This is a genomic window from Stenotrophomonas indicatrix (assembly GCF_002750975.1).
Lineage (GTDB): Bacteria > Pseudomonadota > Gammaproteobacteria > Xanthomonadales > Xanthomonadaceae > Stenotrophomonas > Stenotrophomonas indicatrix.
Genome location: NZ_PEJS01000001.1, coordinates 848,410 through 1,079,095, shown reverse-complemented (window position 1 = coordinate 1,079,095; position 230,686 = coordinate 848,410). Strand labels below are relative to the sequence as shown.

General features: G+C 66.5%; 195 protein-coding genes and 1 tRNA gene (2 of these 196 running past the window's edge). 95 read left to right on the top strand and 101 right to left on the bottom strand.

Annotated features, from left to right (window positions below; all coding sequences use genetic code 11):
• The 11 genes from CR918_RS05000 to CR918_RS04950 form a co-directional block, all read left to right on the top strand.
• Window positions 1-815, top strand: the 3' portion of a protein-coding gene (locus tag CR918_RS05000; protein ID WP_099783381.1) for a 1-deoxy-D-xylulose-5-phosphate reductoisomerase. It extends 376 nt beyond the left edge of the window; 815 of the gene's 1,191 nt are visible here — the last part of the coding sequence; the start codon falls outside the window, past its left edge; it ends in the stop codon at window positions 813-815.
• A 55-nt stretch (window positions 816-870) separates the two neighbouring features.
• Window positions 871-2,229, top strand: a complete 1,359-nt coding sequence (gene rseP, locus CR918_RS04995; protein WP_025877670.1) for an RIP metalloprotease RseP — start codon at window positions 871-873, stop codon at window positions 2,227-2,229.
• A gap of 74 nt (window positions 2,230-2,303) precedes the next feature.
• Window positions 2,304-4,667, top strand: a complete 2,364-nt coding sequence (gene bamA, locus CR918_RS04990; protein WP_032975784.1) for an outer membrane protein assembly factor BamA — start codon at window positions 2,304-2,306, stop codon at window positions 4,665-4,667.
• A gap of 523 nt (window positions 4,668-5,190) precedes the next feature.
• Window positions 5,191-6,213 carry a UDP-3-O-(3-hydroxymyristoyl)glucosamine N-acyltransferase gene (gene lpxD / locus CR918_RS04985; protein ID WP_099842189.1) on the top strand — a complete coding sequence of 341 codons (1,023 nt, stop codon included), beginning with the start codon at window positions 5,191-5,193 and terminating at the stop codon, window positions 6,211-6,213.
• On the top strand, window positions 6,210-6,665 hold the full coding sequence (gene fabZ / locus CR918_RS04980; protein WP_025877675.1) for a 3-hydroxyacyl-ACP dehydratase FabZ: 456 nt from the start codon (window positions 6,210-6,212) through the stop codon (window positions 6,663-6,665). The genes lpxD and fabZ overlap by 4 nt, the downstream gene beginning before the upstream one ends.
• A 19-nt stretch (window positions 6,666-6,684) precedes the next feature.
• Window positions 6,685-7,476, top strand: a complete 792-nt coding sequence (gene lpxA, locus CR918_RS04975; protein WP_099783377.1) for an acyl-ACP--UDP-N-acetylglucosamine O-acyltransferase — start codon at window positions 6,685-6,687, stop codon at window positions 7,474-7,476.
• A 53-nt stretch (window positions 7,477-7,529) separates the two neighbouring features.
• Entirely contained in the window at window positions 7,530-8,732 is a 1,203-nt protein-coding gene (gene lpxB, locus CR918_RS04970; protein ID WP_223482669.1) for a lipid-A-disaccharide synthase, read from the top strand.
• Complete coding sequence (locus CR918_RS04965; RefSeq protein ID WP_032975781.1) at window positions 8,729-9,400, top strand: ribonuclease HII; 672 nt, start codon at window positions 8,729-8,731, stop codon at window positions 9,398-9,400. Before lpxB ends, CR918_RS04965 begins: the two co-directional genes overlap by 4 nt.
• Window positions 9,401-9,615: 215 nt before the next feature.
• Window positions 9,616-13,194, top strand: a complete 3,579-nt coding sequence (dnaE, locus tag CR918_RS04960) for a DNA polymerase III subunit alpha (RefSeq protein WP_080149342.1) — start codon at window positions 9,616-9,618, stop codon at window positions 13,192-13,194.
• A gap of 58 nt (window positions 13,195-13,252) precedes the next feature.
• Window positions 13,253-14,116 carry a hypothetical protein gene (locus CR918_RS04955; RefSeq protein WP_080149343.1) on the top strand — a complete coding sequence of 288 codons (864 nt, stop codon included), beginning with the start codon at window positions 13,253-13,255 and terminating at the stop codon, window positions 14,114-14,116.
• A gap of 129 nt (window positions 14,117-14,245) precedes the next feature.
• Window positions 14,246-15,205, top strand: a complete 960-nt coding sequence (locus CR918_RS04950; protein ID WP_025877686.1) for an acetyl-CoA carboxylase carboxyltransferase subunit alpha — start codon at window positions 14,246-14,248, stop codon at window positions 15,203-15,205.
• A 484-nt stretch (window positions 15,206-15,689) separates the two neighbouring features.
• Here the strand turns inward: CR918_RS04950 and CR918_RS04945 are convergent, their stop codons facing one another.
• On the bottom strand, window positions 15,690-16,145 hold the full coding sequence (locus tag CR918_RS04945) for a CopD family protein (RefSeq protein WP_099844244.1): 456 nt from the start codon (window positions 16,143-16,145) through the stop codon (window positions 15,690-15,692).
• Window positions 16,146-16,293: 148 nt separating this feature from the next.
• On the opposite strand from CR918_RS04945, the gene CR918_RS04940 reads away from it, so the two are divergent.
• Both CR918_RS04940 and CR918_RS04935 read left to right on the top strand, forming a co-directional pair.
• Window positions 16,294-16,890 (top strand): class I SAM-dependent DNA methyltransferase, encoded by a 597-nt coding sequence (locus tag CR918_RS04940; RefSeq protein WP_059063582.1) that lies wholly within the window; start codon window positions 16,294-16,296, stop codon window positions 16,888-16,890.
• Window positions 16,891-16,976: 86 nt separating this feature from the next.
• Window positions 16,977-18,284, top strand: coding sequence for a polyhydroxyalkanoate depolymerase (locus tag CR918_RS04935; protein WP_080149345.1), 1,308 nt, complete (start codon window positions 16,977-16,979; stop codon window positions 18,282-18,284).
• A gap of 169 nt (window positions 18,285-18,453) precedes the next feature.
• Here CR918_RS04935 and CR918_RS04930 read toward each other — a convergent pair whose 3' ends face one another.
• From CR918_RS04930 to CR918_RS04920, 3 genes are all read right to left on the bottom strand, one after another.
• Window positions 18,454-19,443 carry a sensor domain-containing protein gene (locus CR918_RS04930; RefSeq protein ID WP_099842188.1) on the bottom strand — a complete coding sequence of 330 codons (990 nt, stop codon included), beginning with the start codon at window positions 19,441-19,443 and terminating at the stop codon, window positions 18,454-18,456.
• Entirely contained in the window at window positions 19,440-19,805 is a 366-nt protein-coding gene (locus CR918_RS04925; RefSeq protein ID WP_032975774.1) for a PadR family transcriptional regulator, read from the bottom strand. The genes CR918_RS04930 and CR918_RS04925 overlap by 4 nt, the downstream gene beginning before the upstream one ends.
• Window positions 19,806-19,899: 94 nt before the next feature.
• Window positions 19,900-21,501, bottom strand: coding sequence for a HEAT repeat domain-containing protein (locus tag CR918_RS04920; RefSeq protein WP_133119668.1), 1,602 nt, complete (start codon window positions 21,499-21,501; stop codon window positions 19,900-19,902).
• Between CR918_RS04920 and CR918_RS04915 the strand changes: the two genes are divergently transcribed.
• Window positions 21,500-22,402, top strand: a complete 903-nt coding sequence (locus CR918_RS04915) for a peptidylprolyl isomerase (RefSeq protein WP_099842186.1) — start codon at window positions 21,500-21,502, stop codon at window positions 22,400-22,402. The two genes, CR918_RS04920 and CR918_RS04915, sit on opposite strands and share 2 nt — an antisense overlap.
• A gap of 530 nt (window positions 22,403-22,932) precedes the next feature.
• Here CR918_RS04915 and CR918_RS04910 read toward each other — a convergent pair.
• The gene (locus tag CR918_RS04910) at window positions 22,933-23,805 is read right to left on the bottom strand and encodes a DMT family transporter (RefSeq protein WP_025877696.1); all 873 of its coding nucleotides are present in this window, start codon (window positions 23,803-23,805) and stop codon (window positions 22,933-22,935) included.
• Window positions 23,806-23,921: 116 nt separating this feature from the next.
• Here CR918_RS04910 and CR918_RS04905 point away from each other — a divergent pair, with 116 nt between their 5' ends.
• Window positions 23,922-24,866, top strand: a complete 945-nt coding sequence (locus CR918_RS04905) for a LysR substrate-binding domain-containing protein (protein ID WP_025877697.1) — start codon at window positions 23,922-23,924, stop codon at window positions 24,864-24,866.
• A gap of 69 nt (window positions 24,867-24,935) precedes the next feature.
• Window positions 24,936-25,229: a hypothetical protein gene (locus CR918_RS04900; protein ID WP_025877698.1), complete on the top strand. Its 294-nt coding sequence runs from the start codon at window positions 24,936-24,938 to the stop codon at window positions 25,227-25,229.
• Between the two features lie 90 nt (window positions 25,230-25,319).
• On the opposite strand, the gene CR918_RS04895 is transcribed toward CR918_RS04900, so the two are convergent.
• Window positions 25,320-26,129, bottom strand: a complete 810-nt coding sequence (locus CR918_RS04895) for a DUF4349 domain-containing protein (RefSeq protein WP_099842185.1) — start codon at window positions 26,127-26,129, stop codon at window positions 25,320-25,322.
• Entirely contained in the window at window positions 26,126-26,482 is a 357-nt protein-coding gene (locus CR918_RS04890; RefSeq protein WP_099783365.1) for a GFA family protein, read from the bottom strand. The genes CR918_RS04895 and CR918_RS04890 overlap by 4 nt, the downstream gene beginning before the upstream one ends.
• A gap of 112 nt (window positions 26,483-26,594) precedes the next feature.
• On the opposite strand from CR918_RS04890, the gene CR918_RS04885 reads away from it, so the two are divergent.
• The gene (locus tag CR918_RS04885; protein WP_025877701.1) at window positions 26,595-28,403 is read left to right on the top strand and encodes a DUF885 domain-containing protein; all 1,809 of its coding nucleotides are present in this window, start codon (window positions 26,595-26,597) and stop codon (window positions 28,401-28,403) included.
• Window positions 28,404-28,524: 121 nt separating this feature from the next.
• Here the strand turns inward: CR918_RS04885 and smrA are convergent, their stop codons facing one another.
• On the bottom strand, window positions 28,525-30,357 hold the full coding sequence (smrA, locus tag CR918_RS04880) for a multidrug efflux ABC transporter SmrA (protein WP_099842184.1): 1,833 nt from the start codon (window positions 30,355-30,357) through the stop codon (window positions 28,525-28,527).
• Between the two features lie 192 nt (window positions 30,358-30,549).
• Window positions 30,550-32,109: a serine hydrolase gene (locus CR918_RS04875; protein WP_059063573.1), complete on the bottom strand. Its 1,560-nt coding sequence runs from the start codon at window positions 32,107-32,109 to the stop codon at window positions 30,550-30,552.
• Window positions 32,110-32,219: 110 nt separating this feature from the next.
• On the opposite strand from CR918_RS04875, the gene CR918_RS04870 reads away from it, so the two are divergent.
• Window positions 32,220-32,663 (top strand): VOC family protein, encoded by a 444-nt coding sequence (locus CR918_RS04870; RefSeq protein ID WP_099842183.1) that lies wholly within the window; start codon window positions 32,220-32,222, stop codon window positions 32,661-32,663.
• Window positions 32,660-33,538 carry a DUF72 domain-containing protein gene (locus CR918_RS04865; protein WP_099842182.1) on the top strand — a complete coding sequence of 293 codons (879 nt, stop codon included), beginning with the start codon at window positions 32,660-32,662 and terminating at the stop codon, window positions 33,536-33,538. The genes CR918_RS04870 and CR918_RS04865 overlap by 4 nt, the downstream gene beginning before the upstream one ends.
• Here CR918_RS04865 and CR918_RS04860 read toward each other — a convergent pair.
• Window positions 33,459-34,076, bottom strand: coding sequence for a Pr6Pr family membrane protein (locus tag CR918_RS04860; RefSeq protein WP_099842181.1), 618 nt, complete (start codon window positions 34,074-34,076; stop codon window positions 33,459-33,461). The two genes, CR918_RS04865 and CR918_RS04860, sit on opposite strands and share 80 nt — an antisense overlap.
• Window positions 34,077-34,153: 77 nt before the next feature.
• Between CR918_RS04860 and CR918_RS04855 the strand changes: the two genes are divergently transcribed.
• Entirely contained in the window at window positions 34,154-35,101 is a 948-nt protein-coding gene (locus CR918_RS04855) for a DMT family transporter (protein ID WP_099842180.1), read from the top strand.
• A gap of 39 nt (window positions 35,102-35,140) precedes the next feature.
• Here CR918_RS04855 and CR918_RS04850 read toward each other — a convergent pair whose 3' ends face one another.
• The 6 genes from CR918_RS04850 to CR918_RS04825 form a co-directional block, all read right to left on the bottom strand.
• The gene (locus CR918_RS04850) at window positions 35,141-36,301 is read right to left on the bottom strand and encodes an AAA family ATPase (RefSeq protein ID WP_099842179.1); all 1,161 of its coding nucleotides are present in this window, start codon (window positions 36,299-36,301) and stop codon (window positions 35,141-35,143) included.
• A gap of 120 nt (window positions 36,302-36,421) precedes the next feature.
• Window positions 36,422-37,492, bottom strand: coding sequence for a sensor domain-containing diguanylate cyclase (locus CR918_RS04845; RefSeq protein ID WP_025877715.1), 1,071 nt, complete (start codon window positions 37,490-37,492; stop codon window positions 36,422-36,424).
• A gap of 151 nt (window positions 37,493-37,643) precedes the next feature.
• The gene (locus CR918_RS04840) at window positions 37,644-38,366 is read right to left on the bottom strand and encodes a pseudouridine synthase (RefSeq protein WP_033830696.1); all 723 of its coding nucleotides are present in this window, start codon (window positions 38,364-38,366) and stop codon (window positions 37,644-37,646) included.
• Between the two features lie 34 nt (window positions 38,367-38,400).
• Window positions 38,401-40,065 carry a sensor domain-containing diguanylate cyclase gene (locus CR918_RS04835; RefSeq protein WP_099783355.1) on the bottom strand — a complete coding sequence of 555 codons (1,665 nt, stop codon included), beginning with the start codon at window positions 40,063-40,065 and terminating at the stop codon, window positions 38,401-38,403.
• Between the two features lie 736 nt (window positions 40,066-40,801).
• Window positions 40,802-43,225 carry a putative bifunctional diguanylate cyclase/phosphodiesterase gene (locus tag CR918_RS04830; protein ID WP_099842178.1) on the bottom strand — a complete coding sequence of 808 codons (2,424 nt, stop codon included), beginning with the start codon at window positions 43,223-43,225 and terminating at the stop codon, window positions 40,802-40,804.
• Between the two features lie 188 nt (window positions 43,226-43,413).
• Entirely contained in the window at window positions 43,414-45,342 is a 1,929-nt protein-coding gene (locus tag CR918_RS04825) for a DEAD/DEAH box helicase (protein WP_025877722.1), read from the bottom strand.
• A gap of 269 nt (window positions 45,343-45,611) precedes the next feature.
• Here CR918_RS04825 and CR918_RS04820 point away from each other — a divergent pair, with 269 nt between their 5' ends.
• Complete coding sequence (locus CR918_RS04820; protein ID WP_025877723.1) at window positions 45,612-45,833, top strand: RNA-binding S4 domain-containing protein; 222 nt, start codon at window positions 45,612-45,614, stop codon at window positions 45,831-45,833.
• A gap of 15 nt (window positions 45,834-45,848) precedes the next feature.
• Here the strand turns inward: CR918_RS04820 and ubiM are convergent, their stop codons facing one another.
• From ubiM to CR918_RS04800, 4 genes are all read right to left on the bottom strand, one after another.
• Window positions 45,849-47,027, bottom strand: a complete 1,179-nt coding sequence (gene ubiM / locus CR918_RS04815; protein ID WP_099842177.1) for a 5-demethoxyubiquinol-8 5-hydroxylase UbiM — start codon at window positions 47,025-47,027, stop codon at window positions 45,849-45,851.
• Window positions 47,028-47,107: 80 nt separating this feature from the next.
• Window positions 47,108-47,497 (bottom strand): MAPEG family protein, encoded by a 390-nt coding sequence (locus CR918_RS04810; RefSeq protein ID WP_025877726.1) that lies wholly within the window; start codon window positions 47,495-47,497, stop codon window positions 47,108-47,110.
• Between the two features lie 12 nt (window positions 47,498-47,509).
• On the bottom strand, window positions 47,510-48,055 hold the full coding sequence (locus CR918_RS04805) for a DUF4019 domain-containing protein (RefSeq protein ID WP_025877727.1): 546 nt from the start codon (window positions 48,053-48,055) through the stop codon (window positions 47,510-47,512).
• Between the two features lie 58 nt (window positions 48,056-48,113).
• The gene (locus CR918_RS04800; RefSeq protein ID WP_099783349.1) at window positions 48,114-49,277 is read right to left on the bottom strand and encodes a COG3904 family protein; all 1,164 of its coding nucleotides are present in this window, start codon (window positions 49,275-49,277) and stop codon (window positions 48,114-48,116) included.
• A gap of 439 nt (window positions 49,278-49,716) precedes the next feature.
• Here CR918_RS04800 and CR918_RS04790 point away from each other — a divergent pair, with 439 nt between their 5' ends.
• From CR918_RS04790 to CR918_RS04780, 3 genes are all read left to right on the top strand, one after another.
• Window positions 49,717-51,195 (top strand): DNA-3-methyladenine glycosylase 2 family protein, encoded by a 1,479-nt coding sequence (locus tag CR918_RS04790; protein WP_025877730.1) that lies wholly within the window; start codon window positions 49,717-49,719, stop codon window positions 51,193-51,195.
• Entirely contained in the window at window positions 51,192-51,683 is a 492-nt protein-coding gene (locus tag CR918_RS04785; protein WP_025877732.1) for a methylated-DNA--[protein]-cysteine S-methyltransferase, read from the top strand. The genes CR918_RS04790 and CR918_RS04785 overlap by 4 nt, the downstream gene beginning before the upstream one ends.
• A gap of 408 nt (window positions 51,684-52,091) precedes the next feature.
• Window positions 52,092-53,357: an alkaline phosphatase family protein gene (locus CR918_RS04780; protein ID WP_099842175.1), complete on the top strand. Its 1,266-nt coding sequence runs from the start codon at window positions 52,092-52,094 to the stop codon at window positions 53,355-53,357.
• Window positions 53,358-53,440: 83 nt separating this feature from the next.
• Here CR918_RS04780 and CR918_RS04775 read toward each other — a convergent pair whose 3' ends face one another.
• Together CR918_RS04775 and CR918_RS04770 are read right to left on the bottom strand one after the other, a co-directional pair.
• Complete coding sequence (locus CR918_RS04775) at window positions 53,441-53,623, bottom strand: 30S ribosomal protein THX (RefSeq protein WP_025879339.1); 183 nt, start codon at window positions 53,621-53,623, stop codon at window positions 53,441-53,443.
• A gap of 110 nt (window positions 53,624-53,733) precedes the next feature.
• Window positions 53,734-54,147 carry a MerC domain-containing protein gene (locus tag CR918_RS04770; RefSeq protein ID WP_025879338.1) on the bottom strand — a complete coding sequence of 138 codons (414 nt, stop codon included), beginning with the start codon at window positions 54,145-54,147 and terminating at the stop codon, window positions 53,734-53,736.
• A 133-nt stretch (window positions 54,148-54,280) separates the two neighbouring features.
• Between CR918_RS04770 and CR918_RS04765 the strand changes: the two genes are divergently transcribed.
• From CR918_RS04765 to CR918_RS04750, 4 genes are all read left to right on the top strand, one after another.
• A complete protein-coding gene (locus tag CR918_RS04765) occupies window positions 54,281-56,479 on the top strand; it encodes a TonB-dependent receptor (protein ID WP_099842174.1) in 2,199 nt (732 codons plus the stop codon).
• Window positions 56,480-56,751: 272 nt separating this feature from the next.
• The gene (locus tag CR918_RS04760; RefSeq protein WP_025879336.1) at window positions 56,752-57,318 is read left to right on the top strand and encodes a TetR/AcrR family transcriptional regulator; all 567 of its coding nucleotides are present in this window, start codon (window positions 56,752-56,754) and stop codon (window positions 57,316-57,318) included.
• Window positions 57,318-58,991, top strand: coding sequence for an MFS transporter (locus CR918_RS04755; RefSeq protein ID WP_025879335.1), 1,674 nt, complete (start codon window positions 57,318-57,320; stop codon window positions 58,989-58,991). The genes CR918_RS04760 and CR918_RS04755 overlap by 1 nt, the downstream gene beginning before the upstream one ends.
• A 10-nt stretch (window positions 58,992-59,001) precedes the next feature.
• Window positions 59,002-60,165 (top strand): HlyD family secretion protein, encoded by a 1,164-nt coding sequence (locus tag CR918_RS04750; RefSeq protein WP_099842173.1) that lies wholly within the window; start codon window positions 59,002-59,004, stop codon window positions 60,163-60,165.
• 98 nt (window positions 60,166-60,263) lie between these two features.
• On the opposite strand, the gene CR918_RS04745 is transcribed toward CR918_RS04750, so the two are convergent.
• The 7 genes from CR918_RS04745 to creB all read right to left on the bottom strand — a co-directional run bounded on the left by CR918_RS04745 (window position 60,264) and on the right by creB (window position 68,161).
• Window positions 60,264-60,749: a Fur family transcriptional regulator gene (locus CR918_RS04745; RefSeq protein ID WP_025879333.1), complete on the bottom strand. Its 486-nt coding sequence runs from the start codon at window positions 60,747-60,749 to the stop codon at window positions 60,264-60,266.
• A 34-nt stretch (window positions 60,750-60,783) separates the two neighbouring features.
• Window positions 60,784-62,187: a glutamate--tRNA ligase gene (gene gltX, locus CR918_RS04740; protein ID WP_033830686.1), complete on the bottom strand. Its 1,404-nt coding sequence runs from the start codon at window positions 62,185-62,187 to the stop codon at window positions 60,784-60,786.
• Between the two features lie 154 nt (window positions 62,188-62,341).
• A complete protein-coding gene (locus CR918_RS04735; protein ID WP_051562478.1) occupies window positions 62,342-63,898 on the bottom strand; it encodes a M28 family metallopeptidase in 1,557 nt (518 codons plus the stop codon).
• Window positions 63,899-64,155: 257 nt separating this feature from the next.
• Window positions 64,156-64,566 carry a hypothetical protein gene (locus tag CR918_RS04730; protein ID WP_099783339.1) on the bottom strand — a complete coding sequence of 137 codons (411 nt, stop codon included), beginning with the start codon at window positions 64,564-64,566 and terminating at the stop codon, window positions 64,156-64,158.
• 10 nt (window positions 64,567-64,576) lie between these two features.
• The gene (gene creD, locus CR918_RS04725) at window positions 64,577-65,890 is read right to left on the bottom strand and encodes a cell envelope integrity protein CreD (protein WP_025879329.1); all 1,314 of its coding nucleotides are present in this window, start codon (window positions 65,888-65,890) and stop codon (window positions 64,577-64,579) included.
• An 81-nt stretch (window positions 65,891-65,971) separates the two neighbouring features.
• Window positions 65,972-67,432: a two-component system sensor histidine kinase CreC gene (creC, locus tag CR918_RS04720; protein WP_099842172.1), complete on the bottom strand. Its 1,461-nt coding sequence runs from the start codon at window positions 67,430-67,432 to the stop codon at window positions 65,972-65,974.
• A 3-nt stretch (window positions 67,433-67,435) separates the two neighbouring features.
• On the bottom strand, window positions 67,436-68,161 hold the full coding sequence (gene creB / locus CR918_RS04715; RefSeq protein WP_099842171.1) for a two-component system response regulator CreB: 726 nt from the start codon (window positions 68,159-68,161) through the stop codon (window positions 67,436-67,438).
• Between the two features lie 35 nt (window positions 68,162-68,196).
• Between creB and CR918_RS04710 the strand changes: the two genes are divergently transcribed.
• From CR918_RS04710 to CR918_RS04685, 6 genes are all read left to right on the top strand, one after another.
• Window positions 68,197-69,054, top strand: a complete 858-nt coding sequence (locus CR918_RS04710) for a 23S rRNA (adenine(2030)-N(6))-methyltransferase RlmJ (protein ID WP_099842170.1) — start codon at window positions 68,197-68,199, stop codon at window positions 69,052-69,054.
• Window positions 69,055-69,149: 95 nt separating this feature from the next.
• On the top strand, window positions 69,150-69,695 hold the full coding sequence (locus tag CR918_RS04705) for a GNAT family N-acetyltransferase (protein WP_025879325.1): 546 nt from the start codon (window positions 69,150-69,152) through the stop codon (window positions 69,693-69,695).
• Between the two features lie 126 nt (window positions 69,696-69,821).
• Window positions 69,822-73,286, top strand: coding sequence for a transcription-repair coupling factor (gene mfd / locus CR918_RS04700; protein WP_033830682.1), 3,465 nt, complete (start codon window positions 69,822-69,824; stop codon window positions 73,284-73,286).
• Between the two features lie 82 nt (window positions 73,287-73,368).
• Window positions 73,369-73,884, top strand: coding sequence for a hypothetical protein (locus CR918_RS04695; RefSeq protein ID WP_025873765.1), 516 nt, complete (start codon window positions 73,369-73,371; stop codon window positions 73,882-73,884).
• A gap of 182 nt (window positions 73,885-74,066) precedes the next feature.
• The gene (locus CR918_RS04690) at window positions 74,067-74,672 is read left to right on the top strand and encodes an HD-GYP domain-containing protein (RefSeq protein ID WP_025873766.1); all 606 of its coding nucleotides are present in this window, start codon (window positions 74,067-74,069) and stop codon (window positions 74,670-74,672) included.
• Between the two features lie 99 nt (window positions 74,673-74,771).
• Window positions 74,772-75,332 carry a hypothetical protein gene (locus CR918_RS04685; RefSeq protein WP_032976041.1) on the top strand — a complete coding sequence of 187 codons (561 nt, stop codon included), beginning with the start codon at window positions 74,772-74,774 and terminating at the stop codon, window positions 75,330-75,332.
• 81 nt (window positions 75,333-75,413) lie between these two features.
• Here the strand turns inward: CR918_RS04685 and CR918_RS04680 are convergent, their stop codons facing one another.
• On the bottom strand, window positions 75,414-77,504 hold the full coding sequence (locus CR918_RS04680) for a M13 family metallopeptidase (RefSeq protein ID WP_099842169.1): 2,091 nt from the start codon (window positions 77,502-77,504) through the stop codon (window positions 75,414-75,416).
• A gap of 157 nt (window positions 77,505-77,661) precedes the next feature.
• Complete coding sequence (gpmA, locus tag CR918_RS04675; RefSeq protein WP_025873769.1) at window positions 77,662-78,411, bottom strand: 2,3-diphosphoglycerate-dependent phosphoglycerate mutase; 750 nt, start codon at window positions 78,409-78,411, stop codon at window positions 77,662-77,664.
• Between the two features lie 94 nt (window positions 78,412-78,505).
• On the opposite strand from gpmA, the gene nfi reads away from it, so the two are divergent.
• Window positions 78,506-79,186, top strand: coding sequence for a deoxyribonuclease V (gene nfi, locus CR918_RS04670; protein ID WP_099842168.1), 681 nt, complete (start codon window positions 78,506-78,508; stop codon window positions 79,184-79,186).
• A 27-nt stretch (window positions 79,187-79,213) separates the two neighbouring features.
• On the opposite strand, the gene CR918_RS04665 is transcribed toward nfi, so the two are convergent.
• Both CR918_RS04665 and CR918_RS04660 read right to left on the bottom strand, forming a co-directional pair.
• Window positions 79,214-80,188, bottom strand: coding sequence for a cation diffusion facilitator family transporter (locus CR918_RS04665; protein WP_099842167.1), 975 nt, complete (start codon window positions 80,186-80,188; stop codon window positions 79,214-79,216).
• A 141-nt stretch (window positions 80,189-80,329) separates the two neighbouring features.
• Window positions 80,330-82,576, bottom strand: a complete 2,247-nt coding sequence (locus CR918_RS04660; RefSeq protein WP_099842166.1) for a TonB-dependent siderophore receptor — start codon at window positions 82,574-82,576, stop codon at window positions 80,330-80,332.
• A gap of 287 nt (window positions 82,577-82,863) precedes the next feature.
• On the opposite strand from CR918_RS04660, the gene CR918_RS04655 reads away from it, so the two are divergent.
• Complete coding sequence (locus CR918_RS04655; protein ID WP_025873773.1) at window positions 82,864-84,279, top strand: GGDEF domain-containing protein; 1,416 nt, start codon at window positions 82,864-82,866, stop codon at window positions 84,277-84,279.
• A 40-nt stretch (window positions 84,280-84,319) separates the two neighbouring features.
• On the opposite strand, the gene CR918_RS04650 is transcribed toward CR918_RS04655, so the two are convergent.
• Entirely contained in the window at window positions 84,320-85,501 is a 1,182-nt protein-coding gene (locus tag CR918_RS04650; protein WP_099842165.1) for an MFS transporter, read from the bottom strand.
• Window positions 85,502-85,580: 79 nt separating this feature from the next.
• On the opposite strand from CR918_RS04650, the gene CR918_RS04645 reads away from it, so the two are divergent.
• The 15 genes from CR918_RS04645 to map all read left to right on the top strand — a co-directional run bounded on the left by CR918_RS04645 (window position 85,581) and on the right by map (window position 98,184).
• Window positions 85,581-86,030 carry a winged helix-turn-helix transcriptional regulator gene (locus CR918_RS04645; protein ID WP_099783327.1) on the top strand — a complete coding sequence of 150 codons (450 nt, stop codon included), beginning with the start codon at window positions 85,581-85,583 and terminating at the stop codon, window positions 86,028-86,030.
• 74 nt (window positions 86,031-86,104) lie between these two features.
• The gene (locus CR918_RS04640) at window positions 86,105-87,229 is read left to right on the top strand and encodes a metallophosphoesterase (RefSeq protein WP_099842164.1); all 1,125 of its coding nucleotides are present in this window, start codon (window positions 86,105-86,107) and stop codon (window positions 87,227-87,229) included.
• A 131-nt stretch (window positions 87,230-87,360) separates the two neighbouring features.
• On the top strand, window positions 87,361-88,032 hold the full coding sequence (locus CR918_RS04635; RefSeq protein ID WP_025873777.1) for a response regulator: 672 nt from the start codon (window positions 87,361-87,363) through the stop codon (window positions 88,030-88,032).
• Window positions 88,029-89,408 carry a sensor histidine kinase gene (locus CR918_RS04630; protein ID WP_099783323.1) on the top strand — a complete coding sequence of 460 codons (1,380 nt, stop codon included), beginning with the start codon at window positions 88,029-88,031 and terminating at the stop codon, window positions 89,406-89,408. Before CR918_RS04635 ends, CR918_RS04630 begins: the two co-directional genes overlap by 4 nt.
• A 79-nt stretch (window positions 89,409-89,487) precedes the next feature.
• Window positions 89,488-90,324, top strand: coding sequence for an alpha/beta hydrolase (locus CR918_RS04625; protein WP_025873779.1), 837 nt, complete (start codon window positions 89,488-89,490; stop codon window positions 90,322-90,324).
• Window position 90,325: 1 nt separating this feature from the next.
• Entirely contained in the window at window positions 90,326-90,685 is a 360-nt protein-coding gene (locus CR918_RS04620; RefSeq protein ID WP_025873780.1) for an EamA family transporter, read from the top strand.
• On the top strand, window positions 90,682-91,080 hold the full coding sequence (locus CR918_RS04615) for a DMT family transporter (RefSeq protein ID WP_025873781.1): 399 nt from the start codon (window positions 90,682-90,684) through the stop codon (window positions 91,078-91,080). The genes CR918_RS04620 and CR918_RS04615 overlap by 4 nt, the downstream gene beginning before the upstream one ends.
• Window positions 91,077-92,279 (top strand): DegT/DnrJ/EryC1/StrS family aminotransferase, encoded by a 1,203-nt coding sequence (locus tag CR918_RS04610; protein ID WP_099842163.1) that lies wholly within the window; start codon window positions 91,077-91,079, stop codon window positions 92,277-92,279. Before CR918_RS04615 ends, CR918_RS04610 begins: the two co-directional genes overlap by 4 nt.
• A gap of 162 nt (window positions 92,280-92,441) precedes the next feature.
• Window positions 92,442-93,128 (top strand): MtnX-like HAD-IB family phosphatase, encoded by a 687-nt coding sequence (locus tag CR918_RS04605; RefSeq protein ID WP_059063537.1) that lies wholly within the window; start codon window positions 92,442-92,444, stop codon window positions 93,126-93,128.
• A 48-nt stretch (window positions 93,129-93,176) separates the two neighbouring features.
• A complete protein-coding gene (locus tag CR918_RS04600; RefSeq protein WP_032976023.1) occupies window positions 93,177-94,577 on the top strand; it encodes an aspartate aminotransferase family protein in 1,401 nt (466 codons plus the stop codon).
• A gap of 32 nt (window positions 94,578-94,609) precedes the next feature.
• A complete protein-coding gene (locus CR918_RS04595) occupies window positions 94,610-95,674 on the top strand; it encodes a GNAT family N-acetyltransferase (protein WP_099842162.1) in 1,065 nt (354 codons plus the stop codon).
• A 3-nt stretch (window positions 95,675-95,677) separates the two neighbouring features.
• Window positions 95,678-96,562, top strand: coding sequence for an arginase family protein (locus CR918_RS04590; protein WP_099842161.1), 885 nt, complete (start codon window positions 95,678-95,680; stop codon window positions 96,560-96,562).
• A 189-nt stretch (window positions 96,563-96,751) separates the two neighbouring features.
• Entirely contained in the window at window positions 96,752-97,111 is a 360-nt protein-coding gene (locus CR918_RS04585; protein WP_099842160.1) for a bleomycin resistance protein, read from the top strand.
• Window positions 97,112-97,178: 67 nt separating this feature from the next.
• Complete coding sequence (locus CR918_RS04580; RefSeq protein ID WP_025873788.1) at window positions 97,179-97,391, top strand: ParD-like family protein; 213 nt, start codon at window positions 97,179-97,181, stop codon at window positions 97,389-97,391.
• A 10-nt stretch (window positions 97,392-97,401) separates the two neighbouring features.
• Window positions 97,402-98,184 (top strand): type I methionyl aminopeptidase, encoded by a 783-nt coding sequence (gene map, locus CR918_RS04575; RefSeq protein ID WP_202908356.1) that lies wholly within the window; start codon window positions 97,402-97,404, stop codon window positions 98,182-98,184.
• Here the strand turns inward: map and CR918_RS04570 are convergent.
• Window positions 98,181-98,795, bottom strand: coding sequence for a LysE/ArgO family amino acid transporter (locus CR918_RS04570; RefSeq protein WP_099842158.1), 615 nt, complete (start codon window positions 98,793-98,795; stop codon window positions 98,181-98,183). The genes map and CR918_RS04570 overlap by 4 nt on opposite strands.
• A gap of 104 nt (window positions 98,796-98,899) precedes the next feature.
• Here CR918_RS04570 and CR918_RS04565 point away from each other — a divergent pair, with 104 nt between their 5' ends.
• The 5 genes from CR918_RS04565 to CR918_RS04545 all read left to right on the top strand — a co-directional run bounded on the left by CR918_RS04565 (window position 98,900) and on the right by CR918_RS04545 (window position 104,583).
• A complete protein-coding gene (locus tag CR918_RS04565) occupies window positions 98,900-99,793 on the top strand; it encodes a LysR family transcriptional regulator ArgP (RefSeq protein ID WP_099842157.1) in 894 nt (297 codons plus the stop codon).
• Between the two features lie 111 nt (window positions 99,794-99,904).
• Entirely contained in the window at window positions 99,905-101,281 is a 1,377-nt protein-coding gene (locus tag CR918_RS04560) for a TolC family protein (RefSeq protein ID WP_207759518.1), read from the top strand.
• Window positions 101,274-102,287: an HlyD family secretion protein gene (locus CR918_RS04555; protein WP_099842155.1), complete on the top strand. Its 1,014-nt coding sequence runs from the start codon at window positions 101,274-101,276 to the stop codon at window positions 102,285-102,287. Before CR918_RS04560 ends, CR918_RS04555 begins: the two co-directional genes overlap by 8 nt.
• Entirely contained in the window at window positions 102,272-103,459 is a 1,188-nt protein-coding gene (locus CR918_RS04550; RefSeq protein WP_099842154.1) for an ABC transporter permease, read from the top strand. The genes CR918_RS04555 and CR918_RS04550 overlap by 16 nt, the downstream gene beginning before the upstream one ends.
• A complete protein-coding gene (locus CR918_RS04545; RefSeq protein WP_032976013.1) occupies window positions 103,456-104,583 on the top strand; it encodes an ABC transporter permease in 1,128 nt (375 codons plus the stop codon). The genes CR918_RS04550 and CR918_RS04545 overlap by 4 nt, the downstream gene beginning before the upstream one ends.
• 45 nt (window positions 104,584-104,628) lie before the next feature.
• On the opposite strand, the gene CR918_RS04540 is transcribed toward CR918_RS04545, so the two are convergent.
• From CR918_RS04540 to CR918_RS04500, 11 genes are all read right to left on the bottom strand, one after another.
• Entirely contained in the window at window positions 104,629-105,945 is a 1,317-nt protein-coding gene (locus tag CR918_RS04540; RefSeq protein WP_202908355.1) for a hypothetical protein, read from the bottom strand.
• A gap of 190 nt (window positions 105,946-106,135) precedes the next feature.
• The gene (locus tag CR918_RS04535) at window positions 106,136-106,504 is read right to left on the bottom strand and encodes a glycine zipper 2TM domain-containing protein (RefSeq protein ID WP_025873797.1); all 369 of its coding nucleotides are present in this window, start codon (window positions 106,502-106,504) and stop codon (window positions 106,136-106,138) included.
• A 154-nt stretch (window positions 106,505-106,658) separates the two neighbouring features.
• A complete protein-coding gene (locus CR918_RS04530; protein WP_099842153.1) occupies window positions 106,659-108,881 on the bottom strand; it encodes a methyl-accepting chemotaxis protein in 2,223 nt (740 codons plus the stop codon).
• Between the two features lie 54 nt (window positions 108,882-108,935).
• Window positions 108,936-109,520, bottom strand: a complete 585-nt coding sequence (locus CR918_RS04525) for a hemagglutinin repeat-containing protein (RefSeq protein WP_099842152.1) — start codon at window positions 109,518-109,520, stop codon at window positions 108,936-108,938.
• Window positions 109,521-109,628: 108 nt separating this feature from the next.
• Window positions 109,629-110,204, bottom strand: a complete 576-nt coding sequence (locus CR918_RS21025; protein WP_133119667.1) for a hypothetical protein — start codon at window positions 110,202-110,204, stop codon at window positions 109,629-109,631.
• 192 nt (window positions 110,205-110,396) lie between these two features.
• A complete protein-coding gene (locus tag CR918_RS04520; protein WP_133119666.1) occupies window positions 110,397-110,834 on the bottom strand; it encodes a hypothetical protein in 438 nt (145 codons plus the stop codon).
• Window positions 110,835-111,039: 205 nt separating this feature from the next.
• Window positions 111,040-111,387, bottom strand: coding sequence for a hypothetical protein (locus CR918_RS04515; protein ID WP_099844242.1), 348 nt, complete (start codon window positions 111,385-111,387; stop codon window positions 111,040-111,042).
• 126 nt (window positions 111,388-111,513) lie between these two features.
• A complete protein-coding gene (locus CR918_RS04510) occupies window positions 111,514-112,401 on the bottom strand; it encodes a hemagglutinin repeat-containing protein (RefSeq protein WP_243378968.1) in 888 nt (295 codons plus the stop codon).
• Window positions 112,402-112,663: 262 nt separating this feature from the next.
• On the bottom strand, window positions 112,664-113,083 hold the full coding sequence (locus CR918_RS21020; RefSeq protein ID WP_133119665.1) for a hypothetical protein: 420 nt from the start codon (window positions 113,081-113,083) through the stop codon (window positions 112,664-112,666).
• A 9-nt stretch (window positions 113,084-113,092) separates the two neighbouring features.
• On the bottom strand, window positions 113,093-125,821 hold the full coding sequence (locus CR918_RS04505; RefSeq protein WP_243378966.1) for a hemagglutinin repeat-containing protein: 12,729 nt from the start codon (window positions 125,819-125,821) through the stop codon (window positions 113,093-113,095).
• Window positions 125,822-125,842: 21 nt separating this feature from the next.
• Window positions 125,843-127,519: a ShlB/FhaC/HecB family hemolysin secretion/activation protein gene (locus CR918_RS04500; RefSeq protein WP_243379151.1), complete on the bottom strand. Its 1,677-nt coding sequence runs from the start codon at window positions 127,517-127,519 to the stop codon at window positions 125,843-125,845.
• 369 nt (window positions 127,520-127,888) lie between these two features.
• Between CR918_RS04500 and CR918_RS04495 the strand changes: the two genes are divergently transcribed.
• A complete protein-coding gene (locus CR918_RS04495) occupies window positions 127,889-128,281 on the top strand; it encodes a barstar family protein (protein ID WP_099842148.1) in 393 nt (130 codons plus the stop codon).
• Between the two features lie 93 nt (window positions 128,282-128,374).
• Here the strand turns inward: CR918_RS04495 and CR918_RS20980 are convergent, their stop codons facing one another.
• A complete protein-coding gene (locus CR918_RS20980; RefSeq protein ID WP_108723607.1) occupies window positions 128,375-128,920 on the bottom strand; it encodes an Imm57 family immunity protein in 546 nt (181 codons plus the stop codon).
• A 4-nt stretch (window positions 128,921-128,924) separates the two neighbouring features.
• The gene (locus tag CR918_RS04485) at window positions 128,925-130,118 is read right to left on the bottom strand and encodes an RHS repeat-associated core domain-containing protein (protein WP_099842146.1); all 1,194 of its coding nucleotides are present in this window, start codon (window positions 130,116-130,118) and stop codon (window positions 128,925-128,927) included.
• Between the two features lie 135 nt (window positions 130,119-130,253).
• Here CR918_RS04485 and mutS point away from each other — a divergent pair, with 135 nt between their 5' ends.
• From mutS to katG, 3 genes are all read left to right on the top strand, one after another.
• The gene (mutS, locus tag CR918_RS04480) at window positions 130,254-132,875 is read left to right on the top strand and encodes a DNA mismatch repair protein MutS (RefSeq protein WP_032976007.1); all 2,622 of its coding nucleotides are present in this window, start codon (window positions 130,254-130,256) and stop codon (window positions 132,873-132,875) included.
• Between the two features lie 119 nt (window positions 132,876-132,994).
• Window positions 132,995-133,618: a DUF937 domain-containing protein gene (locus tag CR918_RS04475; protein ID WP_099842145.1), complete on the top strand. Its 624-nt coding sequence runs from the start codon at window positions 132,995-132,997 to the stop codon at window positions 133,616-133,618.
• Window positions 133,619-133,762: 144 nt separating this feature from the next.
• A complete protein-coding gene (gene katG / locus CR918_RS04470; protein ID WP_099842144.1) occupies window positions 133,763-136,003 on the top strand; it encodes a catalase/peroxidase HPI in 2,241 nt (746 codons plus the stop codon).
• Between the two features lie 167 nt (window positions 136,004-136,170).
• On the opposite strand, the gene CR918_RS04465 is transcribed toward katG, so the two are convergent.
• Entirely contained in the window at window positions 136,171-136,578 is a 408-nt protein-coding gene (locus CR918_RS04465; protein ID WP_025873812.1) for an RNA-binding S4 domain-containing protein, read from the bottom strand.
• A 9-nt stretch (window positions 136,579-136,587) separates the two neighbouring features.
• Window positions 136,588-136,827 (bottom strand): hypothetical protein, encoded by a 240-nt coding sequence (locus tag CR918_RS04460; protein WP_099842143.1) that lies wholly within the window; start codon window positions 136,825-136,827, stop codon window positions 136,588-136,590.
• A 62-nt stretch (window positions 136,828-136,889) separates the two neighbouring features.
• Here CR918_RS04460 and CR918_RS04455 point away from each other — a divergent pair, with 62 nt between their 5' ends.
• Window positions 136,890-138,362, top strand: coding sequence for an MATE family efflux transporter (locus CR918_RS04455; protein ID WP_025873814.1), 1,473 nt, complete (start codon window positions 136,890-136,892; stop codon window positions 138,360-138,362).
• An 82-nt stretch (window positions 138,363-138,444) separates the two neighbouring features.
• Here CR918_RS04455 and CR918_RS04450 read toward each other — a convergent pair whose 3' ends face one another.
• The 12 genes from CR918_RS04450 to ffh form a co-directional block, all read right to left on the bottom strand.
• Window positions 138,445-138,852, bottom strand: coding sequence for a DUF1801 domain-containing protein (locus CR918_RS04450; protein WP_032976004.1), 408 nt, complete (start codon window positions 138,850-138,852; stop codon window positions 138,445-138,447).
• A gap of 34 nt (window positions 138,853-138,886) precedes the next feature.
• A complete protein-coding gene (locus tag CR918_RS04445; RefSeq protein WP_099783273.1) occupies window positions 138,887-139,321 on the bottom strand; it encodes a DUF1801 domain-containing protein in 435 nt (144 codons plus the stop codon).
• 76 nt (window positions 139,322-139,397) lie between these two features.
• The gene (locus CR918_RS04440; RefSeq protein WP_025873817.1) at window positions 139,398-139,772 is read right to left on the bottom strand and encodes a DUF6404 family protein; all 375 of its coding nucleotides are present in this window, start codon (window positions 139,770-139,772) and stop codon (window positions 139,398-139,400) included.
• Window positions 139,773-139,853: 81 nt separating this feature from the next.
• A complete protein-coding gene (rplS, locus tag CR918_RS04435; protein WP_025873818.1) occupies window positions 139,854-140,255 on the bottom strand; it encodes a 50S ribosomal protein L19 in 402 nt (133 codons plus the stop codon).
• 151 nt (window positions 140,256-140,406) lie between these two features.
• Window positions 140,407-141,165: a tRNA (guanosine(37)-N1)-methyltransferase TrmD gene (gene trmD / locus CR918_RS04430; RefSeq protein ID WP_025873819.1), complete on the bottom strand. Its 759-nt coding sequence runs from the start codon at window positions 141,163-141,165 to the stop codon at window positions 140,407-140,409.
• 8 nt (window positions 141,166-141,173) lie between these two features.
• Window positions 141,174-141,686, bottom strand: coding sequence for a ribosome maturation factor RimM (rimM, locus tag CR918_RS04425; protein ID WP_025873820.1), 513 nt, complete (start codon window positions 141,684-141,686; stop codon window positions 141,174-141,176).
• A 45-nt stretch (window positions 141,687-141,731) separates the two neighbouring features.
• Window positions 141,732-141,992: a 30S ribosomal protein S16 gene (gene rpsP / locus CR918_RS04420; RefSeq protein ID WP_025873821.1), complete on the bottom strand. Its 261-nt coding sequence runs from the start codon at window positions 141,990-141,992 to the stop codon at window positions 141,732-141,734.
• 192 nt (window positions 141,993-142,184) lie between these two features.
• Complete coding sequence (locus tag CR918_RS04415) at window positions 142,185-142,643, bottom strand: suppressor of fused domain protein (protein WP_099842142.1); 459 nt, start codon at window positions 142,641-142,643, stop codon at window positions 142,185-142,187.
• 126 nt (window positions 142,644-142,769) lie between these two features.
• Entirely contained in the window at window positions 142,770-143,552 is a 783-nt protein-coding gene (locus CR918_RS04410) for an aminotransferase class IV family protein (protein ID WP_099842141.1), read from the bottom strand.
• Window positions 143,549-144,625 carry an NAD(P)H-dependent flavin oxidoreductase gene (locus CR918_RS04405; RefSeq protein ID WP_099842140.1) on the bottom strand — a complete coding sequence of 359 codons (1,077 nt, stop codon included), beginning with the start codon at window positions 144,623-144,625 and terminating at the stop codon, window positions 143,549-143,551. Before CR918_RS04405 ends, CR918_RS04410 begins: the two co-directional genes overlap by 4 nt.
• 88 nt (window positions 144,626-144,713) lie before the next feature.
• A complete protein-coding gene (locus CR918_RS04400) occupies window positions 144,714-145,148 on the bottom strand; it encodes a hypothetical protein (RefSeq protein ID WP_025873823.1) in 435 nt (144 codons plus the stop codon).
• Window positions 145,149-145,203: 55 nt separating this feature from the next.
• Window positions 145,204-146,580, bottom strand: a complete 1,377-nt coding sequence (gene ffh, locus CR918_RS04395) for a signal recognition particle protein (protein WP_025873824.1) — start codon at window positions 146,578-146,580, stop codon at window positions 145,204-145,206.
• Between the two features lie 122 nt (window positions 146,581-146,702).
• Between ffh and CR918_RS04390 the strand changes: the two genes are divergently transcribed.
• Window positions 146,703-147,497, top strand: coding sequence for a cytochrome C assembly family protein (locus CR918_RS04390; protein ID WP_099842139.1), 795 nt, complete (start codon window positions 146,703-146,705; stop codon window positions 147,495-147,497).
• A gap of 69 nt (window positions 147,498-147,566) precedes the next feature.
• On the opposite strand, the gene CR918_RS04385 is transcribed toward CR918_RS04390, so the two are convergent.
• From CR918_RS04385 to radA, 4 genes are all read right to left on the bottom strand, one after another.
• Window positions 147,567-148,031 carry a YqhG/Tai3 family protein gene (locus tag CR918_RS04385; RefSeq protein ID WP_059063500.1) on the bottom strand — a complete coding sequence of 155 codons (465 nt, stop codon included), beginning with the start codon at window positions 148,029-148,031 and terminating at the stop codon, window positions 147,567-147,569.
• A gap of 104 nt (window positions 148,032-148,135) precedes the next feature.
• Window positions 148,136-150,442, bottom strand: a complete 2,307-nt coding sequence (locus CR918_RS04380; protein WP_099842138.1) for a tetratricopeptide repeat protein — start codon at window positions 150,440-150,442, stop codon at window positions 148,136-148,138.
• 51 nt (window positions 150,443-150,493) lie between these two features.
• Window positions 150,494-152,350 (bottom strand): ATP-binding protein, encoded by a 1,857-nt coding sequence (locus CR918_RS04375; RefSeq protein WP_032975991.1) that lies wholly within the window; start codon window positions 152,348-152,350, stop codon window positions 150,494-150,496.
• Window positions 152,351-152,483: 133 nt separating this feature from the next.
• Window positions 152,484-153,860: a DNA repair protein RadA gene (gene radA / locus CR918_RS04370; RefSeq protein WP_025873829.1), complete on the bottom strand. Its 1,377-nt coding sequence runs from the start codon at window positions 153,858-153,860 to the stop codon at window positions 152,484-152,486.
• A 148-nt stretch (window positions 153,861-154,008) separates the two neighbouring features.
• Here radA and CR918_RS04365 point away from each other — a divergent pair, with 148 nt between their 5' ends.
• Entirely contained in the window at window positions 154,009-156,066 is a 2,058-nt protein-coding gene (locus CR918_RS04365; RefSeq protein WP_099842137.1) for a putative bifunctional diguanylate cyclase/phosphodiesterase, read from the top strand.
• A gap of 185 nt (window positions 156,067-156,251) precedes the next feature.
• Here the strand turns inward: CR918_RS04365 and cyoD are convergent, their stop codons facing one another.
• From cyoD to cyoA, 4 genes are read right to left on the bottom strand one after another with little or no spacing between them, the layout of a single operon-like run.
• Window positions 156,252-156,593, bottom strand: coding sequence for a cytochrome o ubiquinol oxidase subunit IV (gene cyoD / locus CR918_RS04360; RefSeq protein ID WP_025873831.1), 342 nt, complete (start codon window positions 156,591-156,593; stop codon window positions 156,252-156,254).
• Window positions 156,593-157,231 carry a cytochrome o ubiquinol oxidase subunit III gene (gene cyoC, locus CR918_RS04355; protein WP_025873832.1) on the bottom strand — a complete coding sequence of 213 codons (639 nt, stop codon included), beginning with the start codon at window positions 157,229-157,231 and terminating at the stop codon, window positions 156,593-156,595. Before cyoC ends, cyoD begins: the two co-directional genes overlap by 1 nt.
• Window positions 157,228-159,225: a cytochrome o ubiquinol oxidase subunit I gene (gene cyoB / locus CR918_RS04350; protein WP_025873833.1), complete on the bottom strand. Its 1,998-nt coding sequence runs from the start codon at window positions 159,223-159,225 to the stop codon at window positions 157,228-157,230. The genes cyoC and cyoB overlap by 4 nt, the downstream gene beginning before the upstream one ends.
• A gap of 2 nt (window positions 159,226-159,227) precedes the next feature.
• Window positions 159,228-160,271 carry a ubiquinol oxidase subunit II gene (gene cyoA, locus CR918_RS04345; RefSeq protein ID WP_099842136.1) on the bottom strand — a complete coding sequence of 348 codons (1,044 nt, stop codon included), beginning with the start codon at window positions 160,269-160,271 and terminating at the stop codon, window positions 159,228-159,230.
• Window positions 160,272-160,609: 338 nt separating this feature from the next.
• On the opposite strand from cyoA, the gene CR918_RS04340 reads away from it, so the two are divergent.
• Both CR918_RS04340 and CR918_RS04335 read left to right on the top strand, forming a co-directional pair.
• Window positions 160,610-161,038: a VOC family protein gene (locus CR918_RS04340; RefSeq protein ID WP_032975989.1), complete on the top strand. Its 429-nt coding sequence runs from the start codon at window positions 160,610-160,612 to the stop codon at window positions 161,036-161,038.
• Window positions 161,035-161,667 carry a GyrI-like domain-containing protein gene (locus tag CR918_RS04335; protein WP_099842135.1) on the top strand — a complete coding sequence of 211 codons (633 nt, stop codon included), beginning with the start codon at window positions 161,035-161,037 and terminating at the stop codon, window positions 161,665-161,667. The genes CR918_RS04340 and CR918_RS04335 overlap by 4 nt, the downstream gene beginning before the upstream one ends.
• A 23-nt stretch (window positions 161,668-161,690) precedes the next feature.
• Here CR918_RS04335 and CR918_RS04330 read toward each other — a convergent pair whose 3' ends face one another.
• The 7 genes from CR918_RS04330 to CR918_RS04300 form a co-directional block, all read right to left on the bottom strand.
• Complete coding sequence (locus CR918_RS04330) at window positions 161,691-163,709, bottom strand: energy transducer TonB (protein ID WP_099842134.1); 2,019 nt, start codon at window positions 163,707-163,709, stop codon at window positions 161,691-161,693.
• Entirely contained in the window at window positions 163,706-165,091 is a 1,386-nt protein-coding gene (locus CR918_RS04325; protein WP_099842133.1) for a DNA-binding protein, read from the bottom strand. Before CR918_RS04325 ends, CR918_RS04330 begins: the two co-directional genes overlap by 4 nt.
• 4 nt (window positions 165,092-165,095) lie before the next feature.
• Window positions 165,096-165,851, bottom strand: a complete 756-nt coding sequence (locus CR918_RS04320) for a PP2C family serine/threonine-protein phosphatase (protein WP_033830639.1) — start codon at window positions 165,849-165,851, stop codon at window positions 165,096-165,098.
• 2 nt (window positions 165,852-165,853) lie between these two features.
• The gene (locus CR918_RS04315; RefSeq protein WP_099842132.1) at window positions 165,854-166,534 is read right to left on the bottom strand and encodes a vWA domain-containing protein; all 681 of its coding nucleotides are present in this window, start codon (window positions 166,532-166,534) and stop codon (window positions 165,854-165,856) included.
• A gap of 148 nt (window positions 166,535-166,682) precedes the next feature.
• A tRNA-Thr gene (locus tag CR918_RS04310) sits at window positions 166,683-166,758 on the bottom strand.
• A gap of 85 nt (window positions 166,759-166,843) precedes the next feature.
• Entirely contained in the window at window positions 166,844-167,848 is a 1,005-nt protein-coding gene (locus tag CR918_RS04305) for a 2-hydroxyacid dehydrogenase (RefSeq protein WP_088100543.1), read from the bottom strand.
• A gap of 97 nt (window positions 167,849-167,945) precedes the next feature.
• Window positions 167,946-170,834 carry an autotransporter outer membrane beta-barrel domain-containing protein gene (locus CR918_RS04300; RefSeq protein ID WP_099842131.1) on the bottom strand — a complete coding sequence of 963 codons (2,889 nt, stop codon included), beginning with the start codon at window positions 170,832-170,834 and terminating at the stop codon, window positions 167,946-167,948.
• 267 nt (window positions 170,835-171,101) lie between these two features.
• Between CR918_RS04300 and CR918_RS04295 the strand changes: the two genes are divergently transcribed.
• From CR918_RS04295 to CR918_RS04275, 5 genes are read left to right on the top strand one after another with little or no spacing between them, the layout of a single operon-like run.
• Complete coding sequence (locus tag CR918_RS04295) at window positions 171,102-171,602, top strand: RNA polymerase sigma factor (protein ID WP_080149532.1); 501 nt, start codon at window positions 171,102-171,104, stop codon at window positions 171,600-171,602.
• Window positions 171,599-172,567, top strand: a complete 969-nt coding sequence (locus CR918_RS04290; RefSeq protein ID WP_099842130.1) for a FecR family protein — start codon at window positions 171,599-171,601, stop codon at window positions 172,565-172,567. The genes CR918_RS04295 and CR918_RS04290 overlap by 4 nt, the downstream gene beginning before the upstream one ends.
• 11 nt (window positions 172,568-172,578) lie before the next feature.
• A complete protein-coding gene (locus CR918_RS04285; protein ID WP_099842129.1) occupies window positions 172,579-175,392 on the top strand; it encodes a TonB-dependent receptor in 2,814 nt (937 codons plus the stop codon).
• Between the two features lie 45 nt (window positions 175,393-175,437).
• Window positions 175,438-176,406 carry a hypothetical protein gene (locus CR918_RS04280; protein ID WP_099842128.1) on the top strand — a complete coding sequence of 323 codons (969 nt, stop codon included), beginning with the start codon at window positions 175,438-175,440 and terminating at the stop codon, window positions 176,404-176,406.
• Complete coding sequence (locus tag CR918_RS04275; RefSeq protein WP_099842127.1) at window positions 176,403-177,107, top strand: hypothetical protein; 705 nt, start codon at window positions 176,403-176,405, stop codon at window positions 177,105-177,107. Before CR918_RS04280 ends, CR918_RS04275 begins: the two co-directional genes overlap by 4 nt.
• A gap of 8 nt (window positions 177,108-177,115) precedes the next feature.
• Here CR918_RS04275 and CR918_RS04270 read toward each other — a convergent pair whose 3' ends face one another.
• The 7 genes from CR918_RS04270 to murJ all read right to left on the bottom strand — a co-directional run bounded on the left by CR918_RS04270 (window position 177,116) and on the right by murJ (window position 186,876).
• On the bottom strand, window positions 177,116-177,781 hold the full coding sequence (locus CR918_RS04270; protein ID WP_080149410.1) for a lysoplasmalogenase: 666 nt from the start codon (window positions 177,779-177,781) through the stop codon (window positions 177,116-177,118).
• Entirely contained in the window at window positions 177,778-179,661 is a 1,884-nt protein-coding gene (locus tag CR918_RS04265; protein WP_099842126.1) for a M61 family metallopeptidase, read from the bottom strand. Before CR918_RS04265 ends, CR918_RS04270 begins: the two co-directional genes overlap by 4 nt.
• 257 nt (window positions 179,662-179,918) lie before the next feature.
• Entirely contained in the window at window positions 179,919-180,869 is a 951-nt protein-coding gene (gene ispH, locus CR918_RS04260) for a 4-hydroxy-3-methylbut-2-enyl diphosphate reductase (protein ID WP_099842125.1), read from the bottom strand.
• Between the two features lie 27 nt (window positions 180,870-180,896).
• Complete coding sequence (lspA, locus tag CR918_RS04255; RefSeq protein ID WP_099783243.1) at window positions 180,897-181,421, bottom strand: signal peptidase II; 525 nt, start codon at window positions 181,419-181,421, stop codon at window positions 180,897-180,899.
• Window positions 181,421-184,252 (bottom strand): isoleucine--tRNA ligase, encoded by a 2,832-nt coding sequence (ileS, locus tag CR918_RS04250; protein WP_099842124.1) that lies wholly within the window; start codon window positions 184,250-184,252, stop codon window positions 181,421-181,423. Before ileS ends, lspA begins: the two co-directional genes overlap by 1 nt.
• Window positions 184,249-185,196 carry a bifunctional riboflavin kinase/FAD synthetase gene (locus tag CR918_RS04245; RefSeq protein WP_099842123.1) on the bottom strand — a complete coding sequence of 316 codons (948 nt, stop codon included), beginning with the start codon at window positions 185,194-185,196 and terminating at the stop codon, window positions 184,249-184,251. The genes ileS and CR918_RS04245 overlap by 4 nt, the downstream gene beginning before the upstream one ends.
• Window positions 185,197-185,271: 75 nt before the next feature.
• Window positions 185,272-186,876 (bottom strand): murein biosynthesis integral membrane protein MurJ, encoded by a 1,605-nt coding sequence (gene murJ, locus CR918_RS04240; protein ID WP_059063471.1) that lies wholly within the window; start codon window positions 186,874-186,876, stop codon window positions 185,272-185,274.
• A 116-nt stretch (window positions 186,877-186,992) separates the two neighbouring features.
• On the opposite strand from murJ, the gene rpsT reads away from it, so the two are divergent.
• Entirely contained in the window at window positions 186,993-187,262 is a 270-nt protein-coding gene (gene rpsT, locus CR918_RS04235) for a 30S ribosomal protein S20 (RefSeq protein ID WP_025873851.1), read from the top strand.
• Window positions 187,263-187,452: 190 nt separating this feature from the next.
• Here the strand turns inward: rpsT and obgE are convergent, their stop codons facing one another.
• The 3 genes from obgE to rplU all read right to left on the bottom strand — a co-directional run bounded on the left by obgE (window position 187,453) and on the right by rplU (window position 189,294).
• Complete coding sequence (gene obgE / locus CR918_RS04230; protein ID WP_025873852.1) at window positions 187,453-188,508, bottom strand: GTPase ObgE; 1,056 nt, start codon at window positions 188,506-188,508, stop codon at window positions 187,453-187,455.
• A 193-nt stretch (window positions 188,509-188,701) separates the two neighbouring features.
• Entirely contained in the window at window positions 188,702-188,965 is a 264-nt protein-coding gene (gene rpmA / locus CR918_RS04225; RefSeq protein ID WP_025873853.1) for a 50S ribosomal protein L27, read from the bottom strand.
• A gap of 11 nt (window positions 188,966-188,976) precedes the next feature.
• Window positions 188,977-189,294, bottom strand: coding sequence for a 50S ribosomal protein L21 (gene rplU, locus CR918_RS04220; RefSeq protein WP_004148331.1), 318 nt, complete (start codon window positions 189,292-189,294; stop codon window positions 188,977-188,979).
• Window positions 189,295-189,611: 317 nt separating this feature from the next.
• Between rplU and uvrA the strand changes: the two genes are divergently transcribed.
• The 3 genes from uvrA to CR918_RS04205 all read left to right on the top strand — a co-directional run bounded on the left by uvrA (window position 189,612) and on the right by CR918_RS04205 (window position 193,823).
• On the top strand, window positions 189,612-192,608 hold the full coding sequence (gene uvrA / locus CR918_RS04215) for an excinuclease ABC subunit UvrA (protein ID WP_099842122.1): 2,997 nt from the start codon (window positions 189,612-189,614) through the stop codon (window positions 192,606-192,608).
• Window positions 192,608-193,015: an acyl-CoA thioesterase gene (locus CR918_RS04210; RefSeq protein WP_099842121.1), complete on the top strand. Its 408-nt coding sequence runs from the start codon at window positions 192,608-192,610 to the stop codon at window positions 193,013-193,015. The genes uvrA and CR918_RS04210 overlap by 1 nt, the downstream gene beginning before the upstream one ends.
• An 82-nt stretch (window positions 193,016-193,097) precedes the next feature.
• Complete coding sequence (locus tag CR918_RS04205; protein ID WP_099842120.1) at window positions 193,098-193,823, top strand: enolase; 726 nt, start codon at window positions 193,098-193,100, stop codon at window positions 193,821-193,823.
• Between the two features lie 156 nt (window positions 193,824-193,979).
• On the opposite strand, the gene CR918_RS04200 is transcribed toward CR918_RS04205, so the two are convergent.
• Complete coding sequence (locus CR918_RS04200; RefSeq protein WP_099842119.1) at window positions 193,980-194,429, bottom strand: copper chaperone PCu(A)C; 450 nt, start codon at window positions 194,427-194,429, stop codon at window positions 193,980-193,982.
• Between the two features lie 35 nt (window positions 194,430-194,464).
• Here CR918_RS04200 and CR918_RS04195 point away from each other — a divergent pair, with 35 nt between their 5' ends.
• The 4 genes from CR918_RS04195 (at window position 194,465) to CR918_RS04180 (ending at window position 198,173) form a co-directional block, all read left to right on the top strand.
• Window positions 194,465-195,241, top strand: a complete 777-nt coding sequence (locus tag CR918_RS04195; protein WP_025873858.1) for an enoyl-CoA hydratase/isomerase family protein — start codon at window positions 194,465-194,467, stop codon at window positions 195,239-195,241.
• A 153-nt stretch (window positions 195,242-195,394) separates the two neighbouring features.
• The gene (gene tesB, locus CR918_RS04190; protein ID WP_032951563.1) at window positions 195,395-196,294 is read left to right on the top strand and encodes an acyl-CoA thioesterase II; all 900 of its coding nucleotides are present in this window, start codon (window positions 195,395-195,397) and stop codon (window positions 196,292-196,294) included.
• 3 nt (window positions 196,295-196,297) lie between these two features.
• Window positions 196,298-196,807: a pathogenicity-like protein gene (locus CR918_RS04185; protein ID WP_032975965.1), complete on the top strand. Its 510-nt coding sequence runs from the start codon at window positions 196,298-196,300 to the stop codon at window positions 196,805-196,807.
• A gap of 148 nt (window positions 196,808-196,955) precedes the next feature.
• The gene (locus CR918_RS04180; protein WP_099842118.1) at window positions 196,956-198,173 is read left to right on the top strand and encodes an RNA polymerase sigma factor; all 1,218 of its coding nucleotides are present in this window, start codon (window positions 196,956-196,958) and stop codon (window positions 198,171-198,173) included.
• A gap of 51 nt (window positions 198,174-198,224) precedes the next feature.
• Here CR918_RS04180 and CR918_RS04175 read toward each other — a convergent pair whose 3' ends face one another.
• Complete coding sequence (locus tag CR918_RS04175; RefSeq protein ID WP_099842117.1) at window positions 198,225-198,788, bottom strand: EF-hand domain-containing protein; 564 nt, start codon at window positions 198,786-198,788, stop codon at window positions 198,225-198,227.
• 156 nt (window positions 198,789-198,944) lie between these two features.
• Between CR918_RS04175 and CR918_RS04170 the strand changes: the two genes are divergently transcribed.
• Window positions 198,945-199,700, top strand: coding sequence for an arginyltransferase (locus tag CR918_RS04170; protein ID WP_032975961.1), 756 nt, complete (start codon window positions 198,945-198,947; stop codon window positions 199,698-199,700).
• A 38-nt stretch (window positions 199,701-199,738) separates the two neighbouring features.
• On the top strand, window positions 199,739-200,944 hold the full coding sequence (locus CR918_RS04165) for an endonuclease/exonuclease/phosphatase family protein (protein WP_099842116.1): 1,206 nt from the start codon (window positions 199,739-199,741) through the stop codon (window positions 200,942-200,944).
• 89 nt (window positions 200,945-201,033) lie between these two features.
• On the opposite strand, the gene purT is transcribed toward CR918_RS04165, so the two are convergent.
• A complete protein-coding gene (gene purT, locus CR918_RS04160) occupies window positions 201,034-202,221 on the bottom strand; it encodes a formate-dependent phosphoribosylglycinamide formyltransferase (protein WP_099842115.1) in 1,188 nt (395 codons plus the stop codon).
• A 145-nt stretch (window positions 202,222-202,366) separates the two neighbouring features.
• Here purT and CR918_RS04155 point away from each other — a divergent pair, with 145 nt between their 5' ends.
• The 6 genes from CR918_RS04155 to CR918_RS04130 are packed head-to-tail and all read left to right on the top strand — an operon-like array spanning window position 202,367 to window position 206,350.
• Window positions 202,367-203,248 carry an SPFH domain-containing protein gene (locus CR918_RS04155; protein WP_099842114.1) on the top strand — a complete coding sequence of 294 codons (882 nt, stop codon included), beginning with the start codon at window positions 202,367-202,369 and terminating at the stop codon, window positions 203,246-203,248.
• A gap of 45 nt (window positions 203,249-203,293) precedes the next feature.
• Window positions 203,294-203,473, top strand: a complete 180-nt coding sequence (locus CR918_RS04150) for a type II toxin-antitoxin system antitoxin (RefSeq protein ID WP_005412615.1) — start codon at window positions 203,294-203,296, stop codon at window positions 203,471-203,473.
• A complete protein-coding gene (locus CR918_RS04145) occupies window positions 203,470-203,649 on the top strand; it encodes a DUF4177 domain-containing protein (RefSeq protein ID WP_025873867.1) in 180 nt (59 codons plus the stop codon). Before CR918_RS04150 ends, CR918_RS04145 begins: the two co-directional genes overlap by 4 nt.
• A gap of 2 nt (window positions 203,650-203,651) precedes the next feature.
• Window positions 203,652-204,941 (top strand): alpha/beta hydrolase family protein, encoded by a 1,290-nt coding sequence (locus tag CR918_RS04140; RefSeq protein ID WP_099842113.1) that lies wholly within the window; start codon window positions 203,652-203,654, stop codon window positions 204,939-204,941.
• Window positions 204,938-205,531 carry a PH domain-containing protein gene (locus CR918_RS04135; RefSeq protein ID WP_099842112.1) on the top strand — a complete coding sequence of 198 codons (594 nt, stop codon included), beginning with the start codon at window positions 204,938-204,940 and terminating at the stop codon, window positions 205,529-205,531. The genes CR918_RS04140 and CR918_RS04135 overlap by 4 nt, the downstream gene beginning before the upstream one ends.
• 9 nt (window positions 205,532-205,540) lie before the next feature.
• Window positions 205,541-206,350 carry a M15 family metallopeptidase gene (locus CR918_RS04130; RefSeq protein WP_025873870.1) on the top strand — a complete coding sequence of 270 codons (810 nt, stop codon included), beginning with the start codon at window positions 205,541-205,543 and terminating at the stop codon, window positions 206,348-206,350.
• A gap of 261 nt (window positions 206,351-206,611) precedes the next feature.
• Here CR918_RS04130 and CR918_RS04125 read toward each other — a convergent pair whose 3' ends face one another.
• The 4 genes from CR918_RS04125 to CR918_RS04110 form a co-directional block, all read right to left on the bottom strand.
• Complete coding sequence (locus CR918_RS04125; RefSeq protein ID WP_025873872.1) at window positions 206,612-206,983, bottom strand: DUF423 domain-containing protein; 372 nt, start codon at window positions 206,981-206,983, stop codon at window positions 206,612-206,614.
• Window positions 206,984-207,087: 104 nt separating this feature from the next.
• Window positions 207,088-208,161, bottom strand: coding sequence for a polyketide cyclase (locus tag CR918_RS04120; protein WP_049467700.1), 1,074 nt, complete (start codon window positions 208,159-208,161; stop codon window positions 207,088-207,090).
• 245 nt (window positions 208,162-208,406) lie between these two features.
• Window positions 208,407-209,048 carry a response regulator gene (locus CR918_RS04115; protein WP_025873873.1) on the bottom strand — a complete coding sequence of 214 codons (642 nt, stop codon included), beginning with the start codon at window positions 209,046-209,048 and terminating at the stop codon, window positions 208,407-208,409.
• The gene (locus CR918_RS04110) at window positions 209,048-210,253 is read right to left on the bottom strand and encodes a sensor histidine kinase (RefSeq protein WP_025873874.1); all 1,206 of its coding nucleotides are present in this window, start codon (window positions 210,251-210,253) and stop codon (window positions 209,048-209,050) included. Before CR918_RS04110 ends, CR918_RS04115 begins: the two co-directional genes overlap by 1 nt.
• A gap of 150 nt (window positions 210,254-210,403) precedes the next feature.
• Here CR918_RS04110 and CR918_RS04105 point away from each other — a divergent pair, with 150 nt between their 5' ends.
• From CR918_RS04105 to CR918_RS04085, 5 genes are read left to right on the top strand one after another with little or no spacing between them, the layout of a single operon-like run.
• The gene (locus CR918_RS04105) at window positions 210,404-211,000 is read left to right on the top strand and encodes a GNAT family N-acetyltransferase (protein WP_025873875.1); all 597 of its coding nucleotides are present in this window, start codon (window positions 210,404-210,406) and stop codon (window positions 210,998-211,000) included.
• Window positions 210,946-211,806, top strand: a complete 861-nt coding sequence (gene minC, locus CR918_RS04100) for a septum site-determining protein MinC (RefSeq protein ID WP_059063452.1) — start codon at window positions 210,946-210,948, stop codon at window positions 211,804-211,806. The genes CR918_RS04105 and minC overlap by 55 nt, the downstream gene beginning before the upstream one ends.
• Window positions 211,807-211,842: 36 nt before the next feature.
• Entirely contained in the window at window positions 211,843-212,652 is an 810-nt protein-coding gene (gene minD, locus CR918_RS04095; RefSeq protein WP_025873877.1) for a septum site-determining protein MinD, read from the top strand.
• A gap of 2 nt (window positions 212,653-212,654) precedes the next feature.
• Window positions 212,655-212,915, top strand: a complete 261-nt coding sequence (minE, locus tag CR918_RS04090; RefSeq protein ID WP_005408532.1) for a cell division topological specificity factor MinE — start codon at window positions 212,655-212,657, stop codon at window positions 212,913-212,915.
• 46 nt (window positions 212,916-212,961) lie between these two features.
• The gene (locus CR918_RS04085; protein WP_099842111.1) at window positions 212,962-213,441 is read left to right on the top strand and encodes a hypothetical protein; all 480 of its coding nucleotides are present in this window, start codon (window positions 212,962-212,964) and stop codon (window positions 213,439-213,441) included.
• Between the two features lie 88 nt (window positions 213,442-213,529).
• Here CR918_RS04085 and CR918_RS04080 read toward each other — a convergent pair whose 3' ends face one another.
• From CR918_RS04080 to CR918_RS04070, 3 genes are all read right to left on the bottom strand, one after another.
• Window positions 213,530-214,753 carry a DUF819 family protein gene (locus tag CR918_RS04080; protein WP_080149422.1) on the bottom strand — a complete coding sequence of 408 codons (1,224 nt, stop codon included), beginning with the start codon at window positions 214,751-214,753 and terminating at the stop codon, window positions 213,530-213,532.
• A 130-nt stretch (window positions 214,754-214,883) separates the two neighbouring features.
• On the bottom strand, window positions 214,884-216,962 hold the full coding sequence (locus tag CR918_RS04075; RefSeq protein WP_099842110.1) for an alpha/beta hydrolase family protein: 2,079 nt from the start codon (window positions 216,960-216,962) through the stop codon (window positions 214,884-214,886).
• A 172-nt stretch (window positions 216,963-217,134) separates the two neighbouring features.
• Window positions 217,135-219,099 (bottom strand): OPT family oligopeptide transporter, encoded by a 1,965-nt coding sequence (locus tag CR918_RS04070; protein ID WP_025873881.1) that lies wholly within the window; start codon window positions 219,097-219,099, stop codon window positions 217,135-217,137.
• Between the two features lie 277 nt (window positions 219,100-219,376).
• On the opposite strand from CR918_RS04070, the gene CR918_RS04065 reads away from it, so the two are divergent.
• From CR918_RS04065 to CR918_RS04055, 3 genes are all read left to right on the top strand, one after another.
• Window positions 219,377-219,919, top strand: coding sequence for a hypothetical protein (locus tag CR918_RS04065; protein ID WP_243378961.1), 543 nt, complete (start codon window positions 219,377-219,379; stop codon window positions 219,917-219,919).
• Window positions 219,920-220,011: 92 nt separating this feature from the next.
• Window positions 220,012-221,157, top strand: coding sequence for an acetyltransferase domain-containing protein (locus CR918_RS04060; protein ID WP_099842109.1), 1,146 nt, complete (start codon window positions 220,012-220,014; stop codon window positions 221,155-221,157).
• A gap of 97 nt (window positions 221,158-221,254) precedes the next feature.
• On the top strand, window positions 221,255-223,009 hold the full coding sequence (locus CR918_RS04055) for a peptide MFS transporter (RefSeq protein ID WP_099842108.1): 1,755 nt from the start codon (window positions 221,255-221,257) through the stop codon (window positions 223,007-223,009).
• A 55-nt stretch (window positions 223,010-223,064) separates the two neighbouring features.
• Here CR918_RS04055 and CR918_RS04050 read toward each other — a convergent pair whose 3' ends face one another.
• The 4 genes from CR918_RS04050 to CR918_RS04035 all read right to left on the bottom strand — a co-directional run bounded on the left by CR918_RS04050 (window position 223,065) and on the right by CR918_RS04035 (window position 229,986).
• On the bottom strand, window positions 223,065-225,050 hold the full coding sequence (locus tag CR918_RS04050) for an alpha/beta hydrolase family protein (RefSeq protein ID WP_099844235.1): 1,986 nt from the start codon (window positions 225,048-225,050) through the stop codon (window positions 223,065-223,067).
• Window positions 225,051-225,117: 67 nt separating this feature from the next.
• Entirely contained in the window at window positions 225,118-227,103 is a 1,986-nt protein-coding gene (locus tag CR918_RS04045) for an alpha/beta hydrolase family protein (RefSeq protein WP_099842107.1), read from the bottom strand.
• Between the two features lie 95 nt (window positions 227,104-227,198).
• Entirely contained in the window at window positions 227,199-229,187 is a 1,989-nt protein-coding gene (locus CR918_RS04040) for an alpha/beta hydrolase family protein (protein WP_099842106.1), read from the bottom strand.
• A 163-nt stretch (window positions 229,188-229,350) separates the two neighbouring features.
• Window positions 229,351-229,986, bottom strand: coding sequence for a LysE/ArgO family amino acid transporter (locus CR918_RS04035; protein WP_025873889.1), 636 nt, complete (start codon window positions 229,984-229,986; stop codon window positions 229,351-229,353).
• A 140-nt stretch (window positions 229,987-230,126) separates the two neighbouring features.
• Here CR918_RS04035 and CR918_RS04030 point away from each other — a divergent pair, with 140 nt between their 5' ends.
• Window positions 230,127-230,686: the 5' portion of a LysR family transcriptional regulator ArgP gene (locus CR918_RS04030; RefSeq protein WP_099783218.1), read on the top strand. Its footprint extends 346 nt past the window's final position; 560 of the gene's 906 nt are visible here — the first part of the coding sequence; its start codon is at window positions 230,127-230,129; its stop codon lies off the right edge, out of view.

Here is a 230,686-nt window from a genome sequence, read left to right as displayed (position 1 = left end):
TCCTGCTGGCCAACAAGGAATCGCTGGTACTGGCCGGCGAACTGCTGACCCGTACCGCCGAACGTGCCGGCGCCGAGATCATCCCGATCGACAGCGAGCACAGCGCGATCTTCCAGTGCCTGCGCTCACGTGATGCCAGCCTCGACGGTGCCGGCGTGCGCCGCATCCTGCTGACCGCCTCGGGTGGCCCATTCCGCGGGCGCAGCCGCGCCGAACTGCAGCAGGTCACCCCGGCCCAGGCCGTGGCGCATCCGAAGTGGTCGATGGGGCCGAAGATCTCGGTCGATTCGGCGACGTTGATGAACAAAGGCCTGGAGGTCATCGAGGCCCACCACCTGTTCGGCGTCCCCGGCGAACGCATCGAGGTGCTGGTGCATCCGCAGAGCCTGGTGCATTCGCTGGTGGAGTTCGTTGACGGCTCCACGCTGGCGCAGATGGGCCTGCCGGACATGCGCACCACCCTGGCCGTAGGCCTGGGCTGGCCGCAACGGATCGAATCGGGCGTGTCCGGGCTGGACCTGCTCGCCCAGGGCCGGCTGGATTTCGAGGCTCCCGATACCGACGCCTTCCCCTGCCTGGCCTTGGCGTGGCAAGCGATGCGCGCCGGTGGCACCGCTCCGGCGGTGCTGAACGCCGCCAACGAAGAGGCTGTTTCAGCGTTTCTTCAGGGCCGCATAGGCTTCCTGACCATTCCGACGCTGGTTGCTAACGCTCTTTCAACACTGCCGACCGAACCAGCCGATACACTTGAGGTTCTGTTGTCCGCCGACCAGCGGGCCCGCCAGCTGACCCTGAACGCCATCGCCGCCACCTGAACAGCGCACCCATCCCGTATGACGCCGCCGCCCGTGTCCGCCAATGTGAACCTGCATGACTGACTTCATCGGATCGGTCTGGTGGATGATCGTCAGCCTTGGGCTGCTGGTCACCTTCCACGAATTCGGGCATTACTGGGTCGGGCGCCTGTGCGGGGTCAAGGTGCTGCGCTTCTCGGTGGGCTTCGGCCGTCCGCTGTGGTCGCGCCGCGACCGCCATGGCACCGAGTTCGCCATTGCCGCCATCCCGCTGGGCGGCTATGTGAAATTCCTCGACGAACGCGAAGTCGAGGTCCATCCGCACGAGCGCGGCCAGGCCTTCAACCACAAGACCGTGTGGCAGCGCATCGCCATCGTCGCGGCCGGCCCGATCGCCAACCTGCTGCTGTGCATCCTGCTGCTGTGGGCGATGTTCGTGATCGGCAAGCAGGACTATTCGGCAACCGTCGGCCGCGCTACCGGCATGGCCGCCACGGCCGGGCTCGGCAGTGGTGACCGCCTGCTGCGCGTGGACGGCCGCGATGTGATCACCCTGGGTGAGGCCAGCATGGCCCTGACCGCCGCGGCGATGGACCGTCGCGATGTGACCCTGGAGGTGCTCGACCCAGCAGACCAGCTGCGCTCGCGCACCCTGCCGCTGTCGCAGCTGCCGGCTGGTTTCGATGAACGCCGGGTTCCGATCCTGGCCGGGGTGTACTGGCGTGCGTGGCTGCAGCCACCGCTGGTGGACAACATCGTGAAGGGTTCGGCTGCAGAGGGTCACCTGCAGGCCGGCGATCTGATCGTGGCGATCGACGGCCAGCGCATCGACAGCGTCGAGCAGGCCATCAGCGAAGTGGGCAGCCTCGGCCGCCGGGGTGGCCCGGCGATGATCGAGGTGCTGCGTGGTGGCGAGCGCCTGGCGCTGGAGATCACCCCGCGTCAGGGCAAGGACGGCAAGGGCCAGCCCATCTGGCAGATCGGCGCCGGCTTTGCCCAGAGCTACAGCCCCGCCTACGACACCCTGCTCAAGTTCGGCCCGCTGCAGTCGGTCACGGTCGCGGTGCGCGAAACCGGCAGGATGGCCGCCGATTCATTGGCCATGATGGGCCGGATCGTGACCGGCAAAGCCTCGCTGCAGAACGTTTCCGGCCCGGTCACCATTGCCCGGGTCGCCAATATTTCGGCCAAACGTGGCGTGGATTGGTTCATCCAGTTCCTCGCCCTGCTGTCGCTGAGCCTGTGCATCATCAACCTGCTGCCGATCCCCATCTTGGACGGCGGCCACCTGCTGTATTACCTTATCGAGTTGGTCAAGGGCAGCCCGCTGAGCGAGCGTGCCGTCGCCGCCGGCCAATACATCGGCCTGGCGTTGCTGGCCGGGCTGATGGGATTGGCGTTCTACAACGACATCCTCGGCCTGGTCCCGCGATGAACTTTTCCATGTTTTTGCCGTCTACAGCGTCGGCATCCCTTACCAATGAAATCGACCTTCCTACCGGACGTGACATGACGCGACTCCCCAATCGCCGCCTGCTGGCCCTCGCCCTCGCCGCCGTCACCGGCGCTCCCGCCCTGGCCCAGGCAGCCGAGCCCTTCACTGTCAGCGACATCCGCGTCGACGGCCTGCAGCGCATCAGCTCCGGTACGGTGTTCACCTACCTGCCGGTCGAGCGTGGCGAGACGGTCACCGACAGCAAGGTCGGCGAGACCATCCGCGCCCTGTACAAGACCGGCTTCTTCGAAGACGTGCAGCTGGATCGCCAGGGCAGCATCCTGGTGGTGACCGTCAAGGAACGTCCGGCGATCAACAAGCTGACCGTCACCGGCAACAAGGACATCAAGTCCGACCAGCTGCTCAAGGGTCTGTCCGACATCGGCCTGACCGAAGGCGGCACCTTCGATCGCCTGAGCCTGGATCGCGTGACCCAGGAACTTCGCCGCCAGTACAACGATCGTGGCAAATACACCGTCGACATCACCCCGACCGTGAGCCCGCTGGACCGTAATCGCGTCGACATCGCCATCGCGATCAAGGAAGGCAAGGCGGCCAAGATCCGCCACGTCAACATCGTCGGCACCGAGAAGTACGACAGCAAGGACATCCTGGAATACTGGGAGTCCAAGGAGCACAACTGGGCGTCGTGGTACCGCCGTGACGACCAGTACTCCAAGGAAAAGCTGTCCGGCGACCTGGAGAAGCTCAACTCCTGGTACCTGGACCGCGGCTATGTCGACTTCAGCATCGACTCGACGCAGGTGTCGATCAGCCCCGACAAGCGCGACATGTTCATCACCGCCGGCGTGACCGAAGGTGACCAGTACAAGATCTCCGAGATCAAGGTCAGCGGCGATACGATCCTGCCGCAGGAAGACGTCGAGCGCATGGTCGTGCAGAAATCCGGCGACACGTTCTCGCGTGCGCTGCTGGAATTCAGCTCCGACTCGATCACCAACTCGCTGTCCAACATCGGTTATGCCTTCGCCAAGGTGAACCCGATTCCGACCACCAACCGCGCCGAGCAGACCGTGGCGGTCAACATGCAGGTCGTGCCGGGCCCGCGCGTGACCGTCCGCCGCATCATCTTCAAGGGCAATACCCGCACCTCCGACGAGGTGATGCGCCGCGAAATGCGCCAGTTCGAGAACAGCTGGTACTCGCAGGCCGCGATCGACCGTTCCAAGATCCGCCTGCAGCGCCTGGGTTACTTCGAGGCGGTGGAAGTGGAAACCCCGCCCGTCAGCGGCAGCAACGACCAGGTCGACGTCGTCTACAACGTCAAGGAAACCACCTCGGGCAGCTTCGTGTTCGGCCTGGGCTATTCGCAGTCCTACGGCATGACCACCTCGGTGCAGCTGTCGCAGAACAACTTCCTGGGCGGCGGCAACCGCGTGTCGGTCGAAGCTTCGCGTAGCAGCTACCTGCAGCGCTACGGCTTCAGCTACACCAACCCGTACTTCACCGATGACGGCGTCTCGCTGGGTTACAACCTGTCCTGGCGCGAACTGGACTACTCCGACTTCAACACCGCGCAGTACAACAGCACCAACGGTTCGGCGCAGGTGGTATTCGGCGTGCCGATTACCGAGACCGACACCGTCTCGCTGATGTTCGGCATCGACAGCAACCAGATCACCACGTACGCGGGCTCGACCCCGAAGTCGATCATCGATTACATCGATGCCGTCGGCAGCCGCACCTTCCATGCGTGGCGCACCGAGCTGGGTTGGGCCCGCGACTCGCGCAACGACTACTTCATGCCGACCCGCGGTACCTACCAGCGCGTGGGCCTGGAAACCACCCTGCCGGGTTCGACCATCGAGTACTACAAGCTGAACTACCAGATCAGCAAGTACTGGCCGATCATCCCCTCGCTGGTGATCAACACCCGCGCCGAAATCGGCTACGGCGATGCCTACGGCAACGACAAGACCCGCGTGATCGACAACGGCGACGGCACCACCCGCACCGTCACCGCGTCGGGCCTGCCGTTCTACGAGAACTTCTACGCCGGTGGTACCAACTCGGTTCGTGGCTTCGAGGACAACACCCTCGGCCCGCGCGAAGTCACCAACGGCTACCCGAACGGCCAGCCGCTGGGTGGTTCGCTGAAGACCGTCGGTTCGGTCGAAGCCTACTTCCCGCGCCTGTTCGACAGCCCGTCGGCCCGTGTGTCGGCCTTCGTCGACTTCGGCAACGTCTACAACGGCACCGACAACTTCAAGGCCAACGAGCTGCGCGTCTCCACTGGTGTAGCCCTGCTGTGGCGCGCCCCGGTCGGCCCGATCTCGATCAGCTATGCGTTCCCGCTGAAGAAGAAGGACGGCGACGAGATCGAACGTCTGCAATTTACGTTTGGTGGCCAGTTCTAACTGGCCCCCAAACGTTCCCACGGTTTGCGATGCAAACCGCGGGGCCTATCCTGCTCCCTATGCCCCGCGCCGCTACGCATGCCATCCATGGCATGCGCCCTTCGGGCCGTTGCATAGCAACGTTGGGAATCGCTCCTGCGATTCCCAGCGGCGCGCCCCCCTTAACAAAGGGCGGCTCTCCACCAGACGGGGTACGAATCGCCGGGCTCTGCCCGGCGTTTTTGTTTTCGGGCGCCCGCGCGGGCGCGGCAGCCGAACTGCTTTTGATTTTTTCTGTTTTTCCGTGGCTGGCACTCGCGCCAGACCGTCGAAGGGCGGATGGGTGGGGCCCGCGAGGGTGTGAGCCGCATGGATGCGGCGACCAAGGCTACAGGGACGTACTTGCGCCGTCCCTCGCGGGCCCCACCCGTCCGACCCGGCCCTCGGGCCTCGGGCCTCACTCTGCCAGCCACGAGGGGCCCCGCCGTTGGCCGCAGAACCGCTCCCGCATGACCGCAATGGCGTCACACGTTAAACTCCCGCCGTGAATACTCCTACCTACACCGCCCAGCAACTCGCCGATCAGTTCGGCCTGCAGGTCCATGGCGACCCAGGCACCGCCATCCATGGCGTGGCCACCCTCGCCCATGCCGGTGCCGGCCAGCTGACCTTCCTTGCCAATCCGCGCTACCGCGCCCAGCTGGCCGACAGCCAGGCCGGCATCGTAGTGCTGCGCGCCGAGGATGCCGACGCGGCTCCCGGCACCGCGCTGGTTGCCAAGGACCCTTACACCACCTTTGCCAAGATCGGCGCGCTGTTCGACATCGCCCCGACCCGCCCGTCGGGCATCCATCCCAGCGCAGTGATCGATCCGCAGGCGCAGGTCGCCGCCAGCGCCCACGTCGGTCCGTTCGTCACCATCGGCGCACGCAGCGTCATCGGCGAGAACTGCATCATCGGCGCCGGCAGCATCATCGGCGAAGACTGCACCCTCGACAGCGGCTGTGAACTGATCGCCCGCGTCACCCTGGTCACCCGCGTCAAGCTGGGCAAGCGCGTGCGCATCCATCCCGGCGCCGTGCTGGGCGCCGATGGCTTCGGCTTGGCCATGGACGCTGGCAAATGGATCAAGGTGCCGCAGCTTGGCGGCGTGCGCATCGGCGACGACTGCGAGATCGGCGCCAACACCTGTGTCGACCGTGGCGCGCTGGAAGACACCGTGCTGGCCGAGGACGTCCGCCTGGACAACCTGGTGCAGATCGCACACAACGTGCAGATCGGCGCCCACTCGGCCATCGCAGGCTGCACCGGCATTGCCGGCAGCGCCAAGATCGGCCGTTACTGCCTGCTCGGCGGCGCCGTTGGCGTCGTCGGTCATCTTGAAATCTGCGACAAGGTCGTGATCACCGGCAAATCGGTGGTCCGCAACTCCATCACCGAGCCGGGCGAGTATTCCTCCGGCACGCCCCTGACCGACAACCGCACGTGGCGCAAGAATGCCGCGCGCTTCAAGCAGCTCGATGCACTGGCCCGTCGCATCCTGTCTGTGAGCAAGGAGAAAGAATGAGCCACACCCAGACCCTGCCGGACATGGCGCAGATCCAGACGCTGCTTCCGCACCGCTACCCGTTCCTGCTGGTGGACAAGGTGGTGTCGATCGACTACGAGAAGCGCACGATCGTCGCGACCAAGAACGTCAGCATCAACGAGCCGTTCTTCCAGGGCCACTTCCCGGGCCAGCCGATCATGCCCGGCGTGCTGATCATCGAAGCCATGGCCCAGGCCGGCGGCGTGCTGACCCAGTTGACGCTGGGCCGCGATGCGCAGTCCAAGCTGTTCTACATGGTCAAGGTCGACAAGGCCCGCTTCACCAAGCAGGTGGTGCCCGGTGACGTGCTGGAGATGCACGTGGAGATCAAGCGCGTGATCCGCAACATGGCCGTGTACGACTGTGTGGCCAAGGTCGACGGCGAAGTCGTCGCCTGCGCCGAGGTGCTGTGCGCCGGCACCCGCGAATGACCCTGGCTGGAGGTCCGAGATGAGCGACAACTCCCCCCTGATCCACCCCACTGCCGTGATCGATCCGTCGGCGCGCCTGGCCGACGATGTCCGCGTGGGCGCGTTCACGATCATCGGGCCGGACGTCGAGATCGGTGCCGGCACCGAGGTCGGTCCGCACTGCAGCATCCATGGCCCGACCCGGATCGGCCGCGACAACCGTTTCATCGGCCATGTCGCGGTCGGCGGCGAACCGCAGGACAAGAAGTACGGCGGTGAACGCACCGAACTGGTGATCGGCGACCGCAACGTGTTCCGCGAGTTCGTCACCCTCAACCGTGGCACTGGCGGCGGCGGTGGCATCACCACCATCGGCGATGACAACTGGATGCTGGCCTACACGCACGTGGCCCACGATTGCCACGTCGGCAACTTCTGCGTGTTCTCCAACAACACCACCCTGGCCGGGCACGTGACCGTGGGTGACTACGTGATCATCAGCGGCTTCGCTGGTGCGCACCAGTTCTGCCGCATCGGTGCACATGCCTTCCTCGGCATGGGCGCGCTGACCAATGGCGACGTCCCGCCGTTCACCATGGTCGGCACCGACTCGCTGGGCCGCCCGCGCGGCATCAACAGCGAGGGCCTGAAGCGTCGCGGCTTCGATCCCGAACGCATCACCGCCATCAAGCGTGCCTACCGCACGCTGTACGTGGCGGGCCTGCCGCTGGCCGAAGCCAAGGCACAGCTGGCCGAACAGGCGCGCGACAGTGACGACGTCAAGTCGATGCTGGACTTCATCGAGCACACCGAGAGGCACCTGCTGCGATGAGCAGCGCGACCGGCCAGGCGCCGGCCGGCGCCGAGGTGATTTCGCTGGCCTCGATGGCCGGCAGCGTGCCTGCACACCGGGTGCTCAGCGAGCGCCCGTTGCGGATCGCCCTGGTCGCCGGTGAAGCCTCCGGCGACCTGCTCGGCGCAGGCCTGGTGCGCGAACTGAAGGCCCGCTTCCCGCATGCCGAATTCGCCGGCATCGGCGGCGATGCCATGCGCAGCGCCGGCTGCCAGACCTGGCACGATGCCAGCGAACTGGCGGTGATGGGCCTGACCGAAGTCCTGCGCCATCTGCCGCGGCTGCTCAAGCTGCGTTCGGCCTTCCGCCAGCGTGCGCTGGAGTGGCAACCGGATGTGTTCATCGGCATCGACGCTCCGGACTTCAATCTGGGCATCGAACGCTGGCTGAAACAGCGTGGCGTGCGCACCGTGCACTACGTCAGCCCTTCGGTGTGGGCATGGCGCGAGAAGCGTGCCGAGAAGATCGGCAGCAGCGCCGACCTGGTGCTGTGCCTGTTCCCGATGGAACCGCCGATCTACGCCAAACACGGCATCGACGCGCGCTTCGTCGGCCATCCGATGGCCGATGACATCCCGCTGCACGTCGACCGGGAAGCGGCCCGGATCGAGCTCGGCCTGCCCGCCTCGGCCAAGGTGCTGGCCGTGCTTCCCGGCAGCCGCCTGGGCGAGATATCCAAGCTCGGCGAAGCCTTCTTCGAGGCCGCCTGGCAGGTATCCGAGCGCATTCCCGGCCTGCACGTGGTGGTGCCGGCGGCCAATGCGGCCTGCCGGCGCCTGATCGAAGAGCAGCTGTCACGCTCGGCGCTGCCGGTGGCCTATTCGCATGTACTGGACGGCCAGGCACGCAATGCGATGATCGCCGCCGACGTGGTGGTGCTGGCCTCCGGTACCGCCACCCTGGAGGCGATGCTGGTGAAGCGCCCGATGGTGGTCGGCTACCGGGTCAACGAACTGACGTACCGCCTGGTGAAGGCGCTGGGGTTGATCAAGGTCGACCGCTTCGCCCTGCCCAACATCCTGGCCGGCCAGGACCTGGCGCCAGAGCTGATGCAGCACGACTGCACGCCGGAAAAACTGGCCGCCGCCATCCAGCAATGGTTCGACCATCCGCAGCGGATCGCCGATCTGCAGGGCACCTACGCGCGCCTGCATGAACGGCTGCGCCGCAATGCATCGGCGCGCGCAGCCGATGCCGTTGGCGAGCTGCTGGTGCGCGGCCAGGAAAAGGCATGAGCCGCCGCCACGCCGCAGCCGCCAGCCTGGCCTTGTTCGATGGTGCCGCGGTGATCGACCCCGGCCACCGCATCGCCGGTGTCGACGAAGCCGGACGCGGACCGCTGGCCGGCCCCGTCGCGGTGGCAGCGGTGGTGTTCGACCCGCAGCGGCCACGACTGAACGGCCTGGATGATTCCAAGCAGCTGACCGCGGCCCGCCGCGAGCAGCTGCATGACCGCATCCTCGACCGCGCCCTGGCCTGGCACGTGGTGCTGGTGGACGTGGAAGCCATCGATCGCCTGAACATCTATCAGGCCACCCTGCAGGGCATGCGCGATGTGGTCGCGGCGGTGGCCCACGTGGCCGGCTTCGCCCGCATCGACGGCAACGTGGTACCCAAGGGGCTGGTGCTGCCGGCGCAGGCGCTGGTCGGCGGCGATGGCATCGACCGCGCGATCATGGCGGCCTCGATCCTGGCCAAGGTCTCGCGCGACCGCTACATGCTGGACCTGCACGCACGCCACCCGCAGTACGGCTTCGACCAGCACAAGGGCTACGGCACCCCGGCGCATCTGGCCGCCCTGCGTGAACACGGCCCATGCGCGGAGCACCGGCGCAGCTTCGCCCCGGTGCGCGAGTGCCTGGAGGCGCCGCCGGCTGGGGCGGCCGCCATCGCGATCGCCTGAACGTTCGCCGGGCATGGCCCTGCGCTACCACGGCAACATGAACGCCCCCGGTAGCGCCGTGCCATGCCCGGCGGCATTGGCGATATCGCGCACCGTCAAGTCCTTGTCGCAACCCCCTGCCCTCGCTACCCTGACCGGGCACTCCAGCGCTTCCCGACCCCGGCGACGATTCCCGCGTCTGCACCCGGGGCCTGCGCGCTCCAACCTGGTCCGGCATGTCCAACTCCCGCTTCGTACATCTCCACGTCCACACCGAGTTCTCGCTGGCGGACTCCACCATCCGCGTGCCGGCCAAGCCGGACCAGGCTGACCCGAAGAAGGCCAAGCAGGCCAACCTGCTGTCGCGCTCGGTCGAACTCGGCCTGCCTGCGCTGGCGGTGACCGACCTCAACAACCTGTTCGCCCTGGTCAAGTTCTACAAGGCCGCCGAAGGCGTGGGCATCAAGCCCATCGCCGGCGCCGACGTGATGATCGCCGAAGAAGGCCAGGACCCGTGGCGGATGACCCTGCTGTGCCGCGACCGCGAGGGCTACCTGAGCCTGTCGCGTCTGCTGACCCGGGCATGGATGGAAGGCCATCGCCCCGAGGGCGGCGTGGCGGTGCATCCGGACTGGCTGAAGGCCGGCAACGCCAACCTGTTCGCCCTGGCCGGCCGTGAGAGTCTGGCCGGGCGCCTGGCCCTGGATGGCAAGCACGATCTGGCCGAGCAGCAGCTGGCCGACTGGCAGCGCGTGTTCGGCGACGGCCTGCACCTGGAGCTGACCCGCACCGGCCGCGATGGCGAAGAGAGCTTCAACCAGTTCGCGCTGATGGCCGCCGGCCAGCGTGGCCTGCCGGTGATCGCCAGCAACGACGTACGCTTCCTGTCGCCGTCCGATTTCAGCGCGCACGAAGCCCGCGTGTGCATCTCCACCGGCCGCGTACTGGATGACCCCAAGCGCCCGCGCGAGTACAGCGACCAGCAGTACCTGAAGTCGGCCGAAGAGATGTGCGCGCTGTTCGCCGACATCCCCGATGCGATCGACAACACGCTGGCGCTGGCCGAGCGCTGCAACATCGAGATGCGCTTGGGCACCTACTTCCTGCCCGACTATCCGGTGCCCGACGAGGAGACGCTGGACAGCTGGATCCGCAGCGAGTCGCGCAAGGGCCTGGCCGCACGCCTGGAAAAGAATCCCATCGCGCCCGGCATGACCGCGCAGGATTACAGCGACCGCCTCGAGTTCGAGCTGGACACCATCATCAAGATGGGCTTCCCCGGCTACTTCCTGATCGTGGCCGACTTCATCCAGTGGGGCAAGGCGCAGGGCATTCCGATCGGCCCGGGCCGTGGTTCGGGTGCGGGCTCGCTGGTGGCGTGGGCACTGCAGATCACCGATCTGGACCCGCTGCCGTACAACCTGCTGTTCGAGCGCTTCCTCAACCCCGAACGCGTGTCGATGCCCGACTTCGACATCGACTTCTGCATGGACCGCCGCGACGAAGTGATCGACTACGTTGCGCGCAAATATGGCCGCGAGCGGGTCAGCCAGATCATCACCTACGGCACGATGGCGGCCAAGGCGGTGGTGCGCGACTCCGGCCGCGTGCTCGGCTTCCCCTACGGCCTGGTCGACGGCGTCGCCAAGCTGATCCCGAACATCCTCGGCATCTCGCTGAAGGATGCGATGGGTGAGGGCAAGGACAGCGAGATGGCTTCGCCCGAGCTGATCCAGCGCTACCAGAGCGAGGACGACGTCCGCGACCTGATCGACCTGGCACGGCAGCTGGAGGACCTGACCCGCAACGCCGGCAAGCACGCCGGTGGCGTGGTGATCGCGCCCGAGCCGTTGAGCGAGTTCTGCCCGCTGTTCGCCGAACACGATGAAGACGGCCGCGGCAAGAATCCGGTCACCCAGTTCGACAAGAACGACGTTGAAGAAGTCGGCCTGGTGAAGTTCGACTTCCTCGGCCTGCGCACGCTGACGATCATCGACTGGGCGGTGAAGGCGATCAACAAGCGCCACGAGCGCGCCGGCATTCCGCCGGTGGACATCACCCAGCTGCCGCTGGACGATGCGCCCACCTACAAGGACATCTTCGCCTCGGGCAATACCGGCGCGGTGTTCCAGTTCGAATCCTCGGGCATGCGCCGCCTGCTGAAGGACGCCAAGCCCGACCGTTTCGAAGACCTGATCGCGCTGGTGTCGCTGTACCGACCCGGCCCGATGGACCTGATTCCCTCCTTCGTCGACCGCAAGCACGGGCGCGAAGACGTGGAGTATCCCGATCCGCGCACCGAGCGCATCCTGCGCGACACCTACGGCATCATGGTGTACCAGGAGCAGGTGATGCAGATGGCGCAGATCGTCGGCGGCTACTCGCTGGGCGGCGCCGACCTGCTGCGCCGTGCGATGGGCAAGAAGGTGCCGGCGGAAATGGCCAAGCACCGCGAGATCTTCCGCGAAGGTGCGGCCAAGGACGGCGTCGGCGAAGCGAAGGCCGATGCGATCTTCGACCTGATGGAGAAGTTCGCCGGCTACGGCTTCAACAAGTCGCACGCCGCCGCCTACGCGCTGGTGAGTTACCAGACGGCCTGGCTCAAGCGCCATTACCCGGCCGAGTTCATGGCCGCGACGCTGTCTTCGGACATGGACAACACCGAAAAGGTGGTCGGCTTCCTGGACGAGGTACGCAACCTCGGCCTGACCGTGCTGCCGCCGAAGGTGAACCAGTCCGCCTTCATGTTTGAAGCGTCCACGCCGGACACGATCCAGTACGGCCTGGGGGCGATCAAGGGCGTCGGCCAGGGTGCCTGCGAAGCGGTGGTGGAGGAACGCCTTCGCGGCGGCGACTACACCGACCTGCTCGACTTCTGCACCCGCATCGGTTCGGCCAAGCTCAACCGGCGCACGCTGGAAGCAATGATCAACTGCGGTGCGCTGGATGAGCTGGGCCACAACCGTGCCTCGCTGATGCTGCAGCTGCCGGAAGTGATCAAGGCCACCGAACAGATGGCGCGCGAGCGTGCGTCCGGCCAGAACTCGCTGTTCGGCGGCCCCGAGCCGGGCGTGCAGGCCATCCACCTGGAGCTGCAGGAAACCGACGAATGGCCGTTGCTGCAACGCCTCAACGGTGAGCGCGACACGCTGGGCTTCTACCTCAGCGGCCACCCGTTCGACCCGTGGCGCGATGACGTGCGCGACCTGGTCGGTACCGACCTCGGCTCGGTGGAAAAGATCTGGAGTGCCAACAGCAACAGCGGTGGCGGCGAGAAGCGCTGGCGTCCGGAAGTGCAGACCGTGCTTGCCGGCCAGGTGGTCGGCGTGCGCCGCAAGGGCGAGAGCCAGATCTTCATCCAGCTGGAAGATGGCCGTGGCCGCGTCGAATGCAGCGCGTTCTCCGATGCCATGGCCGAGTTCGGCCACCTGATGACCAAGGATCGTATCCTGGTGGTCAAGGGCGGCCTGCGCGAAGACGAATTCAATGGCGGCTTCGCACTGCGCATCCGCCAGTGCTGGGACTTCGACGAGGTCTGTGCGAACTACGCCACGCGCCTGTCGCTGCGGCTGGACCTGCGCCATCAGCGGCCGGTGTGGGAGCGCATCGACGCCCTGCTCGACCGCCATCGCCCCGGCCGCACGCCCCTGCGCCTGGACCTGCTGCTGAAGGGCCCCGATGGCGGCATCGCCGGCATGCTCGATGTTTCCGGGCAGAGCGCGGTGCGCGTCGATTCCAAGCTGATGGAGGCGCTGCGCGCCGAACCGGCCGTGCGCACGCTGAAGGTGCGCTACAGCCCGCCATGGGCCAGCTGAGGCTGGCCCCACCCCGTTTCCGCTTTCCCGCTGCATACGTCAAGGACGATTGCCCGTAATGAAGAACCTGCTGTTGCCGATGATGGCCGCGCTCGCGCTGGCCGGCTGTTCCTCCAAGGTCGATTTCGAGATCGACAACCCGACCGATGCGCCGCTGGCGATCAGCATCGATGGCAAGGACCTGCCGGTGGCCGCGCACGCGTCGCGACCGATCAGCCTGGCTGCCGGTGAGCATCACCTGCATACCGACCGCCTGGGCGATGTGCGCTTCATCGTCTACGCCGACGGCCGCGGCGGCCTGATCAATCCCAGCCTCAGCGAGTACGTGACGGCGCGCGAGATCTATGTAACCGGCGAGGACAAGCTGAAGAACTTCGGTGTCAGCGGCCTGGGCATCGAGCTGGGCGGCGTCGAGTTCAAGGGACCGTTCGAAAAGCACCACGGCCTGTTCATCGACAAGACCTGGAACTTCGGCGTGCGCGAGCCGTTCCCCGAGGAGCAGGTGGTTGCGCACGTGGACTCGACCGGCGGCCGGATCAGCACCAAGATCTTCACCGCGCCGGAGTTCATCACCTACATCGAGGCCAGCATGGGCGAACCCGGTGCCTACAAGCGCGAGCAGCCCGCCGGCTACGTGGCCCCGGCCTACACGCTGGAACCGGCGCCGGCGCTGCCCGCGCTGGACCCGGCCTTCGAGGCCCATGCCGGTCCGGTGCGCGACATCTATGCCCGCTGGCTGAAGGCCACCACGGCCAGCGAGCAGAAGGCCCTGCGCAAGGAAGACTTCCAGGCGCAGATGGCCTTCACCCAGGCCACCATGACGCTGGGCGCGAAGCTGCCGGTGGCGGCCAACCAGGCCTACAACGACTTCGTGACGATCCGCAGTACCGAAATGGCCCGCAGCGCGCTGGTCCTGCCCTGAACCGGCGGCCGGCGGACCGACTGGCGCCGCCGGCCCCCACTGCGCTACCGTCGGCTTCCAGACGAAGGCGTACGGGCCGTTCCTGCGCATTCGGCTAGAATTCCCCTCTTCTTTACACGACGGCTTCCGATGAATCCGAACTACCTCGACTTCGAGCAACCCATCGCCGACCTGGAAGCCAAGATCCAGGAACTGCGCAACGCCAGTGCCGGGCCGGCGGTCAATGTCGAGGCCGAAGTGCATGCGCTGCAGGACAAGCTGCGCGTGCGCACCGCACAGATCTTCCGCAACCTGACCTCGTGGCAGGTGCTGCAGCTGGCCCGCCATCCGTCGCGCCCGTACACCGCCGACTACATCCGCATCATCTGCGATGAGTTCCAGGAACTGGCCGGCGACCGTGCCTTCGCCGACGACAAGGCGATCATGGGCGGCCTGGCCCGCATCAATGGCCGGTCGGTGATGGTCATCGGCCACCAGAAGGGCCGCGACACCAAGGAAAAGATCAAGCGCAACTTCGGCATGCCCAAGCCCGAGGGCTACCGCAAGGCGCTGCGCCTGATGAAGATGGCCGAGCGTTTCGGCCTGCCGGTGCTGACCCTGATCGACACCGCCGGCGCCTGGCCGGGCATCGATGCCGAGTCACGCGGCCAGTCCGAAGCGATCGCGCGCAACCTGATCGAAATGGCCGAACTGAAGGTGCCGATCATCTGCACCGTGATCGGTGAAGGCGGCTCCGGTGGCGCACTGGCGCTGGGCGTGGGCGACCGTACCGTGATGCTGGAATACGCGGTGTACTCGACCATCACCCCGGAAGGCTGTGCTTCGATCCTGTGGAAGGATGCCGGCAAGGCCAAGGATGCTGCCGAGCAGCTGGGCCTGACCGCGCCGCGCCTGAAGGGCCTGGGCCTGGTCGACAAGGTCGTGCGCGAGCCGACCGGCGGCGCCCACCGCAACCCGACGCAGATGGCCAAGCGACTGAAGGCCGTGCTGCTGAACGAGCTGGACGCGCTGGATGCGCTGTCCACCGAAGAGCTGCTGGACCAGCGCTACAAGCGCCTGCGCAGCTACGGTACTTACGAAGCGGCCTGAGCCTGTGCTCGAGGCGTTACTTTTCTTTTCGCGAAAAGAAAAGTAACCAAAAGAAACGCTCCGCCAGCCGCGAGCCGGTGTGCTCTGCACACCGGTTCCCTGCGCTCCTCAGTCCGCCAAGGGACGGCGCGGAACTCGCTACGCTCAAACATCCGCGCCTCTACGCCCTTGCCGGACCTCCGGTGCTCGGCTCGCTTGAAGGCGGATTGGGAAAGCGGAGCGAAAAGCATCCACGCATGGCGTGGATCTACTGGGTGCAGGTGCGGCGTTTGACGTTGGGTCCGCCTTTTAGCGAGCCGAGCATCGCAGGGGAATCAGGGGCGTAGAGGCGCCGATGTCTGAGCGCAGCGAGTTCGGCGCCGTCCCCTGATTCACCGAGAAGCACAGGGCACCGGTGCGTAGCACCGGCTCGCGACCTGGCGGCGTGTTCTTTGGTTACTTTCTTGCACGAGCAAGAAAGTGACATGTTCGAGAGCTCCATATCTCAGAACGGCTTGGCCAGCACCAGCCAGACGATCGGGATGAAGGCCAGCAGCGGGATCTCGTTGATCCAGCGCAGCGCGCGCGACGACGGCAGCGCCCTGCCCCTGGCCACGCCCTTGAGCAGCCGCCCGATCCAGATGAAGTACGCCAGCAGCACCACCACCAGGCCCAGCTTGGCGTGCAGCCATCCCGCGCCACCCGGGGCGACCATGGTCGGGAAATCCGGAATCACCTTGTAGCCCAGCCACAGCACCAGGCCGAGCACGAACGCCAGGCCGAACATCGAATGGCCGAAGCGATACAGGCGCATGCCCATCAGCTGCAGGCGCTCGACCACCGCCGGCTGCCCCGCCGTCTCGGACAGGTTCACCAGGATGCGCGGCAGGTAGAACACCGTGGCCATCCATGCCACCACGAACACGATGTGGAAGGTCTTGACCCAGTAATAGCTCTGCATGCGCTCGCTCCGGCGGCTGGCGTGGATGTCCGCCATTCTCGCATGCGCTGACGAGGCCACCTCACGTGCAACCGCCGCGACACATCGACGCATGACGTGCTGCAACGCCGTACGATAGGCGCCGATTTCACGACTGCACCCGAACGCCATGGACAAGACCTACGACGCCGCCTACTTCCAGCGCTGGTACCGGCACGCCGACATCGGCGGCAGCGCGCGCCTGGCGCGCAAGGTCGCCCTCGCCGTGGCGACGGCCGAGTACTACCTGGAACGACCGATCCGCAGCGTGCTGGATATCGGCTGCGGCGAAGGTGCGTGGCGCGCACCGCTGCTGAAACTGCGTCCGAAGGTCGAATACCTCGGTTTCGACAGCAGCGAGTACGCTGTGCGCCGCTACGGCCGCACCCGCAACCTGCACCTGGCCAGCTTCGGCGATTTCGCCTGGCTGCGCCCCTGCGCCCCGGTCGACCTGCTGATCTGTTCGGACGTGATGCATTACGTGCCCAACCGCGAACTGCGCGCGGGCCTGGCCGGGCTGGCCGAACTGACCGCAGGGGTGGCCTTCCTGGAGACCTTTGCCGCCGAAGATGAATTCGAGGGCGACCATGACGGCTTCCAGTCGCGCCCGGCCCGCTGGTACCGGCGCGAGCTGACGCGCCAAGGCCTGCAGGCAGTCGGGTCCCACCTCTGGCTGGGGCCAGCACTGGCCACCGAAGCCACTGCGCTGGAACAGGCGGCCCGCTGAATACGGCCAGTGCGTCTGCTTAACGTCCGGGACAGTCGGATGCGCTATGCTGCGCGGCAACATAAGACCATACATATTCGGTCGGCATGCTCTATCAACTGCACGAACTGACCCGCAACCTGCTCGCCCCCTGGGTGCACCAGGCCCAGGCCAACGCCAAGTTCTTCGCCAACCAGGGACACTGGTGGTCGCAGATGCCCGGCGCTGATCGCCTGGCGGCGGTCAATGAGCTGTTCCATCGCATCGGCAAGGATTACGAGAAGCCCGAATGGGGCATCAACGAAATCGAGGTCGAGGGCGAGCGCGTGCCGATCGTGGTGCACGAGGAACTCAGCAAGCCGTTCTGCAAGCTGCTGCGCTTCAAGCGCCACAGCAATGAAGCCGACCAGCTGCACACCATGCTCAACCAGCCGTTCGTGCTGGTGGTGGCGCCGTTGTCGGGTCATCACGCCACGCTGCTGCGCGACACCGTGCGCACGTTGCTGCGCGACCATCGCGTCTATGTGACCGACTGGGTCGACGCGCGCATGGTGCCCGGCAGCGAGGGCGAGTTCGGGCTGGACGACTACATCGCCTACATCCAGGAGTTCATCCGCCACCTTGGCGTGGAGCGCCTGCACGTGGTGAGTGTCTGCCAGCCGACCGTACCGGTGCTGGCCGCGGTTTCATTGATGGCCAGCCGCGGCGAACCGACGCCGCGCACGCTGGTGATGATGGGTGGCCCGATCGATGCGCGCTGCAGCCCGACCGCGGTCAACAACCTGGCGACGCAGAACCCGTTGTCGTGGTTCGAGAACAATGTCATCCACACCGTGCCGGCCAGCTATCCCGGTGCCGGCCGCCGCGTGTATCCCGGTTTCCTGCAGCACGCCGGCTTCCTGTCGATGAATCCCAGCCGCCACTTCAGCTCGCACTGGGATTTCTACACCGACCTGGTGAAGGGCGACCTGGAGGATGCCGACGCGCACCGTCGCTTCTACGACGAGTACAACGCGGTGCTGGACATGCCGGCCAAGTACTACCTGGACACCATCTCCGTGGTGTTCCAGGACTTCCTGCTGCCGCGTGGCGAGTGGGTGGTCAATGGCGAAAAGGTCGACCCGTCGGCAATCCGCGATACCGCGCTGCTGAGCATCGAAGGCGAGCTGGACGATATCGCCGGCCTCGGCCAGACCGAAGCGGCGCAGGCACTGTGCAGCGGTATACCGGCCGAACGCCGTGAACACTTCATCGTGGATGGTGCCGGCCATTACGGCATCTTCAGCGGCCGCCGCTGGCGCGAAGTGGTGTACCCGAAGGTGCGTGACTTCTTCGCCGCGCATGCCGAAGCCCCGGCATCGAAGGCCACGAAGAAGAAGAGCAACGTCACCCCGCTGCGCCGCAAGGCGGGGTAGCACGTCCCTGGTGGATGCCAACCTTGGTTGGCGCTTTCGGTAGATGCCAACCTTGGTTGGCGCTCTTTCAAGCGTACTGACACCTGATGGTTCGTGCCAACCAAGGTTGGCACCTACCATGGCGAAGTGCCGACCGAGGTCGGCACTCACCAGAGAACAGATCGCTGCCTTACAAGCGCACCAGCAGGTTCTTGGCCAGCATGCCGTGCAGCTTGCCGATGCCGCGTGCCAGGTGCATCGTCAGCAGCAGCAGCAACACACCCACCGCTGCTACCACGATCGCCACCAGCGGCGAGGCTGCCATCGGCAGCACGTTCACGTCGTTGATGTAGATGCCGGGGATGTCGCCGCTGAAGATCGCCGCCACCGGTGCCCAGATCAAGCCCAGCGACAGCGACAGCAGGGTCACCGCGATGGTGAAGTAGATGATGCCCAGCGGCAGCATCAGCACGAAGTACAGCAGGGTCAGCCAAGTGCGGCCATCGGTGAACATGTCGCCGATACGCTGCAGCCAGCTGCGGCTGCGGTCGGTGTACTGCGGCCGGCGCGGCATGCGCTCGCCCAGCAGCGCTTCCACCAGCCGCCCTTCCAGCAACGCCAGTCCACGCACCGAGCCGAAGAACAGCACCGTCAGCGGGACGCCGATGATCAGGATCAGCAGGCCCAGCGACAGCGACAGACCGGTGACCACCCAGGTGAAGAAGAAGATGCCGGTGGCCAGCGACAACAGCATGTAGAACAGCGCGCCGTAGGTGTGCGGGTCCGTCACTACGCCGAAGAAACGCGCCAGCAGCGAGCGTTGCACGGGCGCTGCTGGTTGTGCCGCCGGTGCAGCACCGCTGGCCTCGGCCGCTGCACGCAGCACCGGGCCGGTGTCGGCCCGCGGCGTGCGCAGCGCGCGGTTCACCGTGAGCTCGGTTTCGCGGTAGATCTCCGCCACCTCGTCCGGTGCGCCGTAGCTGCCGGCGACGTCGGCGATGACCTCGGCTTCGCTGCGGCCGGGTTGCGCCGCCAGTTCAGAGCGCAGGTATTCCTCGGCGTCGTACAGGGCATCCTGCACCATCGCCGGATCGGCACCGGCCAGCGCGGCACGCAGCTGCGCCAGGTACTGCGGGATGGTGCTGGGCAGACGGTTGCCTGCCAGGTCCAGGTCGTTCATTGCGGTACCCCCTCCAACACGGAATCGACGGAATCACGGGTGTCGCGCCAGGCCTGGCGCCATTGCTGCAGCACCTCCCGGCCACGCGCATTGATGCGGTAGTAGCGGCGCGGCGGCCCGCTGCTGGACGGCTCCACATGGCTCTCCAGCAGGCCGGCGCCCTCCAGGTTGCGCAGCACCGGGTACAGCGCGCTCTGCTTGCCACTGAGCACGCCCTCGCCCACCCGTTCCAGCTCCTTGGCGATCAGGTAGCCGTACAGCGGCTCACCGGCGCGGGCCAGCACTGCGAGCAGGGCCAGCGACACGGTGCCGGCGCTGAGCTCCTTCTGGAACTTCTTCAGGTGGACATCGTCCTCGGACATGACCGGCCCTCCACTACGTTGAAGTCCACAGTAGTGCGAAGTTCGGTATAGCGAATGTGTCGTTAGTCACTCTGCCGGTTGGGTACCGGCCACATCAGGCTTGGCGGACCGCCTCAGCCAGCCGCTGTGCCATTGCATTGGAGAGGTCGTGCCCACCGTGTTCAAGGCGGGTCAGCAGGGCCTGTCTGCGCGCTGCCGACAGCGGTGAGTAACCCTCGCTCACTCGAAGCCAGTTCTCCACCAGGCGCAGATGCCATGCACGTTCGTCCTGCCTCTGCGGGACCGCATCCAGCAGAAGTTCCAGATGCTGCCACAACGGCACGTGGGGCAGCAGCCGAAGCAGCCCGGTCTGAGCCACCGGGGAAGGACCGTCGTGGCAGAACGCCAGCAGCCGGGGGGCGTCCAGTTCGGCTACCCAGTCCGCCTGCGCGTGGGTCAACAGTTCGTGGATGCTTCGCCCCGGCTCCTCCAGCGCAACGCGCAGCAACGCCAGCCCTGCGCCGCCCTCGGCCCGTATCCAGCCTCGTACGCAATTCCGCCGATGGCGCGCCGTCACCCGTGGATAAAGCGACCGCAACAGTGCAACGTCCTCAGCGACGGCATGGTCGGCCAGCGCTTCCAGCGCCACGCGCCAGCGCCCCGCTGTCTGCTGCGCCAATGCGCTGCGCCACAACTCGATGGCCGGCGTTGCGTGGCGCTGCCGCACCAGGAATGCCGCCAGACTGCGGACGGCCCGTGCACGGTCGAACAGTGCATCCTCGACAAACACGTCGATCCCTTCCACCTCATGCGCCACCAACGTACGCAGGGCCGACGCGCGCACTTGGCTGGAGGGAGCCGTCAGCGCGATGCTGCACTGCTCCACCACCTGCGATGGGTCGCCCTCATCGAGAAGGTCCTGGAAGGCCATGCGCGCAATGCGCGGATCGCTGTCCCGCAGCGCACGCGCACGGATCGCCACACGCTCCGGGTGGACATCGAAGGCGATCGCATGGGCGCTCAGCCGCGTGAGTGAGTCACGATGGACGAGCAGTCCACCCAGCACTGCCCGCTGCGAGGGCGCCGATAGCCAGCCCTCCAGCGTATCCCTGCGCCAATCGGCATCCACCCGTTGCGCATCCTGCAAGCGAACCGCCAGCGGCCACGCTGCCAGCACGTCGTCGATGCTGCAGCGGGACAGCAGAACTTCCACCACCTGCTGGGCTACAACCCGCACCTCAGGGACCCAGTCATTGCAGCGCAGCAACGCACTGGAAAGCGTCAGACGCCCTGCAAGGGCGTCCATCCGCTGCAGCGCCGCCTGACGCGTGCGACCATTGCCGTCCGCGCCGGCGAGAAACAACGCAGCCGCCTTCACTGCGGCGGGTGCCTGCGGACTGACCCGAAGGCATTCGAGCAGCTCACTGCTCCGCGGCGCCCACCAACTGCGCCGGCGGCCATCGATATCGACCAGCATCCGTGGCGACTGTGCATGCAGCCAGCCGACACCGTCTTCGCCGTCATCGATATTGCCTTTCAGATAGCCATCGACCATCGCCTGCAGTTTGGCCCCTGGATCCAGCATTGGCATTTCGTGCGTCCATGCAAAGGAAGCACATCGTGCCGCAGGGGCGGCGCGACAGCCAGTCTGCAGGATTGGCGCAACAGCAGCGACTCGCGCAGAATCGACGCCTCGTTCATGTTCCGGGGATCCCATGCCGCACCGTCGCCGTCTTGCCCTGACCGCCCTCGCCCTGGCCTGCCTGCTGCCCGCAATGGCCAGCGCAGCCACACCCTACCGCAGCCCGCAGCAGATCCTTGATGCCTCGGCGGCCAGCGACTGGCGCACGCCGGACCCGGCCAACCTGCTGTACATGGACCTGCCGGCCGGGCGGGTGATCATCGAGCTGGCGCCGCAGTTCGCCCCGCGCCATGTCGCCAACATCCAGACCTTCGCCCACGAACACTTCTGGGACGGCACCAGCATCTACCGTTCGCAGGACAACTTCGTGGTGCAGTTCGGCGATGCCGACGCCGACGATGCCGCCAAGGCCAAGCCGTTCGGCAGCGCGCAGCGCAAGCTGCCGGCCGAGTTCGAGCGCGCCAGCGCCGGCCTGAAGGTGAGCGTGCTGCCGGATCGCGATGGCTGGGCAGCGCAGACCGGCTTCGTCGACGGCTTCCCGGTCGGTCAGGACCCGCAGGCCGGCAAGGCCTGGCTGGCGCACTGCTACGGCATGCTGGGTGCGGGCCGCAGCAACGAGGAAGACAGCAGCATCGGTGCAGAACTCTACGTGGTGACTGGCCAATCGCCGCGCCAGCTGGACCGCAACATCACCCTGGTCGGCCGCGTGCTGAAGGGCATGGAACTGCTCAGTGCGATCCAGCGTGGACCGGCACCGATGGGTTTCTACACCGACCCGAAGCTGCGCACACCGATCGTGTCGATCCGCCGCGCCAGTGACGTGCCTGCGGCCGAGCGCACGCCGATCCAGGTGCTGCGCACGGATTCAAAGACCTTCGCCGATACGGTGGAAGCGCGGCGCAACCGCGTGGATGATTTCTACAAGCGCCCGGCGGGGCATATCGACCTGTGCAATATTCCGGTGCCGGTGCGGTAGGAGGCTGGCTTCCTGCGCGTGGCGCGTGCTGAAGGCGCTTCATCGTTCATGGACGTCACTTTTCTTTTCGCGCGAAAAGAAAAGTAACCCAAAGAAACGCGCCGCCGGTCGCGAGCCGCCGTGCTGCGCACGTCGGTCCCCTGCGATGCTCGGCTCGCTCAAGGCGGACCCAGATCAAAGGCCGCAGCTGCACCCAGTAGATCCACGCCATGCGTGGATGCTCTTGCTGTTGGTCTTGACCTTCCAGTCCGCCTTGAGCGAGCCGAGCACCGCAGGTCCGGCGAGGGCGAAGAGGCGCCGATGTCCTGTAGAGCCGACTGTTGGTCGGCTGACTTCTGCGCGCCGTCCCTCGACGGACCGAGGAGCGCAGGGCACCGGTGCGCAGCACCGGCTCGCGACCTGGCGGCGTGCTTCTTTGGTTACTTTCTTTGCACGAGCAAAGAAAGTGACGCCTCCCCGCAGGCGCGGGAAAAGGCTGCCGGGCAGCGCCCGGCACTACCAGTGTGTCGGACGACGCTGCGTCGGCGCCGTCAGCCCTTCTGACTCACCGCCACGCTACCCAGAATCAACGCACCCGCAATCAGCATCTGCAGCGTCACCGGCTCGCCCAGGAACAACCAGGCGAACGCAGCGCCGAACAGCGGAACCAGATAGGTCACCGTTGACGCGCGCGACGGGCCGATGCGGCCGATCAGGCGATAGAACATCAGGAAGGCGAATCCGGTGCAGACCACGCCCAGCGCGATCGCCGCGCCCCATGCCTTGCCTGGGATCGGACCCTGCGGCAGATGAGTGAGCGCCATCGGCAACAACCACAATGAGGCGCACGACAACGTGGCAGCGGCTGCAGCAGCCGAGGGCAGACCGGTCATGTGCCGCTTCACCAGGTTCACGCCCAAGCCGTACAGCAGCGAGGCGGCGGCACCGGCAAGTACGGCCGTGCCGATGCTCAGCCCCGAGATCTTGGCCGTGGCCAGCACCACCACGCCGGCAAAACCCACCAGCAGCGCGCCGGCACGGCGTACACCGATCTTCTCGCCGAAGAACAGGAAGGCGATCAGTGCGGCAAACAGCACCGTCATCGCATTGCAGATCGCACCGATCGCAGCCGGCGCACGCTCTGCGGCGTAAGCGAACAGCACGAACGGCAACGCCGAATTGACCAGGCCGATCGGCGCCAACCACAACCAGCGGCGCGGTGGGAACTGCGCGCGTGCGCGCCACAGGAACGGCAGCAACACCAGTGCGCCCAGCACCAGCCGTACCTCGACCAGGGCGAACGGCCCGAATGAAGGCACCGCCACCCGCATGAACAGGAACGAGCAGCCCCAGATCGCGCCGAGCAGGGTCAATTCCAGCGGTGTGCGCCAATCACGCTCGGTCGCTTGGGGTATCGCATTCATGTGCTCTGTCCGTTCGTCATCGTGGCGCTGTTCCGGCCACACAGGATCAGCCGCAGACGCCCGCTGCACAAGCGCGTAGTATCGCTGCCAGCCACAAATATGGTTTGAGGCTGGACATGCTGCTACGCCCTTCCCTGCTTCCCGCCCTGGCCGTTTTCGCGGTCGCTGCGCGCCATCAGAACTTCGCCCAGGCCGCGCAGGAACTGCATCTGACCGCCAGCGCGGTCAGCCACCATGTGCGGCGCCTGGAAGAGGTGCTGGCCACGCGCCTGTTCCTGCGCCATGCACGCGGGGTACGCCTGACCGCCGAAGGCCGGCAGTTGGCCGACGCCGCCAGCGCGGCGTTCACCGATGTCGCTGCCGTCGCCCACCATCTGCAGCCGGACGCGGACAGCGTGCCGCTGCGGATCGCGACGCTGCGCTCGCTGTCGTACTGCTGGCTGCTGCCACGGCTACCGCGTTTCACCCAGGCCCATCCACACATCCGCATCGAGCTGCACACCGGCAGTGGCCTGGACCGTTACGACGAGAACGGCCCGGAGGTCGGCATCCGCTACGGACTGGGCCAATGGCCCGGACTGCACGCGCAGCACCTGATGGACGACAACCTGTTTCCCGTCGCGTCCCCCGCGCTGCCGGGAGTCGAAGCACTGCAGGACCCGGCACGCATCGCCGAGCTGCCGCTGCTGAGCGATCTGTCACCACAAGGCTGGCGCGATTGGTTCCGCCATGCCGGCGTGCGTCCGCCGTCACCGCTGCCGGCAATGCACACCTTTGCCGACAGTACCGATGCGATGCGCGCGGCGGTGTACGGCATGGGCGCGGTGCTGGCGCGCACCCACGTCGCCCAGCCGTACCTGCAGCGCTATGAGCTGGTACGCCTGCCTGGCCCTGCACTGAAGGCACGCTATGCCTATTACGTGGTGCATGCCGAAGGGCGACCGCCCAGCCCCGCCGCACGGCTGTTCATCGACTGGCTGCTGGGCCAGGCAGCGGATGAGCGCACGCCGGTACCGGCGTTGCCGGACAGTCTGCTGGGCCGCCCGAGCACACCCGGCTGACTGCGCCCTCACCCGATCTTTGCCCAGCGCTGGCTAGGCTGCAGGCGAACCCCACAACGTGCTTCCGCCATGGCCCTGCTGCGACTGAGAATTACCGGAACCGAAGATGATGCCCGCGCGATCAGCGACCTGCTGCTCGGCCTGGAAGGCATCGAACACGTCGAAGAGACCGACGACCTGATGCCGCACATGGATGACGATGATTCCAGCTCGGCCGGCCTGTCCGACGACATCGGCCCGGGCACCCACGAACTGGAAGTGGAAGTAGGCAACGAGAGCACCGCGCAGAAAGTGCGCGATGCGGTGCAGGAACTGGCGCTGGAACTGGATGTGTTCGTCGAATACGAGACCGACGAAGGCTGAGCGTCCGCCGAGCATGGCGCGGCGCTACCCGATGCTCGAGGCACGTCGGTAGCGCCGGGCCATGCCCGGCGAATACGGGGCGCGGTTCGATCAGGGCTTGCGGCGTCGGCGACGGATCAGCGCACGGACGATCCAGGCCATCACCAGCGTTACCACGCCCACCGGCAGCAAAGCGGCCGCGGCACGGATCAGGAATGCCACGCTGGTGCTGAGAATGCTGCCCGACTCGCTCAACGCTTCGCCGATCTCGCTGCGGCTGCGCTGGCCGGACGTCGTGTCGAAGTGCATGGTCACCAGCTGGGTATCAATGCGCCTGCGCTGCTGGGCGGCGACCTTGTTGGCCTGCTCCACACCCGCCTCGATCTCCGACAGGCGCGTGGTGATCGCCATCAGATCCTCGATCTTCAGATCGCCGCGGTCCTGGTAGGACAGCAGCCGCGCGTGCTCCTTCTCCAGCCGAGCCTTGGTCAGCGCGGTGTCGGCCACCTGCTGGGCCAGGTCCTCGGCACGCGTGTTGCGCGCCTGCAGCTTGCCGCCCTCGCCGGCCAGGCCGATCAGCGATTCCACGCCCTTCGGCGCGATGCGTACCTTGACTTCGCCACTGGGCTGTTCGCCACTGCGCTGATCCACCTGCAGCACCGCGCACTCACCGAACTTCGCGTTCTGGCACGCCTGTGCGACCTGCTGGATGCGCGGGGCGATCTGCGCTGCTTCCAGCTGCACCTGCACATCGTGCTCGTAGGCCAGGAAAGCGCCTTCCGGCGAAGCGACAGCGGCATCGGCATCGGCAGCGACTGCGCCGGCCTCCTGCGCTCGCTCACCGTTCTTGGCACAGGCCGCCAGCACCAGCAGCAATGCCGGCATGATAACCACGCGCGTCCACACGCGAGGCGCCGTCATCGCGAGGCTCCGTCGAACGCGGTGATCGACAGCCCACCCAGCTCGACCTGTGGCAGGCAGCGCACGTTGATCGCCACCATCGGCTGGCCACTGCGCGGGTCCACCGCCTCGCTGTACGGCGCGGTGCCGCACTCGCGGCAGTGATGGTGATCAATGTTATGGGTGTTGAACTGGTAGGTCGCCACGTCGGCGATATCGGTGCCCAGCTGGAACGCCTCGCGCGGGGCGAACCAGAGCAGGCTGCCGCGGCGGCGGCACATCGAGCAGTTGCAGTCGATGACGTCCTTGATGGGGGCGTCGGCCTGCACGGTGAATGCGATCCTGCCGCAATGGCAGCTTCCCTGGTATTCCATGTCCCGCGCTCCGCTGGAGAGTCCTTGTATGCACCCATGGTAATCCTATGGCACGGGGACAAAGCAGCCCCGGGGGCCTATGCTCGAGGATTGACCCCGTACAGGAATGCCGATGCGCCCGCATCTTCTTGCCCTCGCCCTCGTCGCCGCCCTCGCCGGTTGCCAGCCGGCCGATGCCCCGACCAACGGTTCCACCCCGGCCGCCAGCCAGCAGGCTGGTGATGCGGCGGTCGACGCCGCCTTCGCCGACCTGTCCAAGCGCGCCCTGGATACCTGGATGCAGCTGTCTCCGGTCAGCGCCACCCAGATCGGCGACCACCGCTATGACAGCGAGATCGACGACCTGAGCGCGGCCGGCCAGCAGAAGACCGTGGACGCCTACAAGGGCCTGCTGGGCGAGCTGGACAAGATCGAGGTGGCCAAGCTGGGCCGCGAAAACCAGGTGGATGCAGCGATCCTGCGCAACCAGCTGCAGTCGGAAATCTGGAATGCCGAGGTCATGCAGTCCGGCAAGTGGGATCCGCAGCTGTACAACGGCGTTGCCGGCAGCGCGATCTACGGCCTGATGGCACGCGAGTTCGCGCCGCTGCCCGAGCGCCTGAAGGCCGCCACCGCGCGCATGGAGAAACTGCCGGCGATCTTCGCCCAGGCCCGCGAAAACCTGGATCCGGCGCGCGTGCCGAAGATCCATGCCGAGACGGTGGCCAAGCAGAACAAGGGCATCCTCAGCATCGTCGATACCTTCATCACCCCGCACATCGGCGAGCTGCCGCAGGCCGACCAGCAGCGCCTGCAGGCCGCCATCGACGGCCTGAAGAAGGCCGTGGACGAACAGCAGACCTGGCTGGACAAGACCCTGGTGCCGAACGCCAAGGGTGACTTCCGCATCGGTGCGGAAAAGTACGACCAGAAGCTCAAGTTCGCGCTGAATTCCTCGCTGTCGCGGCAGGAGATCGGTGAGCGTGCACGCGCCGAACTCAAGCGCGTGCGCGAGGACATGTACGGCATCGCGCAGACCGTGCTGAAGGACAAGCCGGGCGCACCGGAAATGCCGGCGCAGCCGACCGACGAACAGCAGCAGAAGGCGATCGAGGCCGCGCTGGAGCTGGCCTACGCTGACAAGCCGGCGCGCGACAAGGTGGTCGACGACGCCAAGGCCGCACTGGAGCAGTCCACTGCGTTCGTCCGCGAGCACGACCTGATGACCCTGCCCGACGCGCCGGTGGACATCATCCTGATGCCGGAATTCCAGCGTGGCGTGGCCGTGGCCTATTGCGATTCGCCGGGCCCGCTGGACAAGAACCTGAAGACCTTCTACGCGGTTTCGCCGATTCCGGACGACTGGAACGACAAGCAGGTCGATTCGTTCCTGCGCGAATACAACTCGCGCATGATCCACCTGCTGAGCATCCACGAGGGCACCCCGGGCCACTATCTGGAAGGCTGGCATTCGGCCAAGTTCCCCTCCACCCTGCGCGCGGTGCTGCGCTCGGGCCTGTTCGCCGAAGGCTGGGCGGTCTACACCGAGCGCATGATGCAGGAGCAGGGGTACCTCAACAACGACCCGCTGTTCCACCTGGTGCAGCTGAAGTTCTACCTGCGCACGATTTCCAACGCGATCCTCGACCAGGGTGTGCACGTGGACAACTGGGATCGCGAGAAGGCGATGCACCTGATGACCCACGACGCCTTCCAGCAGGAAAGCGAAGCCTCGGGCAAGTGGGTGCGTGCGCAGCTGACCTCGGCTCAGTTGCCGACCTACTTCGTCGGTGCGCAGGAACACTTCGACACCCGCAAGGCGATGCAGGACAAGCTGGGTGACAAGTTCAACCTGAAGGCCTACCACGACCAGATGCTGTCCTACGGCGCACCGCCGGTGCGCTTCGCACGCCAGCTGATGCTGGACCAGCCGATCGAGTGAGGGATCGGGTGTGAGTTGAATGGGAACGGCCCGGGGAAACCCGGGCCGTTTCTTTATCCGTGTGGCACAGCATCCACGCATGGCGTGGATCTACTGTTGCGCATCCACCGTGCGGTGTTGGTCATTGCTCCGCGGCTACAAAACCACCGGTCTGCCGTGCCCACAAGCGCGCGTACAGTCCACCGGCCCCGATCAGCTCGGCATGGCTACCGGTCTCGACGATCCGGCCCTGGTCCATCACCACCAGCCGGTCCATGCGCGCGATGGTCGACAGGCGATGGGCGATCGCGATCACCGTCTTGCCGCCCATCAGCTCGTCCAGGTTGTCCTGGATGGCCGCTTCCACTTCCGAGTCCAGTGCCGAGGTCGCCTCGTCCAGCACCAGGATCGGGGCGTCCTTCAGCAGCACACGGGCAATGGCGATGCGCTGGCGCTGGCCACCGGACAGCTTCACCCCGCGCTCGCCGACATGCGCGTCGTAGCCACGACGCCCTTCCCCGTCGACCAGCGTGTCGATGAAGGCCTCCGCGCGCGCCTTGGCCACGGCCGCGCGCAGCTGCGCGTCGGTCGCATCGGGACGGCCGTACAGCAGGTTGTCGCGGATCGAACGGTGCAGCAGCGAGGTGTCCTGGGTGACCACGCCGATCTGCTGGCGCAGGCTTTCCTGGGTGACGTAGGCGATGTCCTGATCATCGATCAGGATGCGACCGCTTTCCAGGTCGTACAGCCGCAGCAGTACGTTCACCAGCGTCGACTTGCCGGCACCGGAGGGGCCGACCAGGCCGATCTTCTCGCCCGGCTTCACCACCAGGTCCAGGCCGGCAATCACGCCGCCCTTCTTGCCGTAATGGAAATGGACATCCTGGAAGTGCACACCGCCACGAGTCACCTGCAGCGGCACCGCATCCTCGCGGTCCTGCACGGTCAGCGGCTGGGCGATGGTGGTGATGCCATCCTGCACGGTACCGATGTCTTCGAAGATGCCGTTGATGGTCCACATGATCCAGCCGGACATGTTGTGGATGCGGATCACCAGGCCGGTTGCCAGGGTGATCGCGCCGACGGTGATGTGTCCGCCGTTCCACAGCCACAGTGCCAGGCCACAGGTGCCGGCGATGAGGAAACCATTGACGATGGCGATGGTCAGGTCCATGCCGGTGGTGATCCGGGTCTGCGCGCGGTGCTTGACCGCCAGCTCCTGGATCGAATCGGCGACATAGGCCTGCTCGCGGCCGCCGTGGGCGAACAGCTTCAGCGTGGGAATGTTGGTGTAGCCATCGACGATGCGTCCCATCGCCTTGGAGCGCGCCTCCGAGGCGATCCAGGCCCGCTCCTTCGCGCGCGGCACGAAGTAGATCATGATCACCACGTAGGCCAGCAGCCACAGGATCAGCGGCACCATCAACCGCCAGTCGGCCTGCGCGAACAGGTACAGCGCGGTGCCGGTATAGACCACGATGTACCACAGCGAATCGACCATCTGCACCGCCGACTCGCGCAGCGAGGTACCGGTCTGCATGACCCGGTTGGCCATGCTGCCGGCGAAGTCGTTCTGGAAGAAGCTCAGGCTCTGCCGCACCACGTAGTTGTGCATCAGCCAGCGCGATCGATTGCTCAGCCCCGGCACGATGGCCTGGTTGACCAGCAGGTTGTGCAGGCCGACCAGGATCGGGCGCGCGATGACGGTGATGAACAGCATCCAGCCGAGCGTATCGGCATGGCGCTGGAAGAAGTCCGCGCCGGGCTGCTCGGCAACCATGTCGACGATGCGGCCGAGGAAATCGAACATCGCCACTTCCACCAGCGCCAGCAGCAGGCCGGCGACCAGAGTGGCCAGCAGCACCGGCCACACCGGCCGCAGGTAATGCAGGTAGAACGGCACCACGGTGCGCGGCGGCATGCGCCCGTCAATGGGCGGAAACACCGGAATCAGGGATTCAAACCAACGGAACATCGCATTCCCTCGCCATCGATAGCCGGCGGAGTATCCCACGCCGCGTGTGTACGCCGGCCGACGATCATTACCGGTTCCGGGTAGCGCCGGGCCATGCCCGGCGGATCGCCTGCAACCGCGCTACGCGCTCGCCGGACGTGGTCCGGCGCTACCCGTCCGCTCGGCCAAACGGTAGCGCCGCGCCCGGCGGCGTCATTTCACCGGCGTGAACAGCAGGTCCTGGAAATCGAAGCTGAAATCGGTCAGGTCCGAGATCGGCTGCATGCGCACCTCGCGCACTTTTCCATCCGGGTCCAGGCTGAAATTGACGAACGCATCGGCATTGAGCGAGCGGTCGTCCCAGCGCACGATGAAGGTGTCGTGCTGCCAGTGCTCCAGGCGGCCGCTCAGCTGTGCGGTCTTCGCAAAGCGCAGGCGCAGGCCCTTGCCTTCCGCCGTCACCACCATGTCGCCATACCAGCGGTCGCGGTAGGTGGCCGCATACCCGGCCAGCGGCAACGACGGCCTGCTGCCCTTGTCACGCTCGGCCTGGTGCTTGGCCCACGCTTCGTCGGCCTTGTCCTGGCCCTTGGCCACGCCCTTGGCATAGGCATCCACCCAGTCGTGCTTTTCACCGCCAAGGTAGGCATCGAGCACGCTCAGCGTGATCGCATTGAAGGCCGCACCCACTTCCTGGTTGGTCAGCACCACCACGCCCAGCTTCTCGCCCGGCACCAGGGTCAGCCGCGAAACCATGCCCGGCCAGCCACCGGTGTGCCAGACCAGCTTCTGCCCGCGATAGTCGCTCAGGCTCCAGCCCTCGCCATAGCCGGCGAAGTTGGCCCGCGCCGGTGCCAGCTCCGGCACGCTCGGCGCCGGGATCGTCTGCGGCGTGATCATCTGCCACATCTGCTGCTGGCTCTTGGCGGTGAACAGCGCAGTGCCATCGGCCAGCTTGCCTTCGGCCAGCTGCACCTGCATCCAGCGCGCCATGTCGTGGGCACTGGAATAGATGCCACCGGCACCGGCATTGTTCGACCAGGTCAACGGTGCAACGGTGCGCAGGTCCTTGAAATCGTACTTGGCGTGGCCGACCGCAGCATTGTCGCCGGCCTTGAGGTGATCGGCGTTGTAGCGCGTGCCGGCCATGCCGACCTTGTCGAAGATGCGTGTCTGCAGGAACTGCTGGTAGCTCATGCCTGAAACGTGCTCGATCACCTGCTGGGCGACCGCATACAGGATGTTGTCGTAGGCATAGCGCTCGCGGAAACCGCCCTTCAGCGGCACCTGGCCGAGGCGCTGCACGACTTCGGCATTGCTGTAGGAGGTGGTGGGCCAGAACAGCAGGTCGCCCGCGCCCAGGCTCAGGCCACTGCGGTGGGAAAGCAGGTCTCGGATCGTCATCTGCCCGGTCACGAACGGATCGGACATGCGGAACGATGGCAGGTGGTCGATCACCTTGTCGTCCATCTTCAGCTTGCCGTCCTCGGCCAGCAGATTCAGCGAGGTGGCAGTGAAGGCCTTGGTGTTGGAGGCGATGGCGAACAGGGTATCGGCCTCGACCGGCGCCGGCTTGCCCAGCTCACGCACGCCCCAGCCGCGTTCCAGCACCACCTGCCCGTCCTTGACCACGGCCACGGCGATACCGGGCACGTCGAACTGCGCGCGCACGCGCTCCACGGTCGCATCCAGGTCCTGCAGCTGCTGCGGGGTCGCCGCATTGGCCATGGTCGTGCACGCAAGCAGCACGGCTCCTCCGATCCAGGTTTTCATCCAGCACCATCTCCGAACAGGGGTAGCGGCCATGTGCAGGCCGTCACCGGGGTTTCGCGCGATGGTAACGGCCCCGGGTGCAGCCTGCCCTGTGCCATAGGAGGGGTACCATGGTTGCGAACGGCCAGAGCAGCAACGGCTCCACCATCATTCCGTGCCTGCGCTACCGCGATGCGCTGGCGGCCATCGACTGGCTGCAGCGCGCGTTCGGTTTCCACGCGCAGGCCGTGCATGCCGACGGCAATACGGTGCATCACGCGCAGCTGGTATTCGGCCAGGGCATGATCATGCTCGGATCTGCCAGCAACAGCGGCGAATGGGCCAAGCTGGCGGTGATGCCCGATGAAGTCGGCGGCCGGCAGACCCAGAGTGCCTGCGTGATCGTCACCGATGTCGACGCCCACTATGCCCGGGCCAAGGCTGCCGGTGCGCGCATCGTCATCGACATTGCCGACCAGGGCTACGGTGGACGTGGCTATGCCTGCGCCGACCCGGAGGGCTACCTGTGGTGGTTCGGCAGTTACGATCCGTGGCGGGCGGAACACACGCAATGACGGCACGGCAAGCGTCTGCAGCGCCGGTCCGCTGCGGTATCGGCGGCTGGGTGTTCCCGCAATGGCGTGGGGGCGCCTTCTATCCGCCAGGACTGATCCAGCGCGAAGAGCTGGCCTATGCCAGTCGTGCGTTGCGCTGCATCGAGATCAACGGCACCTTCTACCGCACCCCGACAGCTGCCCAGTGCGCGCAGTGGGCAGCGCAGACGCCGGAAGGTTTCCGGTTCTCGATGAAGGCCCCGCGTCATCTGGTGCAGCGTCGCGACCTGTCGTCCACGATCGAGGCGGCCAGCGCGTTCCTGCAGGCGGCCGTCGCGCTGGGCGACCGGCTGGGCCCGTTGCTCTGGCAGTTCGACCCGCAGCACCCGGCCGATGCCGCAGCGCTGGATGCCTTCATGGCACAGCTGCCCAGGCAGTTGGATGGAACGGGGTTGCAGCATGCGTTGGAGGTGCGCAACGCCAGCGTCCATGGGCCGGAACTGGTGCAAGCGGCGCGCCGGCATGGCGTGGCCCTGGTGATCGAAGACAGCGACGAATCGCCGCTGCATGGCGACATCACCGCGGGCTTCGTCTATGCACGGATCAAACGCAGCCAGGCCAGACTGGCCGAAGGTCTTCCCCAGCCGATGCAGCAGCGCTGGGCCACGCGCGCGCGGTGCTGGGCCCGGGGTGAGGCGGTGGACGACCTGCCCTGCCTGGCCGCACCGTCCCCTGCCGCGCCGCGCGAGGTCTACCTGCTGTGCATCGGCGCCGGCAAGGTGCGCAATCCGGCGGCGGCGATGGCGCTGCAGCGGGTCATCGACGGCGCCAGCGGTCCACTGCCCACAGCAGTGTCCAGACCAGCACGAACACCCCGCCGACGCGCAGCACGCTGAGGCCGAATGCACGCGAACCGATCCGCTGTACTTCCAGGAACGGATACGGTGCGCTGCCCAGCCACGAGGCCGTGAGCATCGCCCAGCCCAGGTAGGCCAGCGGCACCAGCAGCACCACACCCAACGCACGCCAGCGCAGGCCACCATGTGGCAGCAGCCCCGCCCAACCGGCCAGATACAGCATCGGCACCACGTAGTGCAATCCGGCATCGGCCCACCATTGCAGGCCAGTTGGCTGCCACAGCCCCTGCAGCGCCAGCAGATAGATCAGGCCGGTCACGCCGATGCACAGTGCCAGGGTGGCGGCTACCGTAGGTCGCAGTGCGCGGCCGCTGCAGAGCCAGAGGCAGCCCAGGCACACGGCCAGATTGCTGAGGATGGTGAAGTAGCTGAAGAAGCGCAGGCTCGCCACGCCGGGTCCCAGGCTGGCGCCGATGCCGCGCATCAGCAGGGCAAACTGCAGCAGCAGCGATGCTGCCGCGACCAGCGCGGTCAGCAGCGCCCAGCCGCGCAGCAGAAGAAAACGGGCAGCAGGCATGCACGGCTCCCTCGTGGCAACGCCGCGAGCATGCCACAGGCATCGCCCGCCGATGCGGCTTGCCTCACAATACGCCGATGAGCACACCCGACACCCGCAAAGCGCTTTGGCAGATCCACTTCTGTGTCCTGCTGTGGGGCGTCACCGCCATCCTCGGCAAGTTGATCACTCTGCAGGCGCTGCCGCTGGTGTGGTGGCGGATGCTGCTGGTGGTGGCAATGCTGGCGTTGCTGCCGCGGGTCTGGCGCGGGCTGCGCACGTTGCCGCTGCGGCTGGTCGCCGGCTATGCCGGTATCGGCGCGCTGGTGGCCCTGCATTGGCTGACCTTCTACGGCGCGGTGAAGCTGGCCAATGCCTCGGTTGCCGCCACCTGCATCGCCCTGGCACCGGTGTTCACCTCGATCATCGAGCCCTGGGTGGCCAAGCGTCCCTTCCAGCTGCGCGAACTGGCCTTCGGCCTGGCCGTGCTGCCCGGTGTGGCGCTGGTGGTGGGTGGCGTGCCCGACGGCATGCGCCTGGGCGTGTTGATCGGTGCGCTCTCGGCCCTGCTGGTGGCAGTGTTCGGCTCGCTCAACAAGCGCATGGTCAGCCATGCCGATCCGCTGACGGTCACCGCGCTGGAACTTGGCGCGGGCACGCTCACCCTGACCCTGCTGGCACCGCTGATGCCGTACCTGCTGCCAGCGCTGGCCAGCCCGTTGTGGATCGTTCCCGACCTGCACGACGGCATCCTGCTGCTGGTGCTGGCCGGTGTCTGCACGCTGCTGCCGTTCGCCCTGGCCCTGGTCGCGCTGCGCCACCTCAGCGCCTACACCGTGCAGCTGGTCACCAACCTGGAACCGGTCTACGCCGTGTTGCTGGCCGTGGTGCTGCTGCGCGAGCAGCATGAAGTCACCCCGTGGTTCTACCTGGGCGTGGCGATCATCGTCGGTGCCGTGTTCCTGCATCCGCTGCTCAACCGCCGCAAGCGCGTGCAGCATCCGGAAATCCTCGGAACATCCGAAGCGCGCAACATCGCCGATTGAGCGCGTCCGCGCATTGCGTGGATCTTCGCGGCACCCGTCTCAGCGCTGCGGCCAATGCCAGGCCGGTGCATCCAGCAGGCCCTGCCCGCTCAGCAGCGTACGCCCGTGTTCCTTGTGCAGGTGCATTGAATGGCACTGCGGTGCCTGTTCCAGCGCGGCAATCAAGCGCGTGGCGTGCGATACCACCCAGACCTGGCTGCGTGCACTGGCGGCGATGATCAACCGTGCCAGCGCCGGCAGCAGGTCCGGATGCAGGCTGGTCTCCGGCTCGTTGAGCACCAGCAGCGGCGGCGGCCGTGGCGTGTGCAGGGCCGCGGCCAGCAACAGGAACCGCAGCGTGCCGTCGGACAATTCGGCCATCGACAATGGACGCAGCAGACCGGGCTGGTGGAAGCGCAGCGCGAGTCGGCCATCCAGTTCCTCGAAGCTGACCGTCGCTCCCGGAAATGCATCCTCGATCGTCCGCGCCAGCGCCTGCGGATCGCCGACTTCCAGGATCGTCACCCAGGCGGCGGCGAGGTCGCGGCCGTCGTGGTGCAGCACCGGGGTGCGGGTCGCCATCGCCGGTTGTCGCGCCGGTGCATCGGCATCGCTGCGGAAGTGGTCGTAGAAGCGCCAACGGCGGATGTACTCGCGCAAGGTGATGGCTTCCGGCATGCGCTGCGGATCGCCCACCTGGGTGAACAGGCTGTCGAACAGCGAAAGACGGTCGTCCACCAGGTCCCAGCCGCGTGCGTGCCGCTGCCGCACCAACGCACCGCGGCGGTCGACCAGCAGATTGGCGCTGCGCAGGAACGGCCCTGCCCAGATCGCTTCAGCCTTGATCTGCGGGTCCAGCGCGAAAGCTGATCGGCTCGGTGGCGGATATCCGAGGTCGATGGCGTAGCCGAATTCATCAGTGGCGAAGCCCAGCTTGAGCCCCACCGATTCCTGGCGCGGCCCGCCCTGCAGCGGGATGTCACCGGCCAGCACGCGGCGGTCGATCTTTTCCGGACCGGCCCACAGCGCCGAGCCCAATCCCCCCTCCCGCGCCAGTACCGCTGCAACACCGCCCTGCGCGGTTTCCGCCAGCAGGCGCAGCGCGCGGTACAGGCTGGATTTGCCACTGCCGTTGTCGCCGGTGACCACGTTGAGCCGCTGCATCGGCAGCACCAGCGCATGCAGCGATCGGTAATTGGCGATGGCCAGGGTCTGCAGCATGGTCGACGTCCTTGCGGTGAGACGTTGAGGGTGCCGTACGGGTATCGCAATGGCTGCGACTGCACGCAAAGGCCCGGGCCATCCACGCATGGCGTGGATCCACCGCAGCCGCGCGGGCGGTCAGGGCGCCACTTCCACCCGGTTGCGGCCGGCGCCCTTGGCCCGGTACAGCGCGGCATCGGCACGGGCCAGGGTCTGGTCAGACGTTTCACCGGGCTGGTGCTGTGCCACACCGATGCTGATGGTCACCGGGAAGCCCAGCGGCAGGTTGGACACGGCCACCCGCAGGAACTCGCATTGCAGTTCGGCGGTACGCAGGTCCGCGTCCGGCATCAGTGCCACGAATTCCTCGCCGCCATAGCGCGCGGCCAGACCCCCACCGGCGAAGTGCGAGCGCAGCAGCGCCCCCAGTTCGGCCAGCACCCGGTCGCCGGTCGCGTGGCCCTGGAAATCATTGATGTGCTTGAAATGATCGATGTCCAGCAGGGCCACGCAGGTCTGCCGGTCGCGGCCATCGACGGCAATCACCGCCTCGTCCAGCGCCGCTGCCAGTGCCCGCCGGTTGGGCAGGCCGGTCAGGGCGTCGGTACGGCTCTGTTCGGCCAGGTCGGCATTCTGGGCCAGCAGCACATCGTGATACTCCGACAGCAGGCGTTCGTAATCGTTGCGCTCAAGCATGTGCCGCTGGATATCCAGGGCGAAACGGCGCAGCTCCATCACCACCATCACCTGCCGCGACAGCGCGGCCAGCGCTTCGGCCTTGTCGGTCGCCAGCTGCTGCGGCCGCGCGTCGAACACGCACAGGGTTCCCAGCGGCAGGCCGTCGCTGCTGATCAACGGCGCACCGGCATAGAAGCGCACATGCGGGTCGCCGGTCACCACCGGATTGTCGTGGAAGCGGACGTCCTGCAATGCATCCTCAACCACCATGATTTCCTGCGGTTGCAGGATCGCGTGGCCGCACATCGACTCGCTGCGCAGGTTCTCGGTCGCGTCGATGCCCTGCATCGACTTGAACCACTGGCGCTCGACGTCGATCAGGGTCACGGCCGCCATGGTCGTGCCACACACCGCCTTGGCGATGGCCACCAGGTCATCGAACGAGCGTTCGCGCTCGGAATCGAGGATCCGGTAGCGGTACAGCGCCTCCAGGCGCAGCGCTTCGTTGGCGGGCTTGTCGGGCTTGATCATGCAGCGTCACGTTCCGGCAGGGCGCCGCAAAGTCTAGCGGATGCGGGCGGCCAATCTGCATTCCGGTAGTGCCGGCCGTTGGTCGGCTCCCTGATGTTCATTGCCAGCACCGTGCAGTTGCCGGCCAGCGGCCGGCACTACCGGCCGTTGCTTACCAGTCCTGCTGCTGCGGCAACAGGCCGTGAAGCTCCTGCTCGGTCAGGTTGCGCCACTGGCCCGGCTTCAGTGCACCGATCTTGATGTTGTCGATACGTACGCGGCGCAGCTGGGTCACGCGGTAGCCGAACTCGGCCGCCATCAGCCGGATCTGCCGGTTCAATCCCTGCTGCAGGATGATGCGGAAACCGAACTTGGCGATCCGCGAGGTCTTGCACGGCAGCGTCATCTGGTCATGGATGCGCACGCCACGGGCCATCGCGCGCAGGAATTCGTCGGTGACCGGCTTGTTCACTGCCACCAGGTATTCCTTCTGGTGGCCGTTCTCGGCGCGCAGGATCTGGTTGACGATGTCGCCGTTGCTGGTCATCAGGATCAGGCCTTCGGACTCCTTGTCCAGGCGGCCGATCGGGAAGATGCGCTGTTCATGGCCGACGAAGTCGACGATGTTGCCCTTCACCGTGCTTTCGGTGGTGCAGGTCACGCCCACCGGCTTGTTCAGCACGATGTACACGTGGCGGCGGGCGCCCGGCTTGCGGGCAGTGCGCACGCGCAGGGGCTGGCCGTCGACCAGCACCTTGTCATCCTCACCGACCACCGCGCCGGTGCCGGCGGCATGGCCATTGACGGTGACCCGGCGGGCGGCGATCAGGCGATCGGCCTCGCGTCGGGAGCAGAAGCCGGTGTCGGCGATGTATTTGTTGAGTCGGCTGGTCATCGCCCCATTATCCGGCATCACCGCCCTTCCCGCCTCATGCCGTGGTCAACGGATCTTCGGTTTCGCCATCGAACACCCGGTTGCGGCCACTGCGCTTGGCCACGTACATGGCGTGATCGGCGCGCCGCAGCAGCGCGGCCAGGTCATCTTCCGCCGGTCGCCACTGTGCCATGCCGATGCTCGCGGTCACCTCCAGAGCGGGCACCTGCAGGTCCCGGCAGGTCTCGGTGATGCGCTGGCGCAGGCGCTCCAGGCGGGTGGCCGCAACCTCACGCGGCATGCCCGGCAACAGCAGCAGGAACTCCTCACCCCCCATCCGCACCACCTGGTCCTCGCTGCGGACAGCGGCGCGAAGCGCGCGGGCCACGGCCACCAGCACCTGGTCGCCGATCTCGTGGCCATGGCGATCATTGATGTCCTTGAACAGATCGATATCGAGGAAGCCGATCACCAGCGGCCCCCTCTCACGCTCGCCGCCCTGCAGATGCTGGGCCAGCTGCTGCAGGCCGGCACGGCGGTTGGGCAGGCCGGTCAGCATGTCGGTCTCGGCGAGCTGGCGCATTTCATCGCGCTGCTGGCGCAGCCGGCCCAGGCGCAGGTTGAGCGCATAGGCCGCCATCATCAGCAGCCAGGTGACCGCCAGCTGCAGGGCCTCCACCCGGTATTCCATCAACCAGTGCGCGCTGGCGGCGTCGGCCACGATCAGCATCAGCATCGGCGCCAGTGCGGCCAGTCCGGCCAGCGACCAGACATCGCCGCGCAACCGGGCCCAGATGCCCATCGCCAACGACAGCGCACAGCCGGCAATGAAGCTCCACTGCAGGACCTGTGCGACCACGACCAGTCCATCGCGCTGCAACCACGGCACCAGTGCCGCCAGCGTGAGCAGGGACCACAACACCAGCTGCTGGCCCGCGCGCGAACGTGGCAGTACGCGGTCACCGCCGTTCAGGCGCCACAGCGCCGGCAACACCAGTGCCTGGGTCGCTGCAGTCAGCGCCAGCAGCCACCAGTCACCGCGCCCGCCGACGCGCAGCCAAGGCTCGGGATAGCCGCTGAGGCCGCCCAGGATCGACTGCCACAGCACCAGCACCAAGGTGGCACCGATATACATCAGGAAGCTGCGGTCGCGGGTGGTCAGGTAGGCCATCAGTGCCGATAGCGCCAGCGCGATTGCCACGGCGATGCATGCGGCGCGCACCAGCAGCCGGGCAGTGTCGTTCTGCTGCACCGGGCTGGGCGCACCCAGCTGCAATGTGGGAACCCAGCGCGCCTTCAGCGGCGTCTGCCAGGAGACCAGGAAGGGTTCGTGGCTGCCGGCAGCGGGTACCGCCACCATGCCGATGCCCGCACGGAAGCGCGAATCGCGGGTGCGCGCATCCTGCATGTTGCCGCAGATCTCACGATCACCGTGCTGCAGCCGCACTTCGCCGGCAAAGATGTTGAAGACATCCAGCGCCTGCGGCTCGCCGGACCAGCCTTCTGGCGGGGCATTCACCCGAGTCTGCTGGCGCGGCCCGGCCAGCATCTCCGGCGTGCACGCGCGATGGGGCGTAGGTTCGGCTGTCGCGGTGCCGACCAGAAGGTAATCGCGGCCAGCGTCGACGCTGCGCGCATGGCCCAGCCACGGCAACGCCAACCACACCAGCAGCAGGACAAGCACCGCCCCTGTTTCCAAACGCACCTGCCTGCCGCCCACGCCACGTCCTGTTCCTGCTTACGTCCGCGCCCATTGCGCGTCGCCCCTGGCGGCATTATCGCAGCGGAATGCACCACCGATGTGTAGACCAAAGTGGCGGGGGTATTGGCCGGGCTGCCGCCCGGCACCCGCAGAGGCCGGAGCCGAAGCAACAGCGAAAGCGGCTACCGAGGTGGGCGGGGCGGTATGGGCAGGCAGGACACGCCGTAAACCCATCCATGGGGCTCGATGGCGCCTTGCTCGTGTGCGCCGTCCTGCGCACACGGCAAGACCGGGGTTGGGCGTCCTGCCCAATCCGCCCGAGGGCATGCCTCGGGCCCATGGCGCCAACGGTCCTGCCTGCCCATACCGCCCCACCCCTGACAGTGTCCCGCCATCTGGTAGATCCACGCCGTGCGTGGATGGATGTTCATACCGTTTCGAAATCAATGAATGGATTGGATTTCATCCACGCATGGCGTGGATCTACGTGTCGACCAAGGTCGACACCCACCAGGAGCAAGTCATGCCATCCCGACAGATTGTGGAGATCTGTCGAAGGCGGGGTGGGTCCGGTTGCGGGGGCGTGAGCGCCATGGATGGCGCGACCGAGCCTACAGGGACGTACTTGCGGCGTCCCCCGCAACCGGACCCACCCCGCCATCCCACGGAATGCAGCTGTTGCTGTTGCTGCTGACGTTGCCGGCCAGCGGCCGGCACTACAGCGGGTGCCGGGCGCCGCCCGGCCGCAGCACCTTCAGCCGACAGCCGATGGCCCCTGCGTACCGGCCAACCGCATCGGTCGCAGGTCAGCCAGGGTCAGCCGTTCCAGCGGCTGCGGCCGTTCAATGGCATAACCCTGCAGCCCCTGCACGCCCATCCCGGCCAGCGCCTCGGCAATTTCGGTGGTCTCCACCCACTCGGCCACCACCTCCATCTGCAGTTCGCGGCCCAGCTCGCTGATCGCGCGCACGCTGGCCCGGCTGACCGGATCGGTGTCCATGTCGCGCACGAACGCCCCATCGATCTTCAGCATGTCCGCCGACAGCTGCCGCAGATAACCGAACGAGGACAGGCCCGAGCCGAAATCGTCCAGCGCCACCCGGCAGCCGCGCGCCTTGACCGCGTCGATGAAGGCACGCGCCTGGCTCAGGTTACCGATGGCCGCCGTTTCGGTGATCTCGAAACAGAGCTTGGACGCCAGCGCGCGGTTGCGCTCCAGCAGGTCGCAGACGAAGGCCAGGAATCCCGGCTCGGCGATCGACTGGGCCGATACATTGACGTTGCACAGGCCCAGCTGCCGTACGTGCGCCGGGCACACCTGCAGGTGGCGGAAAAGCAGGCCGAGCACGTGCCGGTCCAGTACCACCGCCATGCCGTAGCGCTCCACCGCAGGCATGAACTGGCCCGGCAGGTGCAGTACGCCTTCACTGTCACGCATGCGCACCAGCACCTCGTAGTGCAGGTACGACGGATCGCCGACCTTGGCGATGCGCTGCGCATACAACAGCATCCGGTTCTCGGCCATGGCGCGACTGACGCCCTGCAGGCGTTCGGCCTCCAGCCGTCGCTCCTCCAGCGCCAGCCGGTTTTCGTTGAAGCAATGCACGCGGTTGCGACCGGCCTGCTTGGCCGCATAGCACGCGCTGTCGGCCGCGCTCATCAACCAGTTCACGTCCGGCGCCTCGGCTGTCACTTCGACCACGCCGACACTGCAGCTCAACTGGGGGCTGCCCTCGCTGACCGGGAACGTGGCCTGGCCCAGGTTGCGGATCAACCGCTGCAGCACACGCTTGGCTTCATCCTGGTTGGCGCGGGCAAGGAACACCGCGAACTCGTCCGCCCCCAGGCGGCCGACCCAGTCGCCATCGCGCACCGCGCCGACCAGGTACTCGGCGAAACTGCGCAGCATCTGGTCGCCGGCCGCGTGGCCGAAGCTGTCGTTGACCAGCTTGAAGTGGTCCAGGTTGATGTAGCCCAGGGCATGGGTTCCACCGTCGGAGCGGACCTGCAGCAGCGATTTTTCCAGCAGGCGCTCGATCTCCCGACGATTGATCAGGCCGGTCAGGGGGTCATGGCTGGCGTGGTGCTCTATCTCACGTGCCAGGGCATGGTTCTGGCTGACATCCTCGACGATGGCGAACACCGACAGGCGGCCGCTGGCAGTGCGCACGCCGGTACCACTCCAGCGCCCCCACACCAGGCTGCCATCGCGGCGCCGGAAGCGCAGCTCGCCCGGTCGCAGCTGGCGCTCCCAGTCGATGTGGCCACTCTCATCGATCACCAGCTCGCCCTCCATCAGCAGCTCGGCCAGCGACATCTGCAGCAGCACGTCCCGACGATGGTCGAGAATGTCGGCCATCGCCTGGTTGGCCTCCACCACCCGGCCGCCGGCATCCAGCTTGAGCATGCCGACGTTGGCTTGGTAGAAGGCAGCCCGGAAGCGGCTCTCATGCTCGGTCAGGTCCTTGCCCACCCGGCGCGCCAGAGCCACCGCCATCAGGCTGATCAGCAGGACCGACAGGCCGCCCACGGCCAGGGTCGCGATGCGCACCGCGCGGGCCATGCGCAGCAGTGCCTGCGAGAACGCCTGCGCCTGCCCGCGCAGCTGGTGGTCGATGCCACGCAGCTGATGCAGGTAGTCATCCACGGTCGCCTCGTCCAGCGGCCCCGAGCCATGGCGCCGTTGCAGTTCCTCCGCCAGCGACTGCATGGCCAGCAGGTTTGCGTCGGTCTGCCGCCACAACCAGGTGGCTTCGCGGAAGGCTCCGACGTTGCGCGCATGGCGGAACGAGAAGATCAGCCGCGGAATGTCGGCGCGGGCATTGCCCCCACGCAGAAAACCGGCGCGGGCTTTCGCCTCGTCCGGTTCGGGTTGCTCCAGCGCCTTGCGGGCCTGCAGGTCACCCAACGGAACCTGCAGTGCCGTCTGGGCATCCTGCAGATCCTGCAGATGGCCACGCGCCAGGTAACGGCTGAGCGCTGCGGTGGCGTCCTGCTGCCCCCGCGACCAGTAGCCCTGCCCTGCGATCCATGCGGTCGATGCCGCCTGCAGCTCCTGGATCACAGCCGACAGCGCGACCAAGCCGATCGCCATGCCCGTCAACAGCGCAAATCGCAGTCCCAGCCCGCGGGTCATCGGTACCCGTCGACGCTGTTGGTCCATGCCACTTCTACCCATCCTGGATCCCCCGAATGTGCTGCGGTGACAATCTCCTACGGAACCGCGCCAGCCTAGAACCGCAGATGTGTGGGCCATGCGAAACCGGACCCGGCCGGTGATCGGCAGCGGCGGCCGGGCCGCCCTGGCGCCATGCAAACAACAACGCCAGCCCGGAGGCTGGCGTTGTTCGTCTACTTCAGCGCGGCTTAGAAGCTGCGCGGGCCACGTGGCTTGTTGAAGCCATCACGACGCGGCGGACGGCTGTCGCGGTCGCCGCCGGGGCCACCCGGACCGCTGCGACGCGGAGCTCCCGGGCCACCCGGACCGCCCGGACCACGCTTGTCGAAGCGCGGCTTGAACGGACGCGGCGCCGGATTGACCTCTTCACCGGCGGCCAACGGGCGCATCTGCAGCTGCTGGCCGGACACCCAGACCTTCTGCAGGTGGGTCAGCACGTCCGACGGCATCTGTGCCGGCAGATCCAGCAGCGAGAAGTCGTCGTGGATGTCGATACGACCGATGAAGCGGCTTTCCAGGCCGGCTTCGTTGGCGATGGCGCCGACGATGTTGGCCGGCTTCACGCCATGCTGGTGGCCGACCGAAATGCGGTAGGTCTCCATGCCCTGCTCCGGTGCACCGCGCGGCGGCACGTCACGGCGCGGGCGCTGCTCGAAGCCACCCTCGGCATCGTCACGACGCGGGCCACGCTCGAAGCGCGGGCCGCGCTCGTTGCGGTCGCCACGTTCCGGGCGCTCGGTGCGCTCGAAACGCTCGCGCGGCGCACGCTCTTCGCGCGGTGCACGCACCGGCGGCTGCAGCAGGAACGGGGTATCGCCCTGCATCATCTTCGCCAGTGCGGCGGCCACCTCGATGGCCGGCACGTTCTGCTCGGACTCGAAACGCTCCAGCAGCTGGCGGTAGAAGTCCAGGCCGCCCTGGCCCAGCGTCTCGGTGATGCGCGAGGTGAACTTGTTGATGCGGTTGTCGTTGACCGCTTCCACGCTCGGCAGCTGCATTTCTTCGATCGGCTGGCGGGTCGCACGCTCGATCTGGCGCAGCATGCCCTTTTCGCGCGGGGTGGCGAACAGGATTGCTTCACCGCTGCGGCCGGCACGGCCGGTACGGCCGATGCGGTGAACGTAGCTTTCGGTGTCGTACGGGATGTCGTAGTTCAGCACGTGGCTGATGCGTTCCACGTCCAGGCCACGAGCGGCCACGTCGGTGGCGACCAGGATGTCCAGCTTGCCTTCCTTCAGCATGGCGATGGTGCGCTCACGCTGGGCCTGCTGCATGTCACCGTTGATGGCGGCAGCGGCCAGGCCACGGGCCTGCAGCTTGCTGGCCAGCTCTTCGGTGCCGGCCTTGGTGCGCGCGAAGACGATCATCGCGTCGAACGGCTCGACTTCGAGGATGCGGGTCAGCGCGTCCAGCTTGTGCATGCCGCTCACCCACCAGTAGCGCTGGCGGATGTTGGCCGAGGTGGTGGTCTTGGTCGCGATGGTGACTTCGACCGGGTCCTTCAGGTACGTCTGCGCGATACGACGGATGGCCGGCGGCATGGTGGCCGAGAACAGCGCCACCTGGCGCTTCTCCGGCAGCTTCTTCAGCACCGCTTCGACGTCGTCGATGAAGCCCATGCGCAGCATTTCATCGGCTTCGTCCAGCACCAGCGTCTTCAGCTCGGACAGGTCCAGCGTGCTGCGGTTCAGATGGTCGATGACGCGGCCGGGGGTACCGACCACGATGTGCACGCCGCGGCGCAGGGCCGTCAGCTGCTGGCCGTACGGCTGGCCGCCGTACACCGGCAGCACGCGGAAACCGGGGATCTTGGAGGAATAGGACTGGAACGCCTCGGCAACCTGGATGGCCAGCTCGCGGGTCGGGGCCAGCACCAGGGCCTGCGGCTTGATCTGCTGCAGGTCGATGTTGGACAGCACCGGCAGCGCGAAGGCCGCGGTCTTGCCGGTACCGGTCTGGGCCTGGCCCAGCACGTCGCGGCCTTCCAGCATCGCCGGGATGGTGGCAGCCTGGATCGGCGACGGCGTTTCGTAGCCGATGGCAGTGACAGCCTGCATGACAGAATCGGACAGGCCGAGCTGCGCGAACTGCAGCTGCGCTTGGGTTTCTTGGGACATGGGGAACTCCGAAGGCACTGCCACGAGCATGGCAGGCGAAAAAAAAGGGGGATTCCGCGCTTTGGGCGCCCTTCTTATCGCGTGCCCTGGCGCTGCTCGGTTGGAGCTGAGGTTTTACTCGCTCAGAGCGGAATGATACCGCACTGTGCCTGAACAAGGTGTACAGGAAGCCAACGGCATGCCGTTACGGCCCGCCGTGGCGCACAATAGGCGCCCATTTTACCGCCGCGGGCCCTGTCCTGCAGCGCCTGCCCCAGGAAACCCGTTCCATGCAGATCCTCGAATTCGACCTCGACGGCGATTACGTCGAACTCAAGCAGTTGCTGAAGCTGGCCGACCTGGTCACCAGCGGCGGCGAAGCCAAGATGGTCATCAGCGAAGGCCTGGTGCTGGTCGATGGCGAGGTCGAGCTGCGCAAGGCCTGCAAGATCCGCGCAGGCCAGGTGGTCGAGTTCAACGACAGCCAGATCCGCGTCCTGGCCGCCGCGTAAGTCACCGCGTGGCCGTCAGGCCACGCGCTGGGTCAGGTGGGCGGCAATCAACTGCCGGAACGGTGCCACCCCCTGCGCTACCCGCAACCCGGCCGCCCGCAACAGGCGCGCCGGACGACGGTCGTCGGTATACAGGCTGGCAATCGCATTGGTCGCTTCATACAGCGGCCGCGCCGCCAGCCGATGCCCGCGCTGGTAGCGGCCCAGCATGCCGGCCGCGGCGATGTCCGCTCCACGTCGCTGCCGCTCGGCGATGCCCTGCGCCAGCCGCTGCGCGCTGGCCAGGCCCAGGTTGAAACCATGTGCGGTGACCGGGTGCATGCCCACTGCGGCATCACCGATCAGTGCCGAACGTTCGCCGACAAAGCGGTGCGCATACACCCCGACCAGGGGATAGGCCTGTGGCGTGGCCACCGGCTGCATGCGTCCCAGGCGGTGTTCGAAGAAGCCGCTGATGGCCTCCCCGAACGCGATCTCATCCATCGCCAGCAGTGCTTCGATCTGCCGCGGCGGCAGGGTGATCACCGCCGATGCCTGGCCTTCGTTGAGCGGCAGCAGCGCCATCGTGCGGCCATAGCCGAACCATTCCCAGGCCGTGTGGTGATGATCGCGCTCGACCTGCATCCTGCAGACCAGCATCGATTTGCCGAAGTCACGCATCTGCGCACCGATGCCGAGCATGCGGCGGGTGCCGGAGAAGCGACTGTCGGCACATACCAGCAGCCGCGCATGCAGCTCGCTGCCATCGTCCAGGCGCACCACGTGGCCCTGGCTGTCGGCGCGTACCGCCTGCACCTTGCGGCCATCAAACAATTCCAGCCCGTTCTGGCCCTGCACCGCCTGCCAGGCCGCACGGCGGATCAAATGGTTGGGCACCAGCCAGCCCAGCGGCTGGCCATCGACCTGGCTGCTGGCGAAGGTCAGCGCGAAGGGCGAACCTCCGTTCAGTACCCGCGCGTCGCGCAGTTCGGCAACCTCGGCTTCGGGCAGGCGCTGCCACAGGCCAAGCTGTTCCAGGCTTTGCCGCGAGGCATGGGTCAGGGCGATTTCGCGGCCATCGAAGGCCGCCTCGGACAGGGCCTGGCGCGGCTGTGCCTCGACCAGCCCCACCTGCAGGCCAGTGCTGGCCAGCGCGCGCGCAAAGCACAGCCCTGCCGGTCCGGCACCGACCACCACCACGTCCATCCTGCGCATGCGCGCCTCCTGCCGTTGATCCAGTCGCGGCCAGCATAGCGCTGCGTGCCTGACCGGCCTTGATCTGGATCAGCTGCGCGTCACAGCAGCGCGAACACCATCGCCAGGATCGCCACGATCGACACCAGCCAGACCAGGCTGCGCACATAGGGCACGCCGGCTGCGTACAGCGGCAGGTAGACAACGCGTGCCCAGAAGTAGACCTGCGCCGCCAGCGCGGTGGTGTCGCTGCCACGCCCGGCCAGCACCACCGCAATCGCAGCGGCGGCGAAGAACGGGAAGGTCTCGAAGAAGTTGGATTGCGCCCGCTGCAGTCGCCCCGCAAGTGGACTCAGCGGCTTGGACGAGTCGTCTCGTGCGGAGGCATTCCATTTCATCCCGCGCTCGCGGGTGACCACGGTGGAGGCGGCAAAGATGTAGACGAAACCCAGCAGCATCGCCCACGCCAGCATCGTCAGTTCGGTAGCCATCTTCGATCTCCGTCAGGGGCTGGAGGCGCGCAGGCTGTATCCGGCCAAGCGCCAGGTCTGGTCTTCGTCGAAGCGGAACGACACCAGCTCGCGTACCGGCTGCGCGCTGTTGGCGAAACGGGTCGGGAAGCTGACGTTGATGTACAGGCCCTCGGGCACGGCAGCACCTGCAGCGTATTTCACGCGGGTGATGGTCGGCTGGCCACGCCCGGCCAGCGCGCCAAGACGCGTGCGGTCTGCCGCAAGCTGGCTGACGAAGGCCGCCTTGGGCACTGCGCGGCGGGCAACCGCCGAGGCGCCGTCCCACAACTCACCGGCCCGATTGGCGTCGACCAGTTGCGCGGCCTTCAATGCGGCACTGCCCATCTCCGCGTCCTGTTTCTGCACCTGCGCCTGCTGGGCCGGGCTCAGCGCCGGCGTGGCAGCGGTCGCCGGCTTCGCGGCCGTCGGTGCGCTCGGCGCGGGGCGAGCCGGGGCCGGTGCGGGCGTGGCCGGCGCCGGCGTTTGCGCCAGTGCAGCCAGGGGCAACAGGGACAGCAGCAGGAGCACGCGCTTCATGGACACCGCCGGTTCGATGGAAAGAACCGCAGTCTACGCCAGCGCAGTGAGTGGACCGTCAGCGCGCCTGGACGCTGCCTTCCACCGCGCCCGCCTCGGCCTGCGCCGCCGGTGCCGCCGATGCCGCGGGCAGCTGCTCGGCCACCGGCGGCTGCTCCGGCGGTGCCGGGGGCAGCGTAGCCACGTCGATCTCCGACAGCGGGCTTTCCTCCGGGCACACCGGGTCGGGGAAGCCGAAGCGCTGCTTCAGCGACTGGCCACAGCTGTTGATCGATTCCATGTCGGCACCGTCGCGCTTGCACTGCTGGTCGAACGCCACCAGGAACGCATCCTTGCGCTGCACGAAGTCGTCGCCGCAGGTACGCATCTGCTTGATCCGCTCCAGGTCGTCCTGCACGGCGTTGGTCCCGTCCAGGCCGTACTGGCGAAGCTCTTCGGCAGTCAGCAGGCGCAGGCTGCGGTTGGGCACGGTCATCATCAGGTCGGCCACACCCACCGCCACACCATTGCGCTGCAGATAATCCTTCACGTTGTCATAGACCTCGTGCAGCTCGCGGTTGAGTTCCGCGCGCGAAGTGGCCTTGGAACTGATGCGCATCATGCGGTGGATGCCGACCTTGCCGGTCAACAACCGGTTGTCGCCGGCAGCCAGCACGAACACGCAGGCGCTGTGGCAGATCGAGCCCTCGCGCACCCAGATGGTCCAGCCGGATTCGCCGATGCTGTCGCCGGCAACGATGGCCGATTCCACCTGGCCACCGCTGGAATCCAGATCCAGGATGCGCTTGTGGATCTGCAGCTCGTCGGCGACCACGGCCAGCCGCCACATCATCTCGGCAAACCCGGGGTTGATCTTGCCGTTGTAGCGCACGCGCAGCAGGCCACGCTCGGCGCACGGCGCCAGCGCCTGCTTCAGCTGTTCGCGCTGCAGGCCTTCCAGTTCAATGCCATCGCCGCCGTCGCCGGCGTAATCGGTGGTGCAGCTGACCCAGGCCTTGCCGTTTTCCAGCTGCGCCTGCGGCCAGGGCCGATCAGCCCGGCTGCGCGCCTGTGCCGGTGGTGGCGGCGCATCGGCGGCATTGATCGACACCATGTTTTCACCATCACTGGCCGGGGCCCGCGTGGCCTTGTCGGCCGCGGTGACGTTGCCCGGGTTCTCCAACTGGCTGCAGCCCGCCAGGACCAGGCACAACAGGGGCAACCAGCGGAGTTTGGCGGACATCGGGCAACCGGATTCAGACAGGCAAGAACCACAGTCTACCCGTCCACGACGCGCATTCAGCGCCCTCCACTGAACCTGTTCTGACCCTCACGCACCGTCATTTCCCATTCCAGTGTCTTCCCCCTTCCCATCCACGCATGGCGTGGATCTACATGTCGACCAAGGTCGACACCCACCAACAGCAGCGGGAACCTGTCGAAGGCGGGGTGGGTCCGGTTGCAGGGGTGTCCGCGGCATGGATGCCGCGGCCAAGCTTACAGGGACGTACTTGCAGCGTCCCCTGCAACCGGACCCACCCCGCCATCCCACGGATAGCCCGCTGTTGCCGTTGCCGTTGCCGTTGCCTCTGCGGGTGCCGGGCGCAGCCCGGCCAGGCCCCTCCAGCATCCATGTCCGAATATGGCGAGTACTACCGCCCGCAGGCGCCTAGACTGGCGCCATGGATACCGCACTCGCCCTCGACACTGCCGCCTGCGATCGCGCCCGCCTGGCCCGTGATGCACGCTTCGACGGCGTGTTCTTCACCGCCGTGCGCAGCACCGGCATCTACTGCCGGCCGGTGTGCCCGGCGCCACCACCGAAGCCGCGCAACATCACCTATTTCCCCACGGCAGCGGCCGCTGCGTCCGCCGGCTATCGCCCCTGCCTGCGCTGTCGCCCCGAGCTGGCCCCGCTGGCACAACAGGCGCTGGCCGGACAGGCCGTGCAGCGTGCCCTGGCGCTGATCCATGCTGGCTTCCTGCAGGACCAGCCGGTGGCCGAGCTGGCGGGAAAGATCGGCCTCAGCGCACGCCAGCTGCAACGCCTGTTCGTCGAACGGCTGGGCGCAACGCCAGGGCAGATCCACGCGACCCATCGCCTGCTGCTGGCCAAGCAGCTGCTGACCGAAACCACGCTGCCGGTGACCGACGTGGCACTGGCCGCTGGTTACAACAGCCTGCGCCGCTTCAATACGGCATTCCTGCAGGGCTGCGGCATGGCGCCTACCGTACTGCGCCGCCAACACCATCCCCTGGCCGCCGACGATGGCGGGCTGGTACTGCGCCTGGGCTATCGACCGCCGCTGGATTTCCCCCGCATGCTGGCCTTCCTGCGCAAGCGCAGCCTGCCCGGCATCGAACTGATCGGTGAAGACAGTTACCAGCGCGTGCTGGGCACAGCCGAGCGCCCCGCCCTGCTGCGCGTCACCGCCGACCCGAAGCGGCCCGAGCTGCGCCTGCAACTGGGCGCGGTCGACCCACGCCTGATTCCGGACATCGTGCGCCGCGTGCGCCGTGTGTTCGACCTGGACGCCGACCTGCAGCAGGTGCACGCCGCGCTGGGCGACGAACCTCTGTTGGCGCGCGGCATCGCCGAGCGTCCCGGCCTGCGCGTGCCAGGCGGATGGGACGGCTTCGAGGTGGGCGTGCGCGCGGTACTGGGCCAGCAGGTCAGCGTGGCCGCGGCCACCACGTTCGCGCGCCGGCTGGTCGATGCCTACGGTGCGCACCTGCCCGGCATGCCGTCCGAATTCGACCGTCAGTTTCCAGCGCCGGACGTACTGGCCGACGCGCCGCTGGAATCGATCGGCCTGCCACGCAGCCGCGCCGCCACCGTGCGCGCCCTCGCCGCAGCCTGCGCCAGCGGCCAGCTGGACTTCGGGCCGGGGCAGGCACTGGAGGAATTCGTCGCCCGCTGCGTGGCCCTGCCCGGCATCGGCCCGTGGACGGCGCAGTACATTGCCCTGCGCGGGCTCGGCCAGCCTGATGCCTTCCCCGCCGGTGACCTGGTGCTGCAGCAGGTGCTGGGCCACGCACAGGGCCAGCGCCTCAGCGAACGTGCCACCGAGGCCCGTTCGCAATCATGGCGACCATGGCGCGCCTATGCCGTGCTGCATCTGTGGCACCTGTCCGGCACTTTCGTTGGAGAACCCTCATGAACCTCTTGTTCGATCGCTTCGATACACCGATTGGTGAACTGACCATCGCCGGGGATGAGAATGGCCTGGCCCACGTTCTGTTCCCGGAAAACCGCCATCCTGCGCGCGGCCGCGAGCACTGGCATTACGCGCCCGGCGCATTGCCGGAGGCGCGCGAACAGTTGCTGCAGTACCTGCACGGTGAGCGCAGCGGTTTCGACCTGGCGCTGGCACCGCATGGCACGCCGTTCCAACTGCGCGTCTGGCACGCGCTGGCGTTGATTCCCTTCGGCCAGACCTGGAGCTACCTGCAGCTGGCGCAGCAGTTGGGTCAGCCGACGGCGACCCGTGCGGTCGGCGCGGCCAATGGCCGCAATCCGTTGCCGATCGTGCTGCCGTGCCATCGCGTGATCGGCAGCAACGGTACGTTGACCGGCTTCGGTGGCGGCCTGGAAACCAAGGCAGCGTTGTTGCGGCTGGAGCAGCGACAGGCACCGCTGTTTGCATGAGGGTTGGAGGCAGGGCTGCGCCCTGCACCCGCTACAAGCCAGAGCAACATCAACGTCAACATCAACGTCCAAAGCGGGCTATCCGTGGGTGGTCGGGGCGGTGTCGGATTGCGGGGTCGCCGCAAGTACGTCCTTGTAGGCTTGGCCGCGGCATCCATGCCGCGGACACCCCGCAATCCGACACCGCCCCGCCTTCGACAGGTTCCCGGTGACGGTTTGATTCGTTCCGGTAGATCCACGCCATGCGTGGATGGAAGCATCCGTAATCTGTCTGGAGAAGAGCCCCCTTGTTGTTCAAGGGGGCGCGCCAAAGGCGCGGGGATACGGTGAAATGCGTGGACACGCCAGCGCGCCACAGGCGCGATGGCGTGTCTTGGGTACGTCATTGCTGCGGATTATCATGACCGGATGACTTCCGTACGCCTGACCTGCACGCTGGCGCTGCTGCTGCCCCTGGCCGCATGCACCACCACGCCTTCGCCTTCGACAACCATCGCTGCACCTGCTGCGGAGGCGAATACGCCGCCCGCCAGCCCGCCGAAGCTGCTGCTGATCTCCATCGACGGCCTGCGCGCCGATGCGTTGGATCGCGGCCTCACCCCGAACCTTCAGCGGATCATCGATGGGGGCGTGCGTGCGCGCTGGATGACGCCCTCCTATCCCTCGCTCACCTTCCCCAACCACTACACACTGGTCACCGGCCTGCGTCCGGACCACCACGGCATCATCAACAACAGCATGGACGATGCCGCGCTCGGTCGCTTCGCGCTGCACGACCGCACTGCGGTGACCACCAGCGGATGGTGGGGCGGCGAACCGATCTGGGTCGGTGCCGAGAAGGTCGGTGTGCGCACCGCCACCACCTCATGGCCGGGCAGCGAAGCCGAGATCCAGGGCACACGGCCCAGCCAGTGGCGCATTTACGATGCCAAGGAACCGCTGGAGCAGCGTGCGCAGACGGTGCTCGACTGGCTGTCGCAGACCGATGCCGATGCGCCGCGCCTGACCACGCTGTACATGGAGCACGTGGACAAGGCCGGCCACAACTTTGGCCCCGAATCCAGGCAGTACACCGAGGCCATCGTGCATGCCGACCGGATCATCGGCCAGGTGCTCGATGGCCTGCAGCAGCACGGCTTGTCCGACAGCACCAACGTGATCGTGGTCTCCGATCACGGCATGGCGTCGGTGCCGGAGGGCCAGGTGATCGCCCTCGAATCAATGGTTGACCCTGCCATCGCGCGCAACGTCAGCGCAGGCCAGTCGGTCGGCTTCACGCCGGAGGTGGGACGCGAAGCAGAGGCCGAGCGTGCCCTGCTCGGTCGCCACGCACACTACGAATGCTGGAAGAAGGAGAATCTGCCGGCGCGCTGGCATTACGGCACCCATCCGCGCGTGCCGGCCATCATCTGCCAGATGGATGAAGGCTGGGACGCGCTGACGCGCGAGAAGATCGCCAAGCGCGAGCACGCCGATCGCGGCTCACATGGCTACGACAACGCGTTGCCGTCGATGCGCGCGGTGTTCGTCGCCCGTGGCCCTTCATTCCGGCAAGGCCTGGTGATCGACGGTTTCGACAATGTCGACGTCTACCCGCTGCTGGCGCACCTGCTGCAGGTGCCGGAAGCGGCCAACGATGGCAACGCGCAGACGCTGCAGAAAACCCTGCGCTGATCGCGGCGCCATGCCCTGGCCATGGTCAAAAAAAAACGCGGCGCCGAGCGCCGCGTTTTTCTTTGGACCGGTCGGTCGGCGGATCAGCCGGCCTTGGCAACTGCCTTCTTGGCCACAGCCTTCTTCGCCGGAGCCTTGGCCACGGTCTTCTTGGCAACCGGGGCGGCGGCGCCTACGGCGACCTTGCTCGCGGTGTGCGAACGGGCGTTGCCGTAGCTGGCGTTGTAGCGCTTGCCCTTGGCGGTCTTGCGGTCACCCTTACCCATGTCTTCAACTCCTCAAATGTGAAATCTGGTTACCCCGTACTGACACGGGTTCGGCGGGGCCGCCTTGCTGGGCGCCCCCGCGCACGATCGGAAAGCCTACCACGGAGCGCCTAGTGCGCGCAGCTGGCGTCATGCACGTGGCCGTGGTTCAAGCGCAGATTGACCAGGTGCGCGATGCCGACCAGCAGGCCGCCCAGGGTCATCACCACCGCGTGCGGCACCGCGTTGTGGTGCAGCGGGTCGTACAGCACGCCGGCCCACAACGCGACCAGGCCGGGAATCAGGAATGCCAGCGCACGCAGCGCGCCGTGCCGCCGGTAACCCCAGACCAGGCTGAACAAGCCCAGCAGGGTCACGAACACCACCAGCGCCTTCTCCACGCCATCACTGAGCCAGAAGGACAGGCCAAGCGAGGGGGCAGCGGCCAGCAGCAGCGGAATGACCGCGCAGTGCACCGCGCACAGCATCGAACCGGTGGCGCCGAAGCGATCGAGCAGGTGGCGCAGGCGTGAGGGCAAGGGCATGACTTCCAGCAGGGCGGCGAATCGTTATGGAATAATATAACATCGTTTCCCGACCCGCACGGTTCCCCTCCCCCTGTCCCGCCGACGGGGTTCGTGCGCCACCCGATTGATACAATGTAACAAAGGACCGCCCATGCCCTCCCGTCACCCTCGCCTCAAGCCTCATTCCCTGGCCCTGGCGCTTGCTGCGCTGCTGCCCTCCGTCGCCTTTGCGGCCTCCGACGATGATTCGCATCGTGACCGCCACCTGACCGAGCTGTCCTCGGTGCAGGTCACGGCATCGCCGCTGCAGGGTGATGCCGAATCGCTGGCGCGCCCGGTCGAAGTGCTGGCCGGTGAGCGCCTGGACGAGCAGAAGGCCGGCACCCTCGGTGACACCGTCGCCAAGCTGCCCGGCGTGCAGAGCACCTTCTTCGGCCCCGGCGTCGGCCGCCCGATCATCCGTGGCCAGGAAGGTCCGCGCGTGGCCGTGCTGTCCAACGGCATGGGCAACATGGACGCCTCCACCGTCAGCGCCGACCATGCCACCAGCATCGAGCCGTTCCTGGCCGACCAGATCGAAGTGCTGAAAGGCCCGGCTACCCTGCTGTTCGGCAGCGGCGCGATCGGCGGTGCGGTGAACGTGGTCGATGGGCGCATTGCGCGCGAACTGCCGGATCGTCCGCTCAGCGGCCGTGCCGAGCTGCGTGGCAATTCGGTCAACGACGAACGCAGCGGCATGTTCCGCCTGGACGGCGTGAGCGGCAATGTCGTGCTGCACGTGGATGGCCTGGTGCGCAATGGCGATGATTTCCGCATTCCGGGCTACGCGGTGATCGACGGCCTGGAAGACCACCACGATGACCACGACCACGCGGGCGAGGAAGGCGAAGAGCCGCGTCGCGGCCGCCTGGACAACAGTTCCATCCGCACCCGCGCCGGTGGCGTCGGCGCCACCTGGCTGGGCGAAGGCGGCTACTTCGGCGCCTCGGCCAGCACCTACCGCACCAACTACGGCATCCCCAACGGCGCCCACGTGCATGCCGACGGCGATGGCCACGACCATGATCACGACCACGACTATGGCGAGGAGGAGGAAGGTGAAGAGCACGACGTGCGCATCGACATGGTGCAGAACCGTTTCGAGACCAAGGCCGGCATCTACAACCCGGTATCGTTCCTGAAGAACGTCAACGCGCGCGTGGCCTACACCGACTACGAACACGTGGAGCTGGAAGCCGGCACGCCGTCCACCCGCTTCACCAACCGCGGCATCGAAGGCCGCCTGGAAGCGGTGCAGCAGCAGATCGGCGGCTGGGACGGCGCCTTCGGCCTGCAGTTCGGCAACAGCGATTTCGGCGCCAAGGGCGAAGAAGCGTTCGTGCCCGATACCGGAACCAAGAACATCGGCCTGTTCGTTCTGCAGGAAAAGCAGTTCGGCCCGTTCAAGCTGGAACTGGGCGGTCGCCACGACCAGGTCAAGCTGGACCCGACCGGCGACTACCGCCGCCGCAAGTTCGACGCCACCAACCTGTCGGCCGCCGGTATCTGGAAGCTCAACGATGCGGTCGACCTGCGCATCGGCGTGGACAGCTCCGAGCGTGCACCGACCAATGAGGAGCTGTACGCCGCCGGCGCGCACATCGCCACCCGTTCGCTGGAAATCGGTGATGCCAACCTGAAGACCGAGCGCGGCCAACGCATCGAACTGGGCATCCACACCCACAGCGAGCGCCTGGACTTCTCTGCCGCGATCTACCAGACCAGGTTCAAGGACTTCATCTACCTGGCCGACACCGGCATCACCGAGAGCCTGCCGGTGCGCACCTGGACCCAGCAGGACGCGGTGTTCAAGGGCGCCGAAGCCGAAGCGCTGGTGCACCTGTTCGAAGGCGGCGCCGGCGATTGGGACCTGCGCGTGTTCGGCGACTACGTGCAGGCCAAGCTGGACGGCAACGGCAGCCGCACCCTGGACATCGCCGTGCCGCACGGTGACCACAACCACAACTACAGCGTGGAACTGGCCAACACCGGTTACCTGCCGCGCATCGCCCCGGCCCGTGTCGGCGCCGACCTGCGCTGGGCGAAGGATGGCTGGCGTGCCTCGGTGGGCGCGGTGCGTTACAGCCGGCAGAAGGACGTTGCGCAGAACGAGGAGCCGAGCAACGGCTACACCCTGGTCGATGCGCACCTGGCCTACCGCTGGGACCGCAGCGACAGCAACAGCTACGAGTTGTTCCTGGATGGCAGCAACCTGACCAACCGCGAAGTGCGTCCGCATACCTCGCTGCTGAAGGATTACTCGCCGCTGCCGGGTCGTGGTGTCGCCTTCGGGATCCGCGCGTTCTTCTGATGAGGCATCCACGCATGGCGTGGATCTACTGAAGTGCATCCACCCATGGCGTGGATCTACTGACGTGCATCCACGCATGGTGTGGATCTACTGACTTTGACGGCGGCATGCTGTCGTTCTCTCCCGGGGGGCCAGGTTGGCCCCCCGTCTTTTTTGATGACCTCGATCGACCCTCACGCATCCGTCACAAAGATGTGCGTACGACAACAAGCGGACAATCCCGTCGCCATTCGTCTCTCGCCATCCGGACATTTGTGTCCGAAAATGAAGCCATGACCACCCAACGTGCCGATGCCGCTGCCCGCCGAGCCCTCATCCTCGATGCTGCCGACCATGTGTTCGGCCAACACGGCGTCACCGCGCCGCTGGACCTGGTGGTCGAGCGTGCCGAAGTCGGCCGCGCCACCCTGTATCGGAATTTTCCTGACCGCACCGCGCTGATCCAGGCGCTGCTGCAGCGCACGGTCGACCGCATCCGCCGCCAGGTCGAGCAGCTTGGCGACCGCGACGACGCCCTGTTCGAGGTGTTCGAAGGCATGGCCCAGCGCATCGTCGATTCGCCGGCACTGGCCGATTACTGGCGCGCGGTCGATTCGGACGTGCCGGCCATGCGCACCGCACGCGAGACCGTGCGCGACCTGCTGGAAGCCCCCATCGCCCGCGCCAAGGCCGCTGGCCTGTGCCGGCCCGACCTGGAAAAGACGGATATTTCACTGATCTCGGGCATGCTGGGGGCGGCCCTGCGCGGCAAGACCCGCGATGAGCGCGCCCAGCTGGCCGGGCGTGCCCTGCAGCTGCTGCGCGGGGGACTCCAGGGAGCAGCCAGCGGGGAACGCTGATGGTGCAGCCGTACCTCAAGCCGGTTCCGGATTGGGAGGAGCACGAGAAGCCGACCATGCCTGGTTCGGCGTCGATGCCCTGGCACCCGCCTTATCGGCGTGCAGCCTATGCACTGGTGTCGCTGCTGGTGGCCATCACCGGTGGCCTCGGCAATGCGCTGGTAACGGCCAACCTGCCCTTCCTGCAGGGGCAACTGGCGCTCACCCCCACCCAGGGCAGCTGGCTGGTGGCTGCCTACGCCATGGTCAACGTGACCGCCAACCTGCTGGCCTTCAAGTTCCGCCAGCAATACGGCATCCGCCTGTTTGCCGAGATCGGCCTGGGGCTGTATGCGGCGCTGGCGGTGCTGCACCTGTTCGTCGGCAGTTTCGAGACCACCATGCTGACCCGCGCCGCCAGCGGTTTCGCCGGCGCGGCCTGTTCGACGCTGGGGACGCTGTACATGCTGCAGGCGCTGCCGCGGCGATTCACCGGCAACCTGCTGGTGATCGGCGTCGGCCTGTCGCAGCTGGCGGTGCCGATTGCCTGGATCGTCTCGCCCGGCCTGGTCGATACCGGCCAATGGCACCAGCTGTATTCGTTCGAAGCAGGGCTGGCGCTGTGCGCGTTTGCCGCCGTGGTCGTGCTGAAGCTGCCGCCGGGCATCCAGGTCAAGGCCTTCGAACCGCTGGATTTCCTCACCTTCGCCCTGCTCGCGCCTGCCGTCGCCCTGCTGGTGGTGGTGCTGGCCCAGGGCTACACGCGCTGGTGGTTGAACACGCCGTGGCTGGGCTGGGCGCTGATCGCCTCCATCGTGCTGACCACCACCGCACTGATCATCGAACACTACCGGCGCAACCCGCTGCTGCAGATCCGTTGGCTGTCGACCCTGCCGGTGATGCACTTCATCGTCGGCGCCTTCCTGATCCGCTTCCTGACCACTGAACAGTCCTACGGCGTGGTCAACCTGATGCGCACGCTGGGCATGGGACCGGACCAGATGCGGCCGCTGTTCGTGGTGATCCTGGCCGGCGTGGTCACCGGCATCGCCGGTGCGTCACTGACCTTCGGCCCGAAGCGCCTGATTGCGCAGTTGCTGATGGCGATCCTGCTGCTGGGTGCCGCCGCGTTCTTCGACCAGCACCGCACCAGCCTGGATCGCCCGCATGACTTCTACATCAGCCAGTTCCTGGCGTCGGTGGGCGCCGGCATGTTCATGGGCCCGCTGATCATGCTTGGCATTTCCGCCGCGTTGAAACAAGGCGTGGACCACATGATCACCTTCCTGGTGACATTGTCGATCACGCAGACGCTGGGCGGACTGGCCGGCTCGGCCGTGCTGGGAACGTTCCAGCTGCATCGCGAGCAGCTGTATTCCAGCGCGCTGACGAGCCAGCTCGATCCAGCCGACCCGGTGGTGGCACAGCGCCTGCGCATCCAGCAACAGCTGTACGCAGCGCAGATCACCGACCCGGTGCTGCGCAGTGCCCAGGGCAGCGCGCAGCTGGCGCAGACCACCCGCCGCGAAGCCAACGTGCGAGGGTTCAACGATGTGTTCACCCTGAGCGGCTGGCTGGCAATCGGTTTCCTGTGCTGGTTGCTGCTGCTGTCGCTGCGTACCGCCGTACGCAAACAATGGCGCAAGCGCCATCCTTCCTCCCCCGCTGCGGCTGCGACCGCGGCACCGCGCTGAGTCCACCGTCATGCCTCCCGTCCCGCCCCGTCCAGACGACACCGACGCTGCCGAGAACGTCACCCCGCCGCCGCCCACCGATGCGGCACCGGCGGCGACGCCTGCCGCGCCCGCCGCCGCGCCGAAGTACCTCAAGCCGAGTTCGCGCAGCGTGGTGGTGATGGTGGTGGTGGCCCTGCTGGGCATCGCGCTGATCCTGCGCGCCTGGCACCTGTGGCCGTTCACCAGCAGCGTGATGGTGACCGACAACGCCTACGTACGCGGGCAGATCACGGTGATGGCGCCGCAGGTGAACGGCTATGTGACCGACGTGCTGGTGAAGGACTTCCAGCACGTGAAGCAGGGCGAGCCGCTGCTGCGCATCGACGACCGCATCTACGCGCAGCGGGTGGCGCAGGCGCAGGCCACGTTGGACAGCGCGCGCGCGGCCCTGGCCAATTCGGACCAGTCGCAGGCGCAGAACCGCGCGCAGATTGCTGCGGCGCGGGCCACGCTGTCGGCCGGCCAGGCCGAGCTGCAGCGCTCGCGCAACGAGGCCAAGCGCTACGAGGAACTGGCGGCGCAGCAGCTGGTGTCCATCAACGACCGCGACAAGTTCCGCACCAGCCAGGCCTCGGCGCAGGCCAGCGTGCAGCAGTCGCAGGCGCAGATCCGCATCGCCGAAGAAACCCTGGTCTCGACCCAGGTCTCGCGCAAGAGCCTGGAAGCGCAGGTGGAAAGCGCGCAGGCACAGCTTGAGCTGGCCCGCATCGACCTGGCCAATACGGTGATCCATGCGCCGCGCGATGGGCAGATCAGCGAGGCCAGCGTGCGCGTGGGGCAGTACGTGGCGGCCGGTTCGCAGCTGCTGTTTCTGGTGCCCGACACATTGTGGGTGGTGGCCAACTACAAGGAAGGCCAGACCTGGCAGATGAAGATCGGGCAGCCCGCCTCGTTCTCGGTGGATGCGTTCCAGGGCCAGGTGCTGCGCGGACGCGTGGAACAGATCGCGCCGGCCACCGGATCGGAGTTCAGCGTGCTGCGCCCGGACAATGCCAGCGGCAATTTCACCAAGGTGGTCCAGCGGCTGCCGGTGCGTATCTCGATCAACGGGGACCAGGAACTGGCGGCGCGGTTGCGGCCGGGCATGTCGGTGATCGTGCGGGTGGATACCGCGTCCAAGCCGATGGACTAGGGCGCCGGCCCGGTGGAGTCGAGCCGTGGCCGGCTACATTGTTGTGAAATGGGGTCAGATCCCGAGGAAGCCGGCCAGCGGCCGGCACTACCCTCGCATCAACCTGCGCAGCGGGCGCAGAGTCCGTGTACTTCCAATGTCTGTGCCTGCGGTTGGAAGCCGAGCTCCTTGGCCCGCTTTTCGAGCTGGGTCACGATCTCGCGGTCTTCCAGTTCCACCGCGCTGTGGCAGCTGTTGCAGATCAGGAACGGCACCGAATGGGCCGCACTGCTGGGGTGGTGGCAGGCCACGAAGGCATTGACCGATTCCAGCTTGTGCACGAAGCCATTGGCCATGAGGAAGTCGAGCGCGCGGTACACGGTGGGCGGGGCGTCAGCGCCCACACCCTTGCCGTTGCGCACCCACTCCAGCAGCTCGTAGGCCTTGACCGGCTTGCCGGCCTCGGCGATCAGCTTGAGCACGTTGGCGCGGATGGGGGTAAGGCGCAGCCCGCGCTCGCGCGAGACACGCTCGACCACCGCCACGAAATCCGAAGCGTCGTGGACATGGTGGTGCGGGGCCGTACAGGCGGTTTTGGCGGACATGCGCGTTCTCCAGTTCGGGCGTGGGCCGCAGGGCTCAGGCCGTTGCTACCTTGGTGATGGCCACATCGATGCGTTTCAAGGCCTGCTCGCGGCCGGCCAGGTACACGGTATGGGAAATGTCAGGGCTGACCTGGGTGCCGGTGATGGCCACGCGCAGCGGCTGGGCGACCTTGCCCATGCCCATTTCCAGCGCGGCGGCTGCATCGTGCAGGGCCACGCCAACGGCTTCGGCGGTCCACTCCGGCAGGGCTGCCAGCAGCTCGCGGGCCTTGCCCAGCGGCAGTTCCGCACCGGCCTTGAAGTGCTTGGCCACGGCCGCTTCATCGTATTCGTTCAGCGGCTGGTACCAGACCACGGCCTTCTCGGCCATTTCCTTCAGGGTCTGCACGCGCTCGCGCAGGGCGATCACCACGTCCACCGGCGCCGGGCCAGCGGCCACATCCAGGCCCAGCTTCTGCAGCTGGTAGACCAGGTGCGGCACGATCGCGGCCGGCTCCTCGGTCTTCAGGAAGTGCTGGTTGACCCAGCCCAGCTTGGCCATGTCCAGGCGCGAGGCCTTGGAATTGCAGTCCTTCACATCGAACAGGTCGATCAGTTCCTGGCGGCTGAACAGTTCCTGGTCACCGTGCGACCAGCCCAGACGGGCCAGATAGCTCAGCAGTGCATCAGGCAGGTAGCCGGCGTCCTTGTACTGCATCACGTCGGCCGCGCCGGTACGCTTGGACAGCTTGGCGCCCTGCTCGTCCAGGATCATCGGCATGTGGCCGAACTTCGGCACCGGTGCGCCGATGCCTTCGTACAGGTTGATCTGGCGCGGGGTGTTGTTGATGTGGTCGTCGCCACGGATGACTTCGGAGATCTTCATGTCCCAGTCGTCCACCACCACCGCGAAGTTGTAGGTGGGGTAGCCGTCCGGACGGAAGATGACCATGTCATCCAGCTCGCTGTTGGCGATCTCGATGCGGCCCTTGATCAGATCATCGAACACCACCGTGCCTTCAAGCGGGTTCTTGAAGCGGATGACGCGGTTCGGGTCGTCCCTGTACGGCAGGCCCTGCTCGCGGGCAGCGCCGTTGTAACGCGGCTTTTCCTGCCTGGCCATCGCGGCCTCGCGCATGGCGTCCAGCTCTTCGCGGGTCTCGTAGGCGTAGTACGCCTTGCCGTCGGCGATCAATTGCTCGGCCACTTCCTTGTACCGGGCGACGCGCTCGGTCTGGTAGAACGGGCCTTCGTCGTAGTCCAGGCCCAGCCACTCCATCGCCTCCAGGATCGCATCGATCGCACCCTGGGTGCTGCGTTCACGGTCGGTGTCCTCGATGCGCAGCACGAACTCGCCGCCACGATGGCGGGCCTCCAGCCAGCAGTACAGCGCGGTGCGGGCGCCACCGATATGCAGGTAGCCGGTGGGACTGGGGGCGAAGCGGGTGCGGCAGGTCATGGAGGGCTCGAGGAACGGGTATCCCCCGATTTTACCAGCCCTCCGCCCCCTGCGGAAAAAGGGGACGGAGGGGATCAAGTCGCTATTGCCGCGCTCCCGGGAGAACGCCGATGCAGCGGAGGGGAAATACCACTTGATCCCCTCCGTCCCATTTTCAGGGCTCGGGCTTGCGCGGGAACGGCTGCTCGCGCATGGCAGCGTGGTAGGCGAAGGAGGCGACGATGGCGGCGGCCTGCTTCAGGTCTTCCGGTTCGGCGTGGTCCCAGGTGTCCAGGTGGCTGTGGTGGACGTTGCTGAAATAGTCCAGCTTGTCCTGGATGAACTGGAAGCCCGGCAGGCCGATGCGGTCGAAGCTGATGTGGTCGGTGCTGCCGGTGTTGCGGGTGGCCACGGTGGTTGCACCCACGTCATGGAACGGGGCGAGCCAGGCTTCGAAGATCGGCATCGCCGCCAGGTTTTCCTGTGCGTAGATGCCACGGAAGCGGCCCGAGCCGTTGTCCATGTTGAAGTAGACCTGGAACTTGCCGTAGTCGCGGGTCTTCTGCAGGGCACCGGTCGGTTCACGCAGCGAGGCCGGCAGCGCCTTCTGCGCCGGGTCGGTGGGCTCGGGGAATCGACCGAAGTGCTTGGCCACGTACGCCTGCGAACCGATCAGTCCCTGTTCCTCGCCACTCCACAGCGCAACCCGGATGGTGCGCTTGGGCTTGGCGCCGCTGGCCTTGAGGATGCGCATGGCCTCCATCATCACCGCCACGCCGGCGGCGTTGTCGGCCGCGCCGGTGCCGCTGTGCCAGGAATCCAGGTGCGCGCCGATCATCACCACCTCGTCCGGCCTGCTGCTGCCACGGATCTCGGCCAGGGTGTTGTAGCCGGGCTGGTCGGCCTCGTCGGTGAAGCGTGCGGCCACATCCACGCGCAAGCGCACGCTCTGCTTGGCTTCCAGCGCGCGTACCAGCGGATTGAAGTGCTCGGCGATCATCGCCAGTTCGGGAATGCCGACCGCTTCACCGGCCTTGCGCGAGCCGCCACCGGCCACGCGGATGATGCCGTTGTCCCAGCTGCTGATGCTGATCGAGGCCAGCGCGCCTTCTTCAACGAAGAATGCGTTGACCTTCGCCGCCAGCGCCTGCTTCTCCTGGTATTCCTTCACCCGCTTGGCGCGGTCGGCGGCCACGTCCTTGTCCTTGGGCAGGGTGAATTCCTGCAGGCCTTCCAGCGAGGTGGCGTCGTGCCGGTGCGAATCGGCGTCCGTGCCGCGCTTGTATTCGCGTGCCTCGCCCAGCAGCAGGATCTTTCCACGCAGCTTGCCGCGATATTTCTCGATGTCCTCGGGCTTCTTGATGTCCACCTGCAGCAGGTCGCCCTCGACCGGGCCGTTGGTGCCCGGCGTCCACGCCTTGGGCAGCGCATGCAGTGGCTGCACGCGATCGCCCAGCATCTCGACGCTGGCCGACGTGAATTCCCAGCCACGGCCGAATTCGTCGAAGGCTTCGTCATGGACATTGTCCAGCTTCCATTCGCTGAACTTGCCGCGGGTCCAGGCGTTGGCACGCCCCATCGCCGGCGAATTGGTCAGGCGCGGCCCGATGCGTTCGGTGAGGTAGCTGAAGGTATCCATCACCTGCGACTTGTGGAACGCCTGCTGGCGGATCTTGCCGACCATGTCCAGGTCCACCGGCTCGCGCTGCTGCGCCACCGCATTGCCACCCATCGCCAGCGCTACTGCCAGCACGCCCCACTTCAGCCCGCTCCACGTCAACACGCCGCACCCCTGCCCTTCGGCTCGATCATCATCCGCTCGAGTCTAGCCAGCCGGGGCGCCCGGCCCCCGTCCCATCGGTCATGGGCATCTGCTAGATCCACGCCATGCCTGGATGGCGCCTTCCCACCGAAGAGCGGTGCGGACCAAGGTCCGCACCCACCAGAGGCCCCGTAGAACCACGCCACGCGTGGATGGGCCTTCCGCTGTCACCCCTTCCACCCCAGCCACAGCTGCGCGCGTTCGGGCAACAGCAGCAGCCAGTGTCGCTGGTCGATGCTGCTGCAACCAAACACCGCCGCATGTTCCGGCCAGTCTGCCGGCAGCCCGTCGATGCCGATCTCCGACAACGCCGCCGCCCCGGCCTTCCATGGCCGGTAACGGGGCACCTTGCCGGCGAGCGCGCCGCGTCCGTGCCGCGCCTCCCGCAACCAGTCCAGCCCGCGCCGCTGCAATCCTTCGCAGGTGATGGCGGCCAGCTGGAAGCGGACCAGGCCGGGCGCGATCCGTGCCCCCGGCAAGGCCGCCAGTACCCCATGGGCCTGCAGCAGTGCATCCACCTCCAACAGCGCGGGAATGCCCTGTCGTGCCCGTTGCTGCAATCCTTGGCGCCAGCCCATGGCGTGCTCCTTACTTCTGTTCGGCCAGGGCGTACCAGTCAACCCGACGGGTCACCCACATCGCCAGCGCGAGGATCACGAACAGCAGCAGCGAGCCCATCAGCAGTGCATTGTTTTCCGAGACCAGCAGCCCATACAGCGCGCCGTACAGCACCGTCAGCATCGCGGCGAAGCCCAGGCCCCGCTTCCAGTGACCCAGCACATTGGCCAGGTACACCGCCTGCAGGCTGATGCAGGCCAGCGCGGAAACCAGGTAGGCCTGCCAGAAGGCGATGTGCTCGGACAGGCTGATCAGCAGCAGGAAGAAGATCGCCAGCGCCAACCCGACCATCAGGTACTGCAGCGGGTGGATGCGCAGCGACTTGATCAGTTCGAACAGGATGAAACCAACGAAGGTCAGCACCACGAACAGCACGCCGTACTTGGAAGCGCGGTCGGCCTGGGTATAGGTATCGACCGGGTCGACCAGCGAAACCTGCACCGCCTGCGCATCCAGGTCATCGCCCTCGCGCAGTCGCTGCTGTGCGTCCGATGCCAGCGAGGACACGGCCCAGCGTGCATCGAAGCCCTGCGCATCCACACGCCGCTCGTTCGGCAGGAACGCACCGGCAAACGACGGGTGCGGCCAGCTTGACCGCAGCGCGATCTGGTTGTCATCGCCCACCGGCACCACCGACAGCGAGCGGCTGCCATCGAGCTGCAGTTCCAGTTCCACGCTGCTGGCCGCCAGGGTGCCTCCGGTGCGGGCGATGCCGGCGATCGGTGCATGCAGCCCACGGCCCAGTGCGGATGCGCCGGCCACGCCCGGCAGCAGCTTGACCTGCTGTCCATCAACCCGCAGGTTCGGCGTACCAACCAGGCCACGCGCATCGGACACGCCCAGCGCGATGTAGGCCTCGCCATAGGTCATGCCATCGTGCTCCGGGTAGTCGTCCTCGCTGAAGGTCGCCTTGAGCTGGCCATTCCAGCTGTACACCGGCACCTTGAACAGGCCGACCGAGCGCTGGCTGGGCAGCAGCTCGCCACTGATCTGCAGGGTGGCCGGCGGCTGCAACCAGTAACCCTGGGTGGTCTGCAGCTCGGTCTTCTTGTTGCCCTGCGCATCGACCACTTCCACCTGCTCGCGCTTGGACCACGGCACCACGCGCACCGGCCCGACCACGCGCTGGGTACCGGCACGGCTTTCGGCCACCCGCGAGTAGGCCTCTTCGCGATAGGCGCTGCGCTCGGTGATGACGCTGCGGATCAGGAACAGCGGGATCAGCAGCAGCAGGATCAGGCCGCCGACAATGGCGAACCGCAGCAGCATCTTCAGGGATTTCATCGTCCGTCCTCGTTGGAGAGGACTGCAGGATGGACGGCTGCGGTGAGCAGGGTTTGTGGCGAATTTGAAGTGGGTGTGAAGTCAGCGCCGCAGACGCTGGCCCGGTATCGCCAGCGGCAGCCACAGGCTGGCCACGGTGCCGCCGCCTTCGCGCGGCTGCAGGCTGGCGCGGCCGTCATGCAGGCGCACCACTTCCTGCACGAAGGGCAGGCCGAGGCCGGAACTGCGGCGGCCGGTGCCGGGTCGGGCCAGCGAATAGAAGCGCTCGAACACGCGCTCGCGTGCGTAGTCGGGAATGCCCGCGCCACGGTCGGCAACCTGCAGGCGTACGCCCTGCCCGTCCAGCTGGGCATCCAGTTGCACCTGTGCCCCGGGCGGCGAGAACGCAATGGCGTTGTCGATCAGGTTGTGCAGCGCTTGCCGCAGCAGATAGCCATCGCCCTGCACGCGCAGGTCGGGGACCTGCTCGATATGCAGCTGGACACCTGCGGCCTGCGCGCGCACCTGCGCCGCCGCCGCGGCTTCCTGCAGCAGCACCGGCAAGGCGATCGGATCACGGGTCTGCAACCAGCCGTGCTGCTCGACCTCGGCCAGCGCCAGCAGCTTGTCGATGGTTTCTGTGAGCCGTTCCTGCTGGTCGACGATGCTGCGTGCGAAATGCGCACGGTCGGCGTCGGCCATCGGCTCCTGCAGCAGTTCGGCGGCACCGCGGATCGCCGCCAACGGGCTTTTCATCTCGTGGGTCAGCGATTGCACGTACTGCTCGACGTACGCCTTGCCTTCCAGCTTTCGCCGCATGGTCTCCAGCGCCTGGCCAAGATCGCCGATCTCGTCGCTGCGCCGCTTCGGCGGCGGCACCGGTTCACCGGCGCTGACCGCGCGCGCATAGCGGCTGAGCTGGCCCAGGCCGTTGGTCAGCCACATCGTCACCAGCACGCCCACCAGCGCCGACAGACCGATCAGCCACGCACCGCGCTCGATGATGGCGCGCTGGCTGGCGGCGATGAACGGATCGATGCTGCGGTTGGGCTGGGCCAGGCTGAGCACGCCGATCAGCGTGCTGCCGTCGACCGGGTCGTACACCGGCGCGGCCACGTGCATCACCGTGTTGCTGTCATCGCCCGGCGTTTCCGGGCTGGAGCGCGCACCGTATTCGCCGCGCAGGGTGCGGTAGACATCGTTCCAGCGCGAATTGTCGCGGCCCACGTCGCGGCCCAGCGAATCGTAGATCACGATGCCCTTGGCGTCGGTGATCGTCACCCGGTAGTCCAGCGCACGCTTGGGGAAGCGCCAGACCATCGCCTTCAGGTCGCGCTGCCGGGCCTTGGCCAGGTTGCGGGTGAAGGTGCCGTTGCGGATGGTGCCGGCCTTGACGTCGGCGGCGGCCATTTCCGCCAGCACGTTGGCCGCATCCACCAGGGTCGATTCCATCGCCTGGCGCACGCCCGGCTTCACTTCGTTGACGAACACGCGCATCACGAAGAACGCAGCGATGCCAACGATCAGGAAGAACCCCAGGAACAGTTTCAGGACCAGACGCACGCGTCAGACCTCCAGGGCGTAGCCGAGGCCGCGATGGGTGCGGATCGGCTCACCGCTGGCGCCGGCCGCACGCAGCTTGGCGCGCAGCGTCTTGACGTGGGTGTCGACGGTGCGGTCGGCGCTGTCGGCGGCGCTGTCCCAGCCACGGTCCATCAACTGGGCACGGCTGAGGATCGCGCCGGGGCGCTGCAGCAGCGCCTCCAGCAACGCATATTCGTAGCGGGTCAGGTCCAGCGCTTGGCCCTGGAAGCGGATGCGGCGGCCATCGCGATCGATGGCGAAGGCACCGTGCTCCTGCCAGCCGGCCTCGGCGGACGGGGCCACCGCAGCGGGCGTGGCACGCCGCAGCCGGGCACGCACCCGCGCCACCAGCTCGCGCGGCGAGAACGGCTTGGCCATGTAGTCGTCCGCCCCCAGCTCCAGGCCCAGTACGCGGTCGAGTTCGTCGTTGCGGGCGGTCAGGAAGATCACCGGCACCTGCGCCACCGGCCCCGGCAGGGCCCGCAGCCGGCGGCAGACCTCGAAACCACTGAGGTCCGGCAAGCCGACATCCAGCACCACCAGGTCGATATCGCCGGCCTGCAGCTGCTGCAGCGCCTGCCCGCCCAGCAGGCAATGGCTGGCGGCGTAGCCTTCGCTGCGCAGCGCATAGAGCACGGTTTCGGCGATGGCCGCTTCGTCTTCGACCACCAGGACATGGGTAACAGGGGCTGTCATGGCGCGCAGCATAGCCGCTGCGGCCCTTGCCCCGTACACTGCCGCCCATGAACTATCGCCACGCCTTCCACGCCGGCAACCACGCCGATGTCCTCAAGCACATCGTGCAGCTGGCCCTGATCGACAGCTTCAAGCGCAAGGACAGCCCGTTCTTCGTGCTCGACACCCACGGCGGTGCCGGCCGTTACCTGCTGGCCAGCGAAGAAAGCCGCAAGACCCTGGAAGTCGAATCCGGGGTCATGCGGCTGATGGCCCAGCCCAAGCTGCCGGAGGTGGTCGAGCGCTACCTCAAGGCGGTGCAGGCCGACAATCCGGTCGGCGCGATGATCGCCTACCCCGGCTCGCCGCTGCTCACCGCGCAGGCCATGCGCCCGCAGGACCGCATGGCGGTGTGCGAGCTGCAGGAGGATGAGGCCGCTTCGCTGAAGACCCTGTTCGCCCATGACAGCCGCGTCGGCGTGCACCCCGGTGACGGCTATGCGCTGCTGCGCTCGCTGCTGCCGCCCAAGGCCAACGGTGCCAAGATCGGCCGCGGCCTGGTCCTGATCGACCCGCCCTACGAAGCCCAGGACGCCGAGTACCAGGCGATCCTTGCCGCGCTGGCCGAGACCCTGGCGCGCTGGCCGCAGGCCACCTGTGCGGTCTGGTTCCCGATCAAGCAGCGCCGCACCATCCTGCATTTCCTGCGCAAGGCCACCGCACTGCCGGTGAAGTCGGCGATGACCATCGAGTTCCTGGTCCGCCCGGACGACTCCCCGCTGCGCCTCAACGGCAGCGGCATGCTGGTGCTCAATGCCCCCTGGCAGTTCGACCGCGTGGTCGGCCCGGCCCTGCCGGCCCTGCGCCAGCATCTGGGCGAACCCGGTGCCAGCACCCGCCTGGACTGGCTGAAGACGGCCGAATAGGGGCCTTCACGAGGCTGTACGACCGTGAGCCTTTCGTTCACGGAATGCAGCCCCGGTGATGACACAATCGATGGACCACCAAGGAATCACCCGGTATGGCCACTCGCAACCGCATGCCGCCCTGGCATGAGATCTTCAAGGCTCCCAGCGGCCACGAGCTGCTGATCCGCCCCATCCGCCCCGAAGATGGCGCGCCGCTGCAGGCCGCCTTCAGCCTGTTCGGGCCGGAAGAAATCCGCGACCGTTTCCTGCAATCGGTGACCGAGCTGTCACCGGAAACCACCCAGCGCCTGACCCATCCCAACCCGAAGACCGAGATCACCCTGGTCGCCGCCGAGTCGCTGCCGGCCGGTGAGGCCGTGGTCGGCGCGGTGGCCCGTGCCTCGATCATCCCCGGTACCCGGGAAGCCGAGTACGCGATCCTGATCAGCCGCTTCCTGATCGGCCAGGGCCTGGGCCGCCAGCTGATGCGCAAGCTGGTGAAATGGGGCCGCGGCAAGTACCTGGACCGCCTGTATGGCGATGTCGCCGCCGAGAACGAGCCGATGAAGCAGCTGGCCGCCTCGCTGGGCTTCAAGCCGGTCCCCCATCCGAACGGGGCCGAAGGCCTGGTGCGGATGGTGCTGGAACTGGACAACTGACGGCAGCGCCGGGCCCTGCCCGGCGATGTTGATCCGACCGCTGCGCTCGCCGGGCACGGCCCGGCGCTACCCCGGTCACGTAACGATCATGGGCCTGGCAGGGGCTTCTGCTAAAATCCGCGGTTCATGTCGCGTACTCAATACCCCGCCCCGCCGCTGCCACGTGCCGGCCAGCTTCGCGCCTGGTGGCGCGCCCCCGCCTCGCCCACTGCCCTGGCCTGGTATCTGGCCCAGGCAGCGCGCACGCATGACGCACCGCTGCTGGTGGTGGCCCGTGACAACCACGGTGCCAACCAGATCGAAGCGGATCTGCATACCCTGCTGGGAGGCGACCCGAGCCTGCCGGTGGTGGCGTTCCCGGACTGGGAGACGCTGCCCTACGATCGCTTCAGCCCGCACCCGGACATCATTTCGCAGCGCCTGTCGGCCCTGCACCGCCTGCCCACGCTGAAGCGCGGCCTGGTGGTGGTGCCGGTGCAGACCCTGCTGCAGCAGCTGGCTCCCCGCAGCTATGTCATCGGCGGCAGCTTCAATCTTGAAGTCGGCCAGCGCCTGGACCTGGAAGCGGAGAAGCGTCGCCTCGAAAGCGCCGGCTACCGCAACGTGCCGCAGGTGATGGACCCGGGTGATTTCGCCGTGCGTGGCGGCCTGCTTGACGTCTACCCGATGGGCGCCGACGAGCCGCTGCGGGTGGAACTGCTGGACGAGGACATCGATTCAATCCGCGCGTTCGATCCGGAAAGCCAGCGCTCGCTGGACAAGGTCGAGGCGGTGCACATGCTGCCCGGCCGCGAAGTACCGATGGACGACGCCAGCATCGCCCGGGTGCTGGCGACCCTGCGCGAGCGCTTCGACGTCGATACCCGACGCAGTTCGCTGTACCAGGACCTGAAATCGGGCCTGGCCCCGGCCGGCATCGAGTACTACCTGCCGCTGTTCTTCGAGCGCACCGCCACCCTGTTCGACTACCTGCCTGCCGGCAGCCTGCCGGTCGTCTGCGTGGGCGCCGCTGAAGCGGCAGAGACGTTCTGGACGCAGACCGGCGAGCGCTACGAGCAACGCCGCCATGACGTTGAACGGCCGCTGCTGCCACCGTCGGCGCTGTACCTGTCGCCGGACCTGCTGCGCGAGCGTTTGAACGACGCACCGCGCATCGAGGTATGGGCGGCCGATCACGCCCGCATCGCCGAGGCGCATGCGCTGGGCGACCAGCCGTTGCCGCCGCTGCCGGTGGCCGCGCGCGAAGCACCGGCCGGTGACGCGCTGAAATCCTTCCTTGGCCATTACCCTGGCCGGGTGCTGATCGCCGCCGATTCGCCGGGCCGTCGCGAGGCCCTGCTGGAAGTGCTGCAGGCCGCCGAGCTGAAGCCACCGGTGGTGGCCGACCTGCTGTCCTTCCTGGCCAGCGATGAACGCTTCGCCATTGCCGTGGCGCCGCTGGAAGACGGCTTCGCCCTGGACGCGCCGCACATCGCGGTGCTGACCGAACGCCAGCTGTTCCCCGAGCGCGCCGGCAGCACCCGTCGCACGCGCCGCGCCGGACGAGAGCCGGAAGCGATCATCCGCGATCTGGGCGAGCTGACCGAAGGCGCGCCGATCGTGCACGAGGACCATGGCGTCGGCCGCTACCGCGGACTGATCGCGATGGACGTCGGCGGCATGCCCGGCGAGTTCCTCGAAATCGAGTACGCCAAGGGCGACCGCCTGTACGTGCCGGTCGCACAGCTGCACCTGATCAGCCGCTATTCCGGCGCGTCCGCCGAAACCGCGCCACTGCATTCGCTGGGCGGCGAGCAGTGGAGCAAGGCCAAGCGCAAGGCCGCCGAGAAGGTGCGCGATGTGGCCGCCGAACTGCTGGAGATCCAGGCCCGCCGCCAGGCGCGTGCCGGACTGGCACTGCAGGTGGACCGCGCGATGTACGAGCCGTTCGCCGCCGGTTTCCCGTTCGAGGAAACCCCGGACCAGCTGGCCGCCATCGACGCCACCCTGCGTGACCTGGCCAGCAGCCAGCCGATGGACCGTGTGGTCTGTGGCGACGTGGGCTTCGGCAAGACCGAAGTTGCCGTGCGCGCCGCGTTCGCAGCGGCCAGTGCTGGCAAGCAGGTGGCGGTGCTGGTGCCGACCACGCTGCTGGCCGAACAGCATTACCGCAATTTCCGCGACCGCTTCGCCGACTATCCGATGAAGGTCGAGGTGCTGTCGCGCTTCAAGAGCACCAAGGAGATCAAGGCCGAGCTGGAGAAGGTCGCCGCCGGCACCATCGACGTCATCGTCGGTACCCATCGCCTGCTGCAGCCGGACGTGAAGTTCAAGGACCTGGGCATGGTCGTCGTCGACGAGGAGCAGCGCTTCGGCGTGCGCCAGAAGGAGGCGCTGAAGGCACTTCGCGCCAACGTGCACCTGCTGACCCTGACCGCCACGCCGATTCCGCGTACGCTGAACATGGCCATGGCCGGCCTGCGCGACCTGTCGATCATCGCCACCCCGCCGCCGAACCGGCTGGCGGTGCAGACCTTCATCACCCAGTGGGACAACGCGCTGCTGCGCGAAGCCTTCCAGCGCGAGCTGGCACGCGGTGGCCAGCTGTATTTCCTGCACAACGACGTGGAGAGCATCGGCCGCATGCAGCGCGAGCTGTCCGAGCTGGTGCCCGAAGCGCGCATCGGCATCGCCCATGGGCAGATGCCCGAGCGCGAGCTGGAAAAGGTGATGCTGGACTTCCAGAAGCAGCGCTTCAACGTGCTGCTGTCGACCACGATCATCGAATCGGGCATCGACATCCCCAACGCCAACACCATCATCATCAACCGTGCCGACCGCTTCGGCCTGGCCCAGCTGCACCAGCTGCGTGGCCGCGTCGGTCGATCGCACCACCGCGCCTATGCCTACCTGGTCGTACCCGACCGTCGCTCGATCACGCCGGATGCGGAAAAGCGCCTGGAAGCGATCGCCTCGATGGACGAACTGGGTGCCGGCTTCACCCTGGCCACCCACGATCTGGAAATCCGCGGCGCCGGCGAACTGCTGGGCGAGGACCAGAGCGGGCAGATGGCCGAAGTGGGCTTCAGCCTGTACACCGAGCTGCTGGAACGCGCAGTGCGCAGCATCAAGCAGGGCCATCTGCCCGACATCGATGCCGGCGAAGAAGCGCGGGGCGCCGAGGTCGAGCTGCACGTGCCGGCGCTGATTCCGGACGACTACCTGCCGGACGTGCACACCCGCCTGACGCTGTACAAGCGCATTTCCAGCGCGCGCGACAGCGATGCGCTGCGCGAACTGCAGGTGGAGATGATCGACCGCTTCGGCCTGCTGCCGGATGCGGCCAAGAACCTGTTCGCCATTGCCGAGCTGAAGCTGCAGGCCAGCTCGCTGGGCATCCGCAAGCTGGACCTGGGCGAGAACGGTGGCCGCATCGTGTTCGAATCCAAGCCGAACATCGATCCGATGGCGGTGATCCAGCTGATCCAGAAACAACCGAACCTCTATGCCATGGACGGTCCGGACAAGCTGCGCGTCAAGCATCCGCTGCCGCTGCCCGAAGACCGCTTCAATGCCGCGCGGGCACTGCTGTTGACCCTGGCCCTGCGCTGATCGATCTGCAGGGTGCCGGTCCGCCGCGGGCGGCAGACCGGCACCCTTTCCGTTTCCTGCGCCCGCGACAAGGAGTGTTGCCGTGAATCGTTTCGCCCCCCTTCTGCTCGCCACCAGCCTGGGCCTGCTTGCGGCCTGCCACAGCGGCATGAGCAACCGCGATTACCTGCATGAGAATGTCGCCAGCTGGAACGGCACGGTCAGCATGGTCGAGCAATGGACCAACGGCCCGAACGGCGAGTCCTTCCATGCCTCGCTGCAGGACGGCAAGAGCATGCAGCAGCATCGCTTCGGCCTGAAGAACGCGCACAAGGAAATCGCCGACCGACTGGTCTTCGTCCAACAGTTCACCCATGGCAAGGACGCCGACGCACTGCACCAGAACCTGCTCGATTCCCTGAAGAGCACCGAACACATGTTCGCCGTGATGGAACAGCTGGCTGCCCTGCCCGATGGCTACAGCGAAGAACAGGTCACCCCGCTGCTGCAGACGCTGGATGAGGCCGTGACCAGAATGGACGAAGACATGCAGACCCTGAGCGACGCGCAGGACGCCTTCGCCAAAGCCCATCGCATCCACCTGCAGACCACCGGCTGATCCGCGCAGCCCCGGTTGCGATGCGGCCGGAGCCAAATGCTGCATGCGACTGAACGCACAGCCCCACGCGGGACCGTCGATGCCCCCCGCGTGACACCGATGCGGGTACCCTATGCGCCGCCCCGGCCCGCTCTCGCGGGCCTTTCCGTTTTCTGCGCAGCTTCGCCGCGCCGCCAGTTCCGATGCCCCAGCCCAGACCTCCCGACCTCCTGCACGCGCAGGCCTGCCTGATCGACGCCTTGTCGATGTCGCTGCAGATGCGTGATGCCTATACCCGCCACCACTGTGACCGCGTGGGCCTTCTTGCGCAGCACCTTGCCCTGCACTGCGACCTGGATGAGGACGCCTGTGCGCAGGTCGGCCTGGCCGCACGCTTCCACGACATCGGCAAGATCGGCATCCCCGACGAGGTACTGCTGAGCCCGCGCCGGCACAGCGACGAAGAGCGCGCGATCATGCGCGAGCACCCGGTGCGCGGCGAGCACATTTTCCTGGCCACCGGCCGCAGTGATGCCGCGCCGGTCGCGCGACTGATCCGTGCCCATCATGAAGCGTTCGATGGCAGCGGCTATCCCGATGGCCTGCACGGCGAGGCCATTCCGCTTGGCGCCCGCATCGTCACCATTGCCGATGCCTACGATGCAATGACCAGCGTGCGCCCTTACCGCGCGGCGATGGAGCACGAGACGGTGCTGCGGATCCTCGATGAGCAGGCCGGTGGCCTGATCGATCCCTACGTGCTGCAGCGTTTCCACGGCATGCTCAGGAACGAGCCGGCGCTGGCCTGAGCCTTCACCGGCTGGACGGCGCCTCGCTTGCGCAGCCGCGGCGATCCCCGCAAGCTGAGGGTCGGCCGCAGACGGCCCTGCTTACGAGGAGCATCACCCATGAAAGGAAACACCCGTATCGCCGCACCGCTGGGCCTGTTGCTGTTGGCCCTGGCGCCATTCGCGCAGGCCCAGCAGGATGGCACCGCGCCAGCCGCCGCATGCCTGTCGCGCAACCAGGTCACCGCTGGCACCTCACCTGCCACCCTGATGAATGCCCTGCCCCGCTGCGTGCAGGATGGACGCATGCAGGACGCCATCGATCTCTACAACATCGCCGGCGTGTTCGCCCATTTCGATCGCCAGCGCGTCGCAGACGAGACGGGACACGCTGCCTACAACGCGCTCAAGGCGATGGCCGGTTCGGCCATGGGCGAGGAGAATCTCGGCCGCTTCGACAGCGCATTGAAGGCGCAGCTGAGCCCCGACAAGGCGCCAGCCTACGTCGCTGGCATCTGCACCTTCAGCAAGCGCATGGGGCCGCCCTCGTACACCCCGACCTACATGCTGGCCCATGGCATGTCCAATTTCACCGGCAAGGGCGGTGGCCTGGTGCCAGGCTTCGACCCGGCCAGCGCATGGCAGGCCACATTGTCTCAGTACCTGAAGTGCCCGGGCTGATCTGCCGCCTGTTCTAGCCGACTGCAACGAGAAGGCCCGGCATTCGCCGGGCCTTCTGCTTCACGCGTTACCGGCGATCGCTTACCAGATCACCACGCGCTTGTCGTCCGCACGCACCATCGCATCGCCGGCCTTGCACTGGAACGCGGCGGCATAGGACGGCATGTTCGACGGCGCGCCGTTGGCACGGAAGTTCGCCGGTGCATGCGGATCGGTGTTCAGGCGCACGCGCAGCTCACCGTCGGTGAAGTTGCGACGCCACACGGTGGCCCAGTTCATGAAGAAGCGCTGGTCCTGGCTGTGACCGTCCACCTCGACGTTCGCCTTCGGGTTCTCCTTCAGCGCCATCTGCAGGGCATCGTAGGCCACGGTCAGGCCACCCAGATCACCGATGTTCTCGCCCAGGGTCAGCTTGCCCTTCACGAACACGCCCGGCACCGATTCATAGCCGTCGAACTGCGCGACCAGCTGGTCGGTACGTTCGGTGAAGGCCTTGCGGTCGCTGTCGGTCCACCAGTTGTCGAAGTTGCCGTTGGCGGCGAACTGGCTGCCCGAGTCGTCGTAGCCGTGCATCATCTCGTGGCCGATGACCGCGCCGATGCCACCGTAGTTCAGCGCCGGATCGGCCTTGGCATCGAAGAACGGTGCCTGCAGGATCGCCGCCGGGAACACGATCTCGTTCTTGGTGGCGTTGTAGTAGGCATTGACGGTCTGCGGGGTCATGCCCCACTCGGTCTTGTCCACCGGCTTGCCGATCTTGTCCAGCATGTAGCGGTAGTTGAACGCACGCGCTGCCTGCATGTTGCCCAGGTAGCTGTCACCGTTGGTCTGCAGGCCCGTCCACTCACGCCACTTGTCCGGGTAACCGATCTTCGGGGTGAAGCTGGCCCACTTTTCCAGTGCCTTCTTCCTGGTTTCCTCGCCCATCCACGGCAGCTGCTCCAGGCGCGCCTTCAGCGCCACCGACAGGTTCTGCACCAGGTGCTGCATGGCCTCCTTCGATTCGGCCGGGAACACCGCGTCCACGTACAGCTGGCCGAGGGCTTCGCCCATGCCGCCGTTCACCGACTCCAGCACGCGCTTCCAGCGCGGCTGCATTTCCTGCTGGCCGCGCAGGGTCTTGCCGTAGAACTCGAAGTTGGCCTTCTCGAACTGGCTGCTCAGGTACGGCGAGGCGTCGTCGATGGTGTGGAAGCGCAGGTAGGACTGCCAGGTGGCGGCCGGCACGTCGGCCAGCATCTTGTCCATTTCGCTGAAGAAGCCCGGCTGGGCCAGCGAGAACTTCTGCGCGGCCGGCACCTTCAGGGTGTCAAACAGCGCGGTCCAGCTGAAGTTCGGGGTCAGCTTGTCCGCGTCGGCGGCGCTGAGCGGGTTGTAGCGCTTGGCCGGGTCACGCATTTCGATGCGCGACATCGAGGCCTTGGCCAGGCGGGTCTCGAACGCCATCACCGCCTTGGCCTGTTCGGCAGCCTGCGCCGCGTCCACGCCGGACAGCGTCAGCACCTGCGCGATGTAGGCCACGTAGGCGTCGCGGATCCTGGCCTGCGCGTCGTCGAAGTAATAGCCCTTCTCCGGCAGGCCCAGGCCGCCCTGGCCGACGTACGCAATGACGTTGGCCGAATCCTTGTAATCGGCATTGGCGAACAGCGAGAACAGCACGCCCTGGCCCTGCGCCTGGCTGTCGCGCAGGTACTGGGTGATGGCGGCGGTGTCGTTCAGCGCAGTGATCTTGTCCAGCGTCGGCTGCAGCGGCGCCAGGCCGGCGGCCTCGATCTTCGCTTCGTCGTTGCCGGTCTTCCAGATGTCACCGATCTTGGCTTCCACCGAGCCGGCCTTGGCCTGGCTGGCGGCGGCCTGCTGCACCAGCGCGTGCTGCACTTCCAGCGAGCGCTCGCGCAGGATTTCGAAGCTGCCCCAGGTGGTCTGGTCGCCCGGCACCGGGTTGGCTTTGAGCCACTTGCTGTTGACGAAGCCGTTGAGGTCGGTACACGCGGCGATGGACGGATCCAGATCGGCGCTGTTGAGGCTGATCAGCGCGGTCTTGATCTGCGACTGGTCGAACGCCGGCTTGGCGGCGTCGGCAGCGGGCGCGGTCTCGTTCTTGCCACAGGCGGCGAGCGAAGCGGCGATGGCGATGGTCAGGCCCAGCGGGACCAGATTACGGACGTTCATGGCGTGTCTCCAACGGCGAATCGTCCAGCGTAGCCGCTGCGGCGATGGTGGGGACCGGCCAAAGGTCACAGGGGGAACGCCCGTGGTCGCAACCGGGTAGGTGCGGGCCGTTGGTCCGCACACACCCAGCAGGGGAATACCCACCAACGGTGGGTATCTACCGCGCCTTGCCCTGGTTGGCCACGGCTTCGGCGGCCTTGCGTGCCGCTTCCGGATCACCCAGGTAACGGAACGACTTCACGGTGAGGTCGTCGTTCAACTCGAACAGCAGCGGAATGCCGGTCGGGATGTTCAGCTCGAGGATTTCCTCGCGCGAGACGTTGTTGAGGTACTTGTACAGCGCGCGCAGCGAGTTGCCGTGGGCGGTGACCAGCACGGTCTTGCCATCCTTCAACTGCGGCGCGATGGCGTCGTGCCAGTACGGCAGCACGCGGTCGAGCGTCGTGGCCAGCGATTCGGTGCCCGGCAGCGCGTTGCGATCCAGCCCGGCATAGCGGCGGTCGTGGATCGGGTGGCCCGGATCTTCCAGGTCCATCGCAGGCGGCGGGATGTCGTACGAACGGCGCCACACCTTGACCTGGTCCTCGCCATGCTTGGCGGCGGTCTCGGCCTTGTCCAGGCCCTGCAGGCCACCGTAGTGGCGCTCGTTGAGGCGCCAGGACTTGTTCACCGGCAGCCAGTCCTGCTCCAGCTCGGCCAGCGCGCCCTGCAGGGTATGGATGGCACGCTTCAGCACGGAGGTGTGGGCGACGTCGAACTGCAGGCCTTCCTCGCGCATCAGGCGGCCGGCGGCAGCCGCTTCCCGGCGCCCCTGCTCGGTCAGGTCGACATCGACCCAGCCGGTGAAGCGGTTGTCCAGGTTCCACTGGCTCTGGCCATGGCGCAACAGTACGAGTTTACGGGTCACTGCAGGGTCTCCAACGCGAGGAAAGGCAGGCGGCCATTGTAGCCCCGGCGCCCGCTCACCGCGCCGTGGCGGTGTGGATGTCATCCTGTGGCCGATGAATGCACTGATCGACCCCGGGCGCTGGGAAGGCAGCGTCAGCGCCGCCCGCGAACAGCAGATGCAGCTGGCGACCCGCGTGCAGCGGCAGGATCGGCTGCCCGCTACCGTGCGCTGGCTGGCCGGGCTGGATGTCGGCTTCGAGGAAGACGGCGCGATCACCCGCGCTGCGGCCGTGTTGCTCGACGCGGACACCCTGCAGCCGGTGGCGCAGGAAATCGCCCGCATCCCCACCGTGATGCCCTATATCCCGGGCCTGCTCAGCTTCCGCGAACTGCCGGCGCTGCTGGCTGCGTTGGCGTTGCTGCCGCGCGCACCGGACCTGGTGTTCGTCGATGGCCATGGCATCAGCCATCCGCGCCGGCTGGGCATTGCCGCACACCTGGGCGTGGTGACCGACCTGCCGAGCATCGGCGTGGCCAAATCGAAGCTGGTGGGCCGCTTCATCGAGCCCGACCCTGAGGCCGGCGCGCACACGCCGTTGCTGGACGGCGGCGAGCAGCTCGGCTGGGTGTTGCGCAGCAAGCTGCGCTGCAAGCCGCTGTTCGTCGCCGGCGGGCATCGGGTCAGTGCCGATACCGCGCTGGCCTGGGTGCAGCGCACGCTGCACGGCTATCGCCTGCCCGAGCCGACCCGGCTGGCGGATCGGCTGGCCTCGCGGCGCGACGAACAGAGGTAGCGCCGGGCACCGGCCGCCACACCCGCTTCAGCGATGCACGTGACCGCGATGGCCCTGCGCATCGGCAGCTGCATGATCGTGCCCAGCGTGATCGTCGTCCTTCGTCGCCGACGGCTGGCCACAGGCTTCGCCGCAGTGGTCGGCTTCGATCTGCAGGGTCACGTGTTCGATACCGAAATCATCGTGCAGGCGATCACCGAGTTCGCGCCGCAGGCGGTCGGCGTCGTCGCCTTCGCGCATCACGATGTGCGCGGTCAGTGCCGGCGTGCTGGACGCCAGCGCCCAGACGTGCAGGTCATGCACGTCCAGCACTGCGTCGTGGTCGGACAGGCGGTCGCGGACCCTGGACACGTCCATGCCCTTGGGCACGCCTTCCAGCAGCACGTTGATGGCCTCGCGCATCAGCACATACGTGCGCGGCAGCACCCACAAACCGATCAGAACGGCCAGGATCGGGTCGATCGGCTTCCAGCCGGTCCATTGGATCAACAGCGCGCCGGCGATCACCGCCACCGAGCCGAGCATGTCGGCCCACACTTCCAGGTAGGCGCCCTTCACGTTGAGGCTCTCGCCGCTGCCGGCCTGCAGCAGGCGCATGGAGATCATGTTGATCACCAGGCCGACCGCTGCAATCACCAGCATGCCGGTGGAGGCGATCTCCTGCGGTTGGCGGAAGCGACCGATGGCTTCCCACAGGATGTAGCCGGCAACCACGAACAGCATTGCGCCGTTGATCATCGCGCCCAGTGCTTCAAGACGTGCATAACCGTAGGTGCGGCGCGCGTCCGGCGGGCGCCGGCTCAGCCGCACGGCCACCAGCGCGATCATCAGCGCCAGGGTGTCGGTAGCCATGTGCGCGGCATCGGACAGCAGTGCCAGACTGTTGGTCCAGAATGCACCGACCACCTCCACGACAAGGAAGGTGGAGGTCAGGCCGAGCGCCCACCACAAGGGTTTCTCGTGGCGGATCTCGGATGGCAGGTGATCGTGGTCGTGACCCATGGCAACAGCTCCTTAGCGATGGGAGTCAGGCTACGCCGGCGGGTGTCGGGAAACTATCACGGTGTTTATAACATTGCAGGCATGGACGGCTGGCGCGAAGCGGGAGGGTGCCGGCCAACGACCGGCACCACCGCCTGATGATCAGAAGCCGAAACGCAGGCTGGCCCAGTACGCCCGGCCGGGTTCGTTGTAGGTCGCCGCACCGGCGTCACTGCTGTTGGCCTCGCGGAACAGGCGCTTGTCGGCCAGGTTGTTGACGCCGAAGCCCACGCTGACCGTGTCGGTCACCTTGTAGCGCGCGCTCACACCCCAGACGTTGTACGCGCCGCGGGTCTGCAGCACGGTGGACGCATCGCAGTTGGCGGTGCAGCGCGGATCGTTGTTGATGTTGGCCGTGGCCGGTTCCTGCTTGCCGTAGAAGGTTCCGGTCAGCAGCAGCGACAGCTGCTCGGTGGCCTGCCAGTCCAGCATGGTGTTGACGGTGTACTTGGGAATCACCGACAGCGGCTGGCCGGTGCTCTTGTTTTCGTTCTCCACCATGTAGGTGAAGTTGTTGCTCCACTTCAGGCGGTCGCCCTGCTCGCCCAGCAGCGGGATCACCAGGTTGCCCTCGAGCCCCTGCACGATGGCCTTGGGTGCATTCTCCCAGCGGAAGATGCGGCCCTTGCGGTCGGCCGTCAGGCCGATCTGGGTGTAACCGGCCTGGATCTTGTCCTTGTAGTCATTGTGGAAATAGGTCAACGAGGCCTGCCAGCCGCTCTGCGGTGCCCACTCCACGCCCAGTTCCTTGTTCAGGCTGGTCTCTGCCTTGAGATCCGCATTGCCCTGCATGTAGCAGCCGGCGCCCAGGCTCGGCAACGCGTTCGGGCAGCCGTTGCCACGGGTGTAATACAGATAGTCCGGGTTGGACTGGTACAGGTTCGGCGCCTTGAAGGCGCGTGCGATGCCGCCCTTGACCACCCAGTCACTGTTGAGCCGGAACTGCGCGTTGAGGCTCGGACTGGTGTTGTTGCCGAACTGGCTGTGATGGTCGAAACGCAGGCCCGGGGTCACGATCCAGCGCTCACCGAGGTAGATGTTGTCTTCCACGTAGACGGCGGTGGTCTGTGCATCGGACTTGCCGCGTGCACGATCGGCCGAAAGGCCCGGAATGCCGCCACCGCTGCTGCTGGACTGGCTCATCGAATAGGGATCGGTCAACCGGCTGTCGAGGTACTCGAAGCCCAGCGTCCACACGTTCTCGGCACCGCCGAGGGTGGTCGGGAAACTGACTTCGCCGTCCAACTGGTAGTTGCGCAGGCGCGAGGTCGACCAGTCGGCGCCATTGAAGCTGCCTTCCGGGCCGCCGGCCAGTCCTTCGTTGATGCGCGAGTTGTTGACCCCTTCCACCGCCGCCGTCAGCCGCGAGCTGACATCGCCCCAGCGTCCGCGATGGGTGATCGCGCCGGTGGTGCGATACATGCGGTTGGTCTCGGCCTGCTGCTCGGCCAGCGCGGCCAGGTCGACACCGGTGGAGGTACCAGTGGTACTGACCGCACGATCGCCGGCATAGATGTTGCCCTGGCGGCTGGTACCGGCCTCGAACTCGACCACCTGGTTGGCGGTCACGTCCCAACGCAGCAGCGCGTTGACGTCGCGGTTCTTGACGCCTTCGCGGCCCGCCGGCGGTACCGCATTGGCGCCGGTGGCGAAGTCGCGGTTGAGATCCAGCGAATCGGCATCGGTCTTGTTGAGGTTGCCGTACAACCGGAACGACAGCGTGTCGGTCATCGGCCCGCTCAGCTGCAGGCCGAGGCGCTCGCTGCCGCCCTCGGCACTGTGTTCGGGCACCAGGCCGTACAGGTCAACCGCACCGGTCAGGTCGCCGGTCGGGCGCTTGGTGATGATGTTGACCACGCCACCGGAGGCACCTGAGCCATAGCGTGCCGCTGCCGGGCCGCGCAGCACTTCGATGCGTTCGATCATTTCCGCCGGCACCCAGTTGGTATCGCCGCGCGTGTTGCGCTCGCCACTGCGGCCCATGCGCACCGCGTCGCGTGCACCCACGCGCTTGCCGTCGATCAGGATCAGGGTGTTTTCCGGCCCCATGCCGCGCAGATCGATCTGCCGGTTGTTGCCGTACTGGCCCGATGCACTGTTGCCGGTCAGATTGACGCCGGGCATCGTCCGCAGCAGTTCGGCGATGTCGTTGACCGGCGGCCGCTTGGCGATGTCCTCGGCGGTGATGGTGGAAGTGCCCAGCGCCTGCCGCGCGATCTGCGAGGCAGTGACATGCACGGTGTCGATATCGGTGGCATCGGTTTCCGCATGGGCGGTGACGGCAGCTGTGGCCAGCAGTGCAGCGACGGCGAGCGCCAGCGGGCGCGGTGAAAGAGTGTTTGCAGGCATGTTCTGAACCTTCTGGCAGGGCAACGGAAGCCTCTGGCATAGGGCAGGAGGCGGCGACGGGGGAGGCGGAACGATCACTGCGGAATGCCCGCATGCCGGTTCCTGCCGTCATTTTTTCATAAATGCGAGTGATTCTCAAATGCGTCAACGCATTACGGCATCGGCCGGCATGTGCTTCATCCGCGTTTTTCGGCCTGCATGGCGCTTAAACTGGCCGGCTTCCCTGCCATCAACCGTCGACAGCTGCGGCCGATACCGTGGTCTGTTGTGCGCCGTTAGAGATCGACGTGGATACACCCCAACTGGACGAAGCCAGCCAACCGCTGGCCCAGGCCTGGCAGCAGTGTCTGCTGCTGGCCGGCCCCGCCGCCGCCGCGCTGCTGCATGCCGTGGCCGCCGATGCACCGCCGACGCTGGCGCAGCGCTTCTACGAAGTGCTGCTGCAGGACACGCGTGCGCGCCGCTTCCTGTCCCACGAACAGGTCAAGCAGCGCCTGCAACCGGCGATGCAGCGTTGGCTGGCCCAGCTGCTGACCACCGATGCGGATGGCATTGCCGCTACCGTCGCCGCACAACGGGTGATCGGCGATGTGCACGCTCGGGTCGGTATTCCGGTGGACCTGGTGGCCCGCGGTGCGCGCGTACTCAAGCACGAGCTGTTCATCCGCCTGCGCGCCGATGCCGCTGACAACGACACCGCCTTCGCCGCCATCGATTGCCTCAGCGCGATCATGGACATCGCCATGGAAGGCATGACGCTGGCCTATACGCACGCCCGTGAGCGCTCTTCGCGCACCGATGCGGCGTACCGGCTGTTCTCGCTGGTGCAGAACGTCAGCACCGAACGCGAGCGCCAGCGCGCCCTGCTGCTGGATTGGGAAAACAGCCTGCTGTACACCCTCGCCGGCCATGCGACCGGTGCCGACAACGCCAGTCTGGCGAGCTCGGAATTCGGCCTGTGGTTCACCCACAAGGGCATTCCCAGCTTCGGCGAAAGCAGCGAGACGCAGCAGGTGGGCCAGCTGATGGCCCGCATCGACAGCCGCCTGCAGCGCGCCACCGATGAAGATCCGGCACGGCGGCTGACCGCCCTGCCGATGATCCGCGAAGACCTGGCCACCATCCGCAACCTGATGACCCTGCTGTTCGAACGCATCGGTGAACTGGATGCGGGCAGCGATGCGTTGACCAACCTGCTCAACCGGCGCTTCCTGCCGACCGTGCTGCGCCGTGAGATCGAGTTGTCCACGCGCAACCACACGCCGTTCTCGTTGTTGTTGCTGGACCTGGACCATTTCAAGGCGATCAACGATGGCCACGGCCATGACGCCGGCGACCGCGCGCTGCAGCATGTCGCAGCTCTGCTCGGCCAGCAGACCCGAGGCAGCGACTACCTGTTCCGCTACGGCGGCGAGGAGTTCGTGGTGGTGCTGGTGGCGGCAAGCGAGTCACAGGCGGAGGTGATCGCCGAAAGCCTGCGCCGGCAGATCGCACAGTCGCCGATCACCCTGCCCAACGGACAGACGCTGGCGCTGACCGCGAGCATCGGCGTGGCCGGACACGATGGGCATCCCGATTACGAGCGGCTGATGGCGCGCGCCGACGCGGCGATGTATGCCGCCAAGCGACAGGGCCGCAACCGGGTGGTGGTGGCCGACGACGCACTGCCGGAAGCTCCGGGACGACGCGCGCTGCAACGTTGAGCCTGCAGCGCGCGTGACGTGGCGTCGGACGGTCTCGACGCTACGCAGCGTCCTTGCGCGGTATGCGCCACGTCGCCCACCACGTCAGTGCGAGCAGCGCGATGCCCGCGCCCAGCGCGCACACCGCCGGCCACCCATAGCGCGCCTGCGTCCAGGTGCCTGCCGCAGCCCCCACACCGCTGCCCACGGCATAGAACAGCATGTACAGCGCCACCAGGCGTCCATGCTGTTCGGCCGGTGCACGCAGCAGCAGGGCCTGGTTGGACACATGCAACGCCTGCCCGCCCAGATCCAGCACCACTACGCCCAGCAGCAACAGGGCCAGCGAGTACGGCAGGCCCAGCAACGGCACCCAGGCGACCAGCATCAGCAGCAGTGCCCCCAAGCTCACCCGGTGGGCAAGGCCACGATCCATCCAGTGCCCGACCCGCGCTGCCAGTAGTGCGCCGATGATGCCGGCCAGGCCCAGCGCGCCGATGGCGGCGGTCGACCAGTTCAACGGCGGCGCCGACAACGGCAGTGGCACCGCGGCCCAGAACACGTTGAGACCGGTAAACAGGAACAATGCCAGCGGCCCGCGTTCGCGCAGCGCGCGATCCTGCCGCAGCATATCGGCCATCGAACGCAGCAGGTTGCGCCACGACGGCGGCATTGCGGGCACCGGCACGTGCGGCAGGCGCCGCCACAGCAGCAGTGCCAGCGCCGCCATCAGCAATGCCGACAGCAGGTACACCGCGCGCCATCCCGCTACGGCGGCTACCGCACCTGAGACCACGCGTGCCGACAGCAGGCCGATGAACACGCCGCCCTGGACCATGCCGACCACCCGCCCACGTTGCTCCGGTGCAGCGAGGTTGGCGGCGTAGGCGATCAGTCCCTGGGTGAGCGCGGTACCCAGCAGACCCGCCAGCAGCATGCCCGACAGCAACCACGCGGTACTGCGGGCGGCGGCCAGCCATAGCAGCGCCACCACCAGCGCCAGCAGTTGCACCCGCAGCAGTCGACGGCGGTCGCCACGGTCGGCCAACGGCAGCAGCCCGAGCAGGGCCAGCACGCTGCCGGCCTGGGTGGCAGCCAGCACTGCACCGGCCACGGCGGCATCCAGGGCGAAATCGTGGGCCAGGCGCTCCAGCAGCGGCTGCGCGAAATAGACATTGGCCACGCTGGCACCGGCAGCAATGGCGAGCAGGCCCAACACGGGGCGGGACAGCGAAGGCATCATCAGTGTGGTTGCATTTTGAAACCAGGTGCACAGTAGCGCCACTAGTTTTAAACTGCAACCACAATCGAGGGAGTCCGCCATGCACGCCAACAGCCCCTGCCCCGTGGCCCGCAGCGCCGATCTGCTCGGCGACCGCTGGGCGTTGCTGGTCATCCGCGATGCCTTCGATGGCGTCAGTCGCTTTGGCGATTTCCAGCGCAGCCTGGGCGCGGCGCGCAACATCCTCAGCGACCGCCTGCGGCGCCTGGTCGAGGCGGGGCTGCTGGTGCAGCAGCCCGCCGCCGATGGCAGCGCCTACCACGACTATGTGCTGACCGCGGCCGGCCAGGACCTGTTCCCGCTGCTGGTGGCCCTGCGCCAATGGGGAGAACGGCATTGCTTCGCTGCTGGCGAAGCGCACTCGCAACTGATCGAATCCAGCAGCCGCCGGCCACTGCCCTACATGCAACCCCATGGCCGTGACGGCCAGCCCGTGCGCCCCGCCGATACCCGCGTGCGCAAGCTCAAGGGGGGAGGCGGCCGGGCCTGATCCGCCCGTTCGCGCACACCGGTGGCGTTCGTGGGGGGTTAGCATCGCTCGTCTCCTGCCGCTGGATGCCGCCGATGCCGAACCACGCCCGAACCCTGTCGATCCTGCTGCCACTGGTCCTGCTGCTGGCCGCACCACTGGCCTCTGCCCGCGACGTGGCAGCACCTGCAGAGCACGTGGACAGCGACGGCCCTTACCTGTTCCGTGAGGGCGCGCAGCTGAAAGCGCAGTGGATCTGCCAGGACCAGGTGGAAACCCACAGCGTGCAGGCCGGCACCGATGGCACTGAGGTTGCCGCGCGCTGCGGCTACCCGCATGCGGTGCATGTGCTGCCGCCGAACGCGCCGTCGGCATCGATACTGCCGGCCGTGCCACGCATCGTCGCCGTGTCCGACATCCACGGCCAGTACGCGCTGCTGGTCCGCCTGCTGCGCGCCAACCGGGTGATCGACACGCAGGACCGCTGGGCACTGGGCACGGATACGCTGGTGATCGCCGGCGACGTGTTCGATCGCGGCCCGCAGGTGACCGAAGCGTTCTGGCTGCTGTATGGCCTGCAGCAGCAGGCGGCCGCCGCCGGTGGCGCGGTGCATTTCGTGCTCGGCAACCACGAGACCATGGTGCTGTACGACGACCTGCGTTACGTCAATCCGAAATACCTGCGCAGCGCGCAGCTGCTCGGTCGCAGCTATCCGCAGCTGTATGGTGCCGACTCGGTGATCGGCCAGTGGCTGCGCACGCGGCCGGTGCTGCTGCAGATCGGCGATACCCTGTTCCTGCATGGCGGCATCTCGCCCGACGCGGTGCAGATGGCATTGGACCCGGCCCACACCAATGCCGCCTACCAGGCCTCGCTGGGCATTCCCAAGGCCGAGGTGAAGGCAGACCCCGCCACCGCACCGTTGTACGACGGCAAGACCAGCCCAATCTGGTACCGCGGCTACTTCGACGGGCGCCTGGACAGCCAGGGCGTGCAGGCGGTGCTCGACCGTCTCCAGCTCAAGCGCATCGTGGTCGGCCACACCTCGATGCCACACGTCAGCAGCTTCCACGACGGCCGCGTGATTGCCATCGACAGCAGCATCAAGAATGGCGAGAACGGCGAACTGCTGTTCATCGAGGACGGCACGCTCAGCCGCGGCCTGCTGGACGGATCGCGGGTGCCGCTGGCCAAGGGCCAGCCTGGCCTGCAGGACTGAACGAACGGCCAGCGCCGGGTGCGCCTGGCCCCCCCACGCCTGCCACCTCCACCCCGTTTGCCGCTACCCTCGGCAGCCGAGAGGCCCGCCCTGTCCAGCGGGCGGCCCATCCGCCCCCAGGAGCCCCGCGCATGCGCGTACTCATCGCAGAAGACGATCCGGACATCGCCTCTGGCCTGTGCGCCTCGATGCGCCGGCAGGGCCACGTGGTCGACCACGTGGACAACGGCGCGCATGCCGATGCCGCCCTGAACTCCACCCAGTACGCGCTGCTGGTGCTGGACCTTGGCCTGCCCCAGCTGGACGGCCGCGATGTGCTGCAGCGGTTGCGCCAGCGCGGCGATGGCCTGGCCGTGCTGGTGGTCACCGCACGCGATGGCCTGGCCGAGCGCGTGCGCGTGCTCGACCTGGGAGCCGACGACTACCTGGTCAAGCCCTTCGCCCTGGACGAATTCGAAGCACGCGTGCGCGCGCAGTTGCGCCGGGTCACCAGCAACGGCAACCCCGACCTGCGCATCGGCCGGCTGCGCCTGGACCTGACCGGCCACCGGGTGTGGATAGACGAGCAGACGCTGGAACTGACCGCGCGCGAGTTCGGCCTGCTGTCCGCCCTGGCGGTGCGTGCCGAGCGCATCGTCTCGCGCGCGCAGCTGGTGGAGGCCCTGTGCGACTGGGGCCAGGACCTGACCGACAACGGCCTGGACATCGCCCTGCACCGCCTGCGCCGCAAGCTGCAGCCGGGCGGCATGGGCATCCGCACGGTGCGCGGGCTGGGCTACATGCTGGAAGACGCCAGCGCGTGATCAGCGGACCGCCCAGCCTGCGCCGGCGCCTGCTCGCCTTCCTGGCGTTGCCGATGCTGGGCCTGCTGACCTTCAACACGCTGCTGGCCTACTACGTGGCGCTGGACTACTCCAACCGCATCCACGACCGCAACCTGACCGATGACACCGTGTCGTTCGCACAGATGCTCAGCACGATGCCGGTCAGCAGCGACCTGTCTCCGCAGGCACGTTTTCTGATCGAGTACGACCCCGACGGTCATCGCTACTTCAACGTCGACAGCAGCCGCTTGGGCACCATCGCCGGCAACGCAGATTTCAGCGCCTATGCGCCCTCGCAGGACTGCAGCGGCACGCACCCGGCGCTGTACGAAGGCGAGTTGAACGGCCAGCAGGTGCGCATGTCGACGGTCTGCACCCAGGCGATGAACGATCCGCAGGACCAGCTGGCGGTGACCGTGGCCGAAAGCATGGCCGACCGCCGCCAGCGTGCGCGCGAAATCCTGATGATCGTCATTCCGCTGATGGCCATGCTGGCGCTGGGAATGGCCGCGCTGGTCTGGTTCGGCGTCACCCACGGCCTGCGTATCCTGACCCCGCTGACCTCGCGCCTGGCCCAGCGCCGCGGCGAGCTGGCACCGATTTCCGATGCCGACGTGCCCGAGGAAATCCAGCCCCTGATCAGCACCATCGATGGCCTGTTCGCGCGGCAGGCGGAAATGATCACGCTGCAGAACCGCTTCATTGCCGATGCCGCCCACCAGTTGCGCTCGCCGCTGGCGGGCATGGCACTGCACGTGGACCAAGCCCTGGCGCACGGCGATCCAGAGACCGTGCGTGAAGCGCTGCAGAACATCCGCCGGCTCAACCAGCGCACCGCCCGCGTCAGCACCCAGCTGCTGGCGTTGAGCCGGGCACAGACCGTGCCGGAGACGGTGGAGGCGCTGGATGTGTCCGAGCTGGTGCCGCAATGGGTGGGCATGCGCGTGCCCGAAGCGATCCGCGATGGCATCGACCTGGGCTACCTGGGTCCGCAGCAGCCGGTGCGGATACTGGGCAACGGCGCACTGCTGCACGAGGCGCTGGACAATCTTATCGACAACGCCCTGCGCTACGCCGGCGCGGAGGCGACCGTCACCGTCGGCGTGCAGGCCCTGGACGACAACGATGTCGAGCTGTACGTCGAAGACAATGGCCCGGGCGTGCCCGAGGACGTGATGTCGCGGCTGGGGGAGCGCTTCTTCCGTGCGCCCGGCACTGCAGCCAGCGGCACCGGCCTGGGCCTGGCCATCGCCCATGAGGCCGTCGAGCACCTGGGCGGACGCCTGGGCTACCTCAACCGTCCCGGCGGTGGCCTGAAGGTGTCCATCACCATACCGTTGCTGAAGGGCCCTTGATCCAGACGGACCGTTGAAAGGTTGCCGAAAATCGCGCTTGCGATGCTGACCTTCCCGACTGCCGCGCTGGAGCCGACTGGTGCCTGCATCCCATGAGTTCTTTCTTCCCGGTGGCCCGCAGGGTGTCCTGCTGATCCATGGCCTGACCGGCACGCCCGCCGAAATGCGCATGCTGGGCAAAGGGCTGAACAACGCGGGCTTCAGCGTGCATGGCGTGCAGTTGCCCGGCCACTGCGGCAGCGTCGAGGACCTGCTGCAGACCCGTTGGGAACAGTGGTATCAGGGCGTGGAAGACGCGGCGGCGGACCTGCGTGGCAAGGTCGACCAGCTGTTCGTCGGCGGGCTGTCGATGGGGGCGGTGCTGGCGCTGGCGCTGGCCGCGCGGCGGCCGGACTGGGTCTCCGGCGTGGGGGTGTACGGCGCCACCTTCCGCTACGACGGCTGGAACATTCCGGCGGTCGCACGCTTCTCGTTCCTGCTGCCGTGGTTCAAGCGCCTGGGCATCGGCCGCGACCGCATGTTCATGGAAGAGCCGCCGTACGGCCTGCGCGACGAGCGCCTGCGTGCGCAGGTCAGCGCCGCCATGCTCTCTGGTGACAGTGCCGCTGCCGGCCTGCCAGGCAACCCGTGGCATGCCTTGGCCGAAATGCGTGCACTGAGCACCTGGACGCGCCGTCACCTGCATCAGGTCACGGCACCATGCCTGGTGATGCATGCCCGCGAGGACGACGTGGCCAGCATGGGCAATGCCGAACTGGTGATCTCGCGCGTCAGCGGCCCGACCGAACTGGTGGTGCTGGAAGACAGTTACCACATGATCACCATCGATCGCGAACGGCGCGAGGTGATCCGCCGCAGCGCGCGCTTCTTCAGCGACATCGGCGAACGTGCGGGCGTGCTGCAGGCGGTCGCCTGAGATGGGATCGCTTGCGACCCTGCTGTGGCTGGTCAACGTGGTGCTCGATACCGGCGGCCAGTTGGCCTTCAAGGCTGCCGCCAGCGACCCGCAGGATGGCGAAGGCCTGCAGCGCTGGAAACACATGTTCGGCCGTCCCTGGCTGTGGCTGGGCATCGCCTGCTATGTGCTCGAATTCGTCGCCTGGATCGCTTTCCTGTCGCTGGTGCCGTTGTCACAGGGCGTGCTGCTCGGCTCGATCAACATCGTCGCGCTGATGGTGGCCGGCCGCATCCTGTTCCGCGAGCGGCTGACGCCGTTGCGGGTGACCGGCATGCTGCTGGTCAGCGCTGGCGTTGCCGTGGTCGGAGCCGGAACATGAGGCGGCTGTACCTGGTCGGGTTTCCGCTGCTGATGGCCTTCGACACCCTCGCCCAGCTGTGCTTCAAGTACGCCGGCGACGCCGCGCTGCCGGTCGAGGCCAACAGCGCATGGCTTCTGCGCGTGCTGTCACAGCCCTGGGTATACGGCGCGATGCTCGGTTACGTCGGCGCGTTCTTCACCTGGATGAGCCTTCTGCGGCACGCGCCGATCGGCCCTGCGTTCGCGGCCTCGCACCTGGAAGTGATCAGCGTGCTGCTGCTGTCGGCGTGGCTGCTGCACGAACCGTTGACGCTGCATCACCTGATCGGTGCGGTGCTGATCGTGGCCGGCATCATCTGCCTGGGCCGTGCCGAGGCGGATGATCCGCATGCAGTTACCGAAGCAGCCCCGTGAGCCTGCTGTCGCGCGAGTTGCCTCCCACCGCTGGCCTGCCCCTGCAGGCCAGCGATTTCCTTCCCGGTGGCGGCGACCTGTGCACGATTCTCGCCGGGCAGCTGGGCACGCCGCCGCTGCAGCTGACCTGCTCGGGCACCCATGCCCTGCTGATTGCCCTGCGCACCCTGCGCAGGCGCGCGCCGCAGCGCGATACCGTGATCCTGCCGGCCTATACCTGTCCGCTGGTACCGATTGCCGTGCACAGCCTCGGCCTGCGCATACACCTGTGCGATACCCGCCGCGACCATTTCGATTTCGACCCGGTGGCGCTGCACGCCGCAGCCGATGCACGCACGCTGGCGATCGTGCCCACGCATCTGGGCGGGCGCATCGCCGATGTTGATCGCGCATGTGCCATTGCGCACCGCGTCGGTGCGTGGGTGATCGAGGACGCTGCACAGGCACTGGGTGCACGCGTGGCCGGCAACAGCGTCGGCCTGCGCGGCGACATCGGCTTCTTCAGCCTGGCCGCCGGCAAGGGCCTGAGCCTGCATGAGGGCGGCCTGCTGCTGACACGTGATGAAGAACTGCGTGCGGCATTGATCGAGCAGGCCGCAGGACACACGCCCTTCAACCCGCGCTGGGAGCTGAGGCGCAGCCTGCAGCTGCTGGGCCTGGCGGCCTGCTACCGCCCTTCCCTGCTGTCGTTGGTGTATGGAAATCCGCTGCGGCGTGCCCTGCGCCGTGGCGACCTGGAAGCTGCGGTGGGTGATGTGTTTCCGTTGGCTATTCCGCAGCATCGCGTCAGCCGCTGGCGGCAGAACGTCGGGGCGCACGCTGCACAGCGCCTGCCCGCCTTCCTGCAGGCCGCCCGCCTGCGCGCGCTGCAGCTGCGCGTGCAGCTGGAATCGCTGCCTGCCGTTGAAGTGGTGGACGGGATGCCTGGCACTCTTGGCACCTGGCCGATGCTGATGCTGCTGCTGCCCAGCGAACGTGCACGCGACAAAGCGCTTTCATCGCTGTGGCAGCGCGGCCTGGGTGTCAGCCGCATGTTCATCCACGCCCTGCCGGACTATGCCTATCTGCGAGGCGTCGTCGCAGACGCGGACGTACCCAATGCCCGCGACTTCGCCGCCCGCTCCCTGACCGTGGGCAACAGCCCCTGGCTGACCCACGAAGACGCCTGCGAGATCGTGAAGGTACTGGCTGGCCAGTAGAGGCTGAAGCCGGGCAAAGCCTGCTTCGCGCTCACTGGCTGAACGCTTCCCGAGTGCCTCCGTTCGGGCTTTCAGGTGGAAAGGAACGAGAAAGACGGCCTGCCTACATTGACCCCGTCGCCGGCATCGTGCCAAGGCCTCTCTTCATCGACGGAGCTGCCCATGCAATGGAGCATCCTGTGTGACTTCGATGGCACCATCAGCCTCGAGGACGTCATCGATTCGCTGCTGGAAAACTTCGGCCAGCCCGGTTGGCAGCAGCTGGAAGACCAGTGGCGCTCGGGCGAGATCGGTTCGCGTGAATGCATGCAGGGCCAGGTCCGCCTGCTGAAGCTGGATCCGGCCACCCTCGATGCACACCTGGACCAGGTACGGATCGATCCGGGCTTCGCCGCCTTCGTCAATCGCGCGCAGGCGTTGGGCCTGCCACTGCGCATCGTCAGCGACGGCCTGGACTACGCAATCCATCGCATCCTCGCCAACCACGGCCTGCCGCCGCTGCCTGTGGTGGCCAACCACCTGCGCTGGTCTGACGGCCATTGGCAGCTTGAATCTCCGTACCAGGCCGAAGGCTGCCGCAGCGGCACCTGCAAGTGCACCTGCGCGGCGCAGGCGCGTGCTGACGAAGCTCCCCGCGTGCTGATGATCGGCGATGGCGCCTCCGATTTCTGCGTGTCCGAACACGCCGATTTCGTGTTCGCCAAGCGTCGCCTGATCGCCCATTGCACCGACGCCGGCATTCCCCACGCCGCCATCGACACCTTCCACGACGCTACTGCGCTGCTCCCGCGCCTTCTCGACGGCAGCCTGCTTCAGCCCTCGCTTCCGCGGCTGCTCGCCACCGCCTGATCGCTCCGCCCGTTGCTTCCTTTGAATGCCCTCTCCGGAATCGAACCGATGAATATTTTTGACAAGAACGCCGATGCCGCCATCACCGATGCACAGCTGCTGGCAGACGAAGCACGCTACAGCTCCTTCGGCGACACCGTGCACTACGTTGATCCGCCGAAGATCTTCCAGCGCTGCGAAGGCAGCTACATGTTCGATGCCGCCGGCACCCCGTACCTCGATCTGCAGATGTGGTATTCGGCGTGCAACTTCGGTTACGCCAACCAGCGCCTGAACAATGCGCTGAAGGACCAGATCGATACCCTGCCGCAGGTCGCCAGCCAGTATCTGCACCCGACGCGCGTGCAGCTGGCCAAGACCATCGCGGTGGACATGCACGAGAAGTTCGGCCTCGACGGCCGCGTGCACTTCAACGTGGGTGGTGCGCAGGCGGTGGAGGATTCGCTGAAGATCGTCCGCAACGCGCGCAACGGCAAGAGCCTGATGTTCGCGTTTGAAGGCGGCTACCACGGCCGCACCCTCGGCGCCTCGTCGATCACCTCCAGCTACCGCTACCGCCGCCGCTACGGCCATTTCGGCGAACGCGCGATGTTCATCCCGTTCCCGTATCCGTTCCGTCGCCCGAAGGGCATGACCCCGGACGAGTACTCCGACCACTGCGTGCACCAGTTCGAGCGCCTGTTCGAAAGCGAGTACAACGGCGTGTGGGATCCCAAGGTCGGCCAGGCCGAGTACGCCGCGTTCTACGTCGAGCCGATCCAGGGCACCGGCGGCTACGTCATTCCGCCGCGCAACTTCTTCAAGGGCCTCAAGCGCGTGCTGGACAAGTACGGCATCCTGATGGTCGTCGATGAGATCCAGATGGGCTTCTGGCGCACCGGCAAGCTGTGGGCCATCGAACACTTCGATGTCACCCCGGACGTGCTGGTGTTCGGCAAGGCGCTGACCAATGGCCTCAACCCGTTGTCGGGCCTGTGGGCGCGCGAAGAGCTGATCAACCCGACCGTGTTCCCGCCGGGCTCCACCCATTCCACCTTCAACTCCAATCCGCTGGGCACGCGCCTGGGCCTGGAAGTGCTGAAGCTGGGCAAGGAGATGGACTACGAGCGCACCGTGCCGGAGAAGGGCGCCTACTTCCTCGACGGCCTGCGCGGCCTGCAGAAGCGCCATCCGGAAATCGGCGATGTCGATGGCCTCGGCCTGGCACTGCGTGCGGAAATCTGCGCTGCCGATGGCTTCACCCCGAACCGTGAACTGCTGGACCGCATGGTCGACATCGGCCTGGCCGGCGACCTGCTGCACGACGGCAAGCGCATGGGCCTCGTGCTCGATGTGGGTGGCTGGTACAAGAACGTGATCACCTTCGCGCCCTCGTTGAACATCAGCTACGAAGAGATCGACCTGGCGATCACCCTGCTGGACCAGCTGCTGACCAAGGCCAAGGGCTGAGCGGGAATGCGCTGTCGGTTCCCGTGCCCCGCATGGACGTGATCCCGCGTGTATCCAGCACCGCGCTGGAACCGGCCGCGCTGCTGGAGGGCTTCCTGGCCCACCCGCCCCTGGGGTTCGATGCCAGCCGCCTGCCCAGCGGCCTGCCCAGTTTCCGTGCGCCATTGGATCTGACCACAACCCTGGACGATGCACTGCGCTCGCGCCTGCTGGGGCTGCCGCTGTCGCGCCTGTGGCGGCCCTGGCTGACCTGGCAGACACGGTTCATCGGTGCCACCAGCACCGAGTACACGCCGCTGCCGGGGCATGTTTCTGCGGCGGCACTGGCCGACGACGTGCTGCGCCATGGCGTCGGTGACAGCCGGCTGCTGGTGGTCAAGGATCTGGCGATCGATTCGCCCTTGCTGGACGATGCCGCCAACGCACACAGCCATGCCTTCCTGCAGGCGCTGGAAGCACGCGGTTTCATCCCGCTGGAAGGCATGCCGCTGGCATGGGTGGCGATCGATTTCGATGGAATCGACGCCTATCTGGCACGCCTGTCCGCAGCGCGTCGCAAGAACATCCGGCGCAAGCTGCGCTCACGCAGCAACCTGCAGATCGACTGCATCGCCACCGGTGACCCTGCCCTTGCCGAACCGCGGCTGCAGGCCGAACTGCATGCGCTGTACCTGCAGGTGTATGCACAGAGCGCCGTGCATTTCGACCGGCTCGAGCTACCCTTCTTCCAGCACCTGCTGGCAGACACGCAGGGACAGGGGCGCTTGTTCCTTTACCGCCACAACGGCGAGCTGATCGGCTGGAACCTGTGCTACGTGCATGCCGGCAAGCTGGTGGACAAGTACATCGGCCTGTCCTATCCGCAGTCGCGCGACCACAACCTGTACTCGGTCAGCTGGATGCACAACCTGGAATACGCGTTGCAGCACGGCCTCAGCCACTACGTTGCCGGCTGGACCGATTCACGCATCAAGGCCGAACTGGGTGCCCGCTTCACCTCCACCGTACACGCGGTGCATGCGCGTTCGCCGCTGCTGCGCGCCGTCCTGCGCAGGCTGGCCCCGCACCTGCAGGCTGAGCCGGATGGAGGAGGCTGACCGATGCAACTGCGTGCGCCGCTGATCCTCGACCTCGATGGTGGCGTACTGCCATTGCCACAGGCACGCACGCTTGCGCTGCAGCACTGGCATGACCCGCTGCGCTTTGCCTGCCGCAACGCCACGCTGTCACGCTTCGCCACTGAAGTTCTTCGGCCGCTGCCGGCACAGCTCGGCACGGTCATGCTCGGCAGCGGCGACTTCCACCATCTCAGCCTGCCGCTGCTGCAGCACCTGCACACGCGTGCCCCGTTCCAGCTGGTGGTGCTGGACAACCATCCGGACAACATGCGCTTTCCCTTCGGCATGCACTGCGGTTCCTGGGTCAATGCTGCCGCCGCATTGCCGCAGGTATCGCATGTGCATGTGCTGGGCATCACCTCCGCCGATATCGGCCTGGGCCATGCGTGGGAGAACCACTGGCGGCCGCTGCTGGGGCGGCGGCTGACCTACTGGTGCATGGATGTGGATGTGGGCTGGGCCAGCCGCGTGGGCATGGCAGCTGCCTTCCGCCACTTCGACCATCCCGAGGCCCTGGTCGCCGCGTTCGCCGCCGAACAGGCGCAGGCCCCTCAACCGACCTACCTGTCGATCGACAAGGACGTGTTCGCTGAAGATGTCGCGCGCAGCAACTGGGACCAGGGCCGCTTCCAGCTTGAACACGCGCTGATGGTGATCGAGGCCCTGCGCACCGGTGGACTGGTGGGCAGCGACATCACCGGCGAGGTGTCACTTGCCAACTACCAGAGCCGTTTCAAGCGCTGGTTGTCATCGCTGGATGGGCAGCCCGACGTCAGCGCCGATGATCTTCCGGCTTGGCAGCAGCAGCACCAGCAGGTGAACCGCGAACTGCTGGCGGCGATGGCCGCCGTTCCGACGGCCTGCTGACCCCGCCCTGTAGTGCCGGCCGCTGGCCGGTAGCTGTACCACGATGTGCCAACCAAGGTTGGCACCTGCCAGACCCAGGCAGAGTCGGTAGTGCCGGCCGCTGGCCGGCAACCTCATTGTTCCCGGGCTCACGAAGATGCCGGCCAGCGGCCGGCACTACACTGGACGTCTGCCCCAGGAGCCCTCGCCATGCCCCAGACCGTCATCCCGCAGCTGCGCATGCGCCATGCCGATACCAGCCTGCCCTTCTACGTGCAGGGCCTGGGCTTCATCGTCGACTGGGAGCACCGCTTCGAACCCGGCTTCCCGCTGTTCGCCCAGCTCACCCGCGAAGGCCAGACGATCTTCCTGACCGAACACACCGGCGACTGCGAGGTGGGCGGTGCGGTGTATTTCATCGTCACCGACGTCGATGACCTGCACCGCGCGTTCAGCGCTGCGGGAGTACCCATCGAGCAGCCGCCACACGATACCGACTGGGGAAGCCGCGAGATGCTGATCGTCGACCCGGATGGCAACCGCCTGCGCTTCGCCACCGACGCTGGCTGAATGCCACGCGCTTGAGCGGTAATATACGTTTCGTATACGCTTCATATATTCCCAATCGAGAACGCCCATGGGCATCGTCAACATCGATGACACCCTGCACGACCAGCTGCGCCGTGCCTGCACCGTCTCCAACCGCTCGATCAACGCCCAGGCCACGTTCTGGATCCGGGTCGGCATGCTGTGCGAGATGAACCCGACCCTGAGCTTCCAGGACGTCGTCGCCAGTGAACTGCGCGCCGCCGGTGTGCAGCCGCAGCTGCTTGCCCCCGGGCGGGCCTGAGCCAATGGCCATGATCAAGCGCCCCGACGAGATCGACCGCCTGGCCGAGTCCGGGCGACTGCTGGCGCAGGTCTTCGCCATGCTCGACGCGCTGCCGCTGCAGGGCCGCAGCACGCTGGAGATCAACGACATCGTCGAACGCATGATCGTCGACGAGCTGCAGGCACGGCCCGCCAGCAAAGGGCAGTACGGGTTCCCGTACGTGCTCAATGCCTCGATCGACAACGTCATCTGCCACGGCATGCCGTCGGCCGATGACGTGCTGCGCAATGGCCAGATCGTCAACCTCGACATCACGCTGGAGAAGAACGGCTACATTGCCGATTCCAGCACCACGTATGTTGTGGGTGATGCCGACTACGCCGCCCGCAAGCTGGTGCAGGTGACCTACCAGGCGATGTGGAAAGGCATCGCCGCCGTGCGGCCCGGCGCGCGCCTGGGCGATATCGGCCACGCCATCGCCCGCCACGCCCGCAGCCACGGCTACAGCGTGGTCAAGGAGTACTGCGGCCACGGTATCGGCCAGGAGATGCACGAGGAACCGCAGATCCTGCATTACGGCCATGCCGGCACCGGCATGGAGCTGGAGGAAGGCATGGTGTTCACCATCGAGCCGATGCTCAACCAGGGCAAGCCGGCGATCCGCCAGCAGCCGGACGAATGGCCGGTGTACACCCGCGACGGCAAGCTGTCGGCGCAGTTCGAGCACACGGTGGCAGTAACCGGCAACGGCGTGCGCGTGCTGACCCTGCGCCCTGGTGAAACCCCGTTGTGCGCGGTGGATGCGGCCTAGAGCGGGCGCAGCAGCAACAGCAGCGCAAGGCACAGCATGAAGGCCGCCACGCCAGCATCCAGCAACCGCCATGCTGCCGCGTTGCGGAACACCGGCTGCAGCAACCGAGCGCCGAACCCCAGCCCGCAGAACCAGAGCACGCTGGCCACGCAGGCGCCCGCTGCGAACACCCAACGCAGGTCACCCGGGTAGCGCGTGGACAGGCTGCCCAGCAGCACCATCGTATCCAGGTACACGTGCGGGTTGAGCAGGGTGAACGCCAGGCAGGCCAGCAGCACCTGCCGCCGGCTGCCACCACTGGCATCGGCCGCGGCCAGCGCGCTGCCACCGCGCCACGCGCGCAGCCCGGCCTGCAGCCCATAGCACAGCAGGAAAGCGGCCCCGCCGAAGCGCAGCACCTGCAACAGCAACGGCCACTGCAGCACCAGCGCCCCCATGCCGCCCACCCCGGCCAGGATCAGCGCGATGTCCGCGCCCATGCAGGCCAGCACCACCATGCCCACGTAGCGGCGCTGCAGCCCCTGCCGCAGCACGAAGGCGTTCTGCGCGCCGATGGCGATGATCAGGCCGGCACCTGAAAACAGGCCGGCCAATGCCGCAGCAATCCACATCCGACGCTCTCCACCTTGAAAAGAGGCGCAGGGTGCGACCAACGGGCTCGTTAAGGCCAGCTGGTTTTTCTTTATCCTGTGCAGAAAAACTGAAGAGGCACCGCGTGGACCTGGTACATCCGCAGTTGAGCGCCTTCACCGCCGTGCTCGAAGAAGGCAGCTTCGAGGCCGCCGCACGCCGCCTGTCGATCAGCCCGTCGGCGTTGTCGCAACGGATCAAGGCGCTTGAGGACCGGCTGGGCCAGGTGCTGGTGGTGCGCCAGGCCCCGTGCCGGCCTACCGCTGCCGGCGAAGTGCTGCTGCGGCGGGTGCGGCCGATGCAGGCACTGCAGGCTGAAGCGCTTGCCGAACTGCTGCCGGAACGCGGCAGCGATGCCACCCGTACGCCGATTCCGCTGGCGGTCAACGACGATTCGCTGGACACCTGGTTCGTCGCCGCCATCGCCGAGCTGCACCAGCGCCACGGCTACCTGTTCGACCTGCGCATGGACGACCAGGACCACACCCTGGAACTGCTGCGCACTGGCAGCGTGCTTGGCGCGGTCACCGCCGAACGCAGGCCGCTGAAGGGCTGCAACGTGCATTCGCTGGGCGCGATGCGCTACCGCGCCATCGCCTCACCGGCATTTGCGCGCCGCCACTTCAGCGCGGGCATGCAGGCCGAAGCATTGGCCTCGGCGCCGATGATCGTGTTCAACCGCAAGGATGAACTGCAATGGCGTTTCCTGCGCAGGCTCACCCGCGCGCGAATGCAACCGCCCGTACACTACCTGCCCTCCTCCACCGGCTTCGTCGATGCTGCCGCGCGTGGGCTTGGCTGGTGCCTGGCACCGGAGGCCCTGGTCACGCCAGCGGCAGAGGCCGGACAGATAGTGGTGCTGGAACCGCGTCGCTGGCTCGACGTACCCTTGTTCTGGCAGCATGCCGCCGTGCGTTCGAGCACGTTGCAACACATCACCCACGCGCTGCGTACCGCCGCGGGCAATACCCTACGTTGAAAAGAGCATGATCCAGACCACCGCAGACCCCGGCTTCACGCGCGGACCACTACCGTTTGCCCACTTCTTCACTACAGGAACGGCATGCGCCTGAGCTGCCCACGGACAAGGATGCATCGCGCGCTCGGCGCTGCCGGCCTGGCCTTGCTGGCCAGCCTGCCGCTGGCTGCAGCGGCACAGACCAGCGCGCCTCCTGCACTGGAATGGGAACAGGCGCGGCAGCGTCTGGAACAGGTCTCCGACGCGCTGGCCGCTGCTGATGCCGGCGTGCGCAACAAGGAAGACCTGCACGAGGCCACCCGCCTGCTGCGCCTGCCGGAGATCACCGGCGAAGTGCGGCGGCTGCAGTTCCAGAAGACCCTGACCCTGCCGCTGGGCTCGCTGGCGCCGGTGGCCGAAGCCTTTGGCATCGACTCACCGCTGTCGTTCACCGAGCGCGACTGGCGCACACGGCCGGTGGTCACTGCGGTGCTGCCGCTGTACACCGGCGGCCTGATCCCGGCCGCGCAGCGTGCTGCCGGCGCGGCCAGCGAACAGGCCAGCGCCGAGCGCGAAGCGCAGCGGCAGTCGCTGACCGTGCAACTGGCCCAGGCCTACTTCGGTCAGCGCTTGGCCGAACAGGCAGTGGTCGTGCGCCGCGACGTGCGCGATGGCTTGAACCGCCACCTGTCCGATGCCGAGAAACTGGAACGCGAAGGCTTCGCCACGCGTGCGCAGCGCCTGCAGGCCACCGTCGCCCGCGACAAGGCCGAGCGCGAGTATCAGAAGACGCTCAATGATCTGGCCACGCTGAAGGCTGCGCTGGCCACGCTGTTGCGCAGTGGCGGCGATGTGCAGCCGCTGTCGCCGCTGTTCGTGCAGCGCGCGCCGCTGGAACCGGTCGCCACCTTCGAGCGTACCGCGCAGGCACGGCAGCCGCAGATCGCCCGCCTGCGGGCGATCGTGGCGCAGGCCGAACAGGGCGTGCGCGTGCAGCAGGCCAAGCTGAAGCCAACGGTATTCCTGTTCGGCCAGTACGACTTCCGCCGCCGCGACGAAATGCTGACCGATCCGGACTGGGCGTTCGGCATCGGCCTGAAGTACACCTTCCTGTCGCCGAACTCACGGCCGGCACAGATAAGTGCGGCACGCGCGCAGCAGGAACAGGCTGAGGCCGGCCTGCGCGAGGCCGAGAACCAGGTCGCGCTGGGTGTGCGCAAGGCCTGGAACGAGCTGGAAACCGCACGCCAGCAGTTCGTGCTGCTGGACAGCAGCATCGTCCAGGCCGACGAGAACCTGCGCCTGCAGGAGCTGGCCTTCCGCGAAGGCCAGGCCACCTCGCTGGACGTGATCGACGCACGGCTCGGTCTTGGCGGTGCCCGCGTCGAACGTGCGCAGGCCGCCTACCAATACGATATCGCCTTGGCACAACTGCTCGAGGTGAGTGGACAGATGGACCGCTTCGAAGACCATCGGCGGCGTGCAGACGAGGTAATTGATCATGAGTGATGTGTTGCACGACGAAGCAACGACGCCCCCGGGCAAGCGCCGGCTGGGGCCGATTCTGCTGGTGGTGCTGCTGGTGGCGGTGGCGCTGGGCCTGTGGCTGGCCTGGCGCAGCCCCGCCGACCAGATCCAGGGCATGGCCGACGCCGACACCCTCAACGTGTCCGCCAAGATCACCGCGCGCGTGGCCGAACTGAAGGTCCGCGAGGGCGATCGCGTGCAGGCCGGGCAGGTGCTGTTCCTGCTCGACAGCCCCGAAGTGGCAGCCAAGGAACAGCAGGCGCACGGCGCACTGGCTGCGGCGCAGGCGGTGGCCGACAAGGCTGCCGAAGGCGCACGCAGCGAAGACATCCGCGCAGCCGAAGCCAACTGGAAGCGCGCCGAGGCCGGTGCCACGCTTGCCGATGCCACCTACCGGCGCGTGCAGAACCTGTTCAACGAAGGGGTGATGACCCGGCAGAAGCGCGATGAAGCGGCGGCCCAGGCCACCAGCTCGCGCGAACTGGCCCGCGCCGCACGCGCCCAGTACGACATGGCGTTGACCGGCGCGCGCGAACAGGACAAGCGTGCCGCGCAGGGCCAGGTGCAGCAGGCCCAGGGCGCGGTGGCGGAAGTCAACGCCGCGCGCGTTGAAGTGGAAGGCCGCGCGCCGGTGGCCGGCGAGATCAACAAGCGCATGGCCGACCCGGGCGAACTGGTACCAGCCGGCTACCCGGTGTTCACTCTGGTCGACATCGACCGCATGTGGGTGTCGATGAACCTGCGCGAATCGCAGATGCAGGGCCTGAAGGTCGGCAGCAAGCTGCAGGGCAGCGTGCCGGCACTCGGCAAGGACGGTGAGTTCGAGGTCTACTTCATCAATCCCGCAGGCGACTACGCCACCTGGCGCACGACCCGCCAGTCATCGGGCTATGACGTGCGCAGCTTCGAAGTGCGCGTGCGCCCGGTACGCCGCATCGAGGGCTTCCGCCCCGGCATGAGCGTGCTGTTCGCATGGCCGCAGCACTGAACACCAGCCGCAGCAGCTTCGGCAGCTCATGGCAGCGCGAACTGCGCCGGTTGCGCAGCAGCCGTGCGGACCTGGCGCTGGTCACCGTGCTGCCACTGTTGATGCTGGTGGTGATGGCCTGGATGTTCTCCGCATCGGTGATGCGCGATGTGCCGATTGCCGTGGTCGACCTTGACCACAGCAGCGACAGCCGCCTGCTGCTGCGCATGCTCGACGCCAGCCCCGGCGTGCGCATCGCAAGCCAACCGGTCGATATGGATGAGGCGCGCGCGCAGCTGCGTCGGCTGGAGGTGTTCGCGGTGGTGCTGGTGCCGCGCGATGTGACCCGCCAGGCGCTGCGCGGCCGGCAGGGCACGGTGTTTTCCTATTACAACGCCACCTACATGACCACCGGCCAGTCCGCCGCGCGGGATATCGGCGACGCGGTCTCTGCGTGGAACGCGCGGTTGCTGCGCGAACGCATCGGCCTGCAGGTCGGGCCGGGCAAGCTGCGTGCCGCACCCATCGCGGTGCAGTCGGACATCCTGTTCAATCCGGCGCGCAGCTACGAGCTGTTCCTGCTGCCACTGATCTTCCCGGCGGTACTGTCGCTGGTACTGGCGCTGGCCGTGGCCGGCAGCCTCGGCCGTGAGATCCGCGACGGTACCCTGCCCGCCTGGCTGGGCCATGCACCATGGTCGGCCATTGCAGGCAAGGTGCTGCCCTACGTGCTGCTGTTCTCGTTGTACGGCGCGCTGGGCGCGGCCTACCTGGCCTGGCTGCGTGGCGACGGCATCGCTGGCAGCGTGCTTCTGCTGCTGCTCGCACAGCCGCTGTTCTACCTGGCCACCGCGGCCTATGCCCTGTTCTTCGTTGGCGTTACCCGCGACATGGGCACGGCCCTGTCCGCCGTGGGCCTGAGCATCGGCACGGCGCTGGCGTTCTCCAGCGCCACGTTCCCGGTGATCGACGCACCGTTGTTCACCCGCGTCTGGCACCTGCTGCTGCCGCTCAGCGCCTACATCAAGCTGCAGACCCAGCAGCAGTTCATCGGCTCGCCGTTGGCGGTGTCGCTATGGCCGCTGGCCACGCTGCTGCTGATGATCGTGGTGGCTGGCGGCATCGGCGGCTGGCGCCTGCTGGCGTTCGCGCGCACGCCGCAGGCCGCGCAACCGGCCGGGGCAGGCGCATGAGCCGGATCTGGCACAGCCTGCGACAGACCCTGTTGGCCGTGCTCTGCGATCGCTACGCGATCGTGGTGATGGTCGGCGCGGTGATTCTGTACTCGTTCTTCTACCCCGCCGCCTATCGCCACCAGGTGGCCGGCAACCTGCCCGTGCTGGTCGTCGATGAAGACCACAGCGCGACCAGCCGCGAGCTGCTGCGCAAGCTCGATTCGCTGCGCGTGGCCCATGTGGTCGGGCAACCGGCCGACCTGCAGGAAGCTCGCGCACAGCTGGAGGCCGGCCATGCCGAAGGCATCGTGCTTATCCCGGCCAACCTGGAACGCGACATCCTGCGCGGGCATCCGGCCAAACTGGTGCTGCTCGGCAACGGCGCCTATCTTGGCCGCGCCAGCTGGGTACTGGGCAGCGTGGCCGATGCACTGGGTGCGTTCGGCCGTGAGGCGGCGGTCACCCAGGCCGCGTTCATGGGCGCGCCACAGGCACCACCGGTCACCCTCGTGCAGCGGCCCTTGTTCAACACGCAGGAAGGCTATGGCAGCGCGATCGTGCCCGGCGTGGCCGAACTGATCGTGCACCAGACGCTGCTGATGGGCATCGGCGTGCTGCTCGGCGGTCGCCGGCTGGTGCTGGGCCGGCGCCTGCAGTTCGACCTGCCCACCCTGACCGGCATGGCCCTTGGCTTCGGCCTGATCGGGCTGTTCGGGCTGTTCTGGTATGCCGGCTTCACCGCCTGGGTGCAGGACTATCCGCGTGGCGGCAACCCGCTCGGCCAGCTACTCGGCGGCACCCTGTTCATCGCTGCCACGGTGGCGTTCGGCCTGTTCGTCGGCAGCTTCTTCCGCACGCGCGAACGCGCCTTCCAGTACATCATCGCCACCTCGATCCCGCTGTTCTTCCTGGCCAGCCTGTCGTGGCCGGCGGTGATGACCCCGCGCCCGCTGGTGTGGCTGGCGCAGCTGCTGCCGACCACCTCCGGCATCAACCTGATGGTGCGCCTGAACCAGATGGACGCCAGCCTGGCCGAGGTCAGCCGCGAACTGATCACCCTGGCCGTGCTGCTGGTGCTGTACGGCGCCCTCGCCCTCTGGCGTCTGCACAGCCCAAAGGGGACGAAGGGGATTAAGTCGTAGCTGGCACGGAGAGGGAGAAATCGACTTAATCCCCTCCGTCTCCTTTTACGGCTCCGGCGCGTACCAGAACGGGATGCTGTATTCGCGACGACGGCTGGGGCCGCGTTCGCCGCCGTCCACGTTCCAGACCAGTCGCAGGTCATGCCGGCCCGGCTTCAGGTCCGCCATCGGGAGATAGCCCACCAGCCCGCGCATGTCCAGGTCGCGGCGTTCCATCGGCACGAAATCGTGCAGGTCGACCTTGCCGCCGTCGAGCTGCACCGTCCACAGCGTGGCCATGCAGTTCACCGCTGCTGTCGCGGCCAGTGCGCCCTGCGCTTCGTTGCGTGCACCACCGGCGCAGCGCTGTCGCGCCACCGGGTTGTCACGCTGCGGCCGATGGGGAATGAACAGGCGCAACCGCGATGCACTGATGGTATCGGCCGGAATCATCGGATAAGGCAGCAACTGGTCGTGCGCCGAGCGCAGCGATTCGTAGTGCGCGCCCAGCATGCCGTGGTTCACTGCCTCCTCGGTCAGCACGCTGTAGCGGTTGAACAGCGAGAACGTCATCGAGCCATAGACCTGCAGGGCGGCGAGCACCATCGCCAGCATCACCGCCGAAATATAGATCACCGTGAACGAGCGGCCGCGCAGGTTGCTCTGCAGGGTCCACTGCATGGTCTGCAGCAGGCGCAGCATGGGTACCCGCTGCAGGCCAGCCAGCACCGACTGCAGTCGCTTCTCCTGCCGTGCCGTGTCCAGGCCCCGCGCGCGACGCCGCGCGATCGACTTTTCCAGCAGCATCGGCACCATCGCCAGACCGAGCAGACAGAGCATCAACACCGCAACGATTCCCAGCGTGATGCGATCGACATCGCCGAAGGCGGCGCCGATGGCCATCGCCACGCCAAGCGAGACAATGGCTACCACCAGCGTGCCGGCCAGGGTCTGCACGCACAACAGCGTGGTCGAGAACAGCATGGTGGCAAGCCGGTCCGCGCGTTCAATGGTGCCGTCGAGGCCGCCGTCGCGCTGCTGCAGGAACGCGCGTGAGAACGGCCCCAGCATCGTCAACCGATCCCAGTCGATACCGTTGGGGAAGTGCGATTTCAGGCCGATCAGGCCGATCCAGTAGCCGCGCACGGCCAAGTGGATGATCAAGGCCACCGCCAGCACGTAGCACATGCCGACGCCGATGCTGAAGGCGAACCACAGCGCCTGGAAATAGACACCTTCGGTATGCAGGCTGCTGCGCGCCCACGCATCGAACAGGTAGCCCGGCACGGCGAGCAGTGCGAAGGCGAGCAGGCCGGAAATGAACAGCTCCAGCTCGTCGGTGCGGTCACGCACGCGGGAGTAGCTGGCTGTCGTGCGAGGCATTGCATCAGCAACATCGGACGGTTCCCGACGGTCTACAGCGCTCGACTTGTTCACTGGCGATTCATCCCTGGAGGTCGGCGCAGTATAGGCATGCGCCCTGCCCCACGGAACGGGTCCGGAAACGAAGAACGCCGGCACAGGGCCGGCGTTCGGGGTACAGCAGTGTGGAAGGGGTTATCGCATGGAGGGATCAGCGATAGACGCGCTCACAACGGCGCTCGACCACGCGGTCGCCAGTCTTCTGCTGATGGTTGCCCTGGATCTGCCGCCCAGCTGCACCGCCCGCCACGGCACCGGCGACAGTCGCCAGCTTCTTGCCATTGCCGCCGCCTACCTGGTTGCCCAGCAGACCACCGACCACGGCGCCCGTAGCGGTACCGGTGATGCGGTTGGGATCGCGGGTATTGCGCTGCACTTCCACGTTCTTGCAGACCACGCGGCTGCCATCGTTGAACTTGCGCCCTTCATCACGCGGGCCGTAATTCTGTGCGCCAGCAACGGACGAGGCCGCCAGCAGGGTGCCCAGCACCATCAATCGAGTCGAGGTCTTCATGGCCATCTCCTGTGCTCCGGTATGGGGCAAGTGTCTGCCTGCACGTGGCAACTGCAGGTGAAATCCACGTCTCCAGGCGCTCAACGGCCATCATCGGTTCAGGAAACAAAAATGCGCCCATCGCGACCAGCATCGCGATGGGCGCCGTCTCCCACCCGGCTTAGAACTCTTCCCACCCACCCGTGTTGGCAGCGAGCGACGGGGCATTCCGTAGCGGTACCCCGGTCACGCGACGCACCGGCGGCACGCTTGCAGCGACCGCTGCCAACATCGGACGGACCGCTGCCGCCGCCACCGAAGCGCCGGTGCGGAACACCGACACCGCCTCGGCCAGCAGGTTGGCCTGTTCTTCCATCGACCGCGCAGCGGCGCTGGCCTCTTCCACCAGCGCGGCGTTCTGCTGAGTGGTTTCGTCCATCTGCATCACCGTCTGGTTGACCTGCTCGATGCCCGAGCTCTGCTCCTGCGAGGCTGCAGAGATCTCCGCCATGATGTCGGTCACCCGCTGCACCGAGGCGACAATCTCGCCCATCGTCGTGCCGGCCTGACGCACCAGCGCCGAGCCGTCGGACACCTTGCCCACCGACTCCTCGATCAGGCCCTTGATCTCCTTGGCCGCACCCGCCGAGCGCTGTGCCAAGGTGCGCACCTCGCTGGCCACCACCGCAAAGCCCCTGCCCTGCTCACCCGCACGTGCCGCTTCCACGGCGGCATTGAGCGCCAGGATGTTGGTCTGGAAAGCGATGCCATCGATCACGCTGATGATCTCGGCGATCTTCTTCGACGACGCTTCGATGGCGCTCATGGTGGTCACCACCTGGCCGACCACCTCGCCGCCCTGCGAGGCCACCCCATGTGCACCGATCGCCAGCTGGTTGGCCTGGCGCGCGTGTTCGGCGTTCTGCTTCACCGTGGAGGTCAGCTCCTCCATCGACGCTGCCGTTTCTTCCAGGTTGGCCGCCTGCTGCTCGGTACGCCGCGACAGATCGGTATTGCCGGAGGCAATCTCCCCCGCTGCCAGATTGATGCTGGATGCACTGGCCTGGATACGGCCGACGATCTGGGTCAGCTGCTCGACGGTCGCGTTGCAGTCGTCGCGCATGCGGGCGAACACACCGTGGAAATCGCCCTGCATGCGTACGGTCAGATCGCCGCGCGAGATCGCCTGCAGCAGGCTCGACACCTGCACCAGGTTCTCGTCGGTGGTCTGCATCAACCGGTTCAGCCCGATCACCATCTCGCCGAAATCATGCTCGAAGCGTGCTTCGTCACCGCGCAGGCTGAAGTCGCCTGCGGCCGCGGCTGTGGCCAGCCGGCGGATCTCGCCGTTGATGGCCGACAGACTCGATTTGGTCTCGTCCATGGCCTGGGTGATCGCCGCCTTCTCGCCCGGCAGGCGATCCATGTCCACCGACAGGTCGCCGCGTGCGTAGTGCTTCATCACCTCGATCAAGCGGTTCTGCACCTGCACGTGCGAGCCCACCAGCGCGTTGGTGTCATGCACCATGCGCCCGTAGTCGCCGGGGAAGGCGCTCTCGTCCATGCGATAACCCAGGCTGCCATCATCGTGCTGCCGCGCCATCTCGCCCTGCGCGGCCATCACCGCCTGCAGCTGCCCCTGCATGCGCTGCATGGACTTCAGCAACTGGGTCACCTCGTCGTTGCCCGAGGCATCGATGACGTTGTCCAAGCGACCGTTGGCGATGCCATCGGCCAGCTTCACCGCGCCCGCCAAGGGGCGGGTCAGGCTGCGGGTGATCGCCCACGCGGCCAGTGCGCCGAGAATCAGGCTGAGCACACCGAAGGCGATGGACAGGGTTCCCGTCCACGCTTCCGTGGCGCGATATTCCTCACGGCTGCGTTCGGTCAGGGTTTCCTGGTGCCGCAGCAGGCTGGAAATCGCTCCATTCCAGGCCGTGGCCAGACCGTGCTCGGCCAGCAGCTCGGTGGCTGCACCGTCGTAGTCGCCCGCCTTCATCCGCTCGTGCAATTGTTGAGTGGAGACGTCGGTGGCCTTGCGCGCCGCCGCGATCTGCGCCACCAGCGTATCGCCGGTGGCATCGCGGGGAATTTTGACGTACTTGTCCCAGATGCTGTCGTAGGTGCGGCTCAGTTCCTGCGCCCGCTGGTAATCCTTGTCGAACTCCTCGCCGCGCTTGATCACCATCAGGCGACGATGCATCAGCACCGCGTTGTTGGTATCGAGCATGTCGTTCAACAACCGCATCTTGACCATGTTCACGCCCACCACTTTCTCGAACTGGGCGGACTTCAGATGGTTTCCGTACAACACCAGGCCGACAATGGCCAGGATGAACAGCAACAGCAGACCGAAGCCGGCGGAAAGCCGGGATCCCACACGGAGGTTGCGTAAGGCGAGCATCTCAATTCCCTTGATCGTGGCCCTATATCGGTGGCGGCACGACCCGGGGAAACTTTAAGGGAGTTTTACGTTGGAAATCCTCATCAAGGTGAATCCGTTCAAACACGCTTCCATATACACCGGGTTATCACACCAAGGGACTGTCTGATTGTTCCTCGGCCTCACGGCACCAGTGAATTTAACATCTCCAAGCTTCAGGCGCGGGTTTGCCAACATCAATTCGTTTGCCGCCCTGAGTTCCGCGCAACGAACAATAGCGTTTCCACACGAAGTCTTTACCCCAAGACCACCAAGCGAATCAGCGTAGGCTCCCAGTTCTGGAGCGATCACCTCTGGAACAGGGCCGCTCGAAACGGTGACGATCTTACCGGTCATGCGCACACCGCCGCCCACCGACAACTGGGTGCCGGTGATGGTATCGCTCTGGCCGCTGCCTTCGCTGCGCGAGTTGTTGGTGCCGAACGGCAGGCCACTAGTGTTGTTGGCAAAGCCCCAGCCCTTGCCACGGCTGCTGCTGTCGCTGCGCTCGGTGTTGTGGGCCACATCGAGCACGATGTCCTTGGTGGCCAGCAGCACGGCATTGCCCTCGGCGGACATCTGCGCGCCCTGGCTGAGGATGGAGCCGCCGTTGGAACCCATTTGCCACGGTTGATCAGGCGCTATGCCTGGGAAGTATTGCAGGCGCCATAACTAGCACACTGTTGGGTAGCGAGCGGCAGGGAAAATGAACACATTCGCCGCAACCAATTATTGATTAGAAACCAAAAATTCCGACTCAGTTAGCGCGCACCGCCCTCCCATGCGCCAAAATTCAAAGTAAGGATCAAAATTCACATCCAATTCAAACAATGAATCCCCAATATACCATGACAAATGATAGTCGGCAGCCAACCCATAAAGCGCTTCAAACAACGCATACACCTGGTCGGACTCAGATATTTTACTCCGCCTTACCGAATCACCAATTCCATCAAAAAGCCAGTGATGAGGAATATCATCTCGAAGCACGGCATCCAGATCACTCCCGGCAGCAAAGACCACCTTCACGCGCCTGCAGGTTCTTTCAATCTCAACATCACCTATCCTTCTGCATATCTCTTCCTGCCCTCTCAGCCACGCACTTCCGAGCGCAGCAATCTCCTCGCGCGAGGTTGAAAATCGTGGACGCAGGTACAACGAACCATCCAATCTGCCGGAAGAAATAACCCTAACGGCCCTCGCATACAAATCCAACGATGACGAAAAATAACTAAATATCTTCCGAAGCTCAACATCAGTTCCGTGCTCTTTCAACAACCCCAAAAAATGGGACTTATCAAACACAGCCGACCCTTCACAGAACGCGCACCAGTCAGACAGAAGAGTCCTCACATCTACATCCCTCCAGATTCTTGGAGCGGCGGGAGCAGCCGCCCTCGTGGCAGCATCGCTGTGCTGCTCGCATACATAAGCAATAAAGGCGGAACTTTACGTCCCCCTCACCGCCGCGACCCTCAGACTCAGCGGTCCAACTGATCATCCATGCATGAATATTCTCGTCGCCGAGTCGGCTACAGGCTCCATTCCTCCGCAGATGGCACCCGCTCCAGAACATCGCTTGAGGCAGAAAAACAGAGTTTGGAACTCCTGCATCAGCATCTGGACGTCCGAAGGCTCCGCATCAAACGACACCTCAACGTCAATGGCACCGTTGAAGCCGATGACGCGGAGCAGCAGGACTTTCAAACGAGCAGAACCACCCAGAGAAAAGTCGCCGAGCCTTTGAATCAGGCAGAAATTTCTCTGCCGCTCCTCGGACCGGAGGGCGCTGTGGCTCCACGCGTGAAGGTCGACGACGATGCCGTCAATTTCCAGGGGAAAAACGGATCCAGCGAGCCCATGAAGTTCAGACACAACCATCAGCACGCAGTCATGCGGAACATCCTCCATAACCACTTCGTATGCATCACCCATAGATAGACCCTTTGTCGTAAATTTTATGAACACACAGTCGTTACCGCGCTATCGCAAAACAGGCTCAGAAATAGTCTGGATCAAAAATGGATTCGTACTCCTGCCACCTCGAAGGATCGTCGAACGCAGACCTTTATGAGCCTACTGATTTCGGCGGTTGACACGGGATCACGAGCATCCCCTTGGAACATTGGCATGCATCCATCTAAGCATTGCGCAACGTCCACCATCGACAGCAGACGTCGGGTTCAAACATCACTCTAGCCTCGGAGATTGATTCGAAAATATCAAATACAACATGAACTCCTGCCCCCGAACCATCGCGGACCAACTCAATAGACTTGACGCTCTCTGAAGAAATAACAGCCATCTCCTGCGCGGCAAGCCTCAGAACAACCTGAAATGATTTCATCACAGCGCTAAAAGAAACATCAACCTCAACATCACTCCTGCTTGATTTTTTTATATAGCGACACAGGGCTAAGGTTGGATCAACCTCGATGGGCTCGATACCAAATGCTTCGAGAAAGTCACTTTCGCTTGGAAATTTCATTGCAACCTCATCAGTAAAGCGGTACGACGGCACTGAATACACGAGGTCCGTCATCAAACACTTGGATATGCTCCGAGAACAGGCAATCCTACAAGCTGGCAGAGCAGGTCTTCGAGAACGACGCCATCAAGGAAGCCCTACGAAAAAGTGGTGACCGCGCCAGCGCGCGGACCGCTGGTGGGGGCCTCCCCCGCCGCGATTTGCTTGCCTCCGATATTCCCCTCGGTCAGCGTGGCAAGGGTCGAGCTGCTGTCGCCCCCCCCCCTTCTCCGCCATCGGCGTACCCGAGCCCCCGCGCGGCGCAGCGTTGCCCGCCTTCGGGTCCCAACCAGTCATCTGCCCGCCGGCACCAACACTGATGCCGCCCGAGCTGGCCGAGTGGTCCATCTGGTTCTGCAGATCGGTGAAGGTCAGCGTCTGCGCGGTCAGTTCACTGTTGGCCGCGCTGGTGCTGGCAATCGCGCCGCCAATCAGGTTCACGTGTCCAGCATCCACGTGATAGCCACCGTTGCCGGCAAACAAGCCACTCTGCTGGCCCACGCCCTGGTAGCTGCCCTCTGCCTTGCCTGCGCTGGCGTAGCCATCGGCATTCCACGCATTACCGAAGGCCACCTGCACGCGCCCACCCACCTGGCTGTTCTTGGACATGCTCTCGGCAATGTCCTGCAGCGATTCGATGGTCAGCGTGCCGCCGGTCTTGACGTCGATGCGGTCGGCCGTGGCGGTCGCGCCGCGCAACGTGGTGTCACCCTCGGCCTTCAGCGAGATGTTCTGGCCGGTCAGCGTGGTGTTCTGCCAGGTGTTGCTGTCCGAGTTCGCCTTGCTGCTGCCCACGCTGGCTTCGGCATACACATACACGCCCGTCTGCGCGCCCACCACAACGCCCACGCCCACTTCGGCGCCTGCATTGCTGCTCTTGCTGCGGTCTGCCACGTGCGCCTTGCCCGCTTCCAGCAGGATGTCCCCGGCCAAATCCAGGCTGAGCGTGTTGCCCGCGCTCAGGTTGCCCTGCACTACGCGGATGTCGTCCGTCGTGCTGGTCAGGTTGACGTTGCCGCCACCCTGGGATGCTCTGGCCGGTCAGCGTGGTGTTCTGCCAGACATTACTGTCTCTTGCTGCTGCCTGCGCCGGCCTCGGCACATAAATACATACCGGTCCGCGCGGCCACTTCAACCCGACCCAAATAATCCACAGACTATGTCCATAGAAAATTTTAACCACTCAACAAGCAAGCATAGCGACCAGCTTTTCAAATATTCGACGACGCCACCCTATTTAGCCGACATCATTTATCCTCGGCGGATCGAATAACACGACTTCACCGCCTTCGGCTTCATAAGCAAACTCGAATTTACCATCAGGCCGAACCACTATGAAACGCCCTGACGCAACATCAATCCCACTAATATAGTCACCTATAAGAATAGGTGAACCCAGATCGACCGAGAGCCCTACCGCCAATTCACCTAGCGCTTCACCATAGAACTCCGCATCACTATAAACATTAACAAATGTCGGAAACCCCCCGTTCACGTACTCAATAGAAACCCCTGCAAAGGCAGAGGAATCCGACCTCCCCCAATAATCATCTTCAGTAAGAATCGACGACGCATCCAAGCCCAACCTAGCTGCAAGAATTGGCTTCAACTCCAAAAATTCAACAACTCGACCCACAGAAAATTCAAAACCTTCCACTCTGCCCCCTCATTTACCAAGATCTCGCGACCTATATAGCTCATTCAGTTTCGAACGAGATTCCGAACTAACACCATTGTTACCAACTGAGATCATACCATCCAACGCCTTCTCAATAGATGAAGACATACCATTCTGACGGACCATATCTCTATAGAGACGGAACTCTGCCTGCGAGAGTTGAACGATACCTGGCCCCGACCGTGGGAACATGGTGGCACTCCCTGGATGCGCACCCCATACTCGACCAGAAGACACGGCAACATTACCGTCAGGCAGCAGAATCCCTTGGCCTGAATTTATCTCCCTGATGTCACCATCAATGTCATACCCCCCCATCAACACTGATTTTAGAGTATTCCTGTTCCCGCCACCAAATCTTGTGCCCGCTCCAATTGTTTCCACGCTGTGCGCATCACTGACGCGAACTGGACCTGGCGGAATGAAATTCTTCGTACTACTTCCGCCCGAATCCCCGCCTTGATTTTTGGGCTGCTCTACAGACAATGCGTTGGTCGCAGGCGCCTCACTTACACGCCTTCTCGAAGGAGATCGTGTCACGCCAAGTCCGCCTGTCTGCGGCAGTAATCCCGTCTTACCTGAGATAGCTATCCCAGCGATATTTGCGATACCCCCCATCGTTAACGTCAACGCACGACGGTTGTCCTCGCTCATGTCTCCCACGGTCGCAGCCACGAAGGCGATACTGGCCATAGCACTCGACGTCTGTGCATCTTGGATTGCGAAGTAATTCCGCAACTGCATTGACGATGGGAGCAAGTCCTCGGTGCGACTGGGCTCCAGGCCCGACTTGCGCAGAGCGTTCTCGAACAGCCGTTCGTTCGCGCCCTTCTTGCGGTAGAAAATATCCTCAACCCACGAGTAATTGGCATCCTTGTACGCTTTCTGGTCGTCCCCCAGACCAGCATATGGACGCTCGTACACCTGCGACGGGTTGACTCCCTGCAGTTCGCCCGGGCGTAGCGTTCCAGCGCGCTCCTGGAACTGCTTTTGAAGCTCAGGCAGATCAAGAGGACCGTTCTGGGACTCATATCGGCTGATGTAGGTCGCGAGGTCAGCCGCTTGAAACTCACTCAGGCTCTCGCCTGCCAACGCCTTCCGTAGCAGCCCTGCACTCATCTGATCCCCTGCATCCAGCAGTACAAGCTCCAGGGATTCCTGCTTGTCCAACCCACCTTGCCGCTTGGCCTTCTCGCGCAGGTGAATCATTCGCGCGTGATCGTTCTGCCCCAGGAAGTTGTTCTCAGCCGAATTCTTCGCAATTCCCGCATTCAACGCTATCCCGGCCAGATCCTGCCCCGACAATCCGCCGGCCAACGCACCCACCGCCTGCGACAGCGCCAGGATCGTCTCCTTTTCCTGCGGGCTCAGCTTCGACGCATTGCCCCCATATAGCGTGTCGGTCAGGAACTTGGCTGCCACCTCACCACCTACCGCGGCCGCCGCACCTGCCCCTGCGCCGGCACCATTGACCTCGGCCAACACCGCGCCCAAGAGCGCATGCGACAGCAACTGCATGGTTGCGTTGGGGTCCTTGCCATGGTTCGGATCAAATGTGCTACCAATGAAGAAGGCTGCATAAGGTGCAAGCGCATTGGACGCAAGCTGGCCGACAGCCTGTCCGCCTGCACTTCCCACTAATGCGGTAGTCACGGCATCCAGTGCCCGGCTGTAGTCACCACCACTGCCCCACTTCTTCGCATCCTTATAGGCCTGGCTGTTGTCACTCAGCCGCTTGTCTCTCGCTTTGGCATCAAGTTTGTCGAACGCAACCTGCTCTTCGGGCGAAAGGCTGTCGTAATAGTCCTGCGTGGCCTTGTTGCTCTGATGGGTCTGGATGTCATTGGCAACCTGCCTGCTGGTAGCCACCACCGTCCCAATCGCACCCGCCATCGCCTGCTGGTCCGCCAGCAGCTTGGTGGCATCCGGCATCGCCTCCAGCGCACGATGCGCTGCACTGGCATCGGTATTGATACCCAGCTCCGCCGCCGTGGTCTGCTTGCCACCGATGGTGATGTTGCCTTCGGTCAGCGTCGCAAGCGTTGAACTGCTGTCGCTGCCGTTCTCCGTCATCGACATGCCTGGGCCACCGCGAGGGGCGGTAGTGCCCGCCTTCGGGTCCCAACCCTTCATCTGCCCGCCCGCACCACCGCTGATGCTGCCGGAGCTGGCCGAGTAGTCCATCTGGTTCTGCAGATCGCTGAAGGTCAGCGTCTGTGCGGTCAGTTCACTGTTGGCCGCGCTGGTGCTGGCAATCGCGCCGCCAATCAGGTTCACGTGTCCAGCATCCACGTGATAGCCACCGTTGCCGGCAAACAAGCCACTCTGCTGGCCCACGCCCTGGTAGCTGCCCTCTGCCTTGCCTGCGCTGGCGTAGCCATCGGCATTCCACGCATTACCGAAGGCCACCTGCACGCGCCCACCCACCTGGCTGTTCTTGGACATGCTCTCGGCAATGTCCTGCAGCGATTCGATGGTCAGCGTGCCGCCGGTCTTGACGTCGATGCGGTCGGCCGTGGCGGTCGCGCCGCGCAACGTGGTGTCACCCTCGGCCTTCAGCGAGATGTTCTGGCCGGTCAGCGTGGTGTTCTGCCAGGTGTTGCTGTCCGAGTTCGACCTGCTGCTGCCCACGCTGGCTTCGGCATACACATACACGCCCGTCTGCGCGCCCACGACAACGCCAACGCCCACTTCGGCGCCGGCATTGCTGCTCTTGCTGCGGTCTGCCACGTGTGCCTTGCCCGCTTCCAGCAGGATGTCGCCGGCCGAATCCAGGCTGAGCGTGTTGCCCGCGCTCAGGTTGCCCTGCACCACGTGGATGTCGCCCGTGGTGCTGGTCAGGTTGACGTTGCCGCCGCCCTGGATGGTCGAGCCGCGCGAGACCGTGCTGCTGCCATCGGCACTGCTGTTGGCCGTCTTGAAGCCGATGCCGGCTTCAGCACTGAACAGGTCTCCGCTGCCGGCACGGCCGGACAGCGCCGAGATCGCACTGGCCGCTTGATACGCGTTGGCGCCGGCGGCCATGCCCTGCATCTTCTGCAGGCGGTCATCGGACTGACGGGCCGCGTCCACGTTGTTGATCAGGTCGATCAGCGGCGACTTCACCCGTGCGAACACGCCGATCTTCAGGTCCTTGTCGCTCTGCGAGTAGTGACCGCTTTCATCGGCGGTCAGCAGCTCGATCTCGGCGGCAGTGATGTTCACGTCCTTGGCGGCCACCACGTTGCTGGCCGTCTGCGTGTACTTGCCGCCAGCCGTCAGGTTCACGTTGCCGCCCAGGCTGCCGATGCTGCTGGCCACCTGTGACACCTGCGCGCTGTCGTCCTGGTGCTGCTCGCGGTGCCAGCCGGAGAACTTTTCGGTATCAGAAATCTGCACCGAGCCGATCGCCTTGCTGTCCGACGTATTGGCATTGCTGACCGTGTCCTGCCCACTGCGCACCAGCAGATCACCGGCAGCACGGATGTTCACGTCCTTCTCGGCGGCGATGTTGGCCGCGGTCAGGCTGATGTCGCCCTCGGTGGTGGCCATGCGTACGCCACCTCCCACCGACAACTGAGTGCCGGTGATGGTATCGCTGCTGCCGCTGCCGTCGCTCTGCGAGTTGTTGGTGCCAAACGGCAGGCCACTGGTGTTGTTGGCCAGGCCCCAGCCCTTGCCCCGGCTGCTGCTGTCGCTGCGCTCGGTGTTGTGGGCCACATCGAACACGATGTCCTTGGTGGCCAGCAGCACGGCATTGCCCTCGGCCGACATCTGCGTGCCCTGGCTGAGGATCGAGCCTCCGTTGGCAATCAGCGTAAGATCGCCTCCGGCAGCCAGCTGGCTGACACGCGCGTCACTGGTCGAATGGCTCTGCTCGCTGTTGGACCGCTGGCTGCCGGCGGTCACCACGGTCGACGTGGTGGCTGCACGCAGGCCGGAGGCCGCACCTTCAGCGGTGCGGGTGATCCGCCCCATCGCCGAGCCACTGTCGGCCATGCCGTCGGTGGTCGAGTCGCGGGCGCTGCGGTAGGCCTTGGTCGGGTCGTAGGTCACGCCCACCGAGAAGCCGCTGGACTTGCTCGCCTGGCTGGATTGGCTGTCCGTGGTGTCCTGCCGCGCCAGCAGCGCGATGTCCTTGCCCACCAGCGTCAGGTTCTCGCCAGCGGCGACGTCCGAAGCGGCAATGGTCAGCTGGTTGCCGGCATTGATCAGCACATTGCCTTCGCGTGAGGCGATGGCCGAGCCGACCTGGGTGGTGGACTGCTCGGCGTTGGTGCTGCTGTTCTTCGCGCTGCTGTAGCCCACCGACGCCACGCCGTTGCCAAAACCTCCGGTAATGCCGGATTTCTTTTTGCTCTCGCTGGACTCACTGCTGTGATGGTCCTCTGCGGCGGTGATCAGTACATTGTTGCCCGCTCCCAGAATCACGTTGCCAGTGGCATCGACCACCGCACCGACTGCGGTCAGATCGCGACCGGCAGTGATGTTGATGCTCTCGCCCTGGATCGCCGTGCCGATGGCATAGCTGTCGCTGTTGTCGACGCTGCGCGTGGTGGTGGTGCTGGAGAGCGTCTTCTTTTTCTTCTCGTAGCTGTCCAGGCTGTAGTCGTGCGTCTCGTTGGCCGAGAGCAGATTCACGTCGCGGCCAGCGACTACGCTGACTGCGCCATCGCTGCTGTCGACCAGTGCGGCGGTCAGGTTCACGTCGCGGCCAGCGCTCAGCAGCAGATTGTCCCCTGCCTGCAGCGTGCTGCCCCGCACAGTTTCATCACTCTGACTGACCTGCAGCGAGCTGCGCTTGCCGGCATTGGCGAAGTCGCGACTCTCACTGTCCACCAATGCCTGGCTGTTGATGTCACCACCGGCCTGCAGCGCCAGTCCACCACCGGCCTTGATCTGCGCGGCGGCCAGGTTGATGTCCTTGCCAGCAGCCAGCACTACATCGCCACCACCCTGTACCGACGTGGCAGCGTGCGTTGTCTTGCTGCTGCGCTGGTGGTTGCGGTCGTCGAAGGTGGCATCGCGGCGCTCGTCCAGCGCAATCGCGCCGACATCCAGATTCCCACCTGCCGCCAACTGGGTAAGACCATCGGTGCCGGCATTGCGGATCTGCGCGGCCTGCAGGCTGATGTCACCGCCGGCCACCACCGACAACATGCCGTCGCCGCTGGGGTTGGTCACATACAGGCCGGCGACGCGATCGATGCGGTTGGTCTCGTATTGGTAGGTACCACCGCCCCGCTGTGTTTCCACCGTGGAGGCCACCGTGATATTGCCCGCCGCCTGCACCGACAGCGCATCGGTCGCCGTCACGGATGCACCGGCAATGCGGATGTCCTTGTCCGACGCCAACCCGACGTATTGGCCGGAGATGCTACCGCCCAGGTGTTCGATGTTGCCGGCATCGATGGTCACCAGCTTGCGGCCAGCGATGTCACCGGTGTTGACCAGGCCATTGGCCAGTTTGATATCGACATTGGCACCGGCCAGCAGTGCGCCCTGCCCATCCAGGTCACCCGGACGCAGGCGCAGGTAGACCTGCGGCACCAGTGCGGTGGTGGTACTGCCGTCGGCCAAGGTCACGGTCTGCTCGACGAGCCAGACAATGTCACTGGTCAGCTGCGCCATCTGCGCCTCGGTCAGCGCCACGCCCGGGCGCAGGCCCCATTCGCTGGCCACGGTGGCGCCGGCTTCCAGCAGCGCGCGGTACTGCGCCTCATCGCTGGCGTAGCCGTCCAGGAAGCGGCGGCCGGTCAGCTCGCCGATCTGCTCGCGCACCAGCTTCTGTTCGTAGTAGCCGTCACCCAGCCGCTTCTGCACGGTATCGGGCGAGTAGCCCATCTGCCCCAGCAGGTGGTCCGAGCTCAGCCACGTCTTGTGGTCGGTGAAGCGCGGATCGGTTTCAACCAGATAGTTGCCATCGTTGCTTTGGACGTTGAACAGGCTGGCCGTGGGTGCACGGGTGTCCGGCGCGCCCATCGCGATGCGGTCCGGCGAGCCGCCGGCGGCGGCGACCACACGCGACCCGGATGCGGCGCCATTGCCGGCGATGCCCCCGACCGTGCCGCCCTGCTGCGTGCCGGCGGCATCTGCCGCCTGTGCCAGCGCGCGTTCCGCCCCCGTCCCTCCGCTGTGGCCCGGTCCCTGCGCACCGTTATGGCCAGGGCCGTCCGGCAGCGTCTTCGGCCCCTGCACGTTGAGGTTGGCCATTGCCGCGCCATCCTGCACGTTGGGTGCGTTGCGCCCCTGGTTGAGGTTGCTGAGATCGCCAACGTCGATGGTCAGGGTGCCGCCGCTGGTGATGCTGCCGCCGATCTTCCCGGTCACTTCGGAGATCGCCGGGTTGCTCCAGGTGACGAGGTCGCCGGAGAAGGTATGCCCCACGTTGTTGAAAGCATGGGTGCGATACAGCGTCGCAGCCAGGTTCTCCACCTTGGCGGTGCCACCCAGGCCAACGATGTCGAGATTGCCGCCGGCGGCAATGCTGCCGTAGTGATTGCGCAGATCATCGGTACGCAATCGCATTGCACCACCGGAGCGGATGACCGCATCGGCGCCTACGCCTGGCCCCAGAATATCCTCGGTCACCGTCTGCGTGGCGATGCGGTACTGCTCGTTGCTGCTGACGTTGTTGCCGCCGGAACCGCGCGGATTGGTCAGGTGCTGGTCCGGGGCATAGTCCTTGTAGGTCCACAGCTGCACGCAGTTGGTGGTGCAGGTGCCATAGGCCGGTGAATAGGTCAGCTTGTCATCGACATAGCGGAATGCCGGCGAATCCGGGTGCAGATGGGTCAGCTCGGCAAAGGGATCGTCGGCGCCACTGCCGGCCTGGTCCGGGTTGGCCTGGTTGTCCTGGCGCCCAACGTAGTACAGCACTACGGTGCCATCCTGCAGGTTGAGGCGCGAACGCTCACCCAGCGCGGCATACAGGCCGCCACGTCCAAAGAAGTACGCGCTGGTCTGCGCGGTAAGGCGCACCACCGCCCGGTGTACGGTGAAGCCGTCGGGGGTGATGTGCGGCGTATCTTCCAGGATATCGGCCGGGTTGAGGTAATAGACCTCCTGGGCGATGTAGTGGCTGGTACTGCGGATGTTCTCGGTGCCGTTCTTGCCGTTGCGCCACCATGCAGGACGATCCATGCGCACCGGCGCGTTCACCGTGGTGGTCTGGGTAATGACCACGTTCTCACGGATGTTGTTGATCGCGCCCGCATCGATCGCCAGGTTGCCGCTCACATCAATGATCGAACCGATGTTGTCGATCCTGCCGGCCGTGCCCGCAGCAATGCGATCAGCCCCCAGCGATCCACCGATGGCCGCATCGCCGCCGCTGTAGATCAGGCCCTTGCCGGTGTTCTGCAGTTCGCGCACGCCCAGGTCCAGGCGCTCGCGCGCGGCCACGGTGCCGACGCGGGTGGCACCGTTGGCATCCTCGGCATGGTTCTTCAGCACGCCGGCCGAGATCGCCACGTGGTCGCCATAGATGCGGCCGGTGCCAAGGTTGTCCAGCACGTCGGCTTCGAGGTGGGTCACCTTGCCGTCGATCAGGCCGCGATTGGTCAGCTGGCCGCGTGCATTGAGATGGGTGATGCCTTCGCTGGAGATCTCGCCGTTGGCCGCGTTGGTGATGTTCTGCGCGTTGAGATCGAGGTTGCCGCCACGCAGTACGCCCTGGTTGTCCAGGTCGCCGGACAGATGCAGGGCCAGCGTGCCGTTGGCCACCCATTCGCCGCGGTTGCTCAGGCCCTGCTGCAGGGTCAGGCTCAAGTCGCGCTGGGCGTGTACCTGGCCGTCCTCGCTGAGCGCGCGCGCCACCAGGGTCTGGCTGCCATCGGCCCGCAGCAGGCCGCCACTGTTGGCAACGCTGTCGGCACTGCTGTCGAGGTTGCCGCCGGTGGTGATGACACCCCCGTAGTTCTGCAGCTGGCCGTTGACCTGCAACCGCGCGCCGCCATCGGTGACGATCTGTCCCTGGCTGTTGTCCAGCCACTGCGTTCCGAACTGCAGCTGGCCTGCCTGCAGGCCGCGGGTGCCATCGCCGCCGCGGGTGTTGCGGTTGTCGACGCTGGCTGCGGTGAGGGTCAGCAACTGGCCGGCGGCGATCGCGCCGGCAGTGTTGTCCAGGTGCCCGCTCAGGGTCAGGTCGAGATTGCGCCCGGCCTGCACGCGCCCGGCGCCGTTGGCCAGCGTCGCCGCCTGCAGCGACAGGCCCGCCGCGCTGGCAAGCGTACCGCCGGCGCTGTTGTCGGCACTGGCGAGCAGCAGCCGCGCATCGCCCTGTGCGTTCAGCGTGCCACCTCGGTTGTCCAGCGCACCAGCGTCCAGCTGCAGTGTGCCCGCCGCCAACAGGCCACCACTGCTGGCGGTGTCCCGGTTGTCGATGGTCTGTCCTGCGGTATCGATGCGCAGATCGGCGGCCGACTGCACCCGGCCGCCCTGGTTGAGCAGCGCGCCACTGTGCACCGTCAGCGCACCCTTCTGCGTACCCAGCGTACCTGCGCTGTTGTCCAGCCGCTGGCCGCGGGTATCGAGGGTCAGCTGCCCACCCAGCACCGTGCCGCGCTGGTTGTCGAGGCCAGTGGCCTGCAGCTGCAACAGCTCGCCGGCCTGCATCGCGCCATCGCTGTTGTCCACGCCTGCAACCGTGGTCAGCAGCAGGTCCTTGCCTGCCACCACCGTGCCATGCCGGTTGTCGAGGCTGGCGGCGCCCAGGGTCATCGCACCGGCGCTGGACAGCAGGCCCTGGCTGCCGTTGTCGAGACGACCGTCGATGCCCAGCACCAGTTCGCTGCCGCCGGCATGGACAGTACCGCCGAGGTTGTCGAGGCTGGCGGCATTGATCGTGCCCGCGCCACCCAGCAGGATGCGCCCGCTCTGGTTGTCCAGTGCCTGGCCGATGGCCAGGGTGGAACGGCCGCTGCCGGCGCCCTGCAGGGTGCCCTGCGCATTGATCAGCTGCCGCGCGGCAACGTCGAGCACACCATTGCTGGCCAGCGACCCGCCGCGATTGTCCAGCAGCCCCTGCACACGCAGGCGCAGTGCCTCTTCGCCGGTTGCAGTGAGCGCACCGCCGGCCGTGGTCAGGCTATCGGCAGTGAGGTCGATGCGGCGCGCCGATGTGGTCGCCTTCGACAGATCGAGGGTCTTGCCCTCCAGCACCAACGTGCCATTGCTGAGCACGCTGCCACCCGCACCCAGCAGGGTCTGTGCGAGCACCTGCAACTGGCCGCTGCCGGCGTGCTGGATCTTGCCTGCGCTGTTGTCCAGCGTCTGCGCCTGCAGCGTCAGGTCAGCATTGCTGGCCAGCGTACCGCCGGCATTGCCCAGCGTGGTGGCATGGATGCGGCTGGCACCCTCGCCACTTGCGATGATGCGGCCGCCGGCGTTGTCCAGCGTTCCGGCCTCGAGGTCGAAGCGGTCAGCCCCCAGCGTTGCGTCGCGATGGTCTACCTCATCCGCGCGCAGGGTCAGCGTAGCCGCAGAGACCAACGTGCCCTTGCTGCCATCCAGGCGGGCCGTGGTGATATCCAGGCCCTGGTTGCCGGCCTGGCGGATGGCACCGGCGGTATTGTCCAGCTGTGCGGCAGTGAGGGTCAGCCGGTTGGCATTGCTGGCGATGGTGCCTTCATGGTTGTCCAGCGTACCGTTGACCTGCAACGTGCTGTCGGCTGCACCGGCAGCACTGAGCGTACCCTTGCGGTTGAGCAGTTCACCGGCCTGCACATCCAGGGCGCCGTTGCCTGCGATCGTGCCGCCGCTGTTGTCCACGGCTTGCGCCACGCGCAGCTGCAGTGCATCGCTGCCGGTGGCGCTCAGGTTGCCGCCGGCGTTGTCCAGGCGTTCGGCATTGATCGCGACGCGCTCGGCCTGAGTGGTGCTGCCGGCACCCAGCACCAGCTCGCCGCCGTCAAGCATCAGCGACGACTGGCTGAGAATCCGCCCGGCTGCGCCCTGCAACGCATCGGCACGGATCTGCAGCGAGCCGCTGCCGGCGTGCTCGATTGCACCGCTACGGTTGTCCAGCCGCGCCGCCTGCAGCAGCACGTCGCCCGTGCCGGCCAGGCGGCCGCCGTTGCGGTTGTCCAGCAATTCGCGGGCCTGCACCTGCAACAGGCTGTTACCCGCCGCAAGCACCTTGCCGCCCTGGTTGAGCAGGCTGCCGACGTGCAGCTGCAACTGGCCGTTGCCAGAGATCGCACCGGCGCTGTTGTCCAGTGCGTCGCGCACGGTCAGTGTCGCGCCCTGGCTACCGGCCGACTGCAGCGTGCCCTTCTGGTTGTCGATGCGGCCCGCATCGATGCGCAGGCCCGCGTTGCCAAGCACCTGCCCGCCTTGGTTGTCGAAGGTGCCACGTACCTCCAGCGCCAACTCGGAATTCCCGAGCGACACGATCTGGCCACCGGCATTGCGCACGCCGTCGGCCTGGATATGCACGCTCTGCGCCGAGGTGGTGCCGCCACTCACATCCAGCTGGCCACCGGTCAGCGACAGGTCACCGTTGCTGAGCAGGCGGCCTTCGCTGCCCCGCAGCGTATCGGCGTGTACACGCAACGCGCCGGTGCCGGCCTGCTGCAGCAGGCCCTTACTGTTGTCCAGCGTCCCCGCCGAGACGGTCAGCTCGCCATTGCCGGCCACGGTGCCACCAGCACTGTTGTCCAGCGTACCGGCGCGCAGCATGCTGCCCTGGTTGCCCAGCGACAGCAGGTTGCCACCGCGGTTGTCCAGCGTGCCGGCGGCGATCTGGAACTGCGCTGCAGTGAGCGTGCCATTGCGCACGTCCGCATTGCCCACCGTCCAGTCCAGGCGACCGAGCGTGCTCAGGCGACCGCCGGCACCGGTCCAGTCGCCGGTGGTCAGCAACAGGCCGCCGTTACCGGCATGCTCGATGCGGCCACCGGCGTTGAAGACCCGACCTGCCCCCAGCGTCAAGCGCTCGGCATTGGTCGCCAGCAGGCCGCCCTCGTTGTTGAACGCGCCTTGCACTGTCCAGGCCGACTCGGCACTGCCGGCATGGCGCAGCTCGCCTGCCCGGTTGTCCAGCGACTGTGTCTGCAGCTGCAGGGTACCGGCCACACTCAGCGCGCCCTTCTGGTTGGACAGCGTGCCCAGCTGCAGCGCAGCGTCACCGTGCACCTGCAGTGTGCCGCCATCGTTGTTCAGATCGCCCGTGGCGCGCAGCGAGGCCACACCAAGGCGGCCTCCGCTGTTGTCCAGGCCATTGCCCGCAACCAGCGATACACGACCGCCGTTGCTGATGCTGCCGGCGTCGTTGTCGAGCGTGCCAGCGATGTCCAGCACACCGGCGGCCAACGGAACAGCCGGCGTCACCGGCGTACCGCCGCCAGTGCCGGTACCCGGTGTACCCGGTGTACCCGTACCGGGCGTGCCGGTTCCGGGCGCACCGGTACCTGGCGTTCCGCCGCTTCCCGGCGAGGTGCCACTGGGGGTACCGCCGGAGCCGCCCGACGCCACCGCATCCAGCGCACCGATCAGGCCTTCGCTGCGATTGCTCACGCTGCCTGTGGTGAGGCTCAACGCCTGCACGCCGGTCTGCTCGATGGCACCGCCACGGTTGCGCAGAGCCTGTGCCTGCAGCTGCAGGCGCTGTGCATTGAGCTTGCCGCCGCTGTTGTCCAGCGTGCCACCGGAGGTGATCGCAGCTTCATGCGTGGCAGCGATGGTGCCGGCATTGGCCAGATCGCCGCTCGCCTGCACGCGCACGTTCTGCAGTGACTGCAGCGCGCCGGTGTTCTCCAGCCGGCCATCCACCGTGACCACGAGTTCGCCGGCCTGGGCACCGATGCTGCCGGCATTGCGCACGCCCACGCCGTGTTCATTGCCGACCAGCCAGATCTTGTTGGCGAACATGCCGCCCAGCGCGCCCACGTCCAGCGCGAAGGTCGGCGCTTCACCGCTGGCCGCCGCAGCGTTGACCTGGCTGTGGTCGGCACTGACCACGTTGTTGCCGAGGGTCGCCTGCAGCTGGTTGGCCCAGATGCCGGCGTTGACCTTCAGCGATCGGGTGATCAGGTCGGTGTAGTCGGCGCGGCTGGCATCGAGGCCATCACCGTTGACCTCGATTGCCCCACCACTGACTCGATAACCTTCCAGCGAACCGCTGCCGCTGAACACCGGCGTGCCGGTGGTGAGCGTGACGCGGCTGGCATTGAGGAAACCGCCACCGTTGACCTGGATGCCGGCAGGATTGGCGATGATAACCTCGGCGCGCTGTCCGGCCACTTCCACGTAGCCATTGAGCCGGCTGGCCGGGCCGTTGACCTCGTTGAGGATGACCCGGGCGCTGCCGGTGGCCAGCCACGGATTGCCCTGCACCCAGCCACCCAGCTGCGTCTGCACCTGGCCACGCGCGTTGTTGAGGATCACGCCCTCGCGGCCGACATCGAACTGCGAGTAACGGTTGCGCGAAACACCACCGGCCGATGGCGTGGTGATGTTGACCATCGGCACACCGTTCGGCGCGGTGACCACGGTGGGGCGCTCACGGCCGGGCGCGTTGGGATCGGACACGATGTGGCCGACCGATTGCGCTGCAGCCACGGGCGCTAGGCTGACCCATCCCAACGCGCACATCAGCGCGAAGCCGAGCGGCGACACGGCTGCCGTCTGCCGGCCGGCGACCTGGCCGACCAGGCCGCCACCGCCTTTCACCAGTTCCGAAGCGACCTGCCACACGCGCAGCGCGCGGTTGAAAACCAGGCGATAGATGCTGTTCATTTCACGAATCCTTGTGCCAGATCAGTAGCGCCACGCCAGGCTGAAGCCGAAGGTGGTGTAGTCAGTCGGGAAGTTGGAGGGCTTATGCAGGGCCGAGCCCACGAAGCCGTCCCAGGAAAGCTGCTGCCAGCCGCCGCGCAGGCCCAATGCCATGCCGGCCAGATCCCGGCCGGATTGCCATTGCGCCGATGGCCCGCCGATGCGGCCGTAGTCGGCGGCGACGTAGAACTCCTGGCCTCCGCCGATACCCAGCGACAGGTCGTTGCGCAGCGACCAGCCACGCTCGCCGCTGAGCGAGCTTTCGCCATCAAAGCCACGCACCGTGTAGCGGCCGCCGATCGCAAAGCGATCCTGGGGCGACAATGGTGTGCAGTTCCACTGCGCGCGCCAGGCAGCGGTGTAGCGCAGGCGCTGCTTGCCTAGCTGGAACGGCACGCTGAACTGCGCGTCAGCCGTGATCAGCTTCATCCGCGAGGTGCCTTCCAACGGCAGCGTCGGATCCCACGCCTGGGCCATCTCTTCCGGGGAGCGCAGTGCATGGAAGGCGCCGGTGCCGCGCCGGTATGCCAGCGTGGCATCAAGCGTAGCCGCGCCGATGAACTGCTTGTGGGTCAGGCCGAGCTCCCAGCCCGAGGTACGGCGACGCTGTACCTCGATCTCGGTATCGTCGATGTAGTTCTTCGACGTGCGCTGCCAGCCGCGGCCGTAGATGCCCAGCTTGGTCTTGGCATTGCGCAGCAGCAGGCGATCCACGCGTGCCTCGGCGTTGCCGCTGCGGCCGCTGTAGTCATAGCTTTCGTACGCGCCCACCACGGTCTGGCTGTAGTCGTAGGCACTGGCCGTGGCGCCGAACAGCCAGTAGCCGTAGGGCACGTCGTAGTGCGCGGTCCAGCTGTTGGTGTCCTTGCCTTTGCCATTGAACACGCCGCGCCCCGCGCTGACGTAGAACAGCTCGTTCAGACCCAGCGGGTTGTCCAACGACAGCGTGGCGTTGGCCTGCAGCTTGCCGGTGCCCTGGCTGCCTGCATCGTCCAGGGTCAGGCTGGCACGCACCGGCGAACGCTGTTTCCAGTCGATGTTCAGGTCGCTCTGCCCGGGCGCGGCTCCTTCGCCGTCCGCAGGTGCGATCTTGATGTCAGCAGTGACGGTGGGCACGCGCTGCAGGTTCTCCAGCCCCTGCTCGATGTCGCGCAGGTTCAACAGGCCGCCACTGCGGATCGGCAGCGCATTGGCGATGGCCGGATGCCGCCCATCCGACTCGGTGAACACCGCCTCGCGGAATCGCCCGGGCACCACCGACAGTGTCAGCGTGCCGGTATTCAGATCCTGCGGGGCCGACAGCACGCGGGTGGTGACATAGCCGCGCGCGATGATCGCGTTCTGCACGCGCTTCATCACCACGTTGATGCCTTCAGTGCCCAGGCAGCGGCCGCTGGCGGGATCTTCGCGCGGATCGGCTGCGGCCAATGCCCACTGGAAGCCCTTGGCTCCCTCGCCCTCCAGCACGATGCGATCAATACGCACGCAGGGCTGCTCCTGCGTCGGCAGGCGCTCCCCCTGTTCATCCTGGCGGCTCTCCAGGCGTACATCGGGCCGGCTCTCCTGCTGCTCGCGCAGCACGCGTTCTCGTTCCTGCTGGCGCAGCAGCTCCTGCGCGCCCGGGTCACCCACCTGCTGGGCAGCAACACTGAAGGCCATGCCCAGAAGCACCAACCCTCCACCACTGCGGCGCGCACCGCGCACAGACATCTTCCTTGCTTGCACAATCAATTCCACGTGTTGATGCCACGCGTCAGCGGTCCTGCTCCCGGAAAGGAGAAGGGCCAACCCAATGGCTTGAATCGAGGTTCGCCGGGGGTATGCAACGGCATGCCACCGCGCCCGACGCGAAGTGGCGCATAGGCTATCGGCCGCCCGAAGGATTTCTATAGGGAAATTTTCAAATGCCCAGGACTACGGGACAGAACACCGCAGGCAGAGATCCAGAGTATGCGTGGGCGCGCGCCACGTCGCAAAGCAACGGCGTTCAGCACAACGCCTTTCGCCGGCCCACGCTACAGTCGGCGCATGACCGTATTCCTGCAGATCAATGGCACCGCCATTGTTGATATCCCCAGCCTCTATGCGGAGATCAACCGGATATTCATGGCCGGCGAAGCCTGGCAGCTCGGGCCCAGTCTCGATGGGCTGGACGATCTGCTGTACGGCGGTTACGGCGCGCTGGCCGGGCACGAAACCGCCACGCTGGTCTGGCGCGACATCGACCGCAGCCGCGAGGCACTGGGATTGGAGGCCACGCGCGCGTGGCTGGAAGACAAGCTGCGGCAGCCGGGTACGTTCAATGCCGAAACCATCGGCCGCCAGCTGGACGCCCTGCAACGTGGCGAGGGGCAGACCTACTTCGACATCGTGATGGAGATCTTCGCCAGCCACCCGAACGTTGCACTGGTGTGCGCCTGAAGTGGCGCCCCTCCCCCCTGCGGCATCCCGCCTGCGGAACACGCCAACCGTTACAGCGCGACCGGTTGTGGTAGTACATGTCAAACGACCGATTCAGACGCCATCGCAGTCACTACCAGCCTTGGCGAGCCTGACCACGTCACGCAGGGAACTCTGGATGTCCGCGACTGAGCTACAGATGTTCTCAGGCGCCACGTCGAATTTCGCCCCGCCCGCCCGACGCTTGAAAGCAGCAAGTTCGGAGAGGCATTGACCTGCCAGCTTCCTGGCATCCAGCCTCGACGCAGCCTGAACCATTGAATTGCCCTGCGCGGCGACGTAGCACTTGTAGTCTTCGGAGAGCGCTCCGTCCATACGGAAGCGGGACAGTTCAACCAAGTTCCGAGGGGCAGCCGGACTCCTACTGCCCCCTATCAAGGCAAGACCAAGCTCAGCACCGTCAGCTCCTACACATGCATATGGCGTCTGAGAGCACAGTGACTTGCTCTCGGAACTCTTGTGCACTACCAGCGAGGCAAGAATAGAGTGTTCGGCCATCTCCATGTCTGCCGCAAGTCTTTCTGCCAGCGGCCGGGCGGACACCGAGGAGCCATATAGAACACAAAGGACGAAGCACGAAATCAGCACAGTGGTTTTCATCGGCTCACCAGAATCTTGGGGGAAGACGCGTAAACTGATCCATCACCTGCAGAGTACTCCCTGGCTCATCGTCGATTAGCTCATTGAGCTTTTTCAGGTCGGCGGCAGCACCTGTCACGCACCCCTCGGAACAGAAGTGCGGGCCCAGCGACGGACCAAAGGCGTTTGCACAGCTGTGCGACCTTATCAGGGATCGGCCAAAGGTATTGGTTTCTGGAGCAGGCTCCAAAGCTCGGCCATTGGGCTTGCTGGTCCAGGTACTTGTCCAGTTCCACTTACCTGTCGGAATAGGGCCACGTCCTTGGAGGCTTGTACAAGCCAGGTTGTTCTTGCACTGCATCCCGCCCCCATTGTTTCCAGAGGCAACCCTGATCGAAAGGTATTGCTTTCCTTCTGTCGACGGGAAGCACTCCATTCGCTCATCCCGGATCGAGTAATAGCAGCTAGCGAGACCAAATCTGTCACTAAGCTGGATGGGCGAATTCTCGGCGTATCCGTAGGTTCCAATGCCACCCGCAATTCCGATGGGATCGCTCTGCACATAGCGTCCAGCAGACGGATCGTAGTCACGATAGTAGTTCTGGCTAAGACCAGAAACACCTTCATAGAGCTGCCCAGGGAAGCGCATCGCAAACTCAAACAGACTGCCGTCCTGGTCAGGATCCTCATTTGGGGCCGTTGCACCGAACGCCTCCCCCTTCATATCCCAACTCCAAACCGCCACGTCACGGGCTGGGTCAACGACAACGCGAGGGGTACCCAGATGATCCGGCTGGACATAGTAAAGGGCACTCTCGCTCAGCAATCCGACGGGAAGGTTGTCCAACCAGATTACCTGCTGACGCGCAACACCCGTCTGGTCGTATTCCCCCATCCATTGCCCGCGCTCGTCGTAGAGATTCAGGGCTGAAGCACCTTCGGCCTTCCGAGGAATCTGCTGACCAAGATCGTTGTAGCGGTATTCCGTAGCAACCGCGCCGTTTAGCTTCACCGCACTCAAGCGACCCATTTGCCGTCCAAGACGCGGTAAGGCTTTCCGGGGTCTGCGGGTGGTCGAGGGGCGATGCCCCCCCCTCCCCTGCTTGCCGTCGAGCGGGCCCTTGGCCACGCTCAGTTCGCAGATTTGGCGGCAGGTCAGCTTAAACTTGGTGCCTCGCCGGCGCGGGGCATCTGCCTGCGCCGCAACAACCGTATCCATGGTCGATCCGCCGTGTATCCGTCGCAACTTCGATTTGATGCTCTTTGAGTGACCGCCGCAACCGTGGCGCAACGAAGAACCCCGTTACTCGCCGTCAGTGACCTGGATCGATCGCTACAACCGTAGGAAGCTCAATTGCAAACCACTGATTCAAAAGCGAAACCGTCTGCATCCAAGGCCAGTGCAGAGCACACGCCCCTCATGAAGCAGTTCTTCGCAGCCAAGTCCGACTACCCGGACCTGCTGCTGTTCTTCCGCATGGGCGACTTCTACGAGCTGTTCTACGACGACGCGCGCAAGGCCGCGCGCCTGCTCGACATCACCCTGACCCAGCGCGGCAGCTCCGGTGGTGCACCGATTCCGATGGCCGGCGTGCCGGTGCACGCCTACGAGGGCTACCTGGCCCGACTGGTCGCGCTGGGCGAATCGGTGGCGATCTGCGAACAGATCGGCGACCCGGCACTGGCCAAGGGCCTGGTCGAACGCAAGGTGGTGCGCATCGTCACCCCCGGCACGGTCACCGACGAAGCGCTGCTGGACGAGCGTCGCGACACCCTGCTGATGGCCCTGTCGCGCAACAAGAGCGGCTATGGCCTGGCCTGGGCCGACCTGGCCGGCGGCCGTTTCCTGGTCAACGAAGTGGACACCGATGACGCGCTGGAAGCCGAACTCGCGCGTTTGGAGCCGGCCGAACTGCTGGTGCCGGATGAGGAGAACTGGCCGGAGTTCCTGCGCCAGCGCAGCGGCGTGCGTCGCCGCGCGCCATGGCTGTTCGACGCCGACAGTGGCCGCCGCCAGCTGCTGAACTTCTTCAAGCTGCATGACCTGAGCGGCTTCGGCATCGACGACAAGCCGCGCGCAACGGCCGCTGCCGGCGCCCTGCTCGGCTATGTCGAGGAAACCCAGAAGCAGCGCCTGCCGCACCTGACCTCCATCTCGATGGAAACCGCCGGCGAAGCGATCGCGATGAACGCGGCAACGCGGCGCCATCTGGAGCTGGACACCCGTGTCGACGGCGATACCCGCAATACCCTGCTCGGCGTGCTCGACAGCACGGTGACGCCGATGGGCGGCCGCCTGCTGCGCCGCTGGCTGCATCGGCCGCTGCGCCTGCGCGAGGTGCTGGTGCAGCGCCACCACGCGGTGGAAACACTGATCGACCGTGGTGCGGACGCAGATATCCGCGAACAGTTCCGCCGCCTCGGCGACCTTGAACGCATCCTCACCCGCGTTGCCCTGCGCTCGGCACGGCCGCGCGACTTCTCCACCCTGCGCGATGGCCTCGGCCTGCTGCCGGCCGTACGCGAGGTGCTGGCACCGCTGGATTCACCGCGCCTGCAGACCCTGCACGCCGCGCTCGGCGAACACGACGAATGCGCCCACCTGCTGGCCAGCGCGATCGCCGACATGCCGCCGCTCAAGCTCAGCGATGGTGGCGTGCTGGCCGATGGCTTCGACGCCGAGCTGGATGAGCTGCGCCGACTGTCGACCCACGCCGACCAGTTCCTGGTCGACCTGGAGCAGCGCGAGCGCGAGAGCAGCGGCATCGCCACCCTGAAGGTCGGCTACAACCGTGTGCACGGCTACTACATCGAAATCAGCAAGGGCCAATCCGACCGTGCGCCGGTGCACTACACCCGCCGGCAGACACTGACCAACGCCGAGCGCTACATCACCGAAGAACTGAAGGCGTTCGAAGACAAGGTGCTGTCCGCCCGCGACCGTTCGCTGTCGCGCGAAAAGTACCTGTACGAGCAGCTGCTGGACACGCTGGGCACCCAGCTGGAGCCGCTCAAGCAGTGTGCTGCCGCACTCAGCGAACTGGACGTGCTGGCCGCCTTCGCCGAACGTGCGCAGGCGCTGGACTGGGCGCGCCCGGAGCTGCAGGCCGAGCCGTGCCTGAAGATCGAGCGCGGCCGCCATCCGGTAGTGGAAGCGGTGCGTGACCAGCCGTTCGAGCCCAACGACCTGGACCTGCACCCGGACCGTCGCATGCTGGTCATCACCGGCCCGAACATGGGCGGTAAATCGACCTACATGCGGCAGAACGCGCTGATCGTGCTGCTGGCCCACATCGGCAGCTTCGTGCCGGCCAGCCGTGCGCTGATCGGCCCGATCGACCGCATCCTGACCCGTATCGGCGCAGGCGACGACCTTGCCCGCGGGCAGTCGACCTTCATGGTCGAGATGGCCGAAACCAGCTACATCCTGCATCACGCCACCGCGCATTCACTGGTGCTGATGGACGAGATCGGCCGCGGCACGTCCACCTACGACGGCCTGGCCCTGGCCGACGCGGTAGCGCGCCACCTCGCCTACGAAAACCGCTGTTACACGCTGTTTGCGACCCATTACTTCGAACTGACCGCGTTGGCCGACGAACAGCACGAGGGCGGCCGCAGCGGCATCGCCAACGTGCATCTGGATGCCGTCGAGCACGGCGAAGCACTGGTGTTCATGCATGCAGTGAAGGACGGTCCGGCCAACCGCAGCTTCGGCCTGCAGGTGGCCGCCCTGGCCGGCCTGCCGCGTGCCACCGTGGCACAGGCGCGCCGACGCCTGGCCGAGCTGGAACAACGCGGTGGCGAAAGCCATGCCGCCGAACTCGCCCCGCAGGCGCTGGATGCCCCGCAGCAGTTCGGGCTGTTTGCCGCCCCGCCGAACAAGGCGCAGGAGGCGCTGGCCGCGATCGACCCGGACGAGCTGACCCCGAAGCAGGCACTGGAAGCGCTGTACCGGTTGAAGGCGCTGCTGTAAGGCAGGCCGCAGGTTCCGCCGGCCCTGCCCGGCGGACGCCCGCCATGAAGCCTTCGCATTGCCGTCGTGTACACGGCGTTATGCTCGGGCGGTTCGTCCTTCACAGACCGGAGACCGCCATGAACACCGAATCCCTTGCTGCATCCCTCTTCCAGCAGCTGCAGCAGGGCCAAGGCCTGCAGCAGGTCTCGCAGCAACTCGGCCTGGACAGCAGCCAGGCTACCCAGGCCGTCGGCAGCGCGCTGCCGCTGCTGCTCGGCGCGATGGGCCAGAACGCCAGCGAGCCGCAGGGTGCGCAGTCCCTCCTCAATGCCCTGCAGCGCGACCACCTTGGTTCGGGCGGCAGTGGCGGTGCTGGCGGCGGTTTCGACATCGGCAGCATCCTCGGCGCGGTGATGGGCGGTGGCGGCGGCAACGCCACCAACGGTGCCGGCATCCTCGGCCACGTGTTCGGTGGGCAGACCTCGCAGGCGGCCGAAGTGCTGGGCCAGAAGACCGGCCTGGACAGCGGCAGGTCCAGCCAGCTGCTGGCGATCCTGGCCCCCATCGTCATGTCGTTCCTGGCCCAGCGGTTTGCCCAGAGCGGCAACGCCGGCCAGCTCAGCCAGGCCCTGGGGCAGGAAGCACAGCAATCCGGCGGCGGCATCGGCAGCCTGCTCGGCGGTGCGCTCGATCAGGACGGCGATGGCCAGTTCGGCGCCAGCGATCTGTTCAAGCTCGGCGCGGGCCTGCTCAAGCGCTGATCGCGCACAACGATGCAAGCGCTGCCTGCCATAGGCGGCCACTATCGCATCGGTTGAATCAATCGAATTTACCCATCATTAGGCGATGCCTATGGTGGGTAAGCGATCTGATTCCCTCATTCGCCAGCCCACAGGTAGAGACCCATGAAAAGCGAAGCGAAGTGCCCGTTCAACCATGCCGTCGTCGGTGATGCGACGACCAACCGCGACTGGTGGCCGAACCAGCTGCGCGTGGATCTGCTCAACCAGCACTCCACGCGCTCCAATCCCCTTGATGCGGGCTTCGACTACGCCAAGGCCTTCAACGGGCTGGACTACAGCGCCCTGAAGGCCGACCTGAAGGCGTTGATGACCGACTCGCAGGACTGGTGGCCAGCCGACTTCGGCCACTACGGCGGCCTGTTCATCCGCATGGCCTGGCACAGCGCCGGCACCTACCGCATCGATGACGGCCGTGGTGGCGGTGGTCGTGGCCAGCAACGCTTCGCTCCGCTCAACAGCTGGCCGGACAACGTCAGCCTGGACAAGGCGCGGCGCCTGCTGTGGCCGATCAAGCAGAAATATGGCCAAGCCATTTCCTGGGCCGACCTGCTGATCCTGACCGGCAACGTCGCACTGGAGTCGATGGGCTTCAAGACGCTCGGCTTTGCCGGCGGCCGTCCCGATACCTGGGAGCCGGACCAGGACGTATACTGGGGCCGCGAGACCACCTGGCTCGGTGGCGACGTGCGTTACAAGCACGGCTCGGAGGGCGTGCAGGAGGACCACGGCGTGCTGGTGTCCGATGACGACGCTGATGGCGATGTGCACTCGCGCAAACTGGAAAACCCGCTGGCCGCGGTACAGATGGGCCTGATCTATGTGAACCCGGAAGGCCCGGATGGCAATCCCGATCCGGTGCTGGCCGCGCATGACATCCGCGACACCTTCGGCCGCATGGCGATGGACGATGAGGAAACCGTCGCCCTGATCGCCGGTGGCCACAGTTTCGGCAAGACCCATGGTGCCGGCCCGGCCGACAACGTCGGCAAGGAACCGGAAGCAGCGGGCCTGGAAAGCCAAGGCCTGGGCTGGGCCAACAGCTTCGGCAGTGGCAAGGGCGGCGACACCATCACCAGCGGCCTGGAAGTCACCTGGACCCGCACCCCCGCGCAGTGGAGCCACGACTTCTTCGAGATCCTGTTCGGCCACGAATGGGAGCTGAGCAAGAGCCCGGCCGGCGCGCACCAGTGGGTCGCCAAGAATGCGGACGCAGTGATTCCCGATGCGCACGATCCGTCGAAGAAGCACCGCCCGACCATGCTGACCACCGACCTGTCGCTGCGCATGGACCCGGCCTACGAAAAGATCTCGCGGAAATTCCTTGCTGATCCGCAGGCCTTCGCCGATGCCTTCGCCCGCGCCTGGTTCAAGCTGACCCATCGCGACATGGGCCCACGTGCGCGCTATCTCGGCCCGGAGATTCCGGCCGAGGAATTCATCTGGCAGGACCCGGTGCCGGAAGCCAAGCACCCGTTGATCGACGCCAAGGACATCGCCGCGCTGAAGCAGAAGATCGCAGCGACCGGCCTGAGCGTGGCCGAGCTGGTGTCCACGGCGTGGGCCTCGGCCTCGACCTTCCGCGGTTCGGACAAGCGCGGTGGCGCCAATGGTGCACGCGTGCGCCTGGCACCGCAGAAGGACTGGGCGGTGAACCAGCCGCAGCAGCTGGCCAAGGTGCTGGCCGCGCTGGAAAAGGTCCAGGCCGAGTTCAACGGCGCGGGCAGCAAGCAGGTGTCGCTGGCCGACCTGATCGTGCTGGCCGGTGGCGTCGGCATCGAGCAGGCAGCGAAGGCCGGCGGCCATGACCTGAGCGTGCCGTTCACTCCGGGCCGCACCGATGCCAGCCAGGAACAGACCGACGTCGAATCGTTCGCGGTGCTGGAACCGGCTGCCGATGGTTTCCGCAACTACCTCAAGGGCGCTTACAGCGTGCCGGGTGAGGCGCTGCTGATCGACAAGGCTCAGCTGCTGACCCTCACCGCACCGGAAATGACCGCCCTGGTCGGTGGCCTGCGCGTGCTCGGCGCCAATGCTGACGGCGGCAGGCACGGCGTGTTCACCAGCCGTCCCGGCACGCTGAGCAACGACTTCTTCGTCAACCTGCTGGACATGGGCACCACCTGGAAGGCGACCGGTCGCGAAAGCTATGAAGGCCGCGGCCGCAGCGATGGCGCTGCGCGCTGGACCGGCACCCGTGCCGACCTGGTGTTCGGCTCCAACGCCGTGCTGCGCGCCCTGGCCGAGGTCTACGCCAGCGCCGATGGCGAGAAGAAGTTCGTGCAGGATTTCATCGCCGCCTGGACCCGGGTGATGGAGCTGGATCGCTACGACCTGCACAGTTGACCGGATATGGTAGTTGCCAACCTTGGTTGGCACATGGCACTGCGCCCACCAAGGTGGGCGACTACCAGACTCTGCTGCGGGGTCTTTACCCGGTAGATGCCGACCTTGGTCGGCACATGGCGCAACGCCCACCGAGGTGGGCAACTACCAGCGCCCGGGCGGCGCCGTCATAGCGCGTCGATATCACCCAATGCGCGGATCAACCGGCGTGCGCGCTTGTCCGGCTTGTGCTCCGGTGCCTGGTAGCCATCACGCGCGGCAATGCGCAGCGCACGCTGTTCGGCGCGGCGGGCCTTGGAGGCTTCGCTCTCGGCATACAACTGCTGCGCCACCGGCGCCGGACCGCGCTGGTCGCTCAGGCCCAGCACCTGGATCTCGAAGTGTTCCTCACCGCGATCGACCAGCAGCTGCTCTCCCACGCGTACTGCGCGCGAGGATTTCGGACGCTGCCCGGCCACGGATACCTTGCCGGTCTCGATCGCCTGTTTGGCCAGGCTGCGGGTCTTGAAGAAGCGGGCCGCCCACAACCAGATGTCCAGACGGACGCTGGGCGCCAACGGGGAAAGCTCGGACATCGGTGGGGACTACTCCGTTCGCTTGTTCAGGGGGCGCGGATTGTCGGGGTCGGTGCGGCAGCCGCTGCCCCCGATCAATGCCGGCGTGCCGGCCGCCAGGTCCTGGCGCTGGCTGCCGACCAGGCACTCGGGGCGGTCGGTCGGCCGCACCTGGGTATCGCCCAGCCGGTCACCCGACGAACATGCGGCCAGTGTCGCTGCGATCAAGGCCGCCACGATCATCCGCATCGCCTGTTGTGGTTGATGCATTGCCACATCCTGCAAACCGGCTTGATGCTAGTGTGCGCCTCCCGGGAATCGATCACCACTCCATGGCCAAAGCGCCGCTTGACCTGACCTCCGGCCCGATCGGCCGCAACCTGCTGCTGTTCGCGCTGCCGATCCTGGCAGGCAACATCGCGCAGTCGCTGAACGGCTCGGTGAATGCGGTATGGGTGGGGCGCTTCCTTGGCGAAGCGGCACTGACCGCGACCGCGAACGCCAACAACATCATGTTCTTCCTGATCGGTTCGGTGTTCGGCTTCGGCATGGCCTCGACCATCCTGATCGGCCAGGCCATCGGTGCGCGCGACATCGCCCAGGCACGACGCGTGGTCGGCACCAGCGCCACGTTCTTCATCGGCCTGTCGGTGATCATCGCCATCGCCGGCTGGTTCCTGGCCCACCCGCTGCTGGCGGCGATGGGCACGCCCGCCGCCTCGCTGCCGTTGGCCGAGGCCTATCTGCGCATCATCTTCCTGGCGATGCCAACGCTGTACGCCTTCGCCTTCCTCAGTGCGGCGCTGCGCGGTGCCGGCGATTCGCGCACGCCCTTCCGCTTCCTGCTGGTCTCGGTGGTGCTGGACATCGCCCTGAACCCGGTGCTGATCTTCGGCATGGGGCCGTTCCCGGAACTGGGCATCGCCGGCTCGGCGTGGGCCACGCTGGTGTCGCAGACGCTGTCGCTGGCCGGCCTGCTGCTGTACATGCGGCACAAGCGGCACACGCTGTGGCTGGGCCGCGCCGACATGCACCTGTTCAAGCTGGACATGACCATCCTGCGCGCGCTGGTGGTCAAGGGCGTGCCGATGGGCCTGCAGATGGTGCTGATCTCGCTGTCGGTGATCATGCTGATGACCATGGTCAACCAGTACGGCACTGACACCGGCGCAGCCTACGGTGCATCGCTGCAGCTGTGGAACTACGTGCAGATGCCGGCGATGGCGATCGGTGCGGCGTGTTCGTCGATGGCCGCGCAGAATGTCGGTGCGCAGCGCTGGGATCGCGTGCGCGGTACCGCACGCCAGGGCATCGCGTTCAACTTCCTGCTGACCGGCGCGTTGATCCTGCCGCTTGTGCTGCTGGACCAGTATTCGCTGGCCTTGTTCCTGCCGCAGGGCAGCGAGTCGCTGCAGATCGCGCGGCACCTGAACCACATCGTGATCGGTTCGTTCCTGTTCTTCGGCGTCAGCTTCGTGATCTCCGGCGTGGTGCGCTCCACCGGCGCGGTGCTGCCGCCGCTGCTGATCCTGGCCGCGTCGCTGTGGGGCGTGCGCGTGCCGTTCGCCGAATTCCTGCAGCCGTACTGGGGTGCCGATGCGATCTGGTGGAGTTTCCCGGCCGGTTCGCTGGTGTCGATGCTGCTGTCGCTGGCGTATTACCGCTGGGGTGGCTGGCGCAAGGCGAAGATGATCAGTACACCGGTGCATGCCGAAGAACTCGCCACGCCCTCGGAGATTCCCGCCTGTCCGCCTTCGCCGGTGGCCGACCCGGATGCGGCGCTGGAAACCATTCCACCGCGTTGAACATGCACCGGTAGTGCCGGCCGCTGGCCGGCAACTCCATGGACGTCGCAAACATCGCGCAGTTGCCGGCCAGCGGCCGGCACTACCGCTTTTTCTTTTCCGCGTTGTGCCTGGCGGCGGCGCGCAGCAGTGCTTTCAGCGCCGCGGCGTTGGGCATTCCGCCTTCGTGGATGTCGATCGCGCGGCGTGTGCCGCCTTCCAGGCTGGCATTGAACAATCGCTTCGGGTCCGGCAACGCGGCGCCGTGGGCGAAGGTCAGCTTCACTGCCTGCTTGTAGGTTTCGCCGGTGCACAGGATGCCATTGTGTTCCCACACCGGTGTGCCGCGCCATTTCCAGGTTTCCTCCACGTCCGGCAGCGCCTCGTGGATCAGCGCGCGCACGCGGGCGAGGATGTCGCCGCGCCAATCAGGGAGCTCGGCGATGCGGGCGTCAATCAGGGCGGCAGCGGGGAGAGCGGCATCTGCGGGATCGGACTTCTGCGTGGCCATCGCGTGGTCTCGTTCGGGGAAAGAACCTGGGGGATTACATGCGTTCGCCAGGCAGCTGGCTGGCCTGCCGCACCCAGTCGAGGAACCGCGCCTCGTCCAGCGGCTCGCCCTCAAGGATGTGCAGGTAGCGCGTGTCGGCGCTCTTGGACGGTTCAGGCGGAACAGGCTGCAACAGCGCGCCGCGGAAGAACGCGACCTTGATGTAGCGGGCGAAGCAATGGAAGCTGAGGAACCAGCCCTCGCCGGCAGCAACGCCGTACATCGGCGAGTTCCATTTCACTGCCTTGTGCACGCCGGGCACGGCCTGTTCGATCAGGGCGTCCAGACGCTCACCAACGGCCCGTTTCCAGTCCGGCATGGCAGCGATATAAGCCTGCACGGGCGCGTCGCCCTCACCCTTGGCGATCTGCGGGTTACCGCCGGACAGCAGCTTCGGCGCGGCACTGCTGGCAGGTCGCTTGGCGGGCATCGCAGGGGCCATGAGGGGTGAAGGCCCGAGCGTACGCCGCCGCCCGGCAGCGGTCACGGCGCACTGCGCCATGGTCTCAGAGGCTGCTGCGGAACTGCCGCCAGGTGGGCAGCTTGCGGGCCCCGCGCAGGAACCACATCAGGGTGGCCATCACCAGGCCGAACATCACGCCTGCCGCCACCCCGGCAAGCAACAGTAGTTCCAGCGCCGGGGCCCTGCCCTGCCACAACAGCAGCCACATCAGTACCGTCCAGAACACGCCAAACAGCAGGCCCTGCAGGAGCGTATTGGTCAGGAAACCGGCCAGTATCGGCGGCGGAAGCGCGACACCCAGCCGCCACAGCATGCGGTGCAGCAAGGGGGCCGCTTCCCTCCGTGGCACCCCGGAACGGTCCAGGAAGCGCAGCGCCACCTGGATGTCCGCCGGGTATCGATGGTCGGTCTCATCCATCCACTGAAACTAACGAGGCGGCACCACAAACGCAAACGGCCGCCCGAAGGCGGCCGTCGCGGCAACAACCGAAGTTGTTTATCAGCCCTTGGTTGCCAGACGGGCTGCCTTGGCGGCAGCAGCAGCAGCCAGATCTTCCTTGATGCGGGCAGCCTTGCCTTCCAGGCCACGCAGGTAGTACAGCTTGCCGGCGCGGACCTTACCACGGCGCTTCACTTCGACCGAGTCGATGATGGCGCTGTGGGTCTGGAACACGCGCTCGACGCCGTAGCCGTGCGAGATCTTGCGCACGGTGAACGAGGAGTTCAGGCCGCCGTTCTTGGTCGCGATGACAACGCCTTCATAGGCCTGCACGCGCTCGCGGGTACCTTCCTTCACCTTCACGTTGACGACAATGGTGTCGCCCTGGCTGAACTGCGGCAGTTCGCGGGTGATCTGGGCGGATTCGAATTCCGCGACGATGGACTTGTTCAGCTTGCTCATGGGTTACACCGATTCATTGTTCGGGTGGGCGTGTCATTCGACAGCGTGGGCTCATGCAGTCACCGGACTGTGCTGCACGTTTGTTTTGGGTACTGCGCACCGGCCGGGGCCGGCGTAATTGGCCATGATAGCCGATAAAGCAGGGCTGGCGCTAGACCTTGCCCTTTTCCGCCGGGACCTGGCGGGCCAGGGCCAGCAGCTTGCGGTCGGCCTTGCCCAGCGCCTGTTCATCCAGCAGGTCCGGGCGCCGCTGTGCGGTACGGATCAACGACTGCTGCCGGCGCCAGGCGGCGATGGCGGCATGGTTGCCCGAGCGCAGCACGTCCGGCACGTCCCCCAGCGGATGCTGGGCCGGCTGGCTGTAATGCGGGCAGTCAAGCAGGCCGAGGTCGCCTTCGAAACTGTCCTGCGCGGCCGATTCGGCGTCATTCAAGGCGCCTTCCTGCAGCCGGGCCACCGCGTCGATGATGACCGCCGCCCCCAGCTCACCGCCGGACAACACGTAGTCGCCGAGGGAAATCTCCTCGTCGACATTGGCGGCCAGGAAACGCTCGTCGATGCCTTCATAGCGGCCGCAGAGCAGGACCATGCGCGGCAATGCCGCCAGTTCCCGCACCTTGGCCTGGGTCAACGGCGCGCCCTGCGGGCTGAGATGGATCACCCGCGCAGGCGTCGGATCGGCCTCACGGATCGCCTGCAGGCACGCCTGCAGCGGCTCGATCAGCATCACCATGCCCGGGCCACCGCCGAACGGACGATCGTCCACCCGGCGGTAGTTGCCCTCGGCGTAATCACGGGGATTCCAGCCATGCAGGCTGAACAATCCCTTTTCCTGCGCACGGCCGACCACACCCAGCCCAGCGGACTGGGCGAGGAAATCGGGGAACAGGGTGATGACGTCGAAACGCATGCTCACACTCAGAACTCGGGGTCCCAGTCGACCACGACCAGATTGGCCTCGAAGTCGACGGATTTGACGAACTCCGGCACGACGAACGGAATCATCCGCTCGCGGTCACCGCGTACGACCACCACATCGTTGGCGCCGGTACTGAACAGGTGCGAGACCTGGCCGAGGGCAACGCCTTCGACGGTCTTCACATCCAGGCCCTCCAGATCGACCCAGTAATACTCGTCGGCATTGGGCGGCGGCAGCGCACTGCGGGCCACGAAGACCTCGGTGCCATGCATCGCCTCGACCGTGTCGCGATCCTCGATGCCCGGGAAACGGGCCACCAGGTGCTTGCCGGTATCCCGGCCACGGGCGCCTTCAAGCGTCGATTCCTGCCCGTTGGGGCTGCGCAGGATCCACGGTTGGTAACGGAAAATAGCGGAACGCGGCTCGGTCCAGGACTCGAGCTTTATTTCGCCGCGCACACCAAAAGCGCCGACAATCCTGCCAAGCAGGATGCGGCGCTCGTTATCTTTCATCTGCGTTCAATCAGATGGGCCGCACCAGGGCGCGGCCCGTCAGGATCAGGCCGCAGCGGCCTGGGACTTGCTCGCTTCCTTGATCAGGTTGCGAACTTTCTCGGTCGGCTGGGCGCCGTTCTTGACCCAATGGTCAACGCGGGCCAGGTCCAGCTCGATGCGCTTCTCGCCGCCCTGTGCAACCGGGTTGTAGAAGCCAACGCGCTCGATGTTGCGGCCGTCGCGGGCGCTGCGGACGTCGGTGACGATGATGTGGTAGAACGGACGCTTCTTGGCGCCGCCGCGGGTCAGTCGAATCTTGACCATGGTGGTTTTTTCCTATTGCCCAGTCGCCAGGATGGCGCGGTAAGCGGGCGATTATAGCGGCAGAGTCCGGCCGAGCCAACCCCGAAAAAAAAAACGGGCCTGTCCGGTAGTGCCGGGCCATGCCCGGCGGCTTTCATTCAGCAAAGTGATGGATTCAGCGACTGATCCCGCGTCCGGCCAATGCCAAAGGCGTCACGCGGCGCCCGATGCAGGCAGCGCGATACGATCCATGTCGAACACGTCGACCTCGTGACGTTGCAGCAGATCATCAAATACGTCCGCGCCAATCTGCTCGATCAGGCGCCGCTCAGATTCATGGATGGCGATGCACTGGAGCCAGTTTATCGCGAGAGATGGCAGCTGCAGTCCCGCAAACTTTCCCTCACGCCAGAAGAAGGCAGTTACACATGCGCAAAGCTCGACGTGCGTTTCCAGTTCACGACCATTCGAATGACGTAGAGCGCAATCAGATAGTCCGATGGACGAAATCGACTTGAGGCCCGCTTCCGGAGCGCTGAGTGTCGTCAGGATGTCGACCGAACGCTGGCGACGGTCATCGTAAAAGGCCTGGACCTTGGGCCGTGCGTCGCCGCCCATGATCTTCAGCGCGTGCATCGCTACCGCGCGATGCTGCTCGGTGACTGTGCCCATACGGATTGGAACTCCTGCTGTCCTGTGCTGCGAAAGCATCCGCCGGGCATGGCCCGGCGCTACCCGCCATGGGTCTCCACGATAGGGCCGGGGCATGCCCGGCGAGCATCCACCAACGCACTTCGTTCAGGAAAGCGACTGCCAGGGCACCCGGGCCAACACCGCCCTGCCCTGTTCGGCCAGGGCCTGCGAACCCGGCAGCGCCTGACCATTGATGGCATCCAGCGCCCACAACCCGCTGGCGTTGCAGGCGAAGGCCGCCCGCATGCCGGCCAGCTCATCCAGCCGCAACGGCCGGGTCTGCTGTGGGCCCACCCAGCCCGCCTGCAGCAGCGCTTCAGCGGTTCCCCGCAGCGCAGGCGCCTGTGGCCAGATCAGGTGTTCGCCGTCATGCACGGCCAGGTTCCAGGTGGTGCCCTCGCTGATCTGCCCGTCGGCAGTCACGAACAGCGCATCGTCGAAACCCGCTGCCAACGCGGCACGGCGCTGGGCGAACAGGCCAAACGTACCGACATGCTTGATCTGCGGCAGCTCTCGCTGCCATGTCGCGCTGCGTACGCATTTCGGCGCGGTCAGCGCGACCGGCGCGGAGACGGCAACCAGTACATCCACCGGCACGCTTGCCAGCGGCGCGCGGAAATCGAAACGGCGCGAGAACACGGTGACCCGCATCGATGCGTCGACCTGGCCGGCCTGTTGCAGCGCCTGCGCCATCCACGCCTGCACCTGCGCGATATCAAGCCCGCTGCCGAACAGTTCCTGCGTTGCCTTGGCCAGCCGCCGCAGATGCAGATCAAGACCCTGCACCGCGTTGCCGCGCACCTGCAACGAGGTGAAGTGGCCGTAGTTGGTCAGCGCCGGCAGCAGGTCTTCGGCCCGCGCCGTTGCGCCGTTGCAGGTCACCGTCATCGCAGCAGCGCCTGCGCCTGTTCCCACATGCCACGCAGCACGTCAGCGGCCGGCGCTGCCGGTGCCATCCACGCCGACTGCCCGGCCCAGGCCTGCATCGCAGCAAGCCGGTTTTCCTGCGTGGCCTGCTTGCGCATCGGTCCAGTCAGGCCACGCTGCACCGGGTACGGGCGCGGCGCGGGTGCGCCCTCGGCAGCAGCTGCACGCACGTAGGCAGTCGCCAGGCCGCGGCCAAGGCGCCCACTGAACGCGCGCGTCGGCCAGGTGTCTTCGGGTTCGCTGCGGGCCAACGCATCGGCCCATGCCGGCGCCACCGCTGCTTCGGGTGTGCGCAGGAAGGCCGTGCCGATCTGCACGGCACTGGCCCCGAGCATCAAGGCAGCAGCAATGCCGCGACCGTCGCCGATTCCGCCCGCAGCGATCACCGGAATATCCAGGTTGTCCGCCAGCCGCGGCAGCAGTGCGAACAGGCCGACCAGCTGCTGCTCTGCACGCATCGGATCGAAGGCGCCGCGATGGCCGCCGGCTTCGGCGCCCTGTGCGACCACCGCGTCAGCACCTGCGTCCTGCGCAGCACGCGCTTCGGCCAGCGTCGTAGCGCAGGCGATCCAGGCGATGCCCGCATCCTTCAACTGCTGCACATGACGCGGCGACAGCACGCCCATGATGGTCGAGGCCACCGCCGGCCGTGCCGCCAGCAGCGCACTGAACTGCTCCTCGAAATCGGCAGGCGTGGCATCCGCTGCGCTGGCCGCAACCTCCGGCCCCCACTGGCCCAGGAACGCACGCGTGGCGGCCTCGGCGGCCACATCGCGCACCGGCGCGGGATCGGGCAACCACAGGTTCACCTGCGCCGGCCCGCTGGACGCTGCACGGAAGTCCTGCATCCAGCGACCGATATCCGCCGCCGGCGACAACACGGCCCCCATCGCGCCCATGCTGCCGGCGTTGGCCAGCGCGGCGGAAAGCGGAACCGGACAAGCACCGGCCATCGGTGCCAGCAGGATCGGCAGCTGCAATGAAAAACGCCGACAGAAATCGTCGGCGCGTTCGAGAATCGGCGAAAGGCTCACGCGACGCACCTGTGGGAGGAGTCGCTGCCAGCATACGCCAGACACTGTGGACGGGAGCGTCGCCCCGGGCGATCCGCTCCCGCCTGGCTCAGCGTGCAGACACCGCGTAGGTGCGGACCAGCTGGCTGTCCATTTCTTCGTTGAACTTGAACGTCACGTAGCGCGCGTCATCAGCGGCGAACTCTTCCTCGGCGCTGGCGCGACCGATCTCGGTGCCCTCGGCATCCAGCGCACGCGCCACCAGCTTGCCCTTGAAGGCCTTGTCGGCCACCACGTACACCGCCGCGTCCTTGGAGCCCATGCCACGGCTCTTGCCGAGGGTGACGGTGAGGCCCTGCGCGGCCAGGCCCGGATCGGCCTGCAGCGTCACGTTCATGCGCTTGTCCACGCCCTCGCCCAGCCCGGCGACGAAATCGGCAGCGGTACCACTGATGGCACTACCGGCCTTCTGCGACACGGAGGTGTCGTCCTTGCAGGCAACCAGGCCCAGGGCCAGCGCCATCACCACGATCGACTTGTTCATGCACATTCCTTTGATTGATTCCGTGGGTTGTTCAAGCGTCCGATACAGCGCGCGCTCAGCGGAACGGCATGCCACGGCCGCCCATGGCGCCCATCATGCCCTTCATGCTGCGCATCATGCCCTTCATGCCGCCACCGGCCATCTTGCTCATCATCTTTTCCATCTGCATGTACTGCTTCATGAGCTTGTTGACGTCGGCCGGGGTCACGCCCGAGCCCTTGGCGATGCGGGCGCGACGCGAGCCATTGAGCAGGTTCGGGTTGCGCCGTTCCTTCTTGGTCATCGAGCCGATGATGGCGATCATGCGCGGCACTTCCTTGCCCTGGCTGACCTGCTGCTTGAGGTGCTCGGGAATCTGGCCCAGGCCCGGCAGCTTGTCCATCAGGCCGCCGATGCCGCCCATGTTCTGCATCTGCTCGAGCTGGTCGCGCATGTCGTTCAGATCGAACTTCTTGCCCTTGGCGACCTTCTCGGCCAGCTTCTGCGCCTTGTCCTTGTCGACCTGCTGCTCGACCTGCTCGACCAGCGACAGCACGTCGCCCATGTCGAGGATGCGGCTGGCAATACGGTCCGGGTGGAACACGTCCAGGCCTTCCGGCTTTTCGCTGACACCGACGAACTTGATCGGCTTGCCGGTGATGTAGCGCACGCTCAGCGCGGCGCCGCCACGGGCGTCACCGTCGGTCTTGGTCAGGACCACGCCGGTCAGCGGCAGCGCATCACCGAAGGCCTTGGCGGTATTGGCCGCGTCCTGGCCGGTCATGGCATCGACCACGAACAGCGTTTCAGCCGGGTTGACCGCAGCGTGCAGGGCCTTGATCTCGGCCATCATCGCTTCGTCGATGGCCAGGCGGCCGGCGGTATCGACCAGCAGCACGTCGACGAACGACTTGCGCGCGTCATCGATGGCGGCGCGGACGATGGCTTCCGGCTTCTGCTCGGCGCTGGACGGGAAGAACAGCACGCCCACCTGGTCGGCCAGCGTCTTCAGCTGCTCGATCGCCGCCGGACGGTAGACGTCGGCCGAGACCACCATCACCTTCTTCTTGCGCTTTTCCTTCAGGTGCTTGGCCAGCTTGCCGACCGTGGTGGTCTTGCCGGCGCCCTGCAGGCCCGCCATCAGGATGATGGCCGGCGCGGGAACGTTGAGGTTCAGGTCGCTGGCTTCGGCGCCCATCACCGCGGTCAGCTCGTCGCGCACGACCTTGATCAGGGCCTGGCCCGGGGTCAGCGACTTCAGCACTTCCTGGCCGACCGCACGCACCTTGATGCGTTCGATCAGGGCCTGCACCACCGGCAGCGCGACGTCGGCTTCAAGCAGGGCGATGCGGACCTCGCGGGTCGCCTCGCGGATGTTCTCTTCGGTCAGGCGGCCACGGCCGCGCAGGCGCTCGATGGTGCCGGAAAGGCGCTGGGTCAGGGACTCGAACATGCGGCGCAACCTGTCTGAAAGCGGGGGACAATAAGGCCCACAGTATAACGGGTCCACCGCGCTCGCCGGACTGCGACGCCACGCCCGTCGCCAGCACCGCGGGGGTATGCGAAACTTCAACGATGACAATCGTTCTCATCGCCGTCCTGCTCTACCTGGCCGCCAGCGCCCTGCTGGTGCGCGCCCTTGGTCGCAACGACGGGGTGACCTCGCCCGCGTGGCTGTGGCCGGCGCTGCCGGCGATGCTGCTGCATGGCGGTTACCACGTGCTGGTGGCGATGCGCACGACCGGCGGCCCGGACATGCACTTCTTCGCCGCGTTGTCGCTGGTCGGCCTGGGAATGGCCTGGCTGACCTCGCTGGTGGGCGCGCGCGGGCGCATGTCCACTCTGGGCGTAGTGGTGTTCCCGCTGGCCGCGCTGCTGCTGGTGGTCTACCACGGCTACGGCCATGAACCGAGCAAGGTGCTGGGCTGGCGCCTGGCCAGCCACGCCTGGCTGGCACTGCTGGCCTACGCCACGCTGAGCGTCGCCGCGCTGCTGGCGATCATGCTGTGGCTGCAGGAGCGTGCGCTGCGGCGCCGTGAATTCCGTCCGTGGCTGCGTGCGCTGCCGCCGATGGCCGATCTGGAATCGCTGCTGTTCAGGGTGATCACCGTCGGCTTCGCCCTGCTGACCCTGACCCTGGTTACCGGCGTGCTGTTCGTCGACGACCTGCTGGCGCAGAAGCTGGTGCACAAGACGGTGCTGAGCGTGCTGTCGTGGATCGTGTTCGGCGTGCTGCTGATCGGCCGCCGCCGCTATGGCTGGCGCGGCACGAAGGCCGTGCATTGGACGCTGACGGCGATGCTGTTGCTGCTGCTGGCGTTCTTCGGCAGCCAGTTCGTGATCGAGCTGGTGTTCGGGCATTCGCGCTAGAGGCGTGCCGGCCAGCGGCCGGCAATCGGAGCACGGTAGATCCACGCCGTGCGTGGATGCCCCGGATGCTCAAGGCAGCGGTTGGGCCAGGATCCTGCGCACCGAGCGACCGCTGTTGGTGAGGATGTCGTCGACCTGCCAGCAGCCCTCCCCTTTGCGCACCATCGGCACGCGGGTCACGTAGGCCTTGCCCCAGACCGGATAGCGCATTTCGACCTGGCCGGCCGTGGCCGAGGCCTGCTTCCAGCTGTAGCGCACCGGGCTGTCGATCTCCCCGTCCTGCGCGTCCAGCCACGGATCGGAATCGAGCGTGCAGATGCCCTCTTCGCGCACCTGGCAGGCACGCTCGCCATGCAGCGCCTTGGCAAACGCCGCACTGACCAGTGCCTGCGGCGGCTCCAGCAGGTCGCCCTTGCCGGTGGTCGCTTCGAAGAAGGCCCGCGCCACGTCAGCCGGTTGCTGGCAGGCCGGCGCGGCCTGCACGGTGGGGGCCAGCAGCAGGCCGATGATCACCCACATCCCTGTCTTTCGCATATCCAGTTCCTTGGTGGTGGAAGGACGCCGGGCATGGCCGGCGCTACCCATGTGTGTTGCCCGGTAGCGCCGGGCCATGCCCGGCGCGCGCAGCGCGGCAGGGATTACAACCCGTACCGTTCGATCGCGTCCAGATGCGGCTGGCGGTCCTGGTCGCAGGCCTCGGCCAGGCGCAGCCAGCAGTGTGGATGTGCCCAATCCGCCGTGGCCTGCTGCAGGAAGCGGTGCAGCGCAAGCGGCGCATGGTCCTGCGGCTGGGCGACGGTGAACAACAGGCCCGGCAACGTCCCGTCTTCCGCGTCCGGATCGGTCACGGTGTAGTCCGCACGGCTGTGCGACCACACCTTCCAGCCCTGTGCCTCGGCTGCCTCCACGAAAGCGTTCCATGCCTCCTCGCCCGGGTGCGCGCCGTCGACCAGCCAGCTGCGCGCGAAACCACCCCGCTCCAGCACATGCACCTGCGCATAGGTCGGAATGAAGTGCTCGCGCTCCGCTTCGTCCTCTGGTGCGGGGTGTACCAGGCCGGCGTCGAATACCACCCAGTCCCCCACCTGCTGCGCGCGGTTGGCCGGTGCGTTCTCGACGATGCGCGCGGTCACCGGGCCGCTGCGGCGGGCGTAGTACTCCATCGGCTCGCCGCCTTCTTCGCTGCGGATGATCACCCAGCCCCAGGGCTCTTCGACCACGCCCTGCTGGCTGGACAGTTCCATGCCGATCGCTGCCGCCGAGCGGCGCACCGCATCCCAGTCGCGCGCCGCACTGGCCGCACTCATATGGTCCCAATGCGCGGCACTGGGCTCTTCCAGCAGTTCCACCAGCTGCGCATAGCAGGCCTGCGCTTCGCTGAAGCGGCCGGTCTCCATGTACATGCGGGCAAGCGTCCCGCGTGCGCCGTTCGAGCCTGGCGACAACGCCAGCAACGCCTGCGCGGCCTGTTCCAGTGCAGGCCAGTCGGACGCGCGCCGTGCACGCTGCACCTCGCACCAGTGCGCGAACACCGGCACGCTGTCGCGGTAGGTCGCGGCCAGCCTGCGCAGGCCATCATCATCGCCCTGCTCGGCCAGCCAACGCATCAGCGTGTAGGCCGCCGCGCCGTCTTCCTGCGCGTGGCCGCGCACGAAGCCCCACAGCAGCGCCTGCGCTTCCGTCTTCGCGCCACATGCGTGCAGCGCCGAGGCGGCGACCTCGGCCAGCGCGCCGTCGTCCGGCCGCTCGGCGTGCGCCTGCAGCAGCCACTGCGCTTCGCGCTCGGGATCGCGCGACTGGTTCTGTTCGCCCTGCGCTTCCAGCCACGCCAGCAGCTCAGCGGCAGGCACCGGCAGCGGCGCCATCTGCGGCAGCGCTTCGATGCGTGCCGCCAGACCGGCCACCAGCGCGGCAGCGCCGCGGTCCTGGCGCAGCTGCGCCAGATGGGTGCGGGCCAGACCCAGCTGGCGCTGCGCCACCCAGCGTGCACCGCGCTGCAGGGCCAGCTCCAGGCTCAACGCGGCGATCTCGATCACCAGGCGATGCGCGCCGACGGCGGCGAAGTGCTCGATGATCGTGTTGAAGCGCGTTCCCAGATCCCAGGTGTTGCGGGTGGCATCACGGCTGCAGAGTGTCGAAGCGGTATTGGCCCACAACCGCCAGTGATTCGGCGTCAGCTCGCTCCATGGCACCAGCTGCTGCAGCGCCTCTTCATCGCGCCCCAGCTGGGCCAGTGCCCAGGCCTTGGACAGCCGGCGCGGCACCGTGCAGTTGGCTGGCTCGTATTCGCCCGCAGCGGCCACTTCGGCTTCGCGCTTCTCGATCAGCGCCAGCGCTTCCTGCGCACGGCCGCTGGCCAGCAGGATCTTGATCTGCATTTCAGGGAAGCTGTCGAACACTTCCTTGCCGCGCGCCTGGATCGCCGCCGCCTGCACCTGCAGGTAATCCAGCGCGTCCTGGCCGCGGCCGTCGTCCAGCAGCGCGTCGGCCTTCTCGCAGCTCAGGCACTGGAAGCAGGCCCAGCTCGGGTCGATGCGGCCCAGCGTCTCGTCGCAGACCTCGATGCGTTCGGGCACCCAGCCCGGACCATCGATGTTGCCGTAGCAGGCGGCAAGATCCTGGGTGACGCAGATCGACTGCGGGCAGTCCAGGGTATCGGCACGGTGTGCGCGCTCGAACAGCGCCACCGACTCGCCCAGCGCGCTTTCGCCTTCCACGCGGTTGCCGACGCGGTTGCGCAGCGCCCAATGGCCGACATAGACGTCGACCCAGGGGTTGTCCAGCGCCTTGCCCAGCGCGCGCGCTTCGGGCAGCAGTGCATCGACGCGGTCGACCTGCAGTTCACTGACTTCATCGGCAAGGCGGGTCAGCAGGTGGGCGTTCTGCGCCTGGCCTGCCTGGCGCAGGTCTTCCTGCAGTTTTTCGACCCAGTTCCAGATATCCATGGGGGTAATGCTCCTGTCTAGCGAAGGCTGGATGAGAGGGAGTAGCGGTGCTCAGCGCAGCATCTGCTGCAGGGCACCGGCAATGTCGGTAAATGCACCATTGAGATCGGGGCCCGGCGTCGCCGCGCTCTGCTGCAGCGGCCGGCCCTGTGCGGACACGATGATCTTCAGCGATCGCAGCAGGCGCGCGGCCGCCCCGGCCTGCGGGTGGCCCTCGCGCTGGGCCTGCAGCAACGCCTGCACCGCTGGATTGTCCAGGTTGAGGTACAGCCGCGACGGCGCACGCGCCTCGATGCGCGCGGTGAACTGGCGCGCCAGCCGCAGTGCCGCCATCGATACGCGCTTGTCGTTCTCGTCGTCTTCCAGGCGCTGTTTCAGTTCGGCTTCGCGGTCGGGCACCACCACCACCGGCAACGCCTCGGGGCTGAACCGCGCGGGCAGCAGCTGTTCGCCGTCGCCTAGGTGTTCGCGCAGCCAGGCCAACTGCGTATCGTCAAGGCTGTCGTCGGTGCGGAACAGTGCGCGGTTGCCCTGCTCGGTACCCAGTTCGACCAGGCGCAGGCCCTTGGCCTGGGCCCAGCGCCGCAGGAACGGCACCACCGCGTAGCGATGACCATGCGCGACCGGCACGCCCATCGCGCGGAACAGCATTTCCTCGAAGCCACCACCGTTGTCGAGGATCACATGCACTGCGCCGCGCGCCGGCAACGCGCTGGCCGGCAGGTCACCCTGCGAAGTCGGCACCCGCACGTGTTCCAGCAGCAGGTCGAACAGGCGCTCATCGCACAGCGCCGCGCCCAGCAGGGCTTCGTTGTGGCGGCTGAGCACGCGGCGCCAGGCTTCGGGCTGCTGCCGCGCGACGTCGGCCAGGCCATCGATCAGCGCTTCCAGCAGGGCGTGCTGCACGGCGCGATAGTGGTCATCGCGCTGCAGGTCCTCGCGGCTGGCGGTCGGGGTCAGCTTCGATGATTCGATCACCCCGCCGATGAAACCGGCCCACGGCGGCAGCAGGTCGCGTGCATCGTCGTCCAGCAGCATGCCGCGCACGAACACCGACAGGTTGCGGTTGTCGCTGGTGCCGTAGGTGGCACCGTCCTGCACCCAGAGCATGCCGACGGCGTCGCTGCTGCCATCGGGCTGCAGCGGCATCGTCACGATGGGCTCGAAATCGTGTTCGAAACGGGCCGCGAACTGCTGCGCCTGGCGGCGTGCCTGCACCGGATGCAGGGCTACGTCACCCTGCCCGCGCCACGGCGGCGGTTCGGGATTGATCGCGGCGGCCGCCGCACCGATGAAGATCGGCTCGGACAGCAGCGCGCAGTAGCGGCCCAGCACCTCGTGCAGGCGCGCTTCGTTGGCCAGCGGCAGGAAGTCCGGATGCAGCTCCAGCTCGACCTCGGTGCCGATCGCGCGCGCCGGCACTTCGCTGACGGTGTACTGCTCGGCGTTGCTGGACACGTACAGGTGGCCCAGCTGCGGCGCCTGGTAGGAGGTGGTGCGCACGCTGACACGGCGCGCCAATACGAAGGCCGACAGGAACCCCAGGCCGAACATGCCGATCAGGCCTTCATCGTCCTCGCCGTCCTGGCGCAGGCCCCGGGTGTAACCGACACCGACCGTGGCCAGGTAATCGTGGATTTCCTGCCGGGTCAGGCCGGCACCGGTATCGGTGATGCGCAGCACGCCGGCGGCGACATCGACCTGCACGTCGATGCGCGACACACTCTGGATGCCGGGCTGCTCGATACGGCGACGGATGATCGAATCGTGCGCGTTCTGCACAAGCTCACGCAGCGCCACCATCGGCGTGGAATACAGGTGCTTGCCCAGCACCGTCATCAGTCCATTGAGATCGACCCCGGCGCGGCGGATTTCGGCGGCGGGGGTGCTGAACATCGGGTCCTGCATGTAAACGATTACTCCTTGCCACGGAAAGGCGCCAGAGGGCGCCTTCGTCGAGCCGGGAAAACTAGCACAGGCTGGCTGACCGCTGCTGTGCCGTCGGCCGCATCTGCAGGTCCGAGCACGGACCCGACCCCGGTCACGCCGCGTCGATGGCCTCGGACAGGCGTTCGACCGCGATCACTTCCATGCCCTTCACCGAGCCGCCCTTGGGGGCATTGGCCTTGGGCACGATGGCGCGCTTGAAACCGTGGGTCGCCGCCTCGCGCAGGCGGTCCTCGCCGTTGGGCACCGGTCGGATCTCACCGGACAGGCCGACTTCGCCGAACGCGATGGTCTTCTCGGCCAACGGACGGTCCTGCAGCGAGGACAGCACCGCCAGCAGCACCGGCAGGTCGGCGGCGGTCTCCTGCACGCGGATGCCGCCGACCACGTTGACGAACACGTCCTGGTCGCCGACCAGCACGCCGCCATGCCGATGCAGCACCGCCAGCAGCATGGCCAGGCGGTTCTGCTCCAGCCCCACCGCCACGCGGCGCGGATTGGACAGCGGCGAGGCGTCGACCAGCGCCTGCACTTCCACCAGAAGCGGCCGGGTGCCCTCGCGGGTAACCATCACGCAGCTGCCCGGCTGGTGCGTGCTGGCACCGGAAAGGAAGATCGCCGACGGATTGGAGACCTCCTTCAGGCCCTTGTCGCCCATCGCGAACACGCCCAGTTCGTTGACCGCACCAAAGCGGTTCTTGAACGCGCGCAGCAGGCGGAAGCGGCTGCCGCTCTCCCCTTCGAAATACAGCACGGCATCAACCATGTGCTCCAGCACGCGCGGGCCGGCGATGCCGCCTTCCTTGGTCACATGGCCGACCAGGAACACGGCGGTTCCGGTTTCCTTGGCGAAGCGCACCAGCCGTGCGGCACTCTCGCGCACCTGGCTGACCGAACCGGGCGCGGCGGTCAGCGTCTCGGTCCAGAGCGTCTGTACCGAATCGGCCACGATCAGCCGCGGCCCACTCTTGGTGGCGTGCTGCAGGATGGATTCGACACCGGTCTCGGCCAGCGCGTTGACGCCCTCCAGCGGCAGCTCCAGCCGATGCGCGCGGCCGGCGACCTGGGCCAGTGATTCTTCACCGGTGACGTAGAGCACCGGCAGGACCGCAGCCATCTTCGCCACCGCCTGCAGCAGCAGGGTGGATTTGCCGATGCCCGGATCACCACCGACCAGCACCACCGCGCCCTCGACCAGGCCGCCGCCCAGCACGCGGTCGAATTCACCGATGCCGGTGCTGACCCGGTTGTGTTCGGTCTGCGCCACGTCCTTCAGTGCGGTGATCTTCGGCGGGTCGATCTTGCCCGCCCAGCCGGCACGGCGCGAGGCGGGCGCCTTGGCCGCCGCAGCGCTCTCAAGGACGATTTCCGACAGCGAGTTCCAGGCATTGCACTCGGTGCACTGGCCTTGCCACTTGCTGTATTCGGCGCCGCATTCATTGCAGACATACGCGGTGCGGGCTTTGGCCATCGGAGATTTCCTGCAGGGGCAACGAGCGTGGCAGGATAGCCGAGCCGGGTCGCAGCTGCTGCGACCACTCAAGTCCCACCCGTCGGTGCCGATAGCGGTGGCGGGCGTGCGCCTTGCGGGCGCCCCTCCCTCCTCCTCTGGATTCAACATGACTGGTAGTTACAGTCAGAGCCTGGTCGCCATCTCGTTGCTGGTGGCCATGCTGGCATCGTATACCGCGCTGGATATGGCCGGCCGCCTTGCCACGGCCCAGGGCCGGGTCGCCCGCTGGTGGCTGGCCGGCGGTGCCGCCGCGATGGGCCTGGGCATCTGGTCGATGCACTTCATCGCGATGCTGGCCTTCAAGCTGCCGGTTCCGGTCGGTTACGACCTGGCGATCACCCTGTATTCGCTGGCGGTGTCGATCGGCGCGTCGGCCTATGCGCTGTGGCTGGTGTCGCGCCCCAGCCTGCCGTTGCAGCGACTGGCCGCGGGTGCGGTGCTGATGGGACTGGGTATCGCCGCCATGCACTACCTGGGCATGGCCGCCATGCGCATGCAGCCCGGTATCGATTACCACCCCGGCTGGTTTGCCGCGTCGATCGCAGTGGCCATCGCTGCTGCCGGTGCAGCGCTGTGGATTGCCTTCCGGCTGCGCGTGGAACAGCGCAACACGGTGCGCCTGCGGATGCTGGCGTCGCTGGTGATGGGCCTGGCCATCGTCGGCATGCACTACACCGGCATGGCCGCCGCGCGCTTCCCGCCAGGCAGCGTCTGCGGCGCCATCGGCAGCGGCGGCATCGATCCCCGCTGGCTGGCAGTGCTGGTGATCGTGACCACCCTGGCCACGCTCGGCATCGCCCTGGTGGCCTCGCTGTTCGACCGCCAGATGCGCGTGCGCACCGGCCTGCTGGCCGATTCCCTGGCGCACGCCAACGACAAGCTGATCCAGGCCGCACTGCACGACCCGCTGACCCAGCTGCCGAACCGCATGCTGCTGCAGGATCGCATCGAGCAGGCCATCGAGAAGGCGCAACGCCGCCAGCAGTCGGTGGCGGTGATGTTCTGCGACCTGGATGGCTTCAAGGCCGTCAACGATGCCTATGGCCACCAGCTGGGTGACCGCCTGCTGGTCGCGGTGGCCCAGCGCCTGGGGGCGCAGCTGCGCCCGCAGGACACCCTTGCCCGCCTCGGCGGCGACGAGTTCGTGATCGTGCTGACCATCGATGCACCTGATGATGCGGCGGTGGTCGCCGAGCGGGTGATCGCCGCGGCCGGTGAACCGTTCGTGCTGGACGCGGCGGAGCTGCAGGTCACCGCCAGCCTGGGCATTGCCCTGTATCCGGACGATGCCAGCGACGAACGCGAGTTGATGGCACATGCCGATGCGGCGATGTACCACACCAAGGAAACCGGCCGGAACGGCTACACCTTCTTCATTCCCTCGATGCAGCTCAGTGCCAACCGCCAGCTGCGGCTGCTGCAGGACCTGCGCAAGGCGATCGCGCGCAACGAGCTGCTGCTGCACTACCAGCCGAAGTTTCCGGCGGCCGATGCACCGGCCACCGGCGCCGAGGCGCTGCTGCGCTGGCAGCACCCCGAACTGGGCCTGCTGGCACCGGACGTGTTCATTCCCATCGCCGAGCGCAGCGGCCTGATCCTGCCGATCGGCGACTGGGTGCTGGACCAGGCGTGCGCGCAACTGCGCGCCTGGCATGACGGCGGACACAGCCATTGGACGATGGCGGTGAACCTGTCGCCGCTGCAGTTCGCCTCGCCGGCCCTGCTTGAAAGCGTGCGTTCGGTCCTGCAGCGGCACCGCATCGACCCGGCGCGGCTGACCCTGGAGATCACCGAAACCACGGCGATGAAGGATGTCGAGGCCAGCCTGGCGATCCTCAACGATCTGACCGCGATGGGCGTGCACATCGCCATCGATGATTTCGGTACCGGCTATTCCAGCCTGCTGTACCTCAAGCGCATGCCGGCCACCGAGCTGAAGATCGACCGGGCGTTCGTGCATGACCTTGAACGCAATGACGAAGATTCCGCCATCGTGTCCTCGATCATCGCGCTGGGCCGCACCTTGCAGCTGCAGGTGGTGGCCGAGGGCGTGGAGACCCAGGCCCAGCGCGATTACCTGAGCGAGCTGGGCTGCGACCAGCTGCAGGGTTACCACCTGGGGCGGCCGATGGAGGCCGAGGAATTCCTGCGCAAGGTGGGTTAGAGGCAACCGCATCCACGCATGGCGTGGATCTACTGCATACCCCGGGTGCATTGAACGGCAACTGCATCCACGCATGGCGTGGATCTACTGCATCCTCCGGGTGCATTGAACGGCAACCGCAACCGCGCAACAAACAGAAAGGCCGCCCGGGGGCGGCCTTTCTGCGTGGCAACGTCGCGAAGACGTCAGTGCATCATGTGCACGTTCATGTTGTGCATGACCCACAGGGTACCGACCACGATGATGCCGATCACCACCACGGTGAAGGCCGCAGCGTTGACGTTCCAGCGGCTCTCCGACGAGCGGTCCAGGTGCAGGAAGAACACCAGGTGGACCAGCATCTGCAGCACCGCGGTGATGGCGATCACCACACCGTTGACGGTGCGCGAGAAATCACCCGACATCACCATGTAGAACGGGATGACGGTCAGCACCACCGCCAGCACGAAGCCGATCAGGTACGACTTCACGGTGCCGTGGCTTTCGCCGCCGGCGGCGTGGTCGTGTGCATGGTTGTCATGTGCCATTACAGCGCTCCATTGAGGTAGACGACGGAGAACACGCCGATCCAGATCAGGTCCAGGAAGTGCCAGAACAGGCTCAGGCACGCCATGCGGGTCTTGTTGGTCGGGGTCAGGCCGTACTTCTTCAGCTGCACGAACATCACCAGCAGCCACAGCAGGCCGGCGCTGACGTGCAGGCCGTGGGTACCGACCAGGGCGAAGAACGCCGACAGGAACGCACTGCGGTCCGGACCGTAGCCCTGATGGATCAGGTGCTGGAATTCATAGACTTCCATGCACATGAAGCCGAAGCCCAGCAGCCAGGTGATGCCCAGCCACAGGAACATCTGGCCGACCTGCTTGCGGTGCATGGAGATCATGCCCAGGCCGAAGGTCAGCGACGAGGTCAGCAGCAGCGCGGTTTCCCAAGCCACGAACGGCAGCTCGAACAGGTCCTTCGCGCCGGGGCCGCCATCAGTGCCGCCGGCCAGCACCACGTAGGTGGCAAACAGCGAGGCGAAGATGAGGCAGTCGCTCATCAGGTACACCCAGAAACCGAAGACGGTGTTGCCGCCGGTGTCGTGGTGCTCGTGGTCGTCATGGCCATGGGCCGCCGCGTGTGCGGCGTGCCCGTGGCTCAGGGTCGAGGTATTGGTGCTCATGCCTTCAGCTCCGACTTCACCAGGCCCTGGGCTTCCAGGTGCTTGCGGTGTTCGTTCTCGATGCGTTCCACCTCGGCAGCCGGGACCCAGTAGTCCACGTCCTGGTCGAAGGTGCGGTAGATGAACGTGGCGATCATGCCGACGAAGCCGATGATGGCCAGCCACCAGATGTGCCAGATCATCGCAAAGCCGAACACCAGGCTGAAGGCGCCGATGACAACGCCGGTGCCGGTGTTGCGCGGCATGTGGATGTCGGTGTACTTGGCCGGCTTCGGCCAGGCTTCACCACGCTGCTTGCGCTCCCAGAAATCGTCCAGCTCGGTGACTTCCGGCAGGGTGCCGAAGTTGTAGAAGGCCGGCGGCGAAGAGGTTTCCCACTCCAGCGTACGGGCATCCCACGGGTCGCCGGTCAGGTCGGCGGTCTTCTTGCGGTCGCGGATCGACACGGCCACCTGGATGATCTGGCACAGGATGCCGGCACCCACGATGAAGGCGCCCACAGCGGCCACCAGCAGGAACGGCTCGTAGGCCGGGTTGACGGTGCTCTGCAGACGACGGGTCATGCCCATGAAGCCCAGCACGTACATCGGCATGAAGGTCACATAGAAGCCGATGAACCAGCACCAGAACGCGCACTTGCCCCAGAACTCGTTGAGGCGGAAGCCGAACATCTTCGGCCACCAGTAGGTGATGCCGGCGAACATGCCGAACACCACGCCGCCGATGATGACGTTGTGGAAGTGGGCGATCAGGAACAGGCTGTTGTGCAGCACGAAGTCGATGGCCGGGATTGCCAGCATCACGCCGGTCATGCCGCCGATGGTGAAGGTGACCATGAAGCCGATGGTCCACAGCACGGGCGTGGTGAACTGCACGCGACCGCGGAACATGGTGAACAGCCAGTTGAAGATCTTCACGCCGGTGGGGATGGAGATGATCATCGTCGTGATGCCGAAGAAGGCATTGACGTTGGCACCCGAGCCCATGGTGAAGAAGTGGTGCAGCCACACGATGAACGACAGCACGCCGATGCAGGCGGTGGCGTAGACCATGCCCTTGTAGCCGAACAGGGCCTTGCGCGAGAAGGTCGCGATGACCTCGGAGAACACGCCGAAGGCCGGCAGCACCAGGATATAGACTTCCGGGTGGCCCCAGATCCAGATCAGGTTGATGTACAGCATGGCGTTGCCGCCACCGTCATTGGTGAAGAAGTGCGTACCCAGGTAACGGTCCAGGGTCAGCAGCACCAGGGTGATGGTCAGCACCGGGAAGGCGGCGACGATCAGCACGTTGGTCACCAGAGCGGTCCAGGTGAAGACCGGCATCTGCATGAGCTTCATGCTCGGGGTGCGCATCTTGAGGATGGTGATGAAGAAGTTGATACCACTCAACGTGGTACCCAGACCCGCCACCTGTAGTCCCCATATGTAGTAGTCCATACCTACATTGTTGCTGTACTCGATGCCCGACAACGGCGGGAACGCCAGCCAGCCGGTGGCGGCGAATTCACCGATCCACAGCGACAGCATGATCAGCACCGCACCGGACACGAACAGCCAGAAGCTGAGCGAGTTGACGAACGGGAACGCGACGTCGCGCGCACCGATCTGCAGCGGCACGGCCAGGTTCATCAGGCCGGTGATCAGCGGCATCGCCACGAAGAAGATCATGATCACGCCGTGGGCGGTGAAGATCTGGTCGTAGTGGTGCGGCGGCAGGTAACCCTCGGACCCGCCGACGGCGATTGCCTGCTGGGTACGCATCATGATCGCGTCGGAGAAACCGCGCAGCAGCATGACGAAGGCGACGATGATGTACATCACGCCGATCTTCTTGTGATCCACCGAGGTGAACCACTCCTTCCACAGATAGCCCCACAGCTTGAACTTGGTGATCAGGGCCATCACGCCCAGGCCACCCAGCACCGCACCGACCAGGGTGGTCAGCACGATTGGATCGTGGGGGATCGACTCAAGAGAGAGTTTTCCCAACATGTTCATTCTCCCGAACCCATGTGGCCTTCATGGCCAGCGTGTTCGTGTTCTTCGGTGGCATCCAGGTTCTTCCCGGATTCCTTGGCATCATGCGCGTCGCTCGGGGCGTGCCCCTCGTGCGCTTCATGGCTGGACGCATCGGCAGCAGCCGCACCCGCATGGGAATGCTTCATGCCGTAGTGCTTGTTGTCGCCCATGTGCTTGGCGATGACCCAGTCGAACAGGTTGTCTTCAACCTTGCCGAAGTAGGTGACCGGGTACCACTCGGAATTCTTCGCTTCACCCAGCGCCTTGAACGAGGCCTTGTCCAGGCTCTGCTCGCCGGCACGGACCTGGTCCAGCCACTGGCGGTACTGCGCATCGGTGACCGAGTAGGCAGTGAAATGCATCTTGGCGAAGCCTGCACCGCTGTAGTGCGAGGACATGCCCGGGAATTCACCGGTCTCGTTGGCGATCAGGTGGAGCTTGGTCTCCATCGCCGCCATTGAATAGATCATGCTGCCCAGGTGCGGGATGAAGAACGCATTCATCACCGTATCGGAGGTGATCTCGAAGTTCAGCGGGGTGTTGACCGGGAACTTGATCTCGTTGACGACCGCGACCTTCTCTTCCGGATAGATGAACAGCCACTTCCAGTCCAGCGAGATCGCCTGGATGGTGACCGGCTTGACGTCCGATTCCAGGGGCTTGTACGGATCCAGCGCGTGCGAGGACCGCCAGGTCAGCACCGCCAGGACCAGCACGATCATGCAGGGGATCGACCACACCACCACCTCGATCGCCGTCGAGTGGGACCACTTCGGCTCGTAGCGGGCCTGGGTGTTGGAGGCGCGATACTTCCACGCGAAGGTCAGGGTCATGATGATGACCGGGATGACGACCAGCAGCATGAGCACGGTGGCCGTGATCAGCAGTGTCTTTTCATCCTGGCCGATCTGGCCCTTCGGACTGAGGATGGCCACGGCATCGCAGCCGGTGAGCATCACCAGCAATGCGAGCAGCAGGCCCGGGCGCAACCAGCGCCCAAGGGTTTTCAACGGAATCATCGGTCGATCCAATTGCGAGGGAATGCCGTTCCCCGTCCTGCCCGCACCGGCCAAAGCCGGGCCCACCCGTCCAGAAGACAGGCAGGTGAGGTGGGGTCGAGTCAGCCTTTCAATTTTAGGCCGTCACCCACCATTTAAGAAAGGCATTGACAATGATCAGGCGCAGGAAAGGCCCGGATCTGGATGCGACACGTTGTCGCACCGCGCCATTGCGGCAGGCAGAACGCGCGGGGACGGCAGCGTAGCATCGGCCACGAGGACGACGAGGCCCCTCATTCGGCAAAGTCGACTGAACAGGTTCAGCAAGTTGTGACTGCCCTTTCTTCGAGGAACCCGGCATGGACAGACCCTTCAGCGTTGAACGCATCGACCACCTGGTGCTGAGGGTGCGCGATCTGGCCCGCAGCGAAGCCTTCTATGGCCAGGTGCTGGGCTGCGCGGTGGTGCGGCGGCGCGAGCACCTGGGCCTGGTGCACCTGCGCGCGGGCGCATCGATGATCGACCTGATCAGCCTGGACGGCACGCTCGGTCGCCACGGCGGCAGCGGACCGGGCAGCGAAGGGCGCAATGTCGACCACCTGTGCCTGCGCGTGCACCCCTTCGACGAAGCGGCGCTGGTCGCCCACCTGGCCGCCCACGGCGTACCGGTACCGGGGCCGGCCGAAGTCAACTTCGGTGCCGAGGGCGACGGATTGTCGTTGTACTTCAAGGATCCGGACGGCAACACGGTGGAGCTGAAGGGGCCTGCCAACGGAGCCGCGCAATGACCCGGTCCGCCACCACGCCGGCGAAGATCGACTTCAAGACGCAGGACAAGGCGCTGTACCGGCCACCGGTCGGCTCGTTCGTGCGGATCGAGGTGCCGCCGATGTCCTTCGTGATGGTCGATGGCCAGGGTGATCCGAACCAGGCGCCGGCCTATCGCGATGCGGTGGAGTGGCTGTACTCGGTCAGCTACGCACTGAAGTTCGCGATGAAGGCCGAAGGACGGGATTACGTGGTGCCGCCGCTGGAGGGACTGTGGTGGGCCGACGACCCGTCAAGCTTCGTGGCACGGCGCAAGCACGCGTGGCGCTGGACGATGATGATCCGCACGCCGCTGGACGTCGGCGTTCCGCGTTTCAACGAAGCGGTGGCCAAGGCATCGGACAAGCGCGGTACCGCGCCGCAGAGCCTGCGCCTGGCGCTTTACGAGGAAGGCCTGTGCCTGCAGACGCTGCATGTAGGCGCCTACGATGACGAGGGCCCGACACTGGCCGAACTGCATGAACGGATCATGCCGGCACAGGGGCTGACCTTCGCCGGGCCGCATCATGAGATCTACCTGGGCGACCCACGCAAGGTAGAGCCTGCTCGCCTGAAAACGGTGCTGCGGCAACCGGTACGGGCGCGGTGACGGCCGCGTCCCGGGCTGATCCGTCAGCCGCCCTGGAACTGCACCGGGAGACGCAGGGTTATCTGCTTGACCGTGGTCACCGGCCGCCGGGGGGTGACGTGCCATTGCAGTGCAGCCTCACGGGCGGCGCGATCCAGCGCCGGATGTCCGCTGCTGCGGTCCACGGTCACATCGAGCACGCGCCCCTCGGCTGACATGGTGATCAGCAGCTCGACGCTGCCTTCCAGCACCGTCTCCCCTCCACCACGCGGATAACGCGGGGGATGCCGGCGCGTCATCGCCACCAACTGCGCGCCCAGCGCCTGCTCGGGGTCCAGCTGCGGCGGCGGCGGGTCCATGGCCGACGGCGCTGGTGCGTCCACGGTCACCGCCGGCGGCGTGGCGGCGACAGGCGCTTTGAACACGACCGTCACCTGCCTGCGCTCGCCGCCTGTGGGCACCTTCGACGCGCTGAGCCAGGTGCGTGCGCCCCGGCGCGCGGCCTCATCCAGCTGGGCGCTGCCACTGCTGCCTTCCACCAGCACCGCCGTAACCACGCCGGTCTGCCAGACATCCACCTGCAGGGTCACCATGGTGTCGGCCTCCACAGGTGCGCGCAGCGGGATGCCATGGCGCAGGTCCTTGAAGCCGGCGGCGGGCAGGTCGACCAGCACCTGCCCATACTCTGCTGGTGGCGACGACGGCGGCAGAGAGGGTGACGTACGCAACGCCAGGCCCTTGCGATCGACCAGCATCCCCGCTGGTGGCATCGCGCGTTGCGCCTGCCTGGCGGTGTCCGCTTTCGGGACCGTCGGCGGCGAAGGCTCCGACACCGCCGGGCCAGCGGGGTCTGCGGCGGTGTCGGCGGCGTCCGGCGCATTGCCTATGCCTGCCTTCGCCTGCCGATCGTCATCGCCCAGCAGCAGTGTCGCGCGCGCCGTCAGGATCTCCATGCGGTCTTCGGACGCACTGGCCAGCAGCGTCGAGAGCATGAACACGTCGCTGCCAAGCAGCAGCGTGTTCACGTCGAACCGGGCGGGATCGGACGAAGCGTTCTTGTCACTGCGGTCGATCAGTCCGGCAATCACCAGCGCGCCCAGCGCCAGCTCTTCGTCCGTGTCGACCATCGTCGAAGCGTAGGCATTCCACAGACGCTCCTCCAGCGGTGCATAGGCGAACAACACCTCCTGCGTGCCGTGGATGCGCCACAGGCGCTCTTCCAGTGCCGCGTCGCCCTCACGGTCGAACGGCTTGCGCGGCGACCACCGTGAGCGGATCGCCAGCTCCTGCAGATCCGTCGCCAGCAGGCGCATCGCAACCGAGGTGCTCGATGGCGAGAGCTTCCACATCTGCTGCAGCAGCTCGACCTGCTTCAGCTCCAGCTCGCGCGCTTCCTCCGCCGTCAGCCGGTCCACCATCGCGCCCGCATCGCTGGCCAGCCCCGCCGTCCTTTGCGTGCGGCGGCCGGACCGGGCGGCAAGGGTCTCGATGGTCTCGTTGTACGCCGCGCGCAGGCGCTCGTACTCGGTGCGGTCTTCGCGCAGCACGGGGCCATTGCGCGCCCACAGATCCAGCTCCTGCATCAGCGCCTGCGTACGCGGCAGATCGCCACGGGCAGCAGTGCGCGCGGTTTCGTGCACCTTGTTGAGCATTTCCCGCTCGAAATGACCGCGCGAGTACCAACGCGGAACCGTAGTGCGATCCTCGCCGACCAGTACCGAGCTCGGCCCCTGTTGACCGCTTCCTGCGCCCGTAGCGCCATCCCCGGAAATGCCGGTGACGATGAAGACGACGAAAGAGAGGAAGCCGAACATCACCGACGCGATCAGATAGTCCACGGCCCGGTCCTGCACCGCTACGCGCAGGAATGACAGCACCGACACCGCTCCGCCGATCAGCAGCGCAGCACGCAGCGCCGCCCTGCCATCACTCAACACGCCGCTCGACAGCACTCGTCCGAGCCAGCCGATCGAGCTGTAGACCAGCACGCCGAGGTCGCCCCAGAACGGCGCCATCCCGATCAGTGCCAGCAACAGCACGGCCAGTACACCCAGCAGCTTCATGGGCGCTTGCTCATGATCAGCATCGGCACGAACAGGATGAACAGCAGGATCGCGATCGCCAGCATGGCCATCTGCACGGCCAGCCCCACGCCATCCCAGATGCCCGGGTCTACCAGCGCGCTGTAGCGGCGGTAGGCCGGCATGCCCCAGCCCATCACCCAGCCCAGCAGCAGCGTGCCGATCACCGCCATCGTCACCCGCGACATCACGCCGGGAACGCCGCTGGCCGCCGACGCCTGCGCGGTGACCGGCTGCGCCTGGGCGACGCGCGCGGCGGTGCGTGCACGCTGCTTGCGGGCCTTGTTCGGTTTCTGCCGCGTGCGGGTCTGCGCCGCGCGTGCGCTGCCGGCCAGCAGTTCCGCGCGGGCGCAGGCGGCACAGGGCATGCCGACAAAATGCTGGTGGGCCGCATCCTTGCCGCACGCCACCAGCTGACCGGCGTTGCGCCGTGCGTAGTCCAGCAGCAGCGTGGCCCATTCCTGCGCCGAAGGCCGTCGGCGTGCCTGCGCCGAGAACGCACGATCAAACATGTCGCGCAGCGCCGGCGGAAACATATCATGGCCGCTGACCGGCGAGGGCAGCATCCGCGGGTGCGGCTTGCCACGCGCGTAGGGGTACAGGTTGGCGGCGATGCGTGCCGGCAGGTCACTGGGCACCGTCGCCCCCTGCGGCCGGCCCGCATACGGATGCAGGCCGGAATTGAGCAGCTGGAACACCATCACCGCCAGCGCGAATCGATCCTGCGCCTCCTCCTGGCCCGGCTTCACCCCCGGCTGCTGGAACTCGGACGCCAGGTAGTCGGTGGTGACCTGCCCGGCCGGAAAGCGCTCGCCCTTGCCCTGGATGCTGAAACCATCGCAATCGAGCATCGCGATGAACAAGGTGCTGCGATAGAACCGCACGTTCAGCGGCTTGAGGTCGACCACATAGTGCTGCCGCCGGTGCAGCGCGGCCAGCATCACCGCCAGGTTGGCGGCCAGGGTCATCTTCGCGCCCAATCCGGTGGGCAGGCCCTCGGAGCGTGCCTGGCGCTCCTGCAGCACATGTTCCAGATCGCTGGTGGCCGACAGATCCAGGATCGGCATGGTGAAGCCGATGAAACGCCCACTGCGATCCCGCAGCAGGGTCATCGGCCAGGCAATCTGTACCTGGTCGGCCCCCTGCCCTTCCATCGGCGGCAGGTCCGGCTGCAGCTCCAGCATCGCCTGCAGCTTGCGCTCGTAGACGCGCGCATCCTTGTCCGAATGGTAGAGCTTGGCCACTTCGCGCGGCCGCTCCTTGAGGGTGAACACGCTGCCCGCACCGCCACTCTTGAGCAGCCGCTCCAGGGTGAGCGGCCTGCGCTGCGCGTCGTAGACCTTTTCGCCGCTGCGCCCGGGCATGTGCTCAGGCCGGCAGGGCGACCAGCAACGTCTTGTCGTCGCCGGTGATCTGATCGGTGCGCGGGTCGGCCAGCGTCGCGTGCAACGCCTGGCTGCCGTGGGTCTCGTCCACGCCGGCCAGATAACGGATCACCGGTGCGATGAACGGTTGGAACAGGCTGTCGCCCGCGCGCGACATCGCAAACGGCTGCACGCCGTCGGACATCAGCACCAGCGCATCGATGGCCCCTTCGAAGCGGGTCAACCGCAGCTGCTCGCGCCAGTTGCCACCGGTAACGAACCAGGTTTCGTTGGCGTACTCGCCGTTGGCAGGCAGCGATACCGCATCGGGCGATTCATTGCTGAACGCACAGGCGGCCACGCCATCGCCCACATGGAAGAACCAGCCGCCATCGCGCGTAGCGACCGCCCCTACCAGCGTGCAGGCATGGTCGGAGAGCTTCAGGCCCTGGCTCAGCGCAAGCATCGCTAGCTGCCCGCGCGCATCGTCGACAGCGGTTTCGATGATGCTGCGCAGCGCGTCCACCGGCAGTGCCAGTGGATCGGCGCCGAGCTGCGCGGACCCGGTAACCGACGCCGCCACGCTGCTGGATACGTGCCGGGCGCCCACATCGCTGTGCGATGCGGAGCCTGCACCATCGCAGACCACCGCGACCAATGTCTGCCCCACCTGCACCGACGCATAGGCGTCCTGGCAGGGCTGCCCGCGGTCCAGATGGGACCGTCCCGTGGCCGATGCGGCCATCACGCGCCAGGCCATGGTCAGACCGGCACTTGTGACCAGCTGTCGGTGGCCGGCAATTGCACCTGGCCACCGGGCGTCGAGTTGGAAACCACCCGCATGCTCGCGCTCAGCCACAGGAACAGTTCCTTGAACTGCAGGCCCTGCAGGCGCTTCACGCCGCGCTCGCCATTGCGGCTGAACTGACCCAGCACGCTCATGTCAGCATTACCGACAGCGATCGGGAACACCGCGACCTTGTTCTGCTGCTCGGCCTCGCGGCACTGCTCGGCCACCGCTTCCCAGGCGTCGGTGGGCTGGCCATCGGACATCAGGAACAGCCACGGCCGGGTGTAGGCGACGCCGGCCTGGCGGAAGCGCGCCTTCTCGTCTTCAATCTCCTGCAGTGCCACTTCCACGGCCGCACCGATTGGTGTGGTGCCGTTGGCCGACAACGTGGGCGCGGTGAAATCCATCGCATCGCACCAGTCACCGCTGATGGCCGCGTTGTCCATGCCGCCGTACTCGACCAGCAGCACGCGCACACGCTTGGCCGCGATCACATCGGCTTTCAGCTCCTGCTCCAGCAGTTTCAGGCCCGCGTTCAACTGCTCGATGGGGCCACCGCTCATGCTGCCGGAACAGTCCAGCACCAGGATCAGCGGCGTGCGCTGCTCACTGTTGTCGACCAGCGAAACATCGGGGATTGCAGCAATGGACATGATGGGAAGCCTCCGTGCGGGTGAACCAGTGCAGGTGATCTGCGCGGCCGATTATAGGCAGAGCTGAAGGGCCAGGGGGCGAGGGCCGACGGAGAACCGTGCCGCCCAAACAAAAAGCCCCGACCAAGGCCGGGGCTTTTGCTGAAACTGGTGCCGGAAATAGGAATCGAACCTACGACCTACGCATTACGAATGCGCCGCTCTACCAACTGAGCTATTCCGGCGAAGCAGGCAATTTTACGGTCGCCCTGCCCCTGCGGTCAATCCGGTCGTGACGATTGCCGTCAAACGCCCACCCGCCCGGGCTTCTCAACCCGCCGCCACCCGGTTGCCGCACTCCCGCCCCGCCGCGAAATCGGCCAGGTTGCCCAGCGTGATCGCCGAGATCTCCTGCAACGCCTCCACGGTGAAGAAGCCTTGGTGGCCGGTCACCAGCACGTTGGGGAAGGTCATCAGGCGCTGGAACGCCTCATCGTCGATGATCTCGCCCGACAGGTCCTGGAAGAACAGCGCGCTTTCCTGCTCGTAGACGTCGATGGCCAGGTGGCCCAGCCGGCGCGACTTCAGCGCGCGGATCACCGCATGGGTATCGACCAGGCCGCCACGCGAGGTGTTGACCAGCATCGCGCCGGGCTTCATCCGCGCCAGCGAGGCGTCGTCGATCAGGTGCTGGGTATCCGGGGTCAACGGGCAATGCAGCGAGACGATGTCCGAGCGCGAGAGCAGCTCGTCCAGTTCAACCATCGCGCCGATCCCGGCGAACGCCGGCGAGGGATACGGATCGTGTCCCAGCACGGTGCAGCCCATGCCGCGGAAGATGCGCGCGGTGGCCAACCCGATCTTGCCAGTACCGACGATGCCCACGGTCTTGCCATGCAGGGTGCGGCCGAGCAGGCCATCCAGCATGAAGTTGCCCTCACGCACGCGGTTGTAGGCGCGATGGGTGTGCCGGTTGAGGGTCATCACCAGCGCCAGAGCGTGCTCGGCCACCGCTTCCGGCGAGTAGGCCGGCACGCGGGCGACGAACAGGCCGAGCGCATTCGCGCTGGCCAGGTCCACATTGTTGAAGCCGGCACAGCGCAGCAGCACCGCGCGTACGCCCAGCGCATGGAGGGCCTGCAGCACCGGTGCATCGAGCCTGTCGTTGACGAACACGCAGACGGCGGCGCAGTCCTGTGCCAGCGCGGCGGTGTGCACGTCCAGCGCCGCGTCGAAGTACACGAACTGGAAATCCTGCCCTGCCCCCTCGCGCTGGTTGGCTTCCTCGAGAAAGCGGCGGTCGTAGGGACGGGCACTGAAAACGGCGATCTGCATGGCAAGGCCTGCGCGGAAATCCGCCACGACCATAGCGCACCCGCACCCCGATGGGGATGGCACCGGCGGCGCGACGGCCGCCGGTGCCGGTACTGCCTTAGAACGTATAGCCCAGGCCCAGCATCACGCCGTTCTGCAGCTGGCCGTCGCGACGCTCGCCCACGTAGTCGACCATCACCGACAGGCGATCGGTGGCGCGGCTGGTCACACCCAGGTTCCAGGCCAGCACCTGCTCGCCCACGGCCTGGCTGCTGGCACCGAACACCAGGTCCGGCGCAGCGGCGAAGCCGGTGCTGTAACGGGCCTGGGTGTCGCCCAGTTCCTTCTGCCAGACCACGCGCGCGCGCGGGGTGATGCGCTCGCCGTTGTTGCCTTCGAAGGTCTTGAACACCTGCAGGCCCGCGCCGACGCGGATGCTTTCCAGGCTGTCACCACGCCCCACCAGTGCGCCGGCCCCCTGCCCTTCATTGAAACGGGTGGCCGAGGTGCGCGCGTAATCGACCACCGGCAGCAGCGGCTGGATCACCACGCCCTTGGCGGTGGTGAACGAGAAGCCGTGCTCCAGCCGGGCCGAGATCGCATCGTTGTTGTACTTCGCACGCAACGGACCCTGCAGGCCATCGATGCCGTCGATGCTGCGGCGGGTGTCGTGGCGCAGGTCGGTGTAGCGCACCGAGGCCGACAGGTAACCCCGCGAGTAGGTGGCATCCAGGTAGCCGCCTACATCCAGCGCGCGCACATCACCGGTGAACCCGGAACCATCGCGGCCCTTGGTCGACATGTCCGCCGCGGCAACGCTGACGCCCAGCGTCACCCGGTCATCGGCCAGCTGCGTATCGGCACCGAGCACGATGCCGCCGACGGTATGGCTCAGGCCGGCCACGCCGCCCTCGCCATCGATGCGGCCATGGCTGCCGAAGCCCCGTCCCCAGAGGCCATGGCTGCGCGGCGCTTCGTCGCCGAAGTTGGTGCTGCCACCGCCCGTCCCCGCCGGCTCCACCAGATGCATCGCCAACTGATTGAACAGACTGCCATTGGCCATGCCCGGCTGTGCCGACGCCGCCTGCGCGGCCTGTGCGGCCAAACCACCGGCATCACCGCTGCCGCTGCGTCGTGCGGCCTGGTGCTGCTGCACCACGCTGCCGATACTGCCAACCAGCGCGTTGTCGGCCAGGCGCAGGCTGGCATGGCCATCACCGCGCAGCGCACCGGCCTGCTGGGCGATCACATCGCGGTCAGCGAACTGCAGCGCCCCCAGCAGCGGCTTCAGCCCGGCATCCTGGCGCTGGCCGGCAGTGGCCAGCGCGCGACCGAGTCCATCGTTGCCATTGTTGCCGGTAAGCTGCGCGAGCTGGTCGAAGCCGGGGTTGGCGGTCAGCGACAGGCCCTCGGCGGTCTGGTTGATGTTGAAGCTCAGCAGCGAATTGTGGCGTGGCCGGAACACCTCGCCGTCGGTGATGCTGGCCGTATAGCCGGTGTCACCCAGGCGCACCGCATCGGTGAAACCGCCCTGGTAGATCGGGCCGCTCACCAGCTCACGCTGGTAGTTGCCGGCGTAGAAGCCCTGCGCCACGTTCAGTTCAAGGTGGGCGCCCGGCGAGATGACCAGCGCACCCTCGTTGGCGCCGCTGTCGTAGAAGTCGCCCACACGCAGGCGCCCGGCCTGGGAGCCGCCGGCTTCAGTCACGTCGAACAGCACCTTGCCGCCCGGCATGATGTTGACGTAGCCGTGGGTGACCAGATCACCACCACGCGGCATCAGGGTGCCGTACACGCGCAGGCGGTTGAAGCCGTCCTCGCGGTACGACGGGCCGGTGGCATCGAGCAGTGCGTTCGAGTCGGTGGCAACCGAGGCGATGTCGCCGTGGCCGACCACCATGCCGGCCGCCAGCACGCGCAGCTCCGGGGTGCGCAATGCGCCGCCTTCCAGGGCGATGGTGCCGTTCTCCACCAGCATGAAATCGGCGCCGGTGGTTTCGGCGGTGCGCCAGGTGCCGCCCTTGGCGACGCGGATCACGCCAGCCGAATTGCCCAGCGTGGAAGCGTCCAGCTCCGACAGGCGCAGGCTTGCCAGCAGGTCGGCCTGGATGCCCGGATCACTGAGGAAGTCCTGTACCGAGAAGGTGCCGATGCCGTTGGGACCGCGTGCAGCGGCGTTGTAGATGGAGACGGCCTGGTTGATGTAAGTGGTGGCGAAGTCGGTATCGTTCCAGCGCGCGAAGTCGTCATCGACGAACGCCTGCAGCTGGCGCGCAGTGCGCAGGTAGCCTGGATTGATGTCGCCGCTGACATTACCGGTGACCGTCAGGGTATCGCCCGGATCGCGGTAACCGGCGGCGGTGATGATGTTGTTGCTGTAGATGTCCTGGCCGGGGAAGGTCTCCAGCCTGCGGCCGCTGCCATCGGGATCGAAGCTGACCGAAGCACCGGTGGTCCGGGCCGGGTCGCGGAACACCAGCAGGCCGTTGGGCTGCACCACCTCGTACATGGCCTTGTGCAGCAGGCCGGCATCCATGCCGCCGCCGTAGTTGCCGGTGTAGATCTCGGTCATCCGCGGCGACGGCGTGTAGATCACCTTGCCACTGTTGCTGGCAGCGTGGATCTGCACCGAGTCGACCAGCGGCAGGTCGCCGGCCAGGTAACGTTCGACGCCACCGGACTGCATGATCGAGCAGGACGAGATGCAGTGGCCGGACACGATGGTGTTCAGGCCGTTGGTGCGGATCACGCCCTGCAGCCACTCACCCGCGATCAGCGCGCCACCATTGGAGGTGCGCAGCACGACTTCGCGGATCGGGCGGCCTTCGGCCTGCGCTTTGGCCAGCAGCGCCGGCAGCGCGACGACGTCGGCGACGGTGACACCGCCACTCAGCACGACGCGATCGCCCTGCACGTGATAATTCATTGCCATGACGTCATCCATCTGGCCCAGGGTCGCGATACCCACCAGGCCTGCCAGGGCGATGCTCAACTTCGAATGCTTCATTGCGTTCTCTCTCTCCGCCCGCACCACGCGGGTCGAAAGCAGAACGCAGCAGCGGGCCCGACGCCCCCAGTCGACGGCGAGAAAAAACATGAATGCATTCACAATGGAAATGCGGAAGAAACGTGGGCTTCCCCATCCGGTCACCGTCGCGTAAAACTCGGTGACGCGTCCGTCATCGTCGTCCGAGGCCCTCCCCTGTCCGCGCCCTCCCCTTTGCTCCGTCCTGCGCCGGATCTGCCCGGGGTTCCGGATGCCTTCATCGCATTCGTGCGCGAGGAACGCGCGCCGCTGTGCGCTTTCCTGCGCGCCCGCGGTGTCGGCCCCGAGGATGCCGAGGACATCGCCCAGGACTGCATGGAGCGCCTGATCCGCTACCGCGCGCACGGCACCGAGGAGCTGCGGCTGCTGCTGTACCGCATCGCCCGCAACCGCTTGGCAGACCGCGGGCGCTCGCCACAATCGCGCAACCACCTGTCGCTGACCGAACGCGACGGCAACGAAGAAGCCGCCAGTGCTTCTCCTGATCCGCTGCGTCAGGCAGAATCCGGGCAGATGCTCGCCCTGCTGCGCCAGGCACTGTTCAAGCTGCCCGAACGTGCCCGCGAGGTGTATCTGCTCAACCGCATCACCGGGATGAGCTATACACAGATCGCCCGGCATTGCGGCATCACCGCCAAGACCGTGGAAAAACACATTGCCCGTGCATTGCAGGGCCTGCGCAAGGAGCTGGGCCCCGATCCTCTCCACAATGATGGAGATGCCGAATGATCCGCAACGACAACAGGGATGACACGTTGCTTTTTGAACACGCAAGCGCCTGGGTGGCCCGGCTGGACGCCCCCGACTGCAGCGCCGAAGAACGGCAGTCCTTCGAGGACTGGTTGGCCGAGGATCCGGCACATGTCAGCGCGTGGGTGCAGGCCGAGAAGCTGCACCAGCGCAGCGCCGGCCTGGCCAGCGACCCGTGGCTGCGCACCGCCGCCGCGCGTGCGGCACGCCGGCCGCAGCGGCGTTGGCTGCCCGGTGTCGCCGCCGCTGCAGGCGTGTGCCTGGCCGTTGGCCTGGGCTGGATGCTGTACACCGATGGCAACCCCACACCGCTGACCTACGCCAACGCCAGCCTGCTGCCGCAGCAGCGCACCCTGGCCGATGGCAGCATCGCCACGCTCGACGCCGGCACCACGCTGACCGCACGCTTCGGCTGGCGCAAGCGCGAACTGGCGCTGGAACACGGTCGCATCCAGCTGCAGGTCGAACCTTCATCGCGCTCGCTGCGGGTGCAGGCCGGCGGCAGCTCGATCCGCGATATCGGCACTACCTTCCAGGTTGAACGCCTGGCTGACGGCCGGGTCGAGGTCGCGCTGCTGGAAGGCGTGGTGGAAGTCACCAGTGGCAGTGCGCAGCACACGCTCTCGCCGGGCCAGCAGCTGCAGGTCCTGGCCTCCGGCAAGATCCAACCCGGCCCGCAGCTGTCCTCGACTGCCGCCGCCGAGGCTTGGCCGCAGGGCAGGCTGGTGTTCGACGGCACGCCCCTGGCCACTGTGGTCGAGCGCATGAACCGCTATGGCAGCACGCCACTGGTGGTCGCCGACCCGGATATCGCCGACCTCGCGGTCAGCGGCACCTTCCGTGCAGGCGACGCGCATGAACTGCTTTCCGCCCTGGAACTGGGGTGGTCCATTGCTGGCCAGCCGCGCTCGGATGGCGCGCTGGAACTGCGCCGCACCTACTGAGGCGGCGGCCGATGCCGGCGCCTGATGTGTTTCGTTGGGACGTGCTGCGCTGGGACGTGCTGCGCTGGGGTCTGCTGCAGGCCCTGTTGTGCGTTGTGCTGGTGCCCGGTGTGGCGGCAACGGCGGCGTCAGCAGAAGCCGTCAGACAGGTCGACTACCGTATCGCTCCCGGCGCCCTGCCGCCGGCCCTGCAGCAATGGGCACGCCAGAGTGGCATTGCCCTGGTGTTCGACGCACGTGAACTGACCGGCCTGCGCACCGGCGGCGTCGCCGGCTCGCTGGCGCCGGCCGCCGCACTGAAGCAGCTCGTCGCCGGCATGCCGGTGAATATCCTGCAGACCCCCAGCGGCGGATTCGTGGTCCGCCGGCACGCTGCCCCACCCGCCGTGGTCGCGCAGCCGGTACGGCGGCCACCGCCGCCCGCGCCAGCGAAGCCGGTGCAGGTGGAACTGGCGCCGATCCACGTCACCGGCAGCCGCTTGCCGCGCACCTCCGTGCAGACCACGCTGCCGGTAACGGTGATCGACCGCGAAGACATCCTGCGCAGCGGCTACGGCACGCTGTTCGACCTGTTGCGCCACCTGCCCGGCATGAACGGCCACCCGCCATTGAGCACCTCGCGCAGCGGCGACTCGCTGTACCTGCCGGTCGGCGCGGCCGCCACCACCAGCCTGGACGGCATGGGCCCGCGCGCGACCCTGTTCCTGGTCAACGGCCGGCGCCTGCCGCGTTATCCGATGGTGTCGCTGGAGGAAGGCGGGCTGACCGATCTGGGAGGCATTCCGCTCAGCTTCGTCGAGCGCATCGAGCTGGTGCGTGGCGGTGCATCGGCCATCTACGGCGCCGATGCGATGTCCGGCGTGGTCAACATCATTCTGCGTGACCAGGCCGAGGGACCGGAAGCCACGCTGCAATCGGGTGTCAGCAGCCGTGGCGATGGCGATCAGTACCGTGTGCAGGCAGCCACCGGCGGCGTGCGCGAAGGCGGCGACCGCTGGTTCGCCGGCATCGATCTGCATCGTCTGCAGCATGTGGCCGGCGACCAGCGCGACTGGCATGCGGAAACATCGCTGTACCCGATCGGGCTGATCATGCCCAACGGCGACTACTACCCGGCCACGCAGTGCCATCCGCCATTGCAGAGCGAAGACGACGGCTGCTGGTTCGACAACGCACGCCCGCGCTCGCTGCAACCGGCGTCGGAAACGCTGTCCGGCTACCTGCGTTATCGCCACGAGCGCGGTGACGGACGCTACGCCTACGTGGAAGCACGCGCCAGCCACAACCGCCAGCGTTTCGAGCTGGGCCCGACCGCCGTCGCCCTCAATTTCAGCCGTGGCGCGATCCTCAACGTGGTCCTGCAGGAAGGCGGCGAAGTGCGCCCGCGCGTGCATGCCACCGAAGGCGACATCAGTTTCGGCATGGGCCGTGAGCGCGCCGGCCGCAGTTGGGATGCTGGCCTCAGCGCGCAGCGCAGCCAGGTGGACCTGCGCACCGAAGGCACCGTGCGCAGCGAACGCCTGCTGGAAGCAGCACGCACGCTGGACTTCCTGCCCGGGTTTTCCACCCTGCCGGCGGGGCTGGCAGAGGAGCTGTTCCCGGCCATCCACAACCGCGGACGTACCGAGCAGTGGCAGGGCTGGTGGGGCATGCAGCGCACCCTGATGACACTGCCCGGCGGTGCAGCACAACTGGCCACTGGTATCGATCTGCGCCGCGAGCGCTGGACCTCGCTGCCCGATCCGCTGCTGGGCAAGGGCGAGCTGGCGCTGGGACTGCCGATGGAGCAACGCCGGCTGTCGCGGCAGAGCAACGCCGCTTACGCCGAAGTGGGCCTGCCGTTGACGCCGACACTGCGCCTGGACGTGGCCGCGCGACTGGACCGCGATGGCGGTGACACTGCGTTTTCGCCGCGTGCCGGCCTGCGCTGGAGCCCCAGCCCGCACTGGTCGTTCCTGCTGGCCAGTGGCCGCGGCTACCGCGCTCCCAGCATCTTCGAGCGCCGGCGGCCACCGGGCTACTTCGGCCTGTATGGCCTGCCCGCCTCGGAGTCCCTGCCGCCGTGCGCGCGCCCGCTGCGCGATGGCGGCTGCGCGGTGGAAGTGGAGGTGATGGAGAACGATGGGCTGAAAGCCGAGACCTCGCGCAGCCACTCGCTGGCCGCCAGCTGGACACCCAACGATGCGTTCTCGCTGTCACTGACCCACAACATCGTCGAACTGCGCAACGAGATCCTCGCCCTGCAACCCAGCGATGCCCTGTGGAATCCCGGCACCTGGGAACTGGATGAGCAGGGTCGTCTGCGTGATCTTCGCCTGTCATTCGACAACATCGGCCGCACCACCTCGCGCAACTGGGTCCTGCGTGGCGAGTACCGGGTGGATACCGGCCGCAACGGGCAGTGGCTGTTCTCGCTGGATGCGTTGAAACAGCAGGAGCTGCGTCGTGATCGCGGCCATGGCGAATCGGTGGACCTGCGCGGGCATGCCACGCCGGCGAACGCGGGCATCCTCAACGTACAGTGGCAGAACCCGTCCTGGGACATCGCCCTGCGAGGCAACCGCGTCGGCCGCACCCGCGCATGGCTGGCCGGTGAAGCGTGCGCGCAGGAGCAGCATGACCAGGGCCGTTGCATGAACCCGGCGCAGCTGCGCTGGAACCTGCATCTGGCGCGGCGGCTGAGCCCGCGCGTGATTGCCGCACTGGACGTGCACAACCTGCTTGATACGCGGCCGGTGAACCACCTGGTCGGCAGCGGCGGGCAGATGCCCGGGCTGGACGATCCACTCGGGCGCTACTTCCTGCTGACCCTGCAATTCCGCTGAGCGTAGTACCCTACGCCGCCTGTTCCACGGCGTCGAAGGCGAGTCATGAAAGCCTACCTCTGGTTCCTGGGAGCGCTCATGCTGTTCTTCGCGCTGCCCTTCCCCTGCCTGCTCTACTTCGGCACCAGCTGGCCGCTGGAAGCGGGCGACCGCAGCGCGCCCTGGCTGGCACTGGCCCTGCTGGCGACGTCGCTGACGCTATGGCTGGTGCTGCTGTACGCCTTCCTGCATTACCTGCTGCTGGCGCCACCCCGTGCGTTGCAACGTGTGCGCGGCATCCTGGCCGACGGCACGCCACGCAGCGCACGCATCGAGCAGGCCGAACAGACCGGCGTGCAGGTGCGCGGCTTCGCGCAGTGGCGGCTGCAGCTGGCCTTCGACAATCTGTCCGGCACCCCGATCACCGAAACGCTGGTCGTGGTCGACAGCAAGCCACAGCTGCAGCGCTTCACCGTGGGCAGCCCGCTGGAGGTGCTGCTCAGCCCTACACCCGGCCCCGCGCCCAACCTGATGCTGGCAGGATCGCAACCGGAACTGGACCGCGCCAGCCTGTGGCGCCGCGGCATCGGCGGCCTGATCGGCATTGTCGTGGTGGCTGCCGCGTACGTCATGGCCTATCGCCTGCAGAGCGATGGACTGGGCTGGACGTTCCTGGGCTTCGGCCATCCGCTGCTGGTCTGCCCGCTGGTGCTGTGCGGCTACCTGATCGGCCTGCGTCTGCTGGCGCGCCTGCTGGCCGGCACACTGCAGATCGACGCGCGCGGCGAAGCGCTCAAGTACCGTGGTATCGGCGCCGAAGCGCAGGTGCTCGACGTGCGCCAGACCGGCACCTACGTCAACGAACAACCGCAGGTCGAGTTCAAGCTGGAATATCTCGACCGCGAGGGCAACGTGCAGCAGGCCAGCGTGCGCCGCTTCGTTGCGCTGCTCGAACTGGCCAACATTCCACGCGGGCAGGTCGACATCCTCTACGACCCGGATGATCGCCGCAGCGTGCGCATGGAGCAGCCGTGAAGCGGCCCGTGTCCACGCCGCTGGTCTTTGCTGGCGTAGTGCTGGCCCTGGCCGGTGCCGCCACGGCGGGCGGCGCATTGCAGACCGTCAACGCGACCCTGCGTGGTGCCGCATCGACCGTGCCTGCGGATGCGATGCAACAAGACCCATGGGAACAACCGTTGCGAACGGCGGCCATCGCAACGCCACGGGCGGCGCCCGAACCGATGCCGCTGCCAAGGCGCGCGCGGCCGAACCTGCTGCTCGACAGCGAGCGCCTGCAGGTGGCACGGCAGGCGCTGGAGGCGATGCCCGGACTGGCCGGCGAACGCCTGGTCGTTTTCCACAGCATCCACTTCCATGACGACGGCCGCATCGACATCGACCTGGTCGATCCACAGCAGCCGGGCCACGTGGATAGTTATCACTACCAACGTGGACAATGGCGCAAGGGCGATGCGGTGAATCCGCACCAGTTCGCGCCGACCATCACCCTGCGCCGCAGCAGCACTGCACTGGCCAACATCGATTTCGATGCCGTACCACGGGTGACGCAGGCCCTGCAGCAACAGCGCAATGCACTGATGCGCACGCCCGCCGACGTCGGCCATGTGTATGTGGTCATCCGCAAGGGCGGCAAGCTGGTGTGGCTACCGGATGAAGTAGCCGGCGACCGCCAGACCGTACGCCTGCGCTACGACGCCAAGGGCAACCTGCAGTAGAAAAAGGGCTATCTCACCGAGCGGGCGATGGCGTACTGCGCAGCGTAGTAGGTGGACAGCACCAGCAGGCTGGCCATCGGCAGGCCACCGCCGAAGCGATCCCACGCCAGCAGGGAATCACTGGCCACGAACAGCAGTGCGCCAGCGGCAGCCCAACGCGCGCTGCCCGCTTCCAGTGCGTCGACGTGTGGCCGCTTCCAGTAGCGGGCCAGTGCCAGCACTGCCATCAGCGCCAGCACCACGACATAGGCCAGCACCGGAACGCGCATCGGCAGCGGTAGATGCGGCCACAGGCCGGTGACGTTGATCGAAGCGAATGCGGCAAGCAGCACGAAGGCAGCGAGCAATCCGCGGCCCGCGCGCAGGCCGGCACGGAACGCGGCGATGTAGCACAGGTGCGCCAGCAGGAAGGCCACCAGGCCTGGCACGAACGCGTCGATCGGCAGCATCAGCGCGATATCACCTGCACAGGACAACAGCATGCCGGCCAGCACCGCACGCCGGTAGAACGCATCGCCCGCCGGCCGCGCCTGCCAGGCGATCGCGGCGATCAGCAGCGTGGTCGCCGGCTTGGCCAACCAGTGCAGCCAGCGCCCGTCGCCGTCCAGGTAGGCGCCGATGATGGCCAGCACGGCCACCACCAGGATCAACCCATCGCGCGTGCGCAGCTTCATCGTGCCTTCCACAGCTCTGCAAGGCGATCCGGGCGGCCGGCGATGCGCTCCAGCACCGGATACTGCAGGCCACCGTGGTAGTCGATCTTCATCGTGTCGATGCGGTCGAACTGCTTGACCAGCAGCGTGACCGGGGCCTTGTCATTGGCGGCTGCAGCCACCGCATCCTTCAAGCGCTGGCTGCTGTATTCGCGGCCACCAACGGCGATCACCTTCATGCCCGGTGCCAGGCCGGCATTGAATGCCGGGCTGTCCCAGACCACATCACCGACAACGCCACTGTCGAGCACCGTCGCTCCCAGCGAGTAGGCCAGCAGCGCTGCCTTCGCGCGCTTTTCCTGCGCCTTGTAGGCCTCGTTGGGCGCATCGCGGTAGACCAGCTTCCAGCCCGCCAGTTCCAGGCCACCGGTCAACGATCCGTGCCCATCCAGGCGCTGGCGCAGGAAGCTCGCCCAGTCGTACGGCGCGATGCCGTTGAGGGTCGCCACCACGTCATCGAAGGTGTACGGATTGACGTCCCAATCGCCGTTGCCGACGCCGAAGAAGGCACGCGCGAAGTCATCCAGGCTGCGCCGGTTGCCGGTCAGCCCACGCAGCTTGCCCTCCACCTCCAGCCACAGCATCTGCCCGCCGGAGTAGTAGTCCTCGCTCATCTGGTAGTTGCGGTACGGCAGGGTGCGACGCTGCGCGATGGTCGGATCGTTGGTGGTGTCCTGCAGCGGTCGCCAGGCCAGGCCTGGGCGACCACGATCATAGGTGGCCGCCACATTGGCCAGCATGTCGCGCGCCTGCTCGCTGGACCACAGCCCCGAACGTGCGGCCAGTACCTGGCCCCAGAACTGGGTCTGCCCTTCGTACACCCACAACAGGCTGTCGCCCATCGGCGTATTGAAGTTGGCCGTGGCCAGGTCGGCACCGCGACGGTACTTGCCATTCCACGAGTGGGTGTACTCATGCGGCAGCAGGTCGCGCATCCACGCGTCGCTGTCCCACTCGGTGAAGTAGCCCGGGTCGGCGCTGTTCTCGCTGGAGCGATGGTGTTCCAGGCCAATGCCGCCGAGGCGATCGGTCAGGGCAAGCAGGAATTCGTAGTGGTCGTAGTGGCGCGCGCCGTACAGCTTGTCCGCCTGCTGCACCAGCGCACGGTGCGCCTTCAGCTGCGCGTCGGTCGGCTTCAGCGATTTGGCATCGTCGGCGAACACGTTCAGATGTACCGGCGCCTTCGCGCCCGGGTCGAGGTCGATGCGCTGGTGATGCTCACCGGCAAACAGCGGCGAATCGACCAGGTGGTCATAGGAAATCGGTTTGAACACCACGGTGTCGCCATCGCGGCGTGCGGTTTCCAGTGCAGTCGCGTAGGCCCAGTCCTTGGGCAGGGTCACGCTGGCCTGCGCCTGCAGGTTGCGCGCGTCCACGCCGGCCGGATACAGCGAGTTGGCGTTCCACTGCAGGTTGAGCATTTCCGGGGTCATCACCACCCGGCCCTGGCTGCCGCCCTGCGAAGACAGGAAATCGAAGTGGGCGACGATCTCGCTCACGCCCGCCGGCACGTCCACCTTGAACGCATACACGTTGAACTGGTCGCGCTGCCAGGCCAGCGGCTTGCCGTTGGCAGTGACGCGCAGGCCGGCCAGCTTGTCGATCGGGCCGGTGGGCGAATGGTTGCCGGGAATCCACTGCGGGTACAGCAGGGTCATCGGGCCGGGCTTGGCCGGTACGGTGGCGGTCACCTTGAAGATGCGCCGGGCCAGGTCGCGTGCATCGACGTCGATGCGCAGCAGGCCGGGGGCGGCGGCATCACCCGGTGGCGGAGTCTGCGCCAGCGCGGGCGTAGCCGCCAGCGCGAACAGCACGGACATCACCAGGGCACGGGTTTTCATCGGCAACTTCCAGCAGCAAAGGATTCCCCGATGCTAGGCCTGTGAGGTGCCGAGCCCCATGGCCGAAGGTCATGGTCAGTGGCGCATCGACCAGATGCGGCAAAGCCTCATCGGAGCGTTGGCGAAGACTGGCAGCATCCACGCATGGCGTGGATCTGCTGGAAGGCAGAGCAGTACCGGGTAGATCCACGCCACGCGTGGATGGCGTACAGCCGACAGTGCGAACCAGGGTTCGCTCCCACCGGCAGCGCTGCCGGTCAGTCGATCAGGCGCAGGCGCAGTTCCTTCGGCAGCGCGAACACCATCGATTCCGGCTCGCCGTCCAGCTCACCGATACCGGACGCGCCCAGCTCGGCCAGACGCGCCAGCACGCCATCGACCAGCACCTGCGGTGCGGAAGCACCAGCGGTCACGCCGATATGCTGCTTGCCCACCACCCACGCCGGGTCGATCTCGTGCGCACCGTCGATCAGGTAGCTCTCCACGCCTTCACGGCGGGCCAGCTCGCTCAGGCGGTTGGAATTGGAGCTGTTCGGCGAACCGACCACCAGCACCAGGTCGCAGCGCTTGGCCAGGTCGCGCACGGCGTCCTGTCGGTTCTGCGTGGCGTAGCAGATGTCGTCGTTCTTCGGGCCCTGCATCGCCGGGAAGCGCTCGCGCAGCGCATCGATGATGCCGCGCGTGTCATCCACCGACAGCGTGGTCTGGGTGGTGTAGGCGAAGTTTTCCGGCTGGTTGATGTGCAACGTGGCCACCTGCTCCACGTCCTCGACCAGGTAGATCTGGCCGGTGCCCGCTTCGCGGTTCCACTGGCCCATGGTGCCTTCCACTTCCGGGTGACCGGCGTGGCCGATCAGCACGACGTCACGGCCGGCACGGCAGTGACGGGCGACTTCGAAGTGGACCTTGGTCACCAGCGGACAGGTCGCATCGAACACTTTCAGGCCACGCCGCTCCGCTTCCTGGCGCACGGCCTGGGACACGCCATGGGCGCTGAAGATGACGGTGTTGTTGTCCGGCACTTCGTCGAGCTCCTCGACGAAGATCGCGCCGCGCTGCTTCAGGTCATCGACCACGAAGCGGTTGTGCACCACTTCATGGCGGACATAGATGGGCGCGCCCAGCGTTTCGATCGCGCGCTTGACGATCTCGATCGCACGATCGACACCGGCACAGAAACCACGCGGGTTGGCGAGCAGCACATCCATCAGTTCAGTCTCCCGGCAGCGGCCGGCTTACGGTTTCGGGTTGGCATTATCCGCCTTTTTGGCGGACTTGCCGTCGAACAGGCCGAACAGGGCGATGCCGACGGCACCCACCACGATGGCCGAATCGGCGATGTTGAACGACGGCCAGGCATGCTCGCCGACGTACCACTGGATGAAATCGACCACGTGACCATGCACCTGGCGGTCGATCACGTTGCCGATCGCACCGCCGATGATCAGCGCATAAGGCACGGCGGCCTTCCAGTTGCCACGGGCGGTAGCACGCAGCCACCAGGCCATCAGGCCGCTGATGGCGATCGCCAGCACGGTGAAGAAGTGCTTCTGCCAGCCACCGGCATCGCTCAGGAAGCTGAACGCTGCCCCGGTGTTGTAGGTGCGGTACCAGTTCCAGAAGCCGTCGATGACCACCACCGGCTGGAATTCCGGCAGGCTCGACAGCACCCAGGCCTTCGACCACTGGTCCAGGCCGATGATGACTGCCGACAGCAGCAGCCAGATCAGCGCATTGGGATGCGGGCGCGCGGCGGCCATCAGAACCAGCTCCGCACTTCGCCGGCACCGGCGACGTTGGTCACGCAGCGGCCGCACAGTTCCGGGTGGTCGGCATTGCTGCCAACGTCGGCACGGTGGTGCCAGCAGCGCACGCACTTGGCTTTCTGCGTCGGCTGCGCGCTGACGAACACCTCGTCGGTGGTCGCCGGGCGCACCTGCACGTCACCGCTGATGAACAGGAAGCGCAGTTCATCGGCCAGCGGCTGCCAGCGGGTCGCCTGCTCTTCGCTGGCGGCGATGGTGATCTCCGCTTCCAGCGCGGCGCCGATCGCACCATTGGCGCGCATCGGCTCCAGCACCTTGGCCACCTGCTCGCGCAGGGCCAGCAGCTGGTCGAAGTCGGCCGCGTTGAGCTGTGCGTCGGCCGGCAGCGGAGCCAGGCCCTCGTACCAGGTGGTGAACAGCACGTGGCCGGCACGGTCGCCCGGCAGATACCCCCACAGCTCATCGGCGGTGAAGGTCAGGATCGGCGCCACCCAGCGGGTGAACGCTTCGGCGATGTGGTACATCGCGCTCTGCGCCGAACGACGACCATCCGAATCGGTCGGCATCGTGTACAGGCGGTCCTTGGTCACGTCCAGGTACAGCGAGCCCAGGTCCACGCTGCAGAAGTTCAGCAGCAGCTGCACGATCTCGGCCATGTCGTAGTTGTCATACGCGGCCTTGATCTTCTCCTGCAGTTCCCAGGCGCGATGCACGATCCAGCGGTCCAGCGCGACCATCTCGTCGAGCGGGCGCAGGTGCTGGGCCGGATCGAAACCGTCCAGGTTGCCCAGCAGGAAGCGTGCGGTGTTGCGCAGGCGACGGTAGGCGTCGGCGGTGCGCTTGAGGATTTCCTGCGACAGCGACATCTCGTTGCTGTAGTCGGCCGAGGCGATCCACAGGCGCAGGATGTCCGCGCCCAGCTTGTTCATGATTTCCTGCGGCTCGATGCCGTTGCCCAGCGACTTGGACATCTTGCGGCCGTGCTCGTCCACGGTGAAACCGTGGGTGAGGCACTGCTTGTACGGCGCGCGCTGGTCGATGGCCACGCCGGTCAGCAGCGAGGACTGGAACCAGCCGCGATGCTGGTCCGAACCTTCCAGGTACAGGTCGGCCGGCTTGCCGAAGCCACGGGCAGCCAGCACCGCTTCGTGGGTCACGCCCGAGTCGAACCAGACATCGAGGATGTCGGTGACCTTCTCGTAGTCGGCCGCTTCAGCGCCCAGCAGTTCGGCCGCGTCCAGCGAGTACCACACGTCGATGCCTTCGGCCTGGACGCGGTCGGCCACCTGCTGCATCAGCTCCACCGAACGCGGGTGGATCTCGCCGGTCTGGCGATGGGTGAACAGTGCGATCGGCACGCCCCACGTGCGCTGGCGCGAGATGGTCCAGTCCGGGCGGCCGTCGACCATGCTCTGGATGCGCGCCTTGCCCCACGTCGGGAACCAGCCGACGGTGTCGATGGCGGCCAGCGCATCGCTGCGCAGGTTGGCCTTGTCCATCGAGATGAACCACTGCGGCGTGGCGCGGAACACCACCGGCGTTTTGTGCCGCCAGCAGTGCGGGTAGCTGTGGCGGATCTCGACGAAGGCCAGCAGCGCGCCGCTGTCGCGCAACACCTGCACGATCGCCTCCTGCGCCTTCCACAGGTGCTGGCCCGCCAGCACCACCTCGCCTGCTGGCGGGGTCGATTCCAGGTATACGCCACGGCCGTCAACCGGGGTCACCTGGCCGGCGTTGTACTTGTCCAGCAGGCCGTACTTCTGGCTGACCACGTAGTCTTCCTGGCCGTGGCCGGGGGCGGTATGCACCGCACCGGTACCGTCCTCGTCGGACACGTGTTCGCCATTGAGCACGAGGATCTCGCGCTCCGGGTAGAACGGATGGATCAGCAGCTGGTTTTCCAGCGCCGAACCTTCGGCCTCACCGTGCAGCACCACCGCGTCCACGCCGTAGCGCTGCAGCGAGCGCTCGGCCAGTGCAGCGGCCAGCACCAGCCAACGGCGCTTGCCGTTGTGCGCCGGGCCTTCGGCCAGCACGTAGCGGATGTCCGCGCCCAGCGATACCGCCAGCGAGGCCGGCAGCGTCCACGGGGTGGTGGTCCAGATCGGCACGGCCACTTCCACGTCGGCCGGCACGCTTACGCCGAACGCCTGCGCCACGGCCTGCGCATCGCGCGCGGTGTAGGCCACGTCGATCGCCGGCGAGGTCTTTTCCTGGTATTCGATCTCGGCCTCGGCCAGCGCCGAACCGCAGTCGAAGCACCAGTACACCGGCTTGGCGCCGCGCAGCAGGTGGCCGTTGGCGATGACCTTGGACAGCGCGCGGATCTCGTTGGCCTCGAAATCGAAGCTCAGGGTCTTGTACGGGTTGTCCCAGTCGCCGGTGACGCCCAGGCGCTTGAAGTCGGCGCGCTGGATGTCGATCTGCTCCTCGGCGAACTCGCGGCACTTCTGCCGGAACGCGACCGCATCGAGCTTCACCCCGACCTTGCCCCACTTCTTTTCCACCGCGATTTCGATCGGCAGGCCATGGCAGTCCCAGCCCGGCACATAGGGCGCATCGAAGCCGGCCAGGTAGCGCGACTTGACGATGATGTCCTTGAGGATCTTGTTGACCGCATGGCCCAGGTGGATGCGCGCATTGGCGTACGGCGGGCCGTCATGCAGCACGAACAGCGGGCGGCCGGCGGCGTTGTCGCGCAGCTGCTGGTAGAGCCCCTGCTCTTCCCAGCGCGCCAGAATGCCCGGCTCGCGCTTGGGCAGGTCGCCGCGCATCGGGAATTCGGTGGCCGGCAGGTTGAGGGTGGTCTTGTAGTCCTGGCTCACGCAGTGGCTCGCAATCTATGTTCGGAAAGGATGGCACGCGCCTGTTCGGCGTCGCGGTGCATCTGGTCGGTCAGCGCCGCCAGATCGTTGAATTTCTCTTCGTCACGCAGTTTGGCAACGAATTCGACTTCGATGTGACGCCCGTACAGGTCGCCCTGGAAATCAAACAGGTGCGCCTCCAGCAGCGGCTCCACGCCGTCCACGGTCGGCCGGGTACCGAAACTGGACACCGACGGCCACGGCTGGTCGAACACCCCGTGCACCCAGGTCGCGTAGATGCCCGACAGTGCCGGGGTCTTCGGGAAACGCAGGTTGGCGGTGGGGAATCCCAGCGTACGGCCGAGCTGGCGCCCGCGCACGACCCGCCCGCTGATCGAGTACGGGCGACCGAGCAGGTCGCCGACGCGGACGAAGTCGCCTTCCTGCAGCAGCTGGCGGATACGGGTGCTGGAGATGCGGTCACCATGCAGGTCGACCGCTTCGATCTCGCCGGCGCTGAAACCGAGCTCGGCGCCCAGCGCCTGCAGCAGGGCCAGATCGCCACGGCGACGGTTGCCGAAACAGAACTCCGGCCCGATCCACACCTCGCGGGCATTCAGGCGCTGCGCCAGCAGCTGGCGCACGAAGGTTTCAGCGGGCATCGCCGCCATCGCCGCGTCGAAGCGCAGCAGGCCGATCGCATCAACGCCCAGTTCGTGCAGGATCTCGACCTTGCTGCGTGCCAGGGTCAACCGCGGCGGCGGCGTACCCTGGGCGAAGAACTCACGCGGCAAGGGCTCGAAGGCCACCGCCACCGCAGCCACACCCAAGGCGCGCGCACGCGCGACCGCGTGCCGCACCAGCGCACGATGGCCCAGGTGGAGGCCGTCGAATGCACCGATGCAGACCACGCTTCCGTTGGGGAACAGCTCCCCGCCCTCGACGCTTCTGAACAGCCTGCTCATCAACTCTCGTTCCGGCCGGCCGAAGCCCGCCCCTTCAATGGTGTAACCCTGAAGTATAGCCGCCGGGAGCCACGATCAATGCCCACGCAGATCGCGCGGACGGAAGCCCATCGCCACCATCGCAAGCAGATAGGTCAGCCCGCCACCGCCGACCAGCAGGCCGAGCGCGCCGATCCGTTCCCACACGCCCATCGACGAGAAGCCCGGCAGCCAGTACAGCAGGGCCAGCAGCACGCCGACCATCGCCGTGCACGCCAGCAACAGGCGCAGCAGGTAGCCGCCCCAGCCCGGCCGCCGCTGGTAGACATCGGTCTTGCCCAGCCAGTACCAGAGCAGCCCCAGGTTCAGGTAACTGGACAGCGCGCTGGCGATGCCCAGCGCCAGGTGCAGGCCGGGCTGCTTGCCCAGCGCCGCCATCACCCCCTGCGCCTTCAGCTCATCGGGCACCATCACCTGGTACAGCACCGCCAGCAGCGCGAAGTTGAACACCATGTTGGCCACCAGCGCGGCGACACCGGCGCGCACCGGCGTCCTGGTGTCCTGGCGAGCGTAGAACGCCGGCAGCACCACCTTCAGCAGCGCGAACGCCGGCAGGCCGAAGCTCAGGCCGTACACCGACAGCGCCGTCATGCGGGTGTCGAAGGCGGTGAACTGGCCGTGCTGGAAGATCGTGGAGATCAGCGGTTCGGCCAGCAGCAGCAGGCCGAGCATGGCCGGCACCGAGATCAGCAGGGTCATGCGCAGGCCCCAGTCCAGCGAGCGCGAGAAGCCTTCGCGGTCGGTGCTGACGTGGTGCCGTGCCAGCGCCGGCAGGATCACCGTGCCCAGGGCCACGCCGAACACACCCAGCGGCAGCTCCAGGAAGCGGTCGGCCAGCGACAGCCAGGACTGCGAGCCATCGGTCAGCTTGGCGGCGATGACGGTGTCCAGCAGCAGGTTGATCTGCGCCACCGACGAACCGAACAGGGTCGGTACCATCAGCGTCATCACCTTGCGCACGCCCGGATGGTTCCAGCCCCAGCGCGGCAGGGTCAGCAGGTCGATGCCCTTCAACGAAGGCAGCTGGAACAGCAGCTGCAGCAGGCCGGCGGCCAGCACGGCCCAGCCCAGGGCGAGGATCTGCTTTTCCGGGGTGCCACCCAGCCGCGGCGCCAGCCACAGTGCGCCGGCGATCATGCACAGGTTGAGGATGACCGGGGTCAGCGCCGGCATCGCGAAGCGCTGGAAACTGTTCAGCGCACCGCCGGCCAGGGCGGTCAGCGAGACGAACAGCAGGAACGGGAAGGTCAGGCGGAACAGGTCGACCAGCAGGCCCTGCTTGGCCGGGTCGGTATCCACCCCACTGGAGAAGACCGAGGCCAGCTGCGGGGCGAAGATCAGCGCCAGCGCGGTGACCAGCATCAGCACGCCGCCCAGGGTGCCGGCGGTGCGGGCCATCAGTTCACGCAGCTCGGCGTGGCTGCGGGTTTCCTTCACCTCGGTGAACACCGGCACGAATGCGGTGGCAAAGGAACCCTCGGCGAACAGCCGGCGCAGGAAATTGGGTATCCTGAAGGCGACCCAGAAAGCATCGGTGATGGCGTTGGTGCCGAAGGTCGAGGTCACCACCTGGTCCCGGACCAGGCCGAGAACCCGCGAGACCATGGTCATGCTGCTGAACGACAGCAGGCCCCGCAACATCTTGGGTGAACTCACTCAACGTCCCTCTTGACAATCGACTTGACGTACATTTCTTACGCCATCATACTAGCTAGCTTGCTGTTCCCATAACACCGATTTTTCAGGAAACCACCACCGTGGCCAATATCAAGTCCGCCAAGAAGCGCGCCAAGCAGACCGTCGTGCGCAACGCGCGCAACGTGGCTCAGCGCTCGATGCTGCGCACCGCTGTCAAGAAAGTGATCAAGGCGCTGGACGCCAACGATGCCGCCGGCGCTCAAGCCGCCTTCGCCGTTGCCCAGCCGATCCTGGATCGTTTCAGCGCGCGTGGCCTGATCCACAAGAACAAGGCTGCTCGCCACAAGAGCCGCCTGAACGACCGCATCAAGGCCCTCCAGGCCGCCTGATCCGGTTGGTTGCTGGAGCCCCGGCTCCGGCAGCACGCAAAAGCCCGGCTTCGGCCGGGTTTTTTGTTGCCTGCAATCTTGCGATGCCCGGGGTCGGATCCCTTTTCCACAGGAAAAGGGATCCGACCCCATTCGGCCGCCAACAAAAAACCCGGCCGAAGCCGGGTTTTTCGCGGGAACCACAACGGCATTACTGCGCGTTGCGTGCCGCCTCGAGCTCGTCTTCCTTCTGGCGATCGAAGAACGCCATGATCCGGCTCATGATCGGGAAGGTGCCTTCGCGACCCAGTGCGGACACCAGGAACCACGGCTCCTTCCAGCCCAGCTCTGCGACGATCTTCTCGGCAGCGGCCTTGGCCTCGTCCTCGAACATCAGGTCGGCCTTGTTCAGCACCAGCCAGCGCGGCTTGGCCAGCAGCTCCGGATCGTGCTTTTCCAGTTCGCGCTCGATGGCACGCACCTGCTCGACCGGCGACACACCTTCCACACCCCCTTCCATCGGCGAAATGTCGACGAGATGCAGCAGCAGGCGGGTGCGCTGCAGGTGGCGCAGGAACTGCGCGCCCAGGCCGGCACCGTCGGCAGCACCTTCGATCAGGCCCGGAATATCGGCGATCACGAAGCTGCGGTAGTTTTCCACCTTCACCACACCCAGGTTCGGGTACAGCGTGGTGAACGGGTAATCGGCCACCTTCGGCGTTGCCGCAGAGACGGCGCGGATCAGGGTGCTCTTGCCGGCGTTGGGGAAGCCCAGCAGGCCGACATCGGCCAGCAGCTTCAGCTCCAGCTTCAGCGTGCGCTCCTCACCCGGCTCACCCGGCAGCGCCTGGCGCGGCGAGCGGTTGGTGGAGCTCTTGAAATGCATGTTGCCCAGGCCGCCGCGGCCGCCCTTGGCCACCAGCAGGCGATCACCATGCTGGGTCAGGTCGCCGATGATTTCATCGGTGGCCACGTTGATGATCACGGTGCCGACCGGCACGGTGATGACCATGTCTTCGCCACCCTTGCCATAGGCCTGGCGGCCCATGCCGTTCTCGCCGCGCTGCGCCTTGAAGATGCGGTCATGGCGGAAGTCGACCAGGGTGTTGAGGTTTTCGTCGGCGCGGATCCACACGCTGCCGCCCGCACCGCCGTCGCCGCCGTCCGGGCCGCCGAGCGGAATGAACTTCTCGCGACGGAAGCCAATGCAGCCGTTGCCGCCGTTGCCGGCGAACACTTCGATTTCTGCTTCGTCTACCAGTTTCATTGTTTCGATGCCTGCGATGGGCGCGGCATGCACGCCGCCACCTTGATGTAGTGCCGGCCGCTGGCCGACAACCGGGCGATGCCCGTTTTACCATTGATTCCAACGAAAAGCCCCGCCGAAGCGGGGCTCTTCATGCAGCGAGCTCTTCATCCAGCACGGCCATGCCGAGGCATGGGCGCCGGACGCAGCCTTATCAGGCTTCGACCGAGACGACGCTGACGGTGCGACGCTTCTTCGGGCCCTTCACGGTGAACTCCACCTTGCCGTCCGTCAGGGCGAACAGGGTGTGGTCACGGCCGAGGCCAACGCCGGTACCCGGGTGGAACTGGGTGCCGCGCTGACGCACGATGATGTTGCCTGCTTCGATGGCCTGGCCGCCGAAGATCTTGACGCCGAGGTACTTCGGGTTGGAGTCGCGACCGTTGCGCGAAGAGCCTACGCCTTTTTTATGTGCCATGACCTATCTCCTTACTTGCTGCCACCGGCAATGCCGGTGATCTCGATTTCGGTGTAGTACTGACGGTGACCCTGGCGCTTCATGTGGTGCTTACGGCGACGGAACTTGATGATCCGGACCTTGTCAGCACGACCCTGGGACAGGACGGTGGCGGTGACCGCAGCGCCGCTCAGGGCGTCGCCGATCTTGATGCCATCGCTGTCGCCGAGCAGCAGGATGTTGTCGAACTTGATCTCGCTGCCGACTTCGACTTCGAGCTTTTCAATGCGGAGCTTTTCGCCCTGCGCCACGCGGTATTGCTTACCGCCGGTGACCAGTACTGCGTACATGACCAGACTTCCTCTGTAGTTATTGTGGTCTATGGACTGCCGCCGTCGAGGGCGGACAGGAGCGGGATTGTACGCAGAGGGGCCCGGACGGGTCAAGTCAACCCCCTGAACGGCCCGGGGGCCCCCAGGCAGGGGTCAGATCCCTTTTCACACGGTGAAAAGGGATCTGACCCCTGCCTGACAGGCGGTCTCACCGGGTGAGACACCGGGCTGGCATTGTCGCCCATTGCCCCCATCTGGTCACCTCGGTAGGCTGACCGATTGCCGCCCTATCGCTGGCCCGGCGGCCCAGCCACGCCCCCACAACCGGATTCCCCATGGCGATGGATTTCATCCGCATCCGCGGCGCGCGGACGCACAACCTCAAGAACATCGACCTCGACCTGCCCCGCGACAAACTGATCGTGATCACCGGCCTGTCCGGCTCGGGCAAGTCGTCGCTGGCGTTCGACACCATCTATGCCGAGGGTCAGCGGCGTTACGTCGAGTCCCTGTCGGCGTACGCGCGGCAGTTCCTGAGCGTGATGGAAAAGCCGGACCTGGACCACATCGAAGGCCTGTCGCCGGCGATCTCGATCGAGCAGAAGTCGACCTCGCACAACCCGCGCTCGACGGTCGGCACCATCACCGAGATCTACGACTACCTGCGCCTGCTGTATGCACGCGTCGGCACGCCGCGTTGCCCCGACCACGGCTATCCGCTGGAGGCGCAGACGGTCAGCCAGATGGTCGACCATATGCTGACGCTGGACCCGGAACAGCGCTACATGCTGCTGGCGCCGGTGATCCGCGACCGCAAGGGCGAGCACGCGCAGGTGTTCGACCAGCTGCGCGCGCAGGGCTTCGTGCGTGTACGCGTGGATGGCGAACTGTACGAAATCGACGCGGTGCCGCCGCTGGCGCTGCGCCAGAAGCACACCATCGAAGCGGTGATCGATCGCTTCCGCCCGCGCGAAGACATCAAGCAGCGCCTGGCCGAGAGCTTCGAAACCGCCCTGAAGCTGGGTGATGGCATGGCGTCGGTGCAATCGCTGGACGATGCCGCTGCGACCCCTACCCTGTTCTCGTCCAAGTATTCCTGCCCGGTCTGCGACTACTCGCTGCCGGAACTGGAGCCGCGCCTGTTCTCGTTCAACGCACCGATGGGCGCCTGCCCCGGCTGCGACGGGCTGGGCATGGCCGAGTTCTTCGATCCCTCGCGCGTGGTGGTGCATCCGGAGCTGTCGCTGGCGGCCGGTGCCGTGCGTGGCTGGGATCGCCGCAATGCCTATTACTTCCAGCTGATCGCCTCGCTGGCCAAGCACTACAAGTTCGACACCGACGCGGCGTGGAACTCGCTGCCGGCCAAGGTGCAGCAGGCCGTGCTGTACGGCAGTGGCGAGGACGCGATCACCTTCACCTACTTCACCGAGGCCGGTGGCCGCACCCAGCGCAAGCACCGCTTCGAAGGCATCATTCCCAACCTCGAACGCCGCTACAAGGAAACCGAATCGGCGGCGGTGCAGGAAGAGCTGGGCAAGTACATCAGCGAACATGCCTGCCCCGAGTGCAACGGCGCGCGCCTGAACAAGGCCGCACGCAACGTGTTCGTGGCCGACCGCCCGCTGCCGGAACTGGTGGTGCTGCCGATCGACGAAGCGCTGAAGTTCTTCAGTGAACTCAGCCTGCCGGGCTGGCGTGGCGAGATCGCTGCGAAGATCGTCAAGGAGATCGGCGAACGCCTCGGCTTCCTGGTCGACGTCGGCCTGGATTACCTGACCCTGGAGCGCAAGGCCGACACCCTGTCCGGTGGCGAGGCACAGCGCATCCGTCTGGCCAGCCAGATCGGTGCTGGTCTGGTGGGCGTGATGTACGTGCTCGATGAGCCGTCCATCGGCCTGCACCAGCGCGACAACGAGCGCCTGCTGGGCACCCTCACCCGCCTGCGCGACCTTGGCAACACGGTGATCGTGGTCGAGCATGACGAAGACGCGATCCGACTGGCCGACTACGTGCTGGACATCGGTCCCGGCGCGGGCGTGCATGGCGGCGAGATCGTCGGCCAGGGCAGCCTGCAGGACCTCCTGGATGCACCGCGTTCGCTGACCGGCCAGTACCTGTCGGGCAAGCGCGCGATCAAGATCCCGGCGCGCCGGCACAAGCCGAACCCGAAGATGACGCTGCATCTGCGTGGCGCCACCGGCAACAACCTGAAGGGCGTGGACCTGGCCATTCCGGCAGGGCTGCTGACCTGCGTGACCGGCGTGTCCGGCTCGGGCAAGTCAACCCTGATCAACGACACCCTGTTCTCGCTGGCTGCCAACGAGATCAACGGCGCCTCGCACCCGATCGCGCCGTACAAGGAGATCGATGGCCTGGACCTGTTCGACAAGGTGGTGGACATCGACCAGTCGCCGATCGGCCGTACCCCGCGCTCGAACCCGGCCACCTACACCGGCCTGTTCACCCCGCTGCGCGAGCTGTTCGCACAGGTGCCCGAATCGCGTGCGCGCGGCTATTCGCCGGGACGCTTCAGTTTCAACGTGCGTGGCGGCCGCTGCGAGGCCTGCCAGGGCGATGGCCTGATCAAGGTCGAGATGCACTTCCTGCCCGACGTGTACGTGCCCTGCGACGTCTGCCATGGCAAGCGCTACAACCGCGAAACGTTGGAGATCCTGTACAAGGGCTTCAACATCAACGACGTGCTGGAAATGACCGTCGAGGATGCACTGAAGCTGTTCGAACCGGTCCCGTCCATCGCCCGCAAGCTGGAGACCCTGGTTGATGTCGGCCTGAGCTACATCAAGCTGGGGCAGAGCGCGACCACGCTGTCCGGTGGTGAAGCGCAGCGCGTGAAGCTGTCCAAGGAACTGTCGCGCCGCGATACCGGCCGCACCCTGTACATCCTCGACGAGCCGACCACCGGCCTGCACTTCCACGACATCGAGGCACTGCTCGGCGTGCTGCACAAGCTGCGCGACGAGGGCAACACGGTGGTGGTGATCGAGCACAACCTGGACGTCATCAAGACCGCGGACTGGATCGTCGACCTGGGTCCGGAAGGCGGTCATCGCGGCGGCACCATCCTGGTGACCGGCACGCCGGAAGACGTGGCCGCATGCCCGGATTCGTATACCGGCCAGTTCCTCGCACGGATGCTGCCGTCCACCAGCGCGCGACCGGACCAGCCCGCCGCCGTGGCCAACAAGCCCGATGCGCGCCCGCCGCGCAAGGTGAAGCCCGAGAAGCCGGCGAAGAAGGCAGCCGCCGCCAAGAGCACCGGCAAGGCCAGCAAGACCGCCACGGCCGGCACCAAGAAGAAGAAGGACGCCTGATGAGCAGCGAACACAAGATCCTGGCCCGCATTCCGATCAGCGTGCGCTGGCGTGACATGGACAGCATGGGCCACGTCAACAACGCCAAGTACATCTCCTACCTGGAAGAGGCGCGCGTGCGCTGGATGCTGGGCGTGGAAGGCGTGTCGATGACCGATCGCATCGCACCGGTGGTGGCTGCCACCAACGTCAACTACCGGTTGCCGATCGTGTGGCCCAACGACATCCTGGTCGAGCTGTTCGTCGAGCGCCTGGGCAACAGCAGCGTGACCATCGGTCATCGCATCGTCGACCAGCAGGACGAGTCGAAGCTGTATTCGGACGGCAACGTGGTGGTGGTCTGGATGGACACGCAGACCGGCAAGAGCGCGCCGCTGCCGGACGCGATCCGCAACGCGTCGAGCTGACACAACTGGTAGATGCCGACCTTGGTCGGCACCGGCCCGCCGGGCATGGCCCGGCGATACCGTTCCACATCAAAGGACTGACATGATCCACCAGACCGAACTGCGCGACCTGCTGCCCGGCATGGTCCCCTTCCCCGCCGACGTATTCCCCGATGACCAGGCCTGGCTTGGCCAGCATCTGCTGCCGCTGCTGAAGATCGACCTCGGCGTGCTGCGCCCGGAACTGGCCGGCCAGGCCGCGACCCTGCTGTGTCCGATCGAGCCCTATGAAGGCTGCATCGGCGAAGCCACCGAAGAACACCACAACGCGTTCACCGGCACCAACTGGATCGCTTTTGAATTGACCGCCGACAACCGCATGCGCTTTCTCGGTGAGGAGGGCTACTTCATCGGCGACCAGATGCAGGACAAAGACGCGCTGGAGCACATCACGGAGATGCGCGGGAGCTACAGCAAGGCACATGCGTACTTCCAGCAGCATGGACGCCTGGCCAGCTATTCGCGCTATGGCGACGGCGAGCCCGGCGAGCAGGCGTACCTCGATGTGCTGGGCGGGCAGATCTCGACCGGCAACTGGATCGAAACCGCGGAGATTCCGGCCGCCTTCGCACTGGCGTTCACCGAGGCTGCCGACGACCGGCATGCGCCGGACGATGCCGAGCGCGCGATCATCACCCGCGATGGCCACAAGTTCTTCGCCGTGGCCGAAGTGGCCGGCTACAACTGGTGTGCAACCGGTGCCGATGCGATCGTGATGCTGTACGAGCCGGAAAGCCGCACGGTGCTGTTCTCGTACGACTGGTCGTAAGCCTCACCGCGCTGCGCGCTCGCCGGGCATGGCCCGGCGCTACCGATTAAGCCCCCCGCGCTGCGCGCTCGCCGGGCATGGCCCGGCGCTACCGATGTCGATTCGGCAGTGATGCCTGGGTAGCGCCGGGCCATGCCCGGCGGAACGAGCGCCGCGTTACGGCGCGGCCTTGCGCACTATCAGGGCCGTGCTGACTTCGGTGCCCCCCTCCAGTTGCACCTGCAGCCACACAGGCTGCCCCTCCTCCAATGCGCGCCTGCCGTCCATCAACATCAGGTGCAGGCCGCCGGGCTTGAGCACGGCGCGTTCGCCCGGCGCCAATGGCAGGCGCTCGACGGCACGCATGCGGCTGACCCCGTCGACGATCCGGGTCTCGTGCAACGACACATCACCGAAACTCGCACTGCGCGCACCGATGATGGCCACCGCGATGGAGCAGCCGTTACGGATCACGCCATAGCCGGCAGTCATGGGCGTCGCCGTCGGGCTGGGCGGCAGACGTACCCAGCCCTGCGAGACGGTGACGCACTCCGGCACCGCGGCCGCCGCCGATGCTGCGCCCGCACACATCATCAACAGTACGCCAACGAATGGTTTGGTTATCATCGCCCAGGTTCCTTCTTCGCAACGAGACCCGCAGCATGACGACGCTCATCGAGGTGATCAACCATGGCCCCATCCGCGAACTGCGGCTGGCGCGGCCGCCGGTCAATGCACTGGACACCGAGCTGTGCCGGCAGTTGATCCATGCCATCGAACTGGCGATGGCCGAGGACGCGCACGGCATCGTGCTGTCCGGCAGCGAGCGCATCTTCACAGGCGGCATGGACGTGCCGCACCTGCTCTCGCATGGCGATGACAAGCACAAGCTGCTGGACACCTGGAACGCGTTCTTCGGCGCGGTACGCACGCTGGCCGAGAGCCGCATCCCGGTGGTTGCGGCGATCACCGGCCATGCACCGGCGGGCGGCTGCGTGCTGGCCCTGTGCTGCGACTACCGGGTGATGGCACGAAGTGCCGATCCGGCGCGCCCGTATGCCATCGGCCTGAACGAAGTGCAGGTCGGCCTGATCGCACCGGAAGGCATCCAGCGCCTGCTGCGCCGTGCCGTGGGGGCGCACCGTTCCAGCGTGCTGCTGGCCACCGGCGCGCTGGTACCGGCCGAACAGGCGCTGCAGATCGGCCTGGTCGACGAACTGGTGGATGGCGAACTGGTGGCGGCCCGTGCGGTGGCCTGGCTGCAGGACCTGCTGAAGCAGCCGCGGCAGCCGATGCTGCTGACCCGTGCCATCGCCCGCGCCGAGCTGCACGACGCCCTGCATCCGGACCTGATCCAGCTCGACCGCTTCGTCGAGGCCTGGTTCGCCCCGGATGCGCAGAACGCACTGCAGGCACTGGCGGCGCGTCTCGGCAAGTAAACGGTAGTGCCGGCCGCTGGCCGGCAGCCTGGCGATCCTTCCGGGACGCCTGCGGATGCCGGCCAGCGGCCGGCACTACCGAAGATGGGGCATCCGGCCTACACCGGTATAATCGACCCCTCTTTCATCGCTGTGGCCGCCCCCTTGAACGACATGCCCGAACCCGTCGTCTCCGAGCTGATCGATCTGCTCACCCTGGAGCGGCTGGAGGACAACCTGTTCCGCGGCCAGAGCCGCGACATCGGTACCAAGTACGTGTTCGGCGGGCAGGTGCTGGGCCAGGCCCTGGCGGCTGCGCAGGCCACGGTCGACAATGGTCGCCATGTGCACTCGCTGCACGCCTATTTCCTCCGCGCCGGCAACATCGACCATCCGATCGTCTACGACGTCGACCGTACCCGCGACGGTGGCAGCTTCTCGGTACGCCGGGTGACCGCCATCCAGCATGGCAAGGTGATCTTCTTCTGCGCGGCCTCGTTCCAGCAGGCCGAATCCGGTGCCGAGCACCAGCACAAGATGCCCGAAGTGCCGCAACCGGAAGACATCGAACCGAACCGCCCCTTGCCGGCGGAGGTGCTTGAGCGCCTGCCGATCAAGGTGCAGCGCTGGCTGTCGCGCGGCGGTCCGTTCGAGTTCCGCCATGTGTATCCCCGCGATGAACTGAACCCGCCCAAGCGCCCGCCCTACCACCAGGTCTGGCTGCGCCTGAGCGAGCGCGTGGGCGATGCTCCCGAGCTGCACCAGGCACTGCTGGCCTACGCGTCGGACTTCCACCTGCTGGGCACGGCGACCTTCCCGCACGGCATCAGCTACTACCATCCGCACGTGCAGATGGCCTCGCTGGACCACGCGATCTGGTTCCACCGCCCGTTCCGCGCCGACGATTGGCTGCTGTACTCGCTGGACAGCCCCAGTGCGCAGGATTCGCGCGGCCTGGCCCGCGGCCAGTTCTTCACCCGTGATGGCGTGCTGGTTGCCAGCACCGCCCAGGAAGGCTTGATCCGCGTGGTTCCGGACCAGGCAGCAGCGGCCGCCGTGCCGGCCAAGGATTGACCGATGCGTCAGATTTTCAGCAGCCAGCGCGTGGAAACCGTGGAAGGCGTGGCCGAGCTCCTGCGCAGCCACGACATCCAGGTGAAGGTCACCAACGGACGCTCGTACAAGACCCGTCGCCGGGGTCAGTTCAGCTATACCGACCTGGGCAATGCAGGCGCCTACCCTGCGGTGTGGGTCGTGCGCGCCGACGACCAGCCGCGTGCGCGCGAAATCCTGCGCGACGCCCGACTGCTCGACACCACCCGTCGTGACCACCCGACCGCCGAATTCGCCTTCCGCGATGATGTGCAGGAAAGTGCCGGTGGTCGTGGCTGGGCCTGGCGCATCCGCATTGCCCTGCTGGTGGTGATCGCCGGGGTGGCGCTGGTGATCGGCCTGCGCCATCGCGGTGCCCCTGCCCCAACCGCGCCGGTGCCCGCCCCGCAGGCACAGCCGCAGCAAGCACAGCCGACCGCACCGGCACCGCCGGAAGAAGAGGAAGTGCGGGTCCGCATCCAGCCGTCCACGTAACGCGCAGGTAACGCCGGGCCATGCCCGGCGAGCGCAGCGGCCTGACAGAAACGCCGCCGGGCATGGCCCGGCGCTACCGGGACGCGAACCGGTCACATCGGGCGCGCGGCTCCGTCATGGGACACAATCCCTGCAGGAGCCCGCCGCCATGACGATCTTCGCCGCAAGCATCGACGAAACCCTGGAACGCGAACTGCCGGCCGCCAGCGGCGGTTGCCAGCATGCCTATGGCCGCATCGTGCTGGCCTGCCAGAACACGGTCACCGCCATCGCCCTGGCCATCACCGGCGACCGCCAGGCCAGCGAGGACATCGCCCAGGAAGCGTTCGTGAAGGGCTGGCAGCAGCTGCATCAGCTGCGCAGCGCGAGCAGCTTCCTGCCCTGGCTGCGGCAGATCACCCGCAACCTCGCCCGCGACTGGCTGCGCGCACAACGTGGCCGACCGCTGAGCGGCGAGGCTGCCGAAGTGGCGCTGACCATGGCTGCGGATCCGACCCCGGGCGTGGCCGACCGCCTGCAGCGGCTGGAAGAGGAAATCGCTGCCGAAGACATCATCTCTGCCCTGCCCGCCGACAGCCGCGAAGTCCTGCTGTTGTATTACCGCGAGGGCCAGCATTCGCAGCAGGTGGCCGACCTGCTCGGGCTGAGCGACGCGGCGGTACGCAAGCGCCTGTCACGTGCCCGTGCGCAGGTGCGCGAGGGCCTGCTGCAGCGCTTCGGTGAATTCGCACGCAGCACCGCACCGAGTGCTGCGTTCGCAACGGCAGTAGTGTCGATGGTGATGATCGCCGCGCCCGGCACCGCCAGCGCGGCGATCCTGCTGGGAACCGGCGTCGGCGTGGGTGGCAGCAAGCTCGGCCTCGGTGGCGCCAGCGCTGCCGGCGGCACCGCGCTCGGCTCGTTGACCGCCACGCTGGGCCAGCTGCAGATGCTGCCTGCGTCAAGCTGGGCCGCGATCATCGGTGGCGTCGTCGGTGGCGCGCTCGGCAGCTATCTCGGTGGGCGTTTCCTGCTGTCCTACGCAGAGACCGGTGCCGAGCAGGTCCAGGTCCGCCGCTTCGTCAACCTCAGCACCGGCACCAGCCTGGGCTGGTGCCTGGCCATCCTGTTCACCGTGCTGCTGCAGGCGCCGATGTGGGCGCAGCTGCTGGTGCTGGCACTGGGCCTGGTGGTGGTCAACTACCAGTGCCTGGTGACGCTGCGGCGAATCATGGCGCCGCTGCTCGCGCGTGATGCAGCCCGGCGTGGGCGTAACGGGATCAACTGGAAGTACGAATCCATGTACGGCCTGACCGGCATGATGGCGGTGAACCTGATCGTCATCGGTGCCCTGGCCTACACGATGACGCTCAGCGGCCGCCTGTAACGGACAACGCCGGCAGTGCGCCGGCGTTGTCGTCGATCACTGCATTGAAAATCAGCGCTGCGGCTTCGGCGCGGCGGCGTCACGGGGGCCGCCGTGGCGCGGGCCACCGTGCATCGGGCCCTTGGCGGCGTCGAACTCGGTCTTGCTCAGCTGGCCATCCTTGTTGGTATCGGCCGCGGCGAACCAAGCGTCACGATGCTGCTTCATGCGCAGCTCGCGGTCGGCCTTGTCCAGGTAGCCATCCTTGTTGAGGTCGAGCTGGTCGAAACGCTCGGCCAGGCGCGGATCGGCCTTGGCTTCGTCACGGCTGATGCGGCCATCGTTGTTCGTGTCCAGCTTGGCCCAGCGCTCGCCGCCGCGACCACCGTGGCGGCCATGCTTCCAGCGCGGCAGCTCATCACGCGAGAGCTTGCCGTCCTTGTTCTTGTCCAGCTCGTCGAACTTTGCGGCCAGGCGCGGGTTGGCCGCCGCTTCGCTGCGGTCGATGACGCCGTCGCCATTGGTATCCAGCTTGGCCGAACGCTGCGCCGGTGCAGCCGGGGTGTCGGCAGCCAAGGCAATGCCGGTCGCGGAGGTGCCGAGCAGCAGGGCCAGCAGCAGGGGGGTACGGATCATGGGGTCACTCCTGGGAATGGGATTGGCATCGGGGTGAACACCTCACCCTCGGAGGACAACAACGCCTGACCACGCCCCCGGTTGACGCAGCCGCCCATTCCATTCATCCGGCGGACAGTCGCCGCCATTGCGACAGGCTGGAGCTATGCTGTGCCCATGGCGAGACACGGCGACAGAGACGACGAACTGCGACTGTTCCAGACCGGCGAGCACCCCTGCGGGTACTGGCCGGACCGGGTTGCACGCGACCTGGTGCTGGACCCGCAGGACCGTCGCCTCGGCGGGCTGTACCCGCTGGCCCTGAGCTGGGGCTTCCGACGCAGCGGTGATCTGGTCTATCGCCCGCATTGTGCGAACTGCCACGCCTGCGTCGCCGTGCGCATTCCGGTGGCCCGCTTCGCCCCGGATCGCAGCCAGCGCCGCTGCGCCGCCCGCAATGCCGATCTGGAAGTGCGCATCACCGCGGCCATGCCACGCGAGGATCTGTTCGAGCTGTACCACCGCTACCTGGTGCATCGTCATGCCAAGGGCGGCATGGACGACCACGGCCCGCACGAGTTCGAACAGTTCCTGATCGGCAGCTGGTCGCACACGCGCTTCATGGAAATGCGCCTGCCCGGCCACGACGGGCAGCCCAGCCAGCTGCTGGGCGTGGCGGTAACCGATGTGACCGAGCACGGGCTGTCGGCGGTCTATACCTTCTTCGACCCCGCCCATGCCGCGCGCGGGCTGGGCACGTTCGCGATCCTGCAGCAGCTGGAGTGGGCCCGCCGCGAGGGCCTGCCACATCTGTACCTGGGCTACTGGATACGCGAGCACCAGAAGATGGACTACAAGCGGCGCTATCGCCCGCTGGAGGCCTACGATGGCCGCCGCTGGCATGATTTCGATGACGAACTGGACGGACGCTGACAAACCACTGACACCGGGCCAGGTGCACAATATGGCCCATGAACGCCAAACCCCTGATTCTCGGCCTGGCCCTGCTCTGTGGCGCCGCCGCTCCCGCCTTCGCCACGTCCCCCGCGATGACCGAAAAACCGTCTGCAGCGCTGCGCCTGGCCACCTACAACACCTCGCTGTATTCGGACGAAGCCGGCGGCCTGATCGCCGAGCTGGAAGGCGACAGCGAACATGCGCGCAAGATCGCCGCGGTACTGCAGCAGGCGCGCCCTGACCTGGTGCTGCTGAACGAGTTCGACTTCGATGACGCCCATCGTGCCGCCGACCTGTTCCAGAAGCGCTACCTGGAAGTGGCCCAGCCCGGTGGCGGCAAGCCGCTGCACTTCGCCTACCGCTACCTGGCGCCGGTGAACACCGGCGTGCCCAGTGGCCTGGACCTGGACAACAACGGCGTGGTCGGCGGCGAAGGCCGTGGCCGCGGCAACGACGCCTGGGGCTACGGCCTGCACCCGGGCCAGTACGGCATGCTGGTGCTGTCGCGCTACCCGATCGACGAAGCCAAGGTGCGCAGTTTCCAGCTGCTGAAGTGGAGTGCGATGCCCGGCGCGATCCGCCCGGTCGATCCGCGCACCGGCAAGAGCTTCTACAACGACACCATCTGGTCGCAGCTGCGGCTGTCGTCGAAGTCGCATTGGGATGTACCGGTGAAGACCCCGGCCGGCGTGGTCCACGCACTGGTCTCGCACCCGACCCCGCCGGTGTTCGATGGCCCGGAAAAGCGCAACGCCGCGCGCAACCATGACGAACTGCGCCTGTGGCAGGAATACCTGTCCCAGGGTGACAAGCCGTGGCTGTGCGACGACAAGGGCCAGTGCGGCGGCCTGGCCCAGGATGCGCGTTTTGTCCTCCTTGGCGACCTCAACAATGATCCGGTCGATGGCGATGGCCGCCACGAGGCGATCGTCGAACTGATCGAGAACGCCCGCGTGCTGCGTTACCCCACCCCGCGCAGCATCGGCGCCGAGCAGACCAGCCTGGCCTATGCGGCCAAGGGCATCACCCGCAAGGGTGCACCGTTCCATGCCACCGGCGATTTCGGCCCGAAGTCCGGCACCATGCGCCTGGACTACGTGCTGCCCTCGACCGGTTTCGAGTACCTCGGCAGCGGCGTGTTCTGGCCGGCCAATGAGAGTGCCGAAGCGAAGATCGCCGATGGCAGCGACCACCACCTGGTATGGGTGGATGTGAAATAAACCGATAGCGCCGGGCCATGCCCGGCGGCTTTTCCGGCTGCGTCGCGCGCCCTATGGGAAGCCGCCGGGCATGGCCCGGCGCTACCGTTTTACGAGCGCAGCTCGACGCCGATCGCTTCGGCGGCGTCACGCGCGATGGCGCGTGCTTCGTCGATGGATTCCGCGCGCGCCAAGGTCACGCCCACGCGGCGGTGGCCATGCACGCTCGGCTTGCCGAACAGGCGCACGGCGGTGTCCGGCACCTGCAGTGCGGCGGCGACGTTGTTGAAGTACGGCACGCCTTCGCCATGCGCCAGCAGCGCGCACGAGGCCGATGGGCCACTCTGGCGGATCACCGGGATCGGCAGGCCGAGGATGGCCCGCGCATGCAGCGCGAACTCGCTCAGCTCCTGCGACACCAGCGTCACCAGGCCGGTATCGTGCGGACGCGGTGATACTTCGCTGAACCACACCTCGTCGCCCTTCACGAACAGTTCGACGCCGAACAGCCCCCAGCCACCGAGGTCATCGGTGATCGCGCGCGAGATCTCCTCGGCACGCGCCAGCGCCTTGTCCGACATCGGTTGCGGCTGCCAGCTTTCGCGATAGTCGCCCTCCTTCTGCAGGTGGCCGATCGGCGCGCAGAACGACGTGCCGGCGGCGTGGCGTACGGTCAGCAGGGTGATCTCGTAATCGAAGTCGATGAAACCTTCGACGATGCAGCGGCCGGCGCCGGCACGGCCACCGGTCTGCGCGTATTCCCATGCGGGGGCGATGTCCGCCTCGCTGCGCAGCGTGCTCTGGCCCTTGCCCGAGGACGACATCACCGGCTTGACCACGCACGGCAGGCCGATCGCCGCCACGGCGGCGCGGTACTCGGCCTCGGTATCGACAAAGCGGTACGGCGAGGTCGGCAGGCCGAGCGTCTCGGCGGCCAGGCGGCGGATGCCCTCACGGTCCATGGTCAGGCGCGCAGCACGCGCGGTCGGGATCACCCGCAGGCTCTGCTCCTGCTCGAGCTGCACCAGGGTCTCGGTATGGATCGCCTCGATCTCGGGCACCACCAGGTGCGGCTGCTCCTGGGCGATCAACTGGCGCAGGGCCATCGCGTCCAGCATGTCGATCACGTGCGAACGATGTGCCACCTGCATGGCCGGGGCATCGGCGTAACGGTCGGCAGCGATCACTTCCACGCCCAGACGCTGCAGTTCGATGGCCACTTCCTTGCCAAGTTCGCCCGAGCCCAGCAGCAGCACACGGGTGGCGGAGGGGGACAACGGGGTTCCAAGCTTGGCCATGGCGGGGTTCCAGCAGCGATGTGAAGGCGGGTGGGCATTCTAGCCGGTCCGGCCGCAGTGCCCGGGCACGCCCAGCCGACGAACGGTAGCCCGAATGTGATATCACTTTGATATCTTCAATTCGAACCCTCAAGGACGTACCGCCATGAAAGAGAAGTCGCTATCCTCCCTCAACGGCCTGGGCGCGCTCGCCGGGTCCCTGGGCGTAGCCCTCGCCGGCGGCGCCCTGTTCGTGGCCGGGGTCGCGGCGAAGGCCAGCACCGGCTCGCCCAACGTGCTGCTGATCCTGGCCGGCCTGCTGATCGCTGCGCTGGCGCTGGTCGCGCTGGCCGGTCTGTACACCGTGCAGCCCAACCAGGCGGCGGTGGTCAGCCTGTTCGGCAAGTACGTCGGCACCGTCAAGGACAACGGCCTGCGCTGGAACAATCCCTTCTTCAGCAAGCGCCGCGTGAGCCAGCGCGTGCGCAATTTCGAGAGCGGCAAGCTGAAGGTCAACGAGCTGGACGGCAGCCCGATCGAGATCGCTGCGGTGATCGTCTGGCAGGTGGTCGATGCCTCCGAAGCGGTCTACAACGTGGACGACTACGAGAGCTTCGTGCACATCCAGTCCGAATCGGCGCTGCGCGCGATGGCCACCAGCTACCCCTATGACCAGCACGAGGACGGCCAGCTGGCGCTGCGCAGCCATGCCAGCGAGATCTCCCAGCACCTGAAGAACGAACTGGCCGAGCGCCTGGCCGATGCCGGCGTGCAGGTGATCGATGCGCGCATCAGCCACCTCGCCTACGCCGCTGAAATCGCCCAGGCGATGCTGCAGCGGCAGCAGGCCAATGCGGTCATCGCCGCACGCACGCGCATCGTCGCCGGTGCGGTCGGCATGGTCGAGATGGCGTTGGCCGAGCTGCAGAAAAACGGCGTGGTGCAGCTGGACGAGGAGCGCAAGGCGCACATGGTCAGCAACCTGTTGACCGTGCTGTGCTCGGACCGCGGCACGCAGCCGGTCGTCAACACCGGCTCGCTGTACTGAGCCACCCTCGCAACGGGGCGCCCCACCGCCCCGCCAGGAGTCTGCATGAGCGAGAAAAAAGCCTATCCGCTGCGCATCAACGCCGAGGTCCTGGCGGCCGCACAGCGCTGGGCGGACGATGAACTGCGCAGCCTCAACGCACAGATCGAATACGTGCTGCGCGACGCACTGCGCAAGGCAGGCCGCCTGCCGAAACCCAAGCCATCGCCGGAGGACAAGGAATGAGCAAGCGCTGGAGCTACCTGACCGTCGAGGTCAAGACATCCATGATGGGCCTGCAGAAAGCTGACGACATCCAGGCCGAACTCAGCCGCCAGGGCCAGCTGGGCTGGGAACTGGTCAACATCATCGTCCCGGCGCCAATGCGCCCGGCCCTGCTGGTCTTCAAGAAGGAGCTGTGACCATGAGCGCACGCCGCTCGTTGCTTGCTGTTTCCCTTGCCCTGTTGACCGCCAGTGCATCCGCTGGCGAACCGCAGCAGGTCGCAGCACGCCTGCTCGATCACCTGCAGGCAGGGCGCACCGCCGATGCCGAAGCCATGCTGACCCTGCAGATGGCCGCGGCCGTGCCTGCCGACAAGCTGCAGGGCCTGTGGCAGTCGCTGGGTGAGCTGAAGCAGCGCGGCCCGGCGCACAGCAGTGAGCAGCAGGGCCTGCACCTGGTGGAAGTACCGTTGCAGTTCGCCAGTGGCGCGGTGATTGCGCAGGTGGCGGTGAACGGGCAGGACCAAGTGGCTGGCCTGCTGCTGCGCCCGGCCCCGGCCGCCAAGGCAGCGCCACCGCCGGCCGACGCGAACTACAGCGAGGCCGATTTCAGCGTGCCACAGGCACGCGGTGCGCTGCCCGGCACCTTGTCCCTGCCCAAGGGCAAAGGACCGTTCCCGGCCGTAGTGCTGGTGCACGGCTCCGGCCCACAGGATCGCGACGAAACCATCGGTGGCAACCGTCCGTTCCTGGACATCGCCCGCGGCTTGGCCGCCCAGGGCATCGCCGTGCTGCGCTACGACAAGCGCACCCATGCCCGCCCCCAGGACTTCCAGAGCGGCAGCTTCAACGTTGATGACGAGACCACCGACGATGCCATCGCAGCGTTGAGCGCGTTGGCGGCGGACCCACGCATCGACGGCAAGCGGATCTTCGTGCTCGGCCACAGCCAGGGCGGCATGCTCGCCCCGCGCAGCGCCAGCCGCTGGCCACAGTCGCGCGGCGCGATCCTGTGGGCCGCGCCGGCGCGCACATTGCTTGAACTGCTGCCGGAGCAGAACCGCTACCTGCTGTCGCTGGACGGCTCGATCAGCGCCGCGGAACACGCGTTCCTGGACAAGCTCGACGCACAGATTGCCGCGGCCCGCAGCGAAACTCTTGTGCCAGCCAGCGAACTGCCACTGGGCGTGCCGCAGACGTTCTGGAAAAGCATCGAAGCGGTGAACGCACGCGGCGACGCGGTTGCGCTGAAAAAACCACTGCTGATGCTGCACGGGGGCCGCGACTTCCAGGTACCGGAAACGGATTGGGCACTGTGGAAAAAAGCCCTGGCCGATCGCCGGGACGTGCAATGGAAGGCCTACCCTGCCCTCAACCACATCGGCATCGCCGGCAGCGGCCCCAGTTCATTGAAGGAGTACGCGCAGCCGGGCCACGTGGATGGGCAGCTGATCGATGACGTTGCGCGTTGGGTGGAGGCGCAGCGATGAGCGGCAGTGATGCACGCCCGTTCGAGGTTGCCGAGAGTTCTTCGCTGCGGGTGCTGTGGGTGCTGCTGCCACTGCTGGCGGTACTGGGCGTGGGCATGTGGGCACAGCTGCACGACAATCGCAGCGAGGCTCCCTGGATGGAGGTCACCCTGTCGCCGCCGTTCTTCCTGATGGGCGGCAGCGCGGCATGGAGCCTGGCGGTGATCGTGCTGATGGGCATCGGCCTGGGCTGGGCGTTCTTCCGTCGGCGGGTGGAGCTGGCAGGCAACGTGCTGGACGTGCGTTCAACCTTGTACCGTCGCCGCACGCCGGTGGCCGACCTGCTGCTGGACCAGGCCGAGGTGGTCGACCTGAGCCGTGATCGCCGCTATGGCATCCGTTTCAAAACCAACGGCTACAGCATGCCCGGCTTCTATTCCGGGCACTTCCGCCTGCAGGGCGGCGGCAAGGGCTTTGCCCTGGTCACCGACCGCGCACGCACGCTGGTGATTCCGGTGCGCGGCGGCAGCACCCTGCTGCTCAGCCTGGAGCGCCCGCTGGCCCTGCTGGAGGCGCTGCGCAAGGTGGCCGCCACAGCGCCACGGCAGTAAGCTGGATCGATGCACCGTAGCACTCCGCTGTTGATCAATACCGAGACCGTCGAACTGTGGCCTGCGCCGCTGCTGCGCGCGCGCAGCAATCTCGACGCCCGCCTGCTGGCCCGCGCGCAATGGGTACTGCGGCGCAAGCGCGATGGCCGCTACCTGGCGGCAGTACTGGCGCACGGTGTGCACTCGCTGGTGCCGCGCCTGCCACGCGAGCCCGGCGTGGAGGACGCGCTGGCCCTGCTGGATGGCGCACGGTCACGACCGTTCGGCGCTGCACTGGAAGACCAGTGGCTGCCGCTGGTTGGCCTGCAACAGCGCCTGCAGCAGCTGGGCCTGGATGCACAGCGCTATGCGCACGACAGCGGGCTGGCACTGGAAGCCGAGCCGTGCGTGCTGCACTGGGCCGGACGTGATCGCTTTGCCCGCCCGTTGTGGCTGCGCCGCGGTGCCGCGCAGGGCTGGCGACGGATGCGCCTGCATGCCGCCCGGGATGGAATTGCACTGGACGCGATCTCCGGCTTCCGCAGCCATGCGTATCAGCTCGGCATTTTCGAACGCAAGCTGGCGCGCGGGCAGAGCGTGCCGCAGATCCTGAAGGTCAATGCCGCCCCTGGTTTCAGCGAACACCACAGTGGTCACGCGCTGGACATCGGCACACCGGGGGATGCGCCGGCAGAGGAGACCTTCGAGGCGACGGCTGCGTTTGCGTGGCTGCAGGCCAATGCCGCGGCGCACGGGTTCCATCTGAGCTATCCGCGCGACAACCCGCATGGGATCGTCTACGAACCGTGGCACTGGTGCTGGAAACCGGCCAACGGCTGAGCCCCTCGTGGCAGCTGCCCGACTGCGGTCCTCGGGCTGGCCAGGAGGGTGGGCGGCGCAGGGGCCGCTGCAAGTACGTCCATGTAAGCTCGGGCGCGCCATCCATGGCGCTTACGCCCCTGCGCCGCCCACCTCCCGGCCACGGACAGTTTCCGGGTGCGTCCGCCACGGAATTGAACAAACAAAAAAGCAAAGGCAGACGCGGGTCGGTGCGCTCGACGCCGGGCGTGGCCCGGCGCTACCAGTGCTTGGGCGTTGCGGCTAGCGCCGCAGCGCGTTGATCGCCAGCAGTACCCACCCGGCCATCAGCGTGGTGCCACCTACCGGCGCCAGCCGGGTCGGCCACTGCCACAGCGCACCGCCCACCAGGCTGCCGGAGAACAGCAGCACGCCCAGCAGCAACACATACAACGCCAGATGCGCGATCGCGCCCTGCGCGCGGGGGCCGAGGGCGGCCAGTACCGCTCCATGGGCAAAGGCGTACAACGCCGCCATGTTCAGGTGCTGCTGCGCCAGCGGATCGGACACGCCATGCGCGGCATAGGCCGAGAGACCGATCGAGGCGGCTGCCAGCAGCGCCCCCAGGCAGGCCAGCAACGACGGTTTACGCGCGCGTCGTTCGGAATTGAACATGACAGCTCCTTGCGCAATGCCCGACACCGGGCTCGGGATGAAAAAAAACGCGCCGCAGGAAGCGGCGCGTTTTCGTGTCCAGCACTACACGGGTCAGCCGAGGCTTACTTGACGGCCCAGTAGATGTCGTACGTCGCTTCCGGGGTGAACGACTTGTCCACGCCGTCCTTCCAGGTTTCGTACGGACGGTCGATGACTTCGTTGCCCGAGGTCACGGCCCAGGCGCGCAGGGCGCTGCGGGCAACGTCCAGGCCTGCCATGTGACCGGTGTAGGCCGCATGCGCCGAACGGTGCGGAGCAACGCGGACGTACTTGACCGGAGCGCCACCGTCGATCTTGACGGTCAGCTGTTCGGCCGGCACGCCTTCGGCACCCTTCTTCTTCACCGGCTGGGCGATGTCGAAGGCGTACTTCTCAGCACCGAAATCGGTGGTGATGATACGCAGCGGACCGGCGGCTTCCAGGCCATTGGCCTCGATCACGCGCTTGATCCACTCCTGGTTGTCCTTGATGGACTTGGTGATGGAATCCTGGCCACGGTCGACATTACCGGCGGTGACGACCAGCAGGTCTTCGGCCGGGACATCGACGATGCCCAGATCGGTCAGCGGGGCTTCGGAGGTGCGGTAGTCGACATTCGGCACGGTGGCCAGCATGTTCGCCAGGCGCGACAGACCCATCTTGATGTCATCGCCGATCTGGCGGCTGACATACAGGCCTGCGTAGCGGCCGAACAGGTCGAAGCCATACTTCACCGAGTAGTCCTGGGTGATCTTGACGTTGCGACCGCCCTTGCCGGTCGGCTCCAGGGTGAAGGTGGTGACCTTGTCGTGACCCTTGGAGGCATCGTCGACGGCGATCACAACACGCTTGTTCTCTTCGGCTTCGGTCACCTTCCAGGAACCGGTGCCCAGGTCCTTGGAGGTGTAGTCGAGAGTGGCACCGACGCCGGAGGCCGGGCCGGACAGCTTCAGTTCAACGGCGGGATCGCGCAGTACCAGCGGGTTCCAGTCCTTGAAGCGGCGCAGACTGCTGACCGTGTCGTACACGATCGTCATCTTGCGGTTGGTCTCGATGCTTTCGGTGATGTGACGCTCGCCCGGCAGACAGACGCCAATGATGACGAACAGGCCAGCCACGATCCCCAAGGCGATCAGGAACTCGATAATACGGGTCATTCAGAGAGTCTCCGGGGCCGATCCCACGGCCGGGTTGATTGAAGCGAAGCGCCAATCCTAGCAGGCTTCGCGGGCATTGGTTATCGGGATTGGCGCACCGGTTTCCGTGCCGGCTGCGCATTTGTATGCACAAAGAATTCGAAGGGTAACGCATCCGCGTACCCGGCATGTAGGGGGCAAGTGGGGGGCAACCCTGAATCCGGACCCAGACTGCGTGCCAAGTCTTTGTCGCTAAAGGATTTTCCTCACACCAACTGGAGTTCAAACGCTTTCAGGACTGCACGCGTACGGTCACGTACGCCCAGTTTGGAAAGGATGTTGGACACATGGTTCTTGATCGTGCCCTCGGCGACCCCCAGCGAATTGGCGATCTCCTTGTTGGAGAAACCGCTGGCCATCAGCCGCAGGATCTCGGTCTCACGGTCGGTCAGCGGGTCGGGCCGGTCCAGGCTGACGAAGTCGTTGCGCATGTGCTCCAGCCCGGACAGCAGCCGCTGGGTCACCGCCGGCTGCACCAGTGAACCGCCATCGGCCACCGTGCGGATCGCCCCGACCAGCTGCGCCAGGGTCACGTCCTTGAGCAGGTAGCCCTTGGCCCCGGCCTTGAGCCCGGCCAGCACCAGTTGGTCATCGTCGAAGGTGGTCAGGATGATGGTCGGCGGCAGCTGTTCCTGCCGTGACAGCACCTGCAGCGCCTCCAGCCCGGACATCACCGGCATGCGCATGTCCATCAGGACCACGTCCGGGCGGATCTGCGGGATCAGCTCGACCGCCTGGCGGCCATCGGCGGCCTCGGCCACCACTTCGATGCCGTCGTCGAGCGCCAGCAGCGAGCGGATCCCCTGCCGCACCAGGGTTTGGTCGTCGACCAGGCAGACGCGAATCATCAACGCACTCCTTCAGGAACCTGGGTAAGGGCCGCCAGCACCGTTGCCGGTACCGTCGCCCGCAGCCGGAAGCCTTCGCCGGGGCGGGTCTCCACCTGCAGCTGGCCTCCACATTGTTGCAGGCGTTCGCGCATGCCGCGCAAACCATTGCCCACATTGACCGTTTCCGCCCCGACACCGTCGTCGCGGGCTTCCACCACGACCTGGTCCGGGACCTCACGGTACACCCGCAGCCACAGGTGGCGGGCGCCGGCATGGCGCACCGTGTTGGTGATGATCTCCTGGGTGCAGCGCAGCAGCACGTGGGCCCGCTGCGGGTCTTCCACGTTCAGCGGCTCCTCGATCTCCAGCTGGATGTCCAGCGACGGCACGTGCTCGGTCAGCGGACGCAGCGCAGCGGCCAGGTCGATGGCGCCGGTCTCGCGCAGCTGGCTGACCACCTCGCGCACGTTGCCCAGCAGCAGCTTGGCCAGGGCATGTGAGCGCTTCACGTGCTCCAGCGCCTGGCCCTCGGCGAGGTGGCCGGCCACTTCCAGATTCAGGGTCAACGCGGTCAGCTGGTGGCCCAGCAGATCATGCAGTTCGCGCGAAATGCGGGTGCGCTCGTTCACCCGCGCGCTTTCGGCCAGCAGCGCACGCGTGGCGCGCAGCTCGGCGTTCAGGCGGCGCTGCTCCTCGCGCGCCTCGGCCTGGCGGCGCGCAACCAGCGCGATCACGAACACGAAGCTGGAAAAACCCATGTAGCCGACGGCCTGCAGCACGGCGATGACCGGCGGGAAGCCCAGCGGCTGGATGTAGACCGGCAGCACGGCCAGGTTGCTGGCCACCAGCCACACCACCCCGATGCGCGGGCCCAGCAGCCAGGGCAGCAGGCCGGCCACCACCATCAGCAGGATGCTGCCCAGTGCGGTGCCGGAGAAGTAGCTCACGCCGATCGCGCAGGCCGTCAGCAGGATCAGCGCGGCATGGTCGAAGAAGCCGGGCCGGCTTTCGCCCAGCGAGCGCGTCAGCACCCAGTACACGAAGCCGAAGGCCAGGTAGGCCGAGGCCCAGGGAATGATCCGGAAGCCGGCCTCGCCGTCCAGGCTTTCCAGTGTCAGCGACACCGGATCGATCAGGTAGATCGCAAGCCAAAGGCCGACGGTGCCCCAGGTGAACAACCCGGAGTAGCGCAGCATCGCATTGTGGTTGAGTCGGGCCAGCATGGCCCATCGTAGCCTGTGCGCGTCAGGGCCCAAGGGCATAAAGTCATGTTCGGTGCGGTCCCCTGTTCATGCCGCAGCCCACCCCGGGCATGCAATAATCATGCGCAGGGTCCGTACATGGGACCAACCGCGTTACCCCACGGAGTCACAATGTCGATTGTCATCCGCGACGTGCGCGAGCACGAGCTCGATTCCGTCCTGGCTTTGAACAACAATGCTGGCCTGGCCATCCTTCCCCTGGATGCCGAGCGTCTGCGCCTGTTCTATGCAACCGCTGAGTATTTCCGCGTCGCCGAGCGCGACGGCAACCTGGCCGGCTTCCTGATCGGCTTCGGCAGCGACAGCCAGCACGACAGCAGCAATTTCGCCTGGTTCAAGCAACACCTGGACACCCCCTTCTTCTATATCGACCGCATCGTGGTCGCCAGCCGCCGTCGCGGTGGTGGCGTCGGCCGTGCGTTCTATGCCGACGCCCAGAGCTTCGCCGAGCTGCGCTACCCGCAGATGACCTGTGAAGTGTTCCTGGACCATGGCGCCGATGCCGCCCTGCTGTTCCACGGCAGCTTCGGCTTCCGCGAGCTGGGCCAGAACACCATGCCGCAGGTGGACGTGCGCGCCAGCATGCTGGCCAAGGAACTGTGCAGCTTCCCGTGGGTGAATGAAACCTATGGCGGCAAGCTGCCTGATGTTGCATGGGCGCGCGACCGGCAGCTGCCGGCGCAGGCACAGCGGTCGACGGGGACCTGAGCGTGGCAGTGAATTTCGATTACGAACAGGCCGGTGAACTGAAGATCGGTCAGGTGGGCATCGCCAACCTGCGCATCCGCACCCTCGATGTTGAACGACTCGTGCAGGAAATGCAGGAGCGGGTAAGCCGCGCGCCGAAGCTGTTCGGTCGTGCAGCGGTGATCCTGGACTTCGGCGGCCTCAGCCAGGTGCCCGACGTGGCAACGGCGCAGGCGCTGGTCGATGGCCTGCGCGGTGCCGGGGTACTGCCGGTGGCATTGGCCTATGGCACCAGTGCGGTCGACCTGCTCTCGCAGCAGCTCGGCCTGCCGCTGCTGGCCAAGTTCCGCGCCCAGTACGAGCGCGCCGAGGCAGAACCCGCCCCGCCGCCGGCACCCGCACCGGAACCGCGCCGTGCCGCACGCGCCGAAGCGAAGGCCGCGCCGGCTCCGGCTCCGGCCACGCCGATGGGCAAGGCTGCCGATGCCGCCGCGCCACAGCCGGGCCGCATGCAGCTGGGCAACGTGCGTTCGGGGCAGCAGCTGTATGCGGAAAACTGCGACCTGACCGTGATGGCCACCGTCGGCGCCGGCGCCGAGGTCATCGCCGATGGCAGCATCCATATCTACGGAACCCTGCGCGGCCGTGCGCTGGCAGGGGCCCAGGGCAACACCGCGGCACGTATTTTCTGCCGTGATTTCCATGCGGAACTGGTCGCCATTGCAGGCCACTACAAGGTACTGGACGATGTACCGGAAACCCTGCGCGGCAAGGCCGTGCAGGTGTGGCTGGAACAGGACCAGATCAAGATCGCTGCGCTGGACTGATGCAGCACCTCAAACAGAATCATCAGGAGAAGTCCTTTGGCTGAAATCATCGTAGTCACCTCCGGCAAGGGCGGCGTCGGCAAGACCACTTCCAGCGCAAGCCTGGCCTGCGGCCTGGCAAGGCGTGGCAAGAAGGTGGCGGTGATCGACTTCGACGTCGGCCTGCGCAACCTCGACCTGATCATGGGCTGCGAACGCCGCGTGGTGTACGACTTCGTGAATGTCGTGCACGGCGAAGCCACCCTCAAGCAGGCCCTGATCAAGGACAAGCGCTTCGACAACCTGTTCGTGCTGGCTGCCTCGCAGACGCGCGACAAGGATGCACTGACCCAGGAAGGCGTGGGCAAGGTCCTGAAGGACCTGGCCGCCGACGGCTTCGACTACATCATCTGCGACTCCCCGGCCGGCATCGAGAAGGGCGCCTTCCTGGCGATGTACTTCGCCGACCGCGCCGTGGTGGTGGTGAACCCGGAAGTGTCCTCGGTACGCGACTCGGACCGCATCATCGGCCTGCTCGATTCGAAGACCCACAAGGCCGAATCCGGCCAGGACGTGCCGGCCTTCCTGCTGCTGACCCGCTACACCCCGGTGCGCGTGGAAAGCGGCGAGATGCTCAGCATCGCCGACGTCGAGGAGGTCCTTGGCCTGAAGGCGATCGGCGTGATCCCCGAATCGGGCGACGTGCTCAATGCCTCCAACAAGGGCGAGCCGGTCATCCTGGATGGCGAATCCGCTGCCGGCCAGGCCTATGACGACGCCGTCGCACGCATCCTCGGCGAAGAACGCCCGATGCGCTTCACCAACGTCGAGAAGAAGGGCTTCTTCAGCAAGCTGTTCGGAGGGTAAGCATGGGCCTGTTTGATTTCCTCAAAGCGAAGAAGACCACCGCCGAAACCGCCAAGAACCGCCTGCAGATCATCATCGCGCAGGAGCGCAGCCACCGTGGCGGTCCCGACTACCTGCCGCTGCTGCAGCGCGAGCTGCTGGAAGTGATCAAGAAGTACGTCAACATCGACGTCGATGCAGTGAAGGTGGACCTGGTCAAGGATGGCCAGCACGACGTGCTGGACATCTCCGTGGCGCTGCCTGAAGGCCCGGACAAACCCTGACCCCCTGCCCCGCCCGTGCCTGCATGGGCGGGGCAGCCTGACCCGCATGACTGATACCACGCCCGAACCGAACGTTACCCGCGTCGGCGACATCGCCTTCGCCGATGCCCAGCGCCTGCTCGCTGCACATGAGCTGCGGCTGCATCACGTTGCGGCCGGCGAGCCGATCCCGGGCAGTTACTGGGGCGAGCCCGAGGCGGGCATCATCGCCAGCGACGTCTACGTGCGCGATGACACGCCGGTGCATTCGATGCTGCACGAGGCCTGCCATCTGATCGTGCTGCCGCCGGAGCGGCGCGCGCAGGTGCATACCGACGCCACCGATTCGGTGCCCGAAGAAGATGCCACCTGCTACCTGCAGATCGTGCTGGCCGGGCACCTGCCCGGTGTCGGCAGTGGGCGGCTGATGGCCGACATGGATGCGTGGGGGTATACGTATCGACTGGGGTCGACGAAGGCGTGGTTTGAACAGGACGCCGAAGACGCAAAGGCGTGGCTGATCGAACGCGGCTTGCCGGTGGCGTAACGCGTCGGTAGCGCCGAGCCATGCCCGGCGGCATGCACATCTGCCGCCGCGATGCGGTTCGCCGGGCATGGCCCGGCGCTACCGTGGGTCACGTGGCCAGCGCGCGCAGGGTGATGCCGACCACATACGCCAGATAGGTGCCGGTGGCATAGCCCATCGTGCCCAGCAGCACGCCTACCGGCGCCAACGCTGGATGGAACGCAGCGGCCACCACCGGTGCCGAGGCCGGGCCGCCGATGTTCGACTGCGAACCGATGGCGAAGTAGAAGAACGGCACCTTCAACAGCTTGCCCAGGCACCACAGCAGCACGATGTGCACGCTGATCCAGATGATGCCGAGCAGGAACAGCCACGGGCGATCCAGCAACGCCAGCAGATCCATCTGCATGCCGATGCAGGCGATCAGGAAGTACAGCAGCAGCGAGCCCAGGCGCGAGGCGCCCGCGCCTTCCAGCGTACGTGCACGGGTGAAGCTGAGGCCCAGGCCGAGCGTGGTCGACAGCACCACCACCCACACGAACGGCGCATCCAGGCTGAACTGCGATGCCCAGCTGACGTGGACCTTGAACCAGGCCGCCAGCGGCGCGCCGATGGCATGGGCCAGGCCGACGCCACCGAAGGCCACGGCCACGATCAGCATCAGATCGGTCAGGCTGGGAATGCGCTCGTGCTCGGCCTGGAAGCGTGCGATGCGCTCCTTCAGCTCGTCGATGGCGGAGGTATCGGCACCGCTGCGCGCATCGATCTTCGCCGCGCGCCCAGCCATGAAGATCAACGCCGCCATCCACACGTAGCCAACACCCACATCGACCACCGCGAACTGGCCGAACGTGGTCGCGTTGACATCGAACACTTCGCGCATGGCCAGCATGTTGGCACCGCCGCCGATCCAGCTGCCGGCCAGCGCCGCCATGCCGGCCCAGGTATCGCCGGCGACGGTGTCCGGATGGATGGCACGCATGACCAGGAACGCGACCACCGCACCCAGCATGATGCTGGCCGAGGCGCCCAGGTACATCAGCACCAGCTTGGGCCCCAGCCGCAGGATGCCCTTGATGTCCACCGCCAAGGTCAGCAGGATCAGCGCCGCCGGCAGCAGGATGTCACGCGCGACCGGGTTGTACAGCTTGGTGTTCTGCCCGTCGATCAGGCCGAACGTGTTGTAGATGCCCGGCAGCAGATAGCACAGCAGCAGCGCCGGCACGAAGGTATAGAAGCGCTTCCACAGGCCCTGCTCGCGCGAAGCGGTCCAGAACACGGCGCCAAGGGTGGCGGCGATCAGGCCGAAGACGACGATGTCGTTCTGGATCATGCAGGTGCTCTGGGTAGTGCCGGCCGCTGGCCGGCAATCTCGTTCAGGTGGGAAGCAGCAAGCGGTTGCCGGCCAGCGGCCGGCACTACCAGAAAGCAGAGCGCCGCCCCTGAGGGCGGCACTGCAGTCATCAGTTGCCGATGTGCTGCTTCAGCCAGGCGTTGACGGTGTCATGCCAGAGGATGCTGTTGTTCGGCTTCAGCACCCAGTGGTTCTCGTCCGGGAAGTACAGGAACTTCGACTCGATGCCCTGGCGCTGGGCCGCAGTGAAGGCAGCCAGGCCCTGCTCGACCGGAATGCGGAAGTCCTGCTGGCCGTGGATCACCAGGATCGGCTTCTTCCAGTCAGCCACGTGGTTGACCGGGTTGAACTTCTCGTAGTTCGCCGCCTTCTGGTACGGGGTACCGCCCTGCTCCCACTCGGTGAACCACAGTTCTTCGGTGGCATAGCCCATCATGCGCTGGTCGAACACACCGTCATGGTTGACCAGGCACTTGAACGGGCTGTTCCAGTTGCCGGCGATCCAGTTGACCATGAAGCCGCCGTAGCTGGCACCCAGTGCGCAGGCCTTGTCACCGTTGAGGAAGTCGTACTTCTTCAGCGCCGCGCTCCAGCCCTTCTGCAGGTCTTCCAGCGGACGGTCACCCCAGTGCTGGCTGATCGCATCGGTGAAGGCCTGGCCGTAACCGGTGGAGCCGTGGAAGTCGATCATCACCACAGCGTAGCCCTGGCCTGCGTACGTCTGCGGGTTCCAGCGGTAGCTCCAGCCATTGCCGAAGCTGCCCTGCGGGCCGCCATGGATCAGGAACGCAACCGGGTAGGACTTGCCTTCCTGGTAGTTGTGCGGCTTGACCACATAGCCGTGCACGGTGTCGTTGTTCCAGCCCTTGAACTCGAACTGCTCGTAGTCGCCGAAGCTCACATCCTTCAGCACTTCGCCAGCGGCCGGGGTCAGTGCGCGCAGCGCGCCGATCGGCTCGCCAGCGGCCGGCAGCAGGCCGACCAGCACCTGGTCGTTGCTCTTCAGGCTGTTGCGGGTGATGGCCACGCTGTTGCCGGCCACGTCGACGGCGGTGACGCTACCATCGCCGATCAGCTTGGTGGCCTTGCCGCTGGCCACGTCGATCTGGAACAGCGGGTGTTCGCCGAGGTCGTCGGCGGTGGTGTAGATGCTGGCGCCGTCGGCGGACAGGGTGATGCCGCCGGCCGAACGGTCCCACTGCGGCGCGATCTCGCGCGTCTTGCCGCTGGCCAGGTCCATCGCCATCAGGCCGAAGCGGTCCGCCTCGAAGCCCGGGCGCTTCATCGCGCGGTAGAACAGGGTCTTGCCGTCGGCGCTGAACACCGGGCCGGCATCCCAGGCCGGGTTGGACGCGGTCAGGTTGACCGGCGCCTGCTTGCCGGCGGCGTCGAAGCGGTACAGGTCGAAGTTGGTCGACCACGGCTCCTGCTTGCCGGCCACGCGGATGCTGGCGACCACGCTGCTGCCATCCGGCGACCAGGCGAAATCGTCATTGCCACCGAACGGCTTGGACGGAGCGTCGCCGTCGATGGTCGCGCTCAGCGCCGAAGCGCCCTTGACCGCACCGGCCTTGGCCGCCGGCAACGGCGCGACGAACAGGGTGTTGCGGCGGCCGTCGTTCCAGGTATCCCAGTGGCGCACGAACAGCGAATCGAAGACCTTGCCGCTGGCCTTGGCGCCTTCCACGTCCTTCAGCTTCTTTTCGGTGCAGGCCAGGTCCGACGCACAGGCCTGGAACACGCCGGCGCTGAACAGCACGCGGTCGTCCTGCGGCGACACGTGGTAGCTGTCCACGTCCACCGGGAAGTCGGTCAGCTGGCGCGGGGCGCCGCCACTGATCGGCTGTGCGTACAGCTGTTGGCTGCCGTTCCTGGCGCTGAGGAAGTACACGGTCTGGCCATCGGCCGACAGCGATGCAGAGTTGACGTTCCAGCCAGCCGGCGTGATCTGCTTCTGTGGTGCCGCGTCGCGGGTGCGCAGGTTGCGCGCGAACAGTGCGGTGCTGGCCTTGAGGTTGGCATCGGTGCTGCGCTTGGCGAACACCACGGTGCCGCCGTCGGCGGTCAATACCGGCGCGGAGACGCGGTCCATGGCCACCATGTCGCGGACTTCCAGGCCACGGGCAGCGGCGACGCTGGGCAGGGCAGCCAGCAGGCTCAGTGGCAACAGGGCATGACGCAGTTTCATCGGGGTCTCCGCAGGACGGCAAAAAACCGATGGTAGGCCTGCGCGGCCGGGCCTGCCAAGGCCATCGGTCATGGCCGTGGCTGAGCTGCCGCCAGAAAAGGCAAACCGCGCCGTAGCGCGGTTTGCTGGGGACACCGGTAGTGCCGGCCGCTGGCCGGCACTCCCCCATCCCTTACGCCACGGCGCGCTTGCCGGTGCGGTAGATCAGCCAGCCGACCAGGAACAGCACGGCCAGGCCGATCCACTGCGCGGCCGGCAGGTGGAACGGCACGGCCAGCACGTCGGCACGGCTGCTGACCACGATCGGCACGGCGATGGCGATACCCATCAGCGCCTCACCGGTGATCAGGCCGGCAGCAAACAGCACGCCCGGCTTGTGCACGCGGTCGCGGCCCTCTTCGTCATCGGCGCGCACCTTGTGGAAGCGCTCGACCAGGTAGGAGATCAGGCCACCGAGGAAGATCGGCACCATCAGTTCCAGCGGCAGGTAGATGCCGATCGCCGCGGCCAGCACCGGCACGCGGAAACGCGAGTTGCGCGACTTCAGCCAGCTGTCGAACGCGATGATGGCGGCACCGACCACGGCACCGATGCCGATGAAGGTCCACGGCAGCTCGCCACCGAACAGGCCCTTGGCCACCGACGCCATCAGGTTGGCCTGCGGTGCGGCCAGCGCATTCGGGTGCAGCTCGGACTTGACGCCGATGCCGTAGGCGGTGGCCAGCAGGTTCAGCACCGGGGCCATGATCAGCGCGCACGAGAACGCGCCGATGCCCAGCATCAGCTGCTGCTTCCACGGGGTGGCACCGACGATGTAGCCGGCCTTGAGGTCCTGCAGGTTGTCGCCACCGACGGCGGCGGCACAGCACACCACCGCGCCGATCATGATCGCGGCCACCGCACCCAGCGGCGCACCGAAGGCACCGACCGGCTGCAGGCCATCCTTGCCCAGCAGCAGCACCAGTACCGCCGAAGCGAACAGGATGGTGGAAATGGTGATGCCCGAGACCGGGTTGTTGGACGAACCGATCAGGCCGGCCAGGTAGGCCGACACCGAAACGAACAGGAAGCCGGCGACGATCATGATGAGGGTCATCGGGATCGACACGTGCCACTGGCCGACGATGGCCTGGTACAGCGCCAGCAGCGGCAGGGTGAACACCACCAGCGCCACCAGCATCCACTTCATCGGCAGGTCGCGCTCGGTGTGCGCCAGCACCGGGCCACCGCTCTTGCGCGCGGCCGCAAAGCCGCTCTTGACGCCGTTGAGCAGCGACTTGCGCAGCGAGATCAGGGTCCAGATGCCGCCGATCAGCATCGCGCCGACACCGAGGTAGCGCATCTTCGCGCCCCAGATGGCGAACGCCGCTTCGGTGGACGAGGCGGTGGCGATCGAGGCGGCCAGCGCCGGATCGGTGTTCATGAAGAACGCCTGGTAGATCGGGATGGCGATGTGCCAGGTCAGGATCGAGCCGGACACCACCACGATGCCGACGTTGAGGCCGACGATGTACCCCACACCCAGCAGTGCGGGCGACAGGTTGGTGCCGATGAAGGCGGTGACCTTGGAGCTGCCGACATAGGCCGAGGTGGCCCAGGCGTCTGGGATCAGGCGCATGCCGCTTTCCGCGGCCAGCTTCACGAACGCACCGATCACCGCCGACAGGCCGAGGATCTTCAGGCCCGGGCCGGGGTTCTCACCGGCCTTCAGCACTTCGGCCGCAGCCTTGCCTTCCGGGAACGGAAGCGGATCTTCGACGATCATCGAACGGCGCAGCGGCACCGAGAACAGCACGCCCAGCAGGCCACCGAGACCGGCGATGCCCAGCACCCACCAGTACTTGAAGTCCGGCCAGTAGCCCATGATCACCAGCGCGGGGATGGTGAAGATCACACCGGCGGCGATCGACGAACCGGCCGAAGCGCCGGTCTGCACGATGTTGTTCTCAAGGATCGAACCGCCCCCCAGCAGGCGCAGCACGCCCATGGAAATGACCGCGGCGGGAATCGCGGTGGCGATGGTCAGGCCTGCGAACAGACCGAGGTAGGCGTTTGCGGCCGACAGCACCACCGCCAGCACGATGGCCAGGACCACCGCGCGGAAAGTGAGCTGCTTGGGCGCAGCGTCATGGTTCATGAAAGCCCCTGCTGGCAAAAAATCCCTGTCACGCTAGCGTTCAGGGGGCAGCAAGTCCAGTGCGGTTCGGGAGGGTTGCGGTCGGGCGGCCAGTGGGATAGTCGCTTTTAGCCAAACTCGGCCAACGCATCAAGCGCATCAGGCACATTCCAGGGAGCTAGCGGGTCTCGCGGTTTCCTTGCCCTGCATGGGCCAGGCCAGCCGCCACCGCAGCACTCCAGGCGACACAGTTTGAAGTGTCTCAACTGCCCATGCATCGTGTTCACGATCTGGACGCATGACGCTGAGCCGCCCTATGAACAATGCACTCCGGATCCGCCCGATCACATCGCCAGTCATGGCCATCGCGACCCTGTTCTGCCTGATGCCGCTTTGCGATCACGCATCTGCCTGGAGTCGCGTTGGCGCGATCGAGGTCACCGACCACGCTGGCAAACCCTGTTTCGGGCTTCCCAAGAAAGAGCGCAAGCGTATCGGTGAGACTCCGCAGGTGTTTGGTGTGGAGGTGTATGACGCGATTACTCCACCGCTGCGGCAGCAATGGTCTTTCGAGTTTGTCTATCCCGCGTCACTCCCGCTTCCACCCGGAGCCTGCGTGCTCTACGGAGAAGTACCAGCCAACGCCGTTGCAAGACAAACGTCCATGCCGCTGAAGCCTGGACGCCTGTACGACGTCTCGATGTCGGCCACCAGGACCGGCGCCACCCAGTTCTACAGCGCCCGATTCTGCCTGAAGGCGAACGCCGACGGCAGCCTGCACGCGATCCAGGTCCGCTACGACGACGCTCTAGGCTGGAGTCCTGCGGTCTGCCTGCCCTGAGCCGACGCGCGCGCTCGCCGACAACGGACAGCACGCGCTGGAAACAATTTATTGTTATGTTATATCCTGTCACGCCATTGACCTGAGCGCCCGTGGCCCCTCTCTCCTCCCGGCTGGCCTCCATCGACCAGTTGCGCGGCACCGTGATGCTGCTGATGCTGCTCGACCACGTGCGCGAGACGTTCTTCCTGCAGCATCAGGTCAGCGATCCGATGGACGCGGCGACGGTGTCCCCTGCCCTGTTTGCCTGCCGCCTGCTGGCCCACCTGTGCGCGCCGGTGTTCGTGCTGCTGACCGGCCTGTCGGCCTGGCTGTACGGCCAGCGCCATGCCGATCCGCGCCGTGCCATTGCGGCTTTCCTGCTCAAGCGCGGCCTGTTCCTGGTGGTGCTGGAACTGACCCTGGTCAACGTCGCCTGGACCTTCCAGTGGCCGCCGGAGACGGTGTACCTGCAGGTGATCTGGGCGATCGGCCTGAGCATGATCGCGCTGGCCGGCCTGCTGTGGCTGCCGCGGCCGCTGCTGGCCGTTCTGGCGGTGACGCTGCTGGTCGGCCACAACCTGCTGGACGGCGTACGGGTGCAGGGCGACGGCGCTCTGGCGGTGCTGTGGAAGGTGCTGCACCAGCGCGACTGGATCGAGGCTGGGCCGTTGAGCCTGCGTACCTCCTATCCCGTGCTGCCGTGGATCGGGGTGATCGCGCTGGGCTACCTGATGGCGCCGTGGTTCGCTGCCGGCAGCGACCCGCAGCAGCGCCGGCAGCGGCTGCTGTGGTCCGGGCTGGGCGCACTGGCCGCCTTCGCCCTGCTGCGCTTCGCCAACGGCTATGGCGACACGCCGTGGCAGTACCAGCAGACCACGCTGCGCACGTGGATGAGCGTGTTCAACATCACCAAGTACCCGCCCTCGCTGCAGTTCCTGCTGCTGACCCTGGGCGTGGGCCTGCTGCTGTTGCGGCTGTACGAGTGGCCGCCGCTGGCGCGTGCGCTGCGCCCGCTGGCCGATATCGGCGCAGCGCCGATGTTCTTCTATCTGCTTCACCTGTACGTGCTGAAGCTGCTGTACCTGGCGGCCCTGAAGACCTGGGGCCCGACCCACGGTTGCCTGTATGCGCTGGACTCGGTGGCCGGCCTGCTGCTGGTGGCCTGCGCGCTGGCGGTGGTGCTGTACCCGCCGACGCGGGCGTTCGCGCGGTTCAAGGCGCGCCGACGCGACCTGGCCTGGTTGCGGTACCTGTGAACGGTAGCGCCGGGCCATGCCCGGCGTTGCACAGGACCGCCGGGCATCGCCCGGCGCTACCCGGCGCGCGCCTGCAGCGCACGCCTATAATTCCGCGATGAATTCCACTGCTATCGCTTCCGACGACTTCCTCGGCCATCCCAAGGGCGTCTACGTCTGCTTCTTCACCGAAATGTGGGAGCGCTTCTCCTTCTACGGCATGAAGGCGCTGCTGCTGCTGTACCTCACCAAGTACCACCTGTTCGGCGACAAGGCCGGGCTGGACCTGCTCGGCGCCTACGGCGGGCTGGTGTACTGCATCCCGGTGTTCGGCGGCATGTTGGCCGACCGCTGGCTGGGCATGCGCCGGGCGGTGCTGTTCGGCGGCATCCTGCTGGTGCTCGGCCACCTCGGCATGGCCTTCGAGGGCCACGCCGCATACCGGGTCAATGGCGAAGTAGTGCGCGACACCTCGGCATTGGCCGTGACCTACCTGTCGCTGGCGCTGATCATCATGGGCGTCGGCTTCCTCAAGCCGAACATCTCCACCATCGTCGGCAAGCTCTACCCGAAGGACGATCCGCGCCGCGATTCGGGCTTCTCGCTGTTCTATGCCGGCATCAACCTGGGCGCCCTGTTCTCTTCGCTGGTGTGCGGTTTCCTGGGCGAGGTCTACGGCTGGAAGTACGGCTTCGGTGCGGCCGGCATCGGCATGCTGGCCGGCCTGGCGATGTTCCTGTGGGGCCAGAAATACCTGCAGGGCCACGCCGAGCCGCCGCAACCGGCGACCTTGAAGCAGAAGGTGCTGGGCCTGCCGCGCGAATGGCTGATCTACCTGTGCGCGGTGATCGGCGTGCTGCCGGTGGCCTGGCTGATGTGGGCGGCCGGCAACGGTGCCTTCGCGCTTGGCGGTGAAATCAGCCTGGCACTGATGCTGATGCTGGTGGTGCTGGGCGGCGTGCTGGTCTGGTTCGCGTGGTTCACCGGCACCCAGTGCACGCCGGTGCAGCGCCAGCAGATGGTCGCGCTGATGGTGCTGATCTTCATGGCGCTGGTGTTCTTCACGATGTACGAGCAGTCGTATGGTTCGTGGGTGACCTTCACCGACCGCCTGCTGACCAAGGACATCGTGCCGGCGCTGGTGATCCGCGAAGGTTCACCGCTTCCGTGGTCGATCCTCTCGCTGCTGCTGGCACCGCTGGGCTTCGTGGTCAGCGCGCGCCTGTCCGAGCGTCGCCCCGGCTCGTCCGCGCCGCGTACGTTCTTCATCGCCATCGTCGCGCTGATGCTGGTGCTGCTGGTACGCGACTGCCTGGTGATTCCGCAGACCGCCGGTTCGCTGACCTACCTCGGCGGCCTGTTCCTGGTGCTGCTGGCGCCGGCCTTCGCCGCGTTGTGGACCTGGATGGACCGCCGTGGCTGGGAACCGGGCAAGCCGGTGAAGTCGGCCTGGGGCCTGGTGATCGGTGCGTTGTCGTTCGTACCGCTGGCGCTGGCCGCGCAGCACGTTGGTGCCACCGGCGAGATGGCCAGCGTGTGGTGGCTGGTGCTGGCCTACTTCCTGCTGGCCAGCGGCGAGATGTGCCTGTCGCCGGTCGGCCTGTCGGCGGTCACCCAGCTGGCGGTGCCACGGGTGATGAGCCTGATGATGGGCACCTGGTTCCTGGCGACGGCCTTCTCCGAAACGCTGGCCGCGCTGTTCGGCAAGCTGGCGGCGATCGACGTACCTGAAGGCGAAACGCTGGACATGGCCGCTGCGGCCGGTGCCTATGCGCACCTGTTCTGGCTGCTGATGTGGATCGGCCTGGGCTGCGCGTTGCTGGCCTTCATCGCTGCGCCGCTGTTGAAGCGGATGATGCATGGGGTGAAGTAACGCCCGGCGGCAGGATGCCGCGGCGGCCACCACGTCGGTCGCCGCCGCGTCTGTTTCAGGGCGCCTTGCCCTTGTCGGAAGACGTCGCGGCGGCAGCCGTGCTACCGCCAAGGCTGCGTGACAGGAAGGCAAGCAATCGGCTGTAGTAGTCGCGCTGGTTGGCCTCGGCGTACAGGCCATGGCCCTCGCGCGGGTAATACAGCGCTTCCACGGGCACGCCGGCCTGCTTCAATGCAGCTTCCATGCGTTCGGTGTGCTGCACCGGGGCACGCAGATCTTCGCGACCAGCGGCCAGCAGCACGGGCAACTTGATGCTCGCCGCAAGATTCACCGGCGACACCGCCGCCAGCGTGGCCGGATCACCCAGCCACTCCTGCAGATAGGTCACGCCGGAGGCGCGATCCTGGATGTCGCCGCGTTTGAACATCAACGGCAGGTCGTACACCCCCACATAGCCTGCCGCGCAGCGGTACAGCCCCGGCTCGCGCACAGCGCCCATCATGGCCGAGTACGCACCGTAGCTGGCACCGTAGATGCAGATGCGTGCGCTGTCGGCGATGCTTTGGCTGATCGCCCAGCGGGTGGCGTCGGTCACATCGTCCTGCATCGCGCGGCCCCATTGCCGGGCAGCGGCCTGGGTATGTGCACGGCCGTAGTTGCCCGAGCCGCGGAAGTTGACCTGCAGCACCGCGTAGCCGGCGTCGGCCAGCAACTGGTTCTCCCGCTCGAAACCACCGTCATCGAACACGCCGATCGGGCCACCATGCGGGACCACCACCATCGGCAGGTTGTGGCCATCACTACCCCTGGGCAGGGTAAGGAAGCCATGCAGCGGCAGGCCGTCCCGCGCAGCCAGGGTGAACGGGCGAACGCTGGCACCGCCGTCACGATCAAACCAGCGATGGCGGCTGGTGAGGAACGCGGCGTTTCGGGTGGCGGTGGTGTACAGGAAATAGTCGCCGGGATTGGTCGCAGAGCTCACCTTCACCAGCAGCCGCGCGTTGTCGCGGGTGCCGGTGAGCAGGCTCACGACCTGCCCGGGAAACGCCTTTTCAAGCCTGCGCTGGGTGCTGGCGGTCGGCGACTGCTCATCGAAGAAGGCGGTGCGCGTGACGGCGCCGACGAACTGGATACCCACCGGCACGCGCGTGCCGGGCTGGTAGACCACGCGGGTGGGGTCGACGGTGTCGTCCTGCAGCAGCGTACGCCGTTCTCCGCTGACCGGATCCCAGCTGACCACCGTATCGGGGCCGCGGGCCTGCTCCACCACCAGGTAGGCCAGCCGGTTGTCGGCGGAGAAGCCGATCGGGCGTTCGATGCGATGGCTGCTGGCTTCGTCGTTGACCAGGGTCCACTGATCGCGGTCCTGGCGATAGTAGAGCTTGTTGACGTTGTCGGCGGCGGCACCGTGGGCGAAGCGCAGTTCACCTTGATTGTCGGTGGTGAACGTTGCGCGCTGCACCGGCGAGCGCGAGACCAGGACGCGGCGCCCGGTGATGACATCCATCCGTTCCAACCGCGTATTGGTGTCGTTGGCAAATGGCCACAGCGAGATCAACACGTTGCGCTCGTCGGCAGCCAGCGGATCGGCCAGGAATGCAGCGACCTGCTCGGCCACCCGTCCGGTCACGAAGCCGGGCTCGTCCGGGCGCGCACGGTAACCGACCAGCAGATCACCGCGCTTGCCGTTGGCATCGATGGCATACAGTTCGCCGGTCGGCCGTGGCTGGTCCAGTGGCCCCCATTTCTCGGCCAGGCCGATGAGCAGGCGGGTGTCACTCACCCAGTCGACCTCGGCTGCATGATTGTTGCGTGGCGGCCGGAAATTGCCGACCAGTTCCATCGTGTCGGTACGCAGCACCGCCACGGCAGTTGCGCCGTCCAGTGGCAAGGTCATGGCCAGGTACTCGCCGGTGGGCGAGAGCTGGATGTCATTGAACTCCGCGCGGCGCACGTAGCCGTCCAGCGGAACCTCCGCAGCCTCCGCCCCACCCACGCCGCAGATGGCCATCAATGCAGCCAGCACCGTTGCATGCTTCATGATGTTCTCCTTGAAGCCGGGCATCTCCCTGCCCGGCACCGGGTCCGCAGCGCGCGGCGCGCCTGTCTTACGGTGCCTTGTCGGCGCCTGCGGTCGCGCTGGTGCTGGCGGTGCTGCCGCCCAGGCTGCGTGACAGGAAGGCCAGCAGCCTGCTGTAGTACTCGCGCTGGTGCTCAGGCCGGTGGAAACCGTGCCCTTCGGTGCGGTAGTACAGGCTCTCCACCGGTGAGCCGGCCGCCTTCAGCGCTGCTTCCATGCGCTCGGTGTGCTTGATCGGCGCACGCGTGTCTTCGCCGCCAGCGGCCAGGAACACCGGCACTTTCAGCTGTGCGGCCAGGTTCACCGGCGAACGGGTTCCCAGGGTCTTCGGATCGCCTACCCATTCGCGCTGCCAGGCCATGGCCGAATCGCTCAACTGTGCCTCACCACTGAACATCAGCGGCAGGTCGTACACACCGACGTAGCCTGCCGCGCACTGGTACAGCCCGGGTTCGCGGATCGGCCCCATCATCGCGGCATACGCACCGTAGCTGGCCCCATAGATGCAGATGCGGTTGCTGTCGGCGATGCCCTCTGCGATGGCCCAGCGGGTGGCGTCGGTCACATCGTCCTGCATGGCCGCGCCCCACTGCTTCGCACCCGCCTGGGTGAACGCGCGGCCATAGTTGGCCGAACCACGGAAGTTGACCTGCAACACGGCATACCCTGCTGCTGCCAGCATCTGCGGCTCGTTGCTGTAGCTGCCCTCATCGAATACGCCGATGGGGCCACCGTGCGGCAGCACCACCAACGGCAGATTGCGCCCTTCGCTGCCCGGCGGCAGGGTCAGGAAGCCGTGCAGCGGCAGTCCGTCGCGCGCCTTCAGCGAGAACGGACGCACGGTGGCGGCCAGTTTCGGATCGATCCATTCGCTGCGGCTGAGCAGATGCTCGGCCGCCTTTGCGCGGGTGTCGAACAGGTAGAAATCCCCGGGATTGCTGCCCGACCACGTCTGCACCACCACCTTGCCGCCATCGCGGGTACTGGAGGTGATGAACACCGGGCCGCCGAACGCCGCCTCAAGGCTGCGGTACTGACGGGCATCGGCGCCCTTCTCATCGAAGAACCGCGTACGCGGTGCATCGCCGGCAAACAGCGCGCCCACCGGCACGCGGGTGCCCGGGCGGAAGATGATCGCGTAGGGATCGACCACGCCATCGCGCAGCACCTCGCGCCGTTGGCCGGTCTGCGGGTTCCAGCTGACGATGGCATCGGGCCCGGTGGGCTGCTCGACCTGCAGATAGGCCAGCGCGCCATCTTCGGAGAAGCCGATTGCGGTTTCTATCCGGTGGCTCAGCGACTCGTCATTGACCAGCGACCACTGCGCATTGGTCCCGGCGCGGTAGTAGAGCTTGTTGACGTTGTCCGACGCTGCGCCGTGGGCGAAGCGCACTTCACCCTGATGATCGGTAGTGAAATCGGCACGCTGCACGGGTGAACCGGAAACGCGCACGCGACGCCCACTGACCACGTCAAGCCGCTCGACCCGGGTGTAGGGGTCCTCGGCGAAGGGCCATACCGCGATCAGCACATTGCGGTCGTCGCCCGCCAGTTCGTCGGTGAGGAAGGCCGCGACGTCCTCCACCTTCTTCGGCTGGATGCGCGTACCCAACCCGCGCCCCTGCACGCGGTAGCCGACCAGCAGTTCCCCGCCCTTGCCATCGACGTTGACCCCGTACAGTTCACCGGTGGGCTGCGGCGTATCGAGTACTCCAAGCTTCTCGGCCAGGCCGACCAGCAGGCGCTCGTTGCTCACCCATTCAAAGGTGTTGGCGTGGTTCTTGTCCTGCGGGCGGAACACGCCGGCAGGCTTGCGGTCGGACGTGCGCAGGATGACCAGCGCGGTGGAATCGTCCAGCGGTACGGTGCCGGCAACGTAGTCGCCGCCGGGCGAGAGCTTGACGTTCGAAAACGACTCCGGTTTCAGGTACTTCTCCAGGTCCACCCCGCCGGTACCCGCCGACGTCCCGCCCACCGCCGCGCACAACAGCGCGGCAAGTACAGTCCTGCGCATCCTTCCCCCTCCCTGCCCGGACACCCTGTCCAGATTCGCCGATTCTAGGCAGGCCGGCGATGGCTCCGCCAGTGGCGAGGCCGCCATCGCCGGACTCAGGGCGCCTTCTCTGCATTGCCAGTGGCCGTCACCTGCGCCGTTGCTCCGCCCAGGCTGCGCGACAGGAACGCCAGCAGGTGGCCGTAGTAGTCGCGCTGGTTGGCCAGGTTGTACAGCCCATGCCCTTCGTTCTTGTAGTACAGCGCCTGCACAGGCGTTCCGGCCTGCTTCAATGCCGCCTCCATCCGCTCGGTATGCACCACCGGTGCGCGCTGGTCTTCGCGGCCGGCGGCCAGCAGCACCGGCACGCCAACCTGCGCGGCCAGGTTGACCGGCGAGCGTTCGACAAGATCCTTGGGCCGTCCCAACCACTCGCGCAGGTAGATCAACCCGGATTCGTCACTCTGGATATCCCCGCGCGCATACATCAAGGGCAGGTCGTAGATGCCAACGTAACCTGCCGCACAACGGTAAAGACCCGGCTCTCGCACCGTCCCCATCAGCGCCGCATAGGCGCCGTAGCTGGCCCCATAGATGCAGATGCGTTCACGGTCTGCAATTCCCTGCTCGATGGCCCAGCGCGTGGCATCGGTCACATCATCCTGCATCGCCGCGCCCCACTGTTTGCGCGCAGCCTGCGCATGTGCGCGCCCGTAACCGGCCGAGCCACGGAAATTCACCTGCAGCACGGCATAGCCGGCGGCCGCCAGCATCTGCGTCTCGGTGGAGTACGTGCCATCGTCCAGGACCCCGATCGGACCGCCATGCGGCACCACCACCATCGGTAGCGCGCGCATCGGCACCCCCGGTGGCACGGTAAGGAATCCATGCAGGGGGCGGCCGTCGCGGGCCTGCAAGGTGATGGCGCGTACGTCGGCACTCTGCGCCGGGTCGATCCAGTCGCTGCGGCTGATCAGGTGCCGGGCGCGCTTGCCCAGCGTGTCATACAGGTAGAAATCACCCGGATTGCGGCCCGACCAGGATTCCACCAGGACAGTGCTGCCGTCGCGGGTGCTGGAGGTGATGTATACCGGAGCACCCAGCGCGGTTTCCAGGCTGCGATAAAGCCGCGCATCCTCCGAGGTCTCATCGAAGAAGCGCGTGCGTGGGGTAGTGCCCATGAACAGCGCGCCTACCGGCACCTGCGTACCGGGGCGGTGGATGATGCGTGCAGGGTCGGCGAGCTCATCACGCAGAACCGTTCGCCGCTCGTTGCTCTGCGGGTCCCAGCTGACGATCACGTCGGGGCCTTCTGCCTGCTCCACCTGCAGATAGGCCAGGCGGCCGTCGGCCGAGAAGCCGATGGCCGCTTCGTTGCGCGGGTTCAAGGCCTCATCGTGCAGCAGTATCCATTCGCTGCTGGCACCGGCCCGGTAATACAGCTTCTTTTTCTGGTCAGGTCCGACGCCGTAAGCGAAGCGCACTTCGCCCCGGGCATCGGTAGTGAAGGCGGCCTGCGCGATCGGCGCGCGCGCGACCGCGTTGCGGCGACCGGTGCTCACGTCCATGCGTTCGATCTGGGTGGCCGCGTTGTCGGTGAACGGAGTGACCGCCACCAGCACGTTGCGATCGTCGTCCTTCAACTCATCGGTGAGGAAAGCCGCCACCATTCCCGCAGGCTTGACCTTGATGTTGGTGCCCAGTCCGGTTTCAGCGGTGCGGTAGCCGACCAGCAGTTCTCCCCCCTTGCCGTTGGCGTTGATGCCGAACAGCTCGCCGGTGGGCGCTGGTCGATCCAGCACACCCAGCTTCTGCGCCATGCCCACCAGCAGGCGTTCATTGCTTACCCAGTCGAAGGTATGGGCGTGGTTGTTGCGGGGTGGGCGGAAGGTGCCGACCAGCTTCATGTCGGCGATCCGGTAGATCGCCAGCGCCGTACCCGCCTCGATCGGAACCGTGGCAGCCACGTACTCGCCACCCGGCGAAATCTTGATGTCGGCGAATGCTTCCTGCCGCAGGTAGCGGTCCAGGTCCACCCCGCCGGTACCCGCCGACGTCCCGCCCACCACCGCGCACAGCAGCGCGGCAAGCACAATCCTGCGCATCCTTCCCCCTGAGAACGGACTCCCTGCCCGCAGTCTCGATTCTAGGCAGGCAAGCGGGCGTGCCGCCAGTGGGCAGAAAAAACGACGGCACCGTTGCCGGTGCCGTCGTTGCCACTACCTTGGAGAGAGAGTAAGGACGTGGGTTCGGGGGGCGTGCGCCGGGTCAATGGACCCCGCGCACCGCCAGAGTGAGGGCCAAGATGCTGAGGATCACCGCGATGGTGCCGTCCAGCACGCGCCAGGTGCTGGGTTTGGTGAACAGCGGCGCCAGCAGGCGCGCGCCCAGGCCCTGCGCGGTCAGCCACAGGCAGCTGGCGGTGACCACGCCGGCCGCGAAGGCCATGCGCGCATTGCCGAAGTTCTCGGCGATGGAGCCGATCACCATCATGTCCAGCCAGAAGTGCGGATTGATCAGCGAGAAGCCGACTGCCGCCATCAGCACCGCACGACGGCTGCCGTCATCGCTGTCGGCTTCGCCCATGCCACCGCCACCGGCGATCGCACGGCGTGCCGACTTCATCGCATACCAGGCCAAGAAGGCCACACCGGTCCAGAGGACGGCGGTGGTCAGCCACGGCAGCGCGGTGGTGAGCGTGCGCAGGCCGGCCACGCTGGCGAAGATGAAGATTGCATCGATGGCCGCGCAGGTGGCGACCACCGGCACGATGTGCTTGCGCAGGATGCCCTGGCGCAGGATGAAGGCGCTCTGGGCGCCGACCACGGCAAACAGGCCGATGCCGGTAGCCGCACCACTGAACCAGGCACCAAGGCCGGTGCTGGCGGAGATGACCGAGAACATGGGATTCACTACCTTGTCTTGCTTGGGGGGAGCGGTGCCTCGCGAAGGCGGACAGCACCGGAACGGGCGCCATTGTCGCGCCGCAACATAGAAAAGACGAGCTAAACTTACTAAACCAACATTAGCGGAACTTAATCGCCATGCGCATCGACCATGCCCAGCTGCGGGCCCTGGCTGCGGTGATCCGCGAAGGCAGCTTCGACCGTGCCGCGCAGTCGCTCAACGTCACCCCCTCGGCCATCTCGCAGCGGGTCAAGGCACTGGAAGACCGCATCGGCCGCCTGCTGGTCAAGCGCGGCACGCCTGCGACCGCGACTGCCGAGGGCCAGTTGCTGGTGCAGCTGGCCGAGCAGACCGCCCTGCTGGAGCACGACGCGCTGCACCGGATGGGTCTGGCCGACGAGGACCTGCCGCAGGCCAGCATCCCCGTAGCGGTGAACCACGACAGCCTGGAGACCTGGTTCCCACAGGCCGCCCAGCAGTTCGCGCAGGGCACCGGCACCACCCTGGACCTGCGGGTGGAGGACCAGGACCACACCGTCGAACTGCTGCGCCAGGGCACCGTGCTGGGGGCAGTGACCACCCTGGACGAGCCGGTGCAGGGCTGCCAGATCCACGCGCTGGGCAGCATCCGCTACGCCGCCACCTGTACGCCGGAGTTCCGCGAGCAGCACTTCGCCAAGGGCGTGACCGCACAGGC

Bases quoted from the DNA above. Each gene is read 5' to 3' on its own strand.
- rseP (WP_025877670.1), top strand. From the start codon at position 871: ATGACTGACTTCATCGGATCGGTCTGGTGGATGATCGTCAGCCTTGGG.
- bamA (WP_032975784.1), top strand. From the start codon at position 2,304: ATGACGCGACTCCCCAATCGCCGCCTGCTGGCCCTCGCCCTCGCCGCC.
- fabZ (WP_025877675.1), top strand. From the start codon at position 6,210: ATGAGCCACACCCAGACCCTGCCGGACATGGCGCAGATCCAGACGCTG.
- lpxA (WP_099783377.1), top strand. From the start codon at position 6,685: ATGAGCGACAACTCCCCCCTGATCCACCCCACTGCCGTGATCGATCCG.
- lpxB (WP_223482669.1), top strand. From the start codon at position 7,530: ATGGCCGGCAGCGTGCCTGCACACCGGGTGCTCAGCGAGCGCCCGTTG.
- CR918_RS04965 (WP_032975781.1), top strand. From the start codon at position 8,729: ATGAGCCGCCGCCACGCCGCAGCCGCCAGCCTGGCCTTGTTCGATGGT.
- dnaE (WP_080149342.1), top strand. From the start codon at position 9,616: ATGTCCAACTCCCGCTTCGTACATCTCCACGTCCACACCGAGTTCTCG.
- CR918_RS04955 (WP_080149343.1), top strand. From the start codon at position 13,253: ATGAAGAACCTGCTGTTGCCGATGATGGCCGCGCTCGCGCTGGCCGGC.
- CR918_RS04950 (WP_025877686.1), top strand. From the start codon at position 14,246: ATGAATCCGAACTACCTCGACTTCGAGCAACCCATCGCCGACCTGGAA.
- CR918_RS04945 (WP_099844244.1), bottom strand. From the start codon at position 16,145: ATGCAGAGCTATTACTGGGTCAAGACCTTCCACATCGTGTTCGTGGTG.
- CR918_RS04940 (WP_059063582.1), top strand. From the start codon at position 16,294: ATGGACAAGACCTACGACGCCGCCTACTTCCAGCGCTGGTACCGGCAC.
- CR918_RS04935 (WP_080149345.1), top strand. From the start codon at position 16,977: ATGCTCTATCAACTGCACGAACTGACCCGCAACCTGCTCGCCCCCTGG.
- CR918_RS04930 (WP_099842188.1), bottom strand. From the start codon at position 19,443: ATGAACGACCTGGACCTGGCAGGCAACCGTCTGCCCAGCACCATCCCG.
- CR918_RS04925 (WP_032975774.1), bottom strand. From the start codon at position 19,805: ATGTCCGAGGACGATGTCCACCTGAAGAAGTTCCAGAAGGAGCTCAGC.
- CR918_RS04915 (WP_099842186.1), top strand. From the start codon at position 21,500: ATGCCGCACCGTCGCCGTCTTGCCCTGACCGCCCTCGCCCTGGCCTGC.
- CR918_RS04920 (WP_133119668.1), bottom strand. From the start codon at position 21,501: ATGGGATCCCCGGAACATGAACGAGGCGTCGATTCTGCGCGAGTCGCT.
- CR918_RS04910 (WP_025877696.1), bottom strand. From the start codon at position 23,805: ATGAATGCGATACCCCAAGCGACCGAGCGTGATTGGCGCACACCGCTG.
- CR918_RS04905 (WP_025877697.1), top strand. From the start codon at position 23,922: ATGCTGCTACGCCCTTCCCTGCTTCCCGCCCTGGCCGTTTTCGCGGTC.
- CR918_RS04900 (WP_025877698.1), top strand. From the start codon at position 24,936: ATGGCCCTGCTGCGACTGAGAATTACCGGAACCGAAGATGATGCCCGC.
- CR918_RS04895 (WP_099842185.1), bottom strand. From the start codon at position 26,129: ATGACGGCGCCTCGCGTGTGGACGCGCGTGGTTATCATGCCGGCATTG.
- CR918_RS04890 (WP_099783365.1), bottom strand. From the start codon at position 26,482: ATGGAATACCAGGGAAGCTGCCATTGCGGCAGGATCGCATTCACCGTG.
- CR918_RS04885 (WP_025877701.1), top strand. From the start codon at position 26,595: ATGCGCCCGCATCTTCTTGCCCTCGCCCTCGTCGCCGCCCTCGCCGGT.
- smrA (WP_099842184.1), bottom strand. From the start codon at position 30,357: ATGTTCCGTTGGTTTGAATCCCTGATTCCGGTGTTTCCGCCCATTGAC.
- CR918_RS04875 (WP_059063573.1), bottom strand. From the start codon at position 32,109: ATGAAAACCTGGATCGGAGGAGCCGTGCTGCTTGCGTGCACGACCATG.
- CR918_RS04870 (WP_099842183.1), top strand. From the start codon at position 32,220: ATGGTTGCGAACGGCCAGAGCAGCAACGGCTCCACCATCATTCCGTGC.
- CR918_RS04865 (WP_099842182.1), top strand. From the start codon at position 32,660: ATGACGGCACGGCAAGCGTCTGCAGCGCCGGTCCGCTGCGGTATCGGC.
- CR918_RS04860 (WP_099842181.1), bottom strand. From the start codon at position 34,076: ATGCCTGCTGCCCGTTTTCTTCTGCTGCGCGGCTGGGCGCTGCTGACC.
- CR918_RS04855 (WP_099842180.1), top strand. From the start codon at position 34,154: ATGAGCACACCCGACACCCGCAAAGCGCTTTGGCAGATCCACTTCTGT.
- CR918_RS04850 (WP_099842179.1), bottom strand. From the start codon at position 36,301: ATGCTGCAGACCCTGGCCATCGCCAATTACCGATCGCTGCATGCGCTG.
- CR918_RS04845 (WP_025877715.1), bottom strand. From the start codon at position 37,492: ATGATCAAGCCCGACAAGCCCGCCAACGAAGCGCTGCGCCTGGAGGCG.
- CR918_RS04840 (WP_033830696.1), bottom strand. From the start codon at position 38,366: ATGACCAGCCGACTCAACAAATACATCGCCGACACCGGCTTCTGCTCC.
- CR918_RS04830 (WP_099842178.1), bottom strand. From the start codon at position 43,225: ATGGGTAGAAGTGGCATGGACCAACAGCGTCGACGGGTACCGATGACC.
- CR918_RS04825 (WP_025877722.1), bottom strand. From the start codon at position 45,342: ATGTCCCAAGAAACCCAAGCGCAGCTGCAGTTCGCGCAGCTCGGCCTG.
- CR918_RS04820 (WP_025877723.1), top strand. From the start codon at position 45,612: ATGCAGATCCTCGAATTCGACCTCGACGGCGATTACGTCGAACTCAAG.
- ubiM (WP_099842177.1), bottom strand. From the start codon at position 47,027: ATGCGCAGGATGGACGTGGTGGTGGTCGGTGCCGGACCGGCAGGGCTG.
- CR918_RS04810 (WP_025877726.1), bottom strand. From the start codon at position 47,497: ATGGCTACCGAACTGACGATGCTGGCGTGGGCGATGCTGCTGGGTTTC.
- CR918_RS04805 (WP_025877727.1), bottom strand. From the start codon at position 48,055: ATGAAGCGCGTGCTCCTGCTGCTGTCCCTGTTGCCCCTGGCTGCACTG.
- CR918_RS04800 (WP_099783349.1), bottom strand. From the start codon at position 49,277: ATGTCCGCCAAACTCCGCTGGTTGCCCCTGTTGTGCCTGGTCCTGGCG.
- CR918_RS04790 (WP_025877730.1), top strand. From the start codon at position 49,717: ATGGATACCGCACTCGCCCTCGACACTGCCGCCTGCGATCGCGCCCGC.
- CR918_RS04785 (WP_025877732.1), top strand. From the start codon at position 51,192: ATGAACCTCTTGTTCGATCGCTTCGATACACCGATTGGTGAACTGACC.
- CR918_RS04780 (WP_099842175.1), top strand. From the start codon at position 52,092: ATGACTTCCGTACGCCTGACCTGCACGCTGGCGCTGCTGCTGCCCCTG.
- CR918_RS04775 (WP_025879339.1), bottom strand. From the start codon at position 53,623: ATGGGTAAGGGTGACCGCAAGACCGCCAAGGGCAAGCGCTACAACGCC.
- CR918_RS04770 (WP_025879338.1), bottom strand. From the start codon at position 54,147: ATGCCCTTGCCCTCACGCCTGCGCCACCTGCTCGATCGCTTCGGCGCC.
- CR918_RS04765 (WP_099842174.1), top strand. From the start codon at position 54,281: ATGCCCTCCCGTCACCCTCGCCTCAAGCCTCATTCCCTGGCCCTGGCG.
- CR918_RS04760 (WP_025879336.1), top strand. From the start codon at position 56,752: ATGACCACCCAACGTGCCGATGCCGCTGCCCGCCGAGCCCTCATCCTC.
- CR918_RS04755 (WP_025879335.1), top strand. From the start codon at position 57,318: ATGGTGCAGCCGTACCTCAAGCCGGTTCCGGATTGGGAGGAGCACGAG.
- CR918_RS04750 (WP_099842173.1), top strand. From the start codon at position 59,002: ATGCCTCCCGTCCCGCCCCGTCCAGACGACACCGACGCTGCCGAGAAC.
- CR918_RS04745 (WP_025879333.1), bottom strand. From the start codon at position 60,749: ATGTCCGCCAAAACCGCCTGTACGGCCCCGCACCACCATGTCCACGAC.
- gltX (WP_033830686.1), bottom strand. From the start codon at position 62,187: ATGACCTGCCGCACCCGCTTCGCCCCCAGTCCCACCGGCTACCTGCAT.
- CR918_RS04735 (WP_051562478.1), bottom strand. From the start codon at position 63,898: ATGGGTGGCAATGCGGTGGCGCAGCAGCGCGAGCCGGTGGACCTGGAC.
- CR918_RS04730 (WP_099783339.1), bottom strand. From the start codon at position 64,566: ATGGGCTGGCGCCAAGGATTGCAGCAACGGGCACGACAGGGCATTCCC.
- creD (WP_025879329.1), bottom strand. From the start codon at position 65,890: ATGAAATCCCTGAAGATGCTGCTGCGGTTCGCCATTGTCGGCGGCCTG.
- creB (WP_099842171.1), bottom strand. From the start codon at position 68,161: ATGCTGCGCGCCATGACAGCCCCTGTTACCCATGTCCTGGTGGTCGAA.
- CR918_RS04710 (WP_099842170.1), top strand. From the start codon at position 68,197: ATGAACTATCGCCACGCCTTCCACGCCGGCAACCACGCCGATGTCCTC.
- CR918_RS04705 (WP_025879325.1), top strand. From the start codon at position 69,150: ATGGCCACTCGCAACCGCATGCCGCCCTGGCATGAGATCTTCAAGGCT.
- mfd (WP_033830682.1), top strand. From the start codon at position 69,822: ATGTCGCGTACTCAATACCCCGCCCCGCCGCTGCCACGTGCCGGCCAG.
- CR918_RS04690 (WP_025873766.1), top strand. From the start codon at position 74,067: ATGCCCCAGCCCAGACCTCCCGACCTCCTGCACGCGCAGGCCTGCCTG.
- CR918_RS04685 (WP_032976041.1), top strand. From the start codon at position 74,772: ATGAAAGGAAACACCCGTATCGCCGCACCGCTGGGCCTGTTGCTGTTG.
- CR918_RS04680 (WP_099842169.1), bottom strand. From the start codon at position 77,504: ATGAACGTCCGTAATCTGGTCCCGCTGGGCCTGACCATCGCCATCGCC.
- nfi (WP_099842168.1), top strand. From the start codon at position 78,506: ATGAATGCACTGATCGACCCCGGGCGCTGGGAAGGCAGCGTCAGCGCC.
- CR918_RS04665 (WP_099842167.1), bottom strand. From the start codon at position 80,188: ATGGGTCACGACCACGATCACCTGCCATCCGAGATCCGCCACGAGAAA.
- CR918_RS04660 (WP_099842166.1), bottom strand. From the start codon at position 82,576: ATGCCTGCAAACACTCTTTCACCGCGCCCGCTGGCGCTCGCCGTCGCT.
- CR918_RS04650 (WP_099842165.1), bottom strand. From the start codon at position 85,501: ATGATGCCTTCGCTGTCCCGCCCCGTGTTGGGCCTGCTCGCCATTGCT.
- CR918_RS04645 (WP_099783327.1), top strand. From the start codon at position 85,581: ATGCACGCCAACAGCCCCTGCCCCGTGGCCCGCAGCGCCGATCTGCTC.
- CR918_RS04640 (WP_099842164.1), top strand. From the start codon at position 86,105: ATGCCGAACCACGCCCGAACCCTGTCGATCCTGCTGCCACTGGTCCTG.
- CR918_RS04635 (WP_025873777.1), top strand. From the start codon at position 87,361: ATGCGCGTACTCATCGCAGAAGACGATCCGGACATCGCCTCTGGCCTG.
- CR918_RS04620 (WP_025873780.1), top strand. From the start codon at position 90,326: ATGGGATCGCTTGCGACCCTGCTGTGGCTGGTCAACGTGGTGCTCGAT.
- CR918_RS04615 (WP_025873781.1), top strand. From the start codon at position 90,682: ATGAGGCGGCTGTACCTGGTCGGGTTTCCGCTGCTGATGGCCTTCGAC.
- CR918_RS04605 (WP_059063537.1), top strand. From the start codon at position 92,442: ATGCAATGGAGCATCCTGTGTGACTTCGATGGCACCATCAGCCTCGAG.
- CR918_RS04600 (WP_032976023.1), top strand. From the start codon at position 93,177: ATGAATATTTTTGACAAGAACGCCGATGCCGCCATCACCGATGCACAG.
- CR918_RS04595 (WP_099842162.1), top strand. From the start codon at position 94,610: ATGGACGTGATCCCGCGTGTATCCAGCACCGCGCTGGAACCGGCCGCG.
- CR918_RS04590 (WP_099842161.1), top strand. From the start codon at position 95,678: ATGCAACTGCGTGCGCCGCTGATCCTCGACCTCGATGGTGGCGTACTG.
- CR918_RS04585 (WP_099842160.1), top strand. From the start codon at position 96,752: ATGCCCCAGACCGTCATCCCGCAGCTGCGCATGCGCCATGCCGATACC.
- CR918_RS04580 (WP_025873788.1), top strand. From the start codon at position 97,179: ATGGGCATCGTCAACATCGATGACACCCTGCACGACCAGCTGCGCCGT.
- map (WP_202908356.1), top strand. From the start codon at position 97,402: ATGATCAAGCGCCCCGACGAGATCGACCGCCTGGCCGAGTCCGGGCGA.
- CR918_RS04570 (WP_099842158.1), bottom strand. From the start codon at position 98,795: ATGTGGATTGCTGCGGCATTGGCCGGCCTGTTTTCAGGTGCCGGCCTG.
- CR918_RS04560 (WP_207759518.1), top strand. From the start codon at position 99,905: ATGCATCGCGCGCTCGGCGCTGCCGGCCTGGCCTTGCTGGCCAGCCTG.
- CR918_RS04555 (WP_099842155.1), top strand. From the start codon at position 101,274: ATGAGTGATGTGTTGCACGACGAAGCAACGACGCCCCCGGGCAAGCGC.
- CR918_RS04550 (WP_099842154.1), top strand. From the start codon at position 102,272: ATGGCCGCAGCACTGAACACCAGCCGCAGCAGCTTCGGCAGCTCATGG.
- CR918_RS04545 (WP_032976013.1), top strand. From the start codon at position 103,456: ATGAGCCGGATCTGGCACAGCCTGCGACAGACCCTGTTGGCCGTGCTC.
- CR918_RS04540 (WP_202908355.1), bottom strand. From the start codon at position 105,945: ATGCCTCGCACGACAGCCAGCTACTCCCGCGTGCGTGACCGCACCGAC.
- CR918_RS04535 (WP_025873797.1), bottom strand. From the start codon at position 106,504: ATGGCCATGAAGACCTCGACTCGATTGATGGTGCTGGGCACCCTGCTG.
- CR918_RS04530 (WP_099842153.1), bottom strand. From the start codon at position 108,881: ATGCTCGCCTTACGCAACCTCCGTGTGGGATCCCGGCTTTCCGCCGGC.
- CR918_RS04525 (WP_099842152.1), bottom strand. From the start codon at position 109,520: ATGGGTTCCAACGGCGGCTCCATCCTCAGCCAGGGCGCGCAGATGTCC.
- CR918_RS04520 (WP_133119666.1), bottom strand. From the start codon at position 110,834: ATGGGTGATGCATACGAAGTGGTTATGGAGGATGTTCCGCATGACTGC.
- CR918_RS04515 (WP_099844242.1), bottom strand. From the start codon at position 111,387: ATGAAATTTCCAAGCGAAAGTGACTTTCTCGAAGCATTTGGTATCGAG.
- CR918_RS04505 (WP_243378966.1), bottom strand. From the start codon at position 125,821: ATGAACAGCATCTATCGCCTGGTTTTCAACCGCGCGCTGCGCGTGTGG.
- CR918_RS04500 (WP_243379151.1), bottom strand. From the start codon at position 127,519: ATGGCCTTCAGTGTTGCTGCCCAGCAGGTGGGTGACCCGGGCGCGCAG.
- CR918_RS04495 (WP_099842148.1), top strand. From the start codon at position 127,889: ATGACCGTATTCCTGCAGATCAATGGCACCGCCATTGTTGATATCCCC.
- CR918_RS20980 (WP_108723607.1), bottom strand. From the start codon at position 128,920: ATGAAAACCACTGTGCTGATTTCGTGCTTCGTCCTTTGTGTTCTATAT.
- CR918_RS04485 (WP_099842146.1), bottom strand. From the start codon at position 130,118: ATGGATACGGTTGTTGCGGCGCAGGCAGATGCCCCGCGCCGGCGAGGC.
- CR918_RS04475 (WP_099842145.1), top strand. From the start codon at position 132,995: ATGAACACCGAATCCCTTGCTGCATCCCTCTTCCAGCAGCTGCAGCAG.
- katG (WP_099842144.1), top strand. From the start codon at position 133,763: ATGAAAAGCGAAGCGAAGTGCCCGTTCAACCATGCCGTCGTCGGTGAT.
- CR918_RS04465 (WP_025873812.1), bottom strand. From the start codon at position 136,578: ATGTCCGAGCTTTCCCCGTTGGCGCCCAGCGTCCGTCTGGACATCTGG.
- CR918_RS04460 (WP_099842143.1), bottom strand. From the start codon at position 136,827: ATGCATCAACCACAACAGGCGATGCGGATGATCGTGGCGGCCTTGATC.
- CR918_RS04455 (WP_025873814.1), top strand. From the start codon at position 136,890: ATGGCCAAAGCGCCGCTTGACCTGACCTCCGGCCCGATCGGCCGCAAC.
- CR918_RS04450 (WP_032976004.1), bottom strand. From the start codon at position 138,852: ATGGCCACGCAGAAGTCCGATCCCGCAGATGCCGCTCTCCCCGCTGCC.
- CR918_RS04445 (WP_099783273.1), bottom strand. From the start codon at position 139,321: ATGCCCGCCAAGCGACCTGCCAGCAGTGCCGCGCCGAAGCTGCTGTCC.
- CR918_RS04440 (WP_025873817.1), bottom strand. From the start codon at position 139,772: ATGGATGAGACCGACCATCGATACCCGGCGGACATCCAGGTGGCGCTG.
- rplS (WP_025873818.1), bottom strand. From the start codon at position 140,255: ATGAGCAAGCTGAACAAGTCCATCGTCGCGGAATTCGAATCCGCCCAG.
- trmD (WP_025873819.1), bottom strand. From the start codon at position 141,165: ATGCGTTTCGACGTCATCACCCTGTTCCCCGATTTCCTCGCCCAGTCC.
- rimM (WP_025873820.1), bottom strand. From the start codon at position 141,686: ATGAAAGATAACGAGCGCCGCATCCTGCTTGGCAGGATTGTCGGCGCT.
- rpsP (WP_025873821.1), bottom strand. From the start codon at position 141,992: ATGGTCAAGATTCGACTGACCCGCGGCGGCGCCAAGAAGCGTCCGTTC.
- CR918_RS04415 (WP_099842142.1), bottom strand. From the start codon at position 142,643: ATGGGCACAGTCACCGAGCAGCATCGCGCGGTAGCGATGCACGCGCTG.
- CR918_RS04410 (WP_099842141.1), bottom strand. From the start codon at position 143,552: ATGACGGTGACCTGCAACGGCGCAACGGCGCGGGCCGAAGACCTGCTG.
- CR918_RS04400 (WP_025873823.1), bottom strand. From the start codon at position 145,148: ATGAACAAGTCGATCGTGGTGATGGCGCTGGCCCTGGGCCTGGTTGCC.
- ffh (WP_025873824.1), bottom strand. From the start codon at position 146,580: ATGTTCGAGTCCCTGACCCAGCGCCTTTCCGGCACCATCGAGCGCCTG.
- CR918_RS04390 (WP_099842139.1), top strand. From the start codon at position 146,703: ATGACAATCGTTCTCATCGCCGTCCTGCTCTACCTGGCCGCCAGCGCC.
- CR918_RS04385 (WP_059063500.1), bottom strand. From the start codon at position 148,031: ATGCGAAAGACAGGGATGTGGGTGATCATCGGCCTGCTGCTGGCCCCC.
- CR918_RS04380 (WP_099842138.1), bottom strand. From the start codon at position 150,442: ATGGATATCTGGAACTGGGTCGAAAAACTGCAGGAAGACCTGCGCCAG.
- CR918_RS04375 (WP_032975991.1), bottom strand. From the start codon at position 152,350: ATGCAGGACCCGATGTTCAGCACCCCCGCCGCCGAAATCCGCCGCGCC.
- radA (WP_025873829.1), bottom strand. From the start codon at position 153,860: ATGGCCAAAGCCCGCACCGCGTATGTCTGCAATGAATGCGGCGCCGAA.
- CR918_RS04365 (WP_099842137.1), top strand. From the start codon at position 154,009: ATGACTGGTAGTTACAGTCAGAGCCTGGTCGCCATCTCGTTGCTGGTG.
- cyoD (WP_025873831.1), bottom strand. From the start codon at position 156,593: ATGGCACATGACAACCATGCACACGACCACGCCGCCGGCGGCGAAAGC.
- cyoC (WP_025873832.1), bottom strand. From the start codon at position 157,231: ATGAGCACCAATACCTCGACCCTGAGCCACGGGCACGCCGCACACGCG.
- cyoB (WP_025873833.1), bottom strand. From the start codon at position 159,225: ATGTTGGGAAAACTCTCTCTTGAGTCGATCCCCCACGATCCAATCGTG.
- cyoA (WP_099842136.1), bottom strand. From the start codon at position 160,271: ATGATTCCGTTGAAAACCCTTGGGCGCTGGTTGCGCCCGGGCCTGCTG.
- CR918_RS04340 (WP_032975989.1), top strand. From the start codon at position 160,610: ATGGACAGACCCTTCAGCGTTGAACGCATCGACCACCTGGTGCTGAGG.
- CR918_RS04335 (WP_099842135.1), top strand. From the start codon at position 161,035: ATGACCCGGTCCGCCACCACGCCGGCGAAGATCGACTTCAAGACGCAG.
- CR918_RS04330 (WP_099842134.1), bottom strand. From the start codon at position 163,709: ATGAAGCTGCTGGGTGTACTGGCCGTGCTGTTGCTGGCACTGATCGGG.
- CR918_RS04325 (WP_099842133.1), bottom strand. From the start codon at position 165,091: ATGCCCGGGCGCAGCGGCGAAAAGGTCTACGACGCGCAGCGCAGGCCG.
- CR918_RS04320 (WP_033830639.1), bottom strand. From the start codon at position 165,851: ATGGCCTGGCGCGTGATGGCCGCATCGGCCACGGGACGGTCCCATCTG.
- CR918_RS04315 (WP_099842132.1), bottom strand. From the start codon at position 166,534: ATGTCCATTGCTGCAATCCCCGATGTTTCGCTGGTCGACAACAGTGAG.
- CR918_RS04305 (WP_088100543.1), bottom strand. From the start codon at position 167,848: ATGCAGATCGCCGTTTTCAGTGCCCGTCCCTACGACCGCCGCTTTCTC.
- CR918_RS04300 (WP_099842131.1), bottom strand. From the start codon at position 170,834: ATGAAGCATTCGAAGTTGAGCATCGCCCTGGCAGGCCTGGTGGGTATC.
- CR918_RS04290 (WP_099842130.1), top strand. From the start codon at position 171,599: ATGATCCGCAACGACAACAGGGATGACACGTTGCTTTTTGAACACGCA.
- CR918_RS04285 (WP_099842129.1), top strand. From the start codon at position 172,579: ATGCCGGCGCCTGATGTGTTTCGTTGGGACGTGCTGCGCTGGGACGTG.
- CR918_RS04280 (WP_099842128.1), top strand. From the start codon at position 175,438: ATGAAAGCCTACCTCTGGTTCCTGGGAGCGCTCATGCTGTTCTTCGCG.
- CR918_RS04270 (WP_080149410.1), bottom strand. From the start codon at position 177,781: ATGAAGCTGCGCACGCGCGATGGGTTGATCCTGGTGGTGGCCGTGCTG.
- CR918_RS04265 (WP_099842126.1), bottom strand. From the start codon at position 179,661: ATGAAAACCCGTGCCCTGGTGATGTCCGTGCTGTTCGCGCTGGCGGCT.
- ispH (WP_099842125.1), bottom strand. From the start codon at position 180,869: ATGGATGTGCTGCTCGCCAACCCGCGTGGTTTCTGTGCCGGTGTCGAT.
- lspA (WP_099783243.1), bottom strand. From the start codon at position 181,421: ATGGCCGCCGCGCGCCCGCATCCCAATGCGCTGATCTGGCTGCTGCTG.
- CR918_RS04245 (WP_099842123.1), bottom strand. From the start codon at position 185,196: ATGAGCAGGCTGTTCAGAAGCGTCGAGGGCGGGGAGCTGTTCCCCAAC.
- murJ (WP_059063471.1), bottom strand. From the start codon at position 186,876: ATGTTGCGGGGCCTGCTGTCGTTCAGCAGCATGACCATGGTCTCGCGG.
- obgE (WP_025873852.1), bottom strand. From the start codon at position 188,508: ATGAAACTGGTAGACGAAGCAGAAATCGAAGTGTTCGCCGGCAACGGC.
- rpmA (WP_025873853.1), bottom strand. From the start codon at position 188,965: ATGGCACATAAAAAAGGCGTAGGCTCTTCGCGCAACGGTCGCGACTCC.
- rplU (WP_004148331.1), bottom strand. From the start codon at position 189,294: ATGTACGCAGTACTGGTCACCGGCGGTAAGCAATACCGCGTGGCGCAG.
- uvrA (WP_099842122.1), top strand. From the start codon at position 189,612: ATGGCGATGGATTTCATCCGCATCCGCGGCGCGCGGACGCACAACCTC.
- CR918_RS04210 (WP_099842121.1), top strand. From the start codon at position 192,608: ATGAGCAGCGAACACAAGATCCTGGCCCGCATTCCGATCAGCGTGCGC.
- CR918_RS04205 (WP_099842120.1), top strand. From the start codon at position 193,098: ATGATCCACCAGACCGAACTGCGCGACCTGCTGCCCGGCATGGTCCCC.
- CR918_RS04200 (WP_099842119.1), bottom strand. From the start codon at position 194,429: ATGATAACCAAACCATTCGTTGGCGTACTGTTGATGATGTGTGCGGGC.
- CR918_RS04195 (WP_025873858.1), top strand. From the start codon at position 194,465: ATGACGACGCTCATCGAGGTGATCAACCATGGCCCCATCCGCGAACTG.
- tesB (WP_032951563.1), top strand. From the start codon at position 195,395: ATGCCCGAACCCGTCGTCTCCGAGCTGATCGATCTGCTCACCCTGGAG.
- CR918_RS04185 (WP_032975965.1), top strand. From the start codon at position 196,298: ATGCGTCAGATTTTCAGCAGCCAGCGCGTGGAAACCGTGGAAGGCGTG.
- CR918_RS04180 (WP_099842118.1), top strand. From the start codon at position 196,956: ATGACGATCTTCGCCGCAAGCATCGACGAAACCCTGGAACGCGAACTG.
- CR918_RS04175 (WP_099842117.1), bottom strand. From the start codon at position 198,788: ATGATCCGTACCCCCCTGCTGCTGGCCCTGCTGCTCGGCACCTCCGCG.
- CR918_RS04170 (WP_032975961.1), top strand. From the start codon at position 198,945: ATGGCGAGACACGGCGACAGAGACGACGAACTGCGACTGTTCCAGACC.
- CR918_RS04165 (WP_099842116.1), top strand. From the start codon at position 199,739: ATGAACGCCAAACCCCTGATTCTCGGCCTGGCCCTGCTCTGTGGCGCC.
- purT (WP_099842115.1), bottom strand. From the start codon at position 202,221: ATGGCCAAGCTTGGAACCCCGTTGTCCCCCTCCGCCACCCGTGTGCTG.
- CR918_RS04155 (WP_099842114.1), top strand. From the start codon at position 202,367: ATGAAAGAGAAGTCGCTATCCTCCCTCAACGGCCTGGGCGCGCTCGCC.
- CR918_RS04150 (WP_005412615.1), top strand. From the start codon at position 203,294: ATGAGCGAGAAAAAAGCCTATCCGCTGCGCATCAACGCCGAGGTCCTG.
- CR918_RS04145 (WP_025873867.1), top strand. From the start codon at position 203,470: ATGAGCAAGCGCTGGAGCTACCTGACCGTCGAGGTCAAGACATCCATG.
- CR918_RS04140 (WP_099842113.1), top strand. From the start codon at position 203,652: ATGAGCGCACGCCGCTCGTTGCTTGCTGTTTCCCTTGCCCTGTTGACC.
- CR918_RS04135 (WP_099842112.1), top strand. From the start codon at position 204,938: ATGAGCGGCAGTGATGCACGCCCGTTCGAGGTTGCCGAGAGTTCTTCG.
- CR918_RS04130 (WP_025873870.1), top strand. From the start codon at position 205,541: ATGCACCGTAGCACTCCGCTGTTGATCAATACCGAGACCGTCGAACTG.
- CR918_RS04125 (WP_025873872.1), bottom strand. From the start codon at position 206,983: ATGTTCAATTCCGAACGACGCGCGCGTAAACCGTCGTTGCTGGCCTGC.
- CR918_RS04120 (WP_049467700.1), bottom strand. From the start codon at position 208,161: ATGACCCGTATTATCGAGTTCCTGATCGCCTTGGGGATCGTGGCTGGC.
- CR918_RS04115 (WP_025873873.1), bottom strand. From the start codon at position 209,048: ATGATTCGCGTCTGCCTGGTCGACGACCAAACCCTGGTGCGGCAGGGG.
- CR918_RS04110 (WP_025873874.1), bottom strand. From the start codon at position 210,253: ATGCTGGCCCGACTCAACCACAATGCGATGCTGCGCTACTCCGGGTTG.
- CR918_RS04105 (WP_025873875.1), top strand. From the start codon at position 210,404: ATGTCGATTGTCATCCGCGACGTGCGCGAGCACGAGCTCGATTCCGTC.
- minC (WP_059063452.1), top strand. From the start codon at position 210,946: ATGGGCGCGCGACCGGCAGCTGCCGGCGCAGGCACAGCGGTCGACGGG.
- minE (WP_005408532.1), top strand. From the start codon at position 212,655: ATGGGCCTGTTTGATTTCCTCAAAGCGAAGAAGACCACCGCCGAAACC.
- CR918_RS04085 (WP_099842111.1), top strand. From the start codon at position 212,962: ATGACTGATACCACGCCCGAACCGAACGTTACCCGCGTCGGCGACATC.
- CR918_RS04080 (WP_080149422.1), bottom strand. From the start codon at position 214,753: ATGATCCAGAACGACATCGTCGTCTTCGGCCTGATCGCCGCCACCCTT.
- CR918_RS04075 (WP_099842110.1), bottom strand. From the start codon at position 216,962: ATGAAACTGCGTCATGCCCTGTTGCCACTGAGCCTGCTGGCTGCCCTG.
- CR918_RS04070 (WP_025873881.1), bottom strand. From the start codon at position 219,099: ATGAACCATGACGCTGCGCCCAAGCAGCTCACTTTCCGCGCGGTGGTC.
- CR918_RS04065 (WP_243378961.1), top strand. From the start codon at position 219,377: ATGACGCTGAGCCGCCCTATGAACAATGCACTCCGGATCCGCCCGATC.
- CR918_RS04055 (WP_099842108.1), top strand. From the start codon at position 221,255: ATGAATTCCACTGCTATCGCTTCCGACGACTTCCTCGGCCATCCCAAG.
- CR918_RS04050 (WP_099844235.1), bottom strand. From the start codon at position 225,050: ATGAAGCATGCAACGGTGCTGGCTGCATTGATGGCCATCTGCGGCGTG.
- CR918_RS04045 (WP_099842107.1), bottom strand. From the start codon at position 227,103: ATGCGCAGGACTGTACTTGCCGCGCTGTTGTGCGCGGCGGTGGGCGGG.
- CR918_RS04040 (WP_099842106.1), bottom strand. From the start codon at position 229,187: ATGCGCAGGATTGTGCTTGCCGCGCTGCTGTGCGCGGTGGTGGGCGGG.
- CR918_RS04035 (WP_025873889.1), bottom strand. From the start codon at position 229,986: ATGTTCTCGGTCATCTCCGCCAGCACCGGCCTTGGTGCCTGGTTCAGT.